This window comes from Streptomyces sp. Edi2 (assembly GCF_040253635.1).
Taxonomy (GTDB): Bacteria; Actinomycetota; Actinomycetes; order Streptomycetales; family Streptomycetaceae; genus Streptomyces.
In genome coordinates, this window is sequence record NZ_JBEJGX010000003.1 from 344448 (window position 1) to 575133 (window position 230686).

At 69.2% G+C, this 230686-nt stretch carries 191 protein-coding genes, 20 pseudogenes and 1 riboswitch (1 of these 212 running past the window's edge); of the genes and pseudogenes, 109 read left to right on the forward strand and 102 right to left on the reverse strand.

The window, feature by feature from the left end; all coding sequences use genetic code 11:
• Nucleotides 1–147: 147 nt before the first annotated feature.
• A complete protein-coding gene (locus tag ABR737_RS05000; RefSeq protein ID WP_350248973.1) occupies nucleotides 148–765 on the reverse strand; it encodes a flavin reductase family protein in 618 nt (205 codons plus the stop codon).
• Nucleotides 766–1070: 305 nt separating this feature from the next.
• Here ABR737_RS05000 and ABR737_RS05005 point away from each other — a divergent pair.
• Nucleotides 1071–1268 (forward strand): annotated as a pseudogene (locus tag ABR737_RS05005) (IS1380 family transposase); the annotation flags it as partial.
• Between the two features lie 163 nt (nucleotides 1269–1431).
• Here the strand turns inward: ABR737_RS05005 and ABR737_RS05010 are convergent.
• Complete coding sequence (locus ABR737_RS05010; protein ID WP_350248974.1) at nucleotides 1432–2571, reverse strand: GNAT family N-acetyltransferase; 1140 nt, start codon at nucleotides 2569–2571, stop codon at nucleotides 1432–1434.
• Nucleotides 2572–2896: 325 nt separating this feature from the next.
• Between ABR737_RS05010 and ABR737_RS05015 the strand changes: the two genes are divergently transcribed.
• The 8 genes from ABR737_RS05015 to ABR737_RS05050 all read left to right on the forward strand — a co-directional run bounded on the left by ABR737_RS05015 (nucleotide 2897) and on the right by ABR737_RS05050 (nucleotide 12369).
• Nucleotides 2897–4282, forward strand: a complete 1386-nt coding sequence (locus tag ABR737_RS05015) for a glutathionylspermidine synthase family protein (RefSeq protein WP_350248975.1) — start codon at nucleotides 2897–2899, stop codon at nucleotides 4280–4282.
• A gap of 10 nt (nucleotides 4283–4292) precedes the next feature.
• Nucleotides 4293–4679: an MFS transporter gene (locus tag ABR737_RS05020; protein WP_350248976.1), complete on the forward strand. Its 387-nt coding sequence runs from the start codon at nucleotides 4293–4295 to the stop codon at nucleotides 4677–4679.
• A complete protein-coding gene (locus ABR737_RS05025; RefSeq protein ID WP_350248977.1) occupies nucleotides 4646–5239 on the forward strand; it encodes an MFS transporter in 594 nt (197 codons plus the stop codon). Before ABR737_RS05020 ends, ABR737_RS05025 begins: the two co-directional genes overlap by 34 nt.
• A gap of 67 nt (nucleotides 5240–5306) precedes the next feature.
• Complete coding sequence (locus ABR737_RS05030; protein ID WP_350248978.1) at nucleotides 5307–7778, forward strand: ATP-binding protein; 2472 nt, start codon at nucleotides 5307–5309, stop codon at nucleotides 7776–7778.
• A 233-nt stretch (nucleotides 7779–8011) separates the two neighbouring features.
• Nucleotides 8012–9316, forward strand: coding sequence for an aminotransferase-like domain-containing protein (locus ABR737_RS05035; protein ID WP_350248979.1), 1305 nt, complete (start codon nucleotides 8012–8014; stop codon nucleotides 9314–9316).
• Nucleotides 9317–9456: 140 nt separating this feature from the next.
• Nucleotides 9457–10533, forward strand: coding sequence for a 4-hydroxyphenylpyruvate dioxygenase (gene hppD / locus ABR737_RS05040; RefSeq protein WP_350248980.1), 1077 nt, complete (start codon nucleotides 9457–9459; stop codon nucleotides 10531–10533).
• A 115-nt stretch (nucleotides 10534–10648) separates the two neighbouring features.
• Nucleotides 10649–11764, forward strand: coding sequence for an alpha-hydroxy acid oxidase (locus ABR737_RS05045; RefSeq protein ID WP_350248981.1), 1116 nt, complete (start codon nucleotides 10649–10651; stop codon nucleotides 11762–11764).
• Between the two features lie 188 nt (nucleotides 11765–11952).
• Nucleotides 11953–12369 (forward strand): transposase, encoded by a 417-nt coding sequence (locus tag ABR737_RS05050; protein WP_350256677.1) that lies wholly within the window; start codon nucleotides 11953–11955, stop codon nucleotides 12367–12369.
• Between the two features lie 345 nt (nucleotides 12370–12714).
• On the opposite strand, the gene ABR737_RS05055 is transcribed toward ABR737_RS05050, so the two are convergent.
• From ABR737_RS05055 to ABR737_RS05070, 4 genes are all read right to left on the reverse strand, one after another.
• Nucleotides 12715–13557 (reverse strand): hypothetical protein, encoded by an 843-nt coding sequence (locus ABR737_RS05055; RefSeq protein WP_350248982.1) that lies wholly within the window; start codon nucleotides 13555–13557, stop codon nucleotides 12715–12717.
• Nucleotides 13558–13749: 192 nt separating this feature from the next.
• Nucleotides 13750–14703, reverse strand: a complete 954-nt coding sequence (locus tag ABR737_RS05060; RefSeq protein WP_350248983.1) for an IS481 family transposase — start codon at nucleotides 14701–14703, stop codon at nucleotides 13750–13752.
• A 414-nt stretch (nucleotides 14704–15117) separates the two neighbouring features.
• Nucleotides 15118–16041, reverse strand: coding sequence for an ornithine carbamoyltransferase (locus tag ABR737_RS05065; protein WP_350248984.1), 924 nt, complete (start codon nucleotides 16039–16041; stop codon nucleotides 15118–15120).
• A 157-nt stretch (nucleotides 16042–16198) separates the two neighbouring features.
• The gene (locus ABR737_RS05070; RefSeq protein WP_350248985.1) at nucleotides 16199–17539 is read right to left on the reverse strand and encodes an MFS transporter; all 1341 of its coding nucleotides are present in this window, start codon (nucleotides 17537–17539) and stop codon (nucleotides 16199–16201) included.
• Between the two features lie 877 nt (nucleotides 17540–18416).
• Here ABR737_RS05070 and ABR737_RS05075 point away from each other — a divergent pair.
• Together ABR737_RS05075 and ABR737_RS05080 are read left to right on the forward strand one after the other, a co-directional pair.
• Nucleotides 18417–18566 (forward strand): ATP-binding protein, encoded by a 150-nt coding sequence (locus ABR737_RS05075; protein WP_350248986.1) that lies wholly within the window; start codon nucleotides 18417–18419, stop codon nucleotides 18564–18566.
• A gap of 154 nt (nucleotides 18567–18720) precedes the next feature.
• Nucleotides 18721–18885 (forward strand): hypothetical protein, encoded by a 165-nt coding sequence (locus ABR737_RS05080; protein ID WP_350248987.1) that lies wholly within the window; start codon nucleotides 18721–18723, stop codon nucleotides 18883–18885.
• 236 nt (nucleotides 18886–19121) lie between these two features.
• Here ABR737_RS05080 and ABR737_RS05085 read toward each other — a convergent pair whose 3' ends face one another.
• From ABR737_RS05085 to ABR737_RS05170, 18 genes and pseudogenes are all read right to left on the reverse strand, one after another.
• Nucleotides 19122–19301 (reverse strand): hypothetical protein, encoded by a 180-nt coding sequence (locus ABR737_RS05085; RefSeq protein WP_350248988.1) that lies wholly within the window; start codon nucleotides 19299–19301, stop codon nucleotides 19122–19124.
• Nucleotides 19298–24232 carry a non-ribosomal peptide synthetase gene (locus tag ABR737_RS05090; protein WP_350248989.1) on the reverse strand — a complete coding sequence of 1645 codons (4935 nt, stop codon included), beginning with the start codon at nucleotides 24230–24232 and terminating at the stop codon, nucleotides 19298–19300. Before ABR737_RS05090 ends, ABR737_RS05085 begins: the two co-directional genes overlap by 4 nt.
• A gap of 14 nt (nucleotides 24233–24246) precedes the next feature.
• A complete protein-coding gene (locus tag ABR737_RS05095; RefSeq protein ID WP_350248990.1) occupies nucleotides 24247–25191 on the reverse strand; it encodes a thioesterase domain-containing protein in 945 nt (314 codons plus the stop codon).
• 3 nt (nucleotides 25192–25194) lie between these two features.
• Nucleotides 25195–26190 carry a 2,3-diaminopropionate biosynthesis protein SbnB gene (gene sbnB / locus ABR737_RS05100; protein WP_502964471.1) on the reverse strand — a complete coding sequence of 332 codons (996 nt, stop codon included), beginning with the start codon at nucleotides 26188–26190 and terminating at the stop codon, nucleotides 25195–25197.
• 38 nt (nucleotides 26191–26228) lie between these two features.
• Entirely contained in the window at nucleotides 26229–27182 is a 954-nt protein-coding gene (gene sbnA, locus ABR737_RS05105) for a 2,3-diaminopropionate biosynthesis protein SbnA (protein WP_350248992.1), read from the reverse strand.
• 365 nt (nucleotides 27183–27547) lie between these two features.
• Nucleotides 27548–27890: pseudogene (locus ABR737_RS43880) on the reverse strand (helix-turn-helix domain-containing protein); the annotation flags it as partial.
• A gap of 60 nt (nucleotides 27891–27950) precedes the next feature.
• The gene (locus ABR737_RS05115) at nucleotides 27951–28139 is read right to left on the reverse strand and encodes a hypothetical protein (protein ID WP_350248994.1); all 189 of its coding nucleotides are present in this window, start codon (nucleotides 28137–28139) and stop codon (nucleotides 27951–27953) included.
• A gap of 42 nt (nucleotides 28140–28181) precedes the next feature.
• Nucleotides 28182–28415 carry a hypothetical protein gene (locus ABR737_RS05120; RefSeq protein ID WP_350248995.1) on the reverse strand — a complete coding sequence of 78 codons (234 nt, stop codon included), beginning with the start codon at nucleotides 28413–28415 and terminating at the stop codon, nucleotides 28182–28184.
• A gap of 335 nt (nucleotides 28416–28750) precedes the next feature.
• Entirely contained in the window at nucleotides 28751–30022 is a 1272-nt protein-coding gene (locus tag ABR737_RS05125) for an ATP-grasp domain-containing protein (protein ID WP_350248996.1), read from the reverse strand.
• A gap of 374 nt (nucleotides 30023–30396) precedes the next feature.
• Complete coding sequence (locus ABR737_RS05130) at nucleotides 30397–32229, reverse strand: AfsR/SARP family transcriptional regulator (protein ID WP_350248997.1); 1833 nt, start codon at nucleotides 32227–32229, stop codon at nucleotides 30397–30399.
• A 106-nt stretch (nucleotides 32230–32335) separates the two neighbouring features.
• Nucleotides 32336–33361 (reverse strand): isopenicillin N synthase family dioxygenase, encoded by a 1026-nt coding sequence (locus ABR737_RS05135; protein ID WP_350248998.1) that lies wholly within the window; start codon nucleotides 33359–33361, stop codon nucleotides 32336–32338.
• The gene (gene queC, locus ABR737_RS05140; RefSeq protein ID WP_350248999.1) at nucleotides 33358–34047 is read right to left on the reverse strand and encodes a 7-cyano-7-deazaguanine synthase QueC; all 690 of its coding nucleotides are present in this window, start codon (nucleotides 34045–34047) and stop codon (nucleotides 33358–33360) included. Before queC ends, ABR737_RS05135 begins: the two co-directional genes overlap by 4 nt.
• A 102-nt stretch (nucleotides 34048–34149) precedes the next feature.
• Nucleotides 34150–35130 carry an aspartyl/asparaginyl beta-hydroxylase domain-containing protein gene (locus tag ABR737_RS05145; RefSeq protein WP_350249000.1) on the reverse strand — a complete coding sequence of 327 codons (981 nt, stop codon included), beginning with the start codon at nucleotides 35128–35130 and terminating at the stop codon, nucleotides 34150–34152.
• 94 nt (nucleotides 35131–35224) lie between these two features.
• A complete protein-coding gene (folE, locus tag ABR737_RS05150) occupies nucleotides 35225–35815 on the reverse strand; it encodes a GTP cyclohydrolase I (protein ID WP_350249001.1) in 591 nt (196 codons plus the stop codon).
• 28 nt (nucleotides 35816–35843) lie between these two features.
• Nucleotides 35844–36215, reverse strand: coding sequence for a 6-pyruvoyl trahydropterin synthase family protein (locus ABR737_RS05155; protein WP_350249002.1), 372 nt, complete (start codon nucleotides 36213–36215; stop codon nucleotides 35844–35846).
• Nucleotides 36216–36251: 36 nt separating this feature from the next.
• Complete coding sequence (locus ABR737_RS05160; protein ID WP_350249003.1) at nucleotides 36252–36965, reverse strand: 7-carboxy-7-deazaguanine synthase QueE; 714 nt, start codon at nucleotides 36963–36965, stop codon at nucleotides 36252–36254.
• Nucleotides 36966–36978: 13 nt separating this feature from the next.
• Nucleotides 36979–37761, reverse strand: a complete 783-nt coding sequence (locus tag ABR737_RS05165) for a class I SAM-dependent methyltransferase (RefSeq protein WP_350249004.1) — start codon at nucleotides 37759–37761, stop codon at nucleotides 36979–36981.
• Nucleotides 37758–37955: a hypothetical protein gene (locus ABR737_RS05170; protein ID WP_350249005.1), complete on the reverse strand. Its 198-nt coding sequence runs from the start codon at nucleotides 37953–37955 to the stop codon at nucleotides 37758–37760. Before ABR737_RS05170 ends, ABR737_RS05165 begins: the two co-directional genes overlap by 4 nt.
• A 232-nt stretch (nucleotides 37956–38187) precedes the next feature.
• Here ABR737_RS05170 and ABR737_RS05175 point away from each other — a divergent pair, with 232 nt between their 5' ends.
• On the forward strand, nucleotides 38188–38325 hold the full coding sequence (locus ABR737_RS05175; protein WP_350249006.1) for a hypothetical protein: 138 nt from the start codon (nucleotides 38188–38190) through the stop codon (nucleotides 38323–38325).
• Nucleotides 38326–38347: 22 nt separating this feature from the next.
• Here the strand turns inward: ABR737_RS05175 and ABR737_RS05180 are convergent, their stop codons facing one another.
• The 3 genes from ABR737_RS05180 to ABR737_RS05190 form a co-directional block, all read right to left on the reverse strand.
• Complete coding sequence (locus ABR737_RS05180; RefSeq protein ID WP_350249007.1) at nucleotides 38348–41263, reverse strand: AfsR/SARP family transcriptional regulator; 2916 nt, start codon at nucleotides 41261–41263, stop codon at nucleotides 38348–38350.
• A gap of 78 nt (nucleotides 41264–41341) precedes the next feature.
• Nucleotides 41342–41569, reverse strand: a complete 228-nt coding sequence (locus tag ABR737_RS05185; RefSeq protein ID WP_350249008.1) for a hypothetical protein — start codon at nucleotides 41567–41569, stop codon at nucleotides 41342–41344.
• A gap of 287 nt (nucleotides 41570–41856) precedes the next feature.
• Nucleotides 41857–42825, reverse strand: coding sequence for a GlxA family transcriptional regulator (locus tag ABR737_RS05190; protein WP_350249009.1), 969 nt, complete (start codon nucleotides 42823–42825; stop codon nucleotides 41857–41859).
• A 791-nt stretch (nucleotides 42826–43616) separates the two neighbouring features.
• On the opposite strand from ABR737_RS05190, the gene ABR737_RS05195 reads away from it, so the two are divergent.
• A complete protein-coding gene (locus ABR737_RS05195; RefSeq protein ID WP_350249010.1) occupies nucleotides 43617–46433 on the forward strand; it encodes an AAA family ATPase in 2817 nt (938 codons plus the stop codon).
• Nucleotides 46434–46485: 52 nt separating this feature from the next.
• Here the strand turns inward: ABR737_RS05195 and ABR737_RS05200 are convergent, their stop codons facing one another.
• Nucleotides 46486–46800, reverse strand: a complete 315-nt coding sequence (locus ABR737_RS05200) for a hypothetical protein (RefSeq protein ID WP_502964282.1) — start codon at nucleotides 46798–46800, stop codon at nucleotides 46486–46488.
• Between ABR737_RS05200 and ABR737_RS05205 the strand changes: the two genes are divergently transcribed.
• The 3 genes from ABR737_RS05205 to ABR737_RS05210 all read left to right on the forward strand — a co-directional run bounded on the left by ABR737_RS05205 (nucleotide 46799) and on the right by ABR737_RS05210 (nucleotide 48348).
• Nucleotides 46799–47683: an NAD(P)H-binding protein gene (locus ABR737_RS05205; RefSeq protein WP_350249011.1), complete on the forward strand. Its 885-nt coding sequence runs from the start codon at nucleotides 46799–46801 to the stop codon at nucleotides 47681–47683. The genes ABR737_RS05200 and ABR737_RS05205 overlap by 2 nt on opposite strands.
• A 321-nt stretch (nucleotides 47684–48004) precedes the next feature.
• A complete protein-coding gene (locus ABR737_RS43885; protein ID WP_502964472.1) occupies nucleotides 48005–48193 on the forward strand; it encodes a DUF317 domain-containing protein in 189 nt (62 codons plus the stop codon).
• Nucleotides 48109–48348, forward strand: a complete 240-nt coding sequence (locus ABR737_RS05210; protein ID WP_350249012.1) for a hypothetical protein — start codon at nucleotides 48109–48111, stop codon at nucleotides 48346–48348. Before ABR737_RS43885 ends, ABR737_RS05210 begins: the two co-directional genes overlap by 85 nt.
• A 36-nt stretch (nucleotides 48349–48384) precedes the next feature.
• Here the strand turns inward: ABR737_RS05210 and ABR737_RS05215 are convergent, their stop codons facing one another.
• From ABR737_RS05215 to ABR737_RS05225, 3 genes and pseudogenes are all read right to left on the reverse strand, one after another.
• Nucleotides 48385–50010 carry a class I adenylate-forming enzyme family protein gene (locus ABR737_RS05215; protein WP_350249013.1) on the reverse strand — a complete coding sequence of 542 codons (1626 nt, stop codon included), beginning with the start codon at nucleotides 50008–50010 and terminating at the stop codon, nucleotides 48385–48387.
• Nucleotides 50011–50361: 351 nt separating this feature from the next.
• The gene (locus ABR737_RS05220) at nucleotides 50362–51069 is read right to left on the reverse strand and encodes a peptidylprolyl isomerase (RefSeq protein ID WP_350249014.1); all 708 of its coding nucleotides are present in this window, start codon (nucleotides 51067–51069) and stop codon (nucleotides 50362–50364) included.
• Between the two features lie 461 nt (nucleotides 51070–51530).
• Nucleotides 51531–51671: pseudogene (locus tag ABR737_RS05225) on the reverse strand (flavin reductase family protein); the annotation flags it as partial.
• A gap of 679 nt (nucleotides 51672–52350) precedes the next feature.
• On the opposite strand from ABR737_RS05225, the gene ABR737_RS05230 reads away from it, so the two are divergent.
• Entirely contained in the window at nucleotides 52351–52887 is a 537-nt protein-coding gene (locus tag ABR737_RS05230; protein ID WP_350249015.1) for a phosphate-starvation-inducible PsiE family protein, read from the forward strand.
• A 75-nt stretch (nucleotides 52888–52962) separates the two neighbouring features.
• Here the strand turns inward: ABR737_RS05230 and ABR737_RS05235 are convergent, their stop codons facing one another.
• On the reverse strand, nucleotides 52963–53328 hold the full coding sequence (locus ABR737_RS05235) for a hypothetical protein (protein ID WP_350249016.1): 366 nt from the start codon (nucleotides 53326–53328) through the stop codon (nucleotides 52963–52965).
• A gap of 525 nt (nucleotides 53329–53853) precedes the next feature.
• Between ABR737_RS05235 and ABR737_RS05240 the strand changes: the two are divergent.
• A pseudogene (locus ABR737_RS05240) lies at nucleotides 53854–54426 on the forward strand (amino acid permease); the annotation flags it as partial.
• 244 nt (nucleotides 54427–54670) lie between these two features.
• Here the strand turns inward: ABR737_RS05240 and ABR737_RS05245 are convergent.
• The 3 genes from ABR737_RS05245 to ABR737_RS05255 form a co-directional block, all read right to left on the reverse strand.
• Nucleotides 54671–55276 (reverse strand): phosphatase PAP2 family protein, encoded by a 606-nt coding sequence (locus ABR737_RS05245; protein ID WP_350249017.1) that lies wholly within the window; start codon nucleotides 55274–55276, stop codon nucleotides 54671–54673.
• A 107-nt stretch (nucleotides 55277–55383) separates the two neighbouring features.
• Nucleotides 55384–55983 (reverse strand): phosphatase PAP2 family protein, encoded by a 600-nt coding sequence (locus ABR737_RS05250; protein ID WP_350249018.1) that lies wholly within the window; start codon nucleotides 55981–55983, stop codon nucleotides 55384–55386.
• Nucleotides 55980–56672: a DedA family protein gene (locus ABR737_RS05255; protein ID WP_350249019.1), complete on the reverse strand. Its 693-nt coding sequence runs from the start codon at nucleotides 56670–56672 to the stop codon at nucleotides 55980–55982. Before ABR737_RS05255 ends, ABR737_RS05250 begins: the two co-directional genes overlap by 4 nt.
• A gap of 104 nt (nucleotides 56673–56776) precedes the next feature.
• On the opposite strand from ABR737_RS05255, the gene ABR737_RS05260 reads away from it, so the two are divergent.
• The 4 genes from ABR737_RS05260 to ABR737_RS05275 all read left to right on the forward strand — a co-directional run bounded on the left by ABR737_RS05260 (nucleotide 56777) and on the right by ABR737_RS05275 (nucleotide 60321).
• Nucleotides 56777–57157, forward strand: coding sequence for a BlaI/MecI/CopY family transcriptional regulator (locus ABR737_RS05260; RefSeq protein ID WP_350249020.1), 381 nt, complete (start codon nucleotides 56777–56779; stop codon nucleotides 57155–57157).
• Nucleotides 57154–58101 (forward strand): M56 family metallopeptidase, encoded by a 948-nt coding sequence (locus ABR737_RS05265; protein ID WP_350249021.1) that lies wholly within the window; start codon nucleotides 57154–57156, stop codon nucleotides 58099–58101. Before ABR737_RS05260 ends, ABR737_RS05265 begins: the two co-directional genes overlap by 4 nt.
• Before the next feature lie 172 nt (nucleotides 58102–58273).
• Complete coding sequence (locus tag ABR737_RS05270) at nucleotides 58274–58936, forward strand: response regulator transcription factor (RefSeq protein WP_350249022.1); 663 nt, start codon at nucleotides 58274–58276, stop codon at nucleotides 58934–58936.
• Nucleotides 58933–60321: a sensor histidine kinase gene (locus tag ABR737_RS05275; protein WP_350249023.1), complete on the forward strand. Its 1389-nt coding sequence runs from the start codon at nucleotides 58933–58935 to the stop codon at nucleotides 60319–60321. Before ABR737_RS05270 ends, ABR737_RS05275 begins: the two co-directional genes overlap by 4 nt.
• Before the next feature lie 73 nt (nucleotides 60322–60394).
• Here the strand turns inward: ABR737_RS05275 and ABR737_RS05280 are convergent, their stop codons facing one another.
• Nucleotides 60395–61273, reverse strand: a complete 879-nt coding sequence (locus tag ABR737_RS05280; RefSeq protein WP_350249024.1) for a COG4705 family protein — start codon at nucleotides 61271–61273, stop codon at nucleotides 60395–60397.
• A 249-nt stretch (nucleotides 61274–61522) separates the two neighbouring features.
• Nucleotides 61523–62365, reverse strand: a complete 843-nt coding sequence (locus ABR737_RS05285) for a COG4705 family protein (protein ID WP_350249025.1) — start codon at nucleotides 62363–62365, stop codon at nucleotides 61523–61525.
• A gap of 144 nt (nucleotides 62366–62509) precedes the next feature.
• Here ABR737_RS05285 and ABR737_RS05290 point away from each other — a divergent pair, with 144 nt between their 5' ends.
• Entirely contained in the window at nucleotides 62510–63193 is a 684-nt protein-coding gene (locus tag ABR737_RS05290) for a response regulator transcription factor (RefSeq protein ID WP_350249026.1), read from the forward strand.
• 2 nt (nucleotides 63194–63195) lie between these two features.
• Nucleotides 63196–64539: a HAMP domain-containing sensor histidine kinase gene (locus tag ABR737_RS05295; RefSeq protein WP_350249027.1), complete on the forward strand. Its 1344-nt coding sequence runs from the start codon at nucleotides 63196–63198 to the stop codon at nucleotides 64537–64539.
• 684 nt (nucleotides 64540–65223) lie between these two features.
• Here the strand turns inward: ABR737_RS05295 and ABR737_RS05300 are convergent.
• Nucleotides 65224–65877 (reverse strand): MerR family transcriptional regulator, encoded by a 654-nt coding sequence (locus tag ABR737_RS05300; protein ID WP_350249028.1) that lies wholly within the window; start codon nucleotides 65875–65877, stop codon nucleotides 65224–65226.
• Between the two features lie 223 nt (nucleotides 65878–66100).
• Here ABR737_RS05300 and ABR737_RS05305 point away from each other — a divergent pair, with 223 nt between their 5' ends.
• The 3 genes from ABR737_RS05305 to ABR737_RS05315 all read left to right on the forward strand — a co-directional run bounded on the left by ABR737_RS05305 (nucleotide 66101) and on the right by ABR737_RS05315 (nucleotide 68811).
• Complete coding sequence (locus ABR737_RS05305) at nucleotides 66101–67015, forward strand: hypothetical protein (protein WP_350249029.1); 915 nt, start codon at nucleotides 66101–66103, stop codon at nucleotides 67013–67015.
• On the forward strand, nucleotides 67012–67476 hold the full coding sequence (locus tag ABR737_RS05310) for an ABA4-like family protein (RefSeq protein WP_350249030.1): 465 nt from the start codon (nucleotides 67012–67014) through the stop codon (nucleotides 67474–67476). Before ABR737_RS05305 ends, ABR737_RS05310 begins: the two co-directional genes overlap by 4 nt.
• 519 nt (nucleotides 67477–67995) lie before the next feature.
• A complete protein-coding gene (locus ABR737_RS05315; protein ID WP_350249031.1) occupies nucleotides 67996–68811 on the forward strand; it encodes an SAM-dependent methyltransferase in 816 nt (271 codons plus the stop codon).
• 82 nt (nucleotides 68812–68893) lie between these two features.
• Here the strand turns inward: ABR737_RS05315 and ABR737_RS05320 are convergent, their stop codons facing one another.
• From ABR737_RS05320 to ABR737_RS05375, 12 genes are all read right to left on the reverse strand, one after another.
• Nucleotides 68894–71539: an FtsX-like permease family protein gene (locus tag ABR737_RS05320; RefSeq protein ID WP_350249032.1), complete on the reverse strand. Its 2646-nt coding sequence runs from the start codon at nucleotides 71537–71539 to the stop codon at nucleotides 68894–68896.
• Complete coding sequence (locus ABR737_RS05325) at nucleotides 71536–72276, reverse strand: ABC transporter ATP-binding protein (RefSeq protein WP_350249033.1); 741 nt, start codon at nucleotides 72274–72276, stop codon at nucleotides 71536–71538. The genes ABR737_RS05320 and ABR737_RS05325 overlap by 4 nt, the downstream gene beginning before the upstream one ends.
• Nucleotides 72276–72938 (reverse strand): ABC transporter ATP-binding protein, encoded by a 663-nt coding sequence (locus tag ABR737_RS05330; RefSeq protein ID WP_350249034.1) that lies wholly within the window; start codon nucleotides 72936–72938, stop codon nucleotides 72276–72278. The genes ABR737_RS05325 and ABR737_RS05330 overlap by 1 nt, the downstream gene beginning before the upstream one ends.
• Nucleotides 72938–73564, reverse strand: a complete 627-nt coding sequence (locus ABR737_RS05335; protein WP_350249035.1) for a hypothetical protein — start codon at nucleotides 73562–73564, stop codon at nucleotides 72938–72940. Before ABR737_RS05335 ends, ABR737_RS05330 begins: the two co-directional genes overlap by 1 nt.
• A gap of 643 nt (nucleotides 73565–74207) precedes the next feature.
• Nucleotides 74208–75617, reverse strand: a complete 1410-nt coding sequence (locus tag ABR737_RS05340) for a sensor histidine kinase (protein ID WP_350249036.1) — start codon at nucleotides 75615–75617, stop codon at nucleotides 74208–74210.
• The gene (locus tag ABR737_RS05345; protein ID WP_350249037.1) at nucleotides 75614–76336 is read right to left on the reverse strand and encodes a response regulator transcription factor; all 723 of its coding nucleotides are present in this window, start codon (nucleotides 76334–76336) and stop codon (nucleotides 75614–75616) included. The genes ABR737_RS05340 and ABR737_RS05345 overlap by 4 nt, the downstream gene beginning before the upstream one ends.
• A 10-nt stretch (nucleotides 76337–76346) precedes the next feature.
• Nucleotides 76347–77702: an MFS transporter gene (locus ABR737_RS05350; protein WP_350249038.1), complete on the reverse strand. Its 1356-nt coding sequence runs from the start codon at nucleotides 77700–77702 to the stop codon at nucleotides 76347–76349.
• Nucleotides 77629–78903, reverse strand: coding sequence for a type III PLP-dependent enzyme (locus tag ABR737_RS05355; protein WP_350249039.1), 1275 nt, complete (start codon nucleotides 78901–78903; stop codon nucleotides 77629–77631). Before ABR737_RS05355 ends, ABR737_RS05350 begins: the two co-directional genes overlap by 74 nt.
• On the reverse strand, nucleotides 78900–80609 hold the full coding sequence (locus ABR737_RS05360; RefSeq protein WP_350249040.1) for an IucA/IucC family protein: 1710 nt from the start codon (nucleotides 80607–80609) through the stop codon (nucleotides 78900–78902). The genes ABR737_RS05355 and ABR737_RS05360 overlap by 4 nt, the downstream gene beginning before the upstream one ends.
• Nucleotides 80606–82051 carry an IucA/IucC family protein gene (locus tag ABR737_RS05365; protein ID WP_350249041.1) on the reverse strand — a complete coding sequence of 482 codons (1446 nt, stop codon included), beginning with the start codon at nucleotides 82049–82051 and terminating at the stop codon, nucleotides 80606–80608. The genes ABR737_RS05360 and ABR737_RS05365 overlap by 4 nt, the downstream gene beginning before the upstream one ends.
• 572 nt (nucleotides 82052–82623) lie before the next feature.
• Complete coding sequence (locus ABR737_RS05370; protein WP_350249042.1) at nucleotides 82624–83841, reverse strand: glycosyltransferase family 4 protein; 1218 nt, start codon at nucleotides 83839–83841, stop codon at nucleotides 82624–82626.
• Entirely contained in the window at nucleotides 83838–84368 is a 531-nt protein-coding gene (locus ABR737_RS05375) for a DedA family protein (protein ID WP_350249043.1), read from the reverse strand. Before ABR737_RS05375 ends, ABR737_RS05370 begins: the two co-directional genes overlap by 4 nt.
• Nucleotides 84369–84493: 125 nt before the next feature.
• On the opposite strand from ABR737_RS05375, the gene ABR737_RS05380 reads away from it, so the two are divergent.
• Together ABR737_RS05380 and ABR737_RS05385 are read left to right on the forward strand one after the other, a co-directional pair.
• Nucleotides 84494–84649 (forward strand): hypothetical protein, encoded by a 156-nt coding sequence (locus ABR737_RS05380; RefSeq protein ID WP_350249044.1) that lies wholly within the window; start codon nucleotides 84494–84496, stop codon nucleotides 84647–84649.
• Between the two features lie 11 nt (nucleotides 84650–84660).
• Nucleotides 84661–85602: a M56 family metallopeptidase gene (locus tag ABR737_RS05385; RefSeq protein ID WP_350249045.1), complete on the forward strand. Its 942-nt coding sequence runs from the start codon at nucleotides 84661–84663 to the stop codon at nucleotides 85600–85602.
• A gap of 84 nt (nucleotides 85603–85686) precedes the next feature.
• Here the strand turns inward: ABR737_RS05385 and ABR737_RS05390 are convergent, their stop codons facing one another.
• Nucleotides 85687–86448 carry a polysaccharide deacetylase family protein gene (locus ABR737_RS05390; RefSeq protein ID WP_350249046.1) on the reverse strand — a complete coding sequence of 254 codons (762 nt, stop codon included), beginning with the start codon at nucleotides 86446–86448 and terminating at the stop codon, nucleotides 85687–85689.
• Nucleotides 86445–87773, reverse strand: coding sequence for an MGDG synthase family glycosyltransferase (locus tag ABR737_RS05395; protein ID WP_350249047.1), 1329 nt, complete (start codon nucleotides 87771–87773; stop codon nucleotides 86445–86447). Before ABR737_RS05395 ends, ABR737_RS05390 begins: the two co-directional genes overlap by 4 nt.
• Nucleotides 87774–88051: 278 nt before the next feature.
• On the opposite strand from ABR737_RS05395, the gene ABR737_RS05400 reads away from it, so the two are divergent.
• Nucleotides 88052–88441 carry a BlaI/MecI/CopY family transcriptional regulator gene (locus tag ABR737_RS05400; protein ID WP_350249048.1) on the forward strand — a complete coding sequence of 130 codons (390 nt, stop codon included), beginning with the start codon at nucleotides 88052–88054 and terminating at the stop codon, nucleotides 88439–88441.
• A complete protein-coding gene (locus ABR737_RS05405; protein WP_350249049.1) occupies nucleotides 88392–88865 on the forward strand; it encodes a universal stress protein in 474 nt (157 codons plus the stop codon). Before ABR737_RS05400 ends, ABR737_RS05405 begins: the two co-directional genes overlap by 50 nt.
• 107 nt (nucleotides 88866–88972) lie before the next feature.
• Here the strand turns inward: ABR737_RS05405 and ABR737_RS05410 are convergent, their stop codons facing one another.
• The 3 genes from ABR737_RS05410 to ABR737_RS05425 form a co-directional block, all read right to left on the reverse strand.
• Nucleotides 88973–89512, reverse strand: a complete 540-nt coding sequence (locus ABR737_RS05410; RefSeq protein ID WP_502964283.1) for a hypothetical protein — start codon at nucleotides 89510–89512, stop codon at nucleotides 88973–88975.
• A gap of 141 nt (nucleotides 89513–89653) precedes the next feature.
• Complete coding sequence (locus ABR737_RS05420) at nucleotides 89654–91081, reverse strand: sensor histidine kinase (protein ID WP_350249050.1); 1428 nt, start codon at nucleotides 91079–91081, stop codon at nucleotides 89654–89656.
• On the reverse strand, nucleotides 91078–91815 hold the full coding sequence (locus tag ABR737_RS05425; RefSeq protein WP_350249051.1) for a response regulator transcription factor: 738 nt from the start codon (nucleotides 91813–91815) through the stop codon (nucleotides 91078–91080). Before ABR737_RS05425 ends, ABR737_RS05420 begins: the two co-directional genes overlap by 4 nt.
• A gap of 157 nt (nucleotides 91816–91972) precedes the next feature.
• Here ABR737_RS05425 and ABR737_RS05430 point away from each other — a divergent pair, with 157 nt between their 5' ends.
• The 3 genes from ABR737_RS05430 to ABR737_RS05440 are packed head-to-tail and all read left to right on the forward strand — an operon-like array spanning nucleotide 91973 to nucleotide 94552.
• Nucleotides 91973–93334, forward strand: a complete 1362-nt coding sequence (locus ABR737_RS05430; protein WP_350249052.1) for a ferredoxin reductase family protein — start codon at nucleotides 91973–91975, stop codon at nucleotides 93332–93334.
• A gap of 11 nt (nucleotides 93335–93345) precedes the next feature.
• The gene (locus ABR737_RS05435; protein WP_350249053.1) at nucleotides 93346–93780 is read left to right on the forward strand and encodes an FMN-binding protein; all 435 of its coding nucleotides are present in this window, start codon (nucleotides 93346–93348) and stop codon (nucleotides 93778–93780) included.
• Complete coding sequence (locus ABR737_RS05440) at nucleotides 93773–94552, forward strand: FAD:protein FMN transferase (RefSeq protein ID WP_350249054.1); 780 nt, start codon at nucleotides 93773–93775, stop codon at nucleotides 94550–94552. The genes ABR737_RS05435 and ABR737_RS05440 overlap by 8 nt, the downstream gene beginning before the upstream one ends.
• Before the next feature lie 284 nt (nucleotides 94553–94836).
• Here ABR737_RS05440 and ABR737_RS05445 read toward each other — a convergent pair whose 3' ends face one another.
• From ABR737_RS05445 to ABR737_RS05455, 3 genes and pseudogenes are all read right to left on the reverse strand, one after another.
• On the reverse strand, nucleotides 94837–96009 hold the full coding sequence (locus tag ABR737_RS05445; RefSeq protein WP_350249055.1) for a hypothetical protein: 1173 nt from the start codon (nucleotides 96007–96009) through the stop codon (nucleotides 94837–94839).
• 402 nt (nucleotides 96010–96411) lie between these two features.
• Entirely contained in the window at nucleotides 96412–97401 is a 990-nt protein-coding gene (locus tag ABR737_RS05450) for a glycine betaine ABC transporter substrate-binding protein (RefSeq protein WP_350249056.1), read from the reverse strand.
• Nucleotides 97401–97703, reverse strand: a pseudogene (locus tag ABR737_RS05455) (ABC transporter permease family protein); the annotation flags it as partial. The gene ABR737_RS05450 and the pseudogene ABR737_RS05455, both read right to left, overlap by 1 nt.
• Nucleotides 97704–97915: 212 nt before the next feature.
• On the opposite strand from ABR737_RS05455, the gene ABR737_RS05460 reads away from it, so the two are divergent.
• The 4 genes and pseudogenes from ABR737_RS05460 to ABR737_RS05475 all read left to right on the forward strand — a co-directional run bounded on the left by ABR737_RS05460 (nucleotide 97916) and on the right by ABR737_RS05475 (nucleotide 102331).
• The gene (locus ABR737_RS05460; RefSeq protein WP_350249057.1) at nucleotides 97916–98767 is read left to right on the forward strand and encodes a class I SAM-dependent methyltransferase; all 852 of its coding nucleotides are present in this window, start codon (nucleotides 97916–97918) and stop codon (nucleotides 98765–98767) included.
• 192 nt (nucleotides 98768–98959) lie between these two features.
• Nucleotides 98960–99194: pseudogene (locus tag ABR737_RS05465) on the forward strand (3-hydroxyacyl-CoA dehydrogenase family protein); the annotation flags it as partial.
• Between the two features lie 170 nt (nucleotides 99195–99364).
• Nucleotides 99365–99593, forward strand: a riboswitch (cobalamin riboswitch).
• Nucleotides 99594–99785: 192 nt separating this feature from the next.
• The gene (gene metE, locus ABR737_RS05470) at nucleotides 99786–102104 is read left to right on the forward strand and encodes a 5-methyltetrahydropteroyltriglutamate--homocysteine S-methyltransferase (RefSeq protein ID WP_350249058.1); all 2319 of its coding nucleotides are present in this window, start codon (nucleotides 99786–99788) and stop codon (nucleotides 102102–102104) included.
• 8 nt (nucleotides 102105–102112) lie between these two features.
• Nucleotides 102113–102331, forward strand: a complete 219-nt coding sequence (locus ABR737_RS05475; protein WP_350249059.1) for a hypothetical protein — start codon at nucleotides 102113–102115, stop codon at nucleotides 102329–102331.
• Here the strand turns inward: ABR737_RS05475 and ABR737_RS05480 are convergent.
• The 3 genes from ABR737_RS05480 to ABR737_RS05490 all read right to left on the reverse strand — a co-directional run bounded on the left by ABR737_RS05480 (nucleotide 102306) and on the right by ABR737_RS05490 (nucleotide 104431).
• Complete coding sequence (locus tag ABR737_RS05480) at nucleotides 102306–102932, reverse strand: nucleotidyltransferase family protein (protein ID WP_350249060.1); 627 nt, start codon at nucleotides 102930–102932, stop codon at nucleotides 102306–102308. The genes ABR737_RS05475 and ABR737_RS05480 overlap by 26 nt on opposite strands.
• A 102-nt stretch (nucleotides 102933–103034) precedes the next feature.
• Nucleotides 103035–103493 (reverse strand): hypothetical protein, encoded by a 459-nt coding sequence (locus tag ABR737_RS05485; RefSeq protein ID WP_350249061.1) that lies wholly within the window; start codon nucleotides 103491–103493, stop codon nucleotides 103035–103037.
• A 41-nt stretch (nucleotides 103494–103534) separates the two neighbouring features.
• Entirely contained in the window at nucleotides 103535–104431 is an 897-nt protein-coding gene (locus ABR737_RS05490; protein WP_350249062.1) for an aminoglycoside phosphotransferase family protein, read from the reverse strand.
• Between the two features lie 705 nt (nucleotides 104432–105136).
• Here ABR737_RS05490 and ABR737_RS05495 point away from each other — a divergent pair.
• Both ABR737_RS05495 and ABR737_RS05500 read left to right on the forward strand, forming a co-directional pair.
• On the forward strand, nucleotides 105137–105463 hold the full coding sequence (locus ABR737_RS05495; RefSeq protein WP_350249063.1) for a hypothetical protein: 327 nt from the start codon (nucleotides 105137–105139) through the stop codon (nucleotides 105461–105463).
• A 66-nt stretch (nucleotides 105464–105529) separates the two neighbouring features.
• Nucleotides 105530–105700 (forward strand): hypothetical protein, encoded by a 171-nt coding sequence (locus ABR737_RS05500; RefSeq protein ID WP_350249064.1) that lies wholly within the window; start codon nucleotides 105530–105532, stop codon nucleotides 105698–105700.
• A gap of 546 nt (nucleotides 105701–106246) precedes the next feature.
• Here the strand turns inward: ABR737_RS05500 and ABR737_RS05505 are convergent.
• On the reverse strand, nucleotides 106247–106627 hold the full coding sequence (locus ABR737_RS05505) for a hypothetical protein (protein WP_350249065.1): 381 nt from the start codon (nucleotides 106625–106627) through the stop codon (nucleotides 106247–106249).
• Nucleotides 106627–107649 (reverse strand): VanZ family protein, encoded by a 1023-nt coding sequence (locus ABR737_RS05510; protein ID WP_350249066.1) that lies wholly within the window; start codon nucleotides 107647–107649, stop codon nucleotides 106627–106629. Before ABR737_RS05510 ends, ABR737_RS05505 begins: the two co-directional genes overlap by 1 nt.
• A 727-nt stretch (nucleotides 107650–108376) precedes the next feature.
• Between ABR737_RS05510 and ABR737_RS05515 the strand changes: the two genes are divergently transcribed.
• Nucleotides 108377–108934 (forward strand): hypothetical protein, encoded by a 558-nt coding sequence (locus tag ABR737_RS05515; protein ID WP_350249067.1) that lies wholly within the window; start codon nucleotides 108377–108379, stop codon nucleotides 108932–108934.
• 143 nt (nucleotides 108935–109077) lie between these two features.
• Nucleotides 109078–109491: a hypothetical protein gene (locus ABR737_RS05520; protein WP_350249068.1), complete on the forward strand. Its 414-nt coding sequence runs from the start codon at nucleotides 109078–109080 to the stop codon at nucleotides 109489–109491.
• Nucleotides 109492–110296: 805 nt separating this feature from the next.
• On the opposite strand, the gene ABR737_RS05530 is transcribed toward ABR737_RS05520, so the two are convergent.
• Nucleotides 110297–110497, reverse strand: coding sequence for a hypothetical protein (locus ABR737_RS05530; RefSeq protein WP_350257154.1), 201 nt, complete (start codon nucleotides 110495–110497; stop codon nucleotides 110297–110299).
• Nucleotides 110498–111161: 664 nt separating this feature from the next.
• On the opposite strand from ABR737_RS05530, the pseudogene ABR737_RS05535 reads away from it, so the two are divergent.
• Both ABR737_RS05535 and ABR737_RS05540 read left to right on the forward strand, forming a co-directional pair.
• Nucleotides 111162–111622: pseudogene (locus tag ABR737_RS05535) on the forward strand (alpha/beta hydrolase); the annotation flags it as partial.
• Complete coding sequence (locus tag ABR737_RS05540) at nucleotides 111617–111892, forward strand: alpha/beta hydrolase family protein (RefSeq protein ID WP_350256680.1); 276 nt, start codon at nucleotides 111617–111619, stop codon at nucleotides 111890–111892. The pseudogene ABR737_RS05535 and the gene ABR737_RS05540, both read left to right, overlap by 6 nt.
• 766 nt (nucleotides 111893–112658) lie before the next feature.
• Here the strand turns inward: ABR737_RS05540 and ABR737_RS05545 are convergent.
• Nucleotides 112659–112994 carry a MarR family transcriptional regulator gene (locus tag ABR737_RS05545; protein WP_350249069.1) on the reverse strand — a complete coding sequence of 112 codons (336 nt, stop codon included), beginning with the start codon at nucleotides 112992–112994 and terminating at the stop codon, nucleotides 112659–112661.
• 220 nt (nucleotides 112995–113214) lie between these two features.
• On the opposite strand from ABR737_RS05545, the gene ABR737_RS05550 reads away from it, so the two are divergent.
• From ABR737_RS05550 to ABR737_RS05560, 3 genes are all read left to right on the forward strand, one after another.
• A complete protein-coding gene (locus ABR737_RS05550) occupies nucleotides 113215–113688 on the forward strand; it encodes an STAS domain-containing protein (RefSeq protein ID WP_350249070.1) in 474 nt (157 codons plus the stop codon).
• A gap of 280 nt (nucleotides 113689–113968) precedes the next feature.
• Entirely contained in the window at nucleotides 113969–114139 is a 171-nt protein-coding gene (locus tag ABR737_RS05555) for a hydrophobic protein (protein ID WP_350249071.1), read from the forward strand.
• Between the two features lie 299 nt (nucleotides 114140–114438).
• A complete protein-coding gene (locus tag ABR737_RS05560) occupies nucleotides 114439–114612 on the forward strand; it encodes a CsbD family protein (RefSeq protein WP_350249072.1) in 174 nt (57 codons plus the stop codon).
• A gap of 292 nt (nucleotides 114613–114904) precedes the next feature.
• On the opposite strand, the pseudogene ABR737_RS05565 reads toward ABR737_RS05560, so the two are convergent.
• Nucleotides 114905–116156, reverse strand: a pseudogene (locus tag ABR737_RS05565) (IS701 family transposase).
• Nucleotides 116157–116279: 123 nt separating this feature from the next.
• Nucleotides 116280–116657 carry a VOC family protein gene (locus ABR737_RS05570; protein WP_350249073.1) on the reverse strand — a complete coding sequence of 126 codons (378 nt, stop codon included), beginning with the start codon at nucleotides 116655–116657 and terminating at the stop codon, nucleotides 116280–116282.
• Nucleotides 116658–116872: 215 nt separating this feature from the next.
• Between ABR737_RS05570 and ABR737_RS05575 the strand changes: the two genes are divergently transcribed.
• From ABR737_RS05575 to ABR737_RS05595, 5 genes are all read left to right on the forward strand, one after another.
• Complete coding sequence (locus ABR737_RS05575) at nucleotides 116873–117700, forward strand: hypothetical protein (protein ID WP_350249074.1); 828 nt, start codon at nucleotides 116873–116875, stop codon at nucleotides 117698–117700.
• 271 nt (nucleotides 117701–117971) lie between these two features.
• Nucleotides 117972–118175 (forward strand): hypothetical protein, encoded by a 204-nt coding sequence (locus tag ABR737_RS05580; RefSeq protein WP_350249075.1) that lies wholly within the window; start codon nucleotides 117972–117974, stop codon nucleotides 118173–118175.
• Between the two features lie 644 nt (nucleotides 118176–118819).
• Complete coding sequence (locus ABR737_RS05585) at nucleotides 118820–120364, forward strand: FMN-binding glutamate synthase family protein (RefSeq protein ID WP_350249076.1); 1545 nt, start codon at nucleotides 118820–118822, stop codon at nucleotides 120362–120364.
• A gap of 154 nt (nucleotides 120365–120518) precedes the next feature.
• Nucleotides 120519–121307 carry an alpha/beta hydrolase family protein gene (locus ABR737_RS05590; protein WP_350249077.1) on the forward strand — a complete coding sequence of 263 codons (789 nt, stop codon included), beginning with the start codon at nucleotides 120519–120521 and terminating at the stop codon, nucleotides 121305–121307.
• A gap of 93 nt (nucleotides 121308–121400) precedes the next feature.
• Complete coding sequence (locus tag ABR737_RS05595; protein ID WP_350249078.1) at nucleotides 121401–122123, forward strand: acyl-CoA dehydrogenase family protein; 723 nt, start codon at nucleotides 121401–121403, stop codon at nucleotides 122121–122123.
• A 194-nt stretch (nucleotides 122124–122317) separates the two neighbouring features.
• Here ABR737_RS05595 and ABR737_RS05600 read toward each other — a convergent pair whose 3' ends face one another.
• Nucleotides 122318–123298: an AraC family transcriptional regulator gene (locus ABR737_RS05600; RefSeq protein ID WP_350249079.1), complete on the reverse strand. Its 981-nt coding sequence runs from the start codon at nucleotides 123296–123298 to the stop codon at nucleotides 122318–122320.
• Between the two features lie 525 nt (nucleotides 123299–123823).
• On the opposite strand from ABR737_RS05600, the gene ABR737_RS05605 reads away from it, so the two are divergent.
• The 6 genes and pseudogenes from ABR737_RS05605 to ABR737_RS05625 all read left to right on the forward strand — a co-directional run.
• A complete protein-coding gene (locus ABR737_RS05605) occupies nucleotides 123824–125044 on the forward strand; it encodes a styrene monooxygenase/indole monooxygenase family protein (protein ID WP_350249080.1) in 1221 nt (406 codons plus the stop codon).
• A gap of 76 nt (nucleotides 125045–125120) precedes the next feature.
• Nucleotides 125121–126335 (forward strand): annotated as a pseudogene (locus tag ABR737_RS05610) (styrene monooxygenase/indole monooxygenase family protein); the annotation flags it as partial.
• Nucleotides 126336–126404: 69 nt separating this feature from the next.
• Nucleotides 126405–126845 (forward strand): annotated as a pseudogene (locus ABR737_RS43890) (flavin reductase family protein); the annotation flags it as partial.
• Between the two features lie 85 nt (nucleotides 126846–126930).
• Nucleotides 126931–127125: pseudogene (locus tag ABR737_RS05615) on the forward strand (IS5/IS1182 family transposase); the annotation flags it as partial.
• Nucleotides 127126–127135: 10 nt separating this feature from the next.
• Nucleotides 127136–127224: pseudogene (locus ABR737_RS43895) on the forward strand (IS5/IS1182 family transposase); the annotation flags it as partial.
• A 39-nt stretch (nucleotides 127225–127263) separates the two neighbouring features.
• A pseudogene (locus tag ABR737_RS05625) lies at nucleotides 127264–127395 on the forward strand (IS630 family transposase); the annotation flags it as partial.
• 32 nt (nucleotides 127396–127427) lie between these two features.
• On the opposite strand, the gene ABR737_RS05630 reads toward ABR737_RS05625, so the two are convergent.
• From ABR737_RS05630 to ABR737_RS05640, 3 genes are all read right to left on the reverse strand, one after another.
• The gene (locus tag ABR737_RS05630; protein ID WP_350256681.1) at nucleotides 127428–128228 is read right to left on the reverse strand and encodes an inositol monophosphatase family protein; all 801 of its coding nucleotides are present in this window, start codon (nucleotides 128226–128228) and stop codon (nucleotides 127428–127430) included.
• A 56-nt stretch (nucleotides 128229–128284) separates the two neighbouring features.
• Entirely contained in the window at nucleotides 128285–129598 is a 1314-nt protein-coding gene (locus ABR737_RS05635; protein ID WP_350249082.1) for a cytochrome P450, read from the reverse strand.
• 283 nt (nucleotides 129599–129881) lie between these two features.
• Nucleotides 129882–131327, reverse strand: coding sequence for an oxygenase MpaB family protein (locus ABR737_RS05640; protein WP_350249083.1), 1446 nt, complete (start codon nucleotides 131325–131327; stop codon nucleotides 129882–129884).
• Nucleotides 131328–131837: 510 nt separating this feature from the next.
• Here ABR737_RS05640 and ABR737_RS05645 point away from each other — a divergent pair.
• The 8 genes and pseudogenes from ABR737_RS05645 to ABR737_RS05680 all read left to right on the forward strand — a co-directional run.
• A pseudogene (locus tag ABR737_RS05645) lies at nucleotides 131838–132101 on the forward strand (transposase); the annotation flags it as partial.
• Nucleotides 132102–132119: 18 nt separating this feature from the next.
• Nucleotides 132120–133291 (forward strand): annotated as a pseudogene (locus ABR737_RS05650) (IS30 family transposase).
• A 483-nt stretch (nucleotides 133292–133774) separates the two neighbouring features.
• Nucleotides 133775–134149, forward strand: a complete 375-nt coding sequence (locus tag ABR737_RS05655) for a hypothetical protein (protein ID WP_350249084.1) — start codon at nucleotides 133775–133777, stop codon at nucleotides 134147–134149.
• Nucleotides 134150–135236: 1087 nt separating this feature from the next.
• Entirely contained in the window at nucleotides 135237–135449 is a 213-nt protein-coding gene (locus tag ABR737_RS05660; protein ID WP_350249085.1) for a hypothetical protein, read from the forward strand.
• Between the two features lie 167 nt (nucleotides 135450–135616).
• Nucleotides 135617–136585, forward strand: a complete 969-nt coding sequence (locus tag ABR737_RS05665; RefSeq protein ID WP_350249086.1) for a cucumopine synthase-related protein — start codon at nucleotides 135617–135619, stop codon at nucleotides 136583–136585.
• Nucleotides 136582–137694 carry an NAD(P)/FAD-dependent oxidoreductase gene (locus ABR737_RS05670; RefSeq protein ID WP_350249087.1) on the forward strand — a complete coding sequence of 371 codons (1113 nt, stop codon included), beginning with the start codon at nucleotides 136582–136584 and terminating at the stop codon, nucleotides 137692–137694. The genes ABR737_RS05665 and ABR737_RS05670 overlap by 4 nt, the downstream gene beginning before the upstream one ends.
• 458 nt (nucleotides 137695–138152) lie before the next feature.
• Nucleotides 138153–139211, forward strand: coding sequence for an AMP-binding protein (locus tag ABR737_RS05675; protein ID WP_350249088.1), 1059 nt, complete (start codon nucleotides 138153–138155; stop codon nucleotides 139209–139211).
• The gene (locus tag ABR737_RS05680; protein ID WP_350249089.1) at nucleotides 139211–140572 is read left to right on the forward strand and encodes an aldehyde dehydrogenase family protein; all 1362 of its coding nucleotides are present in this window, start codon (nucleotides 139211–139213) and stop codon (nucleotides 140570–140572) included. Before ABR737_RS05675 ends, ABR737_RS05680 begins: the two co-directional genes overlap by 1 nt.
• Nucleotides 140573–140616: 44 nt before the next feature.
• Here the strand turns inward: ABR737_RS05680 and ABR737_RS05685 are convergent.
• Nucleotides 140617–141249 (reverse strand): annotated as a pseudogene (locus ABR737_RS05685) (histidine phosphatase family protein); the annotation flags it as partial.
• 123 nt (nucleotides 141250–141372) lie between these two features.
• Nucleotides 141373–142257 carry an LLM class F420-dependent oxidoreductase gene (locus ABR737_RS05690; protein WP_350249090.1) on the reverse strand — a complete coding sequence of 295 codons (885 nt, stop codon included), beginning with the start codon at nucleotides 142255–142257 and terminating at the stop codon, nucleotides 141373–141375.
• A gap of 209 nt (nucleotides 142258–142466) precedes the next feature.
• Here ABR737_RS05690 and ABR737_RS05695 point away from each other — a divergent pair.
• Nucleotides 142467–143004, forward strand: a pseudogene (locus ABR737_RS05695) (transposase family protein).
• A 776-nt stretch (nucleotides 143005–143780) separates the two neighbouring features.
• Here the strand turns inward: ABR737_RS05695 and ABR737_RS05700 are convergent.
• Nucleotides 143781–145064 carry an agmatinase family protein gene (locus ABR737_RS05700; protein WP_350249091.1) on the reverse strand — a complete coding sequence of 428 codons (1284 nt, stop codon included), beginning with the start codon at nucleotides 145062–145064 and terminating at the stop codon, nucleotides 143781–143783.
• Nucleotides 145065–145278: 214 nt separating this feature from the next.
• Here ABR737_RS05700 and ABR737_RS05705 point away from each other — a divergent pair, with 214 nt between their 5' ends.
• The 6 genes and pseudogenes from ABR737_RS05705 to ABR737_RS05735 all read left to right on the forward strand — a co-directional run bounded on the left by ABR737_RS05705 (nucleotide 145279) and on the right by ABR737_RS05735 (nucleotide 164175).
• Nucleotides 145279–146655, forward strand: coding sequence for an IS1380 family transposase (locus ABR737_RS05705; protein WP_350249092.1), 1377 nt, complete (start codon nucleotides 145279–145281; stop codon nucleotides 146653–146655).
• Nucleotides 146656–147984: 1329 nt separating this feature from the next.
• Nucleotides 147985–152277: a type I polyketide synthase gene (locus ABR737_RS05710; protein ID WP_350249093.1), complete on the forward strand. Its 4293-nt coding sequence runs from the start codon at nucleotides 147985–147987 to the stop codon at nucleotides 152275–152277.
• A complete protein-coding gene (locus ABR737_RS05720) occupies nucleotides 152274–157757 on the forward strand; it encodes a type I polyketide synthase (protein WP_502964473.1) in 5484 nt (1827 codons plus the stop codon). The genes ABR737_RS05710 and ABR737_RS05720 overlap by 4 nt, the downstream gene beginning before the upstream one ends.
• Before the next feature lie 123 nt (nucleotides 157758–157880).
• Nucleotides 157881–162809: pseudogene (locus ABR737_RS05725) on the forward strand (type I polyketide synthase); the annotation flags it as partial.
• A gap of 344 nt (nucleotides 162810–163153) precedes the next feature.
• On the forward strand, nucleotides 163154–163759 hold the full coding sequence (locus ABR737_RS05730) for a thioesterase domain-containing protein (protein ID WP_350249094.1): 606 nt from the start codon (nucleotides 163154–163156) through the stop codon (nucleotides 163757–163759).
• Nucleotides 163760–163764: 5 nt separating this feature from the next.
• Nucleotides 163765–164175, forward strand: a complete 411-nt coding sequence (locus tag ABR737_RS05735; protein ID WP_350249095.1) for a winged helix-turn-helix transcriptional regulator — start codon at nucleotides 163765–163767, stop codon at nucleotides 164173–164175.
• 43 nt (nucleotides 164176–164218) lie between these two features.
• Here ABR737_RS05735 and ABR737_RS05740 read toward each other — a convergent pair whose 3' ends face one another.
• The 6 genes from ABR737_RS05740 to asnB all read right to left on the reverse strand — a co-directional run bounded on the left by ABR737_RS05740 (nucleotide 164219) and on the right by asnB (nucleotide 170652).
• On the reverse strand, nucleotides 164219–165478 hold the full coding sequence (locus ABR737_RS05740; RefSeq protein ID WP_350249096.1) for a LuxR C-terminal-related transcriptional regulator: 1260 nt from the start codon (nucleotides 165476–165478) through the stop codon (nucleotides 164219–164221).
• Nucleotides 165479–165972: 494 nt separating this feature from the next.
• Nucleotides 165973–166374: a transposase gene (locus ABR737_RS05745; protein ID WP_350249097.1), complete on the reverse strand. Its 402-nt coding sequence runs from the start codon at nucleotides 166372–166374 to the stop codon at nucleotides 165973–165975.
• Nucleotides 166375–166429: 55 nt separating this feature from the next.
• A complete protein-coding gene (locus ABR737_RS05750; protein WP_350249098.1) occupies nucleotides 166430–166990 on the reverse strand; it encodes a hypothetical protein in 561 nt (186 codons plus the stop codon).
• A 92-nt stretch (nucleotides 166991–167082) separates the two neighbouring features.
• On the reverse strand, nucleotides 167083–168024 hold the full coding sequence (locus ABR737_RS05755; protein WP_350249099.1) for a diiron oxygenase: 942 nt from the start codon (nucleotides 168022–168024) through the stop codon (nucleotides 167083–167085).
• Nucleotides 168025–168051: 27 nt separating this feature from the next.
• Nucleotides 168052–168753, reverse strand: a complete 702-nt coding sequence (locus ABR737_RS05760; protein ID WP_350249100.1) for a methyltransferase — start codon at nucleotides 168751–168753, stop codon at nucleotides 168052–168054.
• A 15-nt stretch (nucleotides 168754–168768) separates the two neighbouring features.
• Nucleotides 168769–170652 (reverse strand): asparagine synthase (glutamine-hydrolyzing), encoded by a 1884-nt coding sequence (gene asnB, locus ABR737_RS05765; protein WP_350249101.1) that lies wholly within the window; start codon nucleotides 170650–170652, stop codon nucleotides 168769–168771.
• A 327-nt stretch (nucleotides 170653–170979) separates the two neighbouring features.
• On the opposite strand from asnB, the gene ABR737_RS05770 reads away from it, so the two are divergent.
• The 8 genes from ABR737_RS05770 (at nucleotide 170980) to ABR737_RS05805 (ending at nucleotide 179554) form a co-directional block, all read left to right on the forward strand.
• On the forward strand, nucleotides 170980–172221 hold the full coding sequence (locus ABR737_RS05770) for a 3-deoxy-7-phosphoheptulonate synthase (RefSeq protein WP_350249102.1): 1242 nt from the start codon (nucleotides 170980–170982) through the stop codon (nucleotides 172219–172221).
• A gap of 39 nt (nucleotides 172222–172260) precedes the next feature.
• The gene (gene pabB, locus ABR737_RS05775; protein WP_350249103.1) at nucleotides 172261–174408 is read left to right on the forward strand and encodes an aminodeoxychorismate synthase component I; all 2148 of its coding nucleotides are present in this window, start codon (nucleotides 172261–172263) and stop codon (nucleotides 174406–174408) included.
• A complete protein-coding gene (locus tag ABR737_RS05780; RefSeq protein ID WP_350249104.1) occupies nucleotides 174402–175877 on the forward strand; it encodes an AMP-binding protein in 1476 nt (491 codons plus the stop codon). Before pabB ends, ABR737_RS05780 begins: the two co-directional genes overlap by 7 nt.
• A complete protein-coding gene (locus tag ABR737_RS05785) occupies nucleotides 175871–176695 on the forward strand; it encodes an aminotransferase class IV (RefSeq protein ID WP_350249105.1) in 825 nt (274 codons plus the stop codon). Before ABR737_RS05780 ends, ABR737_RS05785 begins: the two co-directional genes overlap by 7 nt.
• A complete protein-coding gene (locus ABR737_RS05790; protein ID WP_350249106.1) occupies nucleotides 176692–177240 on the forward strand; it encodes a cysteine hydrolase family protein in 549 nt (182 codons plus the stop codon). Before ABR737_RS05785 ends, ABR737_RS05790 begins: the two co-directional genes overlap by 4 nt.
• A 225-nt stretch (nucleotides 177241–177465) precedes the next feature.
• Nucleotides 177466–178605, forward strand: a complete 1140-nt coding sequence (locus ABR737_RS05795) for an inorganic phosphate transporter (RefSeq protein ID WP_350249107.1) — start codon at nucleotides 177466–177468, stop codon at nucleotides 178603–178605.
• Nucleotides 178606–178693: 88 nt separating this feature from the next.
• Nucleotides 178694–178933, forward strand: a complete 240-nt coding sequence (locus ABR737_RS05800; RefSeq protein WP_350249108.1) for a hypothetical protein — start codon at nucleotides 178694–178696, stop codon at nucleotides 178931–178933.
• 222 nt (nucleotides 178934–179155) lie between these two features.
• A complete protein-coding gene (locus ABR737_RS05805) occupies nucleotides 179156–179554 on the forward strand; it encodes a hypothetical protein (RefSeq protein ID WP_350249109.1) in 399 nt (132 codons plus the stop codon).
• A 1125-nt stretch (nucleotides 179555–180679) separates the two neighbouring features.
• On the opposite strand, the gene ABR737_RS05810 is transcribed toward ABR737_RS05805, so the two are convergent.
• Genes ABR737_RS05810 through ABR737_RS05830 form a run of 5 tightly spaced genes read right to left on the reverse strand, consistent with a single transcriptional unit; the run spans nucleotide 180680 to nucleotide 186676 of the window.
• Nucleotides 180680–182365 (reverse strand): AMP-binding protein, encoded by a 1686-nt coding sequence (locus ABR737_RS05810; RefSeq protein ID WP_350249110.1) that lies wholly within the window; start codon nucleotides 182363–182365, stop codon nucleotides 180680–180682.
• A 22-nt stretch (nucleotides 182366–182387) separates the two neighbouring features.
• Nucleotides 182388–184301 carry an FAD/NAD(P)-binding protein gene (locus tag ABR737_RS05815; protein WP_350249111.1) on the reverse strand — a complete coding sequence of 638 codons (1914 nt, stop codon included), beginning with the start codon at nucleotides 184299–184301 and terminating at the stop codon, nucleotides 182388–182390.
• 28 nt (nucleotides 184302–184329) lie between these two features.
• Nucleotides 184330–185721 carry a TrpB-like pyridoxal phosphate-dependent enzyme gene (locus tag ABR737_RS05820; protein ID WP_350249112.1) on the reverse strand — a complete coding sequence of 464 codons (1392 nt, stop codon included), beginning with the start codon at nucleotides 185719–185721 and terminating at the stop codon, nucleotides 184330–184332.
• A 19-nt stretch (nucleotides 185722–185740) separates the two neighbouring features.
• The gene (locus tag ABR737_RS05825) at nucleotides 185741–185986 is read right to left on the reverse strand and encodes an acyl carrier protein (RefSeq protein ID WP_350249113.1); all 246 of its coding nucleotides are present in this window, start codon (nucleotides 185984–185986) and stop codon (nucleotides 185741–185743) included.
• A gap of 57 nt (nucleotides 185987–186043) precedes the next feature.
• On the reverse strand, nucleotides 186044–186676 hold the full coding sequence (locus tag ABR737_RS05830; protein ID WP_350249114.1) for a LysE family translocator: 633 nt from the start codon (nucleotides 186674–186676) through the stop codon (nucleotides 186044–186046).
• Nucleotides 186677–187414: 738 nt separating this feature from the next.
• Between ABR737_RS05830 and ABR737_RS05835 the strand changes: the two are divergent.
• Nucleotides 187415–187879 (forward strand): annotated as a pseudogene (locus ABR737_RS05835) (transposase); the annotation flags it as partial.
• A 170-nt stretch (nucleotides 187880–188049) separates the two neighbouring features.
• Here ABR737_RS05835 and ABR737_RS05840 read toward each other — a convergent pair.
• The gene (locus ABR737_RS05840; protein ID WP_350249115.1) at nucleotides 188050–189018 is read right to left on the reverse strand and encodes an NADPH:quinone oxidoreductase family protein; all 969 of its coding nucleotides are present in this window, start codon (nucleotides 189016–189018) and stop codon (nucleotides 188050–188052) included.
• A gap of 149 nt (nucleotides 189019–189167) precedes the next feature.
• On the opposite strand from ABR737_RS05840, the gene ABR737_RS05845 reads away from it, so the two are divergent.
• From ABR737_RS05845 to ABR737_RS05870, 6 genes are all read left to right on the forward strand, one after another.
• A complete protein-coding gene (locus ABR737_RS05845; RefSeq protein ID WP_350249116.1) occupies nucleotides 189168–189569 on the forward strand; it encodes a winged helix-turn-helix transcriptional regulator in 402 nt (133 codons plus the stop codon).
• Nucleotides 189570–190088: 519 nt separating this feature from the next.
• Nucleotides 190089–190994: an EamA family transporter gene (locus tag ABR737_RS05850; RefSeq protein WP_350249117.1), complete on the forward strand. Its 906-nt coding sequence runs from the start codon at nucleotides 190089–190091 to the stop codon at nucleotides 190992–190994.
• Nucleotides 190995–191763: 769 nt separating this feature from the next.
• A complete protein-coding gene (locus ABR737_RS05855) occupies nucleotides 191764–192660 on the forward strand; it encodes a LysR family transcriptional regulator (protein ID WP_350249118.1) in 897 nt (298 codons plus the stop codon).
• A 468-nt stretch (nucleotides 192661–193128) separates the two neighbouring features.
• Nucleotides 193129–194631, forward strand: a complete 1503-nt coding sequence (locus tag ABR737_RS05860) for a peptide MFS transporter (protein ID WP_350249119.1) — start codon at nucleotides 193129–193131, stop codon at nucleotides 194629–194631.
• A 112-nt stretch (nucleotides 194632–194743) separates the two neighbouring features.
• On the forward strand, nucleotides 194744–195934 hold the full coding sequence (locus ABR737_RS05865; RefSeq protein ID WP_350249120.1) for an amidohydrolase: 1191 nt from the start codon (nucleotides 194744–194746) through the stop codon (nucleotides 195932–195934).
• Between the two features lie 288 nt (nucleotides 195935–196222).
• The gene (locus ABR737_RS05870; RefSeq protein ID WP_350249121.1) at nucleotides 196223–196948 is read left to right on the forward strand and encodes a restriction endonuclease; all 726 of its coding nucleotides are present in this window, start codon (nucleotides 196223–196225) and stop codon (nucleotides 196946–196948) included.
• 80 nt (nucleotides 196949–197028) lie between these two features.
• Here the strand turns inward: ABR737_RS05870 and ABR737_RS05875 are convergent, their stop codons facing one another.
• The 3 genes from ABR737_RS05875 to ABR737_RS05885 form a co-directional block, all read right to left on the reverse strand.
• Complete coding sequence (locus ABR737_RS05875) at nucleotides 197029–197907, reverse strand: SigB/SigF/SigG family RNA polymerase sigma factor (RefSeq protein WP_350256683.1); 879 nt, start codon at nucleotides 197905–197907, stop codon at nucleotides 197029–197031.
• 175 nt (nucleotides 197908–198082) lie between these two features.
• Entirely contained in the window at nucleotides 198083–198703 is a 621-nt protein-coding gene (locus ABR737_RS05880) for a sigma-70 family RNA polymerase sigma factor (RefSeq protein ID WP_350249122.1), read from the reverse strand.
• Between the two features lie 449 nt (nucleotides 198704–199152).
• Nucleotides 199153–199875 (reverse strand): hypothetical protein, encoded by a 723-nt coding sequence (locus ABR737_RS05885; protein ID WP_350249123.1) that lies wholly within the window; start codon nucleotides 199873–199875, stop codon nucleotides 199153–199155.
• A 470-nt stretch (nucleotides 199876–200345) separates the two neighbouring features.
• Between ABR737_RS05885 and ABR737_RS05890 the strand changes: the two genes are divergently transcribed.
• Complete coding sequence (locus ABR737_RS05890; RefSeq protein ID WP_350249124.1) at nucleotides 200346–201488, forward strand: MFS transporter; 1143 nt, start codon at nucleotides 200346–200348, stop codon at nucleotides 201486–201488.
• Entirely contained in the window at nucleotides 201485–202669 is a 1185-nt protein-coding gene (locus ABR737_RS05895; protein ID WP_350249125.1) for a sugar ABC transporter permease, read from the forward strand. Before ABR737_RS05890 ends, ABR737_RS05895 begins: the two co-directional genes overlap by 4 nt.
• Before the next feature lie 95 nt (nucleotides 202670–202764).
• Here ABR737_RS05895 and ABR737_RS05900 read toward each other — a convergent pair whose 3' ends face one another.
• Entirely contained in the window at nucleotides 202765–203982 is a 1218-nt protein-coding gene (locus ABR737_RS05900) for an acyl-CoA dehydrogenase family protein (protein ID WP_350256685.1), read from the reverse strand.
• Nucleotides 203983–204234: 252 nt separating this feature from the next.
• Between ABR737_RS05900 and ABR737_RS05905 the strand changes: the two genes are divergently transcribed.
• Both ABR737_RS05905 and ABR737_RS05910 read left to right on the forward strand, forming a co-directional pair.
• Nucleotides 204235–206118 carry a CoA transferase gene (locus ABR737_RS05905; protein ID WP_350256686.1) on the forward strand — a complete coding sequence of 628 codons (1884 nt, stop codon included), beginning with the start codon at nucleotides 204235–204237 and terminating at the stop codon, nucleotides 206116–206118.
• Nucleotides 206115–207920, forward strand: coding sequence for an AMP-binding protein (locus ABR737_RS05910; protein ID WP_350249126.1), 1806 nt, complete (start codon nucleotides 206115–206117; stop codon nucleotides 207918–207920). Before ABR737_RS05905 ends, ABR737_RS05910 begins: the two co-directional genes overlap by 4 nt.
• A gap of 141 nt (nucleotides 207921–208061) precedes the next feature.
• On the opposite strand, the gene ABR737_RS05915 is transcribed toward ABR737_RS05910, so the two are convergent.
• From ABR737_RS05915 to ABR737_RS05925, 3 genes are read right to left on the reverse strand one after another with little or no spacing between them, the layout of a single operon-like run.
• The gene (locus tag ABR737_RS05915; protein WP_350249127.1) at nucleotides 208062–208883 is read right to left on the reverse strand and encodes a metal ABC transporter substrate-binding protein; all 822 of its coding nucleotides are present in this window, start codon (nucleotides 208881–208883) and stop codon (nucleotides 208062–208064) included.
• Nucleotides 208832–209704, reverse strand: a complete 873-nt coding sequence (locus ABR737_RS05920) for a metal ABC transporter permease (RefSeq protein WP_350249128.1) — start codon at nucleotides 209702–209704, stop codon at nucleotides 208832–208834. Before ABR737_RS05920 ends, ABR737_RS05915 begins: the two co-directional genes overlap by 52 nt.
• Nucleotides 209701–210285: a metal ABC transporter ATP-binding protein gene (locus ABR737_RS05925; protein ID WP_350256687.1), complete on the reverse strand. Its 585-nt coding sequence runs from the start codon at nucleotides 210283–210285 to the stop codon at nucleotides 209701–209703. The genes ABR737_RS05920 and ABR737_RS05925 overlap by 4 nt, the downstream gene beginning before the upstream one ends.
• Before the next feature lie 209 nt (nucleotides 210286–210494).
• Between ABR737_RS05925 and ABR737_RS05930 the strand changes: the two genes are divergently transcribed.
• Nucleotides 210495–210935 carry a serine/threonine kinase C-terminal domain-containing protein gene (locus ABR737_RS05930; protein WP_502964474.1) on the forward strand — a complete coding sequence of 147 codons (441 nt, stop codon included), beginning with the start codon at nucleotides 210495–210497 and terminating at the stop codon, nucleotides 210933–210935.
• Nucleotides 210936–210996: 61 nt separating this feature from the next.
• Here ABR737_RS05930 and ABR737_RS05935 read toward each other — a convergent pair whose 3' ends face one another.
• Nucleotides 210997–211509, reverse strand: a complete 513-nt coding sequence (locus tag ABR737_RS05935; RefSeq protein WP_350249130.1) for a hypothetical protein — start codon at nucleotides 211507–211509, stop codon at nucleotides 210997–210999.
• Nucleotides 211510–212011: 502 nt separating this feature from the next.
• Between ABR737_RS05935 and ABR737_RS05940 the strand changes: the two genes are divergently transcribed.
• From ABR737_RS05940 to ABR737_RS05965, 6 genes and pseudogenes are all read left to right on the forward strand, one after another.
• Entirely contained in the window at nucleotides 212012–213196 is a 1185-nt protein-coding gene (locus ABR737_RS05940) for a zinc-dependent alcohol dehydrogenase (protein ID WP_350249131.1), read from the forward strand.
• Between the two features lie 152 nt (nucleotides 213197–213348).
• A pseudogene (locus ABR737_RS05945) lies at nucleotides 213349–214238 on the forward strand (SDR family oxidoreductase).
• A 154-nt stretch (nucleotides 214239–214392) separates the two neighbouring features.
• The gene (locus tag ABR737_RS05950; RefSeq protein WP_350249132.1) at nucleotides 214393–215463 is read left to right on the forward strand and encodes an acyl-CoA dehydrogenase family protein; all 1071 of its coding nucleotides are present in this window, start codon (nucleotides 214393–214395) and stop codon (nucleotides 215461–215463) included.
• Nucleotides 215460–216227 (forward strand): PIG-L deacetylase family protein, encoded by a 768-nt coding sequence (locus tag ABR737_RS05955; protein WP_350249133.1) that lies wholly within the window; start codon nucleotides 215460–215462, stop codon nucleotides 216225–216227. Before ABR737_RS05950 ends, ABR737_RS05955 begins: the two co-directional genes overlap by 4 nt.
• On the forward strand, nucleotides 216224–216841 hold the full coding sequence (locus tag ABR737_RS05960) for a methyltransferase domain-containing protein (protein ID WP_350249134.1): 618 nt from the start codon (nucleotides 216224–216226) through the stop codon (nucleotides 216839–216841). The genes ABR737_RS05955 and ABR737_RS05960 overlap by 4 nt, the downstream gene beginning before the upstream one ends.
• Nucleotides 216838–217560, forward strand: a complete 723-nt coding sequence (locus tag ABR737_RS05965) for a glycosyltransferase family 2 protein (RefSeq protein ID WP_350249135.1) — start codon at nucleotides 216838–216840, stop codon at nucleotides 217558–217560. Before ABR737_RS05960 ends, ABR737_RS05965 begins: the two co-directional genes overlap by 4 nt.
• A gap of 137 nt (nucleotides 217561–217697) precedes the next feature.
• Here the strand turns inward: ABR737_RS05965 and ABR737_RS05970 are convergent, their stop codons facing one another.
• The gene (locus tag ABR737_RS05970; RefSeq protein ID WP_350249136.1) at nucleotides 217698–218024 is read right to left on the reverse strand and encodes a plasmid stabilization protein; all 327 of its coding nucleotides are present in this window, start codon (nucleotides 218022–218024) and stop codon (nucleotides 217698–217700) included.
• Between the two features lie 150 nt (nucleotides 218025–218174).
• Nucleotides 218175–218396, reverse strand: coding sequence for a DUF5133 domain-containing protein (locus ABR737_RS05975; RefSeq protein WP_350249137.1), 222 nt, complete (start codon nucleotides 218394–218396; stop codon nucleotides 218175–218177).
• Between the two features lie 314 nt (nucleotides 218397–218710).
• Between ABR737_RS05975 and ABR737_RS05980 the strand changes: the two genes are divergently transcribed.
• The 6 genes from ABR737_RS05980 to ABR737_RS06005 all read left to right on the forward strand — a co-directional run bounded on the left by ABR737_RS05980 (nucleotide 218711) and on the right by ABR737_RS06005 (nucleotide 223223).
• Complete coding sequence (locus ABR737_RS05980; protein WP_350249138.1) at nucleotides 218711–219166, forward strand: SRPBCC family protein; 456 nt, start codon at nucleotides 218711–218713, stop codon at nucleotides 219164–219166.
• A gap of 250 nt (nucleotides 219167–219416) precedes the next feature.
• On the forward strand, nucleotides 219417–219599 hold the full coding sequence (locus tag ABR737_RS05985; protein WP_350249139.1) for a hypothetical protein: 183 nt from the start codon (nucleotides 219417–219419) through the stop codon (nucleotides 219597–219599).
• Between the two features lie 101 nt (nucleotides 219600–219700).
• Nucleotides 219701–220492 (forward strand): Fpg/Nei family DNA glycosylase, encoded by a 792-nt coding sequence (locus tag ABR737_RS05990; protein WP_350249140.1) that lies wholly within the window; start codon nucleotides 219701–219703, stop codon nucleotides 220490–220492.
• A gap of 129 nt (nucleotides 220493–220621) precedes the next feature.
• Nucleotides 220622–221047, forward strand: a complete 426-nt coding sequence (locus ABR737_RS05995; RefSeq protein WP_350249141.1) for a pyridoxamine 5'-phosphate oxidase family protein — start codon at nucleotides 220622–220624, stop codon at nucleotides 221045–221047.
• A 123-nt stretch (nucleotides 221048–221170) separates the two neighbouring features.
• The gene (locus ABR737_RS06000) at nucleotides 221171–221608 is read left to right on the forward strand and encodes a GNAT family N-acetyltransferase (protein WP_350256688.1); all 438 of its coding nucleotides are present in this window, start codon (nucleotides 221171–221173) and stop codon (nucleotides 221606–221608) included.
• A 136-nt stretch (nucleotides 221609–221744) separates the two neighbouring features.
• A complete protein-coding gene (locus tag ABR737_RS06005) occupies nucleotides 221745–223223 on the forward strand; it encodes an MFS transporter (protein ID WP_350249142.1) in 1479 nt (492 codons plus the stop codon).
• A 116-nt stretch (nucleotides 223224–223339) separates the two neighbouring features.
• On the opposite strand, the gene ABR737_RS06010 is transcribed toward ABR737_RS06005, so the two are convergent.
• The 5 genes from ABR737_RS06010 to ABR737_RS06030 all read right to left on the reverse strand — a co-directional run bounded on the left by ABR737_RS06010 (nucleotide 223340) and on the right by ABR737_RS06030 (nucleotide 227643).
• Complete coding sequence (locus ABR737_RS06010; protein WP_350249143.1) at nucleotides 223340–224923, reverse strand: alpha/beta hydrolase; 1584 nt, start codon at nucleotides 224921–224923, stop codon at nucleotides 223340–223342.
• A gap of 317 nt (nucleotides 224924–225240) precedes the next feature.
• Nucleotides 225241–226140, reverse strand: coding sequence for a TauD/TfdA dioxygenase family protein (locus ABR737_RS06015; RefSeq protein WP_350249144.1), 900 nt, complete (start codon nucleotides 226138–226140; stop codon nucleotides 225241–225243).
• Between the two features lie 324 nt (nucleotides 226141–226464).
• Nucleotides 226465–226626: a putative leader peptide gene (locus ABR737_RS06020; RefSeq protein ID WP_350249145.1), complete on the reverse strand. Its 162-nt coding sequence runs from the start codon at nucleotides 226624–226626 to the stop codon at nucleotides 226465–226467.
• A gap of 75 nt (nucleotides 226627–226701) precedes the next feature.
• A complete protein-coding gene (locus tag ABR737_RS06025) occupies nucleotides 226702–227040 on the reverse strand; it encodes an SDR family oxidoreductase (RefSeq protein ID WP_350249146.1) in 339 nt (112 codons plus the stop codon).
• Nucleotides 227041–227106: 66 nt separating this feature from the next.
• On the reverse strand, nucleotides 227107–227643 hold the full coding sequence (locus ABR737_RS06030) for a hypothetical protein (protein WP_350249147.1): 537 nt from the start codon (nucleotides 227641–227643) through the stop codon (nucleotides 227107–227109).
• A 122-nt stretch (nucleotides 227644–227765) separates the two neighbouring features.
• Between ABR737_RS06030 and ABR737_RS06035 the strand changes: the two genes are divergently transcribed.
• From ABR737_RS06035 to ABR737_RS06045, 3 genes are all read left to right on the forward strand, one after another.
• Nucleotides 227766–228437, forward strand: coding sequence for a hypothetical protein (locus ABR737_RS06035; protein WP_350249148.1), 672 nt, complete (start codon nucleotides 227766–227768; stop codon nucleotides 228435–228437).
• A gap of 336 nt (nucleotides 228438–228773) precedes the next feature.
• Nucleotides 228774–229010: a hypothetical protein gene (locus ABR737_RS06040; RefSeq protein ID WP_350249149.1), complete on the forward strand. Its 237-nt coding sequence runs from the start codon at nucleotides 228774–228776 to the stop codon at nucleotides 229008–229010.
• Nucleotides 229011–229241: 231 nt separating this feature from the next.
• Nucleotides 229242–229658 carry a DUF6010 family protein gene (locus tag ABR737_RS06045; RefSeq protein ID WP_350249150.1) on the forward strand — a complete coding sequence of 139 codons (417 nt, stop codon included), beginning with the start codon at nucleotides 229242–229244 and terminating at the stop codon, nucleotides 229656–229658.
• Between the two features lie 144 nt (nucleotides 229659–229802).
• On the opposite strand, the gene ABR737_RS06050 is transcribed toward ABR737_RS06045, so the two are convergent.
• Entirely contained in the window at nucleotides 229803–230129 is a 327-nt protein-coding gene (locus ABR737_RS06050) for a dTMP kinase (protein ID WP_350249151.1), read from the reverse strand.
• 102 nt (nucleotides 230130–230231) lie between these two features.
• On the opposite strand from ABR737_RS06050, the gene ABR737_RS06055 reads away from it, so the two are divergent.
• A protein-coding gene (locus ABR737_RS06055) for an erythromycin esterase family protein (protein WP_350249152.1) crosses the window boundary here: on the forward strand, nucleotides 230232–230686 show its start. 901 nt of this gene lie beyond the right edge of the window; the window shows 455 of its 1356 coding nt (coding positions 1–455); it begins with the start codon at nucleotides 230232–230234; its stop codon lies off the right edge, out of view.

Sequence of the window (230686 nt, forward strand, 5' to 3'; positions counted from 1 at the left end):
AGGAAAGGGGCAGGTCCTCCGACCCTCGTATACGCAATGCGCGTACACAATGCCCGGCCCCGGGCCTCTCCCGGGGCCGGGGGCGGTCCGGCACGCAAGAGGGCCGGGGCGGGTGAGCCCGCGGGGCAGCGAGGGCCCTCCTCATGCCTAGCGTGCGCCGGCGGGCCCCCGCCAGTCCGCATGCCGGATACGGGAGATCTCCCGCACCCCACCGACCGTGCCCCATTCGTCCTTCCCCAGCCGCGACAGAGGCCTCAGCCGCGAGATCTCGGGGTGGCCGTCGACCAGCACGTCCGGCGAGACGGCCGCATGCACCACGCGACCGAACACGACGGTGGAATCTCCGATGCCCAGCGTGCTGTGCACCTCGCACTCCAGCGCCACCGGCGAGCCCGCCACCCGCGGAGGCTTGACTCGCAAGCTCTGCTCGACTTCGATCCCGGCCGCCTCGAATTCACTCACCCCGTGCGGGAAATCGGTGCCCGTGTCATTGATCTGCTCGAAGCTCTCCTCCACCGCAAGGTTGACGACGAACTCCCCGGTCGCCTCGATATTGCGCAGGGTGTCCTTGCGTCCGACGGAGCTGAACTGCACAACGGGCGGCGCGACACTGGCGATCGTGAAGAAGGAATGGGGTGCGAGGTTGTGCGTCCCGTCCGCCGAAGTGGTCGACACCCAGGCGATCGGTCGCGGCACAACCACCGCGGTCAGGAGCTTGTAGAACTCGTTGCGGGACATGGCAGCGGGATCAAAGTCGGTACGCATGGTGATCAGTATCCAGGAGGCGGCCGCGGCCCCTACAGCGGATCCACGGCACCACCGAACCCCTGAGTTCGGCGGAAAGTGCCCGGTATCGGAGCCGACGAGCACCAGGAGCCGACACCATGACGACAGCCGTGACTGTCTGGGAGGACTTCGACGTCCCCGCGCACACCCGTGGGGGCCAGGTCACCCTCAACCTCTACGACCACCTGGCTGCCTACGCCCCCAAACGGCCAGGAGCCTACCTGCGCATCTCCTCCGACCGCTTCGGCCTCGAAACCGGCGTCGACCGCCAGCTCGAAGACGCCCGTGCCGCCGGGGCCCTGGCCTGTGCGTTCCATGCCCGCGCGACCACCGCGACGATCCGCGACCACCTGATCAACGTGCCCACACGCCTGGCCCGCACGGCACGCCGCCTCACCCTCCACCTGCCCCAACACTGGCCCTGGGAAAGCGAGTTCATCCAGCTATTCACCGCCACGCATGCGCCACCACCAGTCGGCTGACGCTCCCTGAAACGACCCGCCCGAGAGGGCCCGACACCTGTAGAAACGTGGAAAAGCTGGGGCAGACCACCCGACACCCGACACCCGAAACCACCGGTCAACTCTGCGAGGACCCAAAACCCGCCGAACCCCTCACCCCGAAATCAACCCGGTGGATCCAGGCTCAGCAGTACGGCTCCCAGAGCTCGTACTCCAGGGCGTCGGAAATCGCGGGCGAGGTGTCGCGGAACTGGGCGAGCAGGGCACGGTTGTGCTCGCGGATCTCCTCGTCGTACCCAGCCAGCGGGCTGTCCTCGGACAGATCCAGCAGCCACAGCGGCCGGAGCGTCGCACCGCGCAGCGCCTTTCCTTCGGCGGTCTCGGTGCCCGCGTGCAGCCAGCGCACTCCCGGAAGCCGCGCCGACATGTAGTAGGTGAGGTTGAAATACTCGGCGGCCGAGGCGAGTTGGTCGTAGTCGAAGCCGAGCGCCCGCAGGTAGACGGTGTCGCTTCGGCGGAAGTACATGCAGAAGCCGACGGGCGGCTCGCCGGGACGCGAGCACAGCACGACTTCGGCGCGCGAACCAGCGAGTTCACCCTGCTTGCGGAAGGACTCGGCCATCGGGGCCACGTCGACGGTCCTGCCGTAGCGCGCGAGCGAACAGGCCAGCAGCCGGGCGACGTCCCGCCAGCACTCGGCGAGCGTCCGGTGCTCCACCTCGTACCCGACCTTCTCGAACTTCCGTACCTCGCTGCGGATACGGCGGGCCCGGTGCGCCGACAGCGATTCCAGCCAGGCGTCGTAGCCGCCGGGCGGGATCTCGATCCAGGCGTCGGCCGTCAGCGCGACAGGGGCGGTCCGTACCCCCGCCGCGCGCAGCGCCCGCACGTCCTCGGTGGTCAGGTACATCGCCACGCGGGCGATCTTCGACTCCTCGTGCAGGGGTGAGCGCAGCGCGCGGACCGCGTCGAGCACCGCGGCGGCGGCCTCGGTCCGATCGGTTCCCTCTCCGGTCAGCAGATGCGCCAGGTAGCCTCGGCGCTGGCCGATGAGCAGGCCACCGGGCTCGGGCGCCGGCAGACCGCGCGCGGCGAGCAGCTCGTGCCACCGAAGCTGCGGGGTGGGCTCGTCGGTCACCGCCGCCACGGGGATCGCGGCCCGGCCGCCGCCCGGGGTCTCCACGTGCAGACCGCCGGAGACCGACCCGGGGTCGAGGGCGCACAGCCGCAGCCACAGCGCCGACGAGTAGAACCTGCCGTCGGCGAGCCGGTCCCACTCGGCGTCCCCGAGCCCGCCGATGGCGTCGGCGAAAGTGTCCGTCATGGCGGTCATGGCACCTCCCCTTGGTCTTCGGCGGAACAGCTACGGCGACCAGGACGGGCGCCGCGGGGCCCCCGGGCCCCGGCCGGGCCCGGCCGCGTTCCACGGGCATCCGCCGCTCGTGAGGGCCAGGAACAAGCGTCCCGCATGACTGCGGAGCCGTTCCTTTCAGGTCTGCTGTCATTGCAGATTAATACAGATGTTCCGCGCCCGAAGGGGCCGTTGAGCGGGAATTGAGCCGCAATTGAGTCACGCGGGAGATCGGGGTGAAACGGTGATTTCTGCGGGCCGAGATGTCCCGTCACCATCGAGCACGAGTGGAGCCTTCATGTCGGCGGAACGGGTCACAGCCCAGTACAACGAGGAATTCCACACACCGGACAGCGAGTTGCCCTCGGTCGCCCGGTACGTCAAGGATTTCCCGACGCTCGCACCGTGGAATGTCGAGTTCTTGGCCAGGCCCCTCTTCGTGGCCGAGCGTGAGATTCGCGAGTTTGCCGATGACCTGCGGCACCTCATCGACATGCTCTTCTCTCTGCCGGACCGGATGTTCGGCGGCGATCTGGAGGCATTCCGGTCGGTGCTGGGAATCAGCGACGACCGTTGGGAAGCGATTCGGCGGTTCGGTGACCTGCTGCCGCCCCATTACGGCCGGGCCGACATGTACCACGACGGGACCTCGTTCAAGCTCCTTGAGTTCAATCTGGGAAGCGAGGCGGGCGGCTGGGGATTCGCGGGGGAGATCTCCCGCGCGGCGATGGAGGTCGACGCCTTCGCTGGCTTCGCGCGCCGGAACCGGCTTGGTTACGTACATCCCGTCCGCGCCGCGGTGGAGGCCCTGCGCCGCTTCGGCGCCCGGGTGGCACCCGGCCGTGAGCCGGTGGTGGCCCTGCTGGAGTGGCGTGGCGGTCTGAAAGACTACGGCGAGCACTGGGCCAACTTCCAGTCCGCACTGCGCTGGGCGGGCCTCGACATCCTGGTGGCCGAGGTCTCCGACGTGCACGAACGCGAGGGGGCGCTTTACCTCGGGGACACGAAGATCGACGTGGTCTACCGCACCTTCGTCCCGGACCAGATCGCCGAGGAACCTGACGGCTGGGACCTGGTCGCACCGCTGCTGCGTGCGCACGGGGCCGGCGGGACGCTGCTCTGGACCCCCCTGTCCAGCAACATGTTCGCCAACAAGTCCTGTATGGCGCTGCTTTCCGATGCGGCGCGGCGGCGCGATCTCAGCGAGGACGAGTGCCGGCTCGTCGACCGGGTGTTGCCCTGGACCCGCCTGATCAACACCGAAACGCTCAAGACCGACACCGACCTCGTCGACGAATGCCTGGAGCGGCGCGAGCAGTTGATCCTGAAGGTCAACGCACGCGGCGGCGGAGTCGGCGCTGTCGTGGGCTGGGAGACGGACGACGCCACGTGGCGGCGGGCTCTGGAGGACTCGGCCGCGGAGGGATGTGTCGTACAGCAGAGAGTGGTACCGCGGTCTGAGTTCGTGGTGGACCCGGTGACCGGGGAAACCGAGGAGTGGCAGGCGGTCTATGGCATGTTCTACACGCCGCAGGGTTGCGCGGGAACGTTCGCCAAGGCGGTGCCGGCCGGTGCGAGCAGCATCATCTCCGTCGGGCCGCCCGCGAACGCGCGCATCGCGGCCGTATTTCATCAGAGCGAGCTGCCCGTGTGGGGCGAAGTGCCCGCCGACACAGCGAAGTAAAGAGACGTCATTGCCGCGGAACTCCCCCACCCCCTCGACGTGGCGGCAGATTCAGACGGCCTGGGGTCTGCCGGACCTCGCGGGGAAAGGCCGGTTCGTCGCGGCCAATCTGATCGGCAGTCTGGGAAACGGGCTGGTGGGGGCGTTCACCGTCGTCTTCCTCGTGAAGACGACGTCGCTGTCACTGGTAGCCGTCGGCGCCGCGCTGACCGCCGGCCAGCTGCTTGTTCTGCCCGTTCCGTTCTTTATCGGGCCCCTGTTGGACAGATACGGTCCGCGCACTGTGGTCGCTGTGGGTAACTGGATTTCGGTGGTCGGTTTCATCGGTTTCCTGTTCTCGCACGCGGCCTGGCAGATCGTGCTGTGGCAGCGGTGCTGCTCGTCGTCTACGCGGTGAACTACCTCGAAGTCGGCGCCTGGATCGTCGGCGTGCTCGTCGCGCTGAACGCGGCCATGGTCGCGCTGCTCCAGACGCTCGCCAGCCGGTGGATCGAAGTCCGCAGGCCGGTGACGGTGCTGGTGCTGGCCCTGCTGTTCAACGCGGCCGCGTTCGTCGTCTTCGGCACGCTGCTCGTGCTGCCCGGCTGGGCGATGATCGCCGGGCTGCTGATCGCGATGGTGCTGTACACCGCGGCCGAGATCCTCAGCTCGCCGCCGACCAGCGAACTGAGCGTGGTGATGGCTCCCGAGCATCTGAGGGGCCGCTATCTGGGCGTCTACCAGATGTCCTGGTCGGTCGGCGGCGCCGTCGCCCCGGCGCTGCTCACAGCGCTGTTGGCGGGCGGTGCGGCGCTGCCCTGGGTGTTCCTCACCGCGATCAGCGTGCTGGCCGTACCGCTCGTGCTCGGACTGGACCGGGAGCCCGCGCCCACGAGTGAGGCCGACACGGTGTCGGCCTCGTCGACTTCGTCTCGTCCGACGACGTCACCACCCGGGCAGGGCGGACAAGCCCATTGATCGATGTCCCTGTCGTCGACCGCCTGACTGCCGAATTGCTTGATCAGAGTTGCGTGGGTGCTCACAGATGCAGAAATCCAACGAGAAGGCGAACAAGAAGGCGTCTGCATGCGAGACGTGTGGGGAGCGCATACAACGCGTCGAGGGCAAGAAGTCGACACACAACCGCTATTGCTCGAATGCCTGCCGGCAACGCGCTTACCGGCGCCGCGTCAAGGACGGCACACCTCTGGCCGGCGCCAACGACGCGACTCAACTGAGCAGTTTCATCGGCCGCGAGCACGACCTCGTCGAATTGCGTCGCATTCTCCGTACCACCAGGCTCCTCACCGTGACCGGACCGCCCGGCGTCGGTAAGTCCCGGCTCGCGACGGAACTCGCGAAGAAGGAACAGCGCGTCGGCCACCGCAACACCGTGTTCATCGATCTCCGCACTCCGGAAATGGCCGGTTCCGATCCCCGGCGGGCCGTCGCGGCCCTTGAGGCGGCCATTGAGGACCAGATCGCGCCGACGATCCGGCGCACGGCCTGTCGCGCCGATGAACAGCGCGTCCTGCTCGACAACTGCGAGCACGTACTGGAGACAAGCGGCGCGGCGATTGTCGACCTGCTGTTCCGATTCCCGGGACTACGCGTGATCGCCACCAGCCGGGAGCCGTGGCGCATCTCCGGTGAGGCCGTCTACCGACTCCCCGGACTCTCCCTGCCCGGCGCCGCCTCCGTCGAGTCGCCGGAGAGCTACCTACGGGCGGACGCTGTACGGCTTTTCGTCGAGCGGAGCAGCGCGGTCAACCACGAGTTCCGGCTGAACGAGGAGAACTCGGAGGACGTCAGAGCTGTCTGCACCGCACTGGACGGCATCCCGCTGGCTCTCGAACTCGCAGCCCAGCTCGCCCGCGCGCTCCCCGTGGCCGAGATCAGGGAGCGCCTCAAGGAACCGCTGTCCCTGCTGAATCAAGGCTGGCGGACCGCCGACCCCCGACACCGCAGCTGGCGTGCGGCGTTACGGTGGAGCTACGACCACCTCAGCGCCGATGAACAGCGACTGTTCCGCCGTCTGTCGCTGCTGCCCGGCATCAACAGTGTCGAGGCGGCGACGGTGGCGTACGGCGGCGATCCCGCCGACGCCGAGACGGTCCCCGACCTGCTGATCAGCCTAGAGGCGAAGTCGCTGGTTGTCGTCCGCACGCGCGGACCGCACCGGCCCTCCGGTTACCAGGTGCCGAACTCCGTCGGCAGCCTCGGCCGACACCACCTGACCGCCTCCGGAGAGGAGGAGGGAGTGCTGAACCGGCTGGCGGACTGGACGGCGGCCCGCGCGAGAACGCTGAACGACGAACTGGTGCTGTCCCCTGGGGCGGTGTACCAGTTGTCCGACGAGCGCGACATCATCCGCCGTCTATTGTCGTGGCTGGCTACCACCGACGACGAGAGGCAGCTCTCCTTGTCCTGGGCGCTCGCCGCCGCAGAGCTGGCGTCCGGTGAGAACGTGGGCGATGTCCTGGAGAGAATCCAGCACACGCTGGCGGTCACCGAGACCTCCTCCGCACGCCGCCACCACGCGCTGGCGGGAGCGCTCACGCTTGCCTGCTGGTATGGGCACGGTCGGCAGGCCATGAATCTCGTCGGGAAGACCGTGGCCGTCGCGCGCCGCTCCGGTGACGACGTACAACTGGCCCGGGCCGCGCTGCTGTCGAGCCTTGCCAACGAGATGTACGGCGACCGTGAGGCCGCGTATCGCGACCTCGATGTGGCTCTGGGCGTCGCGAGACGTGGTGCGGAGGAGGTCCCGCTCGCCGTCTGCCGGGCGCATCTGGCCCGGCACCTGCTGCACCGCGGCCGCTGCGGCCTGGCCGCTGTGCTGCTGGAGAAGACCCTTCCCGTGTTGCGGGCGTCGGCACCGCCGGAACACCTCAGCGCCGCCCTGATCACCGCTGGTGCCCTCGCGCTGGAGAACGACGACCTGCCCAAGGCCGAGGGGTTCTTCCAGGAGGCCCTGGACTCCGCGTTCCGGCCCGGTGCCTACGACGGGATTCTCGGGCTTGCCCTCTGCGCGGCGCGGAGCCATGACTTCGAGCGCGTGCTCAAGCTCATGACCACCACTGAGGGCAGGCCCTCCACGGTGCTGCGCTTCTTCCCGGCCTGGCGTAAGGAGCTCGTCGAGGCCTACGGTGCCGCCACGCGCATCTTGTCGAAGGGACGGGTCGTCGCGGCACTGGCGTCGGCCCGCGGTCTCGGCCTCCGGCAGAGTGTCGTGCTGACCCGCGCCGACGCCGTTCCCTCCCCGCCGACCGGGGACGACGACCTGCTGACGGCGCGTGAGTGGGAGGTGCTTCAGTTGGTGATGGAAGGACTCGCCAACTCGGAGATAGCCCATCGGATGCACCTCTCCGTGCGGACGGTGGAAACGCACATCCGCAACATCCGGTCCGTCCTGCAACTGCGCTCCCGCGCGCACATGGCCGCCTGGGCCGCCCGCCACCACCCCGAACTCGTTCGCCGACGTCAACAAGACCGCCCACCTGGGATCGCGGTATGACGCGAGTGGAGTCTCCGAGACGGTCCGCGCGTCGGGATCTGGCAGCGGTGGACAGCTGCGAGTGCTTCCGACCGCAGCGCGGGCCGCGCCGCCAGGGATCGCCTCCTGGCCATTGACCGCCCCTCCCGGAACAGCGTGCTCCCCGCGTTACGACACGGCCGGGGCCACCGCCCGCTCTCGTAACGGGGGCGATCACCGGTCCCCCGGGAGCGAGCAGCGTCGAGAGTGACGGCATGGAACTCGCGATGGCGGAATTGACCCGCGCGCTACAAGACCCCCTGCTCGACGCGATGAACTTCCTCAACGAGGTCGCCGAGCGGTTCCCCGACGCCATCTCCTTCGCGGCGGGACGGCCGAACGAGCGATTCGTCACCGCCGACGACACCGCGAACGACCTGCGTGCGTTCCGCACCTACCTGACGGCGCACTCGACCCGGCCCGAGCATGAAGTCATCAGAGCCCTGTTCTCGTACGGGCCGGCCAAGGGCATCATCAACGACCTCGTCTGCCGGTACCTGCACGTCGACGAGGGCATCGAGACCGTTCCCGAAGCGGTCGTCGTGACCGTCGGCGCGCAGGAGGCGATGGTGCTGGTCCTGCGCGCGCTGTGCCGCGACGCCGCCGACGTCGCGCTGGCGGTTGCACCGACGTACGCGGGTTTCACAGGAGCGGCCAGCGTGGTCGGTATGCCCGTTCTCCCTGTTTCCTCGGGTGACGACGGAGTCGACCTCGACGATCTGGAGGCCGTTCTCGCCACGGCCCGCGCGGCCGGTCTTCGGCCTCGCTGCCTCTATGTCATCCCCGACTTCGCCAATCCCACCGGGATGTGCCTGCCGATCGCCGAGCGGCGTCGGCTGCTCGAGGCCGCCGAACGCAACCGGCTGCTGATCGTCGAGGACAACCCGTACGGCATCTACGCAGGTCACGGCGAGCGGCTCCCCACCCTCAAGTCCCTCGACGAGGGCGGCCAGGTCGTCTACATCGGTTCCTTCGCCAAGTCGGTGATGCCGGGCGCCAGGGTCGGGTATGTGGTCGCCGATCAGGCGGTGACCTCGGGCGGGCGCAGGACCGGCCTGCTGGCCGACGAACTCGGCAAGATCAAGAGCATGATCACCCTGAACACATCCCCGGTGAGCCAAGCGGTCGTCGCCGGTCGTCTCCTGGCCCACGACTTCAGCCTCGTCCGAGCCAATGAGCGGGTGACCGCCACATACCGGGACAACCTGGACCGGCTGCTGCGCGGGCTGCGAGTACGGTTCGGCGGCGACGGCGCGCAGGCCGTGCACTGGACCAGGCCGGTCGGCGGCTTCTTCGTCATGCTGCACGTTCCGTTCCGGGCGGACGAGGCCTTGCTGGAACACTCGGCTAGTCGTCACCAGGTGCTCTGGACACCGATGAGCCAGTTCTACCCCGGCTCCGATGCGGGCGCCCGCAGCCTGCGCCTGTCGTGCAGCGCGCTGCGGCCCCAGGACATCGAACCCGGCCTGGACCGGCTCGCGGCACTTGTGGCCGAGCAGAGCTCAGTGGTCGCGTCCTGACGCCGACGCCGGCCCCGGACGGGGCGGTGGATCTCGCGGACGACTGCCCAGCATCCGTAACAGCGGCTTCTGCGGATCCGGTCGACTCCTGGTCCGCACAGCATGGACGTACTGAGCTGACACGAGGAGAGAACACCGTGATGCCTGTGCTGAAAGATCTGAGTGTTGACCATGTCCGGTTCGCCGTCGTGGACCTCGACACCGCGACCGATGTCTGGGTGAAGCGTTACGGCATGAGTGTGTACGCCCGCTCCGCCGACTCGGCGTCCAGCGCGGGTGTGGCCACCGCGGCGGTAGGGACAGCGGAGATCAGGCTGGTGCTCACTGCCGCCGACGGAGCGGACCACCCGGCCGCGGCGTATGTGGCACTGCACGGCGACGGAGTGTCCGACATCGCACTCCGCACCTCCGACGCGGCAGCGGCCTTTCGTACAGCCGTCCGACGCGGCGCGCAGCCGGTGTCGCCCCCGGCCGACCACGACGGGATCATCTGTGCGACGATCTCCGGCTTCGGTGATGTGGTGCATACCTTCGTCGAGCGTCCGAACGCCCTGGACTCACGTACCCTGCCGGGACTCGTTCCGTCCGGCGAACCAGTCAAACCCGGCGCGGACAACCACTTGGACACGGTTGACCACTTCGCGGTCTGCGTCGAGGCCGGCCAACTGCGCCCGACGGTGGACTACTACAAGCAAGTCCTCGACTTCCGCGAGGTGTTCACCGAACGCATCATCGTCGGCGAGCAGGCGATGGACTCCATTGCCATACAGAGCCGCTCCGGTGAGGTCACCTTCACGGTCATCGAACCCGACCTGACACGGCAGCCCGGCCAGATCGACGCGTTCATCAAGAACCATGGCGGCGCCGGGGTGCAGCACATCGCCTTCAGTACCCGCGACATCACCCGGGATGTGGAAAGGCTGCGCGACACCGGCGTCCGGTTCCTCGAAACACCCGGGAGTTACTACGACATGCTGCCCGAGCGGCTGACACCCACCCGGCACGGTGTCGAGCAGCTGAGGGCTCTCGACATCCTCGCCGACGAGGACCCCGACGGCCAGCTCCTGCAGATCTTCACCGGCTCCGTCCACCCGCGCAACACCCTGTTCTTCGAGCTCGTCGAGCGGCTCGGCTCACGGACCTTCGGCAGCGCCAACATCAAGGCACTGTACACAGCGGTCGAACGGCAGCGCGCCGCGGACGACGACCGCCGGTGAGGTCGGGCCCGCGCCACCCGATTGGGCCACGGCGCGCAACGCACACCGACGGCCACGCCCCCACCGGGCCGCGAGGTCACCACCTGAGCAGGGCTGTACGAGAAAGAGTCCCCCAATGAGCAGCACCGGCGCCGGACCGGGCGTCACTCCACCCTGGACCCGCGTGACGGAGGCCGAGCAAGCGGCCCGCGACCGGCTTCCGGCGGACATCTGGGACTTCGTCGCGGGAGGCAGCGGGGACGAGTCCGTCCTGACGGGCAATCTGACCGAGCTGAACCGAATCACCGTGGTACCGCGTGTGCTGAACGGGCAACCGGGCGGTGTGCGGCTGGCGCGGCAACTCGGGCGCAGCGAGACCCGGATGCCGGTGGTGATTGCCCCAATGGCCTACCAACGACTCGTCCACCCACAGGGTGAACTCGCGGTGGCCGAGGCTGCGCGCGCGGAAGGCATTCCGTACGTTGTGCCGATGCTCTCCAGCCACCCGCTGGAGAAGATCGCGGACGTGGGCGCGACACTGTGGTTCCAGCTCTACTGGCTGCGCGACCGGGGAGTGCTGCTCGACCTGGTGCGCCGGGCCGAACAGGCCGGCTGCCGGGCCATCGTCATCACGGTGGACGTCCCCGTCATGGCCCGACGGCCGCGCGACCTGCGCAACGGATTCGCCCTGCCTGCCGACGTCACCGCCGGCAACCTCGACGACACCGGCCCAACCACCCACACCCGGGTGCCGGGCGCCTCAGCCGTGGCGACCCACTCCGCGGTCGCCTTCGATCCGGCGGCCTGCTGGTCCGACCTGGAGTGGCTGCGCGCCCAGACCGAACTGCCGTTGGTGGTCAAGGGGATTCTCGACCCCCGCGACGCCGTGCGGGCGGCCGAGCGTGGGGCCGACACGGTGGTCGTCTCTAACCACGGCGGCCGTCAGCTACCCGCGGCCGTGCCGAGCTGCGCCGCGCTGCCCCCGGTGGTCGAGAGACTGGCCGGCCGCTGTGAGGTCCTGCTGGACGGCGGCGTGCGCACGGGAGCAGATGTCCTGCGTGCTCTGGCCCTGGGCGCCGACGGTGTGATGTACGGCCGTCCGGTGCTGTGGGGCCTCGCCGCGGACGGCGGGGCTGGTGTACGCACCGTTCTCGGCCTCCTGCGCACCGAGACCGAAGAGGCCCTGCTGCTGTCCGGCTGCGCCGACCTCGCCGCCGTTCGTCAGCTGACGGTGGCGCGCACCGTCGCGTAACGGTGTCTCACGCCGTTCGGGCGGATGGTCCTGTTCGCCGGGGCAGTGGCGTGCGGCGTCGCCGCGGACAAGGCCCGCTCTGGCCAGTTGAACAGACACGGCATCTGTAGTTCGTCAGGCGTGAGGCATCGCCGCTGGCCGACGTGGTGGATGGGGTGCCTGCGCGCACGGGTACGGCCACCGGCATCGTGATCTTGTGTGACGAAGAATCGAGAAGCGGTGGCCGCGAAGACCACGGTAGTACACGCCGGCTGGGACGGGCGGTTCGAGGGGTTGATGGGTCGGTTCGCGAGCTGCTTCCCGCGCCGGGAGACCCGGCTGACCTACCGGAACATGGTCTCTGGGCTGTTGATGGTCACGGAATCAGCGAACTGCTGGTCGTTGGCCGAGGCGATCGGCCACAACGGTCCGATGTTTGCAGCACTTTGTCGAGGGCCCGCTTCGACAACGGAGCAGTCCGCCGGTCGGTCGCGGCCTGGACGGTGGAGCAACTCGGCAAGAGGAAGGTGATGTTGGTGGTGGACGAGACGGGTGATGAGAAGTCGTCCCTCGATGCGGTCGGCGCGGCCCGGCAGTATTCCGGGGCGTTGGGGGCCCGTATCTGAATAATTGTCACAGTTGACCTTCCTCGTGGACTTCGTCGGGCAGGTGGTCTCGGAGCTGTTCCAAGGTGCGAGCCGGTGATCCGGGCAGCGGTGTGACGGCGATGCGGTGAAGGTCCAGGAGCCGTGCCCGTCTTGGAACTGGTTGGAGAGGTTGGTTCGGGTGACGCCCAGCAGTTGAGCGAGGTGGGTGCTGGTGATCGCTTTGCGTCGACGTAAGAGTGCTGCCAGGAGACGGTGGTCGTGGTCCAGGCTGCTGGTTTGCGGGTGGAGGTAACTGCGCGGACGGTGGAAGCGTCGTTAGAAGGCCGCCTCGGCCAGGGCGGGCCTTGACCCAAGGCCGGGTAGTTAACGTATTTGCGCAGGTGGCAAGGGCTTTGAGGGGGTTCTCGGGCTGGCGTAGGTCCCGGGTCCGGTCTTGGAGATGAGTCCTTGTGCGGCCCATCTGTCGAGTTGCCGGTACATCGTGCCGAGGGTGATGTTGCGGAGGTGGCGGGCGAGGTCACGGGTGTGCCAGTGGCGGTCTGGGTCTGCGTGGAGGAGGTCCACGACCTGTCCTCTGCGCCGGTCTGCGAGCGGGGTGTACCGGTCGTCGTGGGAGACGGTGGGGAGGTCGGGCTCGGGGTCGAGGATGGCGACGTCGAGGCTCGTGACCGGGCTGCTGGCGCTGGGGCGGCCATCGTCCTGGCGTTCGGCATATCGGGAGACCGGGGACCTGACCTTTCGGGTGCTGATACGAGGACGTCTGGGCGGGAGGAGTCCTGCCAGGATGCGGTTGCCGATGACACCCGCAATGCCGGTGGTGACGCCAGCGGGCCTGATGATGCCGGCGGCCTGGACGACGAGGTCACGGGCTGACTGGATCGTGATGGTGAAGCCGCAGCGGTCCGGATCGGTGCCGGGCCTGGACTCGGCGGCCTCCACCATCACCGTCCGTAATGCCTGGTAGAGGGCGAGGAGGGCCCACATCTCCTGCTCGACGCCGACGGGGTCGCCCGAGCGCAGTATCCGACCCTCCATGATCGTGTGGCGAAGCGCGTAGTACGCCGACTCGTGTTCCCACCTTTGGTGGTAGAGGGCGACGAGGGTCTCAGCGGGATAGCGGCGGGCGTCGGTCAGTGTCGTGACGAGCCGGTAGGAGGCGGTGAACGAGGTGCCGTCTTCGCAGGTCACGGTGATCTGCGCTTCCACGACGCGGACCGGTACGGTGCCGGTGACGGACAGGTAGGAGCCGTCCGCGAGGCGGGCCAGGACCGGGTCGGACCCGACGGGCTCTGTGCTGGGTATAAGGGACGGTTCTCCTGTCGTGCCCTCTCAGGCTAACCCCGCAGAACGGGATGTCTCACCCAAGGCTGACAGAGAGGGCTTGCCGCCCGCGGCGCGCTAGATGTGTTGTCCGGAGAGGTTGGTGACGCGGCTGGCTGGGGTGTGGCCGCTGATTCCGGTGTGGGGTCGGTGGTAGTTGTACCAGTCGAGCCAGTCGGGAAATGCGGCTTGGCGTTCGGCGTCTGAGGTGTAGGGCTGGTGGTAGGCCCATTCGTCGAGCAGGGTGCGGTGGAAGCGTTCGACCTTGCCGTTGGTCTGTGGGCGCCAGGGTCGTGTCCAGCGCGGTTGTATGCCCAGGTCGCGGCAGGTCTGGCGCCAGGTGTTCTTGCTGTAGGCCCAGGCGTTGTCGGTCAGCACACGCTCGACGGTGATCCCCCGGGCGGCGAACCAGGCCATGGCCCGCGTGAGGAAGCTCGCGCAGGTGGCCGCCTTCTCGTCGGGGAGGTCTTCGGTGTAGGCGAGTCGGGTGTGGTCGTCCAGAGCGGTATGGAGGTAGGCGAGTCCGGCGCCGGTGCGGTTCTTGCGGCCGGCGGCCCGGCCGAGGGCTTTGTGGCCGCCGCCGTCGGGGATGCGGCCGAGTTTCTTGACGTCGATGTGGACCAGTTCGCCGGGGCGGGCGCGTTCGTAGCGGCGGACGGGTTCACCGGTGGCCCGGTCGGTGGCGGCCAGCGGCGGCAGGCCGTGGCGCCTGAGGATGCGGTGGGCGGTGGAAGCTGCGACACCGGCACGGACGGCCAGCCGCAGCGGGCCGATCCGGTGCTCGCGTCGCATGCGGACGACCTCGTCCTCCACCGCTGCGGACGTGCGGTGAGGCTGGTGGTGGGGCCTGCTGGAGCGGTCCTTCATCCCCGCATGACCATGACGTTGGTAGCGGCCGGCCCAGCGTGCCGCTGTCGTGTGGCTGACCTGGAACCGTTCCGCGGCCCGGCGCAACGGCCAGCCGTCATCGACGACGCACCGGGCCAGACGCAGCCTGCCGGTCGGCGTCAGCGGGGCGTTACGGTGGATCACGAGGGCCTCCTGGCATCGGTGCAGACTTCGCAATCCACACCGAAACCAGAAGGCCCTCCCTCTTTCAAGCACCCTGAGAGGCATGTCGCCTGTCACCAACGTCCCGGGACAACACAGCTAGAGCGCGACGGCGTCCTTCCTGAACTCATCCGGATACGGAGACTTGCGTCCCATCTGGACATCCTCCCTGGACCCTCGAGATCCATTGTCAGGGTGTCCACTCCAAAGGATCAGCCTCATACTGGCCTTGGACCTTGACCAAACACATAGGGGCACCCCCCGCGTCTGGTGACCAGAACGACAAGAGCCGTATGACGAGAGATCGTCACGTACGGATCTGTGAGGGCTGAGGGGTGCGAATCCCCTCGGCTACTCGGCGATCAAGCCCAGTGGCCGGGGCCGCCTCGGTCACCGTCATGGCCTGCACCACTCCAGCACCGCCATTGCGCTGTGCATCTTGTTCTCGGCCTGTTCGAAGGCGATGCCGGCGGGCCCGTCCAAGACATCCGCAGTGACCTCCTCGCCGCGGTGCGCGGGCAGGTCGTGCATGAAGACGGCCTTGGGGCTGTCCTCCCACAGCGCCGCCGTCACCTGGAACGGCGCGAACACGGCCCGCCAGCCGGGGTCGGACTTGCTGGTGCCGGTGGTCTGCCAGCGGGTGGTGTAGATGACGTCGAGGTCGCCCGGCAGGTCCGCCACGTCGTGCCGCTCCCGGAAGAGTGACCCGTGGCGGGCGGCCTGAGCGGCGGCCCGCTCGCGGTAGGCGGGCGCGAGGCCGTACCCGGGCGGGGTGCGCAACTCCAGCTCGGTGCCGGGGAACCGGGTCAGGGCGAGGGCGAGCGCGGAGGCGGTGTTGTTGCCCTCGCCGACGTACAGCACCCGCAGGCCGTCGATCCCGCCGAACCGGCGGCGCATGGTGGTCAGATCGGTGAGCGCCTGGGTGGGGTGCTCGTCGGCGCTCATCGCGTTGACGACCGCCATCCGGTCCTGGGCCGCCCAGACTCGCATCTCCGCAGGGTCGCCCGAGGTCCGCGCGACCAGCACGTCGAGCATGCGGGACATTACCCGGCCGGTGTCCTCATTGGTCTCGCCCGTGTTGAGCTGGAGGTCGCCCGGCCCGTACGCGACGATGCGGCCGCCCAGGCGCAGCGCGCCGCTGGAGAACGCGGTGCGGGTGCGGGTGGAGGTCTTGCTGAAGTAGATGCCGACGATATCCCCGTCGAGCGGGGCCACCGGGCCAGCGGTGCCGGCCGAGAACTCGGCGCCGCGTGCGACGAGGGCGTGCAGGTCGGCGTCGGTGAGGTCGTCGATCGAGATCAGATGCCGTACGTGTGCCACGGGTTCCTCCTGGCGGGACGGGGGTGGGCGGGGTGGCGGGAGCCACAGGTCATGGCCGCTCTTCGTCGGTGACGACCGGCGCCCGGTGTGCTGCCGGGCGCCGGTCGGCCTCGAGCGCGGTGCGCGCTCAACAGGCGCGGGCTGGCTCGTCGTCGAACTACTCCACGGGGGCGACATCCCCGGCCGGTGCGGCCTCGCTCGTGGGCTCGGGCTCCCGGTCCAGTCCGAGCACGAGCGGTACGGCCAGCACGCTGATCGCGGTGAGGAACACCCAGGGCAGCGCCGCACCGCCCGCCAACAGCGCTGTGAGCAGCGCCGGGGCGACGGCGCCGCCGACCGACCAGGACATCTGGTAGACGCCCAGATAGCGGCCCCTCAGATGCTCGGGAGCCATCACCACGCTCAGTTCGCTGGTCGGCGGCGAGCTGAGGATCTCGGCCGCGGTGTACAGCACCATCGCGATCAGCAGCCCGGCGATCATCGCCCAGCCGGGCAGCACGAGCAGCGTGCCGAAGACGACGAACGCGGCCGCGTTGAACAGCAGGGCCAGCACCAGCACCGTCACCGGCCTGCGGACTTCGATCCACCGGCTGGCGAGCGTCTGGAGCAGCGCGACCATGGCCGCGTTCAGCGCGACGAGCACGCCGACGATCCAGGCGCCGACATCGAGGTAGTTCACCGCGTAGACGACGAGCAGCACCGTGATCACCGTGGAGGCGAAGACGAAGGAGATGTTCGTCGCGACCAGCCGCAGATACCGAGTGTCCCTCAGCACGGTGCGATAGCCGCCCGAGGGTGGTCTGGTGGGTTCGCCCACCTCCTGCTCCGGCTCGGAGGACTTCGGCTCAGCAGGCCCGGCGCCGGCCGCCTCGCTCGTGTCCGCGCCCCGCAAGGTGATCACGAGCCAGCCTGCGACGGCGAAGGTGACCACGTTGACCACCATGACCGCCCGCAGCCCGGCGACGGTTCCGATGCTCAGGGCCACCGCGGACACAGCGCCGCCGAAACCGACGCCGACATTGCGCAGGCCACGGACGAAGCCGAACCAACGGGCCCGCTGCACACCTTGGGCGACCAGCACGACGAGCGGACTGCTGCCCATCCAGAAGGCGGTGGAACCCACTTGAACCGCGAACTGCCACAGCACGATCTGCCAGGCCGCGTGCGAGAACAGGAAACCGATGAAACCGACCACCGAAATCCAGTTACCCACAGCGACCACAGTGCGCGGACCGTATCTGTCCAACAGGGGCCCGATAAAGAACGGAACGGGCAGAACAAGCAGCTGGCCGGCGGTCAGCGCGGCGCCGACGGCTACCAGTGACAGCGACGTCGTCTTCACGAAGAAGACGACGATGAACGCCCCCACCAGCCCGTTTCCCAGACTGTCGATCAGATTGGCCGCGACGAACCGGCCTTTCCCCGCGAGGTCCGGCAGACCCCAGGCCGTCTGAATCCGCCGCCACGTCGAAGGCGCGGGGAAATTCTGCGGCATCATGACCTCTCTTTACTTCGCCGCGTGGGCGGGCAATTCGCCCGCCTCGGCAACGAAGAGGGGCTCCGCCAAATGCTCGCCATGCCAAGGTGCGAGCGTCGGGAAGTCCTTGACGTGCTGGGCGGCCGCGGGCAAGTCACTGCACGGCGTGCGGAACTCCTCATTGTACTGGGCTGTTACCGGTTGCTGACATGAGGCGTCCCCTCCTGCTCGATGGCGGCTGGGCCTCTCGGCCCGCAGGGGTAACTGTTCCACCCTGCCATCCGGCGCGACTCAATTGCGGCTCAATTCTCAATCAACGGCTTCCGTGGACACTGGATATCCGCTTTGTGAATGGAATACTTGAACACCCGAAAAAATAATACTTCTGCAGCCATGGGGAGCGTTTACTTTCGGCCATGCCGCAAGAGTGGCGAACGCCCGTGGAACACATCCTACCGATGGGGGGAAGACCAATGGCCATGAGTTGACTTCGATTCTTCCGAGGGTTGACGGCGATGCCGTGAATCGACGCAAGACGTTTGTAGTCTGCGCCGCTTGCCACGACGAAATCCATGCGCGGCAACTGGCCGCTGACTCCACGGAATAGTCACTGGAGAGCCGGATACTCTGAAACGGTGCGCCGTTTCACTCGGCGCTGGATCGCCCCCGCAGGGGGCCGAGGTTCGGAAGGAGATGACCTTGGGGCTACCCGCCTGACCTGGACGCGAAAGCGCGAGGGGACAACAGCATGGCGGGAAAGCCTGGAGCGTTGAGAAGGCGTCAAAGGCGCTGCCGCGCAAAGCCCGCGTGATACGGCGAAAGCCATACTGCCTGAAGCCCAGTCACCAGCGGTGGAAATGCACACCCTGCGACACGACGCCTTGTTGAGGCGCTCGGAGTGGCAGGGAACATCCGCGAGCCCGTGGCCGCCGCCATGATCGACCGCCTCGTCCACCACGCCGAGGTCCACTCCCTCAAGGGCGACTCATTCCGCATGCGAGGACGTGAACTCGGACGCGTCCCCACCGCCACCACCGACAACAACTGAACCAACCAAACCGAAGACACCTGCGACAGAACCCAAGTTCAGCCGCCGCCGACAGACTCATCAGGAGAGCGGTGTAGCAGGAGCGCCCGCGGGCGTCTACCAGCTGTCCTGGTCGATCGGCGGTGCCGTCGCCCCGGCGCTGCTCACAGCGCTGTTGGCGGGCGGTGCGGCGCTGCCCTGGGTGTTCCTCGCCGCGATCAGCGTGCTGGCCGTACCGCTCGTGCTCGGGCTCGACCGGCGGCCCGCGGCCACGAGCGAGGCCGCACCGGCCGGGGACGTCGCCCCCGTGGAGCAGCTCGACGGCGACCCCGTCGGCTGAGCCTGCCCGCGCCTGTCGAGCGCGCACCGCGCTCGACGCCGACCGCCGCCCGGCAGCACACCGGGCGGCGGTCGGCGTTTCCCGTGTTCGCCATTCGTCAGCCCGCGGCCCTGCGGTCCCATGCCGTCCCGGCCGGCACCAGCGCGCCGCCCGCGAGGCCGAGCGCGCCGAGCCGTTCGCCGTGCCGCGCAGCGGCTCGACCACGATCCGGCCGCCGACCTCGCGGGGGAAGTCCCTCAGCGATCCGGCGTACTCGACGAGCAGTTGCCGCGCCCCGCGCAGTCCCGCCGCCCTGCCTCCGCCGTGCTCTGTACGCGGACGACGGCGCAGCCGCGGTTCATGAACGCGTACGCCGACGGGTGACTCGGCAGATAGGCGTCGGCCAGGACGACGCTTGTGCTGTTGGTGCTGCTCATCGCTGTGTGTCCGCCTCCAGGGCCTCGGCGAGGCCCGCGACGGTGGGGTTGGTGAAGACCAGGGCCGGCGGGACCCGGCGCCCGAGCCGTTCGCCGAGCCGGCCCGCGACCGTGGTGATGGTCAACGAGGTGCCACCGACGTCGAAGAAGTCGTCCTGTGGCCCGAAGTCCTCCTCGACGCCCAGGCATTCCCGCCACACTTCGGCGACGAGGAGCTGCTGCTTGGTGACGGCCCGGCGGGTGGCGGGGGCCGGGGCGGACACCGGGCGTGGGTCGGGCAGTGCGTCCCGGTCGACCTTGCCGTTCGGGGTGAGGGGGATCTCGTCGATCACGGTGTAGCTCTGCGGCAGCATGTACGGCGGCAGTTGCTCCGCCAGGTGGGCGCGCAGTTCGGCCGGGTCCGGGGCGGGTCGGTCGGGGTGCTCGGGGATCAGGTAGGCCGCCAGCTGGTCCACGCCGGTGCGGGTACGGCGCACGGCCACCACGCACTCGGCGAGGGCGGGGTGGCTCTGGAGTGCGGACTCGATCTCGCCGAGCTCGATGCGGAAGCCGCGCACCTTGACCTGGTGGTCGTTGCGGCCGAGGAAGACCAGATTTCCGTCGGGCAGCAGCCGGACCACGTCGCCCGTGGCGTACATACGGGCGCCCGGCTCCGCGGCGTACGGGTCGGGCAGGTACGCCCCGGCCGTGCGGGCCGGCCTGCCGAGATAGCCGCGGCCGACCGCGCTGCCGCCGACGTACAGCTCGCCGCGACAGCCCGGGGCGACCGGGCGCAGCCGCGGGTCCAGCACGTAGAGGTGCGCGTTGTCGGTCGCCCGGCCGAACGGGACGCTCGGGCGATGGCTGTGCCGGTCGAGCAGCTCCTCGGTGATCGGGCAGAACGCCGAGGTGACGGTCGCTTCGGTGGGCCCGTACTCGTTGAAGACCTGGCATCCCGGCGCGGTGGCGGACAGGATGCGGCGGGCCACCTCGTGCGGCACGGCCTCGGCGCCGGTGAACACCAGGCGTACGGAGGCGAGTCGGGGAGCGGGATCCGTACCGGACTCCAGCAGGATCCGCATCTGCGAGGGCGTCGCGTTGAGCGTGGTGATGCCGCGCGCGGCGACCTCTCGCAGGAACTCCTCGGGGTCGTAGGCGGCGGTGGGGCTCGCCAGGTGCAGTTCGGCGCCGGACACCAGGCACTGGAAGATCTCCCAGACCGAGTTGTCGAACGCCACCGAGTGGTTGAGCAGGGCCCGGTCCCGCCCGGTGAGCCGGCACAGCCGCTGGTTCCACTCCAGGAACCCGGTGATGTTGGCGTGGGTGATCGCGACGCCCTTGGGGTTGCCGGTCGAGCCGGACGTGTAGATCACGTAGGCAAGGTGGTGCGGTTGTGCCTCCTCGGCCGGCCCGGGGTCCGCCCCGGGTTCCTGGTCCACCGCCACGAGCCGCACGCCGTCGCCGAACAGGGCCGAGGCGGGGTGCCCCGGGTCCGCGACGACCAGGCGTACGCCCGAGTCGGCCAGCAGGTACTGCAGCCGGTCCGTCGGGTAGCCGGGGTCGAGCGGGACGTAGGCGCCGCCCGCCTTCAGCACGCCCAGCAGGGCGACCACCAGCTCCACCGAGCGTTCCAGGCAGACGCCGACCAGGCTTTCGGGGCGCACGCCCCCGGCCCGCAGCTCCCGGGCCAGGGCCGAGGCCCGCGCGTCGGTCTCGGCGAACGTCAGCGTCCGGCCGTCGCCCACGACGCAGACCGCGTCCGGGGTGGTCCGCACCTGGCGGTCCCACAGGCGGACCAGGGTGGTCGGCTCGGGCAGCGGCTCGGCCCGGTTGCCGAGGGAGAGGGCGCGCAGCTCATCGGCCGAGACGAGCTCCAGCTCGGACAGGTGGGCCGTGGCGTCGGACACCATCTGCTCGATCACCCGCAGGAAGTGCCGGCCGAGGCCCCGGACGAAGTCCGCGTCGAACAGGTCGGTGGCGTACTCGACGGAGACGCTGAGGTCACCGGCCCCGGCGGCGTGGTCCGTCACGTCGAGGGCGAGGTCGAAGCGGGCGGTGCCGAGCCGTCCCTCCAGCTCCTTGCGGTCGTACAGCTCGGTGAGGTGGCCGGCCTCCGGCTCCTCGTGCAGGGCGAACAGCACCTGGAAGAGCGGGTTGCGGCTCAGGTCGCGCTCCGGGCTCAGCTCCGCCACCAGCTTCTCGAAGGGCAGCTCCTGGTGCGCGTACGCCTGCCGCGCGACCTCGCGGACCCGGCCCAGCAGCTCGCGCCAGGTCGGGTCACCGGACAGGTCGGTGCGCAGGACGACGGTGTTCACGAAGTAGCCGACCACCTCGTCCAGTTCGGGGCGCGGCCGGCCGCCAGCCAGGGTGCCGACGGCGACATCGCTCTCGTCGGCGTACCGGCCGAGCAGCACCTGCAACGGGGCCAGCAGGCCCATGAACAGGGTGACACCCTCGGCCCGGCACAGCGTGCGCAGCCGGTGCGCCAAGTCGGCGGGGATGCGCAGCAGTTCGCGGCGGCCGCGGTGGCTCGCGACGGCCGGCCGGGGTCGGCTGGTCGGCAGCTCCAGGGCGGGCACGCCGGACAGCCGGGTGCGCCAGTGGTCGAGCAGCCGCTCCAGCTCGGCGCCGGTGAGCCGTTCGCGCTGCCAGGCCGCGTAGTCGGCGTACGTCACGGGCAGCGGTGCCGGGGCGGGGCGGCGGCCGGCGGCGAGCTCCGTGTAGAGCTCGCCCAGTTCCCGCACCATCAGGTCGACCGATGCGCCGTCACATGCGAGGTGATGAATCGTCAGCAACGTGAGGTCACGGCTCGGGGTGCGCAGCACGTCCGCGCGCAGCAGCGGTGGGCGGTCGAGGGCGAAGGGGGCGCGGATCCGCTCGGTCACCAGCGCGTCCAGATCCTCCTCGGCGACCTCGGTGCGACGCAGCGGTACCGGTCCCGGCTCGCGCAGTTCGGGGCGGCCCCGCCCGTCGACGGCGACGAGGGCCGTGCGCAGCGCCGGGTGCCGTCGCACCAGCGCGGACAGGCAGTCCTGCAGCAGCGTCAGGTCGACGCGCCCGCCGGGCAGGCCCAGGGCGACGGGCAGGTGGTAGGCGGGACTTGCGTCGTTCAGCTGCTCGAAGAACCAGATCCGCTCCTGGCCGAAGGAGAGTTCGGCGGTCGCGGCCGCGGGGATCGGCTCGTCGTCCGAGGGCGCCACGCCGATCAGGGCGGCGGCGAGCGTGACGGGTGTCGGATGCGCGAAGACCGACTGGGCGTCGACCGGCACGCCGAGCTCCGCACGCAGCCGGGCCACGGCCCGTACCGCGGTGAGCGACTGGCCGCCCAGGCCGAAGAAGTCGTCGTACGGGGACACGTCGTCGAGCCCGAGCACCTCGGCCCACACGCGGCGCACCGCCGCGGTGTGCGGCGGCAGCGGGGCGTCGTCGGGCACCGGCCCGCTCGCCCGGACCGGGCTGTACGGGATCCGCCGCACGGCGCCGCGGTCGGCCTTGCCCGCAGGGGTGCGGGGCAGGGCGTCGAGCACTGCGTAGCCCTGGGCCACCATGTGGGCGGGCAGCCGCTGCGCGAGGTGGTCACGGACCTGGCGGGACAGGTCCTCGGATACGTTCCGCACATCGTGCGCGGGCACGAGGTACGCCAGCAACTGGTCGCCGCCGGCCGCCTCGCGGTCGACGACCACCACCGCGTCCGTGACGAGGGGGTGGCTGCGCACACAGGCCTCGATCTCGCCGAGCTCGATGCGGAAGCCGCGCACCTTGACCTGGTCGTCGTTGCGACCCAGCACCTCCAGCATGCCGTCGGCGGACCACCGGGCGAGGTCGCCGGTCCGGTACAGGCGCCCGGAGGCGTCCCCGAACGGGTCGGGCACGAACCGGTCGGCGGTCAGCGCGGGCCGGTTGAGGTAGCCGCGCGCCACGCCCGCGCCGCCGATCCACAGCTCGCCGGTGACTCCTGGGCCGGCCTCCCGCCCGCCCTCGTCGACGACGTGCAGCCGGGTGTTGGGCAGGGCCGTGCCGACCGTGACCCGGTCGGCCACGGCGTCGATGCGGGCGGCGGTGGCCCACACCGTCGCCTCGGTCGGCCCGTACAGGTTCCACAGGGTGCCGCAGGTGGCGAGCAGGTCGCGGGCCAGCTGCGGATCGAGCGGCTCACCGCCCGACAGCAGTACCCGGCCGTGCCCGTCGCTCCAGCCGGACGCCAGCAGCATCCGCCAGGTGGTGGGGGTCGCCTGGACGACGTTCACACCCGCCTCGGCGATGGTGGCGGCCAGCAGCTCGGGGTCGGTGTTGGCGGCGCGCGGGGCCATCACCACCGTCGCTCCCCGGGTCAGCGGCAAGAACAGCTCCAGTACCGAGATGTCGAACGACAGCGGGGTCAGCGCGAGGACCCGGTCGTCCGCCCCGAGGCCGGGGCGTTCGGCCACACTCCGCAGGAACGAGGCGATCGCCGCGTGGTCGACGGCCACGCCCTTGGGCAGGCCGGTCGAACCGGAGGTGTAGATGACGTAAGCCAGGTGGTGCGGGTGTACCACCGGGGCCACCGGTGCGGCAGGTTCCGCGGGGAGATCCTCGACCAGCAGGACGTCGGCCACGCCGGACGCCAGGGCCTGCGCGCGGTGGTCCGCGTCGCACAGCCACAGCCCGGCCCTCGAGTCGGTGATCATGTGCCGCAGCCGCCCGGCCGGGTAGCTCGGGTCGAGGGGCAGGTAAGCGGCGCCCGACTTCAGGATGCCGAGCAGGGCCACGACCATCTCGACCGAGCGGCCGAGACAGACGCCGACCAGGTTCTCCGGTCCGATGCCGCGTGCCTGCAGCTCGGCGGCGACTGCCGTGGCCCGGCGGTCCACGTCGGCGTAGGTGGCGCGGTGTGCTCCCGCGACGACGGCGACCGCGTCGGGTGTCGCGGCTGCCTGCTGTTCCCACAGTGCGACCAGGGTGGTCGGCGCCATGAACGGATCCTTTCTCAGCCCCGCGCGGGGAAGGCGCGCGTGATCGTCTCTGCCAGCTGTCGTTCCGCGCCGCGCACATACAGGTGGGGGGCACCAGGAAACAGGTGCAGTGCGAAGTCGGCCGAGGTGTGCTTGCGCCAGTCGGCGAGTTCCGTCCCGTCGACGCTGTCGTCGTCCGAGCCGGCCAGAACGGTCAGGGGACAGGGCAGGGGTGCCTCGGCCCGGTGTGTGTACGTCTCGCACAGCGTCAGGTCCGCGCGCAGCAGCGGCAGCAGTATCGTCTGCAACTGGGCGTCCAGGCCGTCGAATTCGGCCGTGGCGAGCAGCTCGTCGGCCGGCAGCGTGTGCCGGGGGGCGCGGTCCGGCAGGCCGGGGGCGCGCATGCCCGACAGGAACAGGTGCTCGGGCAGCCGCCTGCCGAGGGCCCGGAGCCGTCGGGCGGTCTCGAAGGCGATCAGGGAGCCCATGCTGTGCCCGAAGAAGGCGTACGGCAGGTCGGTGCGGTCCGCGAGAAGCGGCGCGAGCGCGGCCACGGCCTCGTCCAGGGACGTCAGGGCCGGTTCGGTGAACCGGGTCTCCCGGCCGGGCAACTGGACCGTACAGACCTCGACGGTGTCCGGCAGGTGCGCCGCCAGCCGGTAGGCGGACGCGCCGGCCCCGGCGTGCGGGAAGACGAACAGCCGCCGCCGCGCGGTGCGCGCGCGGCTGCCGAGTCCGCGCAGCCAGGCCGCCGCGAGGCCGTCGGCCGTCCTCGTCGGCGCGCGCACGGAGCGCGGGGTCAGGTCGGTCCACACTTCCTCGATATGGTCCAGGCAGTCCTGGCGGGTGCCCTGCGCGCCGGTGGCGGTCCAGCCGGCGGGCAGGGCACGGTCGGCGAACCAGACCGAGTACTGCTCCTCGTCGTTCACCACGACGACGTACCGGTCCCCGGTGGGGCGCAGCTCGGGCGAGGCGCTCATGCGTCAGACCCCCACGCCGGTGAAGAAGTCGCTCTCGCGGCGGCCCCGGCCTGCGGCGACGACCCGGTCGTGCACCCACTTGCCGACGGCGAGGTCGAGTACGCCGAGCCCGAACGGCGAGAAGACCGCCGGGCGCGCGACGTCCCGGTGCAGCCGCCCGCGCAGCAGGTCGCCGAGGGTGCCGTCGACGAAGTCCCGGTTGCCGGTGCGCTGTTCGGTCAGGTGCAGCGAGGTGTGCTCGCGTACGGCGTGGTCGATGTCGTCGGTGACGTTCTGGGCGGCGAGGATCATCTTGGGGGCGAGGTCGCGCAGGGACAGGTGCAGGACCACCGGGTTGTGCGCCAGCAGCCGGGGGTCGTGCAGGTGCGGTTCGCCGGCCACGGTGGCCAGCAGCACCAGGTCGCAGTCGGTGAACGCGTCCTCCACCGTGCCGGCGACCTCGATCTCGGCGTCGGTGTGCTCGGCCATGACCGCGCCGAAGCGGCCCGCCGCCGCCGGGTCGAGGTCGAAGAGCCGGAAGCCGTCGATCTCCCAGTCGAGATCACGCAGGAACCGCCATACGTGCTGGGCGATCAGACCCGTGCCCACGATGCCGACCCGGCGGGCTCGGCGGTCGCCGAGCAGCGTCTGCGCGCCGAGCACCGCGGACGCAGCGGTCCGCGTCGCCGAGACGATCGAGGACTCCATGCAGGCGAACGGGTACCCGGTGACGCAGTCGTTGAGGATCAGCGTCGCCGAGGCGCGGGGGATTCCGTGGCGCGTGTTGTCCGGAAAACTGGCGATCCACTTGTTGCCGGCGACCTCGAACTCGCCTCCCAGATAGGCGGGCAGGGAGATGATGCGCGACCGGCTCTGGTGCGGGAAGCGCAGGAACGAGCTGTGCGGGTTCGCGCTCTGACCGGCGTCGTGCGCGAGGTAGGCGGCACGGACGACCTCGACGAGCTCCGGACGGTGACGGTCCGTCTCGGCGGCGATCTCGCCCGCGCCGATCACGGTCATGGGCGGTGGGGCCAGGGTGGACACGGGGTGGCTCTCCTTCAGTTGACGGCCAGGGCTTCGACGCCGGCGGGCGCTGCCGCTTCCGCGCGCAGCTGCTGGACCCACGTGGGGTCGTAGACGGTCCGGGCGTAGGCGTGGCCGCGGTCGGCGGCGATGAAGGCGACCCGGGGGCGGTGTGCGCCGGGTCGCTGACGAGCGAAGTAGTCCTGGACGGCGGCATAGGTGCTGCCGGTGGAACCTCCCGCGTACAGGCCGTACTTGGCGACCAGGGCGCCGCAGGCCTCGACGGCGCGCACCTCGGAGACGATCTCGACCTGGTCGATCAGCGCCTGACCGCACAGCGGCGGCACGATGCTGGAGCCGATGCCGGGGATCCGCCGCTTCTTCGGCGGGCCTCCGAAGATCACCGAGCCTTCGGTGTCGACAGCGACGACCACGCAGCCCGGGTACGTTTCCTTGACCCGGTGGGAGAGCCCGGCGATCGTGCCGCCCGTGCCCACGCCGACGAAGAGGTAGTCGAGCGGGCCGGCCTGCGCGATCAACTCGCCCGCGGTGAAGCGGTAATGCGCGTCGCGGGCATCCGGATTGGCGTACTGGTTGGGCCAATAGGCCGAGTCGAGTTCGACCAGCAGTTCCCGCACCCGGGACAGCCGGGTCTTGAGGTAGCTGCCCGCCGCATCACGAAGGGAAACTTTCTCCACCCGCCCGCACAGCAGCCGGAGTTGGGCCTCGGTGGCCTCGTTGCAGTTCGGATCGATGACCGGGACGAACGAGATGCCGAGCAAGCGGCAGTAGAAAGCCAGGGCCAGCGCGAAATTGCCGGACGACGACTCGACCACCGTGGTGTCCTGCGTTATCTCCCCGCGACCGATCGCCTGTTCCAAAATCCACAGTGCCGAACGGTCCTTGGTACTTCCGGCGGGATTGCAGAATTCCAGCTTCGCGACGATGTCACACTGCTCGTCCGCCAGCGGAATCAGTGGGGTGCCCATAAGGCCCCCGCGAATTTGCCTTGCCCGTCCGATCAGAGATTGATCAGCACGTTTGTCTAGCATGAGCCGAGTGTGGCATGGGATCGGTCGAGGCGGCTCAACCACGACTCAAGTGTGGTACGAGAAGAGTTTGCTGTGGGAAAAGAGAGGAGCTGTTCAACTGTCCACGACGGATGGTTGAACAGCCCTCAGCGTCAGGGCAGACCTCCGTGCGGACCGCCTGCACGCCTGCCTGGAAGAGGCTTCATGGCGGCCAGACCCTCACCGGTCGGCAACACCACCCGGTCAGGCCGAGCAATCACGTTCGATGGTTACTGAGCTTGAACTCATGAAGTCGTAGGGCTGAGGGTCAACCCGGTTCCGTGGTGGAAGCGGCGGCCTATCACAGTCTTGATCCGCGACAGCGTCCACCGCTGATCCGGCCGGCCGTGCGCGACCGGCCCCTTCGCCAACCCCGCTTCCAGCTGGGCAAACTGCGCCTCGCTCAGCCTGGGCGGCGAGGCCGAACCCACCGAGCGCACGGCCCGCGGCCCACTCTTGTCCCAGGCCCGCCGCCACCGCTGTACGGACCGGGCGCTCACCCGCAACTCCTTGGCGATCGCCAAGCTGGGCTCGCCCCGGGCGAACCCCCTCTGCCGCGTTCATCCGGATCCCCTCGCGGAACTGCCGACGCTCGTCCGACAGACCGCTGCCCTGCGCATACCCCATGACAACGGCCTACCGCGAGAATCAAGCTCCGTCAGCGACTGCGACAACCCGAGTTCAAGCTCAGTAGTACTCCAACGCCGTTGCGTTTAGCGGCGGGAGCGGGGTGCAAGGCCGGTTTCCATGATGTGGATCCAGCACCGCGTCCACCAGCGCGAAATCCACGATCTGGGTCAGCTCGCCGAGGTGTCCCGGCGCGTGGACACCCGCGGCGGTCTCGCTGGTGCGGGCGATGGCAGACTTCTCTTGCAACGGGACCCCTGGTTCCTGATCATCTTGCTCGACACAAGTGATCTACCAGAGGTCCCGTTCTCCTTCATCAGCAGCTTGACGAACCACCGACCGGCCAAACGCAACGGCGTTGGCGTCCAGGTCCAGGACGTACCAGCCGGTCAGCTCCCGGCCACACACCGAGATCCAGGGAAAGCCCCCGGGCCGCAGGGCGAGCAGTGTCCACACCACGCGCCGTATCCCGGCGCGGACGCGCTCGTCCCGCGCCGCCACCGGGCCGTCGATCGCCTCCAGCATGCTCGCAGGGTGCTGTCTGAGACGGGTCGCGGGAACAACTTCCGCCAATGATGCCGGAGTTGCTCGACCACCAGCACGTTCGTCGCGCCAAGCGCGATCCGACAGGCCAGCCGCACCAGCGTAATGCCTCGGTCGCGCCACCCAGGCCCGGTGCCCTTGGGGAGCGCGGCCGTAAGGCCCGGGTCAGCCCGACCCGGTCGGCGATGCGGCGCAACAGCACGATGCCCGCCTGCCCAACCCCAGAGCCACCAGTAGGGACGGCAATCCGTCCACGGTCGTCCGGAGGAAGGCCATGAGGCGTTGTCCGCCACGGCGTACCGCGCCGTGGCGCATGCTCAACCCTGCTCTTCGTACTCGACGTGCAGCGTCCGGGCGAGGTGGGCGCGGTATGCCACGGCCGCGGCATCCGACTCGTGACGGGAGACCACGATGGCCGGGTATCCGGAAAAATCCGGGTAGGGGAGCAGCAGTTCGCCGGGGCTCACGGTCTGCACCACGTAGTCCACCTGCGGGTCGTTACGCACCGAGTCCAAGCCGTGTACCTGCTTCATCCGTCCTCCGCTGCCGACCGGCACCTCATAGACCGCGACGTGACCGACCAGTGCCGGCTCCTCACGCCAGCAGAGCGGTTCCCGGCCGAGGTGGATGCGCAGCGCCTCGGCGGCCAGGTCGATCCCGGTGCTGAAGTGGACGAGGTGGTGCGTAAAGCCCCCGCCGCCGAGGCGCGCAGCCATCTCCAGCAGAACCGGCCGCACCCCACCGACCAGCCGCAGTTCGGTATGCGTGGTGCCTTCCGTGATGCCGAAGGCGTGGTGGGCGCCGATCACCTCCGCCTCGATCGCGGTGAGTATCTCGGTGGGCAGTTGGGCGGGGGCCCTGAACATGGTCTCCTCGAAGTAGGGCCCCGCCAGTTCCCCCTTCCAGCTGATGCCACAGACCCGTACCTGCCCGTGGTGCACGAGGGATTCTGCGGCGACCTCCGGCCCGTCCAGGTACTCCTCGACCAACACACCGGTTTCTGGGGTCGGTCCGTCGGCGACCCCCAGGTGGTGAGTTTCGATGAGCTTCCATGTGCGGGCCACGGCCTGCTCAAGGCAGTCCTTGTCATCCACACGGATCACACCGAGGCTGGAGTGGCCGTTCGCTGGTTTGACCACGACGGGGAACCGCAAGGCCAGCGCGTCGGTCCAGCCGTCCGGATCCTCGATGGCCACGAAGCCAGGCAAGCCCAGACCTGCCTCCAGCAGGCGATGGCGCATGCTGCGCTTGTCACGCACCACGGCCGCCGCCTCCTCGGTCAGGCCGGTGAGGCCCAGCTCATGCGCGGCGCGTGCCACGAACGGCACGACCCTCTCGTTGCCCGCCATGATTCCGTCGAAGGGCTCCCGCCGGTAGCGGTCGGCGAGCGCGGACAGCGCGCCTTCCGGGTCTTCGTCGATGTCCAGTGGCAGCAGTTCGACCACCGCGTCGGCCCGCCCAGCGGACTCCGCCGAGTCGTCCCCCCTGGGGACGAGGATCAGGTCGATACCGGCGCGCTTGGCTGCTTCGAACACCCAGGGGAACACGGACAACTGACCGACGAGGACGAGTTTCGGGCGCTGTGGCATGACGGTTCTCCAAGGTTAGGTTGCTTGGGCGGGTTCGGACAAAGCGTGTCGGCCGGTACGGTCCTGCGTGAGTTGGTCGCGGCGATCACGGAGCCGCGGAACACACCGGTGGCGTACGTCTCCACGTTCCGTGTGAATTCCCCGAACTGCACCGGGGTGTGGCCCAGCGCGCTGATCAGCCCGCGGAAAGAGTCACGCTCCTCTTCCCAGCCTTTGCGGACGCTGCTGACAAAGATTCTCACGCTACGGTGTCTCCACTACTGAAAGCTTCGTCTCTGAGCTTGGCATTCGACCTCGATGCGCTGAGGCGGCCGCCGCGCACCACGCGCCGGCGACGCGCGATACGACGCAAGGTGGTAAGGGAGCCGTGACCGTCAGGCGGAGCACATGACCGGCGCGCTGCTCGCCCGCGCCGCGAACGGGCGTACCCCAGGCTCCCATTCGTAGGAGAACCGGCCGTTCACGCACGGGTGCTGCGCGCGCAGCAGGTAGCTCTCCGCCAGCTCCTCCAGCAGGTCCTCGGCCCGCTGGTCGCTGATCCCCAGGGCCGCCGCGACAAGCGCCGGCGTGAGCCGGTCGGGGACGCCGGGAGACAACAGCGCGTACGCCAGGGGCCGCAACTCGGCGGGCAGCGTCGCGAGCGTCCGGTCGAATCCGGCCCGCACGCCCAGCGGATCGCTGTCGGCGCCCCCGGACGCGAGGACCCAGGCAGTGGCCTGCCGGGCCGTCCAGTGCGGGCGGCGGCGCAACTGCGAAGCGACCGCGAAGAGCACGCCCGGCAGCCCCCGGCACAACCGGGCCAGCCGTCGCAGCCCCTCCGGGTCCATGGTGACCCGGTGGCTCGGCACGGAGGATGCCAGCAGGTGCAGACAGTCGTCGAAGGGCAGTCCGGCCAGTTCGACGTGGACCGCCGACGAGGAAACGAACAGCCGCCGACGGCTGCCGATCACCACGCCGCAGCCGGCGCCGGACGGCAGCAGCGGCGTCAAGTCCCGTACGCCGCACACGTCGTCGAGCACCACCAGGACGCGCAGGTCGGCGGTCCAGGTACGGAACAGCAGGCTCAGGTCGGTCGTGCCCAGCCGCAACTGCTCCTCCGTCGCGCCGAGTCCACGCAGGAACGAGCGGAGGATGTCGGCGGGCGGCACCCGCCGGCCGGCACCGTCACGGAGACGCGCGTAGAGCCGTCCGTCCGGGTAGTGACCGCTCACCTGATGCGCGGCGTGCAGGCACAGCTCGCTCTTCCCCGTGCCGGGGGCACCCCCCACGATCACGAGCGGCCGGTCCTCCCGAGCCCGGCCGGCCAGCACCGCGGTGAGGCGCGCCAGCTGGCCGGCGCGTCCGGTCAGAGGCTCGCGCGGGGCGGGCAGATGGCAGGGCGCCCGGGTGGCGGCGGTCACGGCCGTAAGCCGCCCGGCGGGACGCAGCAGCGCCTCGTCCGACGTGAGCACGGCCGTGTGCAGGGACTGGAGTTGGGGCGAAGGGTCGAGACCCAGCTCGGTGGCGATCCGCTCGCGTGCCCGACGGTAGACCTGGAGCGCTTCCGCCCGCCGGTCCATGCGGTAGAGAGCTGTCATCAGATTGCCCTGGGCCCGCTCGTCCGTCGGTTCCCGCCCTGCCATCGAGGTGAGTTCGCCGAGCATCTCGTGGTGCCGGCCGAGGTGCAGGTCGGATTCGATCCGCAGGTGGTGTGCGCTGGTACGCAACTCCTTCAGGCGGACCGCCTCGGCCTTCAGCGTGGGCCCCTTGCGTACGTCCACCAGGGCGTCGTCCCGCCACAGCTGCAGCGCCGCGGCGGCCGTGTCGCGGGCCCGCGCGAAGTCCTCGTCACGGAACTCCGCTCGGGCACGGGCGAGCAACGGCTCGCACCGGAAGGCGTCCACGTGGTCGGCGGGCAGCGACAGCTGGTAGCCGCCGTCTACCGTGCCCAGCAGCGGCCCGGCCGCCCGTACCGAGCCGCCGCTCCTCGGATTGCCGAGGGAGAACCGCTTCCTGAGCTGGTACACATACGTCTGCAGCGCGGTGTGCGCGCTGGCCGGCGGGTTGTCGTTCCACAGCTCGTCCATGAGTTGCTCGAAGGGCACCACCCGGCCCGCGTTCAGCACGAGCATCGCCAGTGTCTGACGTACTTTCTGGGCGGCCGGCGCCATGTCGACGCGGTGATCGTCCCCGTAGGCCTGGAGCGGCCCGAGAAGGTTGATTCTCATGAAATTCGCCCTGTCTCATGTTCGTTCGGTCCCCGTCACACCGGCCGGCGACGCCACCGCCAGGCCACTCGGGCCGGGCGGTGAGGATGTGCTCGGCCGCCCGGTGTCAGGAACTCCTGGAGCCGGCTCCCGCGGCCAGGTTCGGGTGGTGTCGGGCAACGATGTCGGGGAAGGAACGGATCAGCCCCTTCATGACGTTGTCGCCGTAGAGGGCGAACAACGGGTTGCCGACGACGTCGATGACTCCGCCGGCGCCCTCGACATAGGGGCTGGGCAGCGGCTGCATCGTGGCGTCCAGCCGCGGGTTGTAGAAGAAGGGAATGGAGTAGCGGTTGACGCCCGGGGCGGGCCGGACCACCCGGTGGAGGGTGGCACGCACATAGCCCCTCGTCGCCACCTCCAGCAGCTCTCCCAGGTTGACCACGAACGCCCCCGGGATCACCGGCACGTCGACGAACTGGCCGTCCTCGATCGCGACCTGGAGGCCGCCGTTGTCGTCCTGGACGAGCAGGGTGAGCAGCCCGAGGTCGTTGTGGATGCCGGTCCCCTGGCCAGAGCCGTCGTCCTCGCTCGTCTGCGTGCGACCGGGGTAGTGCAGGAGCTTGAGGTGGATCTGCGGATCCGGATCGACCACGCCGTCCAGGAACCCGGCGGGGGCGTCCAGCGACTCCAGCATCAGCCGTAGCAGTTGATGTGACAGATCGCTCAGCCGGGCGATCCATGACTCGATGGCCGGACGCAGCTCGGGCATCGCCTTCGGCCACTCGTTCGGGCCGATCAGGCACCGGTAGGCGGGATCGCCGGGCTCGGGCGGCCTCGCGGGCTGCTCCGGCCCGATGTCCAGCTGCCGGCGCTGGTCGGGAATGCCCTTGGTGTGTTCGCGGCCGAGTTCGGAGTAGCCGCGGAACAGCGGCGAGTCGAGGATGTTCAGCGCGAGCCGGTCGGCCTCGGGCAGGGCGAAGAACCGGCGGGTGAGCTCGAGCATGTCGTCGGCGTCCTCGATGCCGTGGCCGACGAGCTGGAAGAAGCCGATCTCGTGCACGGCCTTGCGCAGCCGGCGCAGGAACTCTGCCCGGGCTTCTTCCGAACCGGCGGCGTCACGGAGGTCGAGCACGGGAAAGGTGTCGGTCACGGCAGCTCCTTCGAATCGCTGGTCTGGTAGGTCGTCGGGTCGGCCACGCCGGCGTCCCGGAACGCTTCCTGGCGCTCCCTGCAGGCGGCGCACCGTCCGCATTGCAGCGCGTCGCCGCGAAAGCAGCTCCAGGTCTCGGTCCAGGGGACGCCGAGTTCCTCACCGAGCGACACCACGTCGCTCTTGCGCAGCCTGACCAGCGGCGCGGTCAGGGTCAGGTCGGGGTGCGCGTATCCGCGGGTCGCGATCCGCTCCATGGCGAGGAAGGAATCGATGAACGCGGCATTGCTGTCGGGCGCGGCCTGCAGGTCGTCTACCACCCCGACGGCCACCGCTTCCGCCTTCTCGGCGACGGCGACCGCGAAGGCGACGGACAGCAGAAGGGCATTGCGGTTGGGTACGACGTTCGGGCTCCCGCCGGACGAACCGCTCTGGTGGTCCGGTACGTCGACGGTCGGGTCGGTGAGTGAGGAGCCGCTCAGGAGCTTGCCGACGGGGCTGAGATCGACGACGTGGTGCGGCACCCCGAGCGATCGAGCCGCCTTTGCGGCGAACTCGTGCTCGACGAGATGACGCTGGCCGTAGTTCACGGACAGCAGGTGGAGTGTGTGGCCTTGCGCCTGGAGGTGGTAGGCCATGGTGACCGAGTCCAGGCCGCCGGACACGATTGCGACAGTTTTCGGCATGCGTCGCCTTCCGGCAGACGGAAAGGGATGGAGGATCAGTACGTAAGGATCAGGACAGCGGAGCGCTGTGCACCGCAGCAGCGGCGGACGTGCGGGCGTCCGTCACGGCGCCGGCGTGGCCGGGACGAGCAGCCGGGTCGCTCGGTGGCCCTTGCGGTAGGTCAGTTCGACTTCGGGCCGCGGACCGTCCAGCCTCGTGGTGACGGTTCGCTCCTCGCTCCACCCGACCAAGCGGTACTCGTGGCCGCCGAGGGCCACCAGCGGGAAGAGGTGGTCCTGGGGAGATCGAATGGCAAGGTCCGTGCCGGTGTCAACCATGCTGAAGGTGGCCTGCGGCTGCGGGCCGGTGAGCGACCCGAACTCCTCTATCTCCAGCAGGTGCGCCGGCGCGTCGAACGAACACCGCGCAGCTTCCCGCTCTCGGTCGGTCGTGGCCACGACCGGACGGTTGTAGAGCACGTCGGGGCCGTTGAAGTAGTCGGCCCAGTCAGCCGGGAACAGCCGTGCGAGCTCCGGTGTGACGAGCACGTCCACAACGAGATGCACCCGATGCTCGGGACCGAGGTTCTGGATCTGGTGCTTGCGGCTGAAGTCGCCGAACCAGAACTCACCGGGCTGCCAGCGATAAATTTTCCCGTCAAGATCCAGCGAGGCTTCCTCGTGGGTGATGACCGGGATGTGCAGTCGGGCCATACCCCAGTCCGGGGAGAACTTGCCATCGGAATGGCGGTATCCGACGACGCCGGGTCCGAGGTCCAGGAATCGGGCTGCGTAGAGGGGTCCTGGAATCGAGCTCAGGGTCTCCCGCACGTACGGCATGTGGTCCAGCCACTCGGTGTCTGCGAACTCCGCACTGCCAGGGCCCCCTGGGTCGGTACGTGTCTTGTCACCGTCGGGGCTGCGCACCGGGAGGCAACGCCAGTCCTGTTCGGCCCACCTGGACACTCGCCCGTTCTCGTACGAGCTCTGCTCATCCCACAGGTGGTCGCGCGCAGTCATGAGGTCGGCCAGCAGCCGGTCGGCGTCCAGCACGGGGAGCAGCCGAGCCGCTTCCGCAGGCGCCGAAGAATCATTTACGTTCATCGTTGTCCTTTCATGCCGACCGGCCCGGATTCGCATGTGTGTCGAAGAGAACGGCTTCTGTTCGCTGCTCTCCGACTCGGAGTCGGACGGCTCGTCACGCCCGGAGCAAGTCGAACAGCTCGCTCCGGAGCCCGGAGTCCGTGCTGAACTCCCCGCGATATGCGGTCGATGTCATCTGCGCGGCAGCCTTGATGCCGCGCATCGACATGCAAAGGTGCTCGCCCTTCGCTATGACCGCGACGTCCGGGGTGCCGCTCAGGGTGCTGATCTCGAGCGCGATCTGGTCCACGAGGCGCTCCTGGACCTGCAGCTTGTGCGCGTGCTGATGGGCGACCCTGGCAAACTTCGACAGGCCGAGCAGTTGCCCGGTCGGGCGGTAAGCGATCGTCACGGAGCAGTTGAACGGCAGGAGGTGGTGCTCGCACAGCGACCAGACCTGAATGTCTGAGACGACTACGAGCTGGCTCGTGCCGATGGACTCGAAAAGAGTGCCCAGCGAACCCGGGTCGTAGTTGATGAACTCTCGCCACCAGCGGGCGAACCTGTCAGGTGTGTCGCGCAGTCCGTCGCGGTTCGGGTCCTCGCCGATCTCCACCAACAGTTGGCGGGCGATCTCGACCAGTGGGTCCTCGGTCGTCCTCGACGCTGACGGGTCACCATCGAGGTCCAATTTTGTCACCGCCATGCGGTCACCTTTCTTCTGGGCTTCGGAGTTACTGACCTGACGGCCGGTACTCGGCCCACGTCTTGGGAGTTTCTGAGATACGCACGCAGGTCAACTCGGGAAAGTCCATCGACCATGTCTTGTAGACCCAGGCTGCCATATTCTCAGCCGTCGGATTTTCGTCCATCACATCGTTCAGATGCCGATGATCAAGATGCTTGTCGAGCCAGACCTTGAATGCGGACAGTTCTCCGTAGTCTCGAACGAAGCCCACGGGCAACAGATCCGTATCGTCGGCTCCGAGCTCCAACTCGATCACATAGTTGTGCCCGTGCATTCGGGCACACTGGTGTTCAGGAGCAAGGCCGGCGAGCTGATGACTGGCCGAGAATTCAAATTTCTTCGTGATTCGAAAAGCCATCGATCCGAGTTCCCTCTCCTTTGCGCGTGCCGTTGCTCACACGCCGCGTTTTTCGTCCCACAACAAGGTGTGCAGCCTGGTCGTCAGGTTCCAGCCGCGCTTTACCACCGCGTCGGCCAACTCGCCCATGTGCTTTGTGACATCGTCGGCGGTACGCCCGATCGGCATGATCCATACCGAGGGCAGGTCGAAAGTGGCAACCAGTTGGGCCACTTCGTCGAGATCGTGGGTGTTCTGGCAGACGAACTTGAACGTGCTTTCCGGCACTGCCGAAAGACTGGTGAGTGCGGCAGGGACGATCCTGCGCTGCAGGGTGTCTCCCGAGTGCGACAGCTTCGGCGAGACGTTGAACCGGACGCCGGCGGCGATGAGTTCGGGGTGCGCGGCGTGCGTCCCGTTGGTCTCGATCTCGATCTCTTTGCCGCGTCCGGTCAGTGCTGCCACCAACGGAATCAGGCGCTCCTGCTGCCCCAGGGGCTCACCGCCGGAGATCACTATCAGGTCGGTGTCGAATGCGAGCAACTCCGCGACGACATCGTCGACCGGGCGGCGGTGCAGTTCCTTGCGCGGATCGTGGGCGACCCCGCCCTCGGCGGCGCCGGTCCAGTCCCATGTGTAGGGCGTATCGCACCACGAGCACGACAGATTGCACCCGCCGAGCCGCAGGAAAGCGCACCTGCGTCCCAGGGACCGGCCCTCGCCCTGGACGGTGGGGCCGAAGACTTCGTTGACTACGAGATCCTGTTCCATGGCGGCCCGTTTCCTAGGAGGGGGACGGCTCGACGGCCGCCGGCTTCTGCGCCTGGACGATGAACCAGTGCCGGCTGAGCCGGACACCCTGCTCGACGGACACCGCGGCGACATAGCGATCGAACGCTTCCTTGTCCGCCGCCGAGTCGTAGTTGTCGACGATCGGCACTTGATGCAGAAAGGTGTCCAGGTCCGCCGGCGAGTGGTAGAACTCCTCGAACCGAAAAGCCTGGTTGCGTGTCACGACGAATCCCGCGTCGGACAGTTCTTGGGCGATCCGCTCCGACAGGGGCCTGCCGTTCCAGCTGTCGAAGTCCTGGCCGCGGCCGAACGTCTCCTTCAGCTCGCGGGCGTCCTGCTCCCCGATCCCCATGTACATCACGACCCCGCCGGGCCGCAGCACCCGCTCGATCTCACGGACGATCAGCGGACCGCGGCGGGAGGTGACGACATCGGCGTATCCGTCGGGCAGTCCCGTGTGGGCGGCGTCGCACAGCGCGAAGGTGACGTGCGACAGGCCCGCCTCCGCCCGGTACCGTTCGGCGCATTCCAGCATCGACGGCGACAGGTCCATCCCGGTCACGGCTCCGTACGCGGGAGAGACGCGCAGCAGACTGCGTCCGTCGGCGCAGCCAACATCCAGCAGCCGGGCGTGCGGCGTTCCCAGTGCGGTCGCCAGTTCGTCGAAGGCGGTGTCCGGGCGGCCGTCGGGGAACACGTCGGTGCTCCGCGCGTCGCTGAAGTAGCCGCCGAACCGCTCGGCCACCCGGGAGTAGAACTCCGCGTCCATCGTCATCGGCCGTGCACCTTCCGCTGAGCCACGGTCGAGGTACGGCCCCGGTGCGCACGCACCGGTTGCCCGCTTTCCCGTGGGAACTCCCTGACCAGGTCCGCCGCCACTGTCGCGGGGGACGCTGCGCTGCGCTGCGCTTCGGTTTCCGGGACGCCGGACGCGGCGGACTTCACCGCGTCCCGGGTCACTACGGTCATTGGTCTACTCCTTGAGGGCCGTCCCCTGAAGGGGCGCCGAGGTCGGCAGGACCCACTCTCCGGCGCCGCCCTATCGGCCCGGCATCACGGCGCATCCACGGCGGGGCCGGGCCGGGATAAGGCGGTGATGGCGCGAGCATGCGACTGCGATGGGCGGCGGGTCCACGCTGGTGACAGCAACGCCCGGACGGATCGCGAAACGGGTCGCGCGGCGAGGAGAACGGAGATGGCCATGACGAAGTTGCCGGCTGCCACGGAGGCCGCTGTCGTACGGGTGCCGGGCGCACCAGGACGTGGGCACGGCGTGGCGCAGGGTCAGGTGGCCATGCCGGCCGGCGACACGCCCATCGGCAACACGCCGTGGACGTGACGGACCGGCACTCCTCTCGGCCTCAGCCGACCGACGTCATCGGCCTGCCCAGGATGGCAACGATGTCGGACCGTACGGCGGCGGCCCCGCTGTGATCGAGGATCCGCTCCCGGATCCTGGCCGATCGCGAGTAGTACCGGACGGCCTGGTCCCCGCGACGCAGATGGGCGTTGACCCGGCCGAGGTCGTGCAGCACATATCCCTCTCCGACGAGGTCGCCGCTCGCCCCCACCATGGCGAGGACTTCGAGGAGAGTCCGTTCCGCCGCCTCGTACCGCTCCTGGTACATCAGCATCTGGCCCAGCCGCCGCAGTGCGAGGGCCTGCCCCCGGTCGAAGCCGGCCGACCGGCAGATGCCGAGGGCCTCGTCGAGAGAGGAGCGGGTTCGCGTGAAGTCCGCCCGCCGCATGGTGATATGGGCCATCTCGCCGAGCACGTACGCCCGGCCGATCACGTCCTGCACCCGCACGAAGTGGCGCTCGGCGCTCTCGTAGAGGGCCAGTGCCCGGTCGTCGTCACCGTGGTGGCGCTCGATGCGGGCCAGGTCGCGCAGGCACAGCGCCTGGCCGCGCACCTCGCCGATGCGTTCGAAGATCTCCAGAGCGGCGCTGAGGTACGGGCCCGCCGCCTCGTGCTCGCCGCGGTACAGGTGCAGGGTCCCCAGCGAGCCGAGCACCGCCGCCTGGCCCCGTTCGTTGCCGGTCTGCTGCACTGCGGCCAGCGCCACCCGGTGGGTGCGCTCCCAGAGCTCCGGGTAGCCGCGGGCCTCGAAGAGCGTCACCAGGGCCGTGGCCAGCTCCCAGCACAACTCGTCCAGCCCGGACCGGGCCGCCATCTCGACCGCGTTCAGCAGGTTGGCCTGCTCGCTCTCCAGCCACCCGAGGGGGTCGCGGAGGCAGCTCCGGACGTGGTTCTCCGGCGGATACCACCGCTCGCCCCGGCCGGCCACGAGGGTGTACGTACCGCCGTAGATCTCCTTGTGCGCCCGTTCCACGAGGGCCATCCAGCCACCGACCATGCGCCGCACCGCTCCGGCGCGTTCCGCCTCGGTGCTCTCCTCGGACAGCCGCTCGCGCGCGAACATCCGCACGATGTGCCACATTCCGCACCGGAACTCCCCATCCCGGTCCATCGCGGTGATGTCGAGGAGCCGCATGTCGATCAGTGGTTCCAGCAGGTCGGTGGGGTGCGGCGTGGAGTCGTCGAGCAGGGCGGCACCCAGCCAGCTCGGAATCTCCGTCCCCTCGGCGAGACTGAGCAGGCACAACAGCCGACGGTCGGCCGCCGCCAGGCCGTCGTAGCTGAGCGAGAGGCTCGCCCGGATCGACAGCTCGCCGTGTGCCAGCTCGTCCAGCCTGCGCTGCTCGTTCTCCAGCCGGTGCCACATGGAGGTCAGCGACCAGTGCGGGCGCGCGACCAGGCGCGCGCCGATGATGCGCAGCGCGAGGGGCAGCCCGCCCACCAGGCGGATGAGGTCCCCCGCCGCCTCCAGCTCGCTCTCCACACGCTGCTCTCCGATGATCCGCCCCAGGAGCTGGACGGCCTGCACCTGGCTGAGCGGCTCCACGTCGAACCTGCGGGTGCCCGGGAGCGCCGTGAGCTGGCCACGGCTGGTGACCAGCACGCCGCTGGCGCCGGTTCCGGGCAGCAGCGGCATCACCTGGGACTCGCTGACCGCGTCGTCCAGCAGCACCAGGATGCGGCGGCCGGCGAGCAGACTGCGGTACATCTCCGCGCGCTCGTCGAGCGCCTCGGGTATGGCCTGGCCCGGGACACCCAGCGCGCGCAGGAACCGCCCCAACACCTGTGCGGGCCCCACCAGTTGTCCGCTCGCCTCCCGCAGGTCGCAGTAGAGCTGTCCGTCCGGGAAGTGCTCGGTGGCGAGCCGGTGCGCCACATGCCTGGCCAGCGTGCTCTTGCCGACACCGGGTCCGCCGAGCACCAGGACCACGTTCAGCTGCCCCTTGTCCTGCCCCTCGGTGACGGCGTCGCCGACCGCCGAGACGAGTGTCTCGTCGGCCACGAGGTCGCCGATGTCGGCGGGGAGCTGCCTGGGGGTGACGACCAGGTCGCGGTCGGCACCGCGCTCCTGCGCGGCCTCGGAGCACGGCGCCTGTGCGACAGCCCGCGATTCGGCAGGTTCGGCCAGTGCCAGGTCGGGGTCGTCGGTCAGGATCGCCTGCGCCAGATCGCGCAGTTCCCTTCCTGGTTCCAGGCCCAGTTCCTCGGCGAGCATCGCGCGGCCCTGATGGTAGGCGTCCAGCGCCTCCGCCTGCCGGCCCGAACGGTACAGCGCCACCATGAGGTGGCCCCGCAGCCGCTCCCGCAGCGGTTGGCAGCCGACCAGCTGCATCAGCTCACCGACCAGGTGCTCGTGCCGGCCCAGCTCCAGCAGCAGCCGCATGCAGGTCTCCACCGCCTCCAGGCGGCGCTCGTCCCACTGCGCCGCCGTACCGGCCAGGGCCTCGCTGGGCAGCCCGGCCAGGCACCGGCCCCGCCACAGGCCCGTCGCCGAGCGCAGCCTCTCCACCGCCGGCATCTTTCGGCCGTCACCGGCCAGGGCGTGCGCCTCTGCCACCAGGCGACGGAAGGTGCCGATGTCGGTCGCGTCCTCCGGCGCCCTCAGGATGTACCCGCGCGCGCGGGTCTCGATGGTGGCGTCCACTCCCCCGTCCGAAAGTGCCTTGCGGAGGCGGGAGATGCAGATCTGCACCTGGGCGCGTGCGGTCTTCGGCGGGTCGTGAGCCCAGAGGGCGTCCACCAGACGGGTCGTCTCCACCACCCGGTTCAGTTCGAGCACCAGCGCCCCGAGGACGATCTCCTGACGCCCGGGCGCCACGGATACCGGCCCCCGCTCACCGCTCACTTCAAGGGGCCCGAGAACACGGATGGGAGCCGCTGCTGCGCCATTGCCGTCGTAATCTGATGAGACTGCCATGCATGACCTGCTTCTGTGCTGTTAGCCAGGCGATGTGGTCCGGCTTGCCAAGGTGGGTGGAACGCATACCGACCTGCCTCATAAGTCGTAACCGTCGGCCGCGTAGCCGAGCACCTTCAGAAGCCCGGCCGCCGCCGACCGCAGCGCGGTGACCTCCACCCGCCCACGCGACAGGCGGAGTCGTACCAGGGCGGCCGGGGCCGGGCCCGGCGCGGGCGCGGCCGACGTCGGCGCGCCTTCCCACGGCTGCCCACCCGCCGCTGTCTTCAGGGGCGGGGAGAACCCCACCGAGGTGGTGTCGTTCATCGAGACTGCTCCGATCAGCGGTGTAGCGGAAGGGGAGATGGAAGGAAGGGTGCGGCGCGCCTGGAGGAGAGCGAGGCCGTGGTGTGCGGGTGCGCCGACCCGGCACGCGCGCTCCCTGCACTGTGCGTGCCGGGTGCGGCCGGCGCGACGCCGTCACACGGTCAGGTCGGCGTCCGGGGCGGCGGAGGGCCGACGGTGCTCCGCGTCTCGCGGTGCGCGGGGCGCCCGACGGGACGTGCGGGTGGTGCGCGGACTTCTCGCCGCGGTGGAGGGGTCCGGGCGCCCCTTCACCCTGCCCTGGAGAAGTGGTGACGGTACTGGCCCGGTGTGACGCCCAGGGTGCGCTTGAAGCAGCGGTGCAGGGTCTCGGCGTAGCCGAAGCCGCAGGACCGGGCGATCGCGTCGATGGTGGTGTCCGTCGTCTCCAGCAGGGCCCTGGCGGCCTCGACCCGGACGGTCTCCACGTAGGCGGCGGGGGTGAGTCCGGTCTCGGCGCGGAAGACCCGGGTGAAGTTGCGCTCGCTCATACCGGCCCGTTCGGCCAGCACCCGGACGGTCAGGTCCTCGGCGAGGTGGTCGGTGACCCAGGCCTGCACGTCCCGCAGCGGTTGACGTGTGGGCCGCGGCGCGGCGAGCTGGGTGCTGAACTGCGCTTGCCCGCCCGGGCGTTGGACGAACATCACCAGCATCCGCGCGACGGCCCGGGAGACCTCGGGCCCGTGGTCCTCCTCGACCATGGCGAGCGCAAGGTCCATCCCCGCCGTGATGCCGGCGGAGGTCCACACCGACCCGTCGTGCACGAAGATCTGGTCCGGGGTGACCGTGACGTCCGGGTGCTCCCGGGCCAGCCGCTCACAGGCCGCCCAGTGCGTCACCGCGCGCCGTCCGTCGAGCAGTCCGGCCCGTGCGAGCAGGAACGCGCCCGTACACACGGAGGCGACCCGCCGGGCCCGGCCGGCCGCCTCCGTGAGCCAGCTGACCAGCACTTCGTCGTCCACCGCCTCCCGATCACCCGGTCCGCCGACGACCACCAGCGTGTCCAGTGGGCCCTGGCGCTGCTGGACGCCGCTGCCGGCCGTGATGTCGACCCCGTGACAGGCCCGCACCGCTCCGGCCCCGCCCGCGACGATCTCGACGGCGTAGCCCTCACCCTCGGGCACCCAGCGTTCGGTCTGCGCGAACACCTCATGCGGTCCCGCCAGGTCCAGTACCTGGAACCGCGGATAGACGAGGAAGACGACGCGCCGTCGTGTCACCCGGCCATCATGGCCCGCCGCACCATTTGGCAGCAAGGACACAAACATGACGATCTCCGCCAAGTGCCCGGCGCCGGGCCCCGTCTCGGGCGGGTGCGGCACCAGGCGGCGCGGCGGGCACGGCACTTGGGGACGGGCGGTGGTCCACCGCCCGGTGACGGGCCGGAAGGCGCCGCAGGGCGCCGTGACCGGTGAGTGCGGGGACCTTCGGCCCTCTTGACATCCGGCCAGGGGCGGGCGACCCAGGACACCGCCGCGGCAACGCAGTTCGGTGACGGTAAGAAGCGCTCCGGCGCCCGGACGGGCCAACGCCACGGAAACGAGACTGCGTTCGTCCTCGGGTCGCTTCTTGTCCGCTGTCACACGGCACGAGGGACGTAACGAGCAAACGGACTGACGCTGTTTCATCAACCGGGCGCGCACCGCCATGGAAAACCGGACCGGCGGCGTGGCGGTGCCTGCTGCTGTACCGACGTGTGTCATCCGGGACGAGTTGAGCACCCTGCCTCCTTTCTGCGACCCCGCCACGTCTGTGGTGCCAGAGGGGCGGAGGCTGTTCACCCTCATGTGACGCTCGTGACCAGCGCAATCGTGGAGCACCACGACACGGACCACGAGATCGGCCGGCCACAACCACGACACCGGGCACGTGAGGGCGGAAGCGACCTCCCGGTTCCGCCGCACAGGTGAGCGATCATGGTGGTTCTTCTCACGGTCCGGATCACGCACCCATTTCCGGCGCGCTCCGTCCTCGTGAGTGAGGACGCTCACGTCCACACAAGGAGGCAGGGATGTCCGGACCGGCAGGTGCACCGCGGGATGCGGCACGACTGCTGGCCACCGCGGCCGAGCGCGCTCGTGCGGGCACCGGTCGTCTGGTCCTGCTGCGCGGTGCCACCGGCACGGGCCGCACCACGGTCCTGGAGGCCGCCGCCGAGGAGGCCGCCGCCCACGGCATGCGGGTGCTGCGCGCCCGCTGCTCCGCCGGCGACTCCGCGGTCCCCTTCGCCGCACTCCTGCAACTCCAGGGCCCGGTACCCCTGTTCGCCGATCTGGTATCGGGCGGCGACGAGCAGGCGACCACCGCCGGACTGTGGCGGGTGCTGCGGTCGTACGCCGAGCAGCCGCCGCTGCTGATCACCGTGGACGATGTGCACCTGGCCGACGCGGCGTCCCGCCGCTGGCTGGCGGAGTCCGCCCGGCTCATGGACCGGCTGCCGATCGTCCTCGCGGTCACCGAGCGCAGCCAGTACGACGTCGACCCGCCCGCACAGGGCCTCGCCCACAGCCTCTCCCCCGCCCTGGTCACCACCCACACCCTGCCCCCGCTGTCCGCCGACGCGGCCGCGACGGCGGCCCGTTCGGTCTTCCCGGACGCTCACGACGCCTGGATCGAGGACTGCGTACGGGCCGGCGCGGGCAACCCCCTGCTGCTGCGCGCCCTGCTGGACGACCTCTCCGACGGCAGCCACCCGGTCGTGCCGCGCACCTCCGCGGCGCTGTACCCGGGAGCGTTCCCGGCGGCCGTGCAGTGGTGGCTGGACTGCGCCGGGCCGGCCACCGCGGAGGTGGCGCGGACCCTGGCGATCCTGGACGAGGGCTGGGACCACGAACCCTCCGCCGGCACGGGGTTCCCCGCCCTCCACATCCCCTCCCTCCTCGCCGAACTCTCCGGCGCCGACCCGGCCAGGGTCGCGGGCTGGATCACCGCGATGACCGGCCTCGGACTGCTGCGCCCCGACCGCGTGGGCCGCGCCCGCTACGCCCACCCGCTGCTGCGGGACGCGGTGCTCACCGGCGTACCCGCGGACCGGCGGCGCGCCGCGCACCGGACGACCGCCGAGGCGATGCTGCACCTCGGTGCCTCCAGCGAACTCGTCGCCCGTCAACTGCTGCTCACCGACGTGGTGGACGTGCCCTGGGCACCGCCGGTGCTTCAGGACGCCGCTTCGCTGGCGTTGCGTGAGGGGCACATCGAGGACGCGGTGACCTTCCTGCGCCGCGCTCTGGCCGAACCCCTCTCCGACGAGGGCAGACAACGCCGGCTGACCGAACTGGGCTCGCTGGAGTACGCGGTGCCCGGCTCCTCGGCCGCGATCCTGACGCTCACCGAGGCGATGCGGCTGCCGGGGCCGCCGCAGGAACGGGTGCGCGCCGCGGTCGCCCTGGGGACGGCGCTGACCGGCCGCGGCAGGACCCGCGCGGGGGTCGAGGTGGTGCGCTCGCTGTACGACGCGCTCGCCGACCGTCCCGACCTGGTGAGCGTCCTGCGGCAGGCGTTTTTGCAACTGTCGGAGACCGACCAGGTGGTGCGGCAGGAGGCGTACAAGCGGCTGGCCGTGGCGGCCGACCGCGCGCCGGAGTCGGTCAGCACGGCAGGTCACGCGTTCCTGGTGAAGTACGCGGTCACCGCGGGGCTGAGCTCGGCGAAGGAGGCAATGCTGCGCCTGCGCGCCCTGCTGGCGGAACCCGCCGACCTGCTGTCCGAGCCGTATCTGCTGGGGGTGGCCGCCGCGGTCGCCCAGTGGGCCGACGAACTCGACGAGGCCGAGGGGCTGGTGGAGCGCGGTCTGGCCGGGCAGCGCCCCGACGTCCTGCACCCCATGCAGGAAGCGCTGGTCAACACCCGTATGGACATCGTCGCGGCACGGGCCGACTACGCGCGGCTGCTGGCCGATCCGCCGCCCGTCGCCGCCAGCCCGACCAACGCCCACGCCCACGCGCTGTCGGCGCTCGTCCAGACGGGCCGCGTCGCCGAAGCCGAACGCCTCGCCGACGCCTTCGACTTGCGGACGGCGCCGCAGTCATGGGAGCTGATCCGGTTCCTGTACGCGCGCGGGGAGCTGCGTGCCGCGAACGGTGACCCGGCGGGAGCACTGCACAACTTCCTGGAGTGCGGGCGCCGCCAGTCGGCCCGGGAGGTGTTCAGTCCGGTCGTCACCCCGTGGCGCACGGCCGCCGCCGAGTGCCATCTGGCGCTGGGCGCCCCACGGGAGGCGGTCGCCCTGGTCGAGGAGGAACTGCGCCTGGCCCGGGTGTGGGACACCCCCCGCACGGTGGGCCGGGCTCTGCGTGTCCTCGGCACCGCGATCGGCGGGCGCCAGGGCCTGGACCTGGCGCAGAAGGCGGTGGGGCTGCTGCGGGGCGGCCCGGCAGGCCCGGAGCTCGTGGCGGCGCTGCTGGCCCTGGGCCGTCAGCTGACCGCGTCGGGCGAGTCGTCCCGCGCCCGCGACATCCTGCGGGAGGCGGCCGGGATCGCCGAACGGCTGGGCGCGATACGGCTGCGGGACCTGGCGGAGGAGGCGCTGCGGGCGAGCGGCGCGCGCCGTCCGGCGACGCGAACCGGTGCCGCCTCGCTCACCGACAGCGAACGCCGCATCGCCGAACTGGCCGCGGGGGGCCGTACCAACGCGGAGATCGCGGAGCTGCTGCATCTCGCCCGCCGCACCGTGGAGACCCATCTGACGCACAGCTACCGCAAGTTGGGCATCCGGCGGCGCAGCGCCCTGAGCCAGGCGCTGACCGGGGACGACACGGCGGGCGGCTCGCTGACCGGCGTCCGGGACGCGCAGCGCACGTGTGACACAGACGGACGAGGAACCTCCTGAGTGAGGGCCGAGGCGTGCGCGCCACGTCCGGTGGCGCGCACACCTCGGCCCGTCAAGGACGGTCAGAACAGATCGCGGTACTGAGCGATGCGCTCGCTGCGCGCAGCTCGTCAAGGGCCGCCAGGACGTAGCCGGCGAGTTCGTCCTTGCCGTCGCGGTCGCCCTCGGACCAGTGGGCGAACCCGCGCTTGAAGGCGAGGACGCCCAGCTCGCTCGCGAGGGCCGCGGTGGGGTCGGGCAGGCCGCGGGCGCCCAGGGCGGCCGTCATCGCGGCGGCGAGGCTGACGGTCTTGAGGGCGTCACGCTCCTGCAGCTCGGCGCAGGCCGCGATGGCCGCCTTCACGCGCGGGGCGAGCTCGCGGTTCATGGGGCCCATCGCGCTCGACGCGCGCTCAAGACCGGCGGCGACCGCCTCGAGCGGGGTGGCGCGGCCGGGGGCCTCGGCGATCCCCTCGGGCCTGCTGGCCGCCGGTGAGCAGGTCAGAGCAGTCAGCAGAACCCCAGCCGCGGGCTCGACGCCCAAGTGGGAAGCAGTCACCGCCGACCTGGAGCGCCCCGAGACGCTGCCCGCAGCACTCGACGGTGCCGACAAGGTGTTCCTCTACGGAATGCTCAACCCCCAGAGGCCCTACGACATCGACAAGGTCGCTGCGGCGGCCACGGCCGCGGGGATCCGGCAGGTGGTTCTGCTCTCGTCGGTGTCGGTCCTGATCCCCGACGCCGACCACCCGGTCCCTCGCCTGAACCGCACCATCGAGCAGGCCATCCAACGGTCCGGCATGGACTGGACGTTCCTCAGGCCGGGGACATTCGCGACCAACACCCGCACCTGGTGGGCCGAATCGATCCGCACCGGCAACGTCGTGCGCCTTCCCTATCCACTCGCACAGTCGGCGCCGGTGCACGAGAAAGACATCGCGGCGCTTGCGGTGACCACCCTGACCGAACCGGGCCACTCGCACCAGGCGTACACCCTCTACGGAGCCGAGTCCCTGACCCTGCAACAGCAGATCGAGCACATCGGCGAGGCCCTCGGCCGCCGCATCCGGATCGAACACGTCTCCGACGAGCAGGCTCGCGCGGAAGTGGGCAGAACAATGCATCCGGTCATGGCCGAGGCAATCGTGAGTCAGTGGGCCGCCGCCAACGGTGTCCCGGTCCCGACCTCCGCCATCACCGAAAAGATCACCGGCACGCCGGCGCACACCTACGCCCAGTGGGCCGTCGACCACTCCGACGACTTCCGCTGAGCTCGTCGCTGGCCTGCGGCATCGGGGGCGACCCCGGCCGGTCGTGAGGAACAGCCTTGCGCTGATCCTTCTCCTGAGGTCCAACCAAGGTGACTGTAAAGCCCGCCGTGGAATGTCCTCGTAGCCCGTCAGCGGCGCCACCGAACGGCCGGGTCGCGCCCGGCGAGGTGCTGGGCGACCCCGAGTCGCACTGAAGCGCGGTGGAACGAGGGGCGGGTGAGCGGCCTCCGGCAGCTCACCCGCCCCTCACCTGTTCATGTCCGCAGCTCAACACGCAGAACGTGACAGGGAACGCACCTGGCCCGACGGGACTCCCACGCCATCCACGAATCCCAGACCCTGCGCATCGAGCGTATCCACGGCGTCCCCGCCCACGAGAGCGCCTGGATCGTCGCCGCGTACGAGACGCCCGTCTCGGAGCACATGTGGCATCTCACCGTGACTGGTGCAACACCTGCCCCGTGCTGCAGGAGCTGCTGGACCACCTCGCCGGTGATGGACGGGACATAGCCGCCGGCAGTGCCTTGGACGAGAAGTCCGTCACCGCCGCAACCAGGCCACTCGTGGAAGCTGACTGGAAGCACGGCATCGACGATCGCTGGATGCGCTGGACGAACCTGTCCGAGGACGCGGGAGTTACCACCCTGTGTTCACAGCGCACTTGACCCCGAACCGGCCGGGTGCCTCCATAACAACAGAGCCTATGGCGTGGCCAAGGCGCCACTCGTCCACGCGGCGCGCAGCGCCTTCTTGTCCACCTTGCCGACCTTGGTCGTCGGCAGCTGGTCAAGCAGCACCGTCTTCCGGGGCATGTACAGCTCTCCCAGCTCGGCGGTCACCGCCGCGCCGACCGCCTCCGGGTCGATCTCGACACCCTCGGCCGTGGCAAGGAAGATCTGTACGGCCTCCCCGCACTCCTCGTCCGGCACACCCAGCGCCGCCGCATTGCGCACACCGGGCAGCGTGAGCAGGAAGTCCTCCAGGACTCTGGAGTAGACGTTGTCGCTGGTGCTGCCGGTGACGATGATGTCCTTGGCCCGGTCGACGAGATAGAGGTAGCCCTCGGCGTCGAGGTAGCCCAGGTCGCCGGTGCGCAGCCAGCCGTCCTGCAGCGCCGCCGCGGTGCGCTCCGGGTCCTCGTAGTAGCCGAGCATCACCGCGTTGCCCCGGACACACACCTCGCCGACCTGCCGGACGGGCAACGCCGCAGTGCTGTCCTCGGCACGGATCTCGATCTCGGTGTCGGATATCGCGCGACCGCAGCTGCGCCAGAGCTCGGGGCGCAGGGCACACTCCGAAGCGAGCTCCTCCGCGCCGAACGCGGCGATGCCGAGCGCCTCCGACTGCCCGTAGCCCTGGCCGAGCACCGGCCCGAAGACCTCGACCGCCTGCTGCAGTCGACTGGGCGACGTGGCCGCGCCGCCCACGGCGATCTGCCGCAGCGCGGGCAGGACGCCCGGCTTGCACTCCGGATGGTCGAGCACCGCGTACATCATGGGCGGCACGAACATGGTGGCGGTGATCCGCTCCTCGCGCAGCACCGTCAGCGCCGCGCCCGCTTCGAACTCGGGCAGCACGACCAGGGCGGACCCCGTCACCAGGGCCTGGATCGAGGTGAGATGACCGCTGCCGTGCGTGAGCAGCGTGGCGGCGAGCACCCTGTCCGTGCTCGGGTCCATGGTCGGGAAGAACGCGGGGCCGGAGTCCTCCGCGGCGTCCGTCACCAGGTCGACCAGCATGTCGTAGAGCCGGTGGGTGTGCGCGGCAAGCTTGGGGCGGCCCAGGGTTCCGCCGGTGTAGAGGACGGTGACGGCCTCGTCCGCTCCCGGGGCGGGCACACCGTCGGGGCGCGCGTCCGGGCAGTCGGCCGCCAGGGCCAGCAGGTCCGCGCACCGCTGCTCACAAGGACCGAGGCTGAGCAGTGCGGGGGCGTGGACGCTGCGGCCGGCCGCATCGGCGGCCCGTTCCGCGAAGAGCGGGTCGGTGACCACGGCGCGCGCTCGGGACTGCTCGACGAGCGCGGCGAGCTCGCCGGGCCCCGGCTCGGGCGGCAAGAAGACGACGCGGCAGCCGATGAGATGGACGGCGAGCTGAACGAGGACCGAGTCGACACGGTTGGCCAGAAAAAGCCCCACCCCGTCGCCGGGCGCGAGCCCCTGCCCCCGCAGCGCATGCCCCAGCCTGAACAGCTGCCGCCGGGCTTCCCCTCTGGTCAGCCGCTGCCTCCCCTGGACGAGCGCCTCGGCGTCCTCGTCCTTGTTCCAGTGCTCCAGAATGCGGTCCACGTACGTCCGCGGCTCGGACATTTCCTGTGCGTTAACGATCACCAACACATGCAAACATGCCGCTCAGCGGCCTTGACCTCACGGGGGGCCACCTTCGGCCATCGCCCGGCGGAGTATCATCCCCGCGATGCAAATTGAGTATTCGCAGGTCAGTTGAGCGTCTGAGAGAGCGCACCGGACGCCCGTCATCATGGCGGGGTATCGCTCCCCGTGGTGTGGTCCCAGCAGGCCCTTGCACGGAGAGCCCCGGACCGACAGCAAGGTTGGCCCGACGCACCGCGTGAACCACAGGCCCATACGGACCGGGGGCATTCCCTGTGCACCGGGCGCGACGTCCGGGTCCCTCAGCCCCTTTATCCCGTAGCTGAACCGCGCTGAACGCGCCACCGTTCGTCAGGGCAGGCAGGACGGCCGGACGCTGAGCAGTTCGGTCCGCAGCACGGGCGTGCCGTCGACCGGCGCCGGGTCCTGCGCAGTTGCTTCGATACCGCCAGCAGCGATCTTGTCGAGAGTCTTCAGGCCGGCGGCACCGACCGTGCCGAACACCGTGTAGTTCGGTCGCAGCGCGGAGTCGCCGTAGACGACGAAGAATTGCGAACCGTTCGTGTTCGGCCCGGCGTTGGCCATCGCCAGCAAGCCGCGCCCGTAAAGGCGACGGACGCCGGTCGGGTCGCTCGGTGCCGGCGGCAGGTCCACCGGCAGCTCGTCCTTGTACTTGTACCCCGGCCCGCCCTCGCCAGTACTGGTCGGGTCGCCACACTGCAGGACCTTCAGCGTCGGATACGCCGTCAGCCGATGGCACACCGTACGGTCGTAGAACCGGTGCCGCGCCAGGTATACGAAGCTCTGGACCGTGCACGGCGCCTTCGCCCGGTCCAGACGCAGCGGGAGCGGGCCCTGGCTGGTCCGGACAGCCATACCGACCGTGCCGTGACGGGGGGTGTGCCGCGGATCGGGCGGCAGGGGAACCCGCCGCGCCGCCGGCTCGTCCGGGGTCTGGGTATACCGGCAAGGACCGTGCGTGGTGCGCGGCGGGGCGCCGGAAGCAGAGGCAACACTGCCCCAGGACACGACCAGCGCCGCCGCAGCCAATGCGGTCATGAGAGTTCGCCTCATCCTGCACACTCTCCAAAAGATCGCCAGATTTCGGAGCGGTCGCAGTCTAAAGCGCGGCCCGGCGGGCGAGAAGCCGCCCGCCAGCCACATCAGTCTCCCAGCCGTCGGCCTGCGGCCGCAGGCCACTTCGGATGTGGCACAGCGCCGACTGGCATAAGGTCCGCCACGTGTGATCGCGCTGGGCAAGGGCCCAGAATGGTGACGACGGGTAGCTGGCGCCTCCGTCGAAGCACGGCTCGCAGTTGTCCTCGCACAGGTCCTGATAGACACCCAGCTGGATTTCCTGGTGCACTAGGGCGCCCGGCGCCGTTAAGCCGTCCCCACCTGCCGGACAACGACGCCCCCTGTCCCGGCCCACGGTGGCCACTTCGAGGAACCAATCGTCGAGCATTACCGAGGCAAGCTGACCTGCGTTAACGTCCCAACCCCCGATACCGCTTTCCTCAGAACTTCGCAGGTGCGAGGTTGTGCGTCCCGTCCGCCGAAGTGGTCGACACCCAGGCGATCGGTCGCGGCACAACCACCGCGGTCAGGAGCTTGTAGAACTCGTTGCGGGACATGGCAGCGGGATCAAAGTCGGTACGCATGGTGATCAGTATCCAGGAGGCGGCCGCGGCCCCTACAGCGGATCCACGGCACCACCGAACCCCTGAGTTCGGCGGAAAGTACCCGGTATCGGAGCCGACGAGCACCAGGAGCCGACACCATGACGACAGCCGTGACTGTCTGGGAGGACTTCGACGTCCCCGCGCACACCCGTGGGGGCCAGGTCACCCTCAACCTCTACCATCGACTGGATGGTCCTGCGTCCCGAGTTCCGCCAGCTGCTCGCTGACCTCGCCCATGGCGTCATCGCCGGAGTCATCTTCCTGGAGCGGTGACGACCTGCCGGCTCGCGCCGTTGATGATCCCGACGGCCGCGGTGACGAAGACGCCCGCCAGGGCGCAGGACAGGCTCGTCCACAGCGCCGTAGACACCGGGAGCCGAGGGCGGGCAGTGAGATCAGTGCGACTCTGTGCTCAGGTTCGACCTCGGTGCTGACCGGGTTGCGCTCCATCCGGCTCGGCAGGTCGGTGAGAAGACGCCGATGTCCCAGACCCGTCCTCCAGACGGGTGCCGACGATTTCGGCCACGTCAGACACGTCGGCCTGCTCGTCCGCCACCAGGGGCGCCGTCACGTTGTCCGCCCGCCGCCGGATGCCCCTGGCGATGCGGCGGCACCCGTTTGGCACCACGCCGCGCCTGCGGGCCGGGGCACCCCTAGCATGCTGACTGTGCGACCCATTCTCCCGAAGATCGAGGGCGGCCGGGTACAGGGCCTCCTGCAACTCATCGAGGACGGCATCCACCTCGTCGTCGCAACGCTCCTCGTACTGCTCGCGGGGCTCCTGACCGTCGGGGTCGTCCACGACGTCATCAGGTCGATCCAGGGGCCGTACCGCGAGGATACGGTCGTTCTCTCCGCCCTGGACAACGGCCTTGTGCTGTTCATCGTGGCCGAGCTGCTCCACACCGTCCGCCTCACCATCAGGAACCAGACCCTCGACGCGGAGCCGTTCCTCGTCGTCGGCCTGATTGCCGGCATCCGCAAGGTGCTCATCGTGACGGCCGAGGCGGAGAAGACCTTCCGGTGGAACTTCGAGGGGATCGAACTGCTCATCCTGGCGGGGCTGATCCTCGTGATGGCGACAGCGGCGTACGTGTGGCGGCGCTCGACGCGGCCGGGAGACTACTTCCCGCTCCAGGAGGCGGGGCGCTCCCCGTCGCCGGCGCCGTCATCCACCCCGGTTCGCGGGTCCTGATCCGTCACCTTCCGCCTCCATGGCCGCCCGCACCCGCTGCTCCTCGCGAGAGGTCCCGTTCCAGGCGTGTGCGGCTCACGGCCGTCGCGAGGTCCTCCAAGGCTTGCTTCTGCAGTTCCGCCCCGCGCCGCACCACCGGGCCCCGGCCCCCGGCGACGGCGTCCCCCACGCGTGGAGCGCCTCCTCCTCGCGCCCCCAGTCCGGAGTCCTGTGCTCGCGCACGTCGACGGCCGCCTGCGTGGTGTCCGCCTCCTGGGCCTCGGCGAACCGCTCCGCCTCGGGGACGAAACGACTGTCGGCCCGCAGGACGTGGCTCCCCATGAGCAACGCCACCCGGCCGAACCCCTTGAGCGCCATCCCTACGCGGAACTCCGCCGGAAAGCTCTCCAGTGATGACTCGCGAACGCCCAGGGCACGCAGCCCGGAATAGCTCAGGGCCACGTTCAGCCAGGCCCGCTCCGGGGTCCCACCAGTTGGCCGCTGTGGCCACCTGGGGTGCCAGGCGCCGCAGCATGCGGCGGCCGTCCGCCAGGTCGTCGATGCGTAGCAGGAAGTAGGCGCCGGCGTAGGGAGAGGGCCGTTGCCGCAGCACCGTGCCGTGGATGTCCGCCAGGTCCGAACCGGTGCCTGGTGCGTCCGCCACGTCGCACCCGTCCAGCGCGGTGGGCGTGCAGGTCCCCGGAGACTCTCCGAAGCTGGATCAGGCGGTTCCCTCTCACCGAAATGGAGACATCATGAGCATTGCCGTTGTACCCCGGCCCGGCATGGGTTGGTGCACCCGCCAAATGAACGAGTGAGTTTCACGTGACGCTCGGGCTTGCGCCCAAGAAATCTCACCCCAAGGTCCCACGGCGTCACGGCGAGGGCGGAAAGTCCCACCTGACCGTGATCCAGGGGCTGGCCGCCCTATCACTGGACGCCCTCAGCTCGGTCGCGTACGGCCCGGAGGCCATCGTCCTCGTGCTGGTGGCCGCCGGTTCGGGCGCGCTCACGGCGATGCTGCCGATCACCCTGGTCATCGCCGGGTTGCTGGCCGTCCTGGTCGTCTCCTACCGCCAGGTGATCGCCGTGCACCCGGACGGCGGTGGAGCCTACGCAGTGGCGAAGAAGGATTTGGGCAGACCGGTCAGTCTGATGGCCGCGGCCGGCCTCATCGTCGACTACGTCCTCACCGTCGCCGTCAGTCTCGCCGCCGGCGCCGCGAACCTCGCATCGGCGTTTCCCGTCCTTTCCGATCATCTTCTGGCCGTATGCCTGATCGCGCTGTTCGCCCTCACCGTCGTCAATCTGCGCGGCATCGCGGACAGCGCGCGGGTGCTGATGCTGCCCGCGGTGCTGTTCATCGTCAGCGTGATCGGTGTCATCGTCGTGGGGCTGTTTCGGGCCCATCCCGCAGCCACGGTCGGAACGTCCCAGTCCTTCCCCGCCGTCGAGGCACTGGGCGTGCTCCTGGTGCTCAAGGCGTTCTCCGCGGGATGCTCGGCGCTGACCGGGGTGGAGGCCATCGCCAACGCCGTTCCGATGTTCCGCCAACCACGCGTCAAGCGGGCGCAACGCACCGAGCTGATGCTGGCCGCGCAGGAGGCCGACGCCGATGTTCTGGGCGCAGTCGAAGAACTGCAGGACCATCGTCACCAGCAGCAGGTGGGTGGCGCCACAGGCCTGCAGGTGGCGCGCAAGAGGTACGCCGGTCAGCTCGGACCTCTCATGGCCACCGGCCACCCACACCGATGACGCAAGAGCCGCCAGGAGCGATGACGTCCGAGCGCGATCAGGCCCGTGATCATGGCACGTCGCCACGGGTTCGCCGGGCAACACGAACGGGCAACCGGCCACCGGTGACGGCGACCAGTGCAGCCAGGTAGGCGGCAGCCAGCAGCCAGCCGGCGATGACATCGCTCGGCCAGTGAACGCCCAGGTAGATCCGTGTGAGGCCGACGCCGGCCGCCCACATCACGGCCAGTCCCCAGACGCACCAGCGCAGGGCGCGCCGTGCGCTGTGCGCGGCGGCCCAGCACACGAGCCCGGCGACAAGTGCGGAGGTGGTGCTGTGCCCGGATGGCATCGAGAAGCCCGACGCGTGCGTCGCCCAGTCGGCGTGCGGTGGTCGCGGCCGGGTGATGGCCAGCATCAACGCCTGTCGCAGCCCCTGGCCGAGCAGGAGTGCAGCGAGGGCGGCGACCGCGCCGACCATCCGTTCTCGTGTGCTGCGCCCGGCGAGGATTCCCGCGAGCGCGGCAAGGAGGTAGGGCCAGACGCCGGTGCCGGAGTCGGTCAACGCCCGGGCTGCCGCTGCGACTGCGTCCGGCCGGTGCGCCAACGCCCAGCCATGCAGCGCCCGATCGCCGGGCAGCGGCGTCTTCCCGTCCGCGGCGATCACGGTGATCACGAGCCCGGCGAAGAGTGCGCCACAGACCGTCGCCACCCACAGTTGGCCAGGCGAGGTTCGGCGGGCACGTCGTGCCCCACGCGGAGGGTCGGCTGTGTCCGGCGCACTCATCGCACCGGCCTCCGTTGGGGAGCACAGTCCACCGCGTAGCGGGCGGCGATCCGCTTGGCCGCGTGGGTCAGCAGGGCGCCCATGAGGGCACCGGCCAGGAGGCCGGCCAGGGCATCGTGGGGGTAATGTGCGCCGATCCAGACGCGGGAGGCGGCCATGAGGAGGGCGGCCGGGGCAGCTATCCACCCCAGCAGGCGGTCGACACTCCACAGGGCGGCGGCCGCCGCTGCGGCGATCACCGCGTGATTACTGGGGAACGACCAGTCACCCAACGCCGGACAGGGGTCCAGCGGCGTGACGGGCAGAACCTGGCAGGGTCGCTGCTCGCTCACCCAGCTCTTGACGACGTCACTGGCCAGGAAGGCGAGCACGACCACAGCCGGCACCGACAGCACGGGCAGTTGCGGCGCTCCGGCCGCGCGAGCCCGCCACCACGCGATGATCATGAGGACGGCGAACAGCCCGAGGCCGTACTCGGACCACACGGAGATCCCCGAATCCACGGCGGCGGGTGCACGATGGGCAAGGCGTGTCACACCGATGTAGAGGCCGTCGTCATAAAAGCCCGGGCCGGCGGAGAGGAAGACGTGGTTCATCGCACCTCTCCTTCGGCAACACCCCGGCCGCGGTGGGCGTGACGGCTCCGCAGAACCTCTCGCGCAAGAGGAAGAAGGGAAAGGAGCACGATGAGGGCGACCAGCGGCAGCAGGTAACGGTCGACGTGGGGAAGGGAGGACCCCAGCGCGTACCCGGCGAGCACCAGGCCCGCGGTCCACACCAGACCGCCGATGGTCTGCCAGCGGAGGAAGACCGCCGCCGGGACATCGAGCGCGCCGGCCAAGGGATTGAGAACGGTGCGAACGACAGGGACGAAGCGTGCCAAGACGATGGCCTTGGCGTGCCCGTACCGCGCCAGCAACGCCTCGGCCCGTTCAGCTCCCTCGTGCAGATGCCGGGACCGGCTGCGGGCGAGAATCACCCGGCCGCCGCGGCGGCCGATCCAATAGCCCACCTGCGCTCCGGACAACGCTCCACCGACCGCGGCGAGGAGAACCTGCCAAAGCGATAGGTGCACCCCTGTTCCGCCGGGCACACACAGCAGGCCCGCGGTGAAGAGCAGGGAGTCACCGGGCAGGAAGAAGCCCACCAGAAGGCCCGTCTCGGCGAAGAGGACGACGGCCACCCCCAGCGCACCGAATGCGGTCAGCAACGACCCGGCGTCCAAGGCGTTGACCGCAAGCTGGCCATGTGCGGCCAAGGCGCCGGATTGTTGGTACAACGGCACGCCAGGCTCCTTCCCGAGGGGTGCGGGCGGCGTTCCGCCCCGACCGACTACAGCGATGTAGTCGGTCTACACACTGTAGACGCTCTCGTGGGACAATGAGTTCCATGACTGAGGAGCGCGGCGCCCGCCGGCCGGCCGGCGAACTGGAAGCGAGCGTGCTGGCCGCGCTGTGGGCCGCAAACGGTGGCCTCACCGCCGGAGAGGTCCGTACGGCCCTGGGGTCTGGACTCGCCCGCACCACCGTGACAACGATCCTGACCAGGCTGCACGAGAAGGGCATGGTCACCCGCTCGCGGTCCGGACGTGGCTACGCCTACCTTCCAGCAGAGGATGCTCCAGGGCTGAGCGCTCGGCGCATGCGCGTCGAACTTGAACGCGGTGAGGACCGCGGCAGCATTCTGGCCCGGTTCGTCTCCGACCTGAGCGACGAGGACGAGAAGACCCTCAGGGCCCTGCTGAACGGCGACGAGGAGACCAGCCCATGAAGTTCGCGGTCTGGCTCCCGCTTCTGATCCCGCTGCTCGCGGTCCCCGTCGCCCGCCGCGTCACCGTGCGGCTCCCCCCGCGCGCCGCCGCGTGGACGCTGGGAGTGTGCTCGGTCCTGTTGGGCGTGTGCAGCACCGGGGCCCTGGGCGTCCTGGCCGTGGGAGGCGCCCTCCAGATCACCCCGATCGCCGCACTGGAAGACATCTCGCCACGCTTGCTGGACGACCGCACGCAGCTGACGCTGCCCGCCGGGATCCTCGCTGCCGGACTACTCGCCGGCGCAGCGGTGTCGGCCGGTGTCGTCGCCGTACGCCACTGGCGGGAAGTGCGAGCAGCCGGACAGGCCGCCGAGGACGCGAGCGGTGAGCTGGCCGTACACGTCGACGAACGCCCTTACGCCTACGCCCTGCCCGGCCCCTTCGGCCGCCGGGGCCGCATCGTGGTCAGCACCGCGATGCTGCGGTCTTTGAACGCCGAAGAGCGCGAGGTCCTCTTCGCCCACGAGCGCGCTCACCTCGCCGGAAAACACCACCTGTTCCTGAGCTGTGCGCACCTGACGGCAACGCTTCACCCGATGCTGCGCGGCCTGCGCGAACCGCTTACCTACGCCCTTGAGCGGTGGGCGGACGAGGTTGCGGCCGAAGCCGTAGGCGACCGGCAGCTCGCGGCCCGCGCGATCGGCAAGGCCGCCCTCGCAGCCGTGGTACCCGCCAGCCGCCCGAGACTCGTCCCCGGCGCCACCTGCGGCCCCGTACCTCGACGGGTCGCGGCCCTCATGGGCACCGGCACCACCGGCCCGGCGGGAAGGTGCGGCTCGCGCCGTCGGCTGGTCGCGGCCTTGCTGATCAGCTGCCTCGCCCTCTCGGCCGCCTCCACGCTCCACGCGGCGAGCGAACTGCACAGCAGCGTCGAGATCGCCGAAAGCAGCTCCGGCGTCCGGTAGGTGCCCCACGTCCTCCGGGCCGGGCACTGTTACGCACACGACCGCACCCGGTGCAGCACTATGTCCTCGCTCACAAACCACCCTCACCCTTTTCGTCTACAGTGACGTAGACCGTCTACCCGCTTGTAGTCGTTTGGGGGGTGCGGGCGTCCGAGCGAGTGAGGTGAATCTGGTGCGTCTGACCATCCTGGTCGTCGAGGACGACCACGCCCTGCGGGACGTGCTGGTGCGCGGACTGCGCGACGAGGGCTTCGAAACGCTGGCCGCCCCGGACGGCGCCACCGCTGTGCGGCTGACCGGTGACGGCGTGGACGCGGTGGTGCTGGACGTCGGGCTGCCGGACGCGGACGGACGGGACGTGTGCCAGGCGATGCGGGCGCAGGGCTTCGTCGGCCCGGTCGTCTTCCTGACCGCGCACGATCAACTCCAGGACCGCCTCAGCGGGTTCTCCGCCGGAGGTGACGACTACCTTCCCAAGCCGTTCCACCTCGCCGAGCTCGCGGCCAGACTGCGTGCCGCCCTCAAGCGTTCCGGGCCCGCCGCCCCCACGACCGCCGGGGACCTGGTCCTGAACCCCGTGCACCACAGCGTGTGCGTACGGGACGTCGACATGGCGCTGACGCCCACCGAGTTCCGTCTGCTGGCCACGCTGATGGCCGGCCTGGGGGCAGTGGTGGCCAGAAGGGAGTTGGTCCGGGCCGGCTGGCCGGAGGGCGCACACGTCAGCGACAACACCCTCGACCAGTATCTGAGCCGTCTGCGGCGCAAGATCCGGGAGGCGGGCAGCGGCCTGACGATCAGCACCGTCCGCGGCATCGGGCACCGGCTGTCATGACCGCCCGGACCCGCCTCGCCACGCTCGCCGCCGGCTGCCGTCCGCGCACGCTGCGGGGCCGACTGTCCCTGGTGGCGCTCACCACCGCCGCGCTGGTGATGGTGGTCCTCACCGTGGTGTTCAACACGATCGTCCGCCAGCACCTCCAGCAGCAGGCGGACGACGAACTGCGCACCCGGGCCGCCGCGGTGGCCGCGACCGTCGACACCCGCCACCAACCGGTACGCGTCCTGGAGACCCCGGATGACGCCGTCCTCGACACCAACGTATGGATCTACGCGGGCACCCGACTGCTGGAGCACCCCGCCTCCGCCCCGGCCGGCGATGCCCTCGCCCGCACCGCGGCCGATCTCGCCGCGCGCGGCGACAAACGCTGCGCCGAGGTGACGGCAGGTAACCCGATACGTCTGTGTGCCGAGCCCGTGGGCGACGTCCGGCCGGGCGCCGGACCCGCCGCCGTCGTCGTCACCGCCATGGATCTTGCGCCCTACCGTTCCTCCGCCGACACCCTGCTCGTAGCTTCCCTGGCCCTGGACGCCACCGTCCTGGCCTGTACCTACGTCCTGACCCGGCTGGCGGTGGGGCGCGCCCTACGGCCCGTACGGGCGATGACGGAGCAGGCCACCCGGTGGAGCGTGGTCGCCTCCGAGCAGCGTTTCGGCGCCGGGGACCGCCCCGTCGAGCTGACGCGGCTCGGGGCCTCGCTGGACGAGCTGCTGGACCGTATCCGTGCCGTGCTGCGCCACGAACAGCAGCTCACCCGGGAGCTCTCCCACGAGCTGCGCAACCCGCTGGCGCGGATCACCGCAGAACTCGACTGGTGGCGGGCCCGGCCCCGCTCCACCGTCGAAACCCGGGCGACGCATGCGTCCATCGCGGATGCCGCCGACTCGATGCGCACCATCTGCGAGACCGTCCTCGACGATGCCCGGGCCGGCGCGCACACCGTTCCCGGCACGGCGGACGTCATGGCCGTACTGGGCCGCCTCACCGTACGGCTCGGCGCTCCCGGGAAGGCCGCGATCACCGTCACCGGGCCGGACGGGCTGGTGACCGGGGTGCCCGCCGCGCTGCTGGAACGCATCGTCACCCCACTTGCCGACAACGCACTGCGCCACGCCCGTACGCGGGTGGACATCCGGGCTTGGCCGGAGCCCGACGGCATCCGCGTGGCGGTCATCGACGACGGTCCCGGGGTCCCGGCCTCGTTCACACCGGACCTCTTCCAGCCGGGCCGACGCGCCGACCCCGCGGACGGACACGGCGGGGCGGGCCTCGGGCTGCCGCTCGCGCGGCGCCTGGCTCGCTCCGCCGGCGGTGAGGTGGCCCATGAGGCCGGGCACACTCCGGGCGCATGCTTCGTGGTCAGGCTGCCCGCCGGATGACCCGTCCGCGCTCGGCGAGGCCCCTACGCGGCAGCTTCCGGGCCGGGGCGCCGCCGGGCCCTCTTGTCGCCGCTCAGGAGGTGCCCGTCAGGGTCTTGTCCTGCGGGGCGGCGGTCCGGCGCTCCTGAACGTGGGCGTAGCCCATGAGGCCGACCAGGACCGCGAGAAGTACGGCGGACGAGCCCGCTGTGCCGAGGTCGAGGCCGCCCTTGGCAAGCGGCTTGGTGAGGAAGTCGCCGGCGGTGGCCCCGAGGGGGCGGGTGAGCACGAAGGCGATCCAGAACAGCACCACGTTCGGCACGGCGGGTACCCGCATCAGGGCGACGAGTACGGCGAGCACGCCCGTGACGAGCAGGGCGCCACCCGCGTAACCGAGTCCGGAGCTGTCGGAGAGGAAGTCGCCCATCGAGGTGCCGAGCGTGTTCGACACGAGGATCGCCGCCCAGAAGAGGGCCTCCGCGCGGAAGGTCACGATGTCGCGGATGGCGAACGTCAGCCCCGTGCACTTCCAGATGACGAAGATGACGAGCAACAGCGAGATCAGAATCGCGGCGCCTGTGGGGTAGCCCAGTCCCAGCCCCTGCGGTCCCCAGCCGAGCGACTTCGCGCCGTCGGTGAGGAACTTGGCGCTGGCGTCCCGGTTCATGAAGTCGGACATCGTGGTGCCCGCCATGCTGGTGGACAGGATGACGGTCCAGTAGAAGAAGGGGTTGTAGCGCCGGGACCGGAGCTGGACGACCAGGGTGACCACGAAGATCAGGAACAGCGCGATGGTGGTCAGGAAGTAGCCGAGCTTGAGGGTCTGAGCGAAGAGATCACCGGCCGTCTCGCCGAGGGTCGTCGCAGCGATCTTCATGACCCAGAAGGCAAGCGTGACCTCCGGCAGCTTGCGCAGCACGTACCTGTCGGTGCCGGCGACGTCGATGTCGGTCAGGACTTCGGGCTCAGGCAATGTCGATCCCTCCTGGGTGGCGTCGTCGCGGCCTCATGTCGTGCCATGGGGCCGCAACGTGCGCACGGATGGCATAGGGCGGGTGCGAGACGCACCGCAGGCAGCGATGACCTCGCACACCGCCCGACGCTCCCAGCCACATCCTGAACGCATCCTGAACGCCGCCGAGTGTGCCCACGAAACAGCCCGGACGGGTGAAGCCGGCCTCCGGATCCCGGGGGCCGGCCTCAGCCGTGGGCGAAGCCGCGCTCAGCTCCTCTGCGGGGTGAGCCGCTCCGGCTCGGAGACGTCCCTGCGGGTGACCGTCAAGAACACCACCAGCCCGAGGATGACCGCGAGGAACAGCACACTGGTGATCACCGTGCCCAGGCCGAGCCCGCCGCCGGAGGTCGGCTGCGACAGGTAGTCGCCGATCGAGGCGCCCAGCGGCCGGGTCAGGATGTAGGCGATCCAGAAGCTCCACACCGCGTCCAGGCCAAGGGCGAAGTGCGCCACGGCGACCGCGGCGATCGCCAGGGCGAACAGGCCGGCGGAGAGCCAGTACCCGAGGTCCATGCGTTCGGCGACCAGATCGCCGGCGGCGGTGCCCAGGGCGAAGGTGAACAGCACGGCAAGCCAGTAGAACGACTCGCGGCGGACGGTGTCGACGTGGTGGATGGACAGGGTCCGCTCGCTGCGGTACCAGGCAACGAACACCACGACGAGGGCCACCGCGAACGCGATGGTGCTGGTCTCCAGCGGCACGCCCAGGTTGTCGGTGAGGTTGTCACTGATCAGCGTGCCCACGACGCTGATCAGCGCCACCGCGAGCCAGTAGACACCAGGGCGGTAGGCACGGGTGCGGAACTGGGCCACGAGTACCGCGACGAGCAGCGCGCTCATCAGGAGCGACACACCGGTCAGCCCCATGCCCAGCTTCTCGTTCAGCAGGTCGGCCGCGGTCTCTCCGACCGTGGTGCACAGGATTTTGATGACCCAGAAGTACGCCGTGACTTCGGGGACCTTGTTCCATCGGAGACGCCGGCCGGTGGGGGCGGATGCGGGGCAGGACGTGTCGTGCGCCTCAACGGCCCCAGGGATATCAGCTGTCATGGTGCCCGACCGTGCCATCCGCAACCTGAACGCATCCTGAGCACGTGTGCCCTCACTTCGGCTCCGCCCCTCATGCCTGCCCCTGGCTGCCCCGCACACCGCCACCCGGTCGTACGAGGCCGTGTCCACGGCTAGCGTGAAGACGTGGCACGGATTGTGATCGTCGAGGACGACGACGCCATCGGAGGAAGGCTCGCGGCGATGCTGCGGGCACAGGGCCATGACTGTGAGTGGTGCCCTGATGGCGCGGCAGCGCTGGCGCGTGCCGGGCGAGGCCCCGCCGGATTGGTGTTGCTGGACCTCGGGCTGCCGGATGCGGACGGATTCGAGCTGTGCCGGAGCCTGCGCGAGCGTCTGCCGGGTGCCGTGATCGTCGCCCTGACGGCCCGCACCGGGGAGATGGATGTGATCCAGGCGCTGGAGTCGGGTGCGGACGACTATCTGACCAAGCCGTTCCGCCTCGCTGAACTGCAGGCCCGGATCGCCGCCCATCTGCGACGTGCCGAACCGGGAAGGACAGGCGGCGCCGGCCAGATCCGTCACGGCGCCTTGCTGATCGACCGCACGGCCCGCCGCTGCCTCACCCCGGCGGGCGAGGTGGAGCTGCGGCCCAAGGAGTTCGACCTGCTGGTCCGGCTGGCCACTGCCGTCGGCCGCGCGGTGAGCCGGGAGGATCTCATGAGCGACGTGTGGGACGAGAACTGGTTCGGATCCACCAAGACGCTCGATGTCCATGTGGCAGTGCTGCGCCGCAAACTGGGTGACCACGTACGGATCACGACCCTGCGGCACTTCGGCTATCGGCTCGAACCGCCCAGGGAGGGCTGACCGTGCGCCGCCGCATCCTCCGGGCCGTCGTCATCGCGGTGGTGTGCGCGGTGGTGCTGTTCTCGGTACCGCTGGCCGTGGCAACGCTGCGGCTGTACCGACAGAACGAGATGAGCGACCTGGAGCGGCTGGCCGACCGGGTGGCGGTGACCGTCCCTGCTGACGTGCACCATCCCCGTGACCCGATGGAACTGCCACGCGTCGAGTCCGGTACCTGGGTCGGGGTGTACGACGAACGTGCGCGGCGGGTGACCGGAGCAGGCCCGGCGCACGGGGACGGACCGGTCCGCCTCGCCCTGGCGGGCCAGGCGTCATCGCAGCGGCTGGGTGACCGACTGGTAGTGGTGGTACCGGTGGGGTCGGGCGAGCGGGTACGGGCGGTGGTACAGGCCAGTTCACCGGCCGACGGGCCGTTGCGCCGGGCTGCGCTCACCTGGGCGGCCATGCTCGCGTTGGCTGCAGTGGCGGTCGGAGTGGGCGCCACCCTGGGGCTACGGTCCAGCAGGCGACTCGCACGCCCCTTGGAATCGCTGGCGGAGACGGCCGGACAACTGGAGACCGGCGACTTGTCGGCCCGGGCCGACAAGTCCGGACTCCCCGAGGCCGACGAGGTCGCGAGCGCGCTCAACCGCGCCGCCGAACGCATCGAGGAACTCCTGCGGCGCGAGCGGGCCTTCAGCGCGGACGCCTCCCACCAACTGCGCACGGCACTGACCAGGGTGCGGCTGGAACTGGAAGGCGCGCCGGCCGAAGAGGCCAGGGCTGCGGGTGCACAGGCCCCGGGCCCGTCCGGCGCGAGCGTGGCCAGGAACCCGCGGGCCGCCATACGCGCCGCCCTCGCATCGCTCGATGCCATGGAGACGATGGTGGCCGACCTTCTCGCGCTGGCCCGGGACATACCGGAGCGGGCACCGCTCGACGTGGAGGTGCTGCTAGCCGATGCCGAGCGACGCTGGCACGGCGAGCTGGCGGCCGTGGGACGGCCGCTGAGGATCGCCGTCGAGGAGGACTTGCCGAACGCGGTCGGCTCTGCGCGCGCCGGACGGCAGGTCCTGGACGTTCTTCTCGCCAACGCGCTCGCCCACGGCAGCGGCACCGTGACCGTCACGGCCCGGGACGCGGCCGGGGTACTGGCGGTGGATGTGGAGGACGAGGGGCCCGGCCTGCCCGAGGGAGAGGACATCTTCGCCCGGCGACGGGCCGGCGACAGCGGCCACGGCATCGGGCTGGCACTCGCCCGTTCCCTGGTGGACACCGAGGGCGGGCGCCTCATGGTCTCCAGGAGAGCACCGCACCCCCGCTTCACCTGGCTCGTCGCCGGGATCCGCGAAGCCCCGGAACCGTGATGGGCTCTGTTCACGAGTTCCGGTTCTGACTCGCTTTCCGTGACGCGGCCACGTTGCGTGACGGCAGATACTCGGAACGACCTCCGGGAAGTTGCCTGAAAAGATCAGTGTCGATCTCGGTATCGCCGACAGTCCGGCGCCGTGGAAGAGACGTTGCCCCGGCTGGAAGAGCTGTAGTTCCCGTCCATCACGGACGTGGTGGTGCTGTCGCTGGACGTGAGCAACGAGGCGATACCTATCGAGGCCGCAGTACGGCGGCGGGGGCGGCATGCCCGGATCGCGGGATCGAGTCGAGCCGGATGCCCAGCTCTTACCTGCGGTTTCCTGCGGATGTGCCCGGTGAGGGACGGCGGGTGGTCCTCCGTCTGCAGGTCCGTCGGTTCTTCTGTCCGGCGGCTTCGTGCGAACGGCGGACGTTTGCCGAGCAGATGCCGGGGCTGACCCGGAGGCACAGCAGGTGGACCGAGCGGTTGCGTTCGACTCTCGCCGCGGTCGGTCTCGCCCTCGCCGGCCGGGCCGGAGCCCGGATGGCCCAGGTCTGTGGACCGTTGCGCCCAGGGCCCGGTTGTCGTTGCCGCTGGAGCCACTTGCCGAGGTCGTCATGGTAGAGGAGTGGCGTGCCAGGTCTGTCGAGGGCGGGACGGAGGCCGGGAACCCGGATGTGACCTTCCGACTGGCTTCGGGTCAGATCGTCTTGCGTGCCGGTGGCCCCTCCTCGCCGTACAAATGTGCCGAGGCGTCCACATGGGCCAGCCTGCGCAGCGCGCCGAGCACCGCTTCACCCAGTACGGTTCCGATCACCACCCTCTCCACCATGTCCTCGACCCCCACCCGCCGGTCGGCGTACGCGAGGTCGGCGCGCGCGACCTGCTCGGCGGCGTCGGCGTAGTCGTCGAGGACCTCGGTGAACGCCCCGTGCCCCAGCCGGGCCATGGCGGCGAGTGCCTTGGCCAGGTCGGCTGCGGCGGGGTTCGACTCGTGCGTGCGCCAGCCACGCCGGGAGATGAGGTCGGCGACGACGGCATGCGCGGCCGCCGACTCGGTGTCTTCGTGCTTGATGTTCGCGTTGCCGAGGCGGTCCGCGGCGGCACCGAGCACTTTGTGCAGCGGACGTTCCGGGTCGTCGATGGCGGTCAGTACTTTCGCGATTTCGGCCACCTTCATGCCGCCCACATCGAGCAGGGCGCGGATGAGGTGCAGCCGACGCTCGTGCGCCTCGCCGTAGGTTGCTTGATTCCGGCTGGTCAGCTCGCCCGGAGGCAGTAGCCCTTCACGGACGTAGTACTTGATCGTCGGCACGGGTACTCCGGTTGTTCGGCTCAACTCTGCGATGCGCAACGCCGGTTCACTCCTTGGCCTTCGCCCTGATCCCCTTCGCCGGCGCTTGCCAGCTTCTCCTCCATCATAGATAGTTGGGCTATCAGATAGCGGATAGTGCCGCTATCCATCAAGGGGGTCATTCATGTCTTCATTACTTCCGTCTTCGTGGTCTGTCCGGTCGCGGTGGTCTTCGGCCCCATGGCGGTCGTGGCACCGGCCGCTGGTACTGCTATCGGTGGCAATGGTGGTGATGTCGGCCGCATCAGCCGTGGGGCTCGTCGTCGACGACCGCGTGCTGGCGGGCGCGCCCCTCTGGTTCAAGCCGTTCAAGTTCTCGGTCTCCTTCGTGGCGTACTGCCTCTCCCTGGCCTGGATGCTGTCGCTTCTCCCCCGAGGCCGACGCGTGGGCTGGTGGGCAGGGACGGTCATTGCGCTGGCCAGCCTCGTCGAGATGGCGATCATCGCTGCGCAGGCGATGCGCGGGAAGCGCAGCCACTTCAACCACGAAACACCCTTCGACGAGGCGCTGTTCAACGCGATGGCCGTCACGGTCGTCATCCTGTGGCTCGGCACTCTCGCCGTCGCCGTGCTGTTGCTCTGCGCCCGAATCGCCGACCGTGCGTCCGCATGGGCGATGCGCTCGGGCATCATCCTGGCGCTGGCCGGGGCTGCCGTCGGATTCCTGATGACACAGCCCGCGCCGGGACAGCGACGCGGCATCTCCAAGGTGGTCGGCGCGCACAGCGTGGGCGTGCCGGACGGTGGTCCCTCCATGCCGCTGACCGGCTGGTCGACGACCGGCGGAGATCTGCGGATCCCGCACTTCGTCGGCATGCACGCGCTGCAGCTCCTGCCGCTGCTCGTCATGGCGCTGACCGCCCTCGCACCGCGCTCGCCCCGCCTTACCTGCGACCGGGTCCGGTTGCGCCTGGTACTGCTCGCCTCGGGCGTGTACGCCGCCGCCTTCGCTCTGGTCCTCTGGCAGGCCCTGCGGGGTCAGCCGCTGGTCCAGCCGGACAGCCTGACACTGGCAGTGGCCGGCCTGATCCTGGTGGCCGCCACTCTCGGGACGTACGCAACACTGCGGGTCCCGACTCCCCCCGCGGACACCGCACATGTTGAAGGCGTCAATGCCTCGGAGGAACTCGCGTCATGACCGGATTCCTCTTCGAGCTCTCCTTCTGGCTGGCCGCACCCGTCTGGCTGCTCATGATCTTCGCCCCCGCGTGGGGTCCAACCGCCCGCATCGCCGGGTCACCGATGACCGTGGTGCCCGTACTGCTCGTCTATCTCGCGCTCGCCGTCCCGGCGTTCCCCGAACTCTGGACCGCGGTCAGGAGCCCGGACCTCGGCACCTTCCGCGAACTGACCGCACGCGCGGACGGCGCGGGAGCCATCTGGTCGCAGGTCATCGCCTGGGATCTCCTCATCGGGCAGTGGATGTACCAGGAGGCCAGACGGCTCAGGATCCCCGCCCTGCTGATGGGTCCCCTGCTGGCCTTCACGATCCTTCTGTCGCCCTTCGGGCTGCTGGTGTTCCTGGGGCTGCGAACGGCAAGGACACGGCGTTCGACCCGCGACGGCCCCGCGACTGCGACGTCCCGCAAAGCCACGTAAACCGAGCACTGCCCGCCTCGCCCGCCACAGACGCCTGATCAAGCTTCGGCGTGAGCCCTGTGAGCGGGCGTGCCGGCCACTGGTGCTCTTGAACACGGCGATGTAGCCGTCGCTGGACGGGTCACGCTGTCTCCTACGGTCGGGGCGGGCCTCGCTGCGGCGAGCGGTTGGAGAAAGCTCACCGTTCCGCAGGTGGCGCAGGGCCCCGTCAGAGGAGTCGTGCTCTCACGGCCGACGCGCGGCAGTAGGGCATCGGGTTGGGGGCCAACGGTACAGTCGTTGGCGCTGAGAACGATCATGGTCCGGTGATGGCCCCGATCCGGCACGTCACCCGTTCTCGGGGTACACCCCGTTCACGCTGATACGGCCTCGAAGCTGAACCGGCCGTCGTGACAATGCCGTTGGTCACACCATCAGGTGGAATCCGCCACTTGCCGGCGATCACTGCCCCATTCGGCGTATCCGCCGGACTAGTGTCCATTGGCCAACCGATCCCATCGAGACTGCCCGCGAGGCCTCATGTCCAGTGCAACGACCAATATCGATACGACGAAGCCCAGTATCGCCAGGGTGTACGACGCCTTCCTCAACGGCACCGACAACTACGAGGTGGACCGTGAGGTGGTCCGGCGTGTGCAGAAGGCCGCTCCGGAGGCCGCGGACCTGGCGGTCGAGAACCGTGCCTTCCTGATCCGCGCCTGCCGGTTCCTGGCCGGCCAGACCGGCATCACCCAATACCTGGACTGCGGCTCGGGCCTGCCGACCGCGGAGAACATCCACCAGGTGGTGCAGCGCATCAACCCGGACGCCCGGGTCGTCTACGTGGACAACGACCCACTGGTGCAGGCCCACAGCCGCGCGCTCCTGGAGGGCAACGAGACCACCGTCATCGTCTCCGAGGACATCTTCGAACCGGAGAAGCTGCTGCGCAACGCACTCGTCCGGTCCCACCTGGACTGGAACAAGCCGATCGCGCTGCTGCACCTGGGTACGCTGCACCACTACAACGGCGAGGACGCACGCACGCGCAAGGACATCATGCGCTCCTACCTCGACGCCCTTCCGCCCGGCTCCTACGTGGCGATCAGTCACTTCCTGGACCCTGAGGACGAGTACAGCGCCACCGCCCGGAAGATGGAGGACATGTTCCTGCACAGCATGATGGGCAGTGGCACCTTCTCCACCAGCGCCGAACTGGAGGACCTGTTCAACGGCCTGGAGATGGTCGACCCAGGCCTGGTGCGGTGCGCCGACTGGTGGCCGGACGGCCCGCAACTCAAGCCACTGAGCGCAGCCCAGCGGTGTATCGCCGGTGGCGTCGCCCACAAGCCGTAAGCCGTGCACCACGTCACGCAGCTCGCCGCACCCGGCGGCAGTCCCTGGCGTCTTACGCGCAGTCCGCCGACGGCCTTGCGGCTCACAGCTCCCGCAGCTCCGTGAGCGGTGGCCGCCGGGCGTGCCGCACGGCTGTCCACGCCGCCAGTGCCAGGGCCGCCACTACGGCCGCGGCGAGTGCGCCGAGGTAGCCCCATGGCACGGCGAGGGCTGCCGGTGGCGGGTCGAAGACCCCGGAGAGGACCTTGACCAGCACTTCGGACAGCGACCAGCCGAGGAGGACGCCGCCTGCCGCGCCCGCCACCGCCACGATTCCGGCCTCGCTCCATACGAATCCGGACAGCTGACGTCCTCGGGCGCCCAGCACGGAGGCCAGCGCGAGGGTGCGCCGGCGCTCGGTGAGGCCCAGGGCGAGCACGAGGCCGCCCGCCGCCGCCCCGATGACCAGGGCGAATCCCAACTCCACCCGGGTGAGTCCGCCCAGGTCCACGGCGGTGAGACTGGACCCGGTGACGGTGCGGGCGGACGGCAGGTCGGTGACCTGCGCGGTGGGACCCAGCACGGACCGCACGTGCCGGGCCACCGCGCGCTGGCCGGTGCCGCCGGTGTCGACCAGCAGCGTGCCCACCGCACCACTGCCGGTCGACCGGGCTACGTAGGAGGCGTTGGCCACCAGGAAGCTGTCCTTGGGGGCGGTCGGGAACTCCTTGACGACGCCGATGAAGCGGAAGGCCACGGGGTGCAGTTGGTGGGTGCGGTTGTCCTGCAGGCGCAGCCGGACCTGGTCGCCCGGGTGGAGCTGGAAGTCGTTGGCGGTTTCGGCGCTGACGAGGAGCCCGTCGGGCTGCCGCTGGAGGCGGTCCACCAGCGCTCGCGCGGTCCCGCCCGAGAAGTACGCGTCCTGGAGCCGGCCCGCTCCGACGACGGTGTTCGGCCGTACTCCGTACAGGTCCTGGAGGTCGGGGCCGACATAGGCGAAGCGGTGCTGCAGCGGTTCCACACTGCGCACACCGGGCACACCCGCCACCCGCGCCGCGTCGGCCGAACCGGTGGTGGAGCCGGGAGACACCGCGACGGTGACGTCGGCGCCGTTGGTCAGTACCGCGTCGACTCCGGCCTGCTGTTGGTAGGTGGAGTTGAACACGGCGGTCGACGCGGCGAAGGCGATGGCCAGCGCCAGCAGCACCACGGCCCGCAGCACAGTGCCCCGCTGCCGGGACAAGCCGGCCGCGACCGTGCCGGAGAGAGGCCCCGTCGCTGGTCTCAGCAGCCGGGCCAGCACCGGCCGACCGCGCCGCAGCGCGAGATCCATCAGCAGCCAGGCCAGCAGTGCCCCACCGGTCCACAGCAGGGCCGGGCCGGCGAACGCCCAGTAGTCCACCGACAGTGTCGGCGTGCCCTCGGGAGCGAGGACCAGGGCGTAGTTGGTGCGACTGGTGATCCTGAAGACCACGAGCGCCCCCGCCAGCAGGCCGGCGGCCAGCACCCACCACGCGGCGCGCGGCACCCGGCGTCGCTCCACCGCTGCCCGTCCGGCCACGACGGTGGCGGCCTTGATGCCACGGCGCGCGGGCACCAGCACGGTCCCGCCGGCGATCAACGCGCCGGCGGCGAGCGCGCCCAGCGCCCACCCGGCGGTGAACGTTCCGGCCGAGCCGAAGGCCGTGCGACCCAGCAGTGCCGCAACTCCCAGCCCCACCGCCCCGCCGACAACGGCCACCAGGCCGGCCTCCACGGCCGCGAGGGACAACAGTTGCCCGGCGGAGGCACCACGCGTGCGCAGCAAGGACTGTTCCCTGCGCCGCCGCTCTGCGCCCGTTCCGGCGACCGCCGCGGTCAGCCCCCCGGCCAGCACCGCGCCGGGCACACCGAGGAACAGGAACAGCATCTGCGCGTACAGGGCGTCCGACCGGGCCGCGTCCAGCACCGCGCCCAGGTTGTCGCCGACCACACCGGTACCGGCCAGCCGCAGGTCCGTGTGGTGGGCACTGCCGGTCGCCGCGTTGTAGGCGACGGCTGGGTCGGGCGGCAGGGCGTGGCTGCGCCGTGCGTGGATCTGGTCGTGGACGAGGCCGGGGTGAGTTTTGGCCAGCGGGTCGAAGGCCGCGTGCCAGCGTGCCGGTGGCAGCAGCACGACATTGTCCGGGGGCGCCGTCGGCTGCGACTGCGGGGGCGCGCCGACCTTCTGGAACAGTGAGTCGGCATGCGGGAGGTCCACCACACCGTCCACCCGCACCTTCAACGGCGGCAGCCCCGCGCGCCCCACGGTCACCGTGTTGCCGGGGGCCACATGCAGATTCGCGGCGGTCTGCTGGGCCAGCAGCACTCCCTCGCCGCGTCCGGCCAGTACCCGGATCTCACCGGGGAACGTCGCACGGTATCCGCTCGGCACCCCCAATACGGCGCCGGGCCCGGTGGTCTGGGAGGTCCCGCCGGCAGTGGCACTCAGACCGCTGGTCGCCGCGTACCCGACCGGGAGCGCGGCGCGCGTGCCCGGAGTGTGCTGCACGGTGGTCAGCACCTGCCGGGCATCGGCGCCGCTCGCCGCCTGCACCTGCCAGTCCACGGCGACCGCGCGCACGGACTGCGCCGTCATCGTCGCGTGGGTGGCACCGAGGAAGCCACCGAGCGCGGCCAGCAGGGCCACCGCCGTGGCCACCCCTGCCGCCACCCCGAGCAGTCGTCCGCCACGCCGCCGCAACAGGCCCGCCAGCCAGATCCTGATCATGACCGTACTTCCCTTCGCCCCGTTCCCGGGTCCGCCGGCTGGGTCAGGCGCCCGTCGGCCATGTACCAGCGGAGGTCCAACTCGCGAGCGATCCGCGGATCGTGGGTGGTCACCAGCACCGTCGCACTCAGCTCTTCGGCGGTGCCCAGCAGCACCGACAGCACCTGACGGCCGGTCTCGCGGTCCAACTGCCCGGTTGGTTCGTCGGCCAGGACGAGCCTGGGCCGGCGCGCCAGCACCCTGGCCACGGCGACCCGTTGGGCCTGCCCCGCCGACAGCTCGTCCGGCAGCCGCCGCGCGAGCGCTTCCAGGCCGAGGCTCGCCAGCGCCGCCCGCGCCCGGGAGTCCGCCTCGCCGTCCGCCACGCCGTCGATGCGCAGCGGTAGCGCGACGTTCTCTTCGGCGGTGAGCGCGGGCAGCAGACTCGGGCCCTGGAAGACGACGCCGATGTGCCGGGCGAGCCCGCCGGCGTCCTCGTCGCCGATGCCGGGATGGCTCACCCGGCCCGCCGTGGGCCTGTCCAGTCCCGCCATCAGGTGCAGCAGCGTGGACTTGCCCGATCCGGACGGCCCCACCACCGCGATCCGCGCTCCGGGCGGGACCTCGCAGCTCAGGCCGTGCACGGCGACGACGGCGTGCGGACCGCTGCCATAGGTCCGGGCCGCGTTCTCGCAGCGGACCAGCGGCGTTCCGGTCTCCCCCACGTCCGCGGCGCCCACGGTGTCCGGCGCGCGCATCACGCCCACCTCCCGTCCCGCAGCCGCAGTACCCGGTCGGCGGCCGCCGCCACGGCACGGCTGTGGGTGACCACGACGACGGCGGTTCCGTCGGCGGCACGCTCACGCAGCAGGTCCAGCAGCCGTCGTTCGGTGCCCGCGTCCACCTCGCCGGTCGGCTCGTCGGCGAGCAGCACGTCCGGTGTGTTCGCCAGGGCGACGGCCAGGCCCGCGCGGGCCCCCTCCCCTCCGGACAGCTCACCTGGCAGAGCTCCGGCGCGCTGACCGATACCGAGTTGGTCCAGGATTTCCTGCACCGGCGTCCGGCTCCGGGCAGGCGCCAGTCGCTGCACCAGAGCGACGTTGTCCCGCACGCTGAGGTGGTCCAGCAGATTGCCCGACTGGAACAGAACGCCTACGTGCCGTGCCCGGATGTCTACCCGCTCGCGTTCGGGACGGTGGCTGAGGCGTACGCCGGCGACCCGCACCGTGCCGCCGTCCGGCTCGTCAAGCCCCGCCAGGCAGTTGAGCAGGGTGGTCTTCCCGGACCCGGAAGGCCCGGTCACCGCCACCGTCTCGCCGCGCCCCACCTCCAGCCCCACGCCCTGCAGCGCGAACGTCTCCTCCTCGCCGGCCCGGAAGAACCGGTAGAGGGAACGGGCGCTGAGGGCGGGCCCGGCCATCAGGACCACCGGAACGAGTCCGTAACGGTCCGCCAGGGATCGACGTTGTCGGCCCCCACCGCACCGGACAGCGTCAGCACGGCCCCGCCCGTGCCCGGCCTGTAGAACACATACCGCTGGACATCGAGGCGCACCCTCTTGCCCGTCACCTGGTTCGGAGCGGAGTCGATCCGGTACTCGGCCAGCACCGCCTTGCCCTCCTTGCTCTGCACGCCGACCACCTTGACCAGCGAGAAGTGCGTGCTCGCAGCCCGGATCGCCGGAATGTCCCTGGCACGTACGGAGTTGACCGTCGGGGCCGTCGAGGCGTGAGTGCGCTCCACCCTCACGCTGTTGAACTTGTCGGTGAACACGGTCCCCTGCCCGTGAGTGGTCCGGGCCCACCCCTCCGGCACCTTGACCGTGAACCCTCCACCAGGCGGCGACCACGGTACGAACACCTGGGTGTCGGGGATGTCTCCGGGCGGGTTCGAATCGGCCGGCGCCGGCGTCGTGGCAGACGGCGCCGAAACGCCGGGCGCATGCCGTTGCGGCGCGGACGCCGAGGACGACGAACAGGCTGCCGCTCCGGCGACTCCGGTGGCGAGCACCAGGCCGACAGCGGCAGCGGCGAAGGGTCGACGCATGGTCACACCTCCCAGCGAGGGCGGCAGCATCCCTGCCACTGCCGCGGCTTTCTGCCTCTCCACCCGACGCTAGGACCCAAGCGGCCAGGGCCCGCCCTGCGCAGGGTTAGCGCGCGGTTAACGATGGATTCCGGCGCAGTCAGCCGTCTCGCAGGCCCCACTCACCCATTGGCTCGCCCCGGCCGTCGTGCTCTTGACTTGCCTCGGCCGGCGGCGACCTGGTCACCGTGGTGGAGAAACCACCAACGCCGACACTCGCAACGGCGTGGTAGCTGATGCACTCAGCGGCTTGTGCACGAGGCGGGCGACAGAACATTTCCCACTTCACCATGGGGTCCAGGACCGTCAGCCACCGACGGACATGGGTGTGGCTCCGCGGACGGGGGATGCCGCGGAGCCACACGCTCACCATACTGTTCGTCTGCGCCTTCACAGGTCCTTGCGCCTTCTGGGCGGTGTCCGGCGGATCATGTCTCGGCCTCGGCGGTCTGGCACGCCGACCTGCGGCGTTGTCGTCGGTCAGCAATGCTCCGTGTTGCCTCCCTCCTCCGCCTCGCCTCTCAACGCACCGAAGTCGAAGCCCGAAGGACGTCCGGCGCAGGCCACTTAGCCTTCGTGCCGGGGCGGATCTGCACTGGTGGTGTTACCGGTTGCGGTGTGACGGTGGGGCGGGACGCAGGTGGATCACTGCGTCGAGGCCGCCGGCGGGGTGGGCGTGGAGTTCGATGGCGCCCCCGCCGGCCTGGGCCAGTTGGCGGGCGATGGTCAGGCCGAGTCCAGTGCCGCCCGGGGAGGTGTTGGGTGCGCACCAGAAGCGGTCGAAGGCGCGTCCGCGCTCGGTGGCGGTCATGCCGGGGCCTTGATCGATGATGTGGAGCTCCACGGGTGAGGTTGTCCGGTGGCGCGGGGCGCGGGCCGGGGTGCGGTGGAGGGTGACAGTACTCCCGGGGGGTGTGGCGCGCAGCGCGTTGGCCAGGAGATTGTCGAGGATTTGTTCCAGTGCTCCGGGAATGGCCTGGACGTGGCCGGCGGGTTCGCCGGTGAGGTGGAGGGTGACGTCGTGGTCGGTGGCGAAGGCGGACCAGGTCTCGGCCCGGTCGTTCAGGATGGCGTCGGCGTCTACGGGGGTGGGGGCGGTGTGGTCATCTTCGAGGCGGGCGAGGGCGAGGAGCCCGTGGACCATGCGGACGAGGCGGTCGGTTTCGGCGATGGCGTGGTCGAGGTGGTGCCGGGCGTCGGCGTGGATGTCGGGTTCGAGGTTCTCCAAGCGGAGGCGGAGCGCGGTCAAGGGGGTTTTGAGCTGGTGGGAGGCGTCGGCGGCGAATCGATGCTGAGCGCGGAGGAGGTGCTGCAGGCGGGTGGCGGTGTGGTTGAAGGTGGCGGCGAGCCGCCGGAGTTCGAGCGGTCCGATGTCGGCTGCCGGTGGTTCGGTCAGCGTGCCGTCGGCGAGCTGGGCGGTGGCGTGTTCGAGTTCGCGTACGGGCCGGGTGGTCCAGCGGGCGAGGGTGAGTCCTATCACGGTCATGGCGGCGAGAACGGCGAGCCCGGCGCCGGCCAGCAGGGCACAGGCGGCGTGGATGCGTGCCGTGGTACCGCGGGTGGAGGCGCTGATCCGGACGGCTCCGCGGACGGTGGGTCCGGAGGTGGCAGGGACGGTGATGTAGCGGGCGCCATCGCCGGAAGGACGGTGTGTGGTGCCGCTGGTGCGGTGGTTGTGCAGTGCGGCGACGATGTCCGGTGCGCCGGCGAGGTTCCGTGATGTTGCGGACGTGTCCGTCGGTGTGGTGGCGAGGACGGTGCCGTGACGGTCGACGACGACGGCCTGGATGTCGTTGCGTCGGGTGTAGCCGTTCAGCAGGTGGGGCAGCGCGCGGGTGTCTGCGTTCTCTATGTCCTCCTCGGCGAGTTCGGCCAGGACGACGGCATCGCGTTCGAGGGTGGTGGTGAGTGCGGAGTTCTGGCTGCGGGCGTAGAGGATCCCTAAAGGAATCTCCAGGGTCAGCAGGACGAGCAGGGTGAGCGTGAGATAGCTGAGCAGGACACGGCGGATCACTGGGCGTCTTCGCCTCCGCCGGCGGAAACGGTCAGCCGGAAGCCGACTCCGCGGGCGGTCTCGATCCAGGTGGGGTTGCCCAGTTTGCGGCGCAGGGCGGCAATGTGGACATCGAGGGTCTTGCTCGGGCCGAAGTAGTTGGGGTCCCAGACGGTGTCGAGGATGTGCTGGCGCGAGCAGACGGCGCCGGGGTCCTCGGCAAGGAGAGCGAGGAGGTCGAACTCCTTGGGCGCAAGCGCGACTTGTGCCCCTGCGACGTGGACTTTTCTGGTCCGCCGGTCGATGAGGAGGTCTCCGACGCACTGTGGTGTGGTGCCGAGGGGCCCTGTCTCGCCGCCGGAGGGCATGCCGGGGGAGATCGTGTCGGTCAGCCGGGAGCGGCGGGTGACGGCGCGCATGCGGGCGACGAGCTCCCTGAGCCCGAAGGGTTTGGAGAGGTAGTCGTCGGCGCCGAGTTCGAGCCCGACGACGCGGTCGGTCTCGTCTCCCCGGGCGGTGATCATGATGATGGGTACGCGGGAGCGACTGCGCAAGGTACGGCAGACGTCGATGCCGTCCATGTCGGGCAGCCCGAGGTCGAGCAGGACCATGTCGGGCAGCGGTGCGGCGAGGGCGGCCGCGCCGGTGCCGACACGGTCGATCGCGAAGCCGTAGCGGCCCAGGCCCTCGGCCAGGGGCTCGGCGATGGCATCGTCATCCTCGATGAGCAGCACCCGCATGGCCGCAGATTCACACATCCCGGAGACCGGTGGTGGCCGGATCACGGAAGGCTTCCCCATTCGGGTGAGCGGACGCCAAGGACACCGCGGCGATGGTCCCGGCGGCCAGCAGGCCGGCCATGCCGCCCAGAACGAGGCCGTACCGGGCGCCGAAGGTCTGGGCGATCCAGCCGACCAGGGGGGCACCGACGGGGGTACCCCCGAGGAGGACGAGGAAGTAGACGGACAGGACGCGCCCGCGCATGTCCGGGTCGGTGGTGAGCTGGACGAGCGTGTTCGCCATGGTGGTCACCAGGACGGCGGCGGCACCGGTCGGAATCAGCACGACGGCACACCCGACGGGAGTGGGCATGACGCCGGCCGCGGTCTCGAGCAGACCGAACGTCGCGGCCCACCCCACAAGCAACCGCAGTGAAGGCGGTCGGCGACGGCCCGCGCCCCGCAGCGCCCCGAACAGACTGCCCACGGCATAGGCGGAGGACAACGCGCCGAAGGCCGCCGCGCCGGTGTGGAATTCGGTGGCGGCCATGAGGGAGACCGTTACCTGGAAGTTCAGGCTGAACGTGCCGATGACGGCGGTCAGGAGGATCGTGCGGCGCAGCGCGGGAGTCGCGCGGATGTACCACAGTGCGTCGGTCAGCCGTACCTCCTTCGCCGCGCGGCGGAGAGGGGAGGTAAGGGCACTGGGCCGCATCGTCGCCAGACCGGCGAGGACCGCAGCGTACGACACAGCATTCAGCAGGAAGACCCAGCCGCTGCCGATGGCGGCGATGGTGACCCCGGCAGCGGCCGGGCCGAGGAAACGGGCGGCGTTGAACTGTGCTGCGTTCACGCTGACAGCGCTGGACAGCCGTTGGCGGCCGACCAACTCGCCGATGAAGGCGTTGCGCGCCGGTCCGTCCAGCGCGGTGGCCACTCCAAGGGCCAAGGCCAGGGCGTGGACGTGCCAGACGCGCACGGTGTCGCCGAGCGTCAGCATGCCCAGGAGCAGGGCCTGGCCGGCCATGAGGCTCTGAGTGATCAGCAGCAGAGTGCGCTTGGGGTACCGGTCGGCGATGACGCCTCCCCACAGGCCGAGCAGGCTCTGGGGGAGGAACTGCAGTGCGGTCACGATGCCGACGGCGGTTCCGCTGTGCCCGGTGAGCTGGAGGACCAGCCAGTCCTGCGCCGCCCGCTGCATCCACGTGCCGATGTTCGACACCAGCTGTCCGATCACGTACCGGCGGAAGGCCGGGACGCGCAGGGCATGCGGCGCAGGTCGACCGGGGGGCGGCGCCTCCGTTTCCGGGGCGTCAGCCGCGGCGCCGGACAATGTGCCCTCCCCTGGACGGCCGGGCGTGCACGGCGGCCGGGAGCACCTCGGCACCTGGACATGGGGAATCCAGGCAATCCGGGTCCACGACGTCCAGGTAGTGGAAACCGGGTGCCGGGTGCATGAGGAAGTCGTGGTGGGAGATGTTCCACGCGTACGCGCCGGCCATCGCGAATGCCACGCGGTCGCCCGCCCGCAGCGACCCGACGGGCACCCGCCGGGCCAGGACGTCCTTGGGCGTGCACAACTGCCCCGCCAGCGTCACCGACTCCCCGTCGACGGCCGGCCGCGCCCACGGCCACGGCCAGTCATCGGTGGCCACGACCTCGAAGGGCTGGTTGTGACCCTTGGCGGCCGGAGTACGCAGATGGTGGGTGCCTCCGGCCAGCACGGCGAAAGCCTCGCCCTGGCTGTGCTTGACGTCGAGTACCTGTGTCACATACCAGCCGCAGTACGCGCTCACCGACCGGCCCGGTTCGATGCGCACCGTCAGCCCGGGGTGGTCGTCCAGGATGCGGAGCAGCCCGCCGCCGAGAGCCTGCCAGTCGAAGAGGCGGTGCGGATCGGCGTAGTCCACGCCCATTCCTCCCCCGACGTTGACTTCGCTCAGCGGGATGCCCCGTCCCTGGGCCCACTGTGCGGCCCAGGTGATGACGTGCTCGGTGACCCGCAGTTGTTCCGTCGCGTCCAGTCCTGAGGCCAGGTGGGCGTGCACGCCCCGCAGCCGGATGCCGGGGTGGGCGGCGAGGAGCCGCAGACAGGCGTCCAGGCGGGTGGGATCGATACCGAAGGGGCTGGCTCTTCCTCCCATCGCCAGCGGCACGTCACCCAGGCCGATGGGCAGATTGACCCGCAGGAGCACCTCTACGGGCCGGTCGGCGGCGAGCGCGCAGAGCATCCGCAGTTCGTGCTCGCTCTCCACGTGCAGCCTTTCCACCCCGAGTTCCAGGGCCTGCGCCAGTTCGGCTGCCGTCTTGCCCGGTCCACCGAAGGCGAGGCGGGCCACGGGCAGCACCTTTCGGGTATGCCGGAGCTCGCCGCCCGAGGCGACCTCGAAGCCGTCGACGACGTCCCGCAGGACCTGCAGCAACCGGGGATCGGGATTCGCCTTGGCCGCGTAGAACAGCTCTACCCGCTCGGGCAGCGCGTCCCGGATTGCCTGAGCGTGCCGACGCAGGCCCGACACGTCGTAGACGTACGCGGGTAGTTCGTCGGCGGGCAGGTGACGCAGGTGATCCTCCAGGTGCGGCCTCATGCCGTCACCCGCCGAGGGAAGTCACCGGACAGGGGGCTGGGCAGCGGTACATAGGTGGCATGCCGGTCGGCCTGGCGGGCCCAGCGCAGCAGGAGGTTGGCCTTGGCGGGCAGAGGTACCCCGGACAACAGGGCCCTGAGCCGGGGCGGGTTGCCCGCGCCGGCCGCGTAGGCCGCGATGTGGTCGTGGACCAGCCCCCACAGGGCCGCCTCCAGCGCGGGTGCGGTGTCGACCAGCGCGCCGACCATTTCGGCGACGTGGTTGACCAGCAGGCAGTACGCGACACGGTCCCAGCCGCGGGCGGCGCTGTAGGTCAGCGGACCACGGACCTCCTCGTCCAGCGCGGACAGCGTCCGGCGGTGGCGTTCGGGGACGAGCTTGGTGCCTTCCAGGTCGCGGAAGAGGGCGTGTGTGGGCATGCCGTCCGCGCGCACGCCGACGAGCACGTTCTGCAGATGCGGCTCCAGGACGACGCCGTGCTCGAAGTACGCGGCCAGGACCGGCGGCAGCAGCAGCCCGAGGTAGGCATCCCACCAGACGAGCGGGTCGGTGCCCCGGCGGGCCAGGAGGCGGGAGATGTGTGCCGGGCTGTTGGGGTACTCGTCGGCAACGGCGGCAGCCAGCAGCGGTGTGACGCCGGGCGGCAGGTGCCGGCCGAAGCCCTCGCGCACGATCAACCCGAACCCCTCGTGGAGGTCGCGGCTGCCGTCGAGGCCGAGACTGCGGTAGCCCGGCTCGCCGAGGAGGGCGCACCCCGGGTACCGCTCGCGCAGTGCCGCGAACACCGGCTGGACGACCCCGTTCAGGACGACGGCACCGGACAGTTCGTAAGTGGAGTTCTTCCGCACGCAGTTGGTCAGACGCACGTTCAGACTGAACTTCAGAAACACGTCCGCGCCCGGCTCGTACACGGTGCGCACCGATGCCGTCGGCGCGACCAGAGGACCGCCGGCACCGAGGTCGTGCACATCGCCGCGGGCGAGCGCCGCACGCAGGGCGCTGTGGCCGGACAGCATCCGGTACTGCCATGGGTGGACGGGCAGGACGATGCGGTCCGGCCGGTCCGGCCCCAGGCCGTCCAGGGCAGTGCAGTCGCCTTCCGATCGCAGCAGTTCAGGGCGTACGGCGAGGAAGCGCAGCGGGAACCGCGCGCCGGTCTCCGGACCATGCTCCAGCCACCCACGCGGGTCTCCGGTACGGGACTTGGGGGTGGGGTGGAAGCGGTGCCCGTAGACGAGGGACTGCTCTGAGGCGAGATAGGCGTCGGGTGTTGGCTGGTTACTGCGCCGGGCATGCAGCACGGTGCGAATGGTGGCACGGCTGGCGGCGACCTGGGCGGTGAACTCCTCGTTGTCCGTGCCGGTGCGCAGGTGGAGTTCTTCACGGATCAGTTCGGCCAGTGCGGCCGCGCCGAGTGGGGACCAGGCGGAGTCTTCGTGGCGCTCGGGCAGTCCGCTGAAGCGGTGTGCGCCGATCAGCGAGACACGGCGCAGCGCCACCCGCAGCAGCACTCCGCGCCGGGGCAGGCGCGCCAGGAGGTATCCGCCGGCGACGGTTGCCTGGTGTTCGGGGCCGGAGACCTCGCGGATGAGGCAGTTCAGCAGGGTGTGGGCGGTGACCGTGTCCGCAGTGAGGCCATCGATGTCGGTAGCGGTATCGGTATCGGTGGGGACGGCGGCCGGCGTGCCGAGCGTCGGAGGGCTCATCGCCGGACCTCCACCCGTGTGCTGCCGCGGTGGGCGGCCACCGGGTTCGGCACGGCCACCCACTGGGCCTTGCCGGGAATGTCGGCGAGCCGCATCGCGGTGGTGGCCTTCAGTGGCCAGGTACCGGCGAAGAAGGCTTCCTCGTCGCCATCGTCGGCCCGCAGCGCGCCGAATACCCCCCGGGCGACGTCGGCGACCACGGCCCACAGGGCGTCCGGGTCGGCTCCGTGTCCCCGGGCCAGTACCGCCACCAGCTCACCGAACACACCGCTCAACAGCGCGCCGAACAGCTTGGCCCGCAGCGCGAAGACGTCCTCCCCGGCACGGTTCCCGGCCAGTTGCGGCAGTTCAAAACCGCACGCGGCCAGCCGCCGTCGGCTCACCCGCACGCCGTCCAGGTCCCGGTACAGCACGCGTACCGGGCGGCCCTGCCGCAGCACCACCAGCGTGTTCTGGCCGTGCGCCTCCAGCGCGACGCCCATGGACAGCAGCGTCAGCGCGGGCGGCAGCATCAGTTCCGCGAACTCCCCGAGCCAGTCCACCGGGTCACCGGTGATCAGGGCGGCGTCGGTGGCATATACGGCGGTCAGGGGAACGGCGATCTCGCCCGGGCCCGTGTACCGGTCGGCCGACTGCCGCACCATCGCGGCCAGGCTCGGACAAGGCTGCCCGTCCACGCGCACGGCTCCACCCCCTAGTTCCCGCAGCACGCTCAACCGGTCCGCGTGGCCGGAATTGTCGACGACCGCCGCTACCAGGTCGGACAGTACGGGGCCGTCGGCGACCTCTGCCGGAGCGATGGTGCGCCGGTAGTTCGTCACCTGCACGTCCAGCGACGTCTTGATGTGGCAGTCCGGGAGTGCGCCCAGAGGGGCGAGGGTGCGCAGGGACATCAGCGGACGCGCCCTGACCGACCTTCCGGACAAGGACAGGCCCTCGAACCGCGGGCGGACATGCTCGCTCTGCCAGGGATGCAGCGGCACCAGCACCGTGTCGCCGTCACGCAGTTCCTCGGGCCACGCACCGGCTTCCTGCCACCGGCAGGCGGGTACGGCCAGCAAGGGCACATCGAGCACGGGCCGGTGCTCGGGCGCGTAGGCCAGGACCTCGGCAACCGACATGCCGGTACGGGTCCGGCAGCACGGGTGCTGCGGGTGACCGTCGACCACGGACTGCTCGGCATCCACACTGTCGCGCACCACAAGCGGGCGGTCATCGGCAGCTGCTCGGGCCAGGGCCAGGTTGGCCACGCTGTTGGCCAACTCCACACCCAGTGTGCGGCCCGCCGGGGTGCACAGGCCCAGCGTGGCAAGGAGCCGTACCGGGTCCGATACCGGTCCCTCGGGCGTTTCCACGGCGAAGCCGGGCGGTGTCTCGGCGAACCGCTCCGCGTAGGCCGCCTCACCCACCAGACGCCCACCGTCCTCCAGAAAGACGGTCAAGGTATCCCCCGCGCGGCGTCGGCGGGTGATTCCCGGCAGTGGCTCCCGGGCGAGCGCCCCCCACAGGCGGCCCAGCACTGTGGCCTGCGCCCCAGGCAGGGAGTGTAAGAACGGCCCCGCCAACTCGGAGCGGGATGCTCGTACTTCATCGACCGCCAGTTGGAGCGGATCGTCGTGCCGCACGGACGGGCGGAGATCTCGCATCATGTGTCCCTTCGCGTCGGGCGACCTCGGGCAGTGCGCCCTCCGCGCCAAGAGCCGCTGCGGACCCCCATGGCCTCAGCTCTTCACGCCTCGACCACGCTACGCAGCGACAGGTGAACACAGCGCCAGCAAAGGGAGAGGGGACGGACAGCGCCGAACCAAGAAACCGAAGCCCGTCCGCAGGCACCGGGACAGCTCGGGGTGAGCCCGGGCCAGTAGTGCTGCTGCTGGCGGCCGGATCGCGCGGGGACCGGCGAACGTCACCCCGGCCGGACCATGCGCCGCGCGGCATCCCCCGGCAGGCGGGTTTGACGGGCGACATGCATCAGGCGGTGCGGTGGAACCGCGACGTGAGGTGAGCGTGGGTATTACCGGCAGAGTCTGCGCACGGCCCGGCGCGCCCGGTCGCGCCACAGCGCGCGATGACGCTGCCAGGCGCGGGACCGGCACGTGCCGGTGAGTTCGGCGAACAAGTCGTCGTAGACGCGGGCGATGTGGGCGGGGTCGTAGCGGCGGGCTGCGGCGTACGCGGACTCGCCCATGCGGCGGCGGCCGGGTTCGTCGGCGATGAGATCGAGCAGTGCGGCGGCCAGCGCCTGCCTGTCACCCATGGGTACGAGGCGGCCGTCGATGCTGTCGCTGATGATCTCTGCGGGGCCGAGGGGGCAGTCGGTGGCGACCACCGGCACACCGCATCGCATGGCCTCGACCAGTGTCATGCCGAAGGACTCGGCGTCGGAGGCGCATGCGACGATCGACGCCTGGGCGAACTCCCCCTCGACCGGCGAGACCGCACCCATCAGACGCGCCGTTTCTTCCAGGCCCCGCTCATCGATCAGCTGCTGCAGGCGGTCCTTGTCGGTGCCTGCGCCGTATATGCGGAGCGACCAGTCCGGGTGTGCGGCGGCGACCTCGGTGAACGCCTCGATGAGGAGGTCGAACCGCTTGGCGCGGACCAGGCGCCCGGCTGCGGCGATGGCCTTGTCGGGGTGGCCGGCGGGCGGCAGCCCGGGGTCGGGCACGCTGTTGGGCACTGCCAGGATCCGTACCCCCGGCAGGCGCATCTTCGCTCGGTAGGCTGCAGCGTCCGCCTCGGTGGTGGTCACCACCGCGTCCAGCGTGCGGTAGTGGCGGGCGAGTTGGGCGCGCAGCTTCTTGCTGTGGGTGTCGTGGGTGAGGTGTTCCTGCGCGATGCGCAGGGCACGCGGCGGGCCGAAGCGGGCGAGGTAGACGTTGATGCCCGGCCGGGTCCCGATGATCACGTCCGCGTCACAGGCGCGCAGGTACTGTTCGGCCCGCTGGTCGGTGAGTCGGCTGTATTGCCTGTACCGCTTCTCGGCGGCGGGGAAAACCTCGGCGGCCTGGTGCAGCAGCGCATCGGCCGCATCCGTGGATCCCTCGCGGAGGTCGACCAAGGGCTCCAGCGTCACCCGCGGGTCGACGGCGAAGCGGGGCCGGGCACGGTGGCGCAGCATCGAGACGATCGTGACCTCGTGATCGTCGGCGAGGGCGGCGGCGAGATTGAGGGTGGTGCGGATGGTGCCGCCGATGCCATAAACGTTGTGGATCAGGAAGGTGATCTTCATGTGGCGGCCTCCCGGGGCGGCTCGGTGACGGTGTGCATGCGTCGGCGGGCACGCAGCGCTTCCAGAGCAAGCGGCAGGAGGGACATGGTGACGATCAAACCGACCAGGGGCAGTAGGTAGCGGTCGACGTCGGGGACGCTGGAGCCCAGGGCGTATCCGCCGAGCACCAGACCGGCCGTCCACACCAGGCCGCCGGTGACCTGCCACACGGCGAAGGTGCGTGCCGGCACCCGTACGACCCCGACGAGCGGGTTGAGCAGCGTACGCACCACCGGGATGAAGCGGGCCGGCACAATGGCTTTGCTGCGGCCGTACCGGGCAAGAAGTTCCTCGGCCCGGTGCGCCCCGTCCAGCAGATGCCGACTGCGGGTGGTGCACAGCAGCCCGGCGGTGAACAGCAGCGAGTCGCCGGGCAGGAAGAATCCGTTCAGAAGTCCGGTCTCGGCGAACAGCACCAGGAACACCCCGGCGGCGCCAAGGGCCGTCAGGAGCGAGGTGGCATCCAGCGGATTGAGGGCCTGGGACACTCACGGGCCTTCCTGCCCTGCGCTGTCCTGGGGCACGGGCGCATGGCACACTCGGAACACGGTAAGTTTTACATCTTGTAGAAGTTCTACGCACTGTAGAAGATGAGCGAGGGAACGCCAAACCCATGGGTGCCGATACGCAAGGAAGGGACCGCAAGCGGGGCGACGGTGGTCGGGAGGCCGAGACCTCTGCGGTGCTGCAGTGGGCGCAGGGCACGCCGACCATGGATGCGGACCTGCCGCGCCGGATGCTCGGCTCCGAGCAGGATTCCCTCCGGTAGGGGCCGCCGGGATGCGTATCGCCGTCTACCTCCCGCTGCTGTTGTCTGTGCTCGCCCCACTCGGCGTGCGGCCACTGCGCGAACGCTGCGAACCCCGCCTGGCCACGTGGCTTCTGACCGGCTCGGTGGTGGTCCTGGCCGCGGCAAGCAGCATCTCCCTGGGCCTGCTGGCCGCGACCGCGCTGATCCGCTTCCCATTGATCGCCACCCTGGGCGACTGGTCGGCGCATGCCGCACAACGCGACGACCCCGCCGAACTGTCCGTCGCCCTGGTCGCCGGACTGCTTCTCGGCTGTGCCGTCATCGCGGCAGCCCGCATGCTGTGGCACCGCGCCCGCGCGCTGGCCGCCGCGGCCCTGGAGGCCGCCTGTATGCCGACGCGCGATGGCCTCGTCATCGTCGACGACGAGGCTCCCGACGCCTTCGCCCTGCCCGGACTGCCCGGCCGCGTGGTCGTCTCGACCGGCATGCTCCACACCCTGGACGAGAACGAGCACGACATCCTGCTCGCCCATGAGCGTGCCCATCTGACGGCCCACCACTACGCTTTCGTCGCTCTGGCCCAGTTCGGCGCCGCCGCCAACCCCCTCCTGCGTCCGCTGGCCACCGCCGTCACGTACACGATCGAACGCTGGGCCGACGAACGTGCCGCCGCAGCCACGGGTGACCGGGCCCGGGTCGCCCGCACCGTCGGCAAGGCGGCTCTGGCCGCCCGACGCAGCCCCGCCCGCATCCGTATCCCGGGCGGTGCCCTCGGCATCCTCGGCCGCCGCAACCCGCTGGTCACCGCGGGCCCGGTCCCGCGCCGCGTTGCCGCGCTTCTCGCCCCGCCGCTCGGCCGCCACCCCGCGCTCATGACCGCCACCGCGGCAGTCCTGATCGTCGCGACCTGGTCCACGGCCGAAGCCACCCACGACCTCCATCTCCTTCTGGAAGCCGTCGGCGCTTCGTAGCCCCGTGGCAGGCTGCCGGATCTCGGTCCGTACCCACGCCGGCCGGCCGCAACGCGGCCCTGGGCCGCACCCCTCCTAGGGGTACTACTGCCCTGTGAGATCGGGGACGCGGTTGGCGGGTGATATGCCGTGGTCACGCAGCGGGCCGATCTGCCAGCCGTTGTCCTGGCAGGTGTCCAGGATTCGGGGCAGCGCGCCGAGGGTGTTGCGCCAGGAACAGGGGGCGGAGGTGGCGTCGGAGTCGTGGAGCAGGATCGTGCCGCCACCGCGCAGGTCGGCAGTGACGGTGCGGTACACGGTCCCGGGCGTGGCCCGAGCCCGCCAGTCCTCACCCCAGCAGGTCCACAGCACGGGGGTGAGGCCGAGGCGGCGGGCGGCCAAGTGGGCGGCGGTGGTCATCACCCCGTACGGGGGCCGGAAGAGCCGCGGCGGCTGTCCCGTGATGTCCGCGACGGTGCCACTGGCGCGGGCGAGATCGTCATAAGTGGAGCGCGGCCCACGCAGCAGCAGCGGCCGGTGCGCCCAGCCGTGGAGGGCGATCTCGTGTCCGGCGGCGCCCATCTCCCGTACCAGGCCCCGGTCACGTACGGCGGCGGAGCCCAGGAGGAAGAAGGTCGCGCGGATACCGCGCTCGCCCAGGAGGCGGAGGAAGAACGGCGTGGACAGCGGGTCCGGACCGTCGTCGAAGGTCAGGGCGACGTGGCTGGTGCGGCCGCGTCCCGCGAGGCGGGGCATGAGGCGGTTGCGCAGCGGCCCGAGGGTGGAGACGACCGGGGCGGCGTGCGCGAGGGCGAGGGCGGGCAGCGCGGCGCGGACGAGGCCGCGGGCCAGACGGGCGGTGGTCATCTGCGGTCTCCGTCCACCGGGAAGCCGGGGTCGTCGTGGTCGGGGTCATGGTCGATGGCCTGCAGCACGCTGCTGCCGCTGTGCGTGGCGGCGATGCCGGTCCCCACGGCGCCGGCCCACAGCGCAGTCGCCAGGACGGCCGTGACGACCGGCCTGTGCGGGGCCGGGCGGCCGCGTCGGCGGAGCGGGCGCACGGACGTCGGAGCAGTCCCCGCGCCGCACGCCCGGAGGATGGCCGCCACCGGTCCGGTGTCCGGGTCGGCGGCGAACAGGGCCAGGCCGGCGGCGCTTTGCCGCTCACCGAGCCGGCCGTCCAGCAGCTCGGTCAGGACCGGTTCGAGGCCGGCGGGTTCGCGGATCCAGGTGGCCAGTCCGGCCTCGTGCAGGGCAGCGGCGTTGGTCCGGCCGTGGCCGGGGATGCAGCCGTAGCTGGCCACCGGCAGACCGGAGGCGAACGCCTCCAGCGAGGTGAGCCCGCCGGCGTTCTGGACGAGGACGTCCGCCGCGTGCATCAGGCCGGGCATGTCCTGCACCCAGCCAAACGCGTGCTCGATGCCGGCCGCCCGCAGCCGATCGGCCAGGGCCTGGTTGCGGCCGCAGACCACGACCGGCACCGCGGCGCTCCTCTCCTGGATCTCACAGGCCACCTGCTGGATGGGGCCGACACCCCAGGACCCGGCGACCAGTAGCGCCAACGGCGCCATCAGAGGCAGCCCGAAGCGGGCGCGGGCCTGCTGCCGCTCCCGGTGGTCGGTAACCGGCTTGAAGCGCGGGTCCACGACCGGCCCGCTCGCCAGGACGCGGGCGGCGCCGCTGTCCCGGGCCTGCGCGGCGGGTATGTCGTGGGCGGCCAGGTGGAGGTCGATGCCCGCGGCGACCCACAGCGGGTGCACGGAGAAGTCGGTGAGATAGGTGACCGCCGGGACGGCGAGTCGGCCGCTGCTCCGCAGCACTCCGAGAACCTGGCTGGCCCCGGGGTACGTGGAGACCACCGCGCGGGTGTCAGGTGGGATCGCCCGAAGGGTCCGCTCCTCCGCGCTGCGCAGCAGGGCCCGCACCCCCGGGCCACTGCCTCCGGCGCGCTCGGTGGCGGCGTAGATCCGCTGGTAGCACCCTGGTGCATGGGTCAGCATCCGGTGGTAGCCGCCGCTGATCGCCCTGCCGAGGCGGGCCGGGAGCAGGTCGAGGAAGTCGAGCCGGTCCACCGCGAAGCCGGATGCGACAAGGCGGCGGGTGAGCTCGGCAGCAGCGCCGTCGTGTCCTGCGCCGATGCTCGCCGAGACGATCACGATCCGCCCGCCGCCGGAGCCTGCCCGGCGAGGCACCGCGCGGGCGGAACCGGCCGCCACCGGAACCACCGGACTGCCGTGACACAACACGAGGGATCAGCCTCCCATGACGTCGGACGTCGACGAGCGCACCACGTGCGCTCGAACAGTTCAGAGCGGGGCGAGGAGCGAGACTCTACAGCATGTAGTAGTTCGCTTGATGGCCGGAACGGTACTTTTTCCACGCGGGGCAGTAGGTTGGGTGGCCGCCGCGCGGCCACGGAGTGCGCCGTCGGTGGCGCATCAGGGCGCGGACCAGAAAGGCATGTGACGGGATGGGCGGCGAAGACCGAAGTGGAGCCGACGGCCGCAGGCGGGCGCCCGGAGAGCTGGAGAACGGTGTGCTGGCGGTGCTGTGGGCGGCCGACGGCCCGCTGACGGCAGCCCAGGTCAACGAGCGGCTTCCCGGCGAGCTGGCCTACACCACGGTGCTGACGATCCTCTCCCGGCTGCTGGAAAAGGGACTGGTCACCCGGCGCAAGGCGGGGCGCGGCTACACCTTCGCACCAGCGCGGGACGAGGCCACCCACACCGCCGGGCAGATGCGCTCACTGCTGGAGCACGGCTCCGACCGCGAGGCAGTACTGTCCCGCTTCGTCAACGAACTGTCAGCGGATGACGAGCGCCTGCTGCAGCGACTGCTGGGCGATCATCAGGAACCGTGACCGATGCGCGTCGGCGTCTAACGACGCGTGCGCGCTAAGCGAAGACGCGGGCTTCGCCTTCGAGGCCGCAGCACTGCGCGCCGCCCCCCTCCTGGTCGTGCACGGCCGGAATCCACCGCCGTACTACGCTTACGGCCTCGGCGCTGCCCTTGCCTGGGGCGCCGACATCTCCGCGAAGGAACGGGAAACCCTGCGTCAGGCCCTGCTCCCGTGGAGCGAGAAGCATCCGGGGGTGGACCTCGTGCAAGAGCCGGTCATCGGCGAGCCTGCACACCACTTGCTGGACTCTGCCGCCCATGCCCAGCTCGTCGTCATCGGCCGGCGAAGGCCCCCAACTCGGGCCTCCTGGCCTCGCATCGGACACGTCGCCCACGCCGTCCTGCACCACTGCCCGGCCCCGGTCGCCGTCGTACCGCACGGCTGACGGCACCCCTGCACCACCCACGCGTCCTGTGAGGGTTGGGAACGCCAGCTACTCCAAGGCTCATCACCGGGCGCAGCAGCCCGAGCAGAGCGGGACACCGTCAGAAGTCACGTTGCGCGTCCTGGGGAAAAGACCGCCGCCGCTGCCGTGCGGCGCAGCGTCTCCAGCGTGTCGATCTGGTCCCGTGCCCGATCCAGCAGAAGATGCAGCCGGGATGCATCCAGGCGGGGCTCCCCCGCAGCCACGACGAGCAGCGTGCGCCAGATCAGGGACTTCCCCTCGACTCCCAGCCGCAGGGACTCAAGCTCGATCAACGTACTCAGCCCGGAGCGCCGGAACACTACCCCGTTGGGCTTCAGGCGCCCCAGCCTCTCGGCCGCCCAGCCTCCGTAGACCTTGTAGCGGCGTGCCGGCGCCCCGAGCACGTCCATGACGTCGAGCAGGCTCTGCCGGTCCTGCGCGATCCAAACCGCGAGGCAACGGAGCCGACGCGGCGAAATGCCGAGAACGGACCCGAACGGCTCATGCGCCCGGCCGGCACCTGTCCCGAGTGTGTCAACAGCCACGGCCGACGCACTGTTGGGACTGCCCTTGAGCCCCCCGTCGTCATCCACCACCGGCAAGCGCTTGACGGACTCGCGGGCCATCGTCCGAGCGGCCCGCGGAAGGGCGGCGCCAACCCGCACGGTCTGCCCGGTCAGGGAGGCACCGAGGCTTCCCGACAGGAGCCCTCCGGTCCCCACCTGCTCCTGTCCGGCGGGGCCTTCACCACTCGGAGTCTCCTGAGGTCAGGCCGAGGGGAAGGTCACCGTGAACACCGTACGTCCGGGACGGCTCGTCATGGCGACCGAGCCGCCGTGCGCCGTGACCACCGCGTGCACGATGGCCAGCCCCAGCCCGGTGCCACCGGCCGCGCGCGAGCGACTGTGGTCGGCGCGGACGAAGCGGCCGAAGATCTCGGGTTGGAGTGCGTCCGCGACTCCCGGGCCGTCGTCCGCGACAGTTAGCCGTGTGCTGTGCCCGTCGATCGCCAGCCGCACCATGACCGAGGTCCCCGCAGGCGTGTGGGTACGGGCATTGGCCAGCAGATTCGCGATCACCTGGTGCAGCCGGTGTTCGTCGCCGATGACGGTCACCACCGTCGCGGGCAGATCGAGCTGCCATCGGTGCTCGGGACCGGCTGCCCGGGCGTCCTCCGTCGCATCGAGGATCAGGCGGGTCATATCCACCGGCCGCCGCGCCAGGGCGCGCCCCGCATCGAGCCGGGCGAGCAGCAGCAGATCGTCGACGAGGTGGCTCATCCGCTCCGACTCGGACTGGATGCGGTCCAGAGCCCGGCGGACATCGCCGGGAACAGGGCCTTTGTGCCGGAGGGCGAGTTCCGCGTGTCCGCGGATGTTGGCCACCGGGGTGCGCAGCTCGTGGCTGGCGTCGGCGGCGAAGTGCCGCAGTCGTTCCTCGCTGGCCTGGCGGCGCTCCAGGGCGTTGCCGACGTGGCCGAGCATGCGGTTGAGGGCGGTGCCCACCTGTCCGACCTCGGTCCGCGGGTCGGCGACCGGGACCGGCGCCGGCATGGCCACCTCGCCGCTGGCCAGTGGCAGCTCGGCCACACTCGCCGCCGTGGTGGTCACCCGCCGCAGGGGGCGCAGGGACAGCCGCACCCACATCGCCCCGACGACCCCGGTGACCAGCAGGGCCCCTCCGAAGACTGCCGTCTCCACCGCCTCCAGCCGGTGCACGGTCTCCTCGACCGGGTGCAGCGGCAGGCCCGTGACCAGCACATCGCCGTCGTCCCCCGGTACGGCGTTGACGCGGTAGCTCCCCAGCGCGGACAACCGGACGTCGTGCCCGGTGCCGTCATCGGGAAGAGCGGCGAGCGCCCTTCGGTCGGTGCCGGTGAGCGGGATCCTGGCATCCGTCGCCGCCCGTACGACGGCCGCCTGCGTCGTGGTGCCGTGCAGCAAGCGGGCTCCGAACGTGCCCTCCGCCTGGCCGCGGGTATCGGGGCGGTTGTCGGCGTCCGGCCGCGCCTCGTGTTCCAGGCTCGCCGCGAAGCGGCCCCCGGACGCGGCGAGCTGCTGGTCCACGCGGCGCACGAGGAAACCTTCGAGCGCGAGAACCGTGGTGACTCCCACAGCCAGGCAGGCGAGGGCGAGGAGCACGACCAGGCCCGCGGTGAGCTGGCTGCGCAGCGTACGCGGCAGCATCCGCTTCATGCCGACTCCGGCTTGAGGACATAGCCGACGCCCCGGACCGTGTGAATCATCGGTGCCCGGCCGGCGTCGATCTTCTTGCGCAGGTAGCTGATGTAGAGCTCGACGACGTGCGCCCGGCCACCGAAGTCATAGGACCAGACCCGGTCGAGAATCTGTCTCTTGGACAGCACCCGCCGCGGATTGCGCATAAGAAATCGAAGCAGCTCGAATTCGGTACGGGACAGTTCCACGAGTTCGCCGCCCCGGACGACCTCTCTGGCCTCCTCGTCCATGATCAGGTCACCGACCATGAGACGGTTGCCCTCATCGGGCTGACGCGCCATGCCGGCCCGGCGCAGCAGGCCACGCAGCCGCGCAAGCACCTCTTCGAGGCTGAAAGGCTTGGTGACATAGTCGTCACCGCCCGCGGTGATCCCCGCGATGCGGTCCTCGACGGAATCGCGTGCGGTCAGGAAGAGGACACATACGGTCTCCAGCTCCTGGCGCAGCAGGCGCAGTACCCGCAGGCCGTCGATGTCCGGCAGCATCCAGTCCAGGACGACGGCGTGCGGGCGGAAGGTCCGGGCCGCCTCGAGGGCTGTGGTGCCGTCGGCCACGGTGCGGACCGCCCAGCCCTCGCCGGTCAGAACTCCGGAGAGCACCTCGGTGAGGTCCGGCTCGTCGTCGATCACAAGGACACGGACCGGCGATCCGTCCTCGCTCTGCCAAGGGGGTGTGGTGCGGTGGTTCTCCATGGTCACTCCAGGATCCCCCGCGTGTCGACCTGCGCGGGCACGGCCTTGCTCTGAGTTTCCTCTGAATTCGTCCCGGACGACGCCCCGTAACGGTCTCGCTCAGAGAATCTTCAGAGGTTGCGCTGCGACGGTGGCACCCGCCATGGAAGGGAGCCATATGAGCACCATCTCGCACCCCCGCCGCGGTGCCGCCCGTAGCCTGCCCCCGCGCCGCGCGCCGTCCCTCGCGCCGCTGCTGGCGCAGGGGGCGATCTGGACGGGTGCCGTCGGCGTGCTCGGCCTGTGGTGGACGGACACGTCGTCCGTGGTGGGTCCGGCGGACTGGCTGACCGACGCCGGAAGGATCACCGGGCTGCTCGCCGGTTACGGCTGCGCGGTCCTGGTCGCCCTGATGGCCCGGATTCCGCTGCTGGATCACCGCCTGGGCACGGACCGCCTGGCGCGCTGGCACGCCATGGGCGGCCGCTACACCATCTCCCTCCTGCTGGCCCACACCCTGCTGATCATCTGGGGGTACGCGCTCGCCTCACACAGCGGCGTGCTGCACCAGACGACCACGCTCGTCCTCGACTATCCCGACATGCTCAAGGCCACGGCGGCCTTCCTGCTGCTGCTCGCCACCGCCGTCGTCTCAGCGCGCGCCGCCCGCCGCAGAATGAGCTACGAAACCTGGCACTACCTGCACTTCGCCACCTACCTCGCAGTGTTCCTCGCCTTCGGCCACCAGCTCTCCAACGGCGCCGACTTCGCCGGCCACCGGCCCGCCCAACTGGCCTGGTACGCGCTCTACCTCACGGTGACGGCGCTCATCACCTGGTACCGCTTTGTGCTCCCCGTACGCCGGGCTCTGCGCCACCGCCTGCGTGTCACCAACGTCCGCCAGGAGGCACCGGGCGTGTTCTCGGTCCACCTCACCGGCCACCACCTGACCGAACTGGGCGCCGATCCGGGCCAGTTCTTCCGCTGGCGCTTCCTGGCGCCGGGCCTGTGGTGGACCGCGACCCCCTATTCCCTCTCCGCGCCTCCGCTTCCGCACCACCTTCGCATCACGGTGAAGGAGGCCGGCGGGCACAGCGCGGCGCTGGCATACCTGCGGCCCGGCACCCGGGTCTGGGCCGAAGGCCCCTACGGCTCCTTCACCGCGGCGCGCCGCAGAGCCCCGAAGGTGCTGCTGCTGGCGGGCGGAGTCGGCATCACCCCCCTGCGCGCCCTGTTCGAGACCCTCCCCGGGGACGTCACCCTGATCTACCGGGCGCGGCGGCCCGAGGACCTCGCACTGCGCTCCGAACTCGATGCCATCGCCGTCTCCCGCGGCGCTGTCGTGCACTACATCGTGAGCCAACCGGCCCGGTATTCCTCCCCCTTGACGGCCCGCGCACTGAACCGCCTGATACCGGACCTGGCCGCGCACGAGGTGTACGTGTGCGGGCCACCCGGCATGACCGAAGCCGCCCTGCGCGCCCTTCGGGGCGCCGGGATACCCCGTCGCCGCATCCATCACGAATCCTTCGAGTTCTGAGGAGCCACCGCGTGCGCCGAGCCGTCCTCACCACCGCGTCAACCAGCGCCCTGATCGTCCTTCTACTCGTTCTCAAACCGCACCACAGCGCCGGCTTGGCCGGCGGAGCAGCACAGACGGGCACCGCACCGGCACCATCTGGCACCGCGCACCAGGGCGCCGGTCACGGAAACGGCACGTACACCGGCGCCCCGATCGACACCAGGTATGGCACCGTGCAGGTCGCTGCCACCGTCAAAGCCGGCCGGCTGACGGCCGTCAGGGTGCTCCAGGCACCCTCTGAGAACGGCCGCGACCGGGAGATCGCCGCATACGCCCTGCCGCGCCTGACGCAAGAGGCCCTCAACACCCACAGTGCGCAGATCGACGCGGTCTCCGGCGCCAGTTACACGAGCGCCGGCTACACGCAGTCCCTTCAGAGCGCATTGGACAAGGCCGGTGTCTGATCGCCGGAGTGAACTGCGCCATGTCGAGCACGTGATGGGCACCGTGTTCTCGTTCAACATCCGTGACCCGCGCACCATAGCCGTCGAGGACGCCCTCGAGGGCGCGGTCGCCTGGCTCCACCACGTCGACCGGGTCTTCTCCACCTACCGTCCCGACAGCGCCATCAGCCGACTCGCCCGGGGCGACATCGCACTGGAGGACTGCTCACCCGAAGTACGGGAGGTCCTCGACCTCTGCGCGCAGGCCGGCCGCACCACTGACGGCGGGTTCAGCCCCGCACCGGACGGCACCCTCGACCCTTCCGGCATGGTCAAAGGGTGGGCCGTGGAACGCGCCTGGCAGATCCTCCACCAATCGGGAGCCCGCAACATCTGCGTGAACGGGGGCGGCGACCTCCAGCTCAGCGGCGAGTCCACTCCCGGCGTCCCCCGGCGCATCGGCATCGCCCACCCCCTGCGCCCAGGAGAGCTGTGCACCGTCGTCACCGGCCGCGATCTGGCCATCGCCACCTCGGGCACCGCCGAACGCGGCCCCCACATCCTCGACCCGCACACCGGCGCCCCCGCCGACGGCCCCGGCTCCCTCACGGTGGTCGGCCGACGATTGACCCTGACCGATGCCTACGCAACGGCAGCATTCGCCATGGGCACGAAGGCAAGAAACTGGCTGGAAGACCTCGACGGCTACGAGGGCTTTGCCGTTACGCGCCAGGGCCGGTCTTGGTGGACAAGCGCGTTTCCCGGCGCGCCGATTACGTACGGCAAGCTCTGACCTGCACACCTGGACATCTCAGGGAGCCGAGCGCCGCAGATCGGTCGGAAGCTTCCGCAGTCTCGGCCGGTCGCCCCCTACAGCTGAAGCGCCGCGTCGTAGAGCAGTCGTTCAAGGTTGCACAATGGCCTGTCTCTGCGGCACGTAGCTCATTCGGCCACATCACCTCGGCCAGTGCCCGTTCTCGTGAACTTCGAGTCCGGCCCCAAGCGGGTACCTCCCGCTGTCCTGCCGCACACGAGCCGGGGCAGTCCCAGTGTTCTCGGGGCACTCGGGCGGCGCGATCAGCGATCGTGGAGAAGGGCGACCGCTTCGGCGAAGTCGGCATGCGCGAGTTCGAAGGATCGTGCCGCGACGAGGAACATCGACCGGTCGGTGAGGGCGCGGGCGAGGCGTGCGGGGTTATGGGGCAGGCGGCGGGCGAGCGTCACGCCCTCGTCGAAGTATGGCGTGAACCGCTCCTCGAACAGGTAGGGGTGGTCGCCCTCGCGGACGGCCGCGCGGATGCCGATTCTGCGTTGGACGTCGACCAGCTCGGGCAGCCGGTCGGCCTCGCGCAGTCTCGCCGCCTCCGCTTCGAGGCCCGGCAGCATGCCGAGAAAACCGTCCCGCACGTCGCGCGACCATCCGAACTCCGTGCCGAACGGCGGCATCGGGCACTCGGGGCTCGCGGCGGGTTCGGCTGCCCGCCCCGACAGAACGAAGAGCGTCCTCCACCACCCGAGGATGCAACTCCAGTTCTTCGGCTCGCCCGTGCTCGCGAGCTCCTCCAGGACACTCAGGGCCTCTCGCCGGGCGGCCGCAGCACTCGCCCCATCCCCGACGGTGTCCCGCATCCGGGAGAAGTGAACCAACTCCCAGGTGAGTATCGCCAGAGCGATGCGCTGTTCGGCTGCCTTGCGCCGGGTCTTCTCAAGGAGCTCGCGGAAGACGGTCGATGCGGCGTCGTGCAGCCCGGCGCCCTCCAGGTTCGCCGCCCACCGCACCATGTTCCAGAAGGGGTGACCCGGGATCCCGTTCCGGGCGGCCTCTTCGTCGAGCTCCGCGGCCTCCCTGAAGCGCCCCTCCTCGGCCAGAACGTTCGCCAGGGGCTCGCTTCGGCCGGCCTCGGCCAGCTCCTCACAGATCGCCCGTCCTTCCGCCCTGCGCCCGAGGGCGAACAAGGACGCCTGGTAGGCGTCCAAGGCCCGGCGCAACCGCTCCGCCCGGTTCGGCGCGCCGACCTCTATCCTGCGAGCGGCCCGGGAAGCCTCGGCGGCCAGCGCGACGTCCACCTTCGGATCCCGGCTCTCGCAGCGCAGCAAGAGCAGGGCGTCGACCAACTTCGGCACGTACGCCTTCGGACTCACCTCAGCCAGAACCCGGTACGCGCTGACCAGTTCGGCCCGACTCGGCCGGCCAGACCTCAACAGCAGCACGCGGGCCCGAAGCACCGTGTCGTGATCGATCGTCACCATTCCCCCTGTCTCCGGATGACGCACGAAGGAGATTCTGAGGGGCGGGGAACGGGCCGGACAAGCCTCGCGGACTGTGCGTTCCGTCCTCCGTAAAACGGCGCTGGCCTGTCATGATGGACATGCTCTCGTCCTGAATCCACGAGCGGGGAGCCGCACCGAACGCCTCCCCCGCCGCACACAGCACCCCGGCTCGTCCCGGCTGCGAGGATGCGCCCCGTGGTGAGCGGCGAGGAGTGGGACCGCATCCGGCACGGCCTGCGTCTCGGGCAGCGGTTGACCGGGCGGCTGAGCCGGGTTCCGACGTCCGCTGCGGCTGCACCCCATCACCACGCGATGCTGCTGGACTTCGATCCCCAGGTGGAGCCCCTGACGGGACAGCCCTTCAGGATGCGAATCCGTCTGTCAGCCTTCCCGGATGAAGCCCTCCCGCACCAGCCAGTCCTTCGCCACCTCGTGCGGGTCCTCCCCGTCCACGTCCACCCGCGCGTTCAGCCGCTGGGCCTCCGCCCCCGTCAGCCGCTTGGTGATCGGGGCGAGGAGGCCGGCGATGACGGGGTACTTCCTCATGGTGGCGCTGTTCATCTCGGGTGCCGCGTTGTAGTTGGGGAAGAAGTGCCGGTCGTCCTCCAGCACCTTCAGCTTGAGTTCGGGAATGCGGCCGTCGGTGGTGGCCGCCACGCCGAGGGCGCAGGCCGCGCCCTCGGCTACCTGGGTGTAGACGACGCCGTCGTCCATCTTTTTGAAGTTCCCGCGCCGGAGGGCGAATCCGTAGGTCTTCGCCACGCCCGGCAGCCCGTCCTCGCGCACCGAGAACTCGCTGCCGCCGCAGATCGTCGCCGCGCCCGGGTCTTTCTTCGTCAGACGTGCCACGTCGGAGAGTGTGCGCAGCCGGTACTTCTGCGCATTCGCCTGGTTCGCAACCAGCGCGTAGGTGTTGTTGAGCGGGGCGGCGGGCAGCCAGGTGATGCCGCCTCGGCGGTCCTCCTCGCGTACGGCCTCCCACTGCTCGTACGGGTCGACGACCCGCTTGGTGTGACCGAGGTAGGTGATCCAGGCCGTGCCGGTGTACTCGTACATCCCGTCCGCCGCACCGGACTTGACCGCCTCACGGGCACCGATCGAGCCCTGGATGCCCGTCCGGTCCAGGACTTCCGCGCCGGCCGCTTTGAAGACCAGTCCCATGATCTGGCCCAGGATGATCTGCTCGGTGAACTCCTTTGAGGTCACGACCAGTTGGGCGTCCTTCAGAGGTCGCCCCTTCCCGATGGAGCCGGGCTGCACCGAGTCGGCCAGCGGGCTGCCGCTGGTCAGTCCGCAGCCGCTCAGCCCTGCGGCAGCGAGCAGCAGGGCGCCCGCGCCCGCGACGGCCGTCCGTACCGAGGTCAGGCGCATCAGTCCACCTCCAGGCCGTGTGGGCGTAGCAGCAACTCGACGAGCGTCCCCAGCCAGTCCATGATAAGCGCCATGGCAACCGTCAGTACGGAGCCGAGCACCAGCACCGGCATGCGCTGGTTGGTCATGCCGGAGGAGACCAGGTCCCCGAGTCCTCCTCCGACGCAGAAGGTGGCCGGCGTCGCGGTGCCGACGTGCAGCACGAGCGCGGTCCGTACGCCCGCCTGGATCAGCGGGACGACCAGGGGCAGTTCGACCCGTAACAGCATCAGCAGCGGCGACATCACGATGTGGTGCGGTGCGCCGTCTGGTGGCCGGACGGCCCGCAACTCAAGCCACTGAGCGCAGCCCAGCGGTGTATCGCCGGTGGCGTCGCCCACAAGCCGTAAGCCGTGCACCACGTCACGCAGCTCGCCGCACCCGGCGGCAGTCCCGTCATGATCAACTGGCCGCCCAGCCATGAACCTGGCTCCCCTCGTCAGGCCCCTTGGAATCGGTCATCTAGGCTGGCGCGGTGACTGATGAGCAGGAGCGGGTGCAGCCGTCGGGAGTGTGGGCCACGGCGGTGGGGGTGGCCAGGGTGCGGGCGCTGGAGACCGAGCGGGAGAACGCGCTGTTCCGCGACCCACTGGCACAGGCCTTCGCCACCGCCGGCGGCCTGTGGCCCTCCTCGCCGCCGCTGCCCGATGACGAGGCCGCGCAACGCCGCCGACTGGCCGTGTCGTTCTCCATCGTCATCAGGACGAAGTTCCTCGACGACCTGTTGCGGCAGGCTTCCGCGTCCGGGGTCCGGCAGGTCGTGCTGCTCGGCGCCGGCATGGACAGCCGGGCCTTCCGGATCGACTGGCCCGAGGGCACCCGGATGTTCGAGGTCGACACCGCCGCGCCACTGGACTTCAAGGCTTCGGTGCTGCGCCAGGAGCGGGCCGTCGCACGCTGCGAGCGGATCACCGTCGCGGTGGATCTGCGTGAGGACTGGCCAGGCGCGCTGGCCGCCGCAGGGCACGACCCGGCGGAGCCGACCGTGTGGATAGCCGAAGGACTACTGATCTATCTGCCCGAGGACGCGGTGGAACTGCTGCTGGCCCGGATCAGCGCGCAGTCCGCGGCAGGCAGTCGGATGGGGCTGACGTTGGGCTCGCGCGGCGTGATCGAGCGCTTCGGCGCGGACGCCGCGCCGGGATCGGCGGCGTCCATGTGGGTCTCGGAGATGCCCGACGACCCGGTGGGCTGGCTGGCCGGCCACGGCTGGGAGGCCGACAGCCACACCCTGCGCGAGCGCGCTGCCGCGTACGGCCGTCCGGTCAGCACCCCGCCGCAGCGCGAGGAGCGGCCCGGCGCACTGATCTCGGCGATCCGCCGGTAGAGCGCCTCCCGGTTCCCTGGGTGATCGATTCCAAGGGGCCTGATTGAGCTGCCCCTGGTGGAAGTCCGAAGCGGCACGGTGACTGAGCTGGAACGGTGCCTGGTCGGACATGTCGACGGGGTGCTTCGATATGAGGAGGAACAGCTCGGATAGGCAGTCGGAGCTGTTCTGAACCGCAGCAGGTAGGCCCAGGCCACCGCCGCCGACGTGGACGCAGGCATGGAACTGGGCTGCGCCCACCCCATGGGTCTTCTCCAACTCGCCGACCTAAATCGGCCTGGACACGGTGGCCGCCATCGCCCGGTCCCTGTACGACGAGTTCAAGGAACCCCTCTACGCACCGCCACCGCTGCTCCAGCGCATGGTGGAAGCGAGGCTGCTCGGCCGCAAGACCGGCCGCGGGTTCCACACCTACGACCAGGGCTGAGGGTCCCTGGATCGCCGCCGGGCTGAGGGGCCCGGCGGGTGTGCGGTACAGGGCGCGGAACGGACGACTGAGGCCGTTCCGCGCCCCGTCGCGTATGAACCCCGTCCCGCCGGTGTCTCATCTCACGGTCCGGCATGTGAACAGAGGTGTCCGATACGGGCACCACGTCCTACGCTGGCCGGGCAACTGGTTCGCCCCGTCCGCCAGACGGGAGCGTCGTAAGAGGGAACCCGGTGAGAATCCGGGACTGCCCCGCAGCGGTGAGTGGGAACGACCGCCGTCATACGCACTGGATCCGAGCCGCGGATCCGGGAAGCGACGGCCAGTAGGTGCCCGCCGGAAGACACTCCGGCAGGCGCGCCCGCGAGTCCGAAGACCTGCCCGTTGTCCGTGCACGCCCATGCGTGTGACGGCTATCCCGGTGACCTCGAGGGCGGGTTGGGGGCACCCCCGGACGTAGTCTGGGGGAGTACATACCAGCGGACACGTGCGTCGTTGAGCGCACCGTGGTTCCGTCCGGTTCGTCATCCCTTCGCGTCCCTCGTTCCGTCGCCGGGACATCCAGGAGACATATCCGCGAAGGAGAGTTCCGTGACAGCGAAGCCCCCAGCCGCGGCAGCACGGGCCACCGTGTACGGCTACCCCCGCCAGGGACAGCACCGGGAACTGAAGAAGGCCATCGAGGGCTACTGGAAGGGCCGCGTCACCGCGGACACCTTGCGGGAGACCGCGCAGGGCCTGCGCCGTTCGAACTGGCAGCAACTGGCCGACGCCGGCGTCCACGAGGTGCCCACCGGTGACTTCTCGTACTACGACCATGTGCTGGACACCAGTGTCATGGTCGGTGCTGTCCCGGACCGCCACCGCGACGCCGTCGCGGCCGACGCCCTCGACGGCTACTTCGCGATGGCGCGCGGCACGCAGGACGTCGCACCGCTGGAAATGACCAAGTGGTTCGACACCAACTACCACTACCTGGTGCCCGAGTTGGGCCCGGACACCGTCTTCTCCGCCGACTCCGGCAAGCAGGTCGCCGAGCTCAAGGAAGCCCTCGCCCTCGGTCTCACCGCCCGGCCGGTCCTCGTCGGGCCGGTCACCTACCTCCTGCTGTCCAAGCCCGCTCCCGGCGTGGCCGCCGACTTCGAGCCACTGACTCTCCTCGACCGGCTGCTGCCCGTCTACGCCGAGGTCCTGGCCGACCTGCGCGCCGCCGGGGCCGAGTGGGTACAGCTCGACGAGCCCGCCCTCGTCCAGGACCGCACCCCGGCCGAGCTGAACGCCGCCGCCCGCGCCTACCGCGAGCTGGGCGCCCTCACCGACCGACCGAAGCTCCTGGTCGCGTCGTACTTCGACCGGCTCGGCGACGCCCTGCCCGTCCTGGCCAAGGCTCCGGTGGACGGTCTGGCGCTCGACTTCACCGACGCGGCCGCGGCCAACCTCGACGCGCTGGCGGCCGTCGGCGGGCTGCCCGGCAAGCGTCTGGTGGCGGGCGTGGTCAACGGCCGCAACATCTGGATCAACGACCTGGAAAAGTCGCTGACCACCCTCGGCACCCTGCTCGGCCTCGCCGACCGGGTCGACGTGGCCGCCTCCTGCTCGCTCCTGCACGTGCCGCTCGACGCCGCCGCCGAGCGCGACATCGACCCGCAGATCGCCCGCTGGCTGGCCTTCGCCAAGCAGAAGACCGCCGAGCTGGTGACGCTGGCACGTGGCCTGTCACAGGGCACGGACACCATCGCCGCCGAACTCGCCGCGAACCGCGCCGACCTGGCCTCCCGGGCGAACTCCGCGATCACCCACGATCCGGCGGTGCGCGCCCGGGCCGCGGCCGTCACCGACGCCGACGGCCGCCGCTCCGCGCCGTACGCCCACCGGGCCATCGCCCAGCGTGCCCACCTCGGGCTCCCGCTGCTGCCGACCACCACCATCGGCTCGTTCCCGCAGACCGCCGAGCTGCGCACCGCCCGCGCCGACCTGCGTGCCGGACGCCTCGACACCGCAGGGTACGAGGAGCGCATCAAGGACGAGATCCGCGAGGTCCTCTCCTTCCAGGAGAAGGCCGGAATCGATGTCCTCGTGCACGGCGAGCCCGAGCGCAACGACATGGTCCAGTACTTCGCCGAGCAGCTCACCGGCTACCTCGCCACCCAGCACGGGTGGGTCCAGTCGTACGGCACCCGCTACGTCCGGCCGCCCGTCCTGGCCGGTGACATCTCCCGGCCCGAGCCGATGACGGTCCCCTGGACGTCCTACGCACAGTCGCAGACCGACCGCCCGGTCAAGGGCATGCTCACCGGCCCCGTCACCATGCTCGCCTGGTCCTTCGTCCGCGACGACCAGCCGCTCGGGGACACCGCCCGCCAGGTCGCCCTCGCCCTGCGCGAGGAGGTCAACGACCTGGAGACCGCGGGCACTTCGGTCATCCAGGTCGACGAGCCCGCGCTGCGCGAAACGCTGCCGCTGCGCGCCGCCGACCACGCCGCATACCTGGCCTGGGCCACCGAGGCGTTCCGCCTCTCCACCAGCGGCGTGCGGGACCGCACCCAGATCCACACCCACATGTGCTACGCCGAGTTCGGTGACATCGTGCAGGCCATCGACGACCTGGACGCGGACGTCATCAGCCTGGAGGCCGCCCGCTCCCACATGCAGGTCGCCCGCGAACTGGCCGCCCACGGCTACCCGCGCGAGGCCGGCCCCGGCGTCTACGACATCCACTCCCCGCGTATCCCGAGCGTGGACGAGGCAGCCGCCCTGCTCCGCAAGGGACTTGAGGCTATCCCCGCCGAACGCCTCTGGGTCAACCCCGACTGTGGCCTGAAGACCCGCGGCTGGCCCGAGACCCGCACCTCACTGGAGAACCTGGTCGCGGCGGCCCGTACCGTCCGAACGGAGCTCGCCGGCTCCTGATTCCGCCGATGGCCGGGAGGGAACGCAGCCGCCCCCTCCCGGCCGTCCCGGGCCGCCAACAGGACCGCTCCACTGCCCTGTTCAGCCTCGCCGCAGAACTTCCCGCCGCGATCCTCGCCCGGATGCTCGGCGTCCACATCCAGGTCGCCGTCCAATGGCAGAAGGCATCCAGCGGGGACTGGGCCGCCTACGCCGCCGACGTCAGTAGCCGGACGAGTTCGACGTGACACTTGTGGAAGGCCAGTCCAGGACAGTCAGTTCGGGCCATTGCTCTCGCCACCGCGCTGCCTTCGTCTCATAGACCGTCCGGGGAGCAAGTACCGGGTTTGGCCGAACGACGAGGTTGAACACGTCCGACAGTCCGTGCGGTGCATACACGCGCCACTGACCGTCCACCTCCACTCGTACTCCGAGGCAGCACGTCGTGGCGGCGAAACTGTCGATCGCCGCCTCGGTGGAGTCATATGGCGGACACGCCACCCCGAACTTGTCCTCATACCAGAGGTGGACCCGTGCCTCGTTGCGGATCTCGACCTCTACAGGCAGGTCGGCGAAGATCTCTCGCCCGGCCTTGATCACCGAGTCTTCGGCTTCCCAGGACAGATCACCGGCGTCGAAGTAGAAGACGTCGTAGTCCTTGATGCCGTTGGTCGGCGGGCTGTCTGTGACGACGTTCCACACGGTCTGGAACAGACAGCCGGCCGTCACATACCACCCGGGGAGATCCAACGTCGCAGCCCGCGCCAACACCTCCGTCAACATGCCGTTACGGGACAGAACTGAACGAAGGGACTCGAGTTGCTGATCGAGAGGGAGTCGGCTGATCATCAGCCCTGCCTACCACAGCTCGTGCGCCGGAGGGGCCAGAGCTGCCTCAAGCACCCCCGCAGCCGGGAGGTATTCCGGGAGTTCCAATACCCGACTCCACCGTTAGCCATCTACCCCGCCGAGACCATCGAAGCCCACCGCGCCTTCATCGCTCGCCGACGCGCGCCCCGCCCGGCCGAGGAATACCGCACCCCTACGAACGCGGAGTGGGAAGACTTCCTCGGTCACTTCGAACGCCGCAAGCTCTCCGTCGGCACCTGCGCCCGCGCCTACGACACCGCCTGCATCCACGAGCACGCTTGCGTCAGAGGCTCGCTCCTCCGACCTGACCCCGCCCAGCGGGCACGGCTTGCCGAGATCCGCGACAACTTGATCGCCCGAATCGTCGAGGCCGAGACGGAACGCTGGCTCGGCGAAGTCGAAGGTCTCCAGGTCAGCCAGGCTGGCGCCGAGGAGAAGCTCCGCCAGCTCGATCGGGGCCACGGGCAGCATACGGCCGTGGACCTTGGCATACCCACCACGCGTGGTGATCGATGAGCCCGCGAACGTGGGCTGCCTCATGGCCTTCAACCAAGATCGAGAACAAGTTCAAGGAACGTGCATCAAACGCCCTTCAGAACACGATCAAGTGCCGCCCGGCCTGCGGGTCCCCAGTTCGGCTTGCCGCCGGGAAGGCCGCGATCCCCGTTCTGCCCCATGAGCATCAGGAAGAGGCTCTTCATAGCGGCCAGCCCGCGGGCGCGCCGGATCGCCGCCTCGTCTGCATGCGCGTACATGTCGAAGAACCGTGAGGCCGTGCCTGCGGGTAGCAGCACCCATGCGGCGGCGAGGTCCCACGCCGGATCGCCGGCGAACAGGTCACCGAAGTCGACGATGCCTGAGAGCGTTCCGTCCGAGACGACGACGTTCGCGGGATGGAGGTCGCCGTGCACCCACACCGGCGGGCCCTCCCACGCGGGGGCCGCCACGGCGTCGTCCCAGACTGCCCGGACGTCGGCAGCGATGTCGTCGGGGGCAACGGCCTGGAAGAAGTTCTCGAAGCCGTCCGTGCAGTTCCTGGGATGGGCACCGCGGTCTGTAGTGATCGGCGCCTCGGCGGGCGCCTCCACATGGAGCGCTTGGAGGAAGCCCGCCAGCGTGTCGGCCGCGTGGGTGCTGCGGCTGATCGAGCCGTGGTCCAGCGGCTCGCCAGGAACCCACGTCATCACGGTCCAGTGCTTGGGGAAGCGCCCGGACGGTTCGCCAAACCGCACCGGCGTCGGCACCGGGAGCGGCAGGCGCGGGGCCAGCACGGGTAGCCACCGCCGCTCCTTGAGCTGGAGCTCCGGGGTAGGGTCCATCCGCTGCATGCGCACGGCCAACTCGTCCCCGAGGCGCCACATTTGGTTGCCCCAGCCGCCCGCCACCTCGCGGATGGCCAGCCCGGCAAGGTCTGGATGTTGCTCCTGCAGCAGGTCGCGGACCAGGTCTGCGGTGATCTCGATCTCGGTCTCGGTCATGCGAAGTCATAGTACTGAGGCGGCAGACAGAGCGGGCGGAACAGCTCCAAAGTTCAGAGAAGCGACCAGGCCGAAGGAGACCGTTCCCTGCCAGAGTCGCATGGCTTCGACGGTACGCACGAGTAGGCCAGGGCGCCGTCCGACGGCATCCGTCCGGGGAGTTGCCCAACCCTGAGCGCCGGCCTACAGCGCGGCGGGCGCCCAGTACGGGGCCGGGACGATAGCTGAGCAACCGGGAGTCAGCACAGCCTCACCCCCACAAGTCAGTGTCTGTGCTGCAGAACCATGTCGGGGCGGCACACCGGGCACGGCACGGTGGCGTCCGGCCGGCGGGCGCCTCTCGCGCCTCCTGGTCGGTGAAGAGGCCGCGCGTCGACTGTGCTCGTGCGGCGAACAGCAGGACTGAGGATGGAGCGAGCGATGCCGAGTACACGGCTGAGAAGGACCTGCCTCCACTCGTCCCCCCGTGCTTAGCTCGCCTCGTCGATGTGGCTTCAGTCAGGTGAACAACCAGACACGGCATTGCCGGCACATGCCCATGCCACCTCACAGGGGGAGAGATATGAAGGCGCACAAAAGCAAGACAGTCAAGGTGGCGCAGACCGCGATGGTGGCGGGGCCGTACTCGCGGGCACCCTGGGTGCGGCTGCTCCTGCTGGCGCAGAACCTCATGCGGCCGGTGCGGCAACCACCAAGTTCTGCAGCATGGGGTTCGCCAAGGCCGGAACCTCGTGTTTCTACTCCAACGGTGACAAGCTGAGCGTCTACGACAACTGGAAGGATGGCTACCGGTCAGTGGCGAAGTGGTTTGTCTACGACCGGGCGCACAACAACAAGTTCGTGCGCAAAGGCCAGTGTGTGAACAAGCGCGGTGGCGACACCAAGCAGTGGTGTAACTACGACCTGCCGGATGGGCAGTACCGCGGCACGAGCCGATACATCATCATCTTCCAGACCTTCGGGACCACCGCTAACGGGCACGTGGTCTGGCAAGACAGCAACTCCGTGATCGGCTATACATCTGGTAGGTAGCCTTCCTTCCTGGCATCGTTCGGTCACACGCTTCGTGGGCAGCGGCAGCGCTTCGAGATCGGCGTCGTGGATGACGGCCGTGCGGCCGTCGGGTGTCTCCCAGCCGCGGGCGGCCTCCTCCGGCCTGACCTCACGGCCGTCCAGTTCGCACACCCGCTGGTGACGGACGCGGCCACCGTCGACGGCATGCACGAGATGAGGGCCGGGCCGCTGCCCTTCTGCATCCGCATGGTGTGAGGCTGGTGGTGGATCGTCGGGCTGAAGCAGCGGGGAGACGTGCAGGACGTCTACGGGCGCGGCCCCGTCACCAGACGGGGCCGCGGCCCGCACGTGTGCGTGTGAGGTGTCAGCAGGTGGCAACCTATGGGCCCACGTGAAACACAGCCTCGCGAACCTCGCCGGCGCTGCACCCGACCGGGTTCGCGGCGAGACCGGAGATCGCCGACCGGATCCGGAAGGTCTGACGTCGAGGTCCCCAGACCTTCTCACCATGCCGCAGCGCCTCATACGGCCCGATCGGACATCCACTGCTCCAACTCCGGGGGAGTCCGGCCGACGAGGGCGGTTCCATCCGTCATCCGCACAGCGCATACCAACGAAGTACTGCGCAAATGACCTGTCAGTCAGCCATACAAACCAGCCAGCCACCTTGAAGCGCCGAAGGCAGTAACTTGCGTATGGTGATTCTCCTGACGGTGGTGGTGCGTGCCCTGAGGGCACGCTGGATGGATGTTCCACGTGCGATGGAGAAGGAACTGCGGCCGGTTCGGTGGCGGCAGTAGTTCAGTTCTGCGTCGTGTCCACTGGGCCGTCGCCGTCTTCTTGCGGGTTTTCGATCTTCTCTTTCCTGCTGGCGCGGGGATCGACCTTCCCGGTGTTCGCATCGACGTAGACGGGCTCGAGCACCGCGCTTTTGTCGTCGGTCTCAAAGCCGGTCAACCATTGAGCCCGCCACCTTCCGGCGCGCTGAACGGCCAGCAGTTCACTGTCGGCGATGCGTACTTTGTGGCCCTTGAGCTGTTGCAGGGCCTTGAGTGCCGTGCGCTGGGCTGTCTTCTTGTCGACGTTCAGCGCCGGCAGGTCATGAGGGTCTTGCTCGGTGCGGACCAGGAGCTGGGAGACTCGGCCGGCGGTGTTGACCTGAACGTCCAGACGCATCGGCATCAAGCGCCGTCACTGTTGTGCCGCCGCCAGCTGACGATCCACCCGAGCTCGGCCCGGTCTCCTACGGGGTATACATGCGGCTCGGAGCCGCGCAACTCGCCTCGGTAGTGCTCCTGGGCGTAGCGGCGTGCGATGGGAAGTGCGTCCTTCTCGCTGCCGGGCTTTCGGGCGACGCCTGGGACGGGGTAGCTGGACGAGGTGGTGTTGCTGGAGCTTTCGAGGCTGACGTTGAGTTGTGAGGCGTCCGGCCAGGTGAGCTCAGCGGAACCCTCGTTGAGGGCGATGAGCAAGATGTCGGGACTGTCGTCGACGCCTGCTTGCAGCTGTACGTTGCTGATCTTGTAACGGTCGCCGAAGGCTTGGCGGATGGCTCGGTGAGCTGCTGCCTTTTCCTTGTCTCCGGTGAATTGGAGGCTGGTGGCATCGACGGCGACGGGGGTGACCCAGGTAGCTGCAGCAATGCCTGCTGCGACAAGGATGGTTGCGGAGGTGAGGGCGGTGGCCCGGACGTGGCGGCGGGGCGAGATGGCAGGTCGTTTGGCCAGCCGTAAGGCAGCCCAGGCGAATGCCGTGCCGACGAGACCGCCCAGGGCGTTCATCTGCAAGTCGCTGCTGTCGCACCCCCGGCTGATGCCGGGGACCAGGGTTTGCAGGAGCTCGGTGCACAGGGAGAGCAGGATGCTTCCCGCGACGACCGGAAAGAGCGTGCGCAGGGCCATCAGTCCGAAGAAGCCGATGGGCGCGAAAAGCAAGAGGTTGAGCAGTCCTTGCTGGGTGGCGAACGGCTCAGCGTAGTTGCGGTTGATCACGCAGACACGGCTGGCTTCGGCTGCTGCCGCCCCGCTCGGCAGGAAGAGGGTGAGAGCGACTTCCGCCGTGACGGCCGCGCCGAGCGCGGCATGGGACCACGGCCGTCTGCCGGCCCGGCGCGCGAGCCAGAAGCACAGGGCGGCGACAAGAAGGACGGCTAATGCCGCTGTGACGATGAAGCCGGTCTGGTTTTTGAATATGGCGGAGAACACGAACGCAGTGTCCCAATCCTGGAGAGCTGACAGAAGGTGGTCCGTGCCCGCCCTGCCCTGCGGCGGCCGGGCACGGACGGACGGTCAGCTGCAGTCGGCCAGGGGCGTCTGGAACGTCTGCTGGCCTTGCACCTGGAGAAGGCCCACGGTGCTCGAGCAGTAGGAAACGTTGTTCCAGCTACCTGTCTTGGTCGTCCCGCTGGACTGACTGAACCAGCCGCTCCAGGAAGTCACTCCCGACCGGTTGAAACCGACACGGGCCGTGATGCTGGAGCTGCCGGTCTTCTTGTACCAGGTGGAGGCTCTGTCGTTGGTGTACTTCTGGTGGTACAGCTCAGCTCACCGCTGCTCAGCGATGAGCAGGTGTAGTTGCGGCTGAGGTGCCCGTCCCCCCGGGCAGTTCACCATGACCGACTCCTTGGCCGTTCCCGTAGCGGCTTCGGCGTGGGCAAGCGGCATGGAGCCGATCGCGGCGACGCGTCATCCCGGGTGACGCGTCGCCGGGAGGAGGCCTCACTGATGAGATCCCGTCGCCGACCGACCGGCCGGCGACGGGACTCACCTGCCTCACTGGTAGCGCTTGACGATCAGCGTGGCTGTCCGAGCCCCGGGCGGGACAGCGATGGCGAGGGCGATGCCCAGCTGGGGCTGAGCCGTGAGTTTTTGCGTTCCATCCGGCTGCACCGTTCCGTCCTCCGAGAGAGCGGCTGCACGGGAGGATGGGGGCATGCCTGCTGACCACATGCTCGTGATGGAGCTTTTGTACGCCTCCCATGCGTCCGCACAGCAAGAGACCCCGATGCGCCGGGGCGATGACCCGGCCTGCCAAGTCGTGCTCCGTGCCGCGAAGGCCGACGCGGACGACGATGGCATGGAGCGGCTCACCCTCCTGGCACTGGGCACCGCGGTCTGCGCGAGCGACCTGACCGCGGTCCTGGTCGACCACAAGAACATCACCACGCAGCATCTGATCGACGAGCTGGTGGCCGCCCGCCGCGACAAGGGCGCCGACGACACTCCGATGCCGGACCTGCTGCTCGCTATGCGCGCGGATGACCCTGGCCAGGCCGCCGAGCTGCTCGGCAACCTCATCGCAGGCGACCACGACGCCTTCCTCGACCTCATCGTGGAACTCGGCGGCTACGCCGCCACCTGTGTATCTCTGCTGGCGGTCCTTGAGATCAGCTCCGTTGAGGTCACCCTCGCCGAGCTGGAGGAGACGGTGCAGCAGTTCTTCGCCGGCGAGCAGCCGTCCCGCACCGGGACTGCGGGAGAGCGCCGATAGCCCGTCCCTCCGGTCGTTCTCTGCCGGTAGCCCGGGGCGCCAACGACGGGGACGGGGCGTCCCGGGCCGACTGGCGTGTATCCGGCCGGCCGTCGCGGACAGCGGGGGATGTCGTGTGGACCCGGCCGCGTACCCTCGGCTCCATGCCCCGCCATCCGAAGACGCCCCGCCGGCTGGTCGCCGATGGGCGCGCCTACTTGTGGACGCTCCGCCACAGTCACCGCGTGCAGGACAGCGGCCGGGCCACGGACTGCAGCGAGACCCTGACGCTGTACCCGCAGCCGGCCGGCACCGGCAGCCCGCTGCGCATCGTCTTCGTCGAGGCTCCGGGCCGGTACGTCCCGGGAGGGTTCCCCATGGGCTCCGGGGACGTGGGGTATGTCCGGGGCGCCTCTCTCAACCTGCACGAACCGGGCGCCGTCCGGGCCCTGCTCGACGCGGCTGCGGCCCGCGGGTGGCAGCCGGGGGAATGGCGAGCGGCGGAGGTCGACGGCTGGCCCTTGCTGGAGGAGGCGGCCGCCGCGCGAGCCAAGGACGCCGGCCCCGCGGGCTCATAGGGGGTGACCCCGAACTCCCCTCGGACTGTCACCCTCGCATGGATCCGGCTCTGGCTCCGGCCGCGAACCGGGCCCAGCTCATCACTCGGCGCGTGACGATCGACTCACGGGCCGCCAGCCTGAGGGCCAGGCGACGTCCCGGTTGACCGGACTGGTCACTCCCAGACTGGCGCGTGCGCACTCGAGGTACCGGCGCTGTGTATCTCTGAACTCCACATACGCCTGCTCCCAGCTCTGCTCGACTTCCGTGGGCACGCCCCGCGCCAGGTGCTCCAGCCGCCACAGGCAGTGGTTCAGCGTCTTGGACGCGGTGTTCGTGTCCGTGTCTCCCAACAATTCGCAGGTCTCCCAGCGCGGAACGGCGGGCCTCAGCAGCGCCAAGTTCGCCGAGCACCTCGGCAGTGAGCTCCAGCGGCGCGGGACCAGTCACCAGCCCACGAGCCGCAGCGATGCGCTGATAGCGGCCCGCAAGCTCTTTGACCGCATGGATGTACTCCCCGTAGGCGTCCAGACGCCGCCCGTCCCAGCGCACGGACTGCTCACGCCGCCACCGCGCCCGGTCGTTGAAGCTGCTCACCAGGAACGGCCCGACAGCACCCAGCGCAACACCCACCAACGGAAGTATCTGTCCCAACCAACCCATAGAGGCTCCGATCCCCGATCACGTGGTCAAACGGTTCCCCATTCTCCCGATCGGAGCCCCATCGAAGTCGGTGCTGCCGTCACCCACAACCACTGATGACTCCTCGAAGACGCCCTAGGATTCCGTTGTGCGGCCGCAGGGCGGCCAGTCTCTCCCGCGACCTCAGGGCCACCCTGCACACCGCGAGCCGGCCGGACGGGGCCAGGGCTTCCACCAGCAGTGCATCCGGCCGCTGGGCTCCGGGGCCTTGGGCGCCCACCAGTACGGGTGGGCATACAGCAGTGGGTCGACGTCGGTCTCTTGGATGACCAGCGTGAGGCCGTCGGTCGCCGCCCAGCCGCGGGCGGTCTCCTCCGGCCTCATCTCCCGGCCGTCCAGCTCGCACACCCGCCGGTGGCGGACGCCGCCGCCATTCTCTGGGGTTTTCGAACCTGAGGTGTGACGTTGCGCCGTAGCCCCATTTGGGGCTACGGCGAAGGTTCTTGGGGGGGGTGTAGCTCTGCGGTGGATCGTAGTGATCATTCCGTGGAGTTGAGGTACAGGTGCGTGCATTTCCTGTCGTGCTGCCGTCGGGGATCCGGTACTGGACCGTGGTGGACGAAGAGCTTGTGGTGATCCATGACGCAGACCGCTTTTTGAGAGAGCTGCGGCTGGCCCAAGAACGGGCGGAGTCGACGACGAAGGCGGTCAGCAGGATCGACATACCGGTGAACTCGGGGCGTGGCAGTCCGCAATGCGGGGCGTGGCAGGTGTCCGCGCCGCCGTAGGCGTCGCGGATCATGGTGCCGACGCTGACAGCGGCCACTCCCCCAACTGCCTCCGCAGAGACATCGATGCCGACGGAGCGGGCCGGTGAGCCCGGCCCCGCACCGTGGGCAAGTGGTCGCCTTGCGCGGAGCGGCGTCCAGTAGCAGAGATCCGTTCTTGCCGACGTCGGCGAACGGTGGTCCGCCCGTGTGCGCCATCGGCTGGAAACTCCGGCCGTCGAGTCACACAGCTCAACCCGCACGGTTTCGCCGTGGCGGGTGTGGCGGTCCGTTCCAGCGGACAGGCCCAGTTCCCGTCCCAGCTCCACGACATCAAGGGCGCCATCCGCTGGCTGCGCGCCAACGCCGGGAAGTACCACCTGGACCCGCATCGCTTCGCGATCATGGGCGAGTCTCCGGTGGCTGGGCCACCACGATGGCAGCCGTGACGGGGGACATTCCCGAACTGGAAGGCACCGTGGGCGCCCGTGGCCCCTCCAGCTCCGTCCAGGCGGCCGTGCCGTTCTACCCGCCCACCGACTTCCTGCAGATGGACGAGCACATGCTCAGTGACTGCACGCCGCGCAAGGACGGTTCCGTGCCCCGCGCATGCCACGCCGGTCCCAAGTCGCCCGAATCACGGATGCTCGGCTGCGCCATCAACGATTGCCCCGACAAGGCGGCCGCGGCCAACCCGCTCACCTACATCGGCAAGCGGAAGATCCCGCCGTTCCTGATGTTCCACGGCGAGCGGGACCAGTTGGTTCCGTACCACCAGAGCAGGCTGCTCTTCGACAAACTGGCCTCCGCGGGCAAGGACGCCCGGTTCTTCTCCTTCCCCCACGCCCGGCACGGCACGTACCTGGAAATGCTCAGCGACGCCGACACGCAACGCGGCGCCCGCCAGGAAACCACCCGCGACGGCCGCACCACACGACCCGCCCCCGCACACCCCACATGGCAGACCGTCATCTCCTTCCTGAGGAGCGAACTCCACACCGGAGGGCGCTGACACCACAAGCGTGTGCGAGATGACGAGGCCGTGGCTCCCCGGGCCACGGCCTCGTCGACCCGTCTGCCGCCCGGCAGGACGCGGACCAGCAGGTGTCCGACCACCTGATGGTCGCCGTCACGGCAGTTCGTCGAGCCCCCACCACGCCGGTTTGACCGGCACCCCGTCCGCTTGGCGTCGACCTGCGGTTCAGGCGGTGAGGCGACGGGACGCTCGGCCTGAGGCAACCCCTGCATGAGCAAACTCGGCCCATTCCAGATCCACCCCTTCGCCGACGTCTTCCCTCTTATCGAAGGGGATGAGTTCGACGCTCTCGCGGGTGACCGGCGCGCCGTTCGTGCGTGAGGTGGGGTTGGGGTGACCGCGTGGCCGCCGACGACCGGCGAGACCTGAGAAGGCTGGGAGGACGCCGTCGTGTTCCGCCGCCGGTGAGCGGCACAGCTCACCGGCCGGTTCAGTCCCGGTCAGGGACCGTGACGTGCCCAGCTTTCTGCGGCGACGCGGCGGCGGCCGTTGCGCAGGGGGGCGGTGTCGCCGGTCTTGTCCCAGCCGTAGGCGCGACGCTCCTGCTAGCGGTCCCGGCGGCTCTCCTGGCCGATGCCGGTGTGGACTCGGATCTGGCTGTAGTCGTTGAGGCGGAGCTCGCCGAAGCGGTAACTGCGGCCCGACTGTCGGCCAGGTACCCGCCTCTTGATGTTACCGGCGAGGGGCGACCGGTGCTCTTCACCGTGGCCACTCCGCGTTCAGGCTCGCGAGGTGTCCGGTGCTACGTGTCGCCCCGCGGAGTCGGCTGCCCACCGCGGCGGACTTCGTCCTGGACGAGGAGAGAGAGGAGGGAGGCAACCGTGAGGCCGGCTTCGGCCGGGTGCCGCAGCACCTTGCCCGACTCGATGCGGTAAGTGTTCGCGCGTCCTTCGCGTTTGTGGGACAAGTAACCGCCTTGCTCAAGATCGACGATGATCCGTTGGACGGCACGCTCGGTGAGCCTGCAGTGAGCGGCGATGTCGCGGATGCGGGCGTTCGGATCGTCGGCGATGGCGGCCAGCACGCGCGCGTGATTGGTGATGAACGTCCATCCGTTGTGAGGGTCAGGCACTCCCATGCGGCAATCTTAAGACTGCCCTTGGCCGACACCGAATACATGACATATATTTCGTGTAACACATTGCGTGTGTTGATGTTCCGGCGTCGGCAGGTCTCCAAGGAGGGCGAGCGCGGTGGATGCTCGGGTAGAGACGGTTGGGACAGGGCGGGCCTTGGGGGCGCAGCTATCCCCCCGACCCGAGAAACCAGCTGGCGGGCCAGTGAGTCCGCCATGCCTGATGAGGGTCAGCAGCGCCCCCGACACGGCAGGGACCGTGGTCGTGCTGCGCGGCGAGATCGACTACGACTGTGAGGCGGCACTCGAAAGGTCCCTCGCCCACGCTCTGAGCTGCTCCGCCCGCGGAATCGACATCGACCTCAGCAAGGTCTCCTTCTGGGCATGTTCCAGTGTGAAGGTCCTCTTGGTCGTACGTCAGCTGGCGCTGCGTCAGGACAAGACCATGTCCTTGCGGGCGACCAGCCCTAGGGTGCGCCGTGTGCTCGAACTGACCGATACGCTGCAGCTCTTCACCACCAGGACCTCCCCCGCCTCTCCACCCCCGCCATCACCGGCCCCGGCGAAACCGCCGTGGTCCACTGCGGCTCTTGCTGGAGCATCAAAAGCACCCAAGGCAGCCCCTGCCACGAGCACCGACGAAGTGGCGGCATTCACCGCCCTCGGCACCGGCCAGTTCACGGCCAGTACCCCGTAGTCAGGCCGTGCAGGTGCATGCCTACGGGCCTGCGGCTGTCTGCTGCATTGCGCGGGAGCTCGCTCAGGGGCGATTCCCGGCCCAATCGGGTCCAGCCTCTTGCGGACCTCGGAGACGCCGGGCGACTTCGCCGGCAAGGTGGGCGCACCGGGATTCGAGGCTCCCCGAACCCTTCCTTTTCCAGAGGCGCCTTTTGCCCCTCATTCGTTCGGAGAAACCTCTTTATCATCCGCGTAGGGGGGACGAGCCCGGGCACAAGGCGGATCGGAGGTTGATACATATGGTTCCCCTGTTGCTGGTTCTTCTCCTTGCCCTGCTCCTTTTCGGTGCCGGATTCGCACTCAAGGCTCTGTGGATCGTAGCGGTAATTGTCCTGGCAATTTGGTTGCTGGGATTCGTCCTGCGCTCCGCCGGCGCCGGTGGCAAGCGTGGACGGTGGTACCGCTGGTAGTCGCCATCCCCTCAACGACCCGTGGGGCGGGTCAGACAACGTCCTGTTACCTGACCCGCCCCACGGGTTTCCCTGCGCCTCCCAGACCCCCTCTCACCTGATGCATCATCAGGCAAAAACGGGACAGGAGAACGCTGTGGCCCGGAGCGGGCGCGTTCCCGCACGGAACCCACCTCCACCACAGCGCCCCTCCGGGCCACGCCGCCCCGCCGTCAAGCCCCCTTCTGTTTCATGAACGCATTCACGGGCACTCGCATGATGCCACCACCATGATGCCACCACGCAGAAAGGACCACGCCATGAGCGCCAGCGAAAAGGCAAAGGCCAAGGCGGAGCAGACCGCCGGCAATGTCGAAAAGGTAGTGGGACGTGCAGTCGGCAATGAAAGGGTCGCCGCCGAGGGCGAGTCGAAGGAAGCCGAGGGAGATCTCCGAAGCGCCAAGGAAAAGGGAAAGGACGCCTTCAAGAACTGACACCAGAAGGTGATGCGCACGGCTGGAAACCCTAGCCCAGCCCCCCTCCTCCTGGTTCCGGCGACTGGGCACATGAGCCGGTCGCGCCGAGGACCGCCGACGCGCGCTGGAGGTCCCCAACAGTGTGGCCCCGACCCTGCTTACCGGGTCGGGGCCACACTTGCGTTCGAGGGGTCGGACACTTCTTCCGTCCAATAACGCCTAGGTTCCGTCTGCCTGGTCAGTGTCGGGTCCAGATGAGGACCGCAGCGAGTGGAATGCAGCCTAATACTCCAGCTGTAGATCGTGATCTTCATGTCTGAGGCGCGGCTTGTCGCCGGTAGTGACTTGTGCGTGATCGGGCTTGATGACGTCGCCTCCACTCGGACCAGCTCAGGCGGTGAGCCGCGGTGGACAGGGGCGGGACGACGAGCGGGATGAACAGGCGCTGGATCTCGTTGCCACTCAGCGGAATCAGGTCGTCGGAGGCCGGACGGGTGTGTTCGTCGGCGCGGACGACGGCGAGGACGGCGTGGGCGAGCATGGCGAGGGTGACCCAGCGGACCCAGGAGGGGTAGCGGCGGAGCTGGTGCTCGTCCAGGCCGGCCAGTTCCTTCTCGGTCTGGAATGTCTCCTCCACCCGCCACCTTGATCCCGCGACCTGACCAGGGTGGTCAGCGGACCCGGCCGGGTGGAGTGGCACCGGCAGTAGGCCAGTTCACCGGCGCGGCGGTTTCGGCGGTTGCGGCGGTTGCGGCGGATCAGCAGATGCCGACGGCCTGGTCCGGTTTCGGCCAGGTCGATGACGGCCCAGTCGTAGAAGCGGTTGCCCTTGGCTCCCGCGCCTGCCGAGAGCTTCTGCCAGGCCCGCTTCGGTACCTTCGCCGCGAGCGTGTCGGCGCGGAACTTGCCCGCGCTGGTGGTGACTTCTGCCGAGCAGGCCACGGCGAGGGCATACCCCAGGCCACGTTCCTCCAGGGTGGAGAGCAGCTTGGGGTTGCCGCCGTAGACCTCGTCGCCGGTGACCCAGGCCACTTGGTGTCCGGCGTCCAGGAATCGTTCGATCATCGTGCGGGCCAGCTCGGGCTTGGTCGCGACGACGATGTCCTCGCCGAGTCCCGCTGCCCGGCAGCGGTCGGGGTCGCAGGTCCAGGACCGCGGGACGTACAGTTCCCGGTCCACCGCCCGGTGGCCTCGGGCACCTGCATAGACGAGGTAAACGGCGACTTGGGAGTTCTCGATCCGGCCGGCCGTGCCGGTGTACTGACGCTGGACCCCGACAGTGTGGACACCCTTCTTCACATCGCCGGTCTCGTCCACGACCAGTACCGCCTCCTGGTCGTGCAGGTGCTCGACGAGGTACTCACGGACATCGTCACGGACGGCGTCGGCATCCCACGAGGCCCGGCAGAGCAGATGCTGCATGCCGTGCGGATTCACTTCCCAGCCCACTCTGCGATCGTCCAGCAGTTCTTGCGAGGCAGGTCCGACAACAGACCCAGCACCAACCGCCCGGCCCGAAGCCGTGGCTCGACCCGGGTGAACAGGCCCGCGATCCGCCCCATGGCCACCTCGAACGCCTCCCGTCAACGAACGGGATCTATGCTGTGACCTGCGGCCACCGTCTCACCGTTACTCCACACACGTCACGATGATCAACGGTGGCCGTACCCGTCGGTGTTCGCACGTCAGTCGCGAACGAGGCAGAAAGGATGCCCTGCCGGGTCTGCATAGATCCTCCAACTGCGCTTGTCGTCGCCGACATCGAGCAGTGAAGCCCCGAGTTTGAGAACCTGTTCCTGGGCCTGGTCGAGATCCTGGACACCCAGGTCAAGATGGAACTGTTGCGGGTGAGCGGGATCCGGCCACCGCGGCGGCTGGTGGTTCTCCGCGCGCTGGAAAGCGAGCACGAGCCCCGAATCGGTATGGAGGGTCGACCAGTTGTCGTCAAGCGCCCATCGCGGATCCCGCTGGTCCACCACGCCACCGAGAAGCGACAGGTAGAACCGGGAAAGCTCACGCACATCGGAACAGTCCAACACCACACACTGCAGCTTGGCGATCATGACAAGCAGCGTAGACCAGCCACCCAGGGCTCCCTGACGTCCTTGATCACGATCTACAGCTGGAGTACCAGGCAACACCGCAGCCAGATGGTGGGGCACGGAGTGGACAGCAACGCCCATCACACCGCGGCACAGTGGGGCGCCCTGGCGGCCTCGGCGGCTTCGCCTCCCCACGCCGACGCGTACGGGATGGAGGTTCGGGAAATCCATGAGCTGTGGCTGAAATCGGTGAGGCAGAGGGCGATAGGCCCGGCGACGACGAGAATACGACAGGGCCAGTCAGCGAGGGCGAAGGGCGGCGTGGCGCTGACAGTTGGGATGTCGGGGAGCCGCCATCAGGATCGGCGGCCAATGCCGACGAAGAGAGACGGAGTTCAGGCGGTGAAGGGGATGTGACGGGCTCTGCCTCGTTACACGACGGAGGAGACCCGCAGGAGCCGGATGCCTCTCCTGCATCACCGACCATGGATATGGCCCGGTGGGGAACGATGGCGGCGACAGTCATCACCGTCCTCGCAGCTCTTGGCGGTCTGATCCTCGGTATCAGGGCTGAGATACGAGCCACCGCTGACGAAAAGCGAGCCGTGAACGAGGAAACGCGAGCGGTCAACGCCGAAAAGGAGGCAAGCGCGCGTGACACGTCGGTGTACGCGCGGCGGGTGGATTTCTATCAATACATGTCATCCCTGACGATCATCAACGGTAGTTCCCGCGTCATGGACATGCGCCTCGTGCTGAAGAACCCCGACGTGTGGTGGGACCTCCAAGCTCTTCGGCCATGTCAGCAGTTCGACATTCCCACCGGACTGCTCAAGAGTGCAATGTCCGCCAAAGAGCCAAGGGTGGCGAAGCATCTTACGGACCGAGACATGAACAGACTGCAACTTGAGCTTCGGGACCCGAACGGCAAAGTATGGCGTCGGGACAGCGGCGGGCTTGTCACTCAGGAAGGGGGCTGGGGCCAACCGCCCAAAGGCTTGCGCGTGGTGAGTAGCGAGCCGTGGAACACAAGGCCCGAGAAATCTCCGTACTGCGGAGACTGAGGTCGCTTCGAGGTGACCGTTCGCTGGTTCCGCTGACGGCCGGCCCCGTGCGTTGGAGACAGCTCAGTGGGGAGTACGTCCCATCGAGGGGCCAGGCCGCGCCATTGTCTGGATCAGTTGATCCAGCGTTCCACAGTGATTGCGCTGCTTATAGCTCGTTACATAGGGAGCCGTTCGTGACCGGTCGAGTTCCGGTGCTGCCACCCACCCATTGCCGCCCCTTGAATACCGATCTTGGGTAGGCTGCACGGAGAATCCTTCAGGGGGTGTCATGGCGAAGGTCACCATAAGCCTGGACAGTGATCTAGCGATCGAGGTCATGCTGTTGGCCGGTACCAAGAGTCCGCAGGACGCTGTCGAGTTGGTCGTCCGGGACTACCTGGCGAGGGGGCGCCGCACCGAGGCTCGTACCGGTGACGCCACCGACCAGGACCGCCTCTCTGACCGGCGGTCGGCGCCGGAAGAGGGACGATGAGCTCTTCAGAATGGGTTCAGTATGGCGGCTGGGAGTTGAGGCGGCCATGAGGCAAGGTCTGGCGCGCGGTTGATGATCTCGTGCCCGAGAACTGTGGGAGCGAATAGCCTCGCTCATCCCCGCCCGGCCGCCGCCGCTTCCCCGGCCGCAGGCCCAGATCGTTGAGGTCGGGGTGTGTGCACAGGCAACAGGCGACATCGGGCCGGTACCACCATGCCGAGCGCGGGAGTCACGCCGTCCGTGACAAGCACCAGGAACTCGTCGTCCCTGAGTCGGTCGAGGTTGCCGGCAGCGACACGTTCGGAAGCACCGATGGCTTGGACAATGTGCCGGGTCGCCGCTCCTTGGGTCGCAGCCTCGGCGTCGAGGCCGCCCGGCAGCCGTTGCCTCGCCCGGCCCGGCCGGCGCTCAGACGTTACGCCGTGTTACGCCACTGTCACCGTGCATGCCCTGCCCAGCGCGCCTGGACCACCCACCGCTGGGAAGACCACCCCACCCGCGACCCGCTATCCATGCGAGCCCCTAATATCATTTGGCGTCCTCCGACGGACGCTGACGCCCGCTGGGTCGTGCCCGCCGTCCAACGCCGGCACGACGGCTCCGCCGCATGGCAATGGAGTCCAGCATCGAGGAGAGGAACGTTCATGCGCGCCCGGAGCATCGCCACGGCCACCGCAACAGCATTGGCGCTGGTGGCCGCTCGTGACCTTGTCCAGAAGAAGCACGCATTGCTCCGGAACTTTCCCGTGCTCGGGCACGCCCGGTACCTGTTGGAGACGATCGGTCCTGAGCTGCGGCAGTACATAGTGACCTCCAACGACGAGGAGCGCCCGTTCAGCCGCGACCAGCGCACCTGGATCTACGCGTCGGCGAAGGGGGAGAACAACTACTTCGGGTTCGGTACCGACAACGACGTCGAGCACATGCAGGGGCACGCCTACCTGAAGCAGCGCACCTTCGCCGGCACGCTGCCCGACGCGCACGACCCGCAGGCCCCACTGCCGTCGGCCAAGGTGCTGGGCGGGCCGCGCGGGCGCGCCAAGGCGTTCCGGCCGGCGAGCGTGGTGAACATCTCGGCGATGAGCTTCGGATCGCTCTCCGGCGCGGCGATCACGGCGCTCAACAAGGGGGCGGCGCTGGCGGGCACCCTGCAGAACACGGGCGAGGGCGGCCTCTCGCCGTACCACCGCAACGGCGGCGACCTCGTCCTTCAAATCGGTACGTCCTACTTCGGCTGCCGCAACGAGGACGGCAGCTTCAACATCGACAAGCTCAAGGACGTGGTCGCCGGCGCCCCGGTCAAGGCGATAGAGATCAAGCTCTCCCAGGGTGCCAAGCCCGGGCTGGGCGGAATGCTGCCGGGCGCGAAGGTGACCCCGGAGATCGCCGAGATCCGCGGCATCCCGCTCGGCGAGGACTGCGCCTCCCCGTCGCGACACACCGCGTTCAGTGACGTCGACTCGATGCTCGACTTCGTCGAACTGCTCGCCGCCGAGACCGGCCTGCCGGTCGGAATCAAGAGCGCGGTGGGAGAGATGGAGTTCTGGCAGGAGCTGGCCACGCTGATGGCGCGTGGTGACCGTGGTGTCGACTTCGTGACCATCGACGGCGGCGAGGGCGGCACCGGGGCGGCGCCGCTCACCTTCTCCGACTCGGTGTCGCTGCCCTTCCGGATGGGTTTCTCCCGGGTCTACGGCGTCTTCGCCGAGCAGGGGCTGACCGACGACCTGACGTTCATCGCCTCCGGCAAGCTCGGCCTGCCCGAGAACGCCGTGGTCGCCTTCGCCCTGGGTGCCGACATGATCAATGTGGCCCGTGAGGCGATGCTGTCGATCGGCTGCATCCAGGCGCAGAAGTGCCACACCGACAAGTGCCCCACCGGCATCGCCACCCAGAGCCCGTGGCTGGCCCGCGGCCTCGACCCGGCCTCGAAGGCCACCCGGGCCGCTGTCTACCTGCGCACCCTCCGCAAGGAGCTGACGAAGATCTCTGCGGCCGTCGGCGTCGCCCACCCGGCCCTCATCACGGCCACGGACATCGAGATCATGAACGGCGACTACGAGGCCCGTACCCTGGCCGGCGTCTACGGCTACAAGGACGGCTGGGGCGAGCTCGGCCCGCACCTCGCCGAGGAGATCACCGCACTGCTCACCACCGAGCAGTCCTCCGACCGGAAGCCGACCGCCTGACGCGCCGATCACGGCCCGCACCGCGCTCGCTGCTCCCCGGCCTGGCAGGCACCCGCCCTCGCCACTCCCCGGCCCGGAGCGCGCGCGTGGTGCCGGCCGGTGGCACCCTTGTCTTCCCTACTCCACGAACAGCCCCTGCCTAGGTGATCAGAACATGAGCGAAAAAGTGCGATTCCCGAGCGTCGTCGGCCCCGAACTGGCCGGAGCGATCGACCTGCCGGACGGCGAGATCCGCGGCTGGGGGATCTTCGTGCACGGATTCACGCTCGGCAAGGGCTCGCCGGCCGCCTCGCGCGTCAGCAAGCAGCTGGCACGCGAGGGGATCGGCATGCTGCGCTTCGACAACCTCGGGATCGGGGACTCCGACGGCGACTGGGGGGACGGTTCCTTCACCGTCAAGGTGCAGGACACGATCCGTGCCGCAGCCATGATGGCGGAGCGTGGGACTCCGGCAGACCTGCTGGTGGGGCACTCGTGGGGAGGCGCTGCCGTCCTGGCCGCGGCGGCCGAGGCCACCGGCGTCCGCGCGGTCGCCACGATCGGGGCGCCGGTCGATCCCAGCCACGTCGAGCGGCAGTACGACGCGGTCGTGGATCGCGTGCTCAGTGAAGGGGCGCACGAGTGGTTCGTCGGCGGGAGGACCCTGGTCCTCAAGCGTGCCTTCGTCGAAGACGTCCGCCGTGCTCACCTGCGGGATCGGATCGGCGAGTTGGACCTGCCGCTCCTCGTCCTGCATTCGCCGACCGACAACACCGTCGACATCGACAACGCGGGAGAGATCTTCCGCGAGGCACGACACCCGCGAAGTTTCGTCTCACTCGAAGGAGCAGACCATCTCCTGACCGCCCGAGGACAAGCACAGCGAGCCGCGCACATCATCAGTGCCTGGGCCGACCAGTACATCCACGGGTCAGGGTCCGCAGGAGACATCTCAGGTGGTTGAGCACGCGCTCGGATAGGTACGGGGTCAGGGTCGCGGGCGGGGCGGGCTTCCCGGCGGTGGGTGGTCCAGGCAGGTCGGAGCAGGCTGCGCACGGTGGGTGATGACGGCATCCGCGAGGCCGACGAAGGCGGCCATGACACTGGTGTGGTGTTCCTGAGCAGCGTGCGTGCCGGGAGGGTGCCCTGTCGGGGGCCCGACGTGCTCGGGCTGCGTGCGACGCACAGCATTGATTACCACTGCGCCGATGTGTTCGTCCCGGCGACGCACACGTATCTCGCCACGACGACGACCCCGGCCAACGGCGGCGCGATCTACCGCCTCGGATTGGTCAACATGTCCGCCATCGGACACACCGGTTGGGCGTTCGGTGTGGGGCGGCGCCTGCTCGATGAACTGAAGTCGGTCGCCGCGGCCAAATCCGGCACACCTAACGCCGCCGTCGACACCGCGCAGTTCCACGCGGAGTACGCGACCGCCGAAGCCAAGCTTCGTTCGGCACGGGCGTGGGCGATGGAGGTCTGGCGAGGTATCGAAGACACCCTGGATGCAGGCGAGTTGCCGAGTACCGAGCAGGACACTCTGCTCAGGCTGGCGCTCAACCACGCGACGTGGACCGTGCAGGACGTCGGTCAGACGGTGCACCGATGGGCGGGGACGGCGGCGATCCGGCGCGGACCGATCGACCGGTTTCTGCGTGATCTCGGCACAGGTACCCAGCACATCACGTCGAGCCCCACGGTCCTGCAGAACTGCGGGAAATGGCTCAGCGGCGCACAACCCCGAGCGCACTGGGAATTTCTCGACTTGACGCCGTGATCACCAGGTCGACGATTGCGCACCAGCACAAAAGGGAGCCGGCGTTCGCCCGGCTCCCCGGATTGCATGGTGCCTGCTGCGACGCCACCTTTGACTGAGGACGGACACGACGTCCTGCATCGTCCTGCCCTCCCTCCACCCACCGATCGGAGGGAGGGAGGGAGGGAGGGAGGGCAGGACGACCGATTTTCTCCCTATGCCCGCAGCGTCTCCGAAGGCGACTCCCCGAACCGTTGGCGGTACGCGAGTGAGAAACGGCCCGGGTGCAGGAAGCCCCACCGGGAGGCGACGGCGGTGACGGTGGCGGCACCCGGGTCGAGGGCCAGGAGTTCCTTGCGTACGCGATCCAGTCGGACCTCGCGCAGGTACGCGAGCGGTGTCGTGTCGAGGTGCCGGCGGAAGCCGTCCTGAAGGGCCCGTACGCCGACACCGACGCATTCCGCGATCTCCGCGACCGTGAGCGGCTCGCCGGCATGTCCCTCGATGACCTCCATGGCGCGGCGAACCGCGGGCGGGGCGACGCGCGGCTGCTCGCCGAACAGCGCCGACGAGTAGTTGTTGGGCTGGGCCATCAAAAGCTGGGTCATGAGGAGCGATTCAAGCTGTTTTGTCACGAGGGGCTGGCTTGTCATCCCACCGGGCCCCTCCGCCTCCCGGCGCATGAGGTCGACGATGTTGAGCCAGGACCGGGAGGCCGGGGTGGTGAGGTTCATGCCGAGCGAGAAGAAGATCGGGCGGCGCACGGCGCGGCCGAGCAGACTGCCCAGGTGCGATTCCAGCGACGATCGGTCGAACCACACGATCAGTTGCGGATTGCCGTCACCCCAGCGCATGTCCAACTTTCCGGTCGGAGAGGGGACAGAAGCGAGTTCCGGGGAGGAAATGATCTCCTCGCGGCCGCAGGTGATTTCGGCGTAACCGGCGAGCGGGATCTGGACAAGGAAAAAGCTCTCCAGATCGCCCGGCGTAATCCGGACTTCCGTTCCGTAATCGAGGTAATAGAGACCTGTCCGGTCGAAGGGCGCGCCGTGCAGCCGGGCGTCGAGTGTCGCCGAGCGCCGCATGATGCGCAGGTCATGCGGACAGAAGGCGCGGCCGACCTCGGCCCGCGCCTCCCAAATGTCTGTTGTATGGAACCGCTGGTGATTTGCGAGGGGGGACTCTTCAGCGGGCATAGGAACCTCCACCGCCGAGATGCGCGATCGGGACAGCAACCCGCGTGATCCGGATAGCGCAGGTGATCTTGCCATACCAAGATTGATGCCTGACCGCCGCGGCCCCGAGAGAATCCTGGGAATCAACAATGCAGGGAGTGCCGGGCCGGACTGCGCTCGTCAAAGGCGGAGTCACGCCCAGCGGACGGCCCCTCGCATGCGCGCTGCGCGGATTACGCGCGACCGGCGCGGCGTGGGGCGCCAAGGCCGTACCCTCGCATGTCGCGGCACCCTTGCCGCTGCTGCCCCGGCTCGCCGATTCGGCCGGGCCTCGCTAGCCGGCCGGGTCACCCGGGTCCCATCCCCCGGTCCTACGGGTGCCCCGGCCTCCCGCGGCTGCCCGCCGGCCCCCTCCGGCGGGCAGCCGCATTCCGCACAGCCGCCCCCCACTCGTTGGCGTCGCCACGTGCCGAAGCGCTGCACAGCGCACGGCACTGCAAGGTGCTGTTCACAAACCGCTCACCCCAACCCCCGGAGTTCCCCCTCATGCGCAAGATCACCATCGTCGGAGCCGGCCAGGCCGGTCTCCAGCTCGGCATCGGCCTGGTCGACCGCGGTTTTGACGTCACCGTCGTGTCCAACCGCACCGGAGACCAGATCCGCGAGGGCCGGGTGATGTCCAGCCAGGCCATGTTCGGCACCGCGCTGGCCCACGAGCGCAACCTCGGCCTCGACTTCTGGGGCGACGCCTGCCCGTCGATCGACGGTCTCGGCGTGAGCATCGCCGACGGCCAGGGCGGCCGGGCGCTCTCCTTCGGCACCCGCCTCGAGGCCACCGCCCGCTCCATCGACCAGCGCGTCAAAATGCCACTCTGGATGGGCGAGTTCGCGCGCCGCGGCGGCCGTCTGGAGCTCTGCGAGGCCGGCATCGAGGACCTGGAACGCTACGCCGCCGAGTCCGACCTGGTGATCGTCGCGGCCGGCAAGGGCGAGATCGCCGGGCTGTTCGAGCGGGACGCCATGCGTTCCCCGTACGACGCTCCCCAGCGCGCGCTGGCCCTGGCGTACGTCACCGGCATGGCTCCGCTGCCCGACCGCCCCGGCGTCAGCTTCAACGTCATCCCCGGTATCGGTGAGTACTTCACCATGCCCAGCCTCACCACCAACGGTCCCTGCGACATCATGTTCTTCGAGGGCATCCCGGGCGGCCCGCTCGACTGCTTCGACGGGCTCACCCCCCACCAGCAGCTGGCCAAGTTCCAGGAACTGCTGCGGACGTACGTTCCGTGGGAGGCCGAGCGCTGCGCCGATGTCACGCTCACCGACGCGAACGGCACCCTCGCGGGCCGCTTCGCGCCGACCGTCCGCAAGCCCGTCGCCACGCTGCCCTCCGGGGCGCAGGTGCTCGGCCTCGCCGACGTCGTCGTCCTCAACGACCCGATCACCGGCCAGGGGTCCAACAACGCCGCGAAGTGCGCGGCCTCCTACCTCGCCACCATCCTGGACCACGGCGAGCGCCCGTACGACGCCGCGTTCATGGAGCTGGCCTTCGGCCGCTTCTGGGACGACGCGCAGTCTGCCACCACATGGACCAACGCGATGCTCGGTGCCCCGCCGCAGCACGTCCTGGAGCTCTTCGGCGCGGCGAGCGCCAACCCCCGTATCGCCGCCCGCTTCGTCAACGGCTTCGACGACCCGCGCGACTTGTTCCACTGGTTCATGGACCCGGTTGCCGCGAAGAACTACCTGACGGAGGTCGGCGCCTGAGCTCCCCGTCAAGGACGGACCAGCGAACTGACGCTACGTCAGCGATAGATACGTAACGAGAGCAGGACAGCAGGGCATGAGAAGGATCGCGGTGGTCGGAGCCGGGCAGGCGGGTGCCCAACTCGCTCTGGGGCTCCAGGCGCACGGTTATGACGTCACCTTGGTCACCGACCGCGGCCCCGACGAGATACGTCGCGGCCCGGTCATGTCCAGTCAGTGCATGTTCGACACCGCGCTGCAGAGTGAGCGCGAACTCGGGCTGCACCACTGGGAGGACCAGGCCCCGGACATCTCCGCCATCGCGCTCTCTCTCATCGGTCCGCACGGTACTCCGGACGTCTCCTGGCGTGCGCCGCTGGAAGCCCCTGCCCACTCCGTCGACCAGCGGGTCAAGTGTGCCGCCTGGATCGAGCAGTTCGCGGACGGCGGCCGCGGCGAGATCGTGCTGCACGAGGCGGGCGTCAACGACCTCGAATGGTACGCCCGTACGCACGATCTCGTCGTGGTCTCCACGGGCAAGGGCGAGCTGAGCCAACTTTTCCCGCGCAACTCCGAACTCTCCCCGTACGACCGGCCGCGCCGTGCGCTGGCCCTGACGTATGTCACGGGAACGGCTCCGCGGGAGGGGGAGGACGCCGTCCACTACCGTCTGGTCCCCGGCGTCGGCGAGTACTTCTCCTTCCCGGCCCTCACCACTACCGGACCCTGCGACATCATGGTCTTCGAAGGTGTCCCCGGCGGTCCGATGGACTGCTGGGACGACATCCGCACGCCTGAGGGCCACCTCACCCGCTCACTGGAAATCCTCCACCGGTTCTTCCCCGACGAATACGAGCGCTGCCGGCACGCCCGGCTCACCGACAGCGGCGGCGTGTTGCGCGGCAGGTTCACTCCGACCGTCCGGCACCCCGTCGCCCGCCTGGCCTCCGGCCGGCACGTCCTCGGCATGGCCGACGCCGTCGTCCTCAACGATCCGATCACCGGCCAGGGTTCGAACAACGCGGCCCAGGCCGCGACCCACTACCTCGACAGCATCCTCCGCCACGGCACCGGCGAGTTCACCCCGCAGTGGATGCAACGCACCTTCGACAACTTCTGGCGCGGCTGGGCTCAGTGGGCCGTCGGCTGGACCAACTCCCTCCTGACCGACCTGAGTCCCCATCACCGCGACCTCCTGACCGCGGGGGCCGAAATCCCCTCGGTCGCCGGCGCCCTCGCCGCCGGGTTCGACGACCCGCGCACCCTCTACCGCTGGTGGTTCGAGGAGCCCGAGGCACACCGCTTCCTCGCCGAGAAGCGTGCCCAACACGCCGCCCACTTCGACGGCCGCGATCTGCGCCGCGCACTGGGCCAGTACGCCACCGGCGTGACCGTGGTGACGGCCCGCGCCCCCGACGGCCGCAACGTCGGCATGACCGCCAACTCCTTCACCTCCGTCTCGTTGGACCCGCCCCTCGTCCTGTGGTGCCCCGGCAAAAACAGCCCGAGCCTCCCGGACTTCACCGACGCCTCGCACTTCGCCGTCCACGTACTGGCCGCCGACCAGCACCACCTCTCCCGCCAGTTCGCCACCCCGGCCGACGACAAATTCCGCGGTACCCCCACCACCCCCGGCATCGCCGGCACCCCCCTCCTGGAGGGCGCGGTCGCCCGCTTCCAATGCCGCACCGTCCAACGCCTCGACGCCGGCGACCACGTCATCTTCCTCGGCGAGGTCGAAGAGTACGAGGCCGACGGCGGCGCCCCTCTGGTGTTCCACTCGGGGTACTACCACGTGGCGACGAAGCATCCCGATCTGTGAACGAGCCTGCGGATCCGGTCCGTTCTCCTGCACGTGGGAGAGAGAGATCCCGAGGTTGTCCTATGCCACCGGACTTCCCCTCTGCGCGGGCTGCACCTGGAGGCAACTGCCTCCTGTCTTCGGTCCGTGCCGGTAGACGGCCTAACGGCGTTTCGCCCAGTGGAGCCGAGACCTGGTCTGGGCCCGGCTCCACCGTGTCGTCCTCGACGAACCCGGGGCAAGAGGCGAGCTGGACCGGTCGCGATGCGCGATCGACTCCGTCAGCATCAGAGCGGCAAAAAAACTGAAATGTCCTGCGGGATTGCCGACTCAAGGGAAGCGGCATCCACCAGGCCATGCTCGGCATCGCCCGACTCGCAATCCAGCCCTCACAGGATGAGCTGGCCTCGGCTCACGGTGCCCCGGGCCCTGCACGCCTTCCTACCTACGCTGGCGCAACGCCAACGCCCGCCACCCCGACGTCCTCGCAGCCCAACGCCGAGAACGTGCCCGGATCCGCAGCGAGAAAGACATCCGCTGGGGCGGCAGGCCCCTCCAAGCCGCAGCGTGACCCAGTTCGGCGAAACCATGCGGTCACAGCACCTAGCTTCGGCTGCGCACCATCGACATCAACAGGCCGTGAGTCTCGTCGTCGGCGGTGACCACAAGCCCACGGCCTGCCTCACCAATGGGGGCACCGTCGATCCCGGTGACAACACAGCCAGCAGCCCGGCACAAAGCGATGCCGGCAGCGAAGTGCACGCTCCCGGCGAGGTCACCGCCATCGGTGACATACGCGGCGCGCTTACCGGCAGCGACCCAGGCCAGCGCCAGGGTCGTGGACACGACCCGCGGCCGGAAACGCTCGACGAACTCAGGGTGGGCCAGCAGATCCACAGCCCGGAATCCGGGCGCACACGGGAACGGCGGATCCAGGTTGACGTCCACCAATCGGGAAGCGGGCGTGGGAGTCAGCAGTGCGTCGTCTGCCCCGTCATGCCGCACCCAGGCGGACTCCCCATCAGTGAAGAAGACCTCGCCGCTGAACGGGTCGGCCACCGCTGCCGCCCCATCGCGCAGCGCCACGTTGACGGCCACCAGCATGTTGCCGACGGCGTAGTTCAGCGTGCCGCACAGGGGGTCCACCAGCCACTGGCGCACAGCGTCGGCGCCACCCTGTTGCCCGCCTTCCTCTCCGAGCACCGCATCATCGGGCCGTAGGGCACGGATGACGCCGAGGATCACCGCCTCGGCCTCCACATCGGCGGCGGTGGCAAAGTCCCCGGCACCCTTGTCGATGCGGGTGAGCCGCCGGCCGTACATGTTGCGGACCACATCCGCGCCGGCACGCGCCCCGGCTATCGCGACTTCAGCATCGTCAGAACTCGCGTATGAGTTGATCACGTCGTGCAGACTATCGAGGCGAGCCACCACCCCGGCGGACCTTCTCGGTCAGAGCACTAGAGGCCCCGTGGCCGCACCATCATCCGGATCCCGTCCCGTGCCCACAGCACGAACCGTTCCACCGGCGTCACCTCGTGCCCCGGCGCGGGCCGGAAGCGCAGGCGCTTGAGGAGGACGGCCAGAACGAGCTGGGCCTCGACCGTGGCCAAAGCGGCGCCCTCGCAGCTGCGTGGCCCGATCCCGAAGGGGATATACGCGAGCCGCGGCCGCTGGGCCACCTCCTGCGGCGTGAACCGTTCGGGGTCGAACCGCTCCGGCTCGGGCCAGTGCTCAGGGTTCAGGTGCACCGCCCAGAACGGATAGAACACCGTCGTCCCGGCCGGGATCTCGTACGGGCCCAGAACCAGGTCCTCGGTCGTCTCGCGTGCGCCGTACGGGCCGGGCGGGAACAGGCGCATCGACTCCTTGAGCACCATGTCCAGATACGTGAGCCGCCGCAGATCACCGTAATCGGGCGTGGCACGCTCGCCCAACACCTGGTCCAGTTCGGCGGCGACGCGCTCGGCTACGTCCAGATGGCGGCCCAACAAGTGCAGTGTCCACGAGACGGCGACGCCGGTGGTGTGGTGAGCGGCGAGCAGCGTCATCATCACGGTGTCCCGGATCCGCGCCGGGGTCTGACCGGCCTCGACGAGCGCCCCGATCAGGTCGCTGCGGTCGGTGCGGCCGCCCGGGCGGTGCGCCGCCACCACGCGGTCGACCGTCGCGCGCAGATAAGCAAGGGCCGCCTCGGCCCGCTCTGCCGAGCACGGGTCGGCCCGCGGCACCTGGTAGAGCCGCCCGAGGTGCTCGGTGAGCACCTCCTCGAATGCGGCGACGACACGGTCCGTGTCGGTTTCCGCGCCACCGAGTGCGAACCCGCAGATCATGCGGAGCGACAATGCGGTCAACTCCTGCTGCAGTTCGACGGGTTCGCCGTCGGCCTGCCCCGCCCAGCGGTCCGCGAGCTCGCCCGCCAGCTCGGTGAAGCGCGCGAAGTGCCGCTCGTGAGCCGGTCGTCCGGCGAGCACCGAGAGCAGTAGTCGGCGCCAGGGGGTGTGCTCGTCGGCGGGTAGCACTTGCAGGTTCCCGGCCTCACACAGCGGATCCAGGAACGCGAACAGTTCCTCGGGCCGCGTGTCGAAGTGCGCCGTGGCCTCCAGAAGCACGGGATCGGCGACCGACACAGCCGTGTCCGCGCCCGGCAGTTGGAAGCGCACGACGGGGCCGTACGCCTCGTGCAGGCGCAACTGGTACCGGTGCAGCCCGCCCGCAGCCGCAACAGCGCTCAGCCCGCCGTCCTCCTGGTGCTCGGGTCCGGGGATGTGCATCACGGTGCCTCCTGTCCCAAGTCCTGCCCTTGAGTCCGTCCGAGAGCGCGGCCCTCAACTCGCCCTTGTGTCAGCCGGTTTCCCCTTCCCCGCTCCCTACCCACGGCGGGGCCCGTGCCCGCACCGGCCTCGGCGAACATTTCATGGATCGCGGAGGTCCTTGCGCATCTGCACCGGGCTGGTGTCGCCGTGGTGGGGCAGCGCGATGACGGCCTGCGAAGCAGGCGCGCCCGCCCACATCAGTGGCTGCCCGCTGCCCCCGGCACTTCGCGTGCATCTGCCGCTACGGGCGCCCGAGGAGTTGACTGCCGGCCGTGCTGTCGGCGCGGGCGGTGAAGTAGTCGGTGAAGGCCTGGACGAATTCGTCTTCGGTGATGCGGCCGTCTCCATCGTGGTCGATCTGGCGGAAGCCGTGGTTGAGTTCGGCGGGGTGGACCCGGGAGCCGCCGAAGATCGTGCGGTACTCATCGGCACACAGATGTCCGCTGCCGTCGGTGTCCGCAGCGTGGAAGATCGCCCGCACCGCGACATGCAGCCCTTGCTCGAGATAGGCCGGCCCGGCGTCGATCCCGGTGAGCATGGCGGTGACGAACTCCTCGCAGGTCAGCTGTCCGTCGTCGTCAGCATCCATGCCGGTCCGCAGGTGCTGCCACCAGGTCTCGAAGGCGGCGTAGACACGGGCTTCGCGCTCAGGGGTGAGCTCGAGCGGCCAGCACACGTTGTGCGCCATGGCCTGCAGATCGGTCGAGTTGATGCGGCCGTCGCCGGTCTGGTCGAGAACCTGGCGGAAGAAGGTCCGCATACGCGCCGGGCGGGAATCGGCACCCTTGCGGCGGCGAGGTGCGGGAATCCGGACGGGGCTCGCCTCCGGCGGGGAAGGACGGTCGGTGGAGGCGGTGGAAGGCTGCGGGGCCGAGGAGTTGCCGGTCGGCGGCGTGCGGTAGCGGCGGTGCTCGGGCAGCGCGTTCATCAGCACGCGCATCCCACGGTGCAGGAGGAAGGACAGCAGGGCCGCGCGGCGGGTGCGGGGCAAGTTGAAGCGCTCGCGGAAGGCTTCCGGCAGGTCCGCGATGGTCAGCGCACCGATCACGTAGGCAGTCACCGTGCGCACAAGCGGCCAGGCCGGCTTCAGGCGGCCGAGGCGGCGCGGTGCGGGCGCTTCACGGAGCATGTCGAAGAGCAGGTAGCGCACGGGTTCGCTGTATTCGAGGCGCTCGCGAATGGTGCGGTCCATATACGCGGGAACGTCCGCGGCCGTGGCCGGGAGCAGGTCGTCGGAGAGACCGAACTCGGCACACACCGCACGGAATTCTCCGTACATCTGATCCAGCTCAGGCGGTGTCAGCGGGCGTCCGGACAGTTCCCGCATCGCCGTCATGCACTCGTACAAGGTGACCAGTACCCACACCCGCACCGCCGGGTCCAACGCGGTGAACGGCCTGCCCTGCTCGTCGGTCCCGGCCAGACGACGGTGCGTGCGTTCCAGACGGGCCACCTCACGGCGTAGCCCTTCACGGTCGGAGAAGAACAGCCGCTTCCCGCTGTCCATGGTGTGCTCGACACGCCGCCACGGATGCGCGCGGTAGGTGGAGAAGTGGGCCATGCCGGCCGCGACCGCCGGATCCGCGGTCTGCAGAACCAGCAGCCGCCAAGCCACCAACCCGATCCGCCACTCCCCCAGCGTGCGGCGCAGCAGCGAATCAGGACCAGGAAGATCAGCGGCAGCCAAGGGGACGTCTCCTCAAGCACGTGTACAGGAATGAGCAAAGGACGCCCGAAGAGCGATCATCCGGCTATCCGCCCAGCCCAACGGCCCTACCGGAATCCGGGAGCGGCCAGGTTCCCGAATTCACCCATCCGAGACACGCCACAGGGTCGCCAACACCGCCCCGGAGCCACCGCTCATGGTGCCTTGTCGACGCGGTCATGACCGATGCCGAGTGGCAGTCGTAGCCGATGACCAATCGGTCGGGCATTGAGGGTTCTTGAAACGACCCGGCTGCGGTGCCGGGCGGCTGGCCCGGCAGCTCGGCCTCGTCACCGGCCATATGGCACCCTTGTGGGGCTGAACGGGGAGCGTGGAGGACGCTTCCAGGGCGCCGGAGTTCTCGGGGGGGGGGCGAAGGGCTACGACCAGCTTCGTCGCGGGAACTTCCCGTGCCGCAGGCAACGCCTAGGCCGTTTCTGATGGCTCTTGCTGGGGTGGTGGATCAGTGCTCCGGCTGGGCAGTTGGGTCTTATGGTGCGGCGACATGAGCTCACGGACGCGCAGTGGCAGAAGATCGAGGCTTTACTGCCCGCCGACGGCAAGCCCGGCGGGCAGCGGGCCGATCACCGCAAAGTGATCAACGGGGTGCTGTTCCGGGCCCGCACCGGCGTGCCCTGGCCAGACCTGCCCGAACGCTACGGCCCCTGGCAGACCGTTTACGAACGGCACCGCCGCTGGTCGGCTGACGGAACCTGGCAACACATCCTGACTGATTTGCAGTTCGATGCTGACGCCGCCGACCCCGACGGAACCCTGACCAAGGACCTGGAGAAAAAAAGCGTGCAGCGCCGGCAGGAACTCCAAGCCGAGCGGGAGGAATACTTCCGGCTCGTGCAGATCGGGCTGACCAACGAGAGGCAAGCCGACACGTCGGCGTCCATGAACGGACCGGTCGCGAATGGCGAAACGGCCGGACCGACCCGAGGCGGCGGCGGGCTCGGGCTCTTGCGGAGCAGGAGTCCGAGCCTTCGCCGACGAGGTACCTGCGGGAATGCGAGCGGCTTCACATGGCCGACCGGCTGCGGGAGAAGGCGTCCGTCCGTGCGATCGCCGCCGAGCTGGGCCGCAGCCCGTCCACGATCAGTCGTGAAATACGCCGCAACGGCATGCCTTTGCGCGGTGACCGCACCCGATGGGCCTACCGTCCCCACGCCGCCCAGCGCCGGGCCGATGCCCGCCGGACCCAGCCCAAACCCAGCAAGATCGGCCAGGTCACCGAACTGCGGGACTTCATCCAGGCCCACTTGGCCATGCGGTGGAGCCCGGAACAGATCTGTCACGCTCTTCGCAGACGGTTCCCCGACCGGCCGGAGATGCACGTGGTCCACGAGACGATCTAACAGGCCCTCTACGTACAAGGCCGCGGGGAACTGCGCCGTGAGCCGGCCAGAGCTCTGCGCACGGGACGGGCTCGGCGCAAGCCGCACCGCCAGGCCGCTGCCCTGCAGCCACGCTTCTCCCACCCCATGGTCGTGATCAGCGAGCGGCCCGCCGAAGCGGACGACCGGGCAGTGCCCGGCCACTGGGAAGGCGACCTGATCATCGGCAAGGACAGCGCCTCCGCCATCGGCACCCTGGTCGAGCGGGCCACCCGTTACGTCATGCTCCTCCACCTGCCCCAGGGCCGTGGCGCCCAAGACCTCAGCATGGCCTTGCAGACCACCGTCCAGGCCCTGCCGCGGCAGCTGACCAAGTCCCTGACCTGGGATCAAGGCTCAGAGGTGGCCGCCCACCATGCCTTCACCGCCGCCACGGACATTCCGGTCTACTTCTGCGACCCAGCCAGCCCCTGGCAGCGCGGATCGAACGAGAACGCCAACGGCCGGCTGCGGCAGTACTTCCCCAAGGGCACCAACCTGGCCGTCCACCCCCGCGAGCACCTGGAAGCCGTCGCCGCCGAACTCAACAGCCGAGCGCCTGCATAAACAGCTCGCAGCCTCATCAACCAACCACGTGTTGCAACGACCCCCGGAATTCGCCCAGTCCGGCAAGGCTTCGTCGTCTCACCCGCTCTCACACAGGGATCACCAACTGCGTGGACGGACGCCGTCATCGCCGACGCCGTACGTCACGCCGGCCCAGCCCTTGTGCACGAACTCAACGCCGTGGCCACCGCCACGGCACCCGGCGATGCTGCCGCAGCATCCAAACTCATTTCGCCTTCGTCGGATACTTGCTGCGCGCGGAGCACCCTGCCGCCCCGTTCGGTCTGTTTGCCGAGGCGGCGATACCTGCTTCCGGCCGCGGACAACGGTCTGCAGGGGCCACCGCCGTGGCCCGGGCCGACAGACTTGGCTGACCGGCAGCATCACCACCCTGGAGATGGCCGGCACCCCTGTCCCTTCCCGGGGCCTGGCCCGCCACCTTGCCGGGTCTCCCCGGACCTCGACGCACGCACCGTCTGCGCCATGTTCGACGAACTGCTCGCCCATGACCTGATGCCCGAGCACCATCGCCTCCCGGCCTCCGCGGGAAGAGACACCGCAGGGCGCCGGCAGAACAGATGGGCGAGCGCGGGGACGTCCCGCACCCACTGGCAGTGGACCTACGCCTGGATACCGAGGTGCAGCTGCCCCACACGATCGCCTGGGAAGCCAAGCCACCGCGACCGTGCTGGCCCGGCTCATGCCATCCCCCACGTCACCCCCGCCTGGCAGACCTACCGCCACCCCTTCCTGGAGCACTACGGGCCGCGCGTGCTGGTCCCGCTTCTGGAGTGCAACGACCCAGTCACCGCCATTGACCTGCCGGACGGCTTCCACGCATCCACGAGCGCTGCATGAGCGCCTTAGGCCGAATCCGATGCGTAGGGTTGACCAGTTGATCCTGGCATGTATTCTCTAATTGAGAGACCGCATTGTTTAGGAAGACCTCGGTAGGCCTCGGAGGGATCCTTGTTATACCGGTTAGGTTGGCAGTTGCAAGCCCTTCACGGGGTATACGTCTTCATCATAGAGCTCGTCCATGACCGCATAGCTGCTGAATTGATCACCCCTCCCTCGGCGCACCAGAGGGACGATCACGTAAAGATATCCTCAGGCAATCTGGAGTACAGACATTGGGACGTGACTTGCTGTACCGATATGCGCCACAATACCCTTGAGGGTTTTGCTAATAATTGCGTAGAGTCTGCCACTTACTCAAGGCTCGAAAAATTCACACCCATTCCCCGACGGCGTAAATGGCCAATAAACCGTGTCGCTAGCCAGATGAATTCCCAGCGCATGGCTGAGCGAATCTCATCGTGCTCGGTTCGGGCGCGGGCGGGACCCATAATGCAACGAAGCCCCTCGATGTCGCATGGAGAGTCAACAACCGTGCAACACCAGGAGTTTCGCCGGTCACCTAAAGCTCCATTTTCGATGTCCTCTCCGACTGGTTCCTGACGAGAGAACCTGACCGTCGCCCGAAGGGGTGACGCGGGCGGTATCCGGCGGTGGCGCCGTGGAGTCAGGCGCTCGTGTTGCCGATCTTCCTCGCCAAGGGCGCGACACCTTTTGAACAGCCCGGATGCCACTTCGGGGTCGGCACCTAGACCACCTGCCGCTTCGTCAACGAGGGCATCGATGCCCTCGCCGCGCCGGCCCCAGCCTGGCCGACCCCTCGCGCCAACGGGGAAGAGCGGCGCCTGCTGCTGGACAGCACCTTGATGTCCGCCTGGCGCTGCAGCAGCCTGGCCACCGAGGCCAAACACCGCCAACTCGGCATGCACGTGCAGGCGCTGACCACCACCGGGAGAGGCTGGTCTCCCTCGGCGAGGCCCGGGCCTGCTCCATGCACGACCTGACCGCCGCACGCGCCGATGACACAGGACGCGGAGATCACCGTCGACTCCGGCACCAAGGCGCCAACGGCATCTTCCACACCCCGATGAAGCGCCCCAAGGGCAAGAGCCACAACGGCTGGGAGAAGCTGGCCAACACCGGCCTTGCGCGCCTGCGAGCCCCCGCAGAGCGGCCCTTCGCCCACCTCAAGAGCCGGCGCGTGCTGCACAAGATCCGCACCAGCTTCGGACGGGCCACCGCCCTGCTGCACGCGCCCCTCGCCGACAACCAGCAACAGCGCTCACTCGCAAGGACGTAGATGAGATCTGCTCACTGAAACCCTATTAGTCATCGCTGGCGACCCGGTGTCGCAGCTCTCTGATTGCCGTCAGCCGAGGCCATGATGACGCAGGAATCCGACGCCGTCCGTGACTCATCCGCAGACAAATAGCAGCGACGATATCTCACTGAAAGAAGGGGAAAACCTTGTCTGAAACGATTTCCGATCGGCATGTCGAGATCGCCTGGCCCGATCTGGGTATCACCGTGACCGCGGAACTCGATGGTCGCAACGCTGAACTTGCCGACGCACTGTGGGAGGCGTTGCCCTATCAGAGTCTGCAGGGACACGCGCTGGTGGCGGGACAGCATCTATATCACGCGGCGCCGATTCCGTCGCTGCTGCATCTGTCCGCGTCTACTCGGATCGCAGATCGACGCGAGGCGCCCGATGGGACCATATTCTGCTCCGCGCTGCAGCATTTAGGCATCAAGTACGGCACGTTGACCGAACCTATGCCGGCATCCCCGGTGGGCCGGATCTTGCAGGGGGATATGCCCGCACTACTGGAGGTCGGGCAGGCAATCTGGGATTCGGTCTATTCGACGAAGAAGCCGATCCTGGTGGAGGTCCGCAAGGCGGGCACCGAAGGCGGCCACCGTATTCCGCATTTAACCGCCGTAGATCCCGACGCGAGCCGTCTCATCCACGACGTGTACACCGCGACCGAGCGGGCTTGGCTGTCCGGACCGCAGGAGCTCGCTGATCTCCACGCGGGGGTGATCCCTTCCGGGGCAGGGAGTTTTGAGACGGTGTTGCCCACTCTGCTGTTCGTCAACGGTGAGACCCGCCCGCTGGGGTATGCCACCTACGGTGGTCTGGTCCGGGCCACGGTCCAGGGCATGCCGATGGATTCATTGCGTCACATGGCCCGCCTGCTGGTCGGTCTTCCGGCCGAGTTTCTGGGCTACTGCGGCCTGGAGCAGCTTTGGAGTTTCACCCAGCGCTTCCTGGCCTGCCTCGACCAGATCGATCGCGACGATTTCCTGAGTCTGGTGAGCCAACTGGCCCTCTACGTCAACTGTTTGGGTGGTTGGAATCTGCACCTGTATCCATGGGACGCCGGAGATCACCTGCGCCAACTGCGCCCCAATGAATCGGTCCGCCAGTCGTGAGCCAACTCCCCGAACGCACGGACACCGTTGTCATCGGCGGGGGTGTCGTCGGCAACTCAATAGCGTGCCAGCTTGCCGAGGCAGGCGTCGGTACCGTCCTGCTGGAGCGTGGCGCACTCGGATCGGGATCGTCCGGGACCACTGCGGGCGTGGTGCGTACCTACTTTCCCGGTAACGCTCTCATCAGCAGCCTTGCTGTCCGGAGCCTGGCGGCTTATCACGCCTTCACCGAACGGACCGGAATCGACCTCGGCTTGAAGCGTATCGGCTTGCTCGTGCTGTTCACCGACGAGCACCAGACGCAGGACTTCCGGCACACCCGAGCTGCCCAGAAGGCAGCCGGAGTGGATGTCGAACTCGTGACAGCTGCTGAAGCAGCGCGGCTCAACCCGCTGGTCGACGAGCGAGCCATCCTGGCGGCAGCCTGGTCGCCCGAGGCCTACGCATGCGATCCCGCCGCGATCGTGCGCGGCTATGCCACAGCCGCCCAGCAGGCCGGCGCCATTCTGCGCACGGAAACACCCGTCACCGGTATCGACCCAGATGGGCGGGTCCACACGTCTGCGGGCAGCATCCGCGCAGACACCGTCGTCTGCGCGGCAGGCCCCTGGGCGGGAAGCGTCGCCGCCATGGCCGACGTACGCCTTCCTGTGACCACATACCCCGTCGAAATGCTCCTGACCGACACCCCCGGTAGTGCCCCGCGCTGCGTTCTGCCGATGACTATGCACCCGTCCAGCCTGCGCATCCGAAGCTGGGGAGACCGCATCCTCGTCGGGATGGGCCGCCCCGCTCCGGATGAAACCCGACAGGCCTGGCTACAACGGGTGTCACACCACCTCGGTACGACCTATCCGGCCCTTGCCGGCAGCAGCCTCGAGAACGGGTGGAGCGGAGACCTCGATGTCAGTCCGGACGGGATGGCTTTCATCGGCCGCGATCGCTCCCGCCCGTTCCTCTACGCGGCTGGATTCTCCGGTCAGGGCCTGTGCCAAGCACCTGCCGCCGGAGAGATCATCCGAGATCTCGTGCTCGACAAGAAATCCTGGACCGACATGACCGGTCTCTCCACCGCCCGCTGCCTCAGTGGTTCGGCCGAGATCGGGTAGGAAAGAAGAGGAAATCAACATGATTACGTAGGGCGCAATGGTTTCATCCCCATCGCCGATGAGGCGTGACTGCTCAGGTCCTTGAATACGCGTGAGCGGGTGGTAGCCAGAGGTTTCCGGTCAGGAGGTCGCGGAGGGCGGAGAAGTGGGTGCGGCCCACGTCGCGGTCGTGCGCGAGGCGCCGTTTCAACTCTGCTTTCTATGACTTGAGATCACCGATCCGGACCTCGAACCGATCGATCGTGCGGTCCTGCTGCGCGACCGGACGCGCGGGAACGTCGTACGACAGACGGTGCATGGTGAGACCCATGACCAGGACGGGAAGGCGGTGGCACGTGCGGGGACGATGACGTCGGCGCAGCCGACGCCCCTGCCGCGAGCCACCGCTGCCCGCCCTTCAGGGGCAATAAGTTCTGCAGTTGCCGGGCATTTGCTCAATTCTTTCGAGAGGAAAATTCATGGTCGAGCACACTGGCGGAGAGTTCGTTCGAGAGATGATGCAGTGGCACTTCAGTCCAGAGACCGGGTCATCGTTCTGGCTGAAACGGGCCGAAACCCTCAACTTTGATCCGCTGACCGACGTCCGGGATTTCGACGATCTCCGCTTATTTCCCAATGTTGTGGATGAACTGCGCGATGTCGGTGTCCGTGAGCTGATTCCCCGTGGCTACGGTGACGAGCACGGGGCGACCGTCTACGAAAGCGGCGGTACCACAGGGCAGCCCAAGCGAGTGATGTACACCGCGGAGTGGCACCGCCGCAGCGTCGAATGGTTCAGTGAGCGACTGGATGCTCACGGCGTACCGCGAAATGTCGACTGGCTCAGTGCGGTTCCCACCGGGCCGCACAATGTCGGAGCAATGGCGGCCGACGCCGCGATGGCTCGGGGTGGGCTGAACTTCAGCATCGATCTGGACCCGCGATGGGTGAAGAAGCTCATCGCGCAGGGCCGGACGGACATGGCCGACGCCTACACCGATCATCTCATCGAACAGGTCGGCTACCTTCTGGCCGGCCAGAAGGTGGGCGTCCTCTTCGCCACCCCGCCGATGCTGGAGCGCCTCGCGCAGCATGACGATCTGGTCGAGTTGGTGAACCGGAAGGTTCGCGCGATCATCTGGGGTGGTACGCATCTGGACGCTGACACCCGAGATCTACTGCGCGACGAGGTGTTCGGAAACGCCAAATTGGTCGGCGGGTACGGCGGCACGATGATGCTGGGGACATCGGTGGAGCGACCCGGCCTCGGTGGCGACGAGCCGTGCGTGTTCGACCCCTTCGCTCCGTACACCACGTTCCGGGTAATCGACCCCGACACCGGCCGGGTTGTTCCGTACGGCGAGCGCGGGCAGATAGTTGTGCATCACATGAGCCGAAGTGCCCTGCTGGTCAACAACATCGAGCGGGACTACGCAACCCGGATCGCACCGGTGGCCGGCGGCTTCGGTGATTCGGTCGCAGACGTCGCACCCGTGGCGTCCTTCGGCGATACTCCGGTGGTCGAGGGCGTGTACTGATGTTGTCCCTGGACGTTCTCGGCCCCGGCGGCCCCTATCGGTCCCGGCGTCAGGAGACCATTCGAGATCTTGCCGGAAACCCGGTCGCGACACTGAGTATCGCGCCCTCGCTCTACATCAGCCGCGCGATAAAGGCCCTGCGCCGAGCGCCGGCGCTACCCGTCGACACACGGATCGCGGCGTTCGCACAGGCGGGCCGGGCTTTCGCCACGCAGCCGATCGCGGGACTGACGGCGCAGGAATATCAGCACACCGTCAGCGCGGTCACCGGGATACCGATCACGGTAGTGCGCAATGCCACCGACGATATTGCGCGGGCCGCCGAGCGGATCCACCACAGCGTGGAGAACGCGCGGCCAGCCGGTTCAGTCGGCTCGTGGCGCGATCCGCGGGCCCGGGGCGGTGCGGCGGTGTGGACCCGGCGCGGTGGGGTATTTGCCGTCCATGCGGCGGGCAATCACCCTGCGGTGCACCAGGGTTGGTTCGATGCCCTCGCGCTCGGCTATCGCGTTGCCGTGCGTCCCTCCCGTCGTGAACCGTTCACCCCACATCGGCTGGTCACTGCCCTGCGCGAGGCCGGTTTCGGCGACGAGGGAATCACGTTGCTGCCCACCGACCACAACGGGGCCGACGACATCCTCCGGGACACCGACTTCGGAATGGTGTACGGAGGTACGGATGTCGTGGGCAAATATGCCGGCGATCGACGCATTCTGCCGCAGGGCCCCGGGCGCTCCAAGATTCTCATCACCGCCGAAACCGAGTGGGAACCGCTCGTCGACACCATCGTGGAGTCGATCAGCAGTGGTGGGGGCGTCGGTTGCGTCAACGCCACCGGCGTACTGGTCGAGGGCGACCCCTCCCCCGTGGCCGCGGCGATCGCCGAACGCCTCGACGCGCTGCCCAGCCTCCCCGCGACGGATGAACGCGCAGTCCTGCCCGTGCAGCCCGTCGGTCTCGCCCGTTGGTGGGACGAGTATCTGCGGCAACGGGCAGCGGGCACCAAGGCGTGGCTCGGCGGTGACGGTATCGTCGACGATCTCGGCGATGGTTCCGCGGTGCTCCGGCCGGCGGTGCACCAACTCGACAGCCCGTTCGCCGAACAGCTCGGGGTCGAGTTGGGCTTCCCCTGTGCGTGGATTGCCCCATGGGACCGCGACGCCGGGGTCCGGCCGCTGCGCGACACCCTCGTCCTCACTGCCGTCACCACCGACGCGAAGCTGATCGACGAATTGGTGGCCGAGCCGACGATCGCCAACGTCTACGTCGGTGACCATCCGACACCGTGGATGGAGCACGGACTGCCCCACGACGGCTACCTCGCTGAATTCCTCATGCGCACCAAGACGATTCGATGCTGACCGACGGGGGTCCGTGCCGAGCACCGCCCCATTTGCTGCCGAGGTCAGCGGCGGTCCGCGAGGTGCGACGTGTCGTTCAGCAATTGCACCGACGCATTCCCATCCCCGTGATAGGCCACGGCCGACAGCGAGGCCGCCGACAACTCCATCCGGAACAGGGACACGGGCGGCGCGCCCAGCGCCAGCCGAACCAGCGTCCGCAACACCCCGACATGCGAAACGACCAACACCGTCTGCCCCTCGTACCGTGCCAGGAGCCGGTCCCGCAAGAGCGCGGCCCGGCGCGCAACCGCGGCGAATGTCTCCCCGGTTCCGCCCGGCACCGCTGCCGGAGAGGCAAGCCACGCTGCCAGCTCGTCCGGGTAGCGCTCGCGCACCTCGGCGAACGTAAGTCCCTCCCAGGCACCGAAATCCGCCTCGGTGAGCCCTTCGTCGATTCGGACTTCCAGGCCCAGCCGACGTGCCGCTGTCTCGGCCGTCTGCTGGGCTCGGCGCAGCGGTGAGGACACCACCGCCTGCACCGGGCCGCGTGCCACGAGCATCCTCCCGGCGGCCTCGGCCTGCCACTGCCCGGCCTCCGACAACGCCGGATCGCCACCGCCGCTGCCGGACAACCGCTTCTCCGGCGTCAATGCCGTCTCACCGTGGCGTAGCAGCATAAGGGTCGTGGGGGTGCCCTGGCCGGTGAGGGCAAGGTTCACGCCGGCCGCTCCACAGGTAGTTCTGTCCCCGATGCGAATCGGGTCACCCCTTTCGATCACAGCCCCCGTCGCCGGCGGCATCGTGGCGAAGTGTGCAGTTCAGCGCAGCGCGGCGATAACCGGCGCGAAATTCTCCATGTTGTATTCCATAACCGTGAAGTAGGTGAAGCCGTAGCGTTCGCGGCGTTCCTTGAGTTGTTGCGCCATCTCCGATGGGGTTCCGATCAGCACAGTGGGAAGCTCCTCGGGGCTGCCCACGGCGTCGGGCGGCAGGAGCGGCTCGAACCTGTCAGGCACCGCGGCGCGTTCGGCGGGCGGAATCACCTGCTGCACCAGGATATTCAGCTCCACAGCGTCGGCACGGTCACCGAGTAGGCCGCGCACGTAGGCGACCCGTTCTTCCGTCTGCGCGATTCCGGCCACATGGAGTACATCGCCGGTGGTGCTGGCCCAGCCTCCGGTGAAGGCGATGATATCGGCCTGCGCGGCGGCCAGCCGCAGCAGCCGGTCGCCCCAGCCCCCAATCAGCAGTGGCGGCCCGGATGGTTGGGCTGGACGCGGCTGAAATTTTGCGTCCTTAAACAGACGACGCAATGTGGTGACAGTCCGTTCCAGCTGGTCGACCCGCCTTCCACCGCTGGTGAACGGTATCTCCGCGGTGTCGAACTCGGCCTTCACGTAGCCTGCGCCGAGCCCGAGTTCCATACGCCCGTCGATGAATTGGTCGGTGCTCGCCACCTCACGCGCGAGGAGGACAGGGTTGTAGAACGGTGTGTTCAACACGAACGTACTCAGCCGTACCCGTTCGGTCATTTCGGCGGCGAGCACCAGTGCTGGAAACGGCGCGGAGAACTCCAGGTGATCGGCTACTCCGACTACATCGAAACCGAGTTCCTCGGCTCTGCGGCACTTCGCGCTCCACTCGCGTCGCGAACCGGGAACGAACATGTTGACACCGAAGCGGAAGGGGCGCTGCGAAGACATTATACTTGTTTACCACATGATGATTCTCCCGTCCTGCCTCTGAGCGGGAAGAAATCAATCAGTTATCCATTGAGGCCCTCTCGGCAACGTCATAGTTGCGGTGCGTGATCGGGTGCGGGTGGCCGAGGTGGTTACACGACGTCAAATAGGCGTGAAGGCCCTGGTAGAACGGGTTGGCGGAGATCAATGTCCCAGCCCAGAGGCTTCATGTGACGTCCAGCATCACCTACACCGCTGTCCTCGATGTTCGCAGTCGGACCGCGGAGCACCTCGCGACGTTGCGGTGCGACGACCGCAGGCGGCTCCGCACCGCAAGGGACCCGCGCCCTGGGCGTCCGCAAACAAGTCGTACTGGTGCCACGCGGGTTCGTCGACGGCACCCGGCTTGTCCAACTCGCCCGGGACAACGGCATCGCCGGTCTGGTTGTCCACCGCTGCCTGCCGGTCCGCGAGCACAGCACCACCTGCGACCGCACCCACGGTCTCGTCGACGCCCTCAACCGGCTCGCCGCAACCCTCAGCATTCCCACCCTGACCGACCTGACCTACGAGAACGTCCGTGCCGAATTTCGCCACGCAGTCAAAATACCCAACAGCGACGAACTCAGCGAGTCGGAACCGACGTTCAACACGACGATCCCCGACGTGCACGGCATGGCGGAGCATGCGAGCGCCCTGCTGCAAGTCACCTTCAAGGCCCTGCGCAGGGTCAGCCTCGACCCGGCAGCCATCACCCGCATCGCCTGAGCCGCCCTCGCCCTGCTCCGCCTCGAACACGGCCGCACCGCCTGAGCGAAGATCACGTACCGTCACGAGAAGGTATCGAGATGGGTTCACTGCGCCTGGATGGGCGCTGTCGAACTCCCGACGTCCTTCACCTTGGTTGAACAGTGAGTACGGCGCCGAACGCTACCCATAGTCCGGGATCGTTAACCAACCTTCGTAGCAACCGAGTTGGGTATCGGTCCGTCCAAGCGATTCGTTGTCGATGGCGGAGGCGAATCATGAAGCGGGTACGTGCGGGGCTTGCAGGTTCGAGGACAGAGCGGGCAAGGCCGCCCGAACCCTGCGGTACGACGGCGGCTGGGGCCTGGCCCTGACGTCGGCGTCGTCGATCGTCCATACCCCTCAGGTCCTGCCCATCTACGGGCCACCGGGCTCGCGGGCCTGCCGGCACGCTAGCCTCGGGCTTTCACGAGGCTAGGTGTACGAGGGAGGGCTGTAGACACGATGAACGCCTCTGACCTGGGACGATAGACTTTTCTAGGCCCTGAACGCCGTTTGGGGAGAAGCACCCCTCAGGTGAAGAAGGGTGTCGGGTTGTACCCGTCTGCCCGTGCTGTGGGCGCGGATGAGCCGTGATTCTGGCCTGAGTAGCGTCAGCGACCGCGTGCTGGTCAACGTGGCCGGGAACAGCGATGGGGAGCACTTTGAAGCGCTCTCAGCTCGGCGGAAGGTCGAGAGCGTGGGAGCTGGGGCGGGATTCTGTTCCACATCAGCTTGCCGTTCGGGGTTGTGGCTGGCTATGTCTGCTGCCCTGGCGGGGGTCCGGCGACTGCCGGGTCCAAATAGGAGGGACCGGGTAGACCTTTGCGACGCATGGCGATCCCGGTCAGTGCCTCGAAGATGGCTCGCCGGGCGTTCATTGTGGTGGTGTAGCCGGGATCGAGGTGGGGTGCGACCTCGACGATGTCCATGCCCACGACTGGCGTCTCGTGACAGATCCGGCGGATGGCCGGCAGCAGTTCGCGGTTGGTCAGGCCGGGTGGCTCGGGTGTGCCGGTGCCCGGTGCGAAGGCCGGGTCCAGCACGTCGATGTCCAGCGACACGAACAGATATTCCGGCCCGTCCAGCGCCTCATCGATGGCCTGTTGGAGGACCACATCGAATCCGCGCCGGTCGATCTCGGCCATGAAGTGCGCCCTCAGTCCGTGCTCGCGCATCCAGTCGAAGAGTTCGTCGTCGGGCGCGATCGCACTGCGCAGGCCGATCTGGATGAAGTTGCGTCCGGGGACATGTTCGTCCTCGATCAGCCGGCGAATCGGTGTGGCGTGCGAGGTGGGATGACCGAACAGGTCCTGGGAGCAGTCTGGATGGGCGTCGAAGTGGATCACGCCGACCTTGCCCGCCCCGTACACGTCAGCCATGGCCGCGGCATCCGGCCAAAGGATCGAGTGGTCCCCGCCGAGCACGATCGGGATCGCACCGGTTCCGGCGATCTCGCGGACCAGAGCGCGGATCGGTTCCATGGAGTTGTCGATACTGAATGGGTCCACCGCGGCATCGCCGTAGTCGACCACCGTCAGTTCCTCGAACGGTTTGATGCGGGTGCTGGGATTGACCAGCATCTGCGGAGTGTGGGGCAGAATCCGCTCATCGGCCCTGATCGCACGCGGCCCGAAGGCCGCCCCCCGGTGCCCGGTCGACATGTCTACCGGGGCCCCGACGACGGCCACATCGACGTGGCCGGCACGCAGGTCGTCCGGGTTGAGGCACAGCGGCAGCCCGAAGAACGTGGCGATCCCGGCGTAAGCCGGTACGAACGCATACCGCTGCAGATTGATCGGCCCGGGCTCGCGCCTCGGGTCGGACGAACGGTCGAGTTCCCATTTCCAGGCGTCCGGCGGTACACCTTCCATGAGCATCTCCCTTCGATCCCGTCCGGGCAGCCGCCTGGTACGGATAGCACCGGGCCGGCCACACAGCCGCCACTCAACCGGACCTGTGGGTGATTCGCCGCGCACCTTGGCGAGACAGACCGCCACAGTCAGTCGTTCGGACTGGTGATCAGGAGGTTGGCAGGTCATGACAGGGCATCTGGGGTTGCGCTGCTGGTTCTCCCTCTCCCGGCCTGGGCCCAGGAGAGCATCTGACGTCGGACAGCTTCCGTTCTTACTCGTCTCGCGCATTCACGTGGCTGGGCGTCCGATGGGTGATCAGAAACACGATGAGTGCCCCTGACCTGCAACGATGGGACTCGTCTAGGGTCCTGTTCGTCGTCAGGAAAGCGGCACGCCTCAGGTGAAGCAGAGTATCGGGTCGTACCCCCGTGTCCGGGTCGAGGGCGGTGGTCGCGGAGTGGTTTCGCAGGCCGGGGCCGTACTGCTGGTGGAGACGGTCCGCAAGAGCGGGCTGGACAGCGCGATATCGGCGGCGTTGGCGCCGTGGCGCAAGCAGCGGGCGGTGCACGATCCGGGCAAGGTCCTGCTGGACGTGGCGCTCGCGGTCGCGCTGGGCGGAGACTGCCTGGCCGACGTCGAGGTGCTGCGGGCCGAACCGAGCGTGTTCGGGCCGGTGGCCTCCGACCCGACCGTCTCCCGCCTGGTCGACACGCTCGCCACGAGCGGGGAGCGTGCGCTGACCGCGATCCGCCGGGCCCGTGCTCAGGTCCGCGAACATGTCTGGGCGCTGGCCGGGGACGCCGCCCCCGATACGGGCGGTCAGCTGATCGTGGACCTGGACGGGGTGCTGGTGATCGCGCACTCGGACAAGCAGGCCGCCGCGGCGACCTGGAAGCGGACGTTCGGCCACCATCCGATCATGGGGTTCGTCGACCACGGGGCGGGCGGGTCAGGTGAGCCGGTGGCGGGCCTGCTCAGAGCGGGGAACGCGGGCAGCAACACCGCCGCCGACCACATCACCGCCACCCAGATGTCCCTGGCCCAGCTGCCGAAGAGGTACCGGCGCGGGCGCCGCACCCTGGTCCGCACCGATTCCGGGGGCGGCACCCACGAGTTCGCCAACTGGCTCACTGCGCGGGGCCGGTGGCTGTCGTACTCGATCGGCATGACCATCACAGACGCCATCCACCAGGCCGTACTGAAGGTCCCGGCATCAGCCTGGACGCCGGCAGTCGAGCCCGGCGGGGAGGTCCGCGACGGTGCCTGGGTCGCCGAGATCGGCGGGGACTGCCTGAAGGGGTGGCCAAAGGGGATGCGGCTGATCGTCCGCAAGGAACGCCCGCACCCCGGCGCCCAGCTCCGCTTCACCGACGCCGAAGGTAAGCGTCTGACCTGCTTTGCCACGAACACTCCCGGCACCGCGATCGCCGGGCTCGAACTGCGGCACCGCCAGCGTGCCCGCTGCGAGGACCGCATCCGAGGCGCCCGCGACACCGGCCTGCGCAACCTCCCACTCCACGGCTTCGCGCAGAACCAGATCTGGCTGGAGATCGTCCAGCTCGCCCTGGACCTGCTGGCCTGGATGCCGATGCTCGCCCTCACCGATCAGCCACGGACGTGGGAGCCCAAACGCCTGCGGCTGCGGCTGTTCTCCGCCGCCGCCCAACTCGTCACCACCGGCCGCCGCCGCTACCTCCGCCTCGCGGCGCACTGGCCCTGGATCGACGTGATCACCACAGCGGTCAACCGGCTCCAAGCCCTGCCGAACCCCGACTGACCAGCCCCTTCTCGCTCCTTCGAGCAGCACCACCCCACCGGAGCAGTGGAACCCGGCGCCCACCCGACGCGACAGCCGGGCCACCGCTATTCCCACGTTCAGCCCGCAACAGCGAAACGGCCCGCCGGAAAATCCGACGGACCGTCATGCAAGATCGAGGCTAGGCGCTCGACTTCCTGACCGGCGCCATCGCGGAACACACCGGCTGGGAAGGCTTCGCGGTCCCCGCCCATGCCCGCGGCGGCCGAGGCGCTTTCAATCTCCACGGTCGCCTCGCGGCATACGCACCTGCTTGACCGCAGCCCGACGCTCGATCACACCATCGCGGCCCGCTCAGGCTTCCCCCTACCACCCCGACCAACAAACGCCACCCACTCGTAACGGCCGCCGGGAACTCTCACTGCCATCCACATCCTCGCCTGAACGCCCGCCAAGCAACACGTTCGCCGTCAGACCCGCCTCGCCCCCTGTGCCACGACTGGGTGCACCTACGCCACCGGCACCGAGCTGCCCATCGTAAAGATCCCGCCAAGGCACGCAGAGCGACCCTTGACAAGCCTGATTCCGACTGATCCGGAACGTCTATCCGATCGTGCCCGACCCTCACATCCGCCTCGGCTACCCCTGGAGGCGAAGACGACTGACTGTGGCGCAGCAACGCTGACAAGGACCCGTTCGGCCCGCCGACCTGGGGTATCCGCTTCAACGACTCCTGTCCGACGGACCGCGTCCGGGCCTGCGCCATCGCCCTCGCCGAGGTGTACGAGCAGGGGCCGGACACCTGCCTCGCCGCGCCGGCCCGAGGCGCCAGGGCCGGGCACTGCGACGTCGCGGCGGCCGTGAGCCGGCCAGGTCCAGGACAGAAACCGTCAAAGTTGATGATGGCAGGCCGCGAAATCCATTGATAGTTTAAGAACCGATTCAGGCACCTGCAAAGAACCGCGGGAGCATTTAAACCCAATATGGTCGATCATTCGAGATGAATCTGACGTTGGAGTTACTTTCTGCAAGCCTGGGCGCTACGCGCAGAACTGGCCTGACCGGCAGGGCCGGAGTCGGGTCCTACTGTTGGTGAAGATCGTGACATGAACCCGTTGCGGTGGGATGGGAGCCTCTCAGCTGATTCGGCGTTCCGCCACAGTCGCTACCCCGTCGCACGTTGACCGCATATATCCGCGAACACCCTACCGAAGGCACCGTCCTCGCAGACAAGTCCATGACTCCGCAACGGACGACTGGCCGTCATACGGGTCATGTTGAAGGTGTCACTACGGATTCCCTCGCCCTGCAGTGTCGGGGTGACATCACTGTTTTCGATGAGGTGCTCAGGTGAATCAGGAGAATTTTTCCAGCCCGACCGAGGACTGCCCCGCTATGCGACGATTCCCGGATCTCAACTCTGTAGTCGACCTGGTTCGCGACCAAGTGGCTCAGGTGCTCGTTTATGTGCAGCCGGACATGGTCAACGTGGATCAGTCCTTCAAGGACGCCGGGTTCGATTCCATCGCTGCCGTGCAGTTGTGTAACCGGTTGAATGAGGTCACGAGCCTTTCGTTGCCTGACACTTTGGTCTTCGACTACCCCACCCCGCTGGCTTTGGCTGAGCATCTCTTCACGCTGCTCGGCGAGGAAGAGACCACGGAACCTCCCGCCGGGTCACCCTCGTCCCAAGAAAGCCCCGCGCGCGAGGGTGAGGTATCCGCTGCCGATCCCATCGCCATCGTGGGGATGGGATGCCGTTACCCCGGAGGCGTGCAGTCGGCTGAGGATCTGTGGAATCTGATCTCTGCAGGCACGGATGCCACCACAGAATTCCCCACCGATCGTGGGTGGGACATAGCTGCTCTCTATAACGAGGACCCCGATCACGTAGGCACCAGCTACACCATGCGGGGAGGTTTCCTGGAGGGAGCGGCGGAATTCGACCCGCGCTTCTTCGCCATCTCACCGCATGAGGCGTTGGCGATGGACCCGCAGCAGCGATTGCTACTGGAAACATCCTGGGAAGCGATCGAGTCGGCCGGAATAAACCCCCGCTCCCTCCGCGGTACCAATGCGGGCGTGTTCGCCGGATTGATGTACCACGATTACGCATCGACGGTCGAGCAGGTCCCCGGAGAGATCGAAGGACACTTGACCACGGGTAAATCCGGCGGAGTCCTGTCCGGTCGGGTGTCGTATGTGCTGGGGCTCGAGGGGCCCGCGGTGACGGTGGACACGGCGTGTTCGTCGTCGTTGGTGGCGCTGCACTGGGCGGTGCAGTCCTTGCGGTCCGGTGAGTGCTCCCTGGCGTTGGCGGGTGGAGTCACCGTCATGTCCAACCCGGCGACTTTCGTGGAATTCAGTCGGCAGCGGGGGCTGTCTGCGGACGGCCGGTGCCGTTCGTATGCCAGCAGCGCTGATGGGACTGGGTTTGCTGAGGGTGTGGGTGTGTTGGTGGTGGAGCGGTTGTCCGATGCCGTGCGGAACGGGCATCGGGTACTCGCAGTGGTACGGGGATCCGCCGTCAACCAGGACGGCGCTTCCAACGGCCTGACGGCGCCGAGTGGGCGGGCGCAGGAGCGGGTGGTGCGGCAGGCATTGTCGGGTGCGGGACTGGGGCCTGGCGATGTGGACGTGGTGGAAGGGCACGGCACGGGGACGCGGTTGGGCGATCCGATCGAGGTCGGCGCGCTGGTAGAGGCGTATGGCCGGGAGCGATCCGGTGCGCCGTTGCTGCTCGGCTCGGTGAAGTCGAACCTCGGCCACACCCAAGCCGCCGCGGGTGTCGCAGGAATCATCAAAATGGTGCAGGCCATGCGCCATGGCGTGGTCCCGGCATCGCTGCACGTGGACGCTCCCTCGCCGCATGTCCAGTGGGGCGACGGTGTCGAGCTGGTCACGGCCGCGCAGGCATGGCCCGAATCCGACCGACCGCGCCGTGCAGCGGTCTCGTCCTTCGGTGTGTCGGGGACCAACGCCCACGTCATCATCGAGCAAGCCCCACCCGTACCCCCGCCCGCCCGCAAGAGCGGTGGTGTGGTGCCGTGGGTCTTGTCCGGTCGCACCGCGGACGCGCTACGGGACCAGACCGACCGTCTGCGCACTCACCTGGAGTCCCACCCCGAACTCGACCCCGTCGACGTCGGATACACCCTCGCCGTAGGACGCACCCACTTCGAGCACCGCGCCGTGGCCATGAACGGAGACCTGACGTCGTGGGTGGCCGAGGGAACAGCCGTTGCCCACCGTGAGGTGGTCTTCGTGTTCCCCGGCCAGGGAGCGCAATGGGTGGGCATGGGACAAGACCTCATGGCCTCCTCCCCGGTATTCGCGGCTTTGATGACGGAGTGCGAGCAGGCGCTTGCTCCGTTTGTGGACTGGTCACTGTCCGAAGTCCTCGCCGACGCCTCGATGCTGGAGCGCGTGGACGTCGTCCAGCCGGCCTCGTGGGCCGTCATGGTCTCCCTGGCAGGCCTATGGCAATCCATGGGCGTTACCCCCTCCGCAGTCGCCGGACACTCCCAGGGAGAAATCGCCGCGGCCTGCGCGGCAGGAGCACTCTCCCTGGACGACGGCGCCCGCATCGTCGCACTACGCAGCCAGCTCATCCGCGACAAACTAGCCGGCTCCGGCGCCATGGCATCAGTCTCACTCCCACTCAACGAAGTCCGCGACCACATCGCCGACCTGAAGGGACTGTCGGTCGCCGCCGTCAACGGCCCCCGGTCAGTCGTGGTCTCCGGCGACGTCAACGCCGTCGAAAACTTCGTGGCAGCGCGCACCGCTGAGGGAGTCCACGCCCGCATGGTCGCAGTCGACTACGCCTCCCACTCCGCACACGTCGACAGCATCGAACAACAACTGACCACCTCACTCACCGGCCTCCAACCCACCACCTCACACACCCCCTTCTACTCCACAGTGACCGGCACACCCCTCGACACCACGGAACTGAACGCCGACTACTGGATCCGCAACCTGCGGCAAACAGTCCGCTTCGAAGAAACCACCCGGCACCTGCTCGACGACGGACACGACGTCTTCATCGAAATCAGCGCCCACCCCGTCCTCGGCATCGGCCTCCAAGACACCTTCGAAAACCACACCGACTCCCCCGCCATAACCCTCGGCACCCTACGACGCGACGACGGAGACATCGACCGCTTCCTCACCTCACTCGGCGAAGCCCACGTCCACGGCGTCGACATCAACTGGCACACCGCCTTCACCAACCAAGAAGCCCAACGCATCGAACTCCCCACCTACGCCTTCCAACACGACCACTACTGGCTCGAGAAAGGGAGTCGCAGGGCGGATGTCGACGCTGCGGGGCAGCAAGCGATCGACCACATCCTGGCAAACGCGCTTGTAGAACTGGTGCAGATGGATGGTCTTCTCCTCACGGGCTGCCTCTCCGAGAACACTCACCCCTGGATTGCCGACCATGTAGTCGGTGGCGTCATGGTCTTGCCCGCATCGGCGTTGCTTGAACTGGCGCTCCGAGCGGGCGCGGAAGTCGGGGCTGACCAGATCGAGGAATTGACCCTGGAGGCGCCGCTGGTCTTCCGCAGGGGCGCCAGGGTCAAGTTCCAGGTCGCCATGTCCGCGCCGGACACGGACGGCAGGCGAGCCGTCAGCGTGCACTCCCAAGGCGAGGCGGGCTGGGTGCGGCACGCGGTCGGCTCCATGGTGCGGTCGTCCGCGCAGGACGCCGGCGAGTCCGCCGAAGGGGAGGAGTGGCCGCCGAGGGGTGCCACCGCTCTCGATCTGAGCGGTGCCTATGAACGCCTGGTCGAGCGCGGGTACGACTATGGTCCGGCGTTCCGGTGCCTTCGCGCAGCGTGGCGCAACGGCCAGGAAGTGTGCGCCGAAGTCGCGCTGCCCGAACCGGAAGCCGGCGAGTCCGGCTCTTTCCTCCTGCACCCGGCGCTGCTGGACGCACTCCTTCAGTCCCTGTTGGTCGCTGATCTGAACGAGGAAGCGCGACAGATTCGGATGCCCTTCGCCTGGACAGGGGTGTCGTTGTACGAGCCGGGAGCCGCCGTATTGCGGTGCAGGATCTCAAGGCAGCAGCCAGACACGCTGTCACTGAGCATTACGGAGACCACAGGCCGCCCCGTGGCATCGGTGGAGTCCTTGGTACTGCGGCCGATATCCGCTGAGAAACTCGGAACTGCTGAACCGCCGGTCCGGAAAATGCGGGCTCGGCAGGCGAACACACCGGACGAAGTATCCCTCCGGGACCGTTTGGCCAGTCTCTCCGCGAACGCCAAAATCCGCGCTCTCGTGGACACTGTCCGCACATGCGCCGCTGCCGTCCTGGGGTACAAGGAAGGCTCGGGAGAGATCGGCGCCAGGACGGCGTTCACCGAACTCGGCCTCGGTTCCATGGAGGCCGTACAGCTGCGCAACAAGCTGAATGCGGCTACGGGGCTGCGGCTACCGACCACGTTCGCCTTCGAATACTCAACCGCTGAGGCGATGGCGCGGAAGCTATGTGACGAGCTGTTCCCGATTTCCCCGTCCACGGAACCTGAACGAGTGCCGGATGAACCTGCGGCAGCCGGTGCTGATACTGATGCCGATTCAGCTGATCTCGCCGCACTCATCGAGATGGCACACCAAGTCGGCGACCTCTGAGTCACGAGCCTGGGGTAATGATGTCTGAACAGCAGCTCATCGACGCACTACGCGCCTCTGTGAAGGAAAGCGAACGTCTACGACAACGAAATCGCGAACTTACCGAAAGCAGTCGCGAGCCGGTGGCAGTCGTGGGAATGGCATGCCATTATCCCGGCGGGGTGGCCAGCCCTGCTGACTTGTGGAACCTGGTGATATCCGACGAGGACGCGGTGTCCGGGTTCCCGGAGGACCGAGGCTGGGATATCGACACCCTGTTCCACCCCGATAGCGAAAAGGCGGGGTCGAGCTATACCCGGCACGGGGGTTTCCTGCAAAATTCCAAGAACTTTGATCCGGAGTTCTTCGGTATCTCTCCGCGCGAGGCGTTGGCGATGGACCCGCAGCAGCGATTGCTGCTGGAAACGTGCTGGGAAGCCTTCGAAGACGCAGGAATCGACCCCTTCACACTGCGGGAAAGCGACACCGGCCTGTTCATCGGATCCAATGGGCAGGACTACGCCTCCAGGCTGAGGCGCTACCCCGCCGCGCTGGAAGCCCAGTTGGGGACCGGAAGCGCCGCCAGCGTCCTGTCAGGTCGAGTGGCGTATGCGCTGGGCTTCGAGGGGCCCGCGGTGACGGTGGACACGGCGTGTTCGTCGTCGTTGGTGGCGCTGCACTGGGCGGTGCATTCGTTGCGTTCCGGTGAGTCCTCTCTGGCGTTGGCGGGCGGTGTCACCGTCATGTCCTCACCCTCACGGTTCGTGGAGTTCAGCCGGCAGCGCGGCCTCGCCCCGGACGGCAGGTGCAAGTCCTTCGCCGAGGCGGCCGATGGGACTGGGTTTGCTGAGGGTGTGGGTGTGTTGGTGGTGGAGCGGTTGTCCGATGCCGTGCGGAACGGGCATCGGGTACTCGCAGTGGTACGGGGATCCGCCGTCAACCAGGACGGCGCCTCGAACGGCCTGACAGCTCCCAGTGGGCGGGCACAAGAGCGGGTGGTGCGGCAGGCGTTGTCGGGTGCGGGGCTGAGGCCCGGCGATGTGGATGTCGTAGAAGGGCACGGGACAGGGACGCGGTTGGGTGATCCCATCGAAGTCGGCGCTCTGGTGGAAACGTATGGCCGGGAACGGGCCGGTGCCCCCTTGCTGCTCGGCTCGGTGAAGTCGAACCTCGGCCACACCCAAGCCGCTGCGGGTGTGGCAGGGATCATCAAAATGGTGCAGGCGATGCGCCATGGCGTGGTCCCGGCATCGCTGCACGTCGATGCTCCTTCACCGCATGTCCAGTGGGGCGACGGTGTCGAGCTGGTCACGGCCGCGCAGGCATGGCCCGAATCCGACCGACCGCGCCGTGCAGCGGTCTCGTCCTTCGGCGTCTCAGGGACCAACGCCCACGTCATCATCGAGCAAGCCCCACCCGTACCCCCGCCCGCCCGCAAGAGCGGTGGTGTGGTGCCGTGGGTCTTGTCCGGTCGCACCGCGGACGCGCTACGGGACCAGACCGACCGTCTGCGCACTCACCTGGAGTCCCACCCCGAACTCGACCCCGTCGACGTCGGATACACCCTCGCCGTAGGACGCACCCACTTCGAGCACCGCGCCGTGGCCATGAACGGAGACCTGACGTCGTGGGTGGCCGAGGGAACAGCCGTTGCCCACCGTGAGGTGGTCTTCGTGTTCCCCGGCCAGGGAGCGCAATGGGTGGGCATGGGACAAGACCTCATGGCCTCCTCCCCGGTATTCGCGGCTTTGATGACGGAGTGCGAGCAGGCGCTTGCTCCGTTTGTGGACTGGTCACTGTCCGAAGTCCTCGCCGACGCCTCGATGCTGGAGCGCGTGGACGTCGTCCAGCCGGCCTCGTGGGCCGTCATGGTCTCCCTGGCAGGCCTATGGCAATCCATGGGCGTTACCCCCTCCGCAGTCGCCGGACACTCCCAGGGAGAAATCGCCGCGGCCTGCGCGGCAGGAGCACTCTCCCTGGACGACGGCGCCCGCATCGTCGCACTACGCAGCCAGCTCATCCGCGACAAACTAGCCGGCTCCGGCGCCATGGCATCAGTCTCACTCCCACTCAACGAAGTCCGCGACCACATCGCCGACCTGAAGGGACTGTCGGTCGCCGCCGTCAACGGCCCCCGGTCAGTCGTGGTCTCCGGCGACGTCAACGCCGTCGAAAACTTCGTGGCAGCGCGCACCGCTGAGGGAGTCCACGCCCGCATGGTCGCAGTCGACTACGCCTCCCACTCCGCACACGTCGACAGCATCGAACAACAACTGACCACCTCACTCACCGGCCTCCAACCCACCACCTCACACACCCCCTTCTACTCCACAGTGACCGGCACACCCCTCGACACCACGGAACTGAACGCCGACTACTGGATCCGCAACCTGCGGCAAACAGTCCGCTTCGAAGAAACCACCCGGCACCTGCTCGACGACGGACACGACGTCTTCATCGAAATCAGCGCCCACCCCGTCCTCGGCATCGGCCTCCAAGACACCTTCGAAAACCACACCGACTCCCCCGCCATAACCCTCGGCACCCTACGACGCGACGACGGAGACATCGACCGCTTCCTCACCTCACTCGGCGAAGCCCACGTCCACGGCGTCGACATCAACTGGCACACCGCCTTCACCCACCAAGAAGCCCAACGCATCGAACTCCCCACCTACGCCTTCCAACACGACCACTACTGGCTCGAGAACGTGTCCGCGAGGGACGCTTCGACAACCCATCCGCTGCTGACCGATGTCGTCCCGCTGGCGCAGCCCGAAGGCGGACTGGTGTTTTCCGGGACCTTGTCCGGAAGCGAGCATTCCTGGCTCAACGACCATGCCGTGCTGGGAACCGTGCTGCTGCCGGGAACCGCGTTCGTCGAGATGGCGCTCTACGCGGCGGAGGAAGCAGGCTGCGACCGGATCGAAGAGCTGACATTCGAGACGCCGCTCGTGCTGCCCGAGGACCCCGAGAACAAGGATGTGCACATCCAGTTCGTGATCGGCGCGTCCGACGACGACGGGCGCCGCTCGGTCAGCTTCCATTCCCGTCGCGCCGGCATCGAGGAAGGATGGACACGGCACGCGGTCGGAACGTTGTCGGCAGGCACGGAGAACGTCGCCGACGACAACACCGCGTGGCCGCCTCCCGGCTCGGAGCCGGTCGACATCTCCGGCGTGTACGAACAGCTGGCAGCCGACGACTTTCAGTACGGTCCCGCGTTCCAGGGGCTTCGGTCGGTGTGGAGAGACGGCGGAGCCGTCCTGGCCGAGGTGGATCTCCCTGAGCAGTGCCTGCCGGAGGCAGACGCGTACCAGTCGCACCCGGCCCTGCTCGACGCGGCGGTCCAGGCGGCGGTGGCGGGCGGGCTGCTGGCTACGGGCGCGGATTCCGGCGAGGTCATGCTTCCCTTCTCATGGAACGGCGTCTCGCTCTACACGACCGGCGCCACCTCGCTGCGCGTACAGCTGACCGCGCAGGGCGCCGACGCCGTAACGCTGGTGGCGAGGGACGCGGCCGGGCGGTCCGTACTGTCGGTGGATTCCCTGCTGGTACGGAAGGCACCCGCCAAGCAACTCGACCTCCTGAGGTCCGCCGGCGAGCACTCACTGTTCCAGTTGGAGTGGACGAAGCTCGGTGTCCGCGAGGCGGTGCAGGACACCGGCCAATGGGTCGTCGTCGGCGGTGTGGAACCGCAGTCCAGCTCGCTGGTGGACACCGGGGTGGCAGACCGCTGCTTTGAGACGTTCGAGGACTTGGCCGAGCGCATCGGCGCGGGCCGTGCCGCACCTGGCGTCGTGGTCGTCCCTGTCCCTGCGGGGGGTCCCGATGACACGGTGGCCGCCGTGCGAGCCTCCGTACTGCACACGTTGGGCCTGCTGCAAACCTGGCTGGCCGACGATCGGTTCGCCGGTGCCAGACTGGTGCTCCTCACCGGCCGGACGTCAGCGCTCCCGGCCGCCGGCGTGTGGGGGTTGGTGCGCTCCGCCCAGTCCGAGCACGGTGACCGGATTGTCGTGGTCGAGGCCGACGACACCGACGAGGACTACAAGCACCTGCCCGCCGCGGTGAACTCTGGCGAGCCGCAGGTGGCAGTGCGCCGGGGAGAGCTGTTCGTACCCAGGCTGGTCAGGACGAGCGGGGGCGGTCAACGGACCGGCAGGGCATGGAACCCGGAGGGAACCGTGCTGATCACCGGTGGTACCGGTGTGCTGGGCTCCGAGCTCGCACGCCACTTGGTGACGGAGTCCGGCGTCCGGCACCTGCTTCTGCTGAGCCGCGGCGGCCCGGGTGCGGCAGGCGCCGGCGAACTGAAGGCGGAGTTGCAGGAGTTGGGTGCCGAGGCAACCATCGTGGCCTGCGACGTGGCGGACCGGGACGCGGTGGCCGAGGTGCTGTCGGCGGTGCCCGGAGCGCATCCGCTGACCGCTGTCGTACACACCGCTGGTGTACTTGATGATGCGCTGATTACGGACATGACTCCCGCACAGGTGTCGGCGGTGCTGGCGCCCAAGGTGGACGGGGCACTCAACCTGCACATGCTCACGCAGGGCCTCGACCTGTCGGACTTCATCGTGTTCTCGTCCGCGTCAGCGGTGTTCGGTGGGCCAGGCCAGGGCAACTACGCCGCCGCCAACGCGGTTCTGGATGCTCTGGTACTGCGCCGACGGGAGGAGGGGCTGCCCGGAATCGCTCTGGCCTGGGGATTCTGGGCCCAGCGCACCGGCATGACCGCACACCTCGGTGACGCAGACGTACGGCGGATGGAACGTGCCGGCGTCACGGAGCTGTCCACCGCGGAAGGTCTGGCCCTGTTCGACCTCGCGCGGGCGTTGGACGAACCGGCGGTCCTGCCGATGAAGCTGAACCTCTCGTCGCTCCGTGCCCAGGCGGGACACATCGGTGTTCCCTCCGTGCTCCAGGCCCTGCTGCGGGTGCCCACGCGTCGCACGGCGGCCGAGCCCGACCAGCGCTGGTCAGCAGCACGGCTGGCGGCGCTTCCCGACTCCGAGCGGGCGCCGGCGCTGCACGAACTCGTCAGGGCGGAGGTGGCTGCCGTCCTGGGACATGACGATGCGGCGGCGATCGATCCGGGGCGGGCCTTCATGGATCTGGGATTCGATTCGCTGACCGCCGTAGAGCTGCGCAAACGCCTGGTCACGGCGACCGGTCTGCGCTTGCCGACCACTGTGGTCTTTGAGTACGCGACGCCGTCAGCGCTCGCCGAGCACCTGCTCGCCGGGATACTCGAAAGCCAGGACACCGGGCCCAAGAGGGACGGGCTGCTGGACGATGTCGAAGCCGAGTTGCGGCGCACATCCCCCGGTGACGCCCGGCACGATGCCTTGGTCCGCCGCCTGCGAGAACTGGCCGCGGCCTGGCTGCCCGAACAACTCGACGACGCCGACGCCGACCTGGACGTGTCGACCATCGACGAGATGCTCGGTCTCGCCGAGGACGAACTTGACGGCTTCTCCGCAGGAGAGGAGGCGAAATAGCCGATGGCTGACGACAAGAAAATTCTCGACACGCTCAAGCGGCTGACCACCGACCTCCGGCAGACCCGTCGCCGTCTCAAGGAGGTCGAGGACGCCCGTAACGAGCCGGTGGCCATCGTGGGGATGGCGTGCCGCTTCCCCGGCGGTGTGCAGAACCCCCAAGACCTCTGGAAGCTGCTCACTTCGGGTGGGGACGCCGTGTCCGCGTTCCCCGACGACCGTGGGTGGGACCTGGACCAGTTGTTCGGTTCGGAGGGCGTGGCAGGCACGTCGTATACCGCCGAGGGCGGATTCCTGGCCGGTGCGGGTGACTTCGACGCGGAAATGTTCGGCATTTCACCGCGGGAGGCACTGGCGATGGACCCGCAGCAGCGGCTGCTGCTGGAAGCGTCCTGGGAAGCCCTCGAAGACGCAGGGATCGATCCCCTCGCACTGCGCGGAAGCAGCACCGGCGTCTACGCCGGAGTGATGTACCACGACTACGGCTCCGGGGTGGACACGCTGCCCGAGGAGATCGAGGGGTACCTCGGCATCGGCACAGCGGGCAGCGTGGCCTCTGGCCGGGTGTCGTATGTGCTGGGGCTCGAGGGGCCCGCGGTGACGGTGGACACGGCGTGTTCGTCGTCGTTGGTGGCGCTGCACTGGGCGGTGCAGTCATTGCGTTCAGGTGAGTGCTCCCTCGCGCTTGCGGGCGGTGTCACCGTCATGTGCAACCCGCGCATCTTCGTGGAGTTCAGCCGGCAGCGCGGCCTCGCCCCGAACGGCAGGTGCAAGTCCTTCGCCGCGGCAGCCGACGGCACCGGCTGGAGCGAGGGTGTGGGTGTGTTGGTGGTGGAGCGGTTGTCCGATGCCGTGCGGAACGGGCATCGGGTACTCGCAGTGGTACGGGGATCCGCGGTCAACCAGGACGGCGCCTCGAACGGGCTGACAGCTCCCAGCGGGCGGGCGCAGGAGCGGGTGGTGCGGCAGGCGTTGTCGGGTGCGGGGCTGAGGCCCGGCGATGTGGATGTCGTCGAAGGGCACGGCACCGGGACGCGGTTGGGCGATCCCATCGAAGTCGGCGCGCTGGTGGAAGCGTACGGCCGGGAACGGTCCGGCGCCCCCTTGCTGCTCGGCTCGGTGAAATCGAACCTCGGCCACACCCAAGCCGCCGCGGGTGTCGCAGGAATCATCAAAATGGTGCAGGCCATGCGCCATGGCGTCGTCCCGGCATCGCAGCACGTCGACGCTCCCTCGCCGCATGTCCAGTGGGGTGAAGGCGTCGAGCTGGTCACGGCCGCGCAGGCATGGCCCGAATCCGACCGACCGCGCCGCGCAGCGGTCTCGTCCTTCGGCGTCTCAGGAACCAACGCCCACGTCATCATCGAACAAGCCCCACCCGTACCCCCGCCCGTCCGCAAGAGCGGTGGTGTGGTGCCCTGGGTACTGTCCGGCCGCACCGCGGACGCGCTACGGGACCAGACCGACCGTCTGCGCACTCACCTGGAGTCCCACCCCGAACTCGACCCCGTCGACGTCGGATACACCCTCGCCGTAGGACGCACCCACTTCGAGCACCGCGCAATGGTGGTGGGAGAGACCCGGGATGACTTGCTGGCAGCGCTCACGACTGCCAAGACCACGAGTGTGCGTGCCGGGCGGACGGCTTTCCTGTTTCCCGGGCAGGGCAGTCAGCGGCTGGGGGCAGGAAGGCAGCTCGCGGAGGAATTCCCCGTGTTCGCCAAGGCGTTGGACGCGGTCCTCACCGAATTCGACCCCCACCTCGACGTCCCGTTGCGTCAGGTGATGTTCGCGGAACCCGATTCGGAACGGGCGTCACTCCTCGACGAGACCGGTTACACCCAGCCGGCGCTGTTCGCGATCTCCGTGGCCCTTTTCCGGCTGGTTGAATCCTGGGGTCTCAAGCCCGACTTCCTGCTGGGCCACTCGATAGGTGAACTGGCTGCCGTCCATGTCGCCGGCTGTCTTTCGCTGCCGGACGCATGCGCACTGGTGGCGGCCCGCGGGCGACTGATGCAAGCTCTCCCCCGGGGCGGGGCGATGGTTGCCCTCCAGGCGTCCGAGGACCAGGTCGCTCCGGTCGTGGCTGCGGCCGGCGACCGGGTGTCCATCGCCGCGATCAACGGACCGTCGTCCGTGGTGATCTCCGGTGACGAGCAGACGGTGCTCGGCATCAAGGAGGAGTTCGAGCGCCGTGGCCGCAAGACCAAGCGGTTGCGTGTCTCCCACGCTTTCCACTCGGCTCATATGGATGACATGGTCGACGAGTTCCGGCGCATTGCCGCCGGTATGACGTTCCACGCACCCAGGATCCCGGTGGTCTCGGATGTGACGGGGCTTCTTGCCACTGCCGATCAGTTGTCCTCTCCGGACTACTGGGCCCGGCACGTGCGGGAAGCCGTGCGCTTCCACGACGGCATGCGCCAGCTGGCCTCCCAAGGCGTGCGCGCGTTCCTGGAACTGGGCGCGAGCGGAGCGCTTTCCGGTATGGGGCAGGACTGCCTGTACGACGTCGCGGACACGGTGTTCGCCCCCGCGCTGCGTGCGGACCGTCCGGAACCCCGGAGCATCGTCACCGCCGTTGCCCAGCTGCACACCCATGGTGTGCGCGTCGACTGGCCCGCCTTCTGGGAGGACACGGACACGCGCAGGCAGGCACTGCCGGCCTATGCCTTCCAGCACCGGCGCTACTGGCTGGCCGACACCCCTGCCACGCCCCGCGGGGCCGACGCGCTCGGCCACCCCCTGCTCACCCACACGGTGCACCTCGCCGATGACCCGGACACGCAGGTGTTCAGCGGCAGCCTGTCGCTGCGGACGCACACCTGGCTGGCCGATCACCTCATCCACGGCACGGCCTTGCTGCCCGGAACGGCCTTCGTCGATCTTCTTCTGTACGTAGGCGACCAGGTCGGGAGTCCCACGGTCGAGGAGCTGACCCTCGAAACGCCGCTGACCTTGCGCGATCAGGACCAGGTCGCACTCCAGGTGTCCCTCGGGCCGGAGGAGGCCGGGCGGCGGGACGTGCGGGTGTACGGGAGCACCGAGGACGGCGTCTGGACGCGCCACGCCAGTGGTGTCCTGACACACGCCGTCGAAGCCCGGACCGACGAGCTCGCGCAGTGGCCGCCGGCGTCGGCGACCGCAGTTGACCTGAGCGCCTTCTACGACCGGCTCGCCGATGACGGGTTCGACTACGGTCCGGCGTTCCGCGGGCTGCGCGCGGCCTGGCGGCGAGGAGACGACCTGTTCGCCGAGGTCACTCTGCCCGAGGAGCGCCACGACGAGGCCGGCTCCTTCGGGCTGCACCCGGCTTTGTTCGACGCGGCGCTGCACATCGCGAGCGGGGAAGGGGCGCTGCCGTTCGCCTGGACGGGAGTGTCGCTGTTCGCCACGGGCGCCCGGGAGTTGCGCGTACGGGTGCGCCGCACGGGGCCGGCATCGGTATCGGTGCTGGTGACCGATGCCTCCGGACGGGCGGTGGCGGCAGCGGAGTCCCTGACGGCCCGGCCTGTCTCGACGCTGTCCAGCGGTCATGCGAACGCGCTGTTCCGTGTGGACCTGGTGCCGGAGCAGGTCACGGCGGCTCCGGTTTCCTGCGTGCAGCTCGGAGTCGGCGAACTGCCCACCGGGGCACGCTCGGTGCCCGACCTGGCCGCGCTGGTCGCGGAGATCGGATCCGGGGCGGCGGTGCCGGAGGTGGTGATCGTCGAGATACCGCGGGCGGACACCGCTCGGACCGCCCTGGGCACGACGCTGACTCTGGTCCAGGCATGGCTGGCCGACGAACGGCTCGCCGCCGCCCGCCTGGTGTTCCTCACGCGGAGCACGGACGGGTCCGGTCTCGCGGCGGCCGCGGTCCAGGGCCTGGTGCGTTCGGCCCAATCGGAGAACCCCGGCAGATTCGCCCTGGTCGACGTGGACGAGCACGATGCCTCCGCCACCGCGGTGCCGGCGGCGCTGGCCTCGGCCGAGCCGCAGTTGGTGATCCGGGCCGGTGTGACGCACGCGCCCCGGCTGGCCAAGGCAGGGCAGGACCTCGGGCAGGCCACCGCCTGGGACCGCGACGGCACGACCCTGATCACCGGAGGCAACGGCGCGCTGGCCAGGCTGCTGGCCAGGCACCTCATGGTCGAGCACGGCGTGCGTAACCTGCTGCTCGTCAGCAGAAGCGACCCGGACCGCGCGCTCGGTGAGCAACTGTCCGCACTCGGCGGCAACATCACCCAGGTGAGTTGCGACGTGGCCGATTCCGCGGCGCTGTCAGCCGTACTCCGGGCCGTTCCCGAGCACCAGCCGCTCACCGCCGTCGTGCACACCGCAGGGGTGCTGGCCGACGCTGTCATCCCGGCACTGACCGAACAGCACCTCAACCACGTTCTGCGTCCCAAGGTGGACGGTGCGCTCAACCTGCACGAGCTGACCCGGGACCTCGACCTGTCCGCGTTCGTGATGTTCTCCTCCGCCGCGGGTGTCTTCGGCGGACCGGGCCAGGGCGCCTACGCGGCCGCCAACGCGATGCTGGACGCGCTGGCGGAGCAGCGCCACGCGTCCGGTCTCCCGGCACTGTCGCTCGCCTGGGGGCCATGGGTACAGAGCGGTGCGATGACCCGGGACCTCACGGACGTCGATGTTCACAGGATGAGTCGTTCCGGCGCGCGGCCGCTGTCCAACGAGGAGGGTCTGTCGCTGTTCGACGCGGCACGGGCAGCGGGCGAACCGGTGATGGTGCCCATCCGGCTGGACCTGGCCGCCGTGCGACGCGCCGACGGCAGCGACGTACCGGCACCCGCCCTGCTGAGGGGGCTCGTCTCCCGTGGCCGCCGAACCGTCGCGGCCGCCCCGGGGCCGTCCCTGTCCGACCGGCTGGCCGGACAGCCGGATGACCAGCAGGACCTGGTGCTGCTGGAACTCCTGCGCACCCACATCCGCGCGATTCTGGGACACAGCCCCACGCACGACGTCCCCGCCGACCGAGAATTCCTTGAACTGGGCTTCGATTCTCTGACCACCGTCGAACTACGGAACGGGCTGACTGCGGCAACGGGGTTGCGCCTTGCGCCGACGGCACTGTTCGACCACTCCACACCGATGGCACTCGCCCAACACCTGCGGAACGAACTCACCCAGCGGGCGCCCACCCCCGACGCGCCGGATTTCGTGCTGGGCACATTGCTCCGGCAGGCCGCCGATGCCCGCCAGGCGGGAGAGTTCCTGGGACTGCTCACCGAGATGTCGCAGTTCAGGCCCGCCTTCCACACCGGCGTGGCGAGCAAGCCCGTTCGGCTCAGCGAAGGTGACCGTGGACCTGCCCTGATCTGCGTGCCGTCGATGCTGGCGGTATCAGGGCCGCACCAGTACGCCCGCTTGGCCGCTCCGTTCCGGGGGAACGCGAGGTGTGGGCCCTGCCCCTGCCCGGCTTCAGCCGTGATGAGCAGGTGCCGGCCACGCGGCAGGCCGTGCTGGAAGCGCTGGCCTCGGGGCTCGGAGAGGCCCGCCGCACGGAACCGTTCGTGCTGTTGGGCCATTCCACCGGTGGCATTCTGGCCCACGCCCTGGCGGCACACCTGGAGGCACAGGGAGCGGGGCCGGCAGGGGTGGTGCTGGCGGACGTGCTTGATCTGTCCGAAGGTGACGACCGGGACGCCATCGCCCCCGCCTTGATCTCGGCGGTCCTCGAGCGCGACAACGTCCATGTGCCGGTCGACGACACCCGCCTGACCGCGATGGGCGCCTATCTGCGGTTGTTCCAAGGGTGGAAGCCCACCGTCGTCGACACACCCACCTTGTTCCTGCGGGCATCCGACTCGATGGCCCAGGAGACCAACGGAGGCCGGTGGCAGACCTCCTGGCCCCTGGAGCACGTCGCGCTGGATGTTCCCGGCAACCACTTCACCATGCTGGAGCAGCACAGTGACATCGCAGCCGGTCTCGTCGAGGACTGGCTCCAAAAATGTTCTTCCCTAGTGATCAACAGCGATCAACACAGCAATAAGCGGTGATCCCAGTGACACAGTCCATCCATGAATCAGTGCCGGTACAAGAAGGTACGGAGATTCCTGTCAAGGAAATCCTCTGCACCCTTTCCGCAAGATGGTCGGTTGAGGTTATGGCCGAACTGGACGGAGGGAGGCGCCGGTTCAACGAGCTCACCCGGCGGCTCGAAGGCATAAATCACAAGGTGCTCATCGAAACGCTTCACAAGCTTCAGCGTGACGGGTATGTCAGAGGCCCCCTCACGTCGTCGAAGAATTCCACCGTCCGGTTGGTCGGATACGAACTGACCGAGCTGGGAGTGACCCTGCTCCAACTCGTCAACGGCGTCAGGGAATGGCTTGACGAGCACGAGCAGAAGATCGTCGACGCGCGAAGCGACTTCGACTGGACGAAGCGGGAGATGGAATTCATGAAAGAGTAGGGTGCGCACGAGGGAGTGCACGAGGGAGGCCGGTCTCCGATTTCTATCGGCAGCTTTCCATCCAGGTCCGGGCCAGCTCGACACGAGACGTGATGCGGAGCTTCTTGAAGATACTCCGCAAGTGATGGGCAACGGTGTGCCGGGAGATGAATAACTTCTGGGCGGCCTGCGCGTTGGACAGCCCCAGTGCGACCAGCTCGGCCACGGCGGCCTCGGTTTTCGTCAGACCCAGGATTCCCGTGCCGGGTTCCCCGGGCCGGTCCGCGTGGTCGCGAGTGCCGTCGAGCCGCTGAAGCCTGCGTTTGAGCCGGGCCACGTCCCTGGGGGACTGCGCGGTGAGATAGCCGGCCGTGGCGCGTTCCAGCACCGTGGTGGCCCGGTCCAAGGCCCCTTGTGCAGCGAGCATCACGCCAAGGTCCTCCCGTGCGGAGGCAGCGGCCCATGGATCGGGGTGATGGTCCGCGGCGAAGAGCAGATCCGCGGCGCTGCGGCGGACCAGCCCTTCGGCGTGGCGGGCGGCGGCCTCCAGCGCGGGCAGCCCCCCGCTCCGAGTGGCGAGCGTGCGGGCGGTGGCCGCGATCCCTTCGGCGTTCTTCCAGTCGCGGTGCAGCATGAAGCGTGCCAGCCACGCTGCGGCCGCCGGGTCCGTCAGCAGGAGCCTTTCGCGGGCCTGGCCCGGTGAGATCAGCTGTTCCACCAGGGGAGCGGCCGCCTCTGCTCCGTGCTCTGCCTCCGTTGTCTGCACCACCATCCACGCACAGGCCAGGCCGTAGGTGTTCCCGAGTGCCCAGTCCATGGCCGCCTGCCGCGCATACGCGCCGGCGGTGCGCAAGTCTGCTCGTCGCAGCGCGCCCAGGGCCAGGAGAACACGGGCGTACGGCTTCCAGCTGTTCGCCGTCTCCTCAGGGGCTTCCAAGACGGCCTGCGCCTGCTCGAGCGCTGTGGAAACCCTGCCCAGGTTCCAGTTCAAAGCGGCTCGGAGGAATGTCAGAACAGCTCGGTACTGGTGATTTCCAGCAAGTGCGGCAGAACGTTCAGCAGCCGCAATACTGCGGTCGGCTTCATTGTTTTGACGCAGGGTGGTGGTCAGTGTGGCGAGCCATATCTTGGCCTGCAGCGGGACATCCAATTCGGACGTGCAGTAAATTCCACGGCGTGCGGCTTCCCGGGCTAAATGTAAAGCGTGCTTCGGCTGGCCATTAACCCACTTCTCCATCGAGGACTGCATGTATTGCCAGGTGGGGCAATCCGCAGTCGGAGTGTGACGTGCCTCGCAAAGAATACGATGAGGGTAAACTTGCATGACCCTCCTTCAAGTGTGACGAATCCCCCGCCCGTTCGGAACGTTATCACTTCCTTGGAGCTCGTAACACGATCATGAGTGGGCTTTCTTGAGGCGTCACCGGCAGACGAGACTTCAGGCCAAAGAGAAGAAGACGTTGTGGAGTTCGGTGGGGTTCCCGGGGAGAGCGAGGCGCTTGAAGTAGTGGGGCCGGGGGCGAAGGCCTACTCGACGACGCGGCGAGTTTGCCCATGCCTTTGCCGTCCGGGGCGCCCTTGCGGGAGATGAAGGGAAGGGGCCTATGCAGGCGGAGTGCGACGCGGTGGGGGTGGAGGCGGAGAGTCGTAGCCCTGTCGCCGAGCAGGGCGACGGCCGCTTGCACGGGCGCCCCGACGGCCGGCGACGGGACGGAATGCCGCCGCGGCGACACAAGGCTGGTGAACCGGTCGGGGCAGTCGGGGCAAGAGGCTGTGAACCTGCCGCGTGTCAGACATCACCAGCCTCATGACGCGCCATCAGGTGACGTCTACTGCACGCCTTGCGCCGGTCGACCGGCGACGGACCGGTGTCGGCACGCCCTTTTTTGCGCGGAGGTGGGAGCTGTCCACGCAGGCCCGTGACCAGTCGAGTTGGCCGGCCGCATGCAGTTCGGTGAGCAGAATGCGCTGCAGTTTGCCGAAGATGCCGGCCTGCTGCCAGCGTTCCAGGCGGCGCCAACAGGTCTGTCCGGATCCGAACCCCAGCTCCAGTGGCAGCAGTTGCCAGGAAATGTCGTTGTAGAGGACGTACAGGATGCCTTGCAGACAGAGCCGGTCCGCCACCGGTCGCGGCCCCGGCGACCGCTCGGGCCAGGGCGGCAGTAACGGCTCGATCAGCATCCATAATCTGTCGTCCACGATCCACGGTCGAATGCTCACACCTTCACAATGCTTCAGGTTCTTTAAAGAATGGGGCGGCCGCGATGCACGGGCTTCAGGCGCCGCCGGCGCCGGGACGCATATTGTCCAGCAGCGATTTGCTCTCCTCGCGCGCCGAAGCACCCCAGAACAACGGGGCCGAGTGCGCCATGAGTACGGCTGCCGCCCACCGGGGCTCCACGATGAGGAGGCCCTGTCGACCGGCCCACGGTGTGCAGGGGTGTTCCCGCGCTTGGTCTCGGGGTTGTTCTCGCGGCTGTGGCTTTTGCGCAGCGGGCTGGTTTTGTGCAGCGGGCCGGTTCGCCACGCACATGAAATGGACAACAAAGTCACAATCGACCGGGCTGGCGCCAGGAGGAAGAGGCCTGTCGACATCGGCTGAAGTGTGGAGCACGAAGTCCGTGATGGATGCTATGGGCTGACGGATTCTCAGGCGGAGCCGTCGGTCGTCCTGATCCTGTACGGGTTCGTCGAAGCGGAAGCTGTGGTCCAATTCGGCCGCGCGCTCAAGCCACTTCCGTAAATTGTCCATCCACAACGCGGGCCGCCCATTGGTGAACTCCGTGGCGTCCGCCGGCGGTGCGGACAGCAGTGCGAGTATGTAGTCGTTGATCACTGCGGTCTCCTGCCTTCTGCGGGTCGGGACGGCGACGCGTCTGCCGGTACGAAGGGCGGAATGCCCCACGCCCTACGCCCGCAGCCGATGGGTCATGCGTTCCGACGCAGACCGTGCTTGTCGAACGCTGCGGAAATCGCCGGGTCGGAGAACGCACCTTCCTGGGCCAGCATCCTCAGTGTGGGCGTCGCGTTGTCGACAAGGCTTTTGCGGACCTGCGGCAATTCCACGGTCTCGGCCACCACGCGCACCGGGTCCGCGAAGACGTCAGGGTAGCCGGCGAGCATGTGCGTCATCGCGCCTTCGTCCGGTCGCAGAAACGCCAGAATGATCTCGGGCAGAATGGCCCCGATCTTGGTCTGGAGCGGAGCCGGCATCTTCGGCCAGAGCGACTTGAACAGGCGCCGGAAGTAGGCGTGGTGCAGGCCCTCGTCAGTCGCGTGGTCGGCGGCCAGGTCCCGTACCGCCTGCTGCACCGAGGGATCCTTCGGCAGCTTGGTCAGGCTCCCGGTGATCAACGTCTCGGATACGATGGAGAAGAACAGCTTCACCAGGGGTCGGTACACCGGAAGTTCCGCCGCATACAGGCGAGAGAGCTCCTGCAGGAAGTACGGCCGGTGGGGAATCGGTTCCACACCGGTGTAATCCCTCACCGTCGTCAGCAAGGTGTGCGACATCTCCGCATGCGCTGCCTCGTCGGTGTAGATGCGCAGGAGGTCTTCCTTCATCTCCGCGGGCAGCCACGGGCAGAAATCCGGTGAGTGCAACAGGAGGCAGGTCTCGTTCACCGGCCCCAGTTCCAGTTGAACCGTGAACTCCAGGTAGACGTAGAGGGAGTGCACCAGGATCTCTTCCCGGACCTGTTCCGGGGCTGCCCGAACCTCCGGGTGGGCGAGCAGCGGGCACAGGTCGGGCGAAAAATAGTGCAACCCGCTCTCGAACGCTCCGTTCCTGCGCGGTTTCGATCGCACCCAGGACCGGTTATCCCACTGTTCGAAGAGCGAACGGTAGCCGGATTCTTCTGTTCGGTTCACTGGATCCGTCCCGTCTCCATTCTGTTTTCAGCCCGCGGGCCGATCTGCCGTATGAAACTCCAGCAACTGGTATTCGACATCGGCGAGCTGTGGGTGCGGTGCCGCGTGGATCTGCTCGAACCGCAGCCCCGCATTGCCGGCAACCTCGGTGAGGAGTGCGCGGTTTCCCATGTTGCTGTAACCGAGGAGGAGCCGGCCGCCGGGCTCGAGATGGCCGGCCGCCGACCGCAGGAACTCCTGGTGCATGACGTATCCGGGGTCGAATATCGCGTGGTGCAGGGGAGTTTCGTGCGCAAAGTCCGTCGGCGGTTCAATAAAGCTGGAGCTCCAGAACACCAGGTCGAAGCGCGTCTCGCGGTCCAGTGCGGAATACATGTCGCTGTGCAGTACGTGCACCCGGTCGGCGACGCCGTGGCGCGCCACATTCCGTCTGGTGTTCTCCACAGCGGTCTCGTTGATGTCCAGCGCGGTCACCTGAGCACAGCCGCTGAGGGCCGCGGTCACGGAGATCACGCCGGCTCCGGCTCCGATCTCCAGGAAACTGCCGCCCGCGGGGTAGGGAAGCCACTTCGCGTAGATTTCCGTCGACGGGCAAAGGGTCGGTGAGAAAACCCCCTCCAGCAGCTCGTATTCACGGCCGCTCAGAGTGAAGGCGGCATCACGGTTCTGGGTGTCAGCGTTCATCCGGAGCAGGTTGTAGCCCCGGGTCAGACTGAGCTTGTCGCTCACTGGTCCTCCGTACGGTCAGTACCGCAGTTCCGGGTTGCGGATCTCGAACCACACAGCCAGGTCCAGGACCTTCTCGAATGCCGCCCGCGGGGCGCCGGCGATCTGGTGCGGCGCCAGCTCGGTCGCTTCGGCGAGCTTGCTCCGGTCGAACAGATCGAATACGGGGCTGTTCGGCTCTTTGAGCAGGATCTTGACCTGCTCTTGCAGTGCGGCGCAGTACAGCGTGTCCTGGGTGGACGGGTAGGGGCTCTTGCGGCGCTCCACCACCGACCGGGTCACCACGTCCTTGACCGAGGCGCGCAGCAGGCTCTTCTCCCTGCCGTCGAAGGTCTGCATCGTCCACGGCACGTTGTACAGGTACTGGGCCAGGCGGTAGTCGCAGAACGGCACCCGGGTCTCCAGGCCCACCGCCATCGCCATCCGGTCGACCCGGTCCTCCAGCACCCGCATGAAGTGGTTGAGCCCCAGGTGCAGCGACCGCCGGTACATCCGCTGTTCCTCGTCCTCGCCGTCCAGGTACGGCACGCGCGCGGCTGCCTCCCGGAAGCGGTCAGCGGTGTATGCGTCGGCGTCCAAAGCGGTCCTGAAGTCGCCCGTCAGGTAGGCGGAGCAGTCGACCCGCTTGAGCCAGGTGGTGTGCCACGGGAAGGTGCTGCCGTACCTCGCGGCCTTCGACTGGTGCCAGACGTGGCCGGCGAAGATCTCGTCGGCGGCCTCGCCGCTGAGCGCCACGGTCACGTGCTCACGGACGGCCTTGAACAGCAGATACATCGAGCCGTTGATGTCGCCCATGCCCCAGGGGAGGTCCCACGCCGCCACCACGGAGCGCCGGAGGCCGGGGTCGGACAGCCGGCGGTGGTCGAGCACGATGTCGTGGTGCTCGGAACCGATGTGCGCGGCCATTTCCTTGGCGTACGGCGCGTCGGCGGAGTCGGCCATCTCATGGGGCTGGAAGTTCTCGCTCTGGCCGGGGAAGTCCACCGAGAAGGTACGGGCCCGGTCCCCCTTGGCGGTCAGGTGCTGACTGGCGAGCCCCGCCAGCGCACTGGAGTCCAGACCACCGGAGAGCAGGAGGCCCAGCGGCACATCGGCGACCAGCTCGTGCCGTACGTTGTCCTCCACCATCTGCCGTACCCGGGCCACCGTCGTGTCCAGGTCGTCGGTGTGCTCTTCGGCGGACAGCTGCCAGTAGGTGTGCTCGCGCAGCCCGTTGCGGTCGAACTCGATGACCGTACCGGGCGTCATCACCTTCATGCCGGCCCATACGGCGTTCTCGGAAGACGTGAAGAAGCTGAAGAGCTGACGCATTCCCTCCATGTCCACGGCAGGCGCGACGTCGGGATGCGCGAGAATGGCCTTGGGCTCAGATCCGAAGAGCAGGCCGTCCTTGGTCTGGTAGTAGTGCATGGGCTTCGTTCCCATGCGGTCCCTGATCAGGGTGAGCCGTTCGTAGCGGGAATCCCACACTGCGATGGCGCACATTCCCACCATGCGTTCCGCAATGGCGGAACCCCATTCGAGGTATCCGCGCAGCACGACCTCGGTGTCGCTTCTGGTGCGGAAATTGTGGCCTCGTTTGCGCAGTTCATCGCGCAGCTCGACAAAGTTGTACGTCTCACCGCTGTAGCTCAGGGTGACGGGCCCTCCGGGCGTATCCACCGTCATGGGCTGTGTCCCACCAGGCAGATCGATGATCGACAGCCGGCGGTGCCCGAGGGCCGCGTGCCTCGACAGCCAGTGCCCGGAGGCGTCGGGGCCGCGGCAGGTCATGCAGTTGGTCATTCCCTCAAGAATGTTCTCCTCATGCGAGAGGTCCTGACGAAAACTGACCCATCCGGCGACACCGCACATCTGCCGTCCTCCTGGAAAGTTCGCTGGTCGCTGGCCTCGGAACGCCATGCAAGCGGTGGCTTGCGTACGACGGGGAATTCCGCAATTGCGGACGCTATACGTGAGAAAAGTACCTTGCGTGAGCGAAGCCGCACAACTACGTACTTCAAGGTGCGTAGTGGTGACCGAACCGGTCGGCACCCGTACCTGACTGCAGGTCACCCAGCCTTTCACCGGGTGTCCGCGCCCTTAATGTGGGGCCCGCGCGTGCAGTGTCCTGCACCTTTCGCGTACCTCAAGGTACCTACTTGAATCCGGATTGAACCGGGTGTTCAAATAATCTTGGCCTGCGTCACAAGGCTCATACGCAGGAAGAGGGGAATAGTGGCACGCCTTATGCCGATCTCGACCCGCATCGGAGAACAACGGTCCCTTGCACGGGAAAGGGCCCCGTTAAAGACGTCGCCCACCGCCGGCTCCCTGCCTGCCGCCCAGCAGCCCGACTGGCACGACCCGGCGACTGCTCTTGCCGTCCGCCGGCGCTTGGCGGCGCTGCCGGCCCTGGTCGGCGCCGACGAGGCCGGAGAGTTGCGCGTACGCATGGCCCAGGTGCAGCGCGGCGAGGCATTCCTGCTGCAGGCGGGGGCCTGCGCGGAACCCTTCGGCAGGCATGCGGTGCGCAGCGCCGAGCGCGATCACCAGCTGATCAGCAGGATGGCCGACAGCGTCACCGCCCGGCTGAAGCTCCCCGCACTGACCATCGGGCGGATGGCCGGCCAGTTCGCCAAACCCCGGTCACAGCCGGTGGAGACGGTGGACGGGACGGTGTTGCCGATCTTCCGTGGTCTGCTGGTCAACGGGTCCGAGCCGGACGCCCGGAGCAGGCGCTCCGACCCCTTCCGTATGCTCGCCGCATACCAGACCGCTCGCATGGTGCTGGACCGGTTACACCGGCTCGACGCCTCGACGGGGCGGGACCGTTTGTGGGTGAGCCACGAGGCCCTGGTACTCGACTACGAGGAGCCCCTTACCCGGTTCGACCCGGTTACCGGCGAGTGGTTCGCCGGGTCGACGCACCTGCCGTGGATCGGCGAGCGGACCAGGCAGCCCGGCGGGGCTCACGTGTCCCTGCTGTCGGCCGTGAGCAATCCTGTCGCGTGCAAGGTCGGCCCCGGCATCCGCGCCGAGGACGTGCGGGAGCTGTGCGAACGCCTCGATCCGCACCGGCGGCCCGGGCGGCTCACGTTGGTCGTCCGGCTCGGCGCGCGGCGGGTGCGGGAACGACTCCCGGAACTCATCGATGTCACACGCCGTTCAGGCCACCCGGTGACATGGATCTGCGATCCCATGCACGGCAACACGGTCGTCACCTCCCACGGGATCAAGACCCGGCACATCAACGACATACTCGATGAACTCACCGGGTTCTTCGAGGTTCTGGGACGCGCCGGCCAGTGGCCCGGTGGCGTGCATCTCGAGGTCACCGGCGACGAGGTGACCGAGTGTGTCGGCCCTGGCGGCCCGGACGACGAAGCCGATGTGGCACTCGGCTACCGGTCGCTGTGCGACCCCCGTCTCAACGGCACACAGGCGATGCATGTGATCGAAGCGGTGGCGGATCTGGCCGCCCGTCACTGATCCGAACGGCGGGCACACGGCTCTGGAGGAGCAGCCTCAATGAGGACTCTGCTGATCGACAACTACGACTCCTACACGTACAACCTGTTCCAGCTGCTTGCCGTCGTCAACGGCGAGGAGCCGACGGTGGTGCGCAACGACGCTCCCGGAAGCGGCGCGCTGGAATGGGACACGTTCGACAACGTGGTCATCTCCCCGGGGCCCGGACACCCCGGCAGGGAACGGGATTTCGGCATCTCCACGCGCGCTCTGGCCGAGGCGACCGTGCCGGTGCTGGGCGTGTGCCTCGGGCACCAGGGGATCGCACTCGGCTCGCAGGCCGAGGTGGTGCCCGCTCCGGCCCCCAAACACGGCCATCTGACCACCGTCCGTCACGACGGGCGGGATCTCTTCCGTGGGCTGCCGCAGCATTTCACCGCGGTGCGGTACCACTCACTGTGCGTGCAGGAACCGTTGCCTGACGAACTCGAAGGCATGGGCTGGTCCGAGGACGGCGTGCTGATGGCGCTCAGGCACCGGCTCCGACCGCTGTGGGGGGTCCAGTTCCACCCCGAGTCGATAGCCACCGAATACGGGGCGGAGCTCGTCGCCAACTTTCGGGACCTCACGATCGAACACCGGCCGCGGCGGACAGCACGGCCTCGGCCGGTGCCGGTCACCAGCCGGCAGCGCCCGGCCCCGGCGGACGCCGAGGTTCCGCACCACGCGAAGTACCGGCTGCACGTCAGCCTCTTCGAGTCCACCGTGGACACTGCGTCGGCCTTCTCCCAGCTGTTCGCCGGCTCCTCGCGGGCCTTCTGGCTGGACAGTGCCCAGAACGACCCCGGGCGTGGCCGTTTCTCCTTTCTCGGTGACGGCAGCGGCCCGTTGGCCGAGTTCGTGCGCTATGACAGCGCCGAGGACGTGGTGCACGTCGAACGGCAGGGCCAGCTCCCCAGCCGCATACCTGGCGACGTGTTCGACTACCTTCAGGACCAGCTCCGGCAGCGTCGGGTCGACCGGGCCGGGCTGCCGTTCGACTTCGCCTGCGGCTACGTGGGCTACTTCGGTTACGAACTCAAGGGCGGCCTTGGTTCGCCCAACCGTCACCAGGCCCGGACGCCGGACGCCAGTTGGCTGTTCGCCGACCGGCTCGTGGTCGTGGACCACCATGACTGCCTGACCTACCTGCTGTGCCTCGCCGAGAACAGCGTGGCGGGCGAGCTGTCCGCCAACCACTGGCTCGACGACACGCTCACCTCCCTGCGCGAACTTCCGCCCGCCGAACCGGTGCGGTTGGTGACCACGGAGGCCACGAACGAGGCTCTGGTCGAACCGTGGCTGATGCGGGACCGGAAGCAGTATCTGGACGACATCGCACGGTGCAAGGACGCGCTCGTGGCGGGAGAGAGCTACGAGATCTGCCTGACCACCGCCGCCGAGCTCCCCGCGGTCGATGACGCCCTCGACTTCTACCGGCGGCTGCGCACGTACAACCCGGCACCCTATGCCGCCTTCTTGCGGCTGGACGACGTCGAGATCGCGAGTTCGTCACCCGAGCGGTTCCTGAAGCTGGACCGGCAGCGCATCCTCGAGTCCAAGCCGATCAAGGGCACGACCCCTCGTGATGCCGTGCCCTCGAAGGACGCCGCACTCAAGCGCGAGCTGGCCAACAGTGCCAAGACACGGGCCGAGAATCTCATGATCGTCGACCTGCTGCGCAATGACATCGGACAGGTCTGCGAAGTGGGCAGTGTCCACGTGCCCAAGCTCATGGCGGTCGAAAGCTACCCGACGGTGCATCAGCTCGTCTCGACGGTCCGGGGCAAGCTCCGGCCGGGAGCCGACGCGGTGGACTGTGTGCGCGCCTGCTTCCCCGGCGGTTCCATGACCGGGGCTCCGAAGCACCGGACCATGGAAATCATCGACGGGCTGGAGACGCAGGCCCGCGGTGTCTACTCGGGGACGCTGGGCTACCTGTCCTGCAACGGCACGGCAGATCTGAACATCGTCATCCGCACGGTGGTCTTCGCCGACGGAAAGATGCACATCGGCGCCGGAGGAGCGATCGTGCTGGATTCCGACCCGGATGAGGAGTACGCGGAGGTACTTCTCAAGGCCGCGGCTCCGCTTCGTGCGCTGTTCTCTGTGGCCGAGCAGCCGGTGGAGCTGCCGGGCGCCGGACCGACAAGGACTGCACAATGGTGAACATAGCTGCTGACCTGGCCGAGCGGGCCGCGCGATCGGGCTGGCTCGACCGCCCGGCAGTGCACACCGCCGAACGCACCTGGACTCATGGGCAGGTGCACGAGTTGGCCGCCAGGGCCTCGACGGTTCTGGCGGAGCACGGGGTCCGGCCGGGCGACCATGTGGTGGTGGCCCTTCCCGACGGGATCGGGTGGATCACCACGTTCCTCGGCACCGCTGTCCTCGGCGCGACCGCTGTCCTCGTCAATCCCGACCTGACCGCTGACGGTCACCGGTTCATCGTCGACGACTGCAAGGCAGTGCTGGCGGTGACCATGGTGGAGCGGGCGGGCGGCTTCGACGGCACGGCCGTGCTGGATGTCGAGACGCTGATGACGGCAGCCGAAGAGGCGCCGGCCACCGAGCCCCGTTCGCTCGCGTCCGACGCACGTCTCTACGTGCAGTACACGTCGGGCACGACAGGCGTCCCCAAGGGCGTGCCGCACCGCCACCAGGACGTGGCGGTGTATGCGAGCGCGGTGGGCGAAGAGGTCCTTCGCATCGGTCCGGACGACGTCGGTCTGTCCTTGTCGAAGCTGTTCTACGCCTACGGGTTCGGGAACGCCTTCGCCTTCCCGCTGTACACCGGTTCCTCCGTCGTGCTGCTCGGCGACCGGCAGACGCCGGGGGCGGTGCGGGAAGCGATCGCACGCCACGGCGTCACCGTGCTCTACGCCGTGCCGTCCGCCTACGCCAACCTGATCAGCAGCGGTGACCCCGCCGTGTTCGCCACCGTTCGTGCCGCGGTGTCGGCAGGCGAGAACCTGCGTCCGGGCCTGGGCCGCCGCATCTCCGAGTTCATGGCCGCGCCGGTGCTGGACCAGCTGGGCTCGACCGAGGTCGGCCACGCGATGTGCACCAACGGCGTGGACTTCTGCCTGCCCGGTACGATCGGCCGCGCGGTCCCCGGATACCGGCTCGAAGTCCGTGACAAGGCGGGCAATCCGGTTGCCGACGAGGTCGAGGGCGACCTGTGGGTCAGCGGTCCCACGGTGATGACGGAATACCTCAACCGGCCCCAGGACACGGCTCGGACGCTGGTGGACGGCTGGCTCGCCACCCACGACCGCGTGGTGCGAGGCAAGAACGGGTCCTACCGGCACGTCGGTCGCGCTGATGACATGGAAATGGTCGGTGGCGTGACGGTCTCCCCGCTGGAAGTGGAGGCCGCGCTGGGCGATCATCCCGCGGTGACGGAAATCGGCGTGGCCGTGCTGGCGGACGCCCAGGGCATCACCCAGCTGCACGCCTTCGTCGTGCCCAGGGACCCGGCCGGCCGGCCTGATTCCCTGCCCGCCCAGCTCGTCGCGCTGGCGCGGGACAGGCTCGCGCCCCACAAGGTCCCGCGCGTCGTGCACCTGGTGGACGCACTTCCCCGCACGCCCAACGGGAAGCTGCGCAGGCACATCCTCAGAAACGGGACGTGGTGAGCGCAGTGGGCCCGCCTCCGGGTGCGGAGCAGGTGTTCGTCTGGCGGGATGGTTCCTTGCTGCCGGACGGCCCGGCGGCCCCAGCGACCGCAACGACACGGACACGGTTGTCGCTGGCCGATTCCTGGCTGCTCAGCGACGGCCGGGTGCGCCGTATCGACCTGCACCGGCAACGCTTCCTGCGGGGCTGCGCCGCAGTGGGGAGCGTGTCCCAGGAGACCGCAGCGGCGTTCTGGCAGGCTGCCCTCGGCAAGCTCCCCATGGCCGGAGACTGGTTCCCCCGTGTGGAGCTGGCCGCTGAGGAGCCGGTCGCGTTGCGCTTGCGCATCCGGCCGTCGCCGGCCCGGAGCGGGCAGGTATCGGTGTGGGTGCCGGACACCGCCGACCCCAGGACGGCTCCGCATCTGAAGGGCCCCGACCTCGACGTACTCGGCGCGCTGCGCGGGCGGGCGGTGGAAAGGGGCGCGCAGGAAGCGCTTCTCACCACGGAGTCGGGTGTGGTCCTGGAAGGCGGATTTGCCAGCGTGCTGTGGTGGGACGAGGACCGGCTCTGTGTTCCGTCGGCGCAACTGCCCGTACTGGGCGGAGTCACCACGGCGGTGATCCAGGAACGGGCCGCGCAGCTCGGTGTTCCGGTCGGACAGCGACAGGTACCGGTGGAAGAGCTGGAAGGAAAAGAGGTGTGGCTGGTGAACGCACTGCACGGCATCAGACCGGTGCGGTCCTGGGTGGGGACGTCGATGCGGCCGGGGCCTGCCCTCCGCGCCCCCGAATGGCAGAAATGGCTGGCCGGCGAGAGCACCGGGGTGCGGGGATGACCGAAGTCCTGGTGGTCGTCGACATGCAGAACGGATTCATCACCGCGGAGACGGCCTCCGTCGTGCCCACCGTGGTCGACTTGGTCGAGCGCTGGGAGCGCACCGGGCGGGATGTCGTCTTCACCCGGTTTCTCAACCCGCCGGGTTCACCCTACGAACGGCTCATGCACTGGACAGGGTTCCGGTCGCCTCCGGAGAACGAGCTGATCGGGGAACTCACGGACCACGCGGCCCGCTCCGCCGCCGTGCTGGACAAGGTGCAGTACTCCGCGTTCACCGGGGAACTGGACAAGCTGGTCCGGCTCCGCGCCTGGACGGAGTTCGTGATCTGCGGGATAGCGACCGAGATGTGTGTGCTGAAGACGGCCGTCGACGCCTTCGAACGGGGCTTCCGGCCGCAGATCGTCACGGACGCGAGTCAGACGTACGCGGGCGCCGAGGCCCATGAGGCGGGGCTCGCACTTGCCGCACGGCTGGTCGGATCGGAGCAGCTGACGACCGTGAGCAGCCTGTTGGGTTCCGATCGCCCCTCCGCAACGCTCTGACGAGGACACGCGTACTCCACCACCGTGAGGGGCAGCGGCCGGGGGCAGCGGGACGGCGCCGTCGCGTCCGGCACGGCGCTGCCGCGTCCAGCCACCACCGACCGGCCCGGGCCGCCGCATTGGCGACGCTTCGGAGCGGCGCTTAGCGTGGGAGAGGACGGCGGTTCACACAGATGATTCCGGTGGGCCCGTGCGGCCGGACCGCCCTCGATGCGGAGGACCGGGATGGCATCTGTCTCCTTCCTGCTGGTGGCCGTGATCCTTACAGCCCTGGCCTTCGACTTCACCAACGGATTCCACGACACCGCCAACTCGATGGCCACCTCCATCGCCACCGGGGCACTGAGCCCCCGGGTCGCCGTCGCCGTCGCGGGCGTGCTCAATCTGGGCGGAGCCTTCCTCTCCACCGAGGTGGCCAAGACGATCTCGGGCGGCATAGTCCAGGACAGCGAAGTGTCCCTGGTGATGATCTTTGCCGGGCTGATCGGGGCCATTCTGTGGAATCTGGTCACCTGGCTCCTCGGGCTGCCGTCCAGCTCGTCCCACGCCCTGTTCGGCGGGCTGATCGGCGCGGTGTGGGTGGGGGCCGGTGGTTCCGCGGTGCGCTTCGGCACGATCATCGAGAAGATCGTGATTCCTGCGGTGGCCTCGCCGGTGGTGGCCTGCGTGGTGGCGCTGCTGGCCACCTACCTCGCCTATGTGATCACCCGGAGGACTTCGGCACGCGCCGCCGGGAAGGGCTTCCGTGCGGGGCAGATCGGATCGGCGTCCTTGGTGGCGCTGGCTCACGGCACCAACGACGCCCAGAAGACCATGGGCGTCATCACCCTCGCACTCATCGCGAGCGGAGTGCTCGACCACGGCGCGGGGCCGCCCTGGTGGGTGGTGCTGAGCGCGGGCCTGGCGATCTCCCTGGGCACCTACGTGGGCGGCTGGCGGATCATCCGGACCATGGGCAAGGGGCTCACCGACATCCAGGCCCCGCAGGGCTTCGCCGCCGAGACCAGCGCGACCGCGGTGATCCTTGCCTCGTCGCACATGGGCTTCGCGCTGTCGACCACCCAGGTCTGCACGGGGAGCATCCTCGGCGCGGGGCTGGGCCGCAGGCTGGCACATGTGCGCTGGGGTGTCGCCGGGCGGATCGCGGTGTCCTGGCTGCTGACGCTGCCGGCCGCGGCCGCCGTGGGGGGCCTGGCGGCGTGGGTGGCCGACCAGGGCAACGCGGGGGTGGCCCTGGTCGCGGGCGTCGCGCTGGCTGCCGCGGCGGGCTTCTACGTGCTCTCGCGCCGCCGCCCGGTGAGCCCGGAGAACGTCAATGAGGTGCCGGCACCCGCTGCGGAGCCCACTGTCAAGTCGGCCGCCTGAGCCGAACCGTCCCGGCAGGCCGTCGTCGAGGAAGAGGCGGAGGGGAAGGGCGCAGGAGCGCAGGAAGGGCGCAGGAAGGAGAAAGACGATGGGCATCGGCTGGGGCACTCTCGCCGGAGTCTTCGGTGTCAGCCTCGGGATCACCGTGGTGGTGGTCGTGATGTTCTCGCTCGGACTGGCCGCCTGGGCCCGCGCCGGACACGGAGAGCCCGCTCCCGACGTGCCCCGGGGCCGGCACCAGAAGACGGCGACCGCCACGGCCGTGCTGTGCTTCGCCGCCTGCCTCGCGGTCGCGGCCTACGGGATCGACCTGATCGTTCCCGGCTGACCCTGCCCCGGTCACTCCCCTCGCCCGAAGTCTTCTTCCCGCGCGTCGGCCTGACCCGCCTGTCTTCGGAGGGAAGTGGCCGACCGCAGTGACGAAGTAGTGACCATCGGGAGTCAACCTCGTGCCCCGCTGACGGCTCTCTCTCGGTGAAAGCACGTCAATCACGGACTCTTGAGTCCCAGTTGACGCATTGCGAACTTAGGTATCCAAGGAGACACACATATGAAGCGTGGCCTGAAGCGGTTAGCTGTGATCGGCTCACTGGGTGCGGCCTCGGCTGCCCTGGCTACCTCACCGGCGTTCGCGAAGAGCGACATCTCGATCGAGGCCACTCCCCACACGGTGCATGTCGGCCAGGTCGTGAAGGTGCACGGCCAGGGTGGGGACGACGCCGAGCGGTACACCACGCTCGTCATACAGCAGAGGTCCGGCAAGCCCGGCCACTGGAGCAATTGGCGGACCGTGAAGCAGGACTTCGGTTTTGAGGTGAACGCGAACGTCAAGGCCACCCAGGCCGGCGAGCTGCAGTTCCGTTCGGTGCTGTACGCGACCGACGAGAACCACCAGCATGCGAAGACGGACCGCGTATCTGCGCCGCTGAACATCCACGTCGTCCGCTAGCCGGCACAACGGCACCGCATACCTGGGCGGCAAAAACGCCGCCGCTGTGTCCTGCCCCTGCACTCTCCGCACGTGAGGGCGTCTTTACCATGGCGAGTGCAGGGGCGCCACTTGTGGGTGCAGTAAGTAGTCCACGCGGATTACCACTCGCCCGGGCACGATGCACACCTGCGATTGCGCGGCAAGCCGTCGACGGGAATACTGAAGAGTACGGGCAGGGAAGACCCGGAAGCGCGCTGCGTGTGACGCTATGTGCCTCACGCAGCGTTTCCCTTGCCTGGATATTCGCAACTCGGCACGTCGGCCGGAATTCCTGCCGGAGCATCCGCCGGAAATTCAGGGTGCTCCGTAGGCTCCATTGCGCGAGGTCGGCACAGCAAAGACCCGCCTTCGCCGACGACGCATTCCTCATCGAGATCAGCGGGTCAAGAGGCCCCATCGGATGACGCTCCGATTCGGATGGCGCGAACGGGAATTGACACGAGGGGCACGTGCCTGTCTCGCAGCACCTTCGAGGCCAGCCCTCATGGTTGGGGACCAGCCTCGAAGTTAACCCGTGGGGTCGCTAGAAACGGCCTCCACGGCCGCCGAAACCGCGGCCTCGGCCAAAGCCTCGTCCACGACCGAAGCCGCGTCCGCGGCCCCGCCCATAGCGGCCTCCACGTCCACGACCGTATCCACGGCCGTAGTCGTCCCAATCGTCGCCATGCCTACGGGGGAATACACTTCGGAAGCTCATCGTGCCTCCTCGGATCTCTGACTTGGATCTCTGAATGATCATCCAGCCATCCAGCTGGACCACTCCCCACGCTACGCCGCGATACGAGTCGAAATCAAACGGGAAAAGTCTGCAGGTGAAGGGATATTCGCCGTTTCCCCATGCACCCAACGTGGCCGCTGGTTGCTCTCTGAATTCCAACTTCCCCGCCGCGCCCGGTCGGATTTCAGGCACCCCTGTCCTCTCGTCGCACCATCGGCACTCCGGTATCCCGTATCCGAGATTCCGCTATCCAGGCCAATACCGCATTCTCAGCGGAGAATTGAGCAATGATCAGGCGATGCCGCCGGGCCCGGCGTGGCAGGGAACGGTACAGAGATCGCTCCACGGCCCATGACCGACCGAGACTATGCCAGGGCGGTGGGTGGGCCGGCGGCGAACTCGACGTGGCGGGACCTGCGCAGCCGTCGGACGGCCTCGCGCTGGACCTTGCCCGATTCGGTGCGGGGCAGGTCGTCCACGAACTCGACGAACCGCACCAGCTTGGGCGCGGGCAGATGTTTTTCCAGGTGCGCGAAGAGTGCTTCGGCGGTGGCGCGGCTGGCATTCCAGCCGGCGCTGAGCACGACGTACGCCTTGGGTGCCAGTGCCGTGCCCTCGGACACGGGTACCACGGACAGTTCGGCGACGGCGGGGTGCAGCACCAGCACGTGTTCCAGTTCGAGGGGAGCGATCAGCGTCCCGTCCGGTCCCTCGAACACGTCCTTGCGGCGCCCGAGATAGACCAGGGAACCGTCGCTGTCCCACCGGGCCAGGTCACCGGTCCGGTAGAGGCCGCCCGGCGTATGGCTGGTGGCATTATCCTCCGGGTCGAGGTAGCCGCGCATCATGCCGACGGGCTCGTTGGTCAGGTCCAGGCACAGTTCGCCCTCCTGAGCCGGCTCATCGGTACCGGGCCGCACCACCACCAGCTCGTAGCCCGGCAGCGGGTAGCCCATGGATACCGGGTCCGCCGGGGAAGAGGCGGTGACCCCGGCCATGGCGGTGACCTCGGACTGTCCGAAGCCATTGCGGACGGTCACCCCGGCCAGCCTGCGGACCTGTTCGACCACATCACCCATGAGCGGTTCACCGACACTGACGGCGTGCCTCAACCCGGGCAGGCCGTCGGGCAGCCCGGTCCGGATCAGTGCGCGCCAGATGCTGGGCGGCGCACAGAAGCTGGTGACCGTCCCGGTCCCCAGTACCTCCAGCAGCCGCTGCGGGGTCGCGTCGGCGTTGTCCATGGACACCACGGTGGCCTCGGCGTTCCAGGGCCCGAACAGCGAGCTCCACGGGTACTTCGCCCAGGCCGGGGCGGAGACGTTGAGGTGCACATCCCCCGGCTTCAGACCGTTCCAGTACATGCTCGCCAGATGCCCGATCGCGTAGCTGACGTGCGTGTGCACCACCAGCTTCGGCCGTGAGGTGGAGCCGGAGGTGAAGTAGTAGAACAGCGGCTCGTCGGCCTCGGTGGGGCCTTCCGGCACGAAGTCGCCCTCGTGCTCGGCCGAGGTGGCGAAGTCGGCCCAGCCCTCGTGCTCGCCGCCCACGATGATCCTGGTGCGGAGGCCGTCCACGGCGAGCCCCGGCACGATCCGGTGGTCGGCGATCACATGCCGGGCTCCGGCCCTGCCGATCCTGGTGCGCAGTTCCTCGGGCGAGATGGTGATGAAGGCGGGCGCGACAACGGCACGGATCTTGATCAGGGCGAGCATCAGCTCCCACAGCTCGATCCGGTTGTCCATCAGCAGCATCACCACGTCGCCGCGGCGGATGCCCTGCGACAGCAGCCAGCTTGCGGCCCGGTCGGAACGCCGGGAAAGCTCCTGGAAGGTCAGCTCCCCCTGTCCGACGATGCGCAGCGCCACCCGGTCGTTGTCCTGGGCGATCCGGTCGAACCAGTCGGTCGCCCAGTTGAACTGCCGTGGCCGCGGCCACCGGAACGCCTTGCGCGCGGCGTCCTGGTCGTTGGCGTGGTGCAAAAGGAGGTCCCGCGCGGCACGGAACTCCCGGTACGCATCGTCTTGCCCGGACAACTTGTCCCCGATCACTGGAAGGTGTTGGACTCGGCGATCACTGGAAGGTGTGGGGCCCGGCCCGGCGCAGCACGCTGAGGGCTATCACGTCGGCGTCCCTGGAGAAGGAGGTGTGCACGCCCGGCCGGCCGTTGCCGATCTGGGTGAACCAGCACACCCGCTCGGTCGGGATGCCCAGCGCGTACAGGGCCCGGTGCGGCCGGCCGTCGGCCGCGATCACCCGGCGTTCGGCCGGGGTGATGTGCAGCGCCCCGGTGGCAAACATCTCTTCGGTGTCGCCGTGCACGAAGTCGACGGCCATCCGCTCCTCGACCAGCTGCCGCATCAGCGGATCGGTGTTGCGGATCAGGCCGGCGGTCGGGATCCGGGAGTCGATGAGCACGTCGCAGTGCCTGCGCGAGCCCTCGACGGCCGGGGATTCCAGGAAGAACCGGCCCTGCTCGGTGTCGCATCCGTGGACCACGTCCGGCCCTGCCACGTCGAGCACCCTGGCATCGATCAACGCCAGGAACTGCGCGGTGCGTTCCAGCGGCGGGCCGGTGAACAGCGTCGAGGTGCGTGAGACGAACCGGCCGAGGAAGTCGGCCCGATGGGATCGCGGGGTCAGGCCACCGAAGTCCACGGCGTGCCGCAGCACTTCGCGGGAGTCGCGGATGGCGTCCAGCGCGGCCTTGAGCGGACTGTCCACGTTGCCCTGGCCGGCCTCGGTGATGTCGGCGAGCAGAATGCGCCGTACCTCGGCGACCACGTCGGCACCGGAGTCGAACCGTTTGGTGTGCAACGGTCTGGACAGCTGGTCCAGGTCGACCGGTTCCACGTCGGCGAGCTCGTGGCGCAGGACCACCTCGCGCCAGCTCGCCAGGTCCGGGCCGAGTGCGCGGAGCTCGGCGCCGACCGCCTCGGCACGCTCCGGCCCGTGCTGGGTCCTCGCCTGGGTGGTGTAGTACACGTAGTTGATTTCGGCCTGCAGTAAGGACAGCACGTCGCGGTCGAAGTCCAGGGCGGGGTTGCCCCGGTGCACCGCGTTGCGCTCGCGCAGCCGGCCGATGGCGGCCGAGGTGAGGAACTTCGGCGCCGCGCGTTCGGTCACCCCTTTCTGGTTGCGGCCCCGCGAACGGATCGGCAGTCCGCTGCGCGAGCCCGCGACCACCGTGGGCTCATTGCCGCTGGGCACGTAGCACATCGCCCCGTCGCCGTTCACCTTGAACTTTCCGCCTCGGCCGACGGTGAAGGACATCAGGATGTCGTAGAAGGACAGGCCGAGCCCCACGATGCCGACCGAGGTGCCGGGCGGGATCGACCGCAGTTCCAGGTCGGCGGCCGAGTCCCCGCTGAGGTAACAAAGTCCGGACCGGTCCCGTGCGAACCGCGCCAGCTCGGACTGGTGCTCGGACAGCTCCGCCTGGGCGTGCCCGGTGGTGATGACCACGGCGCCGGCGGTCACGGTGCGCTCGTCGTCCGAGGTGGACACCCGGAGTTCGTAGCTGTTGCCGTTCTCCCGCAACGAGGTGACCTTGCCGACCACTTCGACGACCTCGCCGAGCCCGGACATGGCACGTACCACCGCGTCGTACACGTAGCGCAGGTACCGGCCGTAGGCGTACCTCGGTGCGTAGTCGTCATGGTCCAGTCCGGACAGCTCCGGTTCCGGCTGCGTGTGCAGCCACTGCTGGAAGGACAGGCCGGCGCCCGGCCGGCATGGCTCACCGTCAGCGACCCCGGAGAACATACTGATTTCACCGACGACGGTGTTCATCAGGAAGCTGGTCTCCTGGTCGGTTCGCCAGATCCGGCCCGCTCCCAGTTCCACCGCGTCGATCAGCCAGATCCTGACGTTCGGCGGCTCCGTCTCGGCCATCCGATTGGCCGCGATCCGCTCGAACACCGAGATCCCGCGCGGTCCGGTGCCCACGATTGCGACGTCCAGCACGCTATCGGTCAGGTGTTGCACGACCTGTCCCCCTTTCTAGGGCTCGCCTTCAGCGCGCAGCCGCGCCCAGGTCGTCCATGGCCGGCAGGCGTCCGAGCGAGGCGGTGATCAACTCGTCAGACGCCGCCATGTCGGTCATGTTCCCGCTGAGGAACTGCTGGTAGGCCGACAGGTCGAGCAGGCCGTGGCCGCTGAGGTTGAACAGGATGACCCTCTCCCTGCCCTCCTTCTTGGCCTGCAGCGCCTCTTCGATCGCGCCCCGGATGGCGTGCGCCGACTCGGGGGCCGGGATGATGCCCTCCTCATTGGCGAAGGTGAGACCGGCCTCGAACACCGGGCGCTGCGCGTAGGCCACCGCCTCGATCAGCTTCTGGTGGTACATCGCGCTCACCAAGGGAGCGGCGCCGTGGTAGCGCAGGCCGCCGGCGTGGATGCCCGGGGAGACGAAGGTGTGCCCCAGGGTGTACATCTTGGTCATCGGTGTGATGCCGGTGTAGTCGTTGTAGTCCCAGGCGTAACGGCCCTTGGTGAGCTTGGGGCATGCCTCCGGTTCCACCGCGACGAACCGAGTCTCCAGGCCCTCGCGCACCTTCTCGTGGAAGAACGGCAGGCAGATGCCGGAGAAGTTGCTGCCCGCGCCGACCGAGCCGATGACCACATCCGGGAAGTCGCCGATGGCGCGGAACTGCCGGACCGCTTCCTGTCCGATCACGGTCTGGTGCAGCAGGACGTGGTTCTCCCCGCTGCCCACCGAGAGGTTGCAGCGCTCCACCTGGCGCGCATGCTCGAAGGCCTCCGCGTTGGCGATGGACAGGCTGCCGTCGGTGTTCGGATCGCGGGCCAGCGCGGCGCGCCCGGCCTCGGAGTTCTCGTTGGGGCTGGAGATGACCTTGGCCCCGTTCATCTCCATCATGATCCGGCGGTAGGGCTTCTGGTCGTAGCTGACCCGGACCATGTAGACGGTGCACTCAAGGCCGAAGATGCGGCAGGCGACGGCGAGGGCCGAGCCCCACTGGCCGGCGCCGGTGCCGGTGGTCAGGCTGGTGATGCCGGCCTGCTTGTAGTAGTAGGCCTGGGCGAGGGCGGTGTTCAGCTTGTGGCTGCCGGTGGTGTTGGTGCCCTCGTACTTGTAGTAGATGCGGGCCGGGGTGTCGAGCAGCTGCTCCAGCCGGCGTGCCCGGTGGAGCGGGGTCGGCCGCCAGCGCAGGTACTCCTCGCGTACCGGCTGCGGGATCTCGACGAACCGTTCCTGGCCCATGCTCTGCCGGTACATCGACAGCGGGATCTGCGGGGTGACCGAGCCACCGCCCTCGCGGGACTCCGGCCTGGCCTGGCGCAGCTTCGCCGCGTCCTCGACGCCGGTGAGGTCGGACAGCACGTTGTACCAGTGAGTGGGAACGATTTCTTCAGCGGTCAGCGAGGCTTCTGCCGAATTCACCATGCGTTTCCGATCCTCGTTTCTAGGAATTTTCCACGTGCGACTGGACCAGTTTCACGAGATCTTCGACCCGACACAGCGCGGCCTCGAATATCTCGCTGTCACCGACCGTGATGCCACATTCCTTCTCGACCCGTACGACGATTTCAAGAATGGTCAACGAGTCGATTCCGATCTCGCGCAACTCGTCATCAATCTTGATTTCGGCCGGCGCGGACGATCCGAGTACGGCTGCGATGATCTCGCATACCCGGGTGTCAACCTTCACAGGAGACGTCAAGGCAATACCTCTTCCCTGGAGTTCTTCGCTTTTCCCGCTGTTCCGCTAGGCCATGGGCCCCGTCATCACTGCGGTGCGCAGCCCGAGCAGCAGCAGAACCGCCCCGCTCACCCAGGCCAGTCCCACCCGCATCGCCGGCATGGCCAGCAGCCGCCGCGCCAGGCCGACGAGGGTGACCACCACCGCGTACCAGCCGGCGCTGATCATGATCTGCACGGCGGTCAGCGTGACCACGTCGGCGGGCGAACCGCCGCCGACCGGCAGGAACTGTGGGATCAACGCCAGGTAGACGGTAGCCATTTTGGGGTTGGCGGCACTGGTGACCAGCCCCGACCGGTAGGACCGCCACAGGTCGGCGCCGCCGTGCTCGTCAGGCGCCTGTTCCGGCGGCTCGCCGAACTTCCACCGGTTGCGCACCGTCGTCACCGCGAGATAGCAGAGGTAGGCGGCGCCCACCAGCTTGAATGCGGTGAACACCAGCGGAGAGGTCTGGGTCAGTGCGGCCAGCCCGAGGGCGGAGGCCGCCGCCCACATGAGCAGCCCGGTGCTGCTTCCGAGAATGGTCACCAACCCGGCACCGCGTCCAAAGCGGAGCGTCTCGTTCACCAACACCATGAATGACGGCCCCGGTGCGGCCACCATCGCAAAAATCGTCGCGATGAAAACCCAAGTCACCATGGAGTTTCCGCAATATTCATGGTCATTCGACCGGAGAGCACAGTTAACGCTTGTGCATCCAATCGAAACGACCCCCCTTCAAGGTCCGAAATCCCCCGGATCTTGATCACCATCATTGGAACGCTAGCCGCTGGTGATGACCTCAGGCAACAAGCTGGGAAAATAAATTCCTGAGTATGGGAGGAAGTTACGAGGCAGTAAGAATCAATTTTGGTCACCCCGGAGTGCGACCACGAGCCCACCACGTCGGAGTACTGCTGCAGATGGTGCACATTCGGCCATGAACATGCCCTCGCCCGTGGGCCGGAGGCGTGTCCATCACCACACTTCCGCTCCCCGTGGAACCAACCGACGGGAAATGCACTGTAAGCGTGGTGGAGAAGGCCGCGATCGGGCAGAGCCGTGCGGTGGTTGCGCCCGCACCACGCGGGTGGCACCTGTGACGAGCGAAGTGGCCGGAGCATTCCTCTTGAGCCTGCGGAGTCCCGGGCAGGGACATCTCCACGGCGCGCAGGGTCACTGCCCGCTCCGACGTGAGCGGGCGGCGGGACGAAGAACTGCCGGAAAGATGCGGTGGGTTATGAGGTGGACTGGGGCGCGGTCCGCGCCTCCGCCTCTGCATCGCCGGCGGGCCCGGTGGCGTCGGAGTGGTCGTTGCCCGTCGGCTCCTCGGAGGTCAGGTGGAGCCCGACCACGCCGCCGATGATCGCGAGGGTTAAGACCGTGTCCTATGTGGTGGGCGAACACGCAGGTCCCAGCCCCGTGGACCGGGGCAAGCCGGGTTCCGAGATGCACATCCTGCCGGACGCGAACGGACTGCCCCTGGTCGTCGGCATCTCCGCGGCCAACGTCCACGACAGCCGGGCATTGAAGCCGATGGTGGCCGGCCACCAAACGAGACATGACCCCTACCGCGGCCGCCACTTCAAGCCGCAACGCCTCCACGCCGACAAGGCATACGACGTACCCGAGCTGCGCGGCTGGTTACGCGGCAAGTGCATCGGGGTGCGGATCGCGCGCAAAGGCGTCGAGTCCAGCGAACGGCTTGGCCGACGAAGGTGGGTGATAGAGCGCACCATGTCCTGGCTGGCTGGATACCGCCGACTCAGCCCGCGCCACGAACGTAAACCACGCCACTACCTGGCATTTCTCGGTCGCGCCGCCGCCCTCTGCGGCTACAAGCGACTCGTCCGACTCACTACATACGACAACATAGGACACGGTCTCAGTGTCACTTCGTACCGAACGGTGCAGGCCCGGCGGCGGTCGCGCGGCTGGAGACCGGGCCGGCCGAGGAAGCCGGCACCGGCCGACAACTGACCACCGCCTCGCCTTCTCTCGCTCGCGCTCGGGTGCGATCCAGCCGGGTCGTCTCACCGAACGTCCAGTAGCACCTTCCCTTGCGCGCGGCGCTGGTCGAGTTCGAGCAGAGCCTGCGATGCCTGCGCCAGCGGGAAGCGCCGCCCGAGCACGGGCTGAAGCTTGCCAGTCCGCAGGAGCGGCAACAGCGCGGCCCACTGCTCCTGCAGATAGGAAGGCTGCTCCTCCCAGAAGGCACCCCAGCCGACCCCCAAGACGCTGAGGTTGTTGCGCATGAGACTGTCGATCTTGACCTGGGCGACGTCGCCGCCCGTTGAGCCGATGACCAGAAGGCGGCCCTCGCGCGCGAGGCTGCGCAGCGAGCCGTGGACCCGGTCGGCGCCGACCGGGTCCACGACGATGTCAACGCCGCAATTACCGGTCAGCTCCCGCACCGTGTCCTCGTAGGCGTCAGCCAGGACGACCTCGTCGGCGCCGGCGGCCTTTGCCGTATCGACCTTGCCTGGTTCGGACACGACCGCGATCACCCTGGCACCCAGCGCGGCGGCCAACTGCACGGCAGCGGTACCGACGCCGCCGGCGGCCCCGTGCACCAAAACCGTGTCGCCCGGATTCAGCTGCGCCCGGCGCACCAGGCCGAAGTGCATGGTCAGATAGTTCATAGGCAGGGCCGCGCCGGCGTGGAAGGACACGTTGTCGGGGAGCGGGAAGACTGCCGTCAGCGGTGCGGCCACCGTCTCGGCGTACCCGCCGACCCCGGGGAAGGCCGCGACCCGCTGTCCGGCCGTCAGGCCGCTGTCCAAGGGCGCGGACCGAACGATCCCGGCGACCTCGGCGCCCGGGATGAAGGGCAGTGTCCGCTGCAGGTGATACTCACCGCGGCTCTGCAAAACCTCCGGGAACGTCACGCCGGCAACGTGCACGTCGATGACGACCGACTCGGCACCGCCCGTCGGTTCATCGACTTCGGCGACCTCTATCGCGGTGGGGCCCTTCAGGCTCGTGATGGGGGTCGCACGCATGGAGGCTCCTAGGATGGGACAACAGGCTGGTAGGACGCAGTTACTTTTCGCGTCTCGGTACTCTTTGAGAACCACGACCATCGTGGTGCACCAGCCGCACCCTGAGCAATAAGGCACTTTTCGGTGTCTCGGTTCCCTGGAGGTAACGGATGCCCTCGACGGGTAACCAGTCGCAGCAGGACGCGGGCAGGGCCCGCGTCGTCCTCGGCATGGTCGGGGACAAGTGGTCGCTCCTGGTCGTGTGCCGCCTCGATCAGGGGCCGCGCCGTTTCACCGAACTCAAGCGAGCTGTCGACGGGATCAGTCAACGCATGCTCACGGTGACCCTGCGGAGTCTGGAGCGGGACGGCATCGTGACCCGCACCGTCCACAACGTCATGCCGCCGCACGTCACCTACGAGCTCACCGCGATGGGCACAACGCTCTACGAAGCCGCCACGCCCCTCCTGAAGTGGACCACCGAGCACCTGGCGCACATCGACGACGCCCGCGCGGCTTACGACGCTCGCGCCGCTACCCCCGCCCCCGCGTCCGTCACACATCACACCTGACCTTTGACACCTCCCGCTCGCGCGCTGACGACTCCGAGCACACAGCGAATGACCTCCAGGAACTCGCGCGCTGACCTGCGGGTTGACCGCGGTGCTCACCCGGACCAACTCAACCACCCTCGGGCCACCTGAAGAACTCAGTCACAAGTGGCGGTAGAACGTCACGACTGCCCGACCTGTGACGCCCCCGCCTGCCGCACTCGCGGCGGTCTAAGTAGATCCAGGCCATGGTGGGAGAAAGGTCCTCTCAGAGTGGTGCAGCGCGGACCGGGGGCCTCTTCGGCCGGCGACTCGCTGCCCGCCACCGCATCACGGTCGGCGAACATCCTGCGGCGTTCGGCGGCGCATCCGTTCCCGCACCGAGCCGTGGGTGGTCACGGCGCGCAGCGCACGCAGGCGATTCAGGTCGAACATGAAGCGATGCTAATACCCCACCTTCAGAAACCTTCGCTGGCCCTTTCGGACGGCGACTGTTGTGATGGGACATCCCGAAGAAGCGCGTCTCCAGGAGCAATTGGCATGAAGCCCGTACACGTGGCCTTGGCGGTGGTCGTCGCCGCCGTATGGGGTGTGAACTTCGTCGTGATCGACATAGGGTTGCGCGATTTTCCCCCACTTCTCTTCTCGGCGGTGCGCTTCCTTCTCGCCGCGCTGCCGGCGATCTTCTTCGTCGGGCGGCCAAGAGTGGCCTGGCGCTGGGTGATTGCGGTCGGCGTCACGCTCGGCATCATGAAATTCGGAATGCTGTTCATCGGAATGCACGCGGGGCTCCCCCCGGGGCTCGCCTCCCTGGTTCTGCAGGGTCAGGCGGTCTTCACCGTGCTCTTCGCCGCGGTGCTGCTGAAAGAGCGCGCCCGGCGGGCGCAGATCGTCGGCATGGTCATCGCCTCGGTGGGCATCGCGCTGGCCGGACTGGACTCGACGGCCGGCACACTGGCCGGATTCCTGCTGGTGGTGGGCGCGGCGGCCTGCTGGGGCCTGTCGAACATCGCGATGCGGAAGGCCGGGCCGCCGGACACCTTCCGGTTCATGGTCTGGGTGAGCGTCGTGCCGCCGGTCCCGCTCGCGCTCCTCTCCGTGCCCTTCGAAGGCTGGGACGCGGACCTGCGGGCACTGCAGCATCTGCATCTCAGCTCAGTGGGCGCGGCGCTCTATGTGGCCTGGGGGGCAACGCTGTTCGGATTCGCCGCATGGGGGTATCTCCTGCGCACCTATGACGCACCGACCGTCGCCCCCTTCTCGTTGCTCGTCCCGATATTCGGCCTGGCCTCCGCGTGGATTTTCCAGGGCGAGCGCATGACCGTGCTGACATTCTGCGCCACGGCTCTGGTGATCGCCGGCATCACGGTCGGAATGCTGCGCCGCACGAAACGGCCGACGCAGCATGAAATCGACCGCGCGACGGTAACTGCCGCGGCGCCCTGAGGTTTTCACACCGACGCATCGGAAAGCTGCGATGACCGCCTTGCCTCCGGGTGCGCGGATCTCTTGGGCGCCGTTTCGGATACCCCGGCAAACGGCTCGGCGGCATGACTACCTGTCGACTCTTCAGGCATTCGTCAGGTATTCCTCCGGCAGTGCTGCACGGAACACGTCATACGGGGGATTTCCCGCACACATCGTTAATCGAGGGGATTCCACGCATGTCTGCCGAGACGCCCGAACCGCCGGTGCTGCCGGTGCCTCCGGGCCGGCCTGGCCCTGTTCGCGGCCTGCGCGGTGGTCGCCCTTTACCAGTGGCCGCAGCACAGCGGTCACCGTCGCACTGCTCCTGGCCTTCGCGGTGCTGCTCACCCTCGGCGAACTGTGGACTTCCGCGGGCGGCTTCGGCCTGAGCTTCAGCCTCGCCCCGAGTCCGCCCAGGGCCAGTACCAGGGCTTCTACTCGCTGGGGAAGGGCTCGTCCCAGGCGGTCGACTCGATCTGAACCGTTCAACTCGCCCTGGAATAGCAGTTACTGGCGCCATGCAGGTCCGGGACAGCCCCGGGTCGACAAGGGCCAGGATCTCGGCCTCGTCGACCCGGCTCAGGGCTCCAGCTCCGGGCCTCGCTCAGGGCCCCGATCCAGGGCCCCGGCTCAGGCCCCTGATGCAGCCCCGGCCCGGTTCATGCCCCGGCCGCGTCCCGTTCGGAGTGTCGCCCGGGCGCGCGCCGGGTCGGCGCAGTCGAGGGATCGGACCTGGTAGACAGGCGGAATGGAGATCCGCACGATCCGGTACTTCCTCACGGTGGTCGACACCGGGTCCCTCTCGGCGGCGTCGCGCGCCCTGCACGTCGCCCAGCCCTCGCTGTCCCGGCAGGTGCGTCAGCTCGAGACGTCCCTGGGCTGCGAGCTCTTCGTACGGCACCGCGGGCGGCTGCACATCAGCCCGGCCGGAGCCCGCCTGCTGCCCGTCGCCCGCGATCTGGTCACCCGGCACGACCAGGCGGTGGCGATGATGCGCGCCCTCGCCGAGGGGCGCGAGCCGCGTCTGACGGTCGCCTGCACGGTGACCACCATCAATGACGTCCTCGCGCCCCTGGCCGCTGTCTCGCGGCACGCCGTACTCAACCTGATGGAGGTGCCCACCGCGGCCATCGCCGACACCGTCTCCAGCGGGCAGGCGGACCTCGGATTCTCCTCGCATCCGGGGGCGACCGACCTGGAGGCCGACCTCGTCGTGCGCTTCCCGGTGTTCGCACAGGTGCCCGCCGAGCACCCCTGGGCGGGCCGCTCCACCGTGCCGCTGACGGAGCTCGTACGCGAACCTCTCATCGTTCCCACCCTCGCCTACTCCGCGCGCCGGGTGTTCGACGACCATCTGTCGAGGATGGCCGGTCCGTTCGGCCGGCAGTCCGTACAGGAGATGGACCTGCCGCGCGCCGCCCAGGCACTGGCGGCGCGGGGAGAGGGCGTGGCGATCGTCACCGACGAACCGCAGTACGGCCTGCACCCGATAGTGATCACCGGCCCCGCACCGGGCGAACGCGTCGACCTGCCGCTGTTCGCTCTCTGGAACGCCACCCACTACGCCGCGGAACTCATCGGGCGGTGCGTGGCCGAGGTACGCGAATTCTGCCTCCGCACGTTCCCCGACGCGGGCCCTGCCTGACCGGCCTCCCTGCCCGTCTCCGCCGCGCACACTCCGGCCGTCTCCCGCCGCGCACACCCCGGCCGGCTCTAGCGGCGCACACCCCAGCCGCACCCCCCGGCCCGCCCATGCCTGCCCGCCCATACTTGCCCCCCTGCCCACCCATGCCCGTCAGGCATGGCACATAGAGGAAACAGGTCGTGGACAGCCATGGCCGTGCTGCGAAGACTGATACGGCGGAAAGGGCGCCGAGCCCCGTAGCCGAACTCCCCACGCGTTTTCTCCCTATGCACCCTGCCTGACCCATCCACCCCGCCTGCCCTTTTTGCCCTGTTGCCTGCCCGATCCGGCCACGGAGCCGGAGCCGGACCGGCCACCGGGCAGCCGGGTGCGCCGGCACCTCCTGCCGCAGTCGCGTCCCGGCCGTCCGGAGCCGGGAAGGAACCCCGCGCCGACCCAGCATCGGCCCGACACCGAAGGACGGTCCCTATGGCCCTGACCAGCGACGAGCAACTCGGCTCGCCGTCCGACAGCCCGCCGGCCGCGGGCGACCGCTGGTTCTTCGGCCACCCCCGGGGGCTGGTGACGCTCTTCAGCGTCGAGATGTGGGAGCGCTTCAGCTGGTACGCCCTGCAGGCGCTGCTGGTGCTCTATCTGTCCGACACGGCCGGCCACGGCGGACTGGGGATGGAGCAGGGCGCTGCCGCCTCCCTCGTCTCCGCGTACGGCACCCTCGTCTACCTGCTGTCGGTCTTCGGCGGATGGTTCGCGGACCGCCTCATCGGGGGCCGCAGGTCCGTGCTCATCGGTGGCGTGGCGATCGCCTGCGGCCACTACGCCATGGCCGTGCCCACCGCCTGGTCGACCTGGGCCGGACTCGCCCTGATCATCCTGGGCACGGGTTTCCTGAAGCCCAACGCCGCGAACGTGGTCGGCAAGCTCTACCAGCGCGACGACGTCCGACGCGACGCCGGCTTCTCCCTCTATTACATGGGCATCAACATCGGGGCGCTGCTCGGTCAGATCATCGGGGGCTGGCTCGGGCAGGGCTGGGGATACCACTGGGGCTTCTCCTGCGCCGCACTCGGCATGACGCTCGGGCTCGTCCAGTACGTTCTCGGCCGGCGCCATCTGCCGGACCGGGCCGACCGGCCCGACGCGCCGCTCCCGCCGGGCCGGGGCGCACCGCTCGCCCGGCGGGCCGGTGCCGTTGTCCTCGCGCTGGCCGCCGTCGGCTGCGCGCTCGGTCTGACCGGCACGCTGACGCTGCGGGCGGGCATCGACCTGATCTCGGTCGTCTCGGTAGCGGTGCCGGTCCTCTACTTCGTGGTCATGTTCGCCAGCCCCAGGACGGAGCCTCGGGAGAAGACCGCCCTGGCCGCCTACGTGCCGCTGTTCCTGGCGGCCGCGGTCTTCTACGTGATCTTCAACCAGTTCTCCTCGGTGCTGACCCTGTTCGCGGCCGAACGGACGGACTCCAGCCTGTTCGGGTGGCACTTCCCGTCCTCGTGGTTCTTCGCGGTCAACCCCGGCGCCGGGCTGCTCATCGCGCCGCTGCTCGCATCCGTGTGGACCAGGATGGGATCGCGGCAGCCCGCCACCTCACTGAAGTTCGGCGCTTCGCTGCTCCTCGTCGGGGCCTCGTTCCTGCTGATACCGGTGGCCGTGACCCTGACGCAGGGCGACCGCGTGGCAGCGCCCTGGCTGATCCTGGTGTACCTCGCGCAGACCGTGGCGGAACTGCTGCTCGCACCGATCGGCATGGCGGTCACCTCACGTCTCGCGCCGCGGGCCTTCCACGGGCAGACCCTGGCCGTCTGGTTCTGCGCGCCCGCGATGGGCGCGGGCCTCGGCGCCCAGCTCGTCGGGTACTACGGCAAGGTGTCCGACCTCGTGTACTTCGGTGCCACCGGTGCCGTAGCCATCCTCCTCGGCGTCGTCATCGCCGCCGCGACGCCGTGGATCCGCCGACGCGCCGGCGGTCTCGCCTGACCGCGTCCGGTCGACCGCTCGCACCCTCAGCCCCCGAACTCCCAACTACCGAACTCCGCCCCCCCAACTCCCCCAACTCCCCCAACTCCCCCAACTCCCCCAGGAGGAACCCTTGTCCACCCCCACGACCGTGCACGACCGGATCCGGCAGGCGACGGCAGAGCGGGAACCGCGGCTGTGGGACGTCGCCCAGGAGCTGCACCGGCATCCGGAACTCGCCTTCGAGGAGCACCGGTCCGCCGCCCTGCTCAGCAAGGAACTCGAAAGCGAGGGCTTCACCGTCGAGCGGGGCGTGGCCGGTATGGAGACGGCGTTCACCGCTCGTGCGGGGAATGGCAACGGGCCCTGTGTCGCGCTGCTGCTGGAGTACGACGCGCTGCCCGGCATCGGCCACGCGTGCGGCCACAACCTGATCGCCGGCGCCGGGCTGGGCGCCGCTCTGGCCCTTCGCCACGCCATACCGGAGATCGACGGCACCCTGCTCGTGGTCGGCACCCCGGCCGAAGAGGGCGGTGGCGGCAAGGCGATCGAGGTGGAGGCCGGGGTCTTCGACGGCGTGGACGCCGCGCTGATGTTCCACCCCGGGGTGCACAGCTGGTCCTCCGCCCCGCTGACCGCCCAGGTGCAGTACCGCGTCGGCTTCCACGGCCGCGCCGCCCACCCGACCGGCAACCCCACCGAGGGCCGGGACGCCCTCGCCGCGCTCATCCAGCTGTTCCACACCCTGGCCGTCGTGGAGCGTCGGCTGCCCGAGGGGTCCCATATCCAGGGGATCATCACCGAGGGCGGCCAGGCCACGAACATCGTGCCGGAGTACGCGGAGGGCCGCTTCGGGCTCCGCGGGCTCACCGGCACCCGCCTGGACGAGCTGATCGCGGAACTCACCCGCGCCGCCGAGGGCGTCGCCCTGGCCACCGGCACCGGCGTGGACGTGGCGCAGGTCTCCACCCGCTACGCGCACTTCCGCAACAGCGATGTGCTGTCCGAGACCTTCGCCGCGCACCTCTCGCGCGCCGGCATGACGGTGGGCGAGCCCACCCCGGGCGTCTACCTCGGCTCCTCCGACATCGGCAATGTGAGCGTCAAGGTCCCCGCGATCCACCCGTTCGTCGCGATCCTGGGCCCGGACGAGTCCGACCACACCCCACGGTTCGCGGAGGCGGCCGGCGGTCCCGCGGGCCGGAAGGCGATGCTGGCCTCCGCCGAGGCGCTGGCCTGCACCGCCGCAGACGTACTGCTGCGCCCCGAACTCGGCGCCCGCGCCTGGTCGGAGTTGCGGCGCAAGGAAGCCGCGGGTCTCTGACCCGGGTGCTGCAGGCCTGTGACCCGGGTGCCGCGGGCCCGTGACCCGGGTGCCGCGTGACCCGGGTGCCGCGGGCGGCGGGCGGCGGGCTGCGGGCTGCGGGCTGCGCGGGAGATCTGGTCGGCTTCGGCCCCGTCGAAGAGGCCCGGCGGCGCCCGGCCCTCACCCGGAAGCGGTCTCCCTTGAGCTCCTTCCTTCTCTCAGGAGTGATCTTCAGGAAATTGAACCGGAAGCCGTGGGGCAGGAGATCTCAACGATCTTCAACTCAAGGCTGGGAGACAAACGTTCATGGTGACAGCGATACGCCGGGAGCACGCCACCACTCGCCGTCCTCGTTTCCGCTTGCGGCAGTTGACGATTGCCTTCGGTCTCGGCGTCAGCGGTGTCCTCGGCCTCGGACTCGTCCTCAAGGCGCTCTTGCCGGGCTCGGCAATCCGCCCCGGGGCAGTCGCACTTCTCGGCCTGGTGCTCGCCGCCACGGCCCTGGTCATCATCCGGCGCAGAAATCGTGGCCGTGGCCTGCCGCGAGGGGCCGACGACGCGGGTGTTCCAGCTCCCCCGGCCGCCCCCGAACCACTCCGTTTCCGGAGCGAGGAAGACCCGGCAGGCGAGGACGTCTATCTGGCCGACGATCCGGACGTGGACCCGGATGAATTCGAGCGCTTGGTGGCGCTCCTGTGCGAACGCGACGGGTGCCGGGAGGTCCAGGTCGTCGGCGGCGCCCATGACCTGGGTGCCGATGTTCTCGCCGTGACGCCCGGGGGACTGCGTCTCGTCATCCAGTGCAAGCAATACGTCGAAACCAACCGGGTCGGTTCCCAGGAGCTGCAACGCTTCGGCGGGACCTGCTTCACCGTCCATGAGGCCGACATCGCAGTGGTCGTCACCACCAGCACCTTCACCGAGCCCGCCCTTGCCTACGCGGAGCGGAGCGGCATCCGGTGCCTCGACCACGACACGCTGTTCGCCTGGGAAGCAGGCACCGGCCCGGCACCGTGGCAGACCGGCAGCTGATCAAAGCGGCTGATCAAGACGACTCGGTGCGCAGACGACAGGTCGTCTGCGCACCGAGCCAGTTGCGTAAAGGTCCTCGGCTACGCCTCGGCGAGGAGGCTTTCGCGCAGGGTGGCGTAGGTGCGGGTGAGGAGGCGGGAGACATGCATCTGGGACAGGCCCATATGCTCGCCGATCTCGGTCTGTGTCATCTCCGAGCCGAAGCGGAGTTCGAGGAGAGTACGCGCACGCTCGTCCAGCTGGGCCAGGTGCGGCTTGAGGGCATGAAGGTCCTCGGCCAGTGCGAGAGCCGGGTCTTCGTTGCCTATCAGGTCGGCCACGAGCCCGGTCTGCTGCTTGCTGCCGCCGGCTTCGATGGGCCGGTCGAGGGAGCCGGCGTCGTAACCGTTGCAGGCGACCAGCCCCTCGATGACCTCCTCCTCCCCCAGCCCCAGGTGGGCGGCGAAGTCGGCGACCGACGGCTCGGGATTGCCGCGCCCTTCGAGCTCTTCGCGGGCGCGGGCAAGGTCCACGCGCAACTCCTGCAGACGCCGCGGGACGTGTACGGACCAGGTCGTGTCACGGAAGAACCGCTTGATCTCGCCGGTGATGTAGGGGATGGCGAAGGTGGTGAACTCGTTCTCGCGCAACACGTCGAAGCGGTCGATGGCCTTGATCAGGCCGATCGTGCCGACCTGCATGATGTCTTCCATCTCCTGCCCGCGGCTGCGGAAGCGGCGCGCCACATAGCGCACCAGCGACAGGTTCATCTCGATGAGCGTGTTGCGCGCGTACTGGTACTCCGGGGTGCCTTCCTCCAGGTCGGACAACCGCTCGAAGAACAGCTTCGACAGGCGACGCGCGTCCTGCGGGGCGACGCGCTGAGCCTCCTCCACCTGCGGCACAGCCGACCGAGCAGCCTCACATGCGGCGTCCCTGTCCGAGCGATTCACCGAGATATGGGCCTGCGCCGCTGCCATTGCCATGGCTACTCCTCCCTGATCTCCCCGTCATGCCGTCACGCCCTCACCTACCCGATGACCACACGTAAAACTGCCAAGCGGCAACTATTTCCGTGCGGCAACTGTAGTGAAGGCGCCTCGGTGCCCGGCATGCGGCAAACGTCCGCCTTCCATGCAGGCCAGAGGCATGTGGTCACGCCGCAACCGTCTGAGGGCGTCGTGCGCACCTCTCGGCTGACCTCAGCCAGCCGGTGAGGTCGGCGCGGGCGCGGGCCACCCGGGAGCGGACCGTGCCGATGGGACAGCCCACGATCGCCGCGGCATCCGCGTACGGCATTCCGACCAACTGGGTGAGCACGAATGCCTCGCGCCGTTCGCCGTCCAGTGCTTCCAGCAGCTCGCTCAGTGCCAGACCGTCGTCGAAGCCCGGCAGTCCGCTGGGCTGGCGGTGTTCCGCGACCGCCTGCCAGTCGTCGACATCGGCGATGCGCGGACGGGCGGCGGCGGACCGGTAGCGGTCGATCACCACCCGGCGGGCGATCGACAGCAGCCAGGTACGGGCGCAGGAGCGCCCGGCGAACCTCGGCAGGCCGGTGAGGGCGCGGAGAAACGTCTCCTGAGCGAGGTCGTCGGCACTGTTCGTCTCGCCGCTCAGGTGGGCCACGAAGCGCCACACATGGCGGTGGGAGGCGCGTATGAAACGCTCCACGGCATCGGGGTCGCCGTTCCGGGCGGCCAGCGCCAGGGCGGTCAACTGCTCGTCGTCCGCGGCGGTCCGCTTGCCACCGGCCGGATCGAAAAGGGCAGGAATCATCGCCACACGTCCTTCGAAGGGTGCGGGGCGTACCAAGGCATGGCACGGCCTCGTCGGTGAGCGGCATTCCGGAGACTCGCGCGAAGGCCGGTGACGACGTCCAGGGCGACGGTCGACGCGCGCTACGGGCAGGGGCAGGCCGGAGAGCCGCGGGGCAAGGGGCCGGCATGTGGTCCGGCTGCGCCCACGGAGGTACGAGGGCGGCAGCCGCGTGGACACGCCGGTACTCCGCCCGCCACCGGTGCAAGGAACCTTGCAGACAAAAGGCCTTGCAGAACAGGGAAGGGAGTGGGGTTCCCGGGCTCCATCGGCAACAGCGGCAGCAGCGCGTCATTGACGGCAGTGGCGTCCATGACAGCAGTGGCGTCAGTGACGGCGTTGCGGAGTGCCGGGCACTGCCGGGGAGATTCCCGGGCGCTGCCGGGCAGAGTCCCAGGGCAGGCGGGCGGTCAGCAGCAGATGGACGGGTGCGGCGGGCCTCTGCGGGACAGGACGTGGTGCAGGAACACCCCGCGCAGGGGCAGGATGTGACCGCGACCGGCCACCGGACGCGCGGCCGGCTTCCGGCCGGTCCAGCCCAGCGTCGCCAGGGCCAGCATCAGGGGCGCGAACCACACCGCGGCCGCACTGCGGGCGAGCCGGAACGCGGCCGCCTCGCCGCGCCACAGCCACAACCCGCACACCAGCGCGGCCAGCACATGGGCCAGGAACATGCCGAGGGTGCCGTGGCCGGAGTGCACCATCTGCAACTCGCTCATCTCGCCGCGCATGGCACCGATATCACCCACGTGCGCGGTGGAGGCGGCGAGTTCGCCGGCCATACCCGCCAGATGGCTCATGCCCGTCATGTCGCCTCTTGACGCCATTGACACGGATGAGGCGGATGAGGCGGCGGTCTGCAGGTCGAGGCCGGACCGGCACGACTGCGCCAGGCCGAACAGGGAGTGCAGAGCCAGCTGGGCCACGACGGCGGAACCGGTCACGGCGAACCCGCCGCGTTCCCGTCCCGCCGACCACCAGGCCGCCGAGCCCGTTGCCCCGAGTGCGGCGGCGAGAGCCCACGAGGGCAACGGCTGCGCGGACATCAGCGCATGTCCCAGGGTCGCGGTCGTCACGCACACCACCGCGAAGATCGCGGCGCGCGCAGCTCGTGAAACCGACCCGGCAGTCATGTTGGTCATCGTGCCAGCCGGTTCATCCGTACGGGAGGGCGCATGGCGCCTGGGGCCCAGTTGTTGTCCGGATCCGCTAAACCAGCTCAGGGGCGGTCAACTGAGTGGCAGAGCACGAGAGATGGAGGCGGACGTTTCGCCTCCGCCGGCTCCTCCACCCTGCCCGGGCGGGTCTCCTCCGCTCGCCGGGGCTCCTCCACCCTGCCCGGGCGGGTCTCCTCCGCTCGCCGGGGCTCCCCCGCCCTGTGGGTCTCCCCCGCCCTTCGAGCCTCCTCCGCTCGGCCGGTCTCCCCGCCCGGCAGGCTCACCGGGAACTGATGGCCCGGTCCGTACGACTGACTGGGCCCGGCGTCAGGAGAGGCCGGGGCCGGTGTTTCGGGAGGGCTGCGGTGCGGGTGAAGCGTGGGACGGAATCGGGATCCGCTGGGCCCGGCGGCGATACGGCCCGGCCGTGGCATGCGGGCCCGGCGGTGACACTGCTGCTGACGTCCGCGATGGCCTTCTCGATGATGCAGCTCTTCCTGATCGGCGCGCTCGGGCCGCGGCTGGTCGGCGAGCTGGGGATCTCCCGTACGGTGCTGGGCCTGACCACGACGGCCGGCTTCGGCGCGGCGGCCTTGCTGTCCCCGGCGGCGGGGCGCTTGGTGGACCGGGTGGGGCCACGGCGCTGTCTGGTGGCCCTGTTGCTGCTCGCCGCCGTCTCGCTGGCGCTGATCGGGGCCGCCCCGGGGGCAGCGGTGCTGCTGCTGGCGGTGGCGCTCGGCGGTCTGCCGCAGGCCCTGGCCAACCCGGCGACCAACAAGCTGATCCTGGCCGCCGTTCCGGCCGAGCGGCGGGGCGGGGTCACCGGGCTGAAGCAGTCCGGGGTCCAGTTCGGTGCCTTCGTAGCGGGACTTCCGCTGTCGCTGCTGGCCGCGGGGGTGGGCTGGCGTGGTGCGGTGTGGACGGCAGCGGGCACGGCCGCGCTGGCCGCGATGTGGGCCGCCCTCGTGCTGCCGCCCGACGCGGTCGCGGCGGCTCCGGGCAGCCGCCCTCCACGGCCCGTGCGCGGCCTGACGCGGCAGTTGGCCGTTTTCTCCCTGCTGCTCGGCTGCGGTATCGCCTCGGTCAACACCTACCTGACGTTGTTCGGTTCGCAGCGTCTGGGCCTCTCCCCGACCACGGCCGCCGCCCTGGTGGCCGTCCTGGGCGTGGCCGGCATCGGCGGGCGCCTGGGATGGTCGCGGGTGGCAGGGAGGCCGGGACGAGCCGAGGCGCTGCCCGCCGTGCTGGCGGCCGGGGCGGTGGGCGCGGCGCTGCTTCTCGCCGTCGCGGTCCTGGCGCCTCCGCTGGTGTGGGTGGCCGCGATCGCCGTCGGATCGTTCGCGGTGTCGGCGAACGCGGTGTCCATGGTCCTGGTGCTGCAACGAGCGGCGCCGGGGCGTGCCGGGCAGGATTCGGCGCTGGTGTCGGCGGGCTTCTTCGCGGGGTTCGCGGTGGGCCCGCCGTTGTTCGGCGCGCTGGTCTCGGCCGCCGGCTATGGGCCGGGATGGCTGCTGGTGGCAGCCGAGTTCGCCGGGGCCGCAGTGGTTGCCGTGCCACTGTGGTCGCGTCGCCAGGAGGAGGCGGAATGAATACGCCCTCAAAAACGGTGGGTTGGACCGACTCGGAAAAGCGGGGTTGGACCGACTCGGAAACGGCGGAGTGGGCCGGCCAGGCGCTCGCCTCCCTGCTGGAGCGGGTGTCGGTGACGGCCGAAGAGGTCGGTCCGCGCTTCCCGCTGTACGCGGACCGGGACAGCGGCTCGTGGAAGTCCACCTCCCGGGGGTCGTGGACCGGAGGGTTCTGGGCGGGGCTGTTGTGGTTGCGTGGGCTGTCCTCGGGCGACTCGGCACACCGTGCGGCGGCAAGCGACTGCACCCAGCGGTTGCGGTACTGGGTCCGGCAGGACACCGCTACCCGCGGGCTGGTGCTCTGGTACGGCACTGCCCTGGCCGCCGGTCCGGGTGGCGACGAGGCGGCGGTCCGGCTGAGGGAGGAGGCGGCGCGGGTCTGCCTGGCCGCGTACGAGGGCGAGTTGGGGCTGTTGCCGTGGGGCGATGCCTTCGGCGGGCCGCGGCTGCTGGCGCGCGCGGACGGGGTACCGGGTCTCGTGCCGCTGCTGGCCCACGCACCGGGCAGTGGGGGCCGAGGGGGCGGTGGGGGCAGGAGGAGCAGGAGGGGCGCCAAGGGCAGTGGTCGGGCTGCCGCGTACGGCCATCTCGCCCGGCATCTTGAACTCTGCCTTTCCGAGGACCCGCCGCGCCCCGCCTGGCAGGCCCGGCCGCACGGTACGTGGACGGCCTGCTCCGAGCCCGCGCCCGGCTGGAGCCGTACGGCGGCGTGGCTGCTGCTGGGTGCCGCCGATGGGCTCCACTGGCTCGGGGACGACGACCGGCTGCGGGAGGCGGCACGGCGGCTCGCCGCGCTGCGCCTCGCGCCGGGGGCGCGGATCGTCCCTCCGGCTCAGGACGGCTCTCCGCTCGGCCCCGTGGACACCTCCGCCGCGGCGATCGAGGCGGTGGCCGCGCTGAAGCTGGCCACGCTGGCGCGGGCAGCGGGCGACGGGCAGGAAGGCGACCGCCTGGCGGCCCGAGGGCGGCTGGTCCTGCGCCAGTTGACCGAGGCGCACCAGTCGGACTCGGGCGCCTTGCTGGACGGCTGCTACGACGCCGGGCGCGGCCTCGCCACACACCATGAGCTGGTCTGGGGAGACTTCTTCCTCGCCTGGGGGCTGGCGCTACTCACCGGGCTGACGGAGCCGTTCACGATGTGACCGGAGCGGAGGTCACCTCGTGACCCGGGGAAGTCACCTCGTGACCCGCGAACATCACCTCGTGACCGGCGAACGTCACGGCGTGCCGACGGCATTCACGAGGTGCCGTTGTCCTCCCGCAGGACACGCCGGGCCACCGCAGCAATGTGCAGCTCGTCCGGGCCGTCCAGCAGCCGGGCCGCACGGCCCATACGGAACAGCCCCGGCAGCGCGGTGTCCGGCCCGAGGCCTGCCGCGCCGTACACCTGGATCGCGGCGTCGGCGACCTGTTGCAGCATCCGGGCCGCCGCGACCTTGGCGAGCCCGGTCTCCACCCGGGCATCGTCGCCCGCCTCCAGGCGGGCCACCGCCTCGTACACCAGCGGCCTGGTCGTGCGGATCGCCAGCAATGCGTCGAAGACGAGCTGCTGGACGAGCTGGCGGTCGGCCAGTGGGCCGGAGGACTGGCTCCGCGACCGGGCGCGGACACACATCAGGTCAAAGGCCCGTTCGGCCTGTCCGAGCCAGCGCAGACACCGCAGGACGCGGCCGAGTCGCAGCCGCTCCCCGGCGATCCGCAGCGCCTTGCCCCGCTCGCCGACCAGGTGGTCCGAGGGCACGGTGACGCCGTCGAGTTCGATCTCCCACTGGCCGCCAACGCCGAGCACCGGCAGCTCGCGCACCACCCGGAATCCGGGTGGTGACGTGGGCACCAGGACCAGCGACAGGTCGTCGCCGGTCCGGGCCAGCACGGTCACCAGGTCGGCGTCGCCCGCTCCGGTGATGAACCACTTGCGGCCGTGCAGGGTCCACGTCCCGTCGGGGCCGGCTTCGGCGCGGGTCGCGGTCAGCGCGGGGTCGGTGCCGGGCGTGTCGGGCTCGGTCATCGCGTAGCAGGTGCGCAGCTCACCCGCCGCGATGCGCCGCAGAAGGCGCTCGCGAACGGGCTCGGCGGCGTGGCGGCTGAGCATCAGCACATCCAGCAGGGAGCCCGACCCGAGGGCGGCGGGACCGTGGTCGCTCGCCCCCTCCGCCTCGGCCAGATGCGCGTAGCGGGACAGCGGCAGCCCCTGTCCGCCCCACTCCACGGGCAACGGCAGCGCCCACAATCCGGCGTCCTTCGCCTCCGTACGGAGCCTGCGCAACGCGTCGTTGGCTGCCGGTCCGCCAGCGTCGAGCACCGCCTCGGCGGGCATCACCCGCTCCCGTACGAACGCCGCTACGCGCCCGCGCAGCCCGGCGGCCTCGGGCGGACAGTCCGGCAGTCCGAACGGGGCAGGGCCGAGGGCCGCGTCCGCACCCGGAAGCCTGGGGGTGCCCTGCGCACGATCCATTGAGCTCACCGCTTTCCTCCGTATCCACCGGGAACTCGGTGAACCGGCAGTCCGACTTACTGGCCGTGGAGTTGGTCGGCCCCGGTCGTCGTCTGGTTCCCGTATGTCCACGCCCATACGTCCGCGCCCATACGTCCACACCCGTACGTCCACACCCGTACGTCCACACCCGTACGTCCACACCCGTACGTCCACGCCGCACGAGACACGCGGCGCACACTGCCGTCGCCCGAGAGGAACGCCGTGAATGCCGTGAATACCGTGGGAAGCCCCACCGTCATCGGTGCGCACCGGCCGCTGGAGGAGGTGGACATACAGGTCTCGGGGCCTGCCGCACTCACCGCCCCGGCACTGGCCCACCTGCGGTCGCTGGGTGCAAGCGCACCGGAGACCCCGGCGGCGCGGACCGGCCCCGCGTGCTTCACCGCAACCAGCCGTGGACCGGGTGAGGTGACCGCGTACACCGGCTGGGCGGACGTCCTGCCGGAAGCGGACGCCACCGACGAGGCAACCGTCCAGGCGGCCACCGGGATGATGCATGTACACGGCAGACGCGACGGCGCGCCCCGCGGTCTCGCCGTCGACTACGCAGCCACCTGTGCGTCGGTCCTCACCGTGCAGGGCCTGCTCGCCGCGCTCCTCGGCCAGGCGCGAGGCGGAGGCGGTGCCACGGCCGTCGCCACCGGGGCCGACCGGGCAGCACTGCTGGCGGTCTCCCAGTACGCCGCGGCGGCGAACGCGCCCGAGGCGGAAGCGGTCACCCCGGCTCCCGGCGGCCCGCCGTTCACCGCCGCGGGTGGCACCCGTTTCGAGCTGGAGGCGCTGGAGCCCGCCCCCTGGGCCCGGTTCTGGCGCGCCCTCGGCGCGCCCGAGGCGGCGATCCGCGCCGGCTGGCCCGCCTTCCAGTTCCGTTACGCCACCGCCTGCGCACCCCTGCCCGAGGAGCTGCACCGGACTGCGCGCACTGTCTCCTGGACGCGCATACGGGAGGCCGCCGCCGCGTCGGGGGCCGAGGTGTGCGCCCTGCATACGCTGGCCGAGCGGGCGGCGGAGGCGGCCCCTGCCACCGCACCATGGACCCTCGCAACCCTTCCCGGGGCAGGGGCCCCGCCCGCCTCCGGATCCCTGTCGTCCGGCGCCCGCTCCTCCCGTTTGCTTCACGCAGGCGCCCTGCCTTCCGGAGCCCTGTCCTCCAGTGCCCTGTCCTCCTGCGCCCTTCCGCTCTCCGGCCTGACCGTGCTGGAAGCGGGCCGCCGCATCCAGGCCCCGCTCGCCGCCCATCTGCTCGGCCTGCTCGGCGCGGATGTCGTACGGATAGAACCGCCCGGCGGGGACCCGCTGCGCGGCATGCCGCCCTGCGCCTCGGGGGTCTCCGCACGCTGGCTCGCCCTCAACCGTGGCAAGCGCGCCGTGGAGGTCGACATCAAGTCGGCCGCCGGGCAGGCAGAGTTGCGGGAGCTGGCCGCCGACGCGGACGTTTTCCTTCACAACTGGGCTCCGGGCAAAGCGGAACAGTTCGGGCTGGGCGCCGGCCATCTCGCGCCCGTCAACCCGCGCCTGGTGTACGCCTATACCAGCGGCTGGGCGGGCCGCCTGCCCGATGCCCCCATGGGCACCGACTTCATGGTGCAGGCCCGTACTGCCGTCGGCGAAGCGGCCCGGCCGGCCGACGAGCCGCCCGCCCCTTCCCTCATGACCCTGATCGACGTGCTCGGCGGACTCGTCGGCGCCGAGGCCGTGCTCGCCGGTCTGCTGCTCCGTGAGCGCAGCGGGCGCGGCGTACGGGTGGAGTCCTCACTGCTCGGTGCCGCGGAAACGCTCACCGCACCCGCGGTGCGACGGGCCGCGGCGGGCCGGGACCCCCGCCGCCCGGCCGGATTCCGCCGTCCGCCGGCGACCGCCGACGGATGGATGGCGCCGGCCGACGCCTCCTCCCGTATGGCACAAGCCGAGTCGGCGCGCCTGCGAGAGCTGTCATCCGAGCAGGCAGTCGCGGCCCTGCGCGAGCAGGGCGAATCTGCCACCAGCGTCACCACCGACCTCGGCGCTCTTCCTGAGGACCCGTGTCTGCGCGGGGCCTTGACCCGCGATTCCCACGGTTCCCTCGTCGTCCCCTCGCCCTGGAGGTTCGCATGACAGCCCCGCTCCCCTCCCGGTTCCACGATCTGGTCCCCGCCACGCTGCGGCGCGCCTGGGCCGCCGAGGGCCACTGCCCCGACCTGGACCTGTACGCACTGTTCCGGGCCCGCAGGACCGCCGACCCGCACGCCACAGCCGTGATCGACGCCCGAGGCGAGGTCAGTTACGCGGAACTGGACCACCAGGCTCGATGTCTGGCCACCGGGCTCGCCGAGGCAGGCGTCTGTCCCGGGGACGTGGTGGGCGTCCAACTCCCCAACACCGGAGAGGCGGTCGCGGCCGACCTCGCCGTGGCCGCGCTGGGCGCTGTCGTCCTGCCCTTCCCAGTCGGACGGGGCGGGCGGGAGGCCGTGTCGCTGCTCGGCCGCTCCGGGGCCCGCGCGGTCATCGCCGCCTCCGAGCACCGCGGCGCCCAGCATGCACGGGAGCTGGCCGGACTGTCCGGCGAACTTCCCGCCCTGCGTGCCGTGATCGCCGCCGGCCCCGGTCCGGTCCCCGACGGCTGCCTGTCGCTGGCCGATCTGCTGCGCGCCGACGCGACCGCGTTCACTCCCGCGCGCCCCGACCCCGACACGGCGGCACGGATCCTGGTCTCCTCCGGGTCCGAGGCCGAGCCCAAGATGGTGGCGTACTCACACAATGCGCTCGCGGGCGGCCGTGGCAACACGCTCGCGCCGCTGCTCCGCGACGGCATGCGGCCCCGCTGCCTCTTCCTGGTGCCGCTCGCTTCGGCCTTCGGCAGCAGCGGAACCGCCGTCACCCTCGCCCGGCACGGCGGCTCCCTTGTCCTGCTCGACCGCTTCACGCCCGACGCGGCCCTGGAAGCGATCCTCGCCCACCGGCCCACCCACGTACTGGGCGTGCCCACCATGGTGCGCATGATGCTCGACCGGCTGCCCGATGCCCGCGAGACGCCGGCCGGGCTGACCGCCCTGATACTCGGCGGCTCCGCGCTCGACGCGGCCACCCGCGACGAAGCCCGCCGGGCCTTCGGCTGCGCGGTGGTCAACCTCTACGGTTCCGCCGACGGCGTCAACTGCCACGGCGGCCTGACCGGGCAGAGCGCCCGCGATGACCACAGCGCGGCCGGTGACCACCGCACCGTCGAAGACCACGGCTCTCCCGATGGCCACAGCGCCGTCGATGACCACAGCGCTCCCGATGGCCACAGCGCCGTCGATGACCACCGCACCGTCGATGACCACCCGGACGACGGCCCGGGGATCAAGGTCGGCCGCCCCGTCCCCGGCGTGTGTGAGATCCGTATCGCCCCGCTGCCCGGGGGCACCGACGGTGAACCGGGGGAGATCGTCGCGCGCGGCCCGATGACCCCGCTCTGCTACGTCGGCGCACCCGAGCTGAACATGCGGTACCGCACCGCCGACGGCTGGGTCCGTACCGGGGATCTCGGCATGCTGGACGCCGACGGCACCCTGCGGGTCGTCGGCCGCCTGAAGGACATCGTGATCCGCGGCGGTGCGAACATCAGCCCCGCCGAGGTCGAAGGCGAACTCTCCTCCCATCCGGACATCCGCGAGGTGATGTGCGTCGGCGTCCCCGATCCCCTGATGGGCGAACGGCTCGCGGCGTGTGTGGTGCCAAGGGCCGGACGGAAGCCGGGACTTGAGAGCCTGTGCGGCCACCTGGACGCACGTGGCCTGGAACGCCGCAAACACCCGGAGCGTCTGTTGCTGGTGACCGACGAGCTGCCCCTCACCCCGGCGGGTAAGCCCGATCGCGCCGCACTACGGGAGAGGGCGGCCGCCGAGTTCCCCACCGCCCACGCCCAAGCCGGCTGAGGCCAGGAGGGAGGGGCCGCACCCGGCGGCCCCTCCCCCACTCGTACGAGCTCTCGCGCAGGTTCTCGTACGACCTCCCGTACGAGTTTCCCTGCGAGCCTCCGCGCAAGCTCGCGTGCAAGCCGACCGGCCAGGAGCCGGTCAGGACCCGGAGAACGCCTTCTTCATCTGGCCGGCCGCCTTGCGGTAGACCCCGAGCAGGTCGAGGTCCGCGCCCGGATAGTTCACGATGTTCAGCTGCTTGGCGCCCGAGCCGGGCAGCACGGTCCCGGTCGACATGTTCTCGTTGTCCAGCACAAAGGCGGGCTTCTTCGCCGACAGTGCGGACAGCTGGGCCGGTGTGACCGCCTCCGGGCCGTAGGTACCGACCACCTTCGCCCCGGCCAGCCCGGCCACCCACGTCGTGAACTTCTGTGCCGCCACCGCGGGAGCCTTGCCACCGGGCCAGGTGGCCTTCACCTGCTTGGCAAGGGAGGCCCACTCCGCCGTGAACCTGCTGTTCCACTTGGCCGCGGTCCGCTCCGTCCCGAACTTCTTGCCCAGCTTCGTCACCTCGCCCTTGGTGGTCGCGGGCGCGTTGTCCAGATTGACCTCGATCAGCTTCGCCTTGGAGCCCGCGGCTTCCTTGATGCGGCCCGCGAAGGGCTCGAACGAGGCGTAGAGGACGTAATCGGCCCCGGCAACCGCTGCCAGGTCGGACGGCTTCAGGTCGTAGTCGGGCGCATGCCGGACCGAGGCGGGAACCAGGGACTTGACGTTCTTGGCCCCGGCCGCCTTGGCCAGCGCCGCCTCCCAGCTGGAGGTGGCGACCACCACGGGACCGGACGACGCCGACCCCGACTCGCCGGCCCGGTCCGTACCGGCCTTGCCGGAGCCGTCGCCGCAGCCGGTCAGCAGGAGCAGCACCGCACTCAGTGCGGTGACTGCGGCGAGGGGGCGGAAGAGGACGCGGACGTGCGCCATGATGAAGTTCTCCGTTCGGGTATGAGATGAGCGGCAAGGGCGACCGCCCCCGCGGCGAGGACGAGAACCGGACCGGGCGGCAGATCCCAGGCCAGCGAGATCAGGAAGCCGACGACGTTCACGACGACGCCGATGCCGATCGCCCAGAGCGTGATCGACACCAGCGAACGGCCGAGACGGCGGGCGGCCAGGGCCGGCAGCAAGGTCAGCGCGTCCACCAGCAGCGCGCCCGTCAGACGGATGGCACCGGCCACCGCGACCGCCACCAACACCAGCAGCACCACGGTCAGCCGCTGCACCGCCACGCCGGAGGACAACGCCAGCTCCCGGTCGTGCAGCAGCAGCGCCAGATCGCGGCGGCGCCAGAGGAACAGCCCCGGTACGGCCACGGCCAGCACACCCAGCACGACGAGATCGGCCGGCCGCACCGCAAGGATCGACCCCCACAACAGCGCGAACGCCCCATTGGCATTCACCCCGGAGAGCGCCAGCATCAACAAGGCGGCAGCAATGGCCAGGCTCATCAGCAGGCCCATCGCCCCGGACAGGCCCTCGGCGGTGCGGGCCAGCGGCGCCACCCCCGCCCCGGCCAGCGCACACGCCACCAGCGCACACAACACCGGGTCCAGACCCACCAGTTGGCCCACGGCGATGCCCAGCAGCGCCACATGCATCATCGCGAAGCGCACCGGCATGATGTCCAGCCCGACGATCACCACACCGACGACCGGCAGCCCGAAGGCGGCCAGCAGCAGCCCCGCCCCGGCCCGCTGCACCGGGACCAGTTGCCACAGGTCACCGACCTGCCCCCACGCGCTCACGACACCTCCCGCAGCTGTCCGGCGGCCATCTCCAGCGTCCGGTCACAGCGCGCGGCCATGGCCCGGTCGTGGGTCACCACGAGCAGCGTCACCGGCAGCGTGGTCAGCACCTCGGCGGCCTCCTCCTGGCCCGCGAAGTCCAGCGCCGCGGTCGGCTCGTCCGCGAGCAGCACGCCCGCTCCGGCCGCCACGCACCCCACCGCCCGCGCCAGGTGCATACGCTGCAACTGACCACCCGAGAGACTGCCCACCGGCCGGTCCGCCAGGCCGCCCATGCCCAGGCGTTCGGCCGCCCGTTCCGCCTCCGTCAGGTCACCGCTGCTCGCCAGCAACTCCCGTGCGAGCAACGGAAAGCGCCCAGGTGCCGGCCGCTGCGGAATCCACCCGCACGCTCTTCTCCGCCACGCCCACTCGGCAGCGCTGCGGCAGCCCCGGCCACCGACCACGATCTCCCCGTCGACCTGCCGGTGCAGACCGAGCACCGCCCGCAACAGCGTCGTCTTCCCCGACCCGTTCGTGCCGGTCAGAGCAATCCGCTCACCGGCCCCGACCTCCAGATCGACCCCGGTCACCGCTTCCAGGCGGCCATGGCGACACACCACCCCCCGAAGCCGCACCTCAAGGCCGCCCGCACCGCCCGGCTGCCGCTCCGCTGGGGCCCCTGACCTCTCCTCGCTCCGTTCCACAGCCCACTAGTCGGACCAACGGCGTACCGAGTTCCCGCGGGGCCGGTGGCTTTTCTGCCGACGACCTCCCGGGAACGTCCTGCGCACGGCCTGGCCGCCACCTCCTGCCTACGGCCCGTCCCGCCACGACCGGCCTACGGCTCCTCCCGCCACACCGGCGTCCGCCCCTCAACCGCTACGCAACGGCCGAGCAGGTCACCTACATCGACCCCACCGAACTGGTCGAGATCTCTATCCGGACAGTGGCTCCCGCGGGCCCCAACCCGGTGTCCCACTTCGCGGACAGGGAGACGAACACGAAGGTGAACTACCCCGTCTACCGCAGGCTGCGTCTGCAGCAGACCTCCTTCCGGGGCCGGCCGGCGGCGGTGTGGGAGTACGCCTTCCAGGGACGGGAACGCGGCTTTTGCGCCGTCGAACTCGGCTTCGGCCGCGAAGGCGGCCGGGAGTACGACATCTCCGTCTCGGCACCGGAACGGAAGTGGGACACCTACCGCCCCGTCTTCGACAAGGGCAGGGACAGCTTCCTCCCGGCCGGCTCCTGAGCCCCCGGCCGGTTCCTTGCTCATCACCCCCGAACTGGCGGCACAGCTCCCCGCAGATGCCTCAGTCGAGGGGGTGGGACCGCTGACGCCGATCAGGCGGGGCGAAGCTCAGCCCGTTCTCGTCGAGAGCATTGAAGACGGTCACCCGACTCGCTCCGAAGACGAAGCTGAGGTCGACGTTCCGGGCCAGATCCCTGCCGTCCAAGCCTGTCCAGTCGAGCAGTTCGACCCTGGTGAGGGACAGGCCCCGCAGTGCGTGCAGTCCGGGAAGAGGCTCGGTACGCCACCGCAGGTCGAAGCCGGGCCACCGGACCTGGCCGGCGGGGTCGATCGTGTTCCACGTGAGGGAGAGGTCGTCGAACTTCTGGTGATTGATCTCGACCTGCTCGCCCTCGAAGTCGAACAGAACCGGGCAATCACAGAACCACTCGTCGTCCTGACGGTCCCAGACCATCCAGACGCCCGTCAGAGTCCGGCCGGCAAGGCCACGCAAGCGCTGCGCGTGCTCGCGCACAACGTCGCTGCGGCGGTTCAACCACAACGGCTGGTATCCCGCGATGCCAAAATCGAACATCGCGTCATCTTGTCAGAGCTACCTCATGCCGGCTCGACGCGGCAGAGCCGCCCCGGCCAGGGCCGGAAACGCGATCACACCGACCAAGCCGGGAACGAATCCCGGATCGCGTGCTCCCGACTGCAGCAGGGTCGCCAAGAGCTGGGTACCGGCCAGCACCGCCAGCCCGAGGTAGAGCCACCCTGCCCAGACGGGGCCTGCCGACGGTGTCCTGCTTGCGCTGCGTTGGTCCATTGCACACGTATGCCCGGCGCATACCGTTCCAGGCATTGGGGCCAGACTTCAGGCTGCAGGTGCGCCCTCCGCCCTTCCACGGGACATGGGTGCGCAAGTGCCGGATACCGGCTTACTCCCGCTCGCGGCCCGCGGCCCGCGGCCCGCTGCCACTGCCCGCGCCCGCCACCGACGCCTGCGCCTGCGCCTGCGCCGCTCACGCTGATGCCGAACAGGGGCAAACCGGGTAAAAATCACACTATCGAACACAGTGATTCGGAGGAGACACATGAGGGCTTTGACGTGGCATGGCAAGCGCGACGTTCGCATCGACACGGTTCCCGATCCCAAGATCGTGGACCCGACCGACATCATCGTCCGGATCACGTCGACCGGGATCTGCGGGTCTGACCTGCACCTTTACGAGGTGCTCGGGCCGTACCTCGATCCCGGTGACATCCTCGGCCATGAGCCGATGGGCGTCGTCGAGGAGGTCGGGCCGGAGGTCACCGCCGTGTCGGTCGGGGACCGGGTCGTCGTGCCCTTCAACGTCTCCTGCGGCACCTGCTGGATGTGCACCCAAGGGCTTCACTCACAGTGCGAGACGACCCAGGTCACCGAGCGAGGGATGGGCGCCGCGCTCTTCGGCTTCTCCAAGCTCTACGGGCAAGTCCCCGGCGGGCAAGCCGAGTTGCTTCGCGTACCCTTCGGTAACACTCTCCCTGTCAAGGTGCCCCACGGTCCGCCGGACCAGCGTTACGTCTACCTCTCCGACGTCCTCCCGACCGCGTGGCAGTCCGTCGCTTACGCCGACATCCCGCAGGGCGGGACCGTCACGGTCCTGGGGCTGGGCCCGATCGGCGACATGGCCGCCCGCATCGCCCTCCACCAGGGCGCCGCCATGGTCATCGGGGTGGATCTTGTCCCCGAGCGTCTGGAGCGGGCACGCTCCCGGGGTGTGCACGTCCTGGACTTGCAGGAACACGGAAAGAACGTCGGCGAGGAAATCCGCGCCCTCACCCAGGGCCGCGGCACCGACGCCGTCATCGACGCGGTGGGCATGGAGGCACACGGCGCGCCATTGGCCAAGGCAGCCCAGCAGTTCGCCAGTCTGCTGCCCGACGCCCTGGGCGAGAGGCTGATGGGCCGAGCCGGCGTGGACAGCATGGCTGCCATCACCACGGCGGTTGACGTCGTACGCCGCGGCGGCACCATCTCGCTCATCGGTGTCTACGGTGGCGCCGTCGACCCCATGCCGATGCTGACGCTGTTCGACAAGCAGATCCAGCTGCGCATGGGCCAGGCCAACGTCAAGCGATGGGTGCCCGACATCCTCCCGCTCCTCACCGATGCCGACGTCCTCGGTGTCGACGACTTCGCCACCCACACGCTGCCCCTCGAAGAAGGGCCGGAAGCCTACAAGACCTTCCAGGCCAAGGAAGACGGCATGATCAAGACCGTTCTCACGCCCTGAACTGCCAGGTGCCGGCCGGAGCGGCAGCCTTACCAGCCCCGCAAGGCGATGGGCTGAGCTCTTGCAGGTCCCTCTTTCTCCGCCCGATCCCGGCCCGTCCTGGTCCCGCACCGGGGCGCCTCACCTTTCTCATTCGATGAAGGAGCCCTGAAGTGGCAGGCGACAACCGAGCCGACCAGAACCCGGTCACGAAGCATCCTCAGCCGGAGTTCGAGCAGCAAGACCAGGCCCACCCGGGCTGGACCGGGCCCATGGACCCTCCCCCGACCACGGGGAGGACTCCTACCGGGGCAGCGGCCTTCTGGAAGGGCGCAAGGCCGTGGTGACCGGCGGGGACTCCGGTATCGGGCGGGCCGTCTGCCTGGCCTTCGCACGCGAGGGCGCGGACGTCCTGTTCACCTATCTGCCGGAAGAAGGCACGGAAGCTCGTGAGACCTCCCGCCACGTCGAGGAGGCCGGGCGTACCGCGGTGGCGGTGCCCTGCGACGTCCGCGAGGAACAGCAGTGCGAACGGTTGATCGAACGCGCGGTGACGGAGTTCGGCAGGATCGACATCCTCGTCAACAACGCCGCTTACCAGATGTCGCAGCCCGACGGCATCAGCGCCATCACCACCGAACAGTTCGACCGCGTGGTCCGCACCAATCTCTACGGCATGTTCTGGCTTTCGAAGAAGGCCCTGCCGCACATTCCGCACGGCGGTTCGATCATCAACTCCGCCTCTGTGCAGGCCTACAAGCCCAGCCCGCACCTGCTCGACTATGCGATGACCAAGGGCGCCATCGTCACCTTTACCCAGGGGCTCGCCCAGATGCTGGCCTCCGACGGTATCCGCGTCAACGCGGTCGCCCCCGGGCCGGTGTGGACTCCTCTGATCCCGGCGACGCTCCCGGACACCACCACCTTCGGCAAGCAATCACCCCTGGGACGGCCGGCTCAGCCCGCGGAGATGGCTCCGGCCTACGTCTTTCTCGCCTCACCGCAGGCGAGCTACATCACGGCGGAGATCCTCAATGCCACCGGCGGTACACCGCTTCCTTAGGGAGCCGGTGCCCCGGGCACGGCGAGCTCGCTGCCCTCGCCGTCTCCACCTGCCACAGCGGGCCGGCTTCGCGATCTCATGTCACAGTACGAAAGTCGGCCGCGCCTGAGCCGGCCGCGGCTCGGGCTCTCCGTTGCAGCCAAGGAGTTCTCGTATGAATGAGCTGACCACTCCGCCGGCCGCCGGTCTCGCCAGCCCCGCTGACCTGGACCTGGACCTGGACCTCGACCTGGACGAGGATTCAGGTCTCAGGCCCGGGCAGGCCCGGCGCGAAACCGCGCAACGGTTCGTGTCCACCGTCGCGGACATCGCCTCCGGGGCCCTGGAATTCCCGCTGCCCGGCTCCGGGCACACAGTGCAACGCCTCGCCGCCCTGCGGGCCGTCGCGCAGCGTGATCTCTGCCTGGCACGACTCGTCGAGGGGCATGTCGACGCCACCGCGATCCTCGCGGAACTACGCGGTCCCACTCCTGGGCCGGCGGAACGGTGGGGAGTATGGGCGGCGGAACCGCCCGGCGAAGGTGTCACCGCGACCCGCACCGAAGCGGGCTGGCGCCTGGCGGGCCTCAAGCGGTACTGCTCGGGCGCACACAGCTGCACCCATGCCTTGATCACGGCCACCGCCGAAGACGGCCGCCGGCTGTTCGCCGTCCGCACCGGCGGCCCCGGCTGCCAACCCGTGCCGGGAACCTGGCAGGCCATCGGTATGGCCGGCAGCGACACCCCCGACGTGCGGATCACGGATCTGCCTGCCGTACCCGTGGGAGGCGTGGAGGACTACGTACGGCGCCCGGGCTTTCAGCACGGCGGTATAGGCGTGGCAGCCTGCTGGTACGGCGGAGCCCTCGCGGTCACCGAACCGCTGCGGAGCGCCGCGCACCGCAACCCGCATCCCCACACCGACGCTCACCTCGGCGCTGTCGATATGCACCTCCACGCCGCGGGCGCGCTCCTGGAACGGACGGCAGCCGAGATCGACCAGGATCCGCACGACAACAGCGGAGCGGCCAGGCTGCGCAGTCTCCGCGTGCGCGCCTTCGTCGAACAGGCGTGCAGCGCCACGCTGTCCCACGTGGGCCGGGCCACGGGCGCCGGGCCCCTGTGCCACGACCTGCGCCATGCGCGCAACGTCGCCGATCTGAGCGTCTATCTCCTCCAGCACCATGCCGAACGCGACCTCGCAGAGCTCGGTCGCCTGATCACCCGCCCGGAGGTCGGCCGATGACGACACCGGGCCAGGAGGAGCCGGCCGCCGACCCGATCCAGGCCCGCGGAACCGATGAGAGCGAGTGGCGGAACTGGGCCGGGTGGGACGCGCTGCCGGAGTTCACGCTGCCGTCCACGGGCCGTGCCGTCGTGGTCGCTGCGCACCCGGATGACGAGGTGCTGGGGTTCGGCGGCTCCCTCAGCCTGCTGGCAGCCGCCGGGATGGACCTGACGGTCGTCAGCGTGACCGATGGAGAACGCTCTCACCCGCACAGCCGAGTGGAGACCCCTGAGTCCCTGGCGCGCATACGTGCCAAGGAAGCCCGCGCCGCGCTGGCCGAGTTGGGCGCCGCCGATGCGGAGATCATCCGGCTGCACGTGCCGGACACCGGCGTCGCGGCCCATGAAGACCGCCTCCGCACCAGGCTGGCCGAGGTGATGGCGGGGGCAGCTCTTTGCGCCGCGCCCTGGACGGGTGACATCCACGCCGACCACGAGGCCGCGGGCCGTGCGGCGCTCGCCGCCTCGGGCGCGGCCGGGGTGCCCTGCCTGCACTACCCCGTCTGGATGTGGCACTGGGCGCGGCCCGATGACCCCCGTGTGCCCTGGGAGACGGCCGCCCGCATCCTCCTCCCGCCCACCGTGCTGGCCCGCAAGACCTCGGCGATCAGTCGCTTCACCAGCCAGATCAGCCCGCTGGGGCCCGAGCCGGGCGATGCCGCGATCCTGCCACCGGAGGAGATCGCCCATCATCTGCGGGCTGCGGAGGTGGTCTTCCGGTGAGCACCCCCGCCTCGTATTTCGAGACGATGTACCGGCACTCGCCCGACCCATGGCATCTGGCCGAGCGGTGGTACGAGCACCGCAAGTACGACCTCACCCTCGCTTCCCTCCCTCAGCCGCGCTACCGCCGCGCTTTCGAACCGGCCTGCTCCGTGGGGGAATTGACACTGCGGCTCGCCGAACGGTGTGATGCGCTGCTCGCGTGTGACCGCGTCGCCTCCGCCGCCGACACGGCGGCACGCCGGACCGCCGGCCACCCTCACGTAAGGATTGAACAGCGCACTCTTCCCGAGCAGTGGCCCGACGGGTCCTTCGACCTCATTGTCCTGTCCGAGCTGCTCTACTACTTCGACGCCGCGACGCTGGACGATCTGCTGCGTCGCGCGGTCACCGCCCTCGAACCCGGTGGCACCCTTCTCACCGTCCACTGGAACCACCCGGCGGACGCACACCTGGCCACCGGAGCGGAGCTCGCTCCCGTCCTCGCAAGGGTTCCCGGTCTGGCCCTGACCGCCGACCACCGCGAGGACGACTTCGTTCTTCAGACCTTCGGCCGTATCGGCCCGGGCCGGAGCCGGCCCCTGTCGCCGGCGCGGAGAGAAGGGCTGACATGAACCCGGAGGCGATAGCGGTAGTCATCCCCGCGCACAACGAGGAGTCTCTTCTGCCTCGCGCGCTCGCCGCGGTGAACGCTGCCGCACGCCACCCCGCGCTGGCCGGCCTGCAGGTGATGACCGTGGTGGCGGCCGATGCCTGCGGGGACGACACGGCGAAGGTGGCCGGCGCGGCGGGTGCCGGCGTGCTGTACCTGGGATCCCGCAATCCCGGCAAAGCCCGTGCCGCCGCCGCGCAGCACGCCCTTGCCGCGCTGGGAACCCCCGCTTCCGCCACATGGATTGCCTCCACCGACGCCGACAGTGCCGTGCCGCCCGACTGGCTCGCGTTCCAGCTCGACCAGGCACGCGCCGGATGGGACGCGGTGGTCGGTACGGTCACCGTGACCCAGTGGCCGCCGGTCCGCCGGCTCGCAGACCGTTACCACGAGGTGTACTACGCCTCTCGCCCCCCTCACGGTGCGCTCTGGCGCCACCCACACGTCCACGGTGCCAACCTCGGAGTGGCCGCCGAGGCCTATCAGGAGGCCGGAGGGTTCCCCGCCCTCCCCGTGGGCGAGGATCACGCCCTCGTCCGCACACTCGAACGCAACGGACATCGCGTGCTGCGCACCCCGGACTGTCCGGTGGAGACCTCGAGCCGATTGCGCCCCCGGGCTGCGGGAGGCTTCGGTGACCGCCTGGCCCAATTGGCAGCGGAAGAAGGAGCGCTGCACTGACCGCAAAGGTGCTGCATTGGCAGGGTTCCGCTGCCGGGCGCAGCCCGCTGCTCCCATCGGGGCGCACATGGCTGCGCCGGGCAGCACTCTCCGCAGGCCGGGCAGTTGTCTCCGCAAGACCGGGCTGCTGTCAGGCGTCAGCGGCCGACGGCCCGGCGCAGTTGGTCCTTGTTCATGGTGGAGCGGCCCTCGACGTTCTTCTTCTTGGCCTCTTCGTAGAGCTGGTCCTTGGTCGGGCCGCCGGGCCCGCGGTGGGAGCGTTCCCCGCCGCGTTGCGGAGCGGATTTCGGGTCGCGGAGGGAGGCCTTGGAGGCGGTCCTGGCTTCGCCGGAGCGGGCGCGTTCCTTGTTCACCGTGCGGGCGGCGATCTCCTTGGCCCGCTTCTGCGAGGTGCCACGCTCCTCGGCCTGTTCCTTGATGTGCTCGTACTGCCGTTCACGCTTCTTGCTTGATCCTGCAGGCACGACTGCTCATCCTTTCCTCGGTTCGCCTTCCCGGCGGCTCTGCCGTGGGCAATACCAGTCCACGTCCGGTGGGCACGCACCGCCACCCGGGCGGCGCCGGCCGTCGTGGAAAAATTTCGTCGGCGCTGTCGTGGACCCTGATGCACGCCCTCACGAGCGGCTGGGGGCAGGCGGCGGGGACTGCGCCAGAATGCGGTCGGCGGCGGCGAGGGCGTCGTTGATCCGTGTGGTCGCTGTGGCCACGCACAGGGTGTACGACACATCGTCCAGCCGGGTGGCGGACTTGAGGGTCGACCTCTCCTCGTGAGCCAACCGCGCATCGGCATACCGGCTCAGCAGGGTCCGCACGTCCTTGGGGTCGGGCATCAGCATGCTCCGGGCTCCTTATCAAGTCCTCTCAGGATCAAGTCTTCTCAGGGTGTTTCCTCGAAGGCGGCAGACATGCCTCCGGCGGACGTTCCACGACGGGCGGACCGGTCCGATCCCTCTGGTGGCCGGTGACCCCCACGGCTCCCGTCGCCACCGCGCCGTCGCCACAGCCCCATAACCACGGCCCCCGTCGCCACGGCCTACGACGCCCATGCTCCGACGCCCCTGCTCCGACGCCCGTCAAGAGGCCCACCGGCCGGTACCGCTCTAGGCTTGTCACTCGGCGGCTATGTCTCGTCGGCACCCAGGAGGCTCGTATGGCCGTGCGGCACCGGCTGATCAGGAAGCCCCCCGAGGACGTGTGGGCGGTCCTGTCCGACGCGTCGCTCTTCAGCGACTGGGTGGTGGGCCCGTCGGCAACGACCGAGAAGTCCGGTGACTGGCCGCAGTGCGGCTCCACGCTGGAATACACCCTGCGAGTGGGGCCGTGGTCGGTCTCCGGCGAGACCATCGTGCGTCGTCACGAACCACCACGGCAGCTCGAGCTGGAGGTCGACAGTGGGTGGCTGGGCACAGCAAGGATCGCCATCGAGATCCGCGCCTGGGGAGAGAACACTCTGGTGATCTTCGATGAGCACCCGCTGCGTGGCCCCGGCGGGCTGCTGCACAACAGCGCGCTCGACGCCGTCCTGCAGCTGCGCAACCGCAGCATGCTCGATCGCCTCGCCAAGACCGCCGCGGCCCCGGAGCGAGTCGCCAGGAAACGTACCTGAGGCCGGCGAGCCGAACGTCCGGCTGACGTTCCTGGGCGAAGTGAAGGGAAAGCGAAGGGAAGATGCCGGACGCAGTGGTCATCGGCGCGGGGCCCATCGGACTCGTCGCGGCAAATCTTCTCGCCTACGCCGACTGGTCGCCTGTACCTGGCCTCCGCCGGCGCCCACCCCGGAGGAGGGGTCCACGGGGTGCCCGGCGCACGCGCCGCCTCGGGTCGCGCGGACGGGGGCCGCGTCGTAGACAGGAGGCATGAACGACAACGAGACCTTCCACCCGGGTGAGATCGTGCCCGCCAGCGGCATCTACGAATGCAACTGCGGCCAGGGCCACCATTGGAGCACCGACGTGAAAGGTCACCGTTTCCCGCCCACGCCCGAGGGGTGCTCCGGCAGCGCCTGGACGCTCAAGGACCCGGCACACCCGGCCACCTGACGCCCGCCGATGCCTTCCCGCGTCGCCCGACGTCGACCGGCGTCGTCCCGCGTCGCCCGGCGTCGTCCGAAGGCTTCCGCGCACGACCGAAGGAGGGCCGGATGCCTGAGCTGCCCGATGTGGAGGCCTTCCGCAAGATTCTCGACTCCTGTGCGCGGGGTGCCTGCCTGCGGCGGATCGATGTGTACGACGCGGGTGTACTGCACGGCGTGAGCGCCCGGCGGCTGCGGCGCTCATTGGAGGGGCGGCGCATCACCGAGCCCGAGCGGCAGGGAAAATGGCTCTTGGCCCCCACCGAGGGAGGCCCGACCCTGATGCTGCACTTCGGCATGACCGGGCAGCTCGTCTGCTGTCAGCCGGCCGAGCCGCTGCATCCGCACGACCGTGTCACTTTCACCCTCGCCGACGACCGGCAGCTGCGCTACCGCGATCAGCGCAAACTCAAGGGTCTGTGGCTGGCCGACGCCGCCCCCGCCGTGGCGCGCATGATGAAGGATCAGGGCCCCGATGCGCTGACGGTCGACCGCCCCGGGTTCGGCGAGGCCCTGTCCGGTCGGCGTGGCGGTATCAAGTCGGCGCTCCTCAACCAGTCGGTGCTGGCCGGCCTCGGCAATTTGCTGGCGGACGAGATCCTGTGGCGTGCGAAGCTGCACCCCGCCAGGGTCGTCGGCTCGCTGACCACCCAGGAGCTGGACCGGATGTACACGACCTTGCGACGGACACTGCGCTCGGCGGTGGCGGCCGGCCGGGTGCCACCACGCAGGACGTGGCTCACCGGCCACCGTGACGATGCCGATCCCGTCTGCCCCCGCTGCCGCGAACGGCTCTGCAGCGGACGCTGGGCCGGCCGGCACACAGTGTGGTGCCCTCGGTGTCAGCAGGCACCGGTCTGAGCAGCAAGACACCGGCCCGGTCGGCCGTCATCGGTGTGATGAGCGGGCTGTCGGCCGCCGCGCCGGCCGCGCATCCGGATCGGGTCATGTTCACGTCGGTGAGCTGTCGGTCGGACTATGGTCGGACACATGGCACTGTCGTTGCGAGAACGAGAGCAGTTTCTGGCGGAACCTCACATCGGTGCGTTGTCGGTGGTCGAGCGGCCGGACCGCGCACCGCTGACGGTACCCATCTGGTACCACTACACGCCGGGCGGCGAACTGTGGGTGCGTACCGGGCCCGATTCCCGGAAAGCGCGGGCAATCCGGTCCGCAGGGCGCTTCAGTCTGATGGTGCAGCGGACCGAACCGACCGTGCGCTACGTGTCGGTGGAGGGACCGGTCACCAGGACGGAATCAGACAGCCGCGAGCGATCCTGGGAGATGGCCGCGCGGTACCTCCCACAGGACAAGGTCGCCGACTTCGTGGAGTACGACCGCACCGAGCTCGGTGAGCACGTCGTCATCTGCATGCAGCCGGAGCACTGGGTGTCGGCCGACATGGGATCCGTCTGATCACCATCGGCTCCCCACCTGGCCCGGCCCGGCCCCATCGACGCTGAAGCACGCCGCGTTGTGTGAGGGTCTGGCTGCAGACCTGTCCCCACGAGGAGTCGGGGATCGATGCGGCCTGGATCCATGAGCAGCGCGGCTCCTCCGCCACTGCGGAAGGCGCCCTCCGGTGGCGGGAGTTCATCGAAGCCGCGAGTCAACGGCCGGACCTGCTGTTCTGCCGTATCGGCCCGCTCCGGGACGGGGATCGTCGGCTTTCTCTGCGGCCGACGGGACGAGGTGAGCACCCTCGGGCCGATGTATCTGCTCGACGAAGTCCAGGGGCAAGGTGTCGGAAGCCGAATGATGACCGCGTTCCTCGCCTGGGCGGGAGGTGCACCCATGCGTCTGTGGGTCACCGAATACAATGAGCGAGCGGTCCGCTTCTACGAGCGCTACGGATTCCGGACCACAGGCGAGCGAGAGCTCTGGCGAGGAAAACTGCCGAATGTGCGCATGACTCGCGCCGCCGAGTCGAAGTCCAGCGACCGGCTCAGCGGCATCACACGGGACCAGCTCACCTGATGAGTGCTTGAGCCCACCCTCCTGCGCATCGATCGAACCTTCCGGCGCACCTCTCCCTCACGCCCTGCAACCAGAGACGTTCAGGAGGACTGGACTGTCCGGCCGCTGTCGGCCGGACAGCGGGGAGGGAAGTGCTGTGACCGGGTCGGGAGTCGAGGAGCCTGCGTGGAAGGCCGAGGGGACTGTGCGGGAGGTCGAGGGGACTGTGCGGGAGGTCGAGGGGCGCGGTGGAGCCCGGTGGGCGCTGGTCTCGGTCGCGTTGGGTGTCTTCTGTATCCAGCTCGACTCCTTCGCCCTGAACCTGGCCCTGTCACACATCAAGGCGGAACTCGACGTATCCACCGGGCAGTTACAGTGGGTGGTCAGCGCCTACCTGCTGTCGTGCGGCACGCTGATGCTGGGCGCGGGCCGCATGAGCGACCTGTTCGGCCGACGCCGTCTGCTGATCGTGGGGCTGACGCTGTTCGGTCTGGCGTCGTTGTGGTGTGCGCTGGCACCCTCGCTGCCGGTGCTGGTGACGGCCCGCATGGTGCAGGGCGCGGGCGGCGCGTTGATCATGCCGGCCGGGCTGGCACTGCTGACGAACGTGTTCCCGCCCGCCGTGCGCGGCCGGGCCATGGGGCGTGCTCTGGGCATCGGCGGACTGGCCACCGCCTGCGGCCCGTTCGTCGGCGGTGCCCTGACCGACATGGTGTCCTGGCGGGCGGTGTTCTGGCTCAATGTGCCGCTGGGTGTGGTGGCTGCCCTCTGTGCCCGCCGGGCCCAGGAATCGCGGGACACCACGGCGTCCGGGCACATCGACTGGCCGGGGCTGGCAACCGGTTCCGCCGCCCTCGCGGCCCTGGCCGTCGTCATCGACCGCGGCCCGGTGTGGGGCTGGGTGTCCCCCGCCGGCGTCGGCACACTGTGCCTGGCGGCGCTGGCGCCGGCGGCCTTCGTACGGATCGAACTCCGCACGGCCGAGCCGCTGATCGCCCCCGCGCTCTTCCGTAATGGCGCCTTCGTGGCGTTGACGGCGGCGGGCGCGGTGGCCAATGCCGCGACCGTGGTGTTCCTCTTCGTCGTGCCGCTCTCGCTCCAAGGGGGCTGGCGGCTCACGCCGTTGGTGGCGGGAGTGGCTTTCCTCGGCCCCGCGGTGGCCATGGCGGCCGGGGGGCCGTTCGCGGGCCGGGTCACCGGCGCGCGCGCCGTACCGGTCATGGCGATGAGTCTGGGGGCAGCCGCGGTGGTGCTGCTGGGCGCGGCGCTCATCTCCGGGCTGCCGCCGTATCTCGTGGCGGTCACCGGCGGCGGGGCGGCGCTGGGTGTCGGCAACGCCCTGACGCTGACCGCCACCCAGGGGGTCATCCGGCCCGAGCGCGCCGGTGAGGCCTCCGGGCTGACCAAGACTGTCATCACCGTCGCGGCCGGGCTGGGCGTGGTCGCCACAGGCCCGGCTGTCGACACCGGCGGCACCGCGACAGCCGGCGGCAACGGGCCGCTGGCCGTGGCAGGAGCCGGCTGCCTGGCGGCCTGCCTTCTGCTGGCTCTGTGGGGCTGGGTCCGGCGCGGCCCGCGCGCTCGGCGGCCGGGAGAACCGGTGCCGTCGGCGGCGACGAAGGGCGGAGTGCGCTGACACCGGCGGCCCCAGTCCGGGCTCGGACGCCCACGCCCACGCCCGCGCCCATGCCCCCATGCCGTGAGGCGTCCGCCCCGCCCTCGGTGGAGGACACGGCGGACGGCACGACCAGGTCAGCGCGGACAGTTGGCGACCTTGTCCGGCAGCTTCCCCCCGACCAGATACCTGTCGACGGCCCGGTCGGTGCACGTGGACGGATTCTCCGAGGGGGCGTAGGCCGCGTGCCCATGGCCCTTGCGTACCAGCAGCGAGCTGTGGGCCAACTGCCGTTGCACCGCCTGCGCGTTGGACAGCGGAGTCTGCTTGTCGTCGGTGTACGACACGAGCAGCACCGGCGGCGCCCCGGATGCCTTGACGGGCTCGGCCGCACCGGTGGGAGCGACCGGCCACGTCGCGCAGTCGATCATCTGCCAGGCGAAGGAACGCCCGAACAGCGGCGACTGCTTGGCGAACTCGTCGGCGGTGTCGAGCATCGCCTTGGGGGACTTCGGCGCGGACGGGGAGTCCAGGCACAGCACCGCCGGCATGCTCGCGGACTCGTCCTCCTCGGCCTGCTCCTCCTGCGGCGTCGGCTTCTCGCCACCGCTCTCGCCGGCCGTCTCCTTGTCGAAGCGCTCGAAGGCGGCCCCGTCCCCGTGCAGGGCGGCGACCAGCGCCTTGGTCAGCGGCTTCCAGCTCGCTTCGTCCGTCACCGCCGTGTTCAGGTACATGGAGAGGGTGTCGTCGGTGAATTCCTCGCCGTCTACCCCTCGCAGTGGCTTCCGCTCCAGCTTCTTGGCGAACCCGGTGACCCGTCGCACGATCTGACCGGAGGTGGCTCCCAGGCGGTCGTCCCCGCGCGCGACGAGGTCGCGGGCGTAGCGACGCATCGCGTCATCGGAGGTCTTGACGTCGAGTCGGGCAACCTGCTGCATGTCGGCCGCGGGGTTGACGACACTGTCGAGCACCATCCGGCCCACCTTGCCGGGAAACAGCTTCATGTACTGCTGGCCGAGGAAGGTGCCGTAGGAGAAGCCGGTGTAGTTCAACTTGGCATCGCCCAGGACCGTACGCAGCACATCCAGGTCGCGCGCGACGCTCACACTGTCCATGTGCGCGAAAACGGCACCGCTCGCCCTCTGGCAGGCCTGGCCGCGCTTGGCCGCGTCGGCGAACGCCTTCTCGGCCTGCGCCTCGGTACGCGGCGGGTTCTCGGGCTGCTGCGGCACGCCGTCGGGGCACTTGATCTGCCCGGAATCGGCTATGCCCCGAGGGTCGAAGCCGACCAGGTCGTAGCGGGCCCGGGCCTGGGTGCCGGCCTGCCAGTTTCCGTCGGCCACGTCAGCCGCGCCGCCCGCGCCGGGCCCGCCGGGGTTGTAGAGCAGTGACCCCAGCCGATGGCTGTGGTCCTTTGCCCGCACCCGCGACACCCGCAGCTTGACGGTCTTCCCGTCCGGGGCGGCGTAGTCCACAGGCACTGTCACCCAGCCGCACTCCGCGCCGGGCACGGCCTTGGGGGTGACGTCCGCACCACAGGCCGCCCACTGGATCTTCTGCTGTGTGAAACGCGCGGGCAGCGCCGGGACGGATGTGTTCTTGCCCTTGGCACTGTCGGGCTGGGACGCCGCGGCGCCACCGACGGCGCAGACCGTCACCACCAAGGTGGTGCCGGCCAGCGCACCGGCCGTCAAGGCCATGGACTTGCGGGGGATGGGCATCGCCGTTCTCGCTCTCTCGCTGGTCCCGGGAAGGATGCGCACAGGCGTCACGGCCGCGCTATCGGCCCCGTCACAATCGCGCGTGCGGCATACGCAGCGTCGACGGGGGGCCACGCATCGCCATCGAACCGGGTGACACTCGCCACGCCTGATCACTCGGCGGATTCAGCGCCCCACACAGCGTGCTCTTGGCCGTGGCGGCGATTGCCATGTTGTCCCCGGGCCCCCCGGCCCCAGTCCCCCGGGCCCCCAGTCCCCCGGCCCCCGGGTCCTCGGCTCCCACCGCTCCTACGGCGTCCGGCGTCGTCCGCCGCCTGTCAGGCGACGGCGGGTGTGTAGTGGCCCGCGTCACCGCCTTCGAGGGCGCGGCTGGAGGTGCCGTCGATGCCCACCGGGGCGTCCCCGGCAACGGTCACCCGGTGCAGCAGGCGCGGAAGGTCTCCGTAGTCGTCGGGCGCGTAGTGCTGGGTGCTGCGGTTGTCGAAGAGGACCAGGTCACCCGGTGCCCAGGTGACCCGGACGATGTTCTCCGGGCGCGTCACATAGGACTGAAAGATGCACAGCAGGTCCCGGGACTCGGAGGGGTTCAGGCCTTCGATGGTCTGCGCGAAGCCGCCGATGAACAGGCCGCGCTCCCCCGTCTCGGGATGCACGCGGACCACGGGGTGTGCGGTGCGGTACGTGCGCGAGACGAACTGCTTGCGGTGCTGGGCCGCCTTGTCGGTCTTGGGGGCGGCGTAGTCGTAGGCGTTGGTGTGGACCGCCCACAGTTTGTCCGCGAGCTCGCGCAGCGGTTCGGGCAGATCCCGGTAGGCCCCGGCCGAGTTGGCGATCAGCGTGTTGCCGCCGTAGGGCGGGACGACGATGCTGCGCAGGGTCGAGGCCTTCGGGGGTGTCCGGACGAAGGTGACGTCGGTGTGCCAGTGGTTGGCGCGGATGCCCTCATCCCCGTCGACGGGCAGGATGTTGGGCTGCCCGTCCACGGACGGGACGGTGGGGTGGGCCGTGGTGAGTTCGCCGAAGAGGGAGGCGAAGCGCAGCTGGGCCGCGTCGTCCAGATGCTGGCCGCGGAAGACCAACGCCTTGTGTTCCAGCAGAGCCGCGTTGACCTCGGCGACGATCGCCGGTTCGAGGTCGGCGGAGAGGTCGACGCCGACGATCTCGGCGCCGATGCGTCCACCGATCCGGCGGACGTCGAAGCCTGTGCTGGTGCTCATGGGCGTATTCCTTTCAGGGGTTTCGGCGATCTGAGGAGGCAGAGACGACCCGGGCGCGAAAACGAAAGGGGAAGGGACAGAAGGGAGGGGGAGGGAAGAGAGAAAGGGAATGGCGCGTGCAGGGCAGGGGGAAACCAGTCGGCTCGTGCACCGAAACCCGGGAGAATCCAGGCGGGTATGCGGTGATAGCTACCGGGCGACGAGGAATTCCCAGGCAGGCGAGCGCACCGGGCCCTGACTCAGGGGCCGTTCAAGTGCCGCCCAGACGGCACTGAGGAGGCTGACGCCGGGCGACAGGTCGGGCAGGTCGACAGGTCGGCAGCTCTAGCTACCGGCGGCACAGATGGCGCTGGCCTGGCGTCGCAGATCGACGTGCAGGCGTGCGGTGAAGTTCTCCGGGTGACTCACACTTGGGAGGCTGGCAGCGAAATTCGGCGACGTCAATGCGGTGAGAGTCCTTGTCGCACGTTCTGATTCTCCCGCCATGCGCGCGCAGCATTTCGTTCACCATCGCAGCCGCACGCAATCCACCAGCCCCCTTGTCGTGCCGGCTGCTGACGATTACCAGGTGCCGTCGCCGCGCAGGACGGCTTCGGCACCGCCGTCGATGAAGACGACCTGGCCGGTGACGTGTGAATTCTCCGGGGAGGTCAGCCAGTCCAGCAGCGGGGAAGCCTGTTCAGGCCGGGCGTGGCCGTGCAGCCGCATCGGAACGCTCGTGTCGACGACTTGGCGTATGCCCTCATCGGCGAGCATGCCCTCCGTCATCGGCGTGACGACCGTGCCGGGGGCTATGGCATTGAGCGGAATGCCGGCGGCCGCCCAGTCGGCGGTGAGGCCGCCGGGCGGCGGGCGGCAAGCGCCGGGAAGCCGTACCCGCCCCCGTCGCTCCGCTTCCACGGGCCGCGAGGGCACCGCCGCGGGTCCCAATGAACCATGACGCCGGGCCGTCATGGCAGTACGCACTCAGGAACTCCCGGGCGGCGCGAGCCGCCATTCCCCGGAATGGCCAGGGGGGAGCGCCAGGTCGCGTCGGACGGCCGCGTAGTACCCCTCACGCGCGGCACGTTGGCGCGCGAGCAGGTCCGACCATGCTTCCGGGCTATGAGTCCGGTCTCGCAGGAAGCCTTCCATCTCCATCACCACGACGACCCATGTGCGGGCTTTCTCCACCACGTGCGGGGTGCCAAGCATCAACAGCGCTTCCCCGGCCGGATCCCGGGCATCAGTGGCATCGGCCAGATGAGACGCCGCCTCCTCGGGTGACAGCGGATGGGGATGAGGGTCATTGCCGAGATGGGCCGCAAGCCGGTACGTCAGGGTGACACTCTTCTTCAGCGCCCTGGCGAAGTCGGCGTAGGTCGTCAGGCGGCGGTCCTCCCAACGGGCCGCCTGCTCGCGACGGAAGCGGGCTTGATCGCCGCGCATGCTCGCCAAGTACGACCCCAGGGCGCCGATCACCACGCCGATCAAGGCGGGGAGCTGTTGTATGAACGCCGACATGGCCACACGGTATATCGCGCGCACAGGCCCGACTTGACGTTGCTTCATTTCGTCAGTCACCGGCAGCCGAAGAGTTGCCACGACGCCCCCCATACGCGTGCCCTCATGGCAGAGTGACCCGCATGCCCCTTTCCTTACGTCGACGACGAAGACACTTCGCCGCCGCGCTCCTCCTGAGCGCCGCGATACCCCTCACCGCCTGCGGCCAGCAGCGCATCGCGGCGGGCGCGCCCGGGGCATCGCCCCGGGCGTCCACTGATGCATCCACCGATGCGTCCTCCAGTACAGGCCCCTCCGCGCCCGCTGCCACCCCATCCGCTGCCGGCCCACCCGGTGCCACGCCCTCCGGCGCCACCCCCTACGTGGAGCCCGGAGCGCACGACGGAGCCCCGCACTACAACGAGAACAACGCCGGCCGCCAACCCCGCGACATGTCTCCCGCCAGTGAGCGGGACGCCCAACGGGAAGCCCACCGCATCGACCCCGTCCTCAAACGCCTGTGGACGCAGAGAAAGTGGGACCCCGAGACCGTTCGTTCGGCGATGCTCGCGCTCGGCTACAAAGAACAACGAACCGGCCCCACAGGCAAGCGACTGGGCCCATACGTCGAGGTGCGCGGGATGGAACGCCGCTTCGAAACCGACCACTACGTGACCCCCGAAGGCGCCCAGGTCGGCCTCTACGTCCACAAGGACGCCTGCGTCACCGCATTCGTGCAGAAGACCAACTACCAGGTGCAGGTCAACGGGCCTTACATGGAAAGCGGCTGCTTCGCGCCACCCTTCGCCCACTGACAAGCAGCGACCTCGACCGGCAACCGGCAACCGCAACCGGCAACCGGCAACCGCAGGCTGACCTGGGACAGGCGCAGACGCCGACACCTCCCCTCAGAAGGGACGGAGCCCCGCCGACGCCCTGCTCCTGATCATGCGCCGACGCCCTCGGCGGAATCGTCGCAGCACACGCCTGCCGTCATCTCCGAGCCGGGGCTCGCTCCACCCCACAGGCCCGACAGCGGCTGGCTCGCGCACCCCTCCCGCATATCAGGGGATTTTTCCTCTTGTCCCGAATTGGGTGGTTGCGTGTATTGTCCTCAGAGGCAGTTCCCGCACGCGATGGAACTGGGAGACATGATGAAGAAGATCATCGCGATAGCGTTCGTCACTGCACTTTTCGGTGCCGGAGGCGCCGGGATCGCCTCCGCGGCCACCGCGTCGCCGGGGCCCCCTCCCCCGGGTCATGACACCGTCACCACGACCTTCCACTGCCCCGCCCCGCACGGCACCTTCACGATCACCGCTGATCCCTGGGTGATGGGCCAGTACGAGTGGTATTACGGTGGGCACGGCTGCAGGTACACCCCGTAGTCGCCGGCTTCCTTCGCGGTCACACTCACTCCCGCGTCACGCCCGCGCCCCCGCCTCGCCCCCTTCCCTCGTCACGCCCATTCCCTCGCCGTGCCCATGTCTTCGGTGCGCCCCCCATTCCCTCGCCCTCTCCTCACGCGCCCACCTGCCGCCGGCCAACCGGTTCGCCATGCCCCTGCCACGGTCGGGCGAGCGTGGCCAGCGCTACCGCGGAGAGGAGGACAAAGCCCAGTGCAGTACCTCGCGCTGATCGGCATCGGCGTCCTCTACGCGCTGTCGATGAGCCTCATCCGCGAACCGCATCGGCGCCGCTTCAACGCCATCATGGTTGCCGGAGCGGGCGCCGCCTATCTCAGCGGCGGGGGCCTGGGCGGCTGGGAGTTCGCGTTCACCGCACTGGTCACCTACGTCGCCTACCGCGGCCTGGACTCGTGGACCTTCATGGGCATCGGCTGGCTGCTGCACACCGCGTGGGACGTCGTTCACCACCTCAAGGGCAGCCCCCTCATCCCCTTCGCACACGACTCGTCGCTGGGCTGCGCGATCTGCGATCCGGTCATCGCGCTGTGGTGCCTGCGAGGAGGCCCGTCGCTGCGCGCTGTCTTCCGCAGTGAGCAGCCTGCTCCACTCCAGGACCGGACTACCTGACACGCCCCTGGCGCTTTTCACGCCGGGTACGAAGGGGGTGCCCCCGCCATACCGTTCGGTTCGCCCTCATCCATCCGGTTCACAGCCGGCTCCAGCACTCACCGCACCATCTACGCACCGGCCGGCGAAGACACCGCTCACCATCTACGCACCAGCCGACGAAGACACCGCCTCCGGCAGGGCACGCCGAATCTCTGCGCGCAGCGACTCCTGCACCTCGTGGAACGTACCGTTGCCGTCGACCACGACGAAGTCCTCGAATTCCGGGAGGGAGCGGTAGGCCTTCCGGAAATCGACGAGGAATTCCAGGGTCTCCTCATCGATACCGCGCAACCTGATTCTTTCCTGTGCCACCTCTGGGGCGACGTCCAGGAAGAGGATCAGGTCAGGCTGTGGAAGGACCCGGTTGAGCCGCCGCAGGAACTCCTCGTTGCCCGCCTTCTGCAGGCGGACTGCGGCGTACTGGCACACGGTGTACCGATCGGCGAGTGCCGGCTCGGTGGAGCTAACCCCACCACCGACCAGGGGGTGGAGCGGATGGTCACCGTCCGTACCTGCAGGAAGGCTTGGGGCATGAGACAACGCACACACAGGTCAGCTCTCGCCGCCTTGCTCCTTTCGCTCGGTACGGTGGTCGCTGCCGCTCCCCCGTCCACCGCGCAGTCGCCGGTGCCCGCCCTGGAGCGCGAGGCGCGCCCGCTGCGCACCACCGACCCCCGGGGGAACCTGGACGATCTGCGTCCGGTCGGCCGCATGGTGAAGGACGCCCGGGTGGTGGGCCTGGGCGAAGCCACCCATAGTTCCCATGAATTCTTCGCCATGAAGCACCGGGTCTTCCGTTACCTCGTCGAGGAGAAGGGCTTTCGCAGCTTCGCCCTGGAGGGAAGCTGGAGCACCGGACTACGGCTCAACGACTATGTGCTGCACGGCAAGAGTGATCCACGGCGGATCATGCGCGAGGAATTCCAGAGCAACTACTCCTGGTGGAACAACTCCGAGTACCTGAACCTGCTGCAATGGATGCGGAG

Bases quoted from the DNA above. Each gene is read 5' to 3' on its own strand.
- ABR737_RS05675 (WP_350249088.1), top strand. From the start codon at position 138,153: ATGGTCGAGCACACTGGCGGAGAGTTCGTTCGAGAGATGATGCAGTGG.
- ABR737_RS05995 (WP_350249141.1), top strand. From the start codon at position 220,622: ATGGCACTGTCGTTGCGAGAACGAGAGCAGTTTCTGGCGGAACCTCAC.
- ABR737_RS05800 (WP_350249108.1), top strand. From the start codon at position 178,694: ATGGGCATCGGCTGGGGCACTCTCGCCGGAGTCTTCGGTGTCAGCCTC.
- ABR737_RS05515 (WP_350249067.1), top strand. From the start codon at position 108,377: ATGCCTGCTGACCACATGCTCGTGATGGAGCTTTTGTACGCCTCCCAT.
- ABR737_RS06010 (WP_350249143.1), bottom strand. From the start codon at position 224,923: ATGCCCATCCCCCGCAAGTCCATGGCCTTGACGGCCGGTGCGCTGGCC.
- ABR737_RS05335 (WP_350249035.1), bottom strand. From the start codon at position 73,564: ATGCGTCGACCCTTCGCCGCTGCCGCTGTCGGCCTGGTGCTCGCCACC.
- ABR737_RS05405 (WP_350249049.1), top strand. From the start codon at position 88,392: ATGACGAGCGCCTGCTGCAGCGACTGCTGGGCGATCATCAGGAACCGT.
- ABR737_RS05940 (WP_350249131.1), top strand. From the start codon at position 212,012: ATGAGGGCTTTGACGTGGCATGGCAAGCGCGACGTTCGCATCGACACG.
- ABR737_RS05485 (WP_350249061.1), bottom strand. From the start codon at position 103,493: ATGAGGCAGCCCACGTTCGCGGGCTCATCGATCACCACGCGTGGTGGG.
- ABR737_RS05605 (WP_350249080.1), top strand. From the start codon at position 123,824: ATGCGCAAGATCACCATCGTCGGAGCCGGCCAGGCCGGTCTCCAGCTC.
- ABR737_RS05090 (WP_350248989.1), bottom strand. From the start codon at position 24,232: ATGGCGCCGACCACCCTGGTCGCACTGTGGGAACAGCAGGCAGCCGCG.
- ABR737_RS05330 (WP_350249034.1), bottom strand. From the start codon at position 72,938: ATGGCCGGGCCCGCCCTCAGCGCCCGTTCCCTCTACCGGTTCTTCCGG.
- ABR737_RS05010 (WP_350248974.1), bottom strand. From the start codon at position 2,571: ATGACGGACACTTTCGCCGACGCCATCGGCGGGCTCGGGGACGCCGAG.
- ABR737_RS05600 (WP_350249079.1), bottom strand. From the start codon at position 123,298: ATGCCCGCTGAAGAGTCCCCCCTCGCAAATCACCAGCGGTTCCATACA.
- ABR737_RS06020 (WP_350249145.1), bottom strand. From the start codon at position 226,626: ATGGCGGGAGAATCAGAACGTGCGACAAGGACTCTCACCGCATTGACG.
- ABR737_RS05560 (WP_350249072.1), top strand. From the start codon at position 114,439: ATGAGCGCCAGCGAAAAGGCAAAGGCCAAGGCGGAGCAGACCGCCGGC.
- ABR737_RS05635 (WP_350249082.1), bottom strand. From the start codon at position 129,598: ATGCACATCCCCGGACCCGAGCACCAGGAGGACGGCGGGCTGAGCGCT.
- ABR737_RS05855 (WP_350249118.1), top strand. From the start codon at position 191,764: ATGGAGATCCGCACGATCCGGTACTTCCTCACGGTGGTCGACACCGGG.
- ABR737_RS05195 (WP_350249010.1), top strand. From the start codon at position 43,617: ATGTCCGGACCGGCAGGTGCACCGCGGGATGCGGCACGACTGCTGGCC.
- ABR737_RS05680 (WP_350249089.1), top strand. From the start codon at position 139,211: ATGTTGTCCCTGGACGTTCTCGGCCCCGGCGGCCCCTATCGGTCCCGG.
- ABR737_RS05950 (WP_350249132.1), top strand. From the start codon at position 214,393: ATGAATGAGCTGACCACTCCGCCGGCCGCCGGTCTCGCCAGCCCCGCT.
- ABR737_RS05985 (WP_350249139.1), top strand. From the start codon at position 219,417: ATGAACGACAACGAGACCTTCCACCCGGGTGAGATCGTGCCCGCCAGC.
- ABR737_RS05885 (WP_350249123.1), bottom strand. From the start codon at position 199,875: ATGACTGCCGGGTCGGTTTCACGAGCTGCGCGCGCCGCGATCTTCGCG.
- ABR737_RS05475 (WP_350249059.1), top strand. From the start codon at position 102,113: ATGGCCGGGAGGGAACGCAGCCGCCCCCTCCCGGCCGTCCCGGGCCGC.
- hppD (WP_350248980.1), top strand. From the start codon at position 9,457: ATGCCTGTGCTGAAAGATCTGAGTGTTGACCATGTCCGGTTCGCCGTC.
- ABR737_RS05875 (WP_350256683.1), bottom strand. From the start codon at position 197,907: ATGGCAGCGGCGCAGGCCCATATCTCGGTGAATCGCTCGGACAGGGAC.
- ABR737_RS05200 (WP_502964282.1), bottom strand. From the start codon at position 46,800: ATGAACCGCGAGCTCGCCCCGCGCGTGAAGGCGGCCATCGCGGCCTGC.
- ABR737_RS05320 (WP_350249032.1), bottom strand. From the start codon at position 71,539: ATGATCAGGATCTGGCTGGCGGGCCTGTTGCGGCGGCGTGGCGGACGA.
- ABR737_RS05345 (WP_350249037.1), bottom strand. From the start codon at position 76,336: ATGCGGGTGCTGCTCATCGAGGATGACGATGCCATCGCCGAGCCCCTG.
- ABR737_RS05165 (WP_350249004.1), bottom strand. From the start codon at position 37,761: ATGACGATGGACGCGGAGTTCTACTCCCGGGTGGCCGAGCGGTTCGGC.
- ABR737_RS05370 (WP_350249042.1), bottom strand. From the start codon at position 83,841: ATGAAGATCACCTTCCTGATCCACAACGTTTATGGCATCGGCGGCACC.
- ABR737_RS06015 (WP_350249144.1), bottom strand. From the start codon at position 226,140: ATGAGCACCAGCACAGGCTTCGACGTCCGCCGGATCGGTGGACGCATC.
- ABR737_RS05980 (WP_350249138.1), top strand. From the start codon at position 218,711: ATGGCCGTGCGGCACCGGCTGATCAGGAAGCCCCCCGAGGACGTGTGG.
- ABR737_RS05430 (WP_350249052.1), top strand. From the start codon at position 91,973: ATGAGCACCATCTCGCACCCCCGCCGCGGTGCCGCCCGTAGCCTGCCC.
- ABR737_RS05860 (WP_350249119.1), top strand. From the start codon at position 193,129: ATGGCCCTGACCAGCGACGAGCAACTCGGCTCGCCGTCCGACAGCCCG.
- ABR737_RS05185 (WP_350249008.1), bottom strand. From the start codon at position 41,569: ATGAACGACACCACCTCGGTGGGGTTCTCCCCGCCCCTGAAGACAGCG.
- ABR737_RS05325 (WP_350249033.1), bottom strand. From the start codon at position 72,276: ATGCGCGCGCCGGACACCGTGGGCGCCGCGGACGTGGGGGAGACCGGA.
- ABR737_RS05450 (WP_350249056.1), bottom strand. From the start codon at position 97,401: ATGCGCCTGACCTCGGTACGGACGGCCGTCGCGGGCGCGGGCGCCCTG.
- ABR737_RS05035 (WP_350248979.1), top strand. From the start codon at position 8,012: ATGGAACTCGCGATGGCGGAATTGACCCGCGCGCTACAAGACCCCCTG.
- ABR737_RS05360 (WP_350249040.1), bottom strand. From the start codon at position 80,609: ATGAGCCCTCCGACGCTCGGCACGCCGGCCGCCGTCCCCACCGATACC.
- ABR737_RS05205 (WP_350249011.1), top strand. From the start codon at position 46,799: ATGGGGCCCATCGCGCTCGACGCGCGCTCAAGACCGGCGGCGACCGCC.
- ABR737_RS05990 (WP_350249140.1), top strand. From the start codon at position 219,701: ATGCCTGAGCTGCCCGATGTGGAGGCCTTCCGCAAGATTCTCGACTCC.
- ABR737_RS05160 (WP_350249003.1), bottom strand. From the start codon at position 36,965: ATGGAACAGGATCTCGTAGTCAACGAAGTCTTCGGCCCCACCGTCCAG.
- ABR737_RS05660 (WP_350249085.1), top strand. From the start codon at position 135,237: ATGAAGCGCCCCAAGGGCAAGAGCCACAACGGCTGGGAGAAGCTGGCC.
- ABR737_RS05795 (WP_350249107.1), top strand. From the start codon at position 177,466: ATGGCATCTGTCTCCTTCCTGCTGGTGGCCGTGATCCTTACAGCCCTG.
- ABR737_RS05420 (WP_350249050.1), bottom strand. From the start codon at position 91,081: ATGAAGCGGATGCTGCCGCGTACGCTGCGCAGCCAGCTCACCGCGGGC.
- ABR737_RS05545 (WP_350249069.1), bottom strand. From the start codon at position 112,994: ATGGGAGTGCCTGACCCTCACAACGGATGGACGTTCATCACCAATCAC.
- ABR737_RS05830 (WP_350249114.1), bottom strand. From the start codon at position 186,676: ATGGTGACTTGGGTTTTCATCGCGACGATTTTTGCGATGGTGGCCGCA.
- ABR737_RS05820 (WP_350249112.1), bottom strand. From the start codon at position 185,721: ATGGTGAATTCGGCAGAAGCCTCGCTGACCGCTGAAGAAATCGTTCCC.
- ABR737_RS05740 (WP_350249096.1), bottom strand. From the start codon at position 165,478: ATGCAAGTTTACCCTCATCGTATTCTTTGCGAGGCACGTCACACTCCG.
- ABR737_RS05845 (WP_350249116.1), top strand. From the start codon at position 189,168: ATGCCCTCGACGGGTAACCAGTCGCAGCAGGACGCGGGCAGGGCCCGC.
- ABR737_RS05850 (WP_350249117.1), top strand. From the start codon at position 190,089: ATGAAGCCCGTACACGTGGCCTTGGCGGTGGTCGTCGCCGCCGTATGG.
- ABR737_RS05180 (WP_350249007.1), bottom strand. From the start codon at position 41,263: ATGGCAGTCTCATCAGATTACGACGGCAATGGCGCAGCAGCGGCTCCC.
- ABR737_RS05315 (WP_350249031.1), top strand. From the start codon at position 67,996: ATGTCCAGTGCAACGACCAATATCGATACGACGAAGCCCAGTATCGCC.
- ABR737_RS05495 (WP_350249063.1), top strand. From the start codon at position 105,137: ATGGGGTTCGCCAAGGCCGGAACCTCGTGTTTCTACTCCAACGGTGAC.
- ABR737_RS05155 (WP_350249002.1), bottom strand. From the start codon at position 36,215: ATGGCTTTTCGAATCACGAAGAAATTTGAATTCTCGGCCAGTCATCAG.
- ABR737_RS05770 (WP_350249102.1), top strand. From the start codon at position 170,980: ATGCCGATCTCGACCCGCATCGGAGAACAACGGTCCCTTGCACGGGAA.
- ABR737_RS05880 (WP_350249122.1), bottom strand. From the start codon at position 198,703: ATGATTCCTGCCCTTTTCGATCCGGCCGGTGGCAAGCGGACCGCCGCG.
- ABR737_RS05000 (WP_350248973.1), bottom strand. From the start codon at position 765: ATGCGTACCGACTTTGATCCCGCTGCCATGTCCCGCAACGAGTTCTAC.
- ABR737_RS05070 (WP_350248985.1), bottom strand. From the start codon at position 17,539: ATGATGCCGCAGAATTTCCCCGCGCCTTCGACGTGGCGGCGGATTCAG.
- ABR737_RS05585 (WP_350249076.1), top strand. From the start codon at position 118,820: ATGCGCGCCCGGAGCATCGCCACGGCCACCGCAACAGCATTGGCGCTG.
- ABR737_RS05285 (WP_350249025.1), bottom strand. From the start codon at position 62,365: ATGACAGCTGATATCCCTGGGGCCGTTGAGGCGCACGACACGTCCTGC.
- ABR737_RS05965 (WP_350249135.1), top strand. From the start codon at position 216,838: ATGAACCCGGAGGCGATAGCGGTAGTCATCCCCGCGCACAACGAGGAG.
- ABR737_RS05260 (WP_350249020.1), top strand. From the start codon at position 56,777: ATGACTGAGGAGCGCGGCGCCCGCCGGCCGGCCGGCGAACTGGAAGCG.
- ABR737_RS05250 (WP_350249018.1), bottom strand. From the start codon at position 55,983: ATGAACCACGTCTTCCTCTCCGCCGGCCCGGGCTTTTATGACGACGGC.
- ABR737_RS05480 (WP_350249060.1), bottom strand. From the start codon at position 102,932: ATGATCAGCCGACTCCCTCTCGATCAGCAACTCGAGTCCCTTCGTTCA.
- sbnA (WP_350248992.1), bottom strand. From the start codon at position 27,182: ATGGGCACCCCACTGATTCCGCTGGCGGACGAGCAGTGTGACATCGTC.
- ABR737_RS05580 (WP_350249075.1), top strand. From the start codon at position 117,972: ATGGCGAAGGTCACCATAAGCCTGGACAGTGATCTAGCGATCGAGGTC.
- ABR737_RS05570 (WP_350249073.1), bottom strand. From the start codon at position 116,657: ATGATCGCCAAGCTGCAGTGTGTGGTGTTGGACTGTTCCGATGTGCGT.
- ABR737_RS05230 (WP_350249015.1), top strand. From the start codon at position 52,351: ATGCTGACTGTGCGACCCATTCTCCCGAAGATCGAGGGCGGCCGGGTA.
- ABR737_RS05385 (WP_350249045.1), top strand. From the start codon at position 84,661: ATGCGTATCGCCGTCTACCTCCCGCTGCTGTTGTCTGTGCTCGCCCCA.
- ABR737_RS05380 (WP_350249044.1), top strand. From the start codon at position 84,494: ATGGGTGCCGATACGCAAGGAAGGGACCGCAAGCGGGGCGACGGTGGT.
- ABR737_RS05895 (WP_350249125.1), top strand. From the start codon at position 201,485: ATGAATACGCCCTCAAAAACGGTGGGTTGGACCGACTCGGAAAAGCGG.
- ABR737_RS05305 (WP_350249029.1), top strand. From the start codon at position 66,101: ATGGTGGTGATGTCGGCCGCATCAGCCGTGGGGCTCGTCGTCGACGAC.
- ABR737_RS05975 (WP_350249137.1), bottom strand. From the start codon at position 218,396: ATGCTGATGCCCGACCCCAAGGACGTGCGGACCCTGCTGAGCCGGTAT.
- ABR737_RS05265 (WP_350249021.1), top strand. From the start codon at position 57,154: ATGAAGTTCGCGGTCTGGCTCCCGCTTCTGATCCCGCTGCTCGCGGTC.
- ABR737_RS06030 (WP_350249147.1), bottom strand. From the start codon at position 227,643: ATGTCGGCGTTCATACAACAGCTCCCCGCCTTGATCGGCGTGGTGATC.
- ABR737_RS05910 (WP_350249126.1), top strand. From the start codon at position 206,115: ATGACAGCCCCGCTCCCCTCCCGGTTCCACGATCTGGTCCCCGCCACG.
- ABR737_RS06000 (WP_350256688.1), top strand. From the start codon at position 221,171: ATGAGCAGCGCGGCTCCTCCGCCACTGCGGAAGGCGCCCTCCGGTGGC.
- ABR737_RS05490 (WP_350249062.1), bottom strand. From the start codon at position 104,431: ATGACCGAGACCGAGATCGAGATCACCGCAGACCTGGTCCGCGACCTG.
- ABR737_RS05045 (WP_350248981.1), top strand. From the start codon at position 10,649: ATGAGCAGCACCGGCGCCGGACCGGGCGTCACTCCACCCTGGACCCGC.
- ABR737_RS05555 (WP_350249071.1), top strand. From the start codon at position 113,969: ATGGTTCCCCTGTTGCTGGTTCTTCTCCTTGCCCTGCTCCTTTTCGGT.
- ABR737_RS05275 (WP_350249023.1), top strand. From the start codon at position 58,933: ATGACCGCCCGGACCCGCCTCGCCACGCTCGCCGCCGGCTGCCGTCCG.
- ABR737_RS05170 (WP_350249005.1), bottom strand. From the start codon at position 37,955: ATGACCGTAGTGACCCGGGACGCGGTGAAGTCCGCCGCGTCCGGCGTC.
- ABR737_RS05540 (WP_350256680.1), top strand. From the start codon at position 111,617: ATGTTCCACGGCGAGCGGGACCAGTTGGTTCCGTACCACCAGAGCAGG.
- ABR737_RS05175 (WP_350249006.1), top strand. From the start codon at position 38,188: ATGACGAAGTTGCCGGCTGCCACGGAGGCCGCTGTCGTACGGGTGCCG.
- ABR737_RS05130 (WP_350248997.1), bottom strand. From the start codon at position 32,229: ATGAGAATCAACCTTCTCGGGCCGCTCCAGGCCTACGGGGACGATCAC.
- ABR737_RS05220 (WP_350249014.1), bottom strand. From the start codon at position 51,069: ATGACCGCATTGGCTGCGGCGGCGCTGGTCGTGTCCTGGGGCAGTGTT.
- pabB (WP_350249103.1), top strand. From the start codon at position 172,261: ATGAGGACTCTGCTGATCGACAACTACGACTCCTACACGTACAACCTG.
- ABR737_RS05700 (WP_350249091.1), bottom strand. From the start codon at position 145,064: ATGACCTGCCAACCTCCTGATCACCAGTCCGAACGACTGACTGTGGCG.
- ABR737_RS05690 (WP_350249090.1), bottom strand. From the start codon at position 142,257: ATGTCTTCGCAGCGCCCCTTCCGCTTCGGTGTCAACATGTTCGTTCCC.
- ABR737_RS05870 (WP_350249121.1), top strand. From the start codon at position 196,223: ATGGTGACAGCGATACGCCGGGAGCACGCCACCACTCGCCGTCCTCGT.
- queC (WP_350248999.1), bottom strand. From the start codon at position 34,047: ATGCCGAAAACTGTCGCAATCGTGTCCGGCGGCCTGGACTCGGTCACC.
- ABR737_RS05780 (WP_350249104.1), top strand. From the start codon at position 174,402: ATGGTGAACATAGCTGCTGACCTGGCCGAGCGGGCCGCGCGATCGGGC.
- ABR737_RS05355 (WP_350249039.1), bottom strand. From the start codon at position 78,903: ATGAGGCCGCACCTGGAGGATCACCTGCGTCACCTGCCCGCCGACGAA.
- ABR737_RS05085 (WP_350248988.1), bottom strand. From the start codon at position 19,301: ATGAGCAGCACCAACAGCACAAGCGTCGTCCTGGCCGACGCCTATCTG.
- ABR737_RS05125 (WP_350248996.1), bottom strand. From the start codon at position 30,022: ATGCCACAGCGCCCGAAACTCGTCCTCGTCGGTCAGTTGTCCGTGTTC.
- ABR737_RS05095 (WP_350248990.1), bottom strand. From the start codon at position 25,191: ATGAGCGCCTCGCCCGAGCTGCGCCCCACCGGGGACCGGTACGTCGTC.
- ABR737_RS05900 (WP_350256685.1), bottom strand. From the start codon at position 203,982: ATGGATCGTGCGCAGGGCACCCCCAGGCTTCCGGGTGCGGACGCGGCC.
- ABR737_RS05030 (WP_350248978.1), top strand. From the start codon at position 5,307: ATGCAGAAATCCAACGAGAAGGCGAACAAGAAGGCGTCTGCATGCGAG.
- ABR737_RS05145 (WP_350249000.1), bottom strand. From the start codon at position 35,130: ATGAACGTAAATGATTCTTCGGCGCCTGCGGAAGCGGCTCGGCTGCTC.
- folE (WP_350249001.1), bottom strand. From the start codon at position 35,815: ATGGCGGTGACAAAATTGGACCTCGATGGTGACCCGTCAGCGTCGAGG.
- ABR737_RS05410 (WP_502964283.1), bottom strand. From the start codon at position 89,512: ATGGCCCGCGAGTCCGTCAAGCGCTTGCCGGTGGTGGATGACGACGGG.
- ABR737_RS05520 (WP_350249068.1), top strand. From the start codon at position 109,078: ATGCCCCGCCATCCGAAGACGCCCCGCCGGCTGGTCGCCGATGGGCGC.
- ABR737_RS05935 (WP_350249130.1), bottom strand. From the start codon at position 211,509: ATGTTCGATTTTGGCATCGCGGGATACCAGCCGTTGTGGTTGAACCGC.
- ABR737_RS05390 (WP_350249046.1), bottom strand. From the start codon at position 86,448: ATGACCACCGCCCGTCTGGCCCGCGGCCTCGTCCGCGCCGCGCTGCCC.
- sbnB (WP_502964471.1), bottom strand. From the start codon at position 26,190: ATGACCGTGATCGGCGCGGGCGAGATCGCCGCCGAGACGGACCGTCAC.
- ABR737_RS05590 (WP_350249077.1), top strand. From the start codon at position 120,519: ATGAGCGAAAAAGTGCGATTCCCGAGCGTCGTCGGCCCCGAACTGGCC.
- ABR737_RS05120 (WP_350248995.1), bottom strand. From the start codon at position 28,415: ATGCTGGAGGCGATCGACGGCCCGGTGGCGGCGCGGGACGAGCGCGTC.
- ABR737_RS05445 (WP_350249055.1), bottom strand. From the start codon at position 96,009: ATGGTGACGATCGATCACGACACGGTGCTTCGGGCCCGCGTGCTGCTG.
- ABR737_RS05790 (WP_350249106.1), top strand. From the start codon at position 176,692: ATGACCGAAGTCCTGGTGGTCGTCGACATGCAGAACGGATTCATCACC.
- ABR737_RS06035 (WP_350249148.1), top strand. From the start codon at position 227,766: ATGCCCCTTTCCTTACGTCGACGACGAAGACACTTCGCCGCCGCGCTC.
- ABR737_RS05530 (WP_350257154.1), bottom strand. From the start codon at position 110,497: ATGAGGCCGGAGGAGACCGCCCGCGGCTGGGCGGCGACCGACGGCCTC.
- ABR737_RS06040 (WP_350249149.1), top strand. From the start codon at position 228,774: ATGATGAAGAAGATCATCGCGATAGCGTTCGTCACTGCACTTTTCGGT.
- ABR737_RS05655 (WP_350249084.1), top strand. From the start codon at position 133,775: ATGTTCGACGAACTGCTCGCCCATGACCTGATGCCCGAGCACCATCGC.
- ABR737_RS05805 (WP_350249109.1), top strand. From the start codon at position 179,156: ATGAAGCGTGGCCTGAAGCGGTTAGCTGTGATCGGCTCACTGGGTGCG.
- ABR737_RS05915 (WP_350249127.1), bottom strand. From the start codon at position 208,883: ATGGCGCACGTCCGCGTCCTCTTCCGCCCCCTCGCCGCAGTCACCGCA.
- ABR737_RS05550 (WP_350249070.1), top strand. From the start codon at position 113,215: ATGAGGGTCAGCAGCGCCCCCGACACGGCAGGGACCGTGGTCGTGCTG.
- ABR737_RS05840 (WP_350249115.1), bottom strand. From the start codon at position 189,018: ATGCGTGCGACCCCCATCACGAGCCTGAAGGGCCCCACCGCGATAGAG.
- ABR737_RS05310 (WP_350249030.1), top strand. From the start codon at position 67,012: ATGACCGGATTCCTCTTCGAGCTCTCCTTCTGGCTGGCCGCACCCGTC.
- ABR737_RS05400 (WP_350249048.1), top strand. From the start codon at position 88,052: ATGGGCGGCGAAGACCGAAGTGGAGCCGACGGCCGCAGGCGGGCGCCC.
- ABR737_RS05505 (WP_350249065.1), bottom strand. From the start codon at position 106,627: ATGCCGATGCGTCTGGACGTTCAGGTCAACACCGCCGGCCGAGTCTCC.
- ABR737_RS05425 (WP_350249051.1), bottom strand. From the start codon at position 91,815: ATGGAGAACCACCGCACCACACCCCCTTGGCAGAGCGAGGACGGATCG.
- asnB (WP_350249101.1), bottom strand. From the start codon at position 170,652: ATGGCGTTCCGAGGCCAGCGACCAGCGAACTTTCCAGGAGGACGGCAG.
- ABR737_RS05955 (WP_350249133.1), top strand. From the start codon at position 215,460: ATGACGACACCGGGCCAGGAGGAGCCGGCCGCCGACCCGATCCAGGCC.
- ABR737_RS05015 (WP_350248975.1), top strand. From the start codon at position 2,897: ATGTCGGCGGAACGGGTCACAGCCCAGTACAACGAGGAATTCCACACA.